Below are 230,686 nucleotides of genomic sequence, written 5' to 3' on the forward strand. Positions count from 1 at the left end.
ACGGGTATGATACAGCCTCCGCCGCGGGTCTATTAGGTATGGAGGTACAAGGTGCCACAGCGATATTCGCTGTCAACCTAAAGAGAATACTAAAACTAATAAATGAAAAAACAGTAAAGTACAACGTTTATAGGGCAACTTTTTCTCCTTTTCGGAGAAAAAGTTGCCCTTTTTTGTGAATTTCATTTCTGAATGTTTTTCATTCAAAAATAATTATAGTTTTTCAGTGGCCTCCTTCGTTGCGGGGTCTCAAGCTACCGTTACTCCCCCGCTGGAGTCTCCGTCATTTGCTCCAACCCACAGCTGAAAATTACGTAAAAGATACGTTCATGCTTATTCGGTTTTATCGGTTAGATGCTTTTTCATAAACCCTTAAATGAATGAAGTCCCCTTGTTGATTGGAGTGGAAGGCGCGCAGACGCCCGCGGGAGGAAGGAACAGGGAAGACCCCACAGGGCGAATGCCCGAGGAGGCTTCCGGACCGCCCGCAGGCAAGCGAAGCGCCTGGAACGGAAATCAACAGGAAATTAAACTTTCTTATCTTTCTTTTCACTAAAAAACTGACTCCAATCAGTAGAGTCAGTTCACAAAAGATTTTTTCAAATAGTTATCAAATACAAAATTCCCGAATGGGATAAAAGCAACAACTACAGCCCCTGCTGCCCATTTTAGAGACCATCTTATTTTCAACGTGATATATGCAATGAATAAACAATAAGTGATGAATAAGAAGCCGTGTAAAGCTCCTACAACACTTACCGCTTCCGGAATGTCAAACCAATATTTCAATGGCATTGCTAAGAAAAGAAGGACAAGTAATGATCCGCCTTCTATTAAACCCATCATTCGAAATCTTCCCATAGTGTTTGTCATTTTCTATCAGCCTTTCTTAATCAAACATGATTTCTTCTATTATAAATCACTTCGACAGTTTCTCTCGCTCATACCCATGACAATCCTGTGAATATCAATAAAGACAATGCCGTCGACACAGTCTTAATGAATTTTATACACTTTCGCTATTTTGCTTATATTCCTTAAGCACCCGGATACCTTCATCCAAGTAGGATAAAAAGCTCACTTCTATATCTTTGTCCAGCATTCCCACCATGTTTTCCTGAATTTTTTCAAAATTATAGATTATCATATCGGTTTTCAACCCTCTACTTACGAGTACACTGTTAAGCCACATCACATAGTCCAAAAAGGTTTGGGTATCATTGAGCTTATAAGCGGTGTGAAGATACAAAAAATGATAAAAAATTGTCTTCAATGGTTCTCTCTTTTCCTCTCTCCCCAAACTTCTCTTCTAGAAAAGGAAAATCATTGTACATTGTTACCACGACTTTTTCCACAATTGGTCCTACATCCAAGTCCCCGATATCTGCTTTTATTTTTTTTACGGTTGAAGAATGTGGTGGCATAATCATGTTGCCACCACATTGAATTTTGTTATAGTAGGAATAATAGATGCCAGTTCTTGGTCTGGATATTTCTTTTCGAGTTCATGAATTTTTTTATAATCCTCACTTCTAACCCATGAGATAAAATCTTCTTTGCAATCCCACTCCATGAAAACGGTAAGTTCCCCTGCTTTATTTTCATTTTGTAAAAGAAGAAAGCGCTGAAAACCTTTCGCCTTTTCTACTATTCTAGAACGGTTGTGGTATATAGAAATAACTTCATCTGCTTTTTCAGATGGTACTATGAAAGTGGAATGAACAATGTACATACTTTATGTCTCCTTTTAAATGTAATCATAAAGAAAAAAGATGTTGACTACTAACATCACATCTCTTTTCATTCTCTTTTATATTATCGTTCTTTTCATTATTATTAATTGGATACAGGTATATCTATTTTTCTCCGCTTCATTTCATCAAGAATCAGCTTCAAGAACTCTTCGTTCAAGTCGTTTATTATAGCTGCTTCGTAAACTTCCATCAAAGATTCATCACTCAACAAATCCATTGTAACCCCTCCCATATAAAGGATATTTTAAGTATCGGATGTTTGCCACTTATTTAATTTTCAAAACGATTCGATTAATTTTGTGTTTTCTTTAAATAAGATAGCCTTTCATCATCTTTTTAAAATTTCCCATCTTTTATAGGTGAAATAAAGGATTTGTCAATTATTAAAGATATCTTTATTTAGCATTTTAACGAAATTCATTCCTCTTTGTCCAATTTTTCTTATACCTTTGAGCATTTCATTATTGCTTTTCGGTGCACTACTTTGCCATTTCAACCGTTAAGATTCAACATTTAAGAACATTATTGGAATTTTTATGAAAAATGAAATATTGCAAAAAAAAGGAAAGCTCAAACCACGAAGTTCTCAAGGTTAAGATTTCGTGATTTGAGCCAATAGCTCCTGTACTTCATTTATTTTCAATTTAGAAATATGGGCATATTTCTCATGATTGGTGAAGTAGGCAAAATAGGTTTCATTTTTAGGTGTGATGTGTGACAACATTCTTAGATTAACAATATAAGATCGATGTGTCCGATAAAAATTCTGATCCAACTGTTTATAGATATCACTGATATTTTCATAGGTTTCAATGGCCTGGTTGGTTGTATAAATGATGCATTTCTTCCCAGATTTTTCTATAAAAATGATATCTTCAAAAGGTATGTAGTAGAAGGAACTATTTGATCGGATGGATAATCTTTTATTCGAGTTTCTTTCTTCCGAATCCGCAACCTCAGCAAGTAACTGGGCTTTGGCACGTTCCAACGCTTTGTATAATCTGATTTTCTCAATCGGCTTTACAATATAGTCGACTGCCGAAATGGCAAATGCCTCCACTGCAAATTCGTTATAACCTGTCACAAATATAAACTTTAGTTTAGGAGAGAATTCAAGGCATTCTTTTATTGCATCCAAGCCACTTTTCTTTGGCATATTTATGTCCGCAATAACAAGATCCACCTTGTTTATCATCACACTATCAATCAGTTTCTCTCCGCTATTACAAGTATCAATAATTTGAAATTCCTTCAGCTCTCCTATAAAAAACTCCAATATTTCAAGAGAATTCTGATTGTCATCAACAATTACTACATTTATTGGTTTCAATCGAAGAAAACCCCTTTCTTTCGATGTATTATATCGGTACCTTCACCCAGAAGGTACTCCCTGTTCCCTCTATGCTAGAAACGCCAACGGTTCCTTTCATTTCTAAGACATTCTGTTTTACAAGAGTCAAGCCTATGCCTGTCCCTTCCACTCCTGGAATGGCATGATTCACCCTGTAAAAGGGCTCAAAGATGTTATCATGGTGACTTTGTGGGATGCCAATTCCCGTATCTTTCACAAATATAGCCAAGTACCTGCCATCCACCCTCCAATAAAGCGTGACAGTTCCATTCTCTTTGTTGTATTTAATCGCATTGTTTAATAGATTGACCAATACTTGTTGAAAACGTATAGGGTCGATTTCTATCGTAATATCCTCCACATCTTTTTCAATGTAAAGGGATATCCCTTTTTCCTTTGCATTATTGCTAACGGCATGCAAGCTATCCCAAACAGCATCTTTTATTCGGATTGGTTTTACATTTGTTTTAATAGTTTCTGGATTTGTATCTATACGAATTAGCTCTAAAATGTTATTAATGAGTTGCAGAAGATGCCTGCTTGAACTTAGTATTTTGGCAAGTCTTGATTTTTGCTTGTCTGTGAGTGGATCTTTTTGATCACTCTCTAAAACTTGACTGTATCCTATAATAGAATTTAACGGCGTTCTTAACTCATGACTGATCATTGCCAGAAAATTCGTCTTAGTTTTACTTTCTCTCTCTACTTCATTTTTTTCAATGATAAGCCGTAATTTTCTCTCGTTTTCCTTAAGATGCAGGTTTGCTACTTCCAATGTTTCTGTGTTTTGGGTCAACTCGTCTACTTTTGTCATTCTATCCAGCACAATAGTTACCTGGTGGCAAATAGAATGGATTAAATCAAGTTCTTCTGATGTAAAAGTGGAACGTTTTTTGGAACCGAAAGAAATGGTACCGACAAGTTCCCCAAATGATAGTAACGGTTCACAAACGTATGATTTGACTCCAAGTGGACGAATCAGGTCCAAAATTTTATCCCCTCTGCCATCCAAATGCTCAAAAACCATTCTTCTTTTATTTTGTGCAACAGTACCACACACAGCCGTTCCCTTTTCAAGGTACATAAAGGTCTCCAGCTCTTCATTGCAAATTCCATGATGGTTGGTTAACACAAGTCGATTCAGCTCCTTGTCCCAACTATAATTAAGATAGATATCAAGGTCCAACACTTGTGAAAGTTTATGAAATAATGAATCTAGCAGTTCTTTTGGATTTTTGATAGAGGTCAACATGGCAGCAGATTCATTTAGAACATTAAGCTTTTCTGTCTGTCTGTAAAGCGCTGCTTCCGTCTCTTTTTGTTTATTAATATCCAAAAAAACCATAGAGAAGTGATTTGCATCAATAGGATAAATGATCACGTTAACCCATTGATCTGGATTTTCAAAAAGTTTCATTTCATGTTGTACAAAAATGCCTTCTTGTATTACACTGTATGTATATTTAAGTAATATATTAAATGCATCTTTATTTAAAAGATCTGAGAGTAGCTTCCCCTTCACCGATTGTTTGGTGTGTCCAAGGATCCTCATGGCTCCACCATCAATAGAACTGACTTTGAGGTCAGAATGAAACAGGATAAATCCTTTAGATACATGGAGAGGTTCTCTTTCACGTTGTATTAAACTATTAACCACGATGATTTCCAACCTCCTTTTTTACAAGGAAATAGCACATTAGAACTTGTACTATATGCATTATAGCTTTTATACTCAAGTATTTGAACCTTATGTTTCTTCTATTCGATATGTATGCTTTGCTATTTTACATCTAAACACTATTGAACAACCACTCAAAATAGCACTTTTCATGCAGCTTTTACCCTCCTTTCACACCGAATAAACCTTATTTCACAAGCTTTTTTCTACTTTTTGATAAAAACAAAAAACAACATTACCCTTTATTGAAATAATGTTATCCCGTGAAAACTTAACAATATTTACCGCGATTTACATACAAAAAAAGAGAAGCAAAAGCCCCCCTACTGGTTTTCTTTTAGACTTATTAGAAATTGCATAAAAACGGTTGCTCCTATTCCCATATATTCTATATAAGGGTTCATATCCCATTTAAGGTTCTCATGTAAGACATTCATATTTTATCCCTCCCACTCTATGAATCTGCTGGTTCTGACCGTTCATGCAACCAATTATCCAGATATCCAGGTAGTGTTCCATTTTCTACAGATGTACCTGTATGTCCCCCTGATAAAATGTGAGATGTCTTATCGACACTACCCACCTCATCCATAATTGGCAGAATGTGATCAAGCGGTACAAGTCGATCTCCCTCTGTGCCTACTACAAGTAGATTCGCACTAATATTAGATAGCTTGACATCTTGGCCATTTATTTTACTTTCATTATTAATAAGCTTGTTATCTTTTGTAAAATCACCAATGATTTGCTTGGCAACACCACTGGTTAAAGGAATGTGTCCTTTTGTCCACGTATTAAACTTGTGCCATTTTTCTACATAAGCTTTATTATCCCGATTTAACAAAAGAGATAGATAAGGAGTAAAATATATAGGTGATGTAACCATACGTATCCCCGCTTCCACGTGAGAGGCTGGAATAATTCCAAACTCATCCATATAACGAGAGCTGTCCCAATTATCTTCTCTCAAAGCTTTTACCCATTTATCAAAATAACTAGGAGTGCTGAAATCAACAGGCGTGACAAACAAGACTAGATTTTTTATTGGTTCCTTTGCTATAGAAGCATACATAGCCGCAAGTGTCCCACCAAGACAATAACCAAAGATGGTCATTTCTTTCGCACCGGAATGCTTGATTGCCTCCTTAACCCCACGTTGAATATACTCTGTAATAAAGTTATCTAGTGTCATGTCCCTATCTTCAAGCCCTGGCTTTCCAAAATCAATCATATAAACATCAAAGCCCTTTTTCACAAGTGCTTCAATAGTACTCCCACCCGGTATCATGTCCAGGATGAATGGCTGATTAATTAAAGAATAGATGATAAAAATTGGCACGTTGTATTTTCTTACAGGTGCTTGGTAATACCAAAGGGTAGCTTTGTTTTTTCTCCAAATAGATTGTCTGGCCGTTACTCCATCCTTGAATGGTGTTTCATTATAATGCATCATTTCCTTTTTCCATGCATCCAGCTTCATATCATTCATCAAGATCACTTACTATAGAACGAACAATCTTTTCATCATGTCCAGGCAATGAAGATACGATTGCTTGGCGTTTGGCCATGTCTTCCAAAATTACTTTTGCCATACTTCTTTCCGGGTTTTGCCCCGAGGAGGTAGTTCCTTCCTGTAACTGCCCTTCAAGCCGGTCAATTTTATCTTCAATTTGAATAAGCAGCTTAGCAATATTGGCAACGTCGTTTTTAGTAGGAAAGTTATATTTTAAAGAAAGCACTTCTACTTGTTCTCGCATCTTTCTTAACTTTTCTGCTTCTAATTCGCTTTCAAGCCCTACAATGCGAAATACCGACTCTTTGTTCAGACCTGACTTTATCGCTTCATTCCACTCATTCTCCAATTTTATTGCTTTAACTTTTAATTTTTTGTTCCTTTCCTCTTTATTATTGCTTGAATGCAACATCATTGGTTCACCCTTTCCTTCCAATTCAACCTCATATTAAGGAGGTCATCCCTCCATCTACCACCAAGATGTGTCCTGCACAGTAATCTGATGCGTGAGAAGACAAAAACACCACCGCTCCCTTTAAATCATGTTCGCCTCCGAAACGTTTTGCAGGTATTTGTTCTTTTAACATTGGAGCAGAGTGCTCTATTATTTTTTCGGTGATTTTAGTAGGAAACATTCCAGGTGCGATGGCATTCACTTGTATATTATAAGGAGCAAGTTTTACAGCAAGATCTTTTGTAAACGTGATGACCCCTCCTTTGCTTGTATTATAAGCAATTGTGTCCATTAGTTTTGGATCTGTCCCACCCATTCCAGAAACAGAAGCAATATTGATTATTTTTCCGTTACCTTGCTTCTGCATGATTCTTGCCGCTTTTTGGCTAAATAAAAACAATCCTTTTAAATTCACGTTCATCACTTTATCCCACTTGTCAGCTGGCAAATCCAATGTTGGCGCCATCCAAGAGGTCCCACTGTTGTTTACAAGGATATCCAACGTTCCGAAGTGCTTAACCGTTTCCTCAATGACAGATTGAATTTCTTCCTCTTTTGTTACATCACACGCAAATGCCAATGATTTTACACCTAATTGTTTCAATTCCTCGCTTACTTTTTGGCAAGATGTAAGATCACGTGAACATACAACAACGTTCGCCCCCGCTTCAGCAAGAGCCTTTGCCATTTGTGCCCCAAGCCCTTTTCCTCCCCCAGTCACAATTGCCGTCTTGTTCATTAGATTGAACAAATCTTTTACTTCCATAATGTGTCCCCCTCTTTGATTGCTAGTTTCCTTTTTCAGTCTAGTAACAATTAATAGATTCCATATAGTATAGTAGGGAACTACTCAAGGTGTGAGTAAAATGATGAATTGGTGGAGGCGGAAAATACTATTACTAATAAAGGTATGAGAAACCTGACAAATACTCCTCAATCCTTTTAGTGTTTGGTCATACGCCGCTGTTGATTTCCGCAAATGGCTTCGCTTTCCTAGGGGCGCTGCTGGAGCCTCCTCGGCTTCGCCTGCGGGGTCTCCACCTAGCGCTATCTCCCTCAGGAGTCTTCGCCTTTTGCTCCAATCAACAGCTAGAGATTACAAGAACTATAAGGTATTATTTTCAAGTTACTCAAATACCTCTTCATAAACCCAAAGTTGAATGAAGAAACTATGTTGATTGGAGTGGAAGGCGCGCAGACGCCCGCGGGAGGAAGGGACAGGTGAGACCCCGCATGAGGCTCACGGACCGCCCGCAGGCAAGCGAAGCGCCTGGAACGGAAATCAACCGGATTTTTTACTCTCTTATCTTTAAAAAAAGCACAAAAAAAAGACCCTCCAGATGGAGAGCCTTTTTTTCTCAACTTTATGTCAAAATTACTTTTGAACGTTAGTTGCTTGAGGTCCACGAGCGCCTTGCTCGATTTCGAAAGTTACTGTTTGACCTTCTTCTAAAGATTTGAAACCTTCGCCTTGAATAGCGGAGAAATGTACGAATACATCGTCTTGTCCGTCTACTTCGATGAAACCGAATCCTTTTTCAGCGTTGAACCATTTTACTTTACCTTCTAACATAATGTTTCCTCCTACAGTGGAACTTTTCCACAATTGTATTACCATTCTTGCTCTGCATAATCTTTCTAGACGAAAAACATTGAAGTAAATTCCTTCTATCAGCCTTACCGAACAAAAACAATTAACTTAATCATAGAGGTTCTGTATCAAAAAATCAAGTTTTATTTGGTTTTGCTAGTAACTTCCATTAAAAAAGTGTACTTTGTTACGGGTGAAGACATACAAGATTTGCTGCAACGATGGTGATTTTCTGTAGTAGTGTACCCATTTCTCAACTTTGTATAAACCTATATTCCAAAAAATTTTTCTATACCACTGCTTCATAGTTAAAGTAAACGGTCACTGGAAAATACTTTTTTTAAAAATAAACCATTTAGTACTTTTCTTTTTCCAATTGTTTTTGTAAGATAGTACAATATTCAAAAACAATAGACAAATGTATTTTCAGGGAGGACACTGGACACCATGAGAAAATTCGGACTTTTACCTAGAATTATCCTTGCCATTGTTTTGGGTGTAACTGTTGGAAGTTTTGCACCTGAATGGTTCGTTAAAATATTTGTTACGTTTAACGAGATCTTTGGAAACTTTTTTAGGATTTGCAATTCCATTAATCATTATTGCATTTATTGCGCCTGGTATAGGGGAAATTGGGGAAAGGGGCAGGGAAGTTTCTTGGTTTGACTGCTTCCATCGCCTATCTGTCTACCATTGCAGCAGGCGTCTTAGCCTATTTCGCTGCAAGTACGTTATACCCTTCCTTATTAAAAGAACGCTAGCCTGACAGGAGCAATGGAAAAACCCGGAAGAAGCATTACTAAAGCCATTCTTAGAACTTGAAATTCCAGCACCCTTTGAGGTGATGACTGCACTGATTATTGCATTTACACTTGGACTTGGAATGTCCGCAATTAAAGGGGAAACATTAAAAAACCGCTATGATCGAGTTTAGAAGCATTATTGAACTAGTCATTTCCAAAGTGATTATTCCGCTTTTACCTATTCATATTCTTGGTATATTCGCAAACATGACTTACGGTGGGCAAGTTCAAACGATTATCAATGTATTTGCAAAGGTATTTGTATTGATTATTTTATTACATTTAACCATGCTAATCATTCAATATTCCGTAAGCGGTGCTATGTCTAGAAAGAATCCTTTTGCCATGCTTAAATCTATGATGGCTGCGTATTTTACAGCTCTTGGAACTCAGTCTTCCGCTTCGACCATTCCAGTTACTCTTGAGCGGACTAAGAAGATGGGGGTAAGAGAAAAGACAGCAGATTTTACCGTTCCATTACTTGCAAACATTCATCTGTCAGGTAGTACTATAACGATCGTTTCATGTGCGATGGCAATTATGTTTATCAATGGAATGGATTATTCCATATTCATAGTACTACCATTTATTATGATGCTTGGCGTTACGATGATCGCTGCCCCAGGCGTACCGGGCGGGGCTGTAATGGCTGCCATCGGTCTGTTACAGACAATGCTTGGGTTTGATGCAACGATGGTATCCTTGATGATCGCTCTATATCTTGCTCAAGATAGTTTTGGAACAGCATGTAATGTTACAGGTGACGGTGCCATTGCTAACGCTGTTGACAGACTTACTGCGTCTAAATAATTAAGTAAAGGTGGTGCCCAATTACCTCAATTGTGGCGCCACCTTTTTTTGCAGAATATTTATTTTAGCGCACAAGCTACCCTATCGTAGCCAAATTGCTCTAAGAATTCGTTATAGGCTTCTATTTTACCAAGGATGATGTCATGGTCTAAATCTCCCGGATTAGTCGCCTCCATCTCCTTGCAATACTCCTTTATCCTTGATTCCACATAAGAAATAATCGCTGTTTCATTAAAAGAAGTCATTTCCTATCACCTCACTTACTGATAGTAGATAAATACCCTCCTTCTAAATACAACAAACAACAGCAAGCACATCCACAAATATAATAAATTAGTTAATGGTTCATTGCCGCTGTTCCTTTCCGCAAATGGCTTCGCTTTCCGCGGGACGGTGCCTTGAGCCTCCTCACTTCGTTGCGGGGTCTCAACCTACCGTTATCCCCCCGCTAGAGTCTACGCCATTTGCTCCAATTCACAGCTTAAAATTACATAAACGATACGGTAATGCATATTCAGTTAATACAGTTAGATCTCTTTTACACCCTTCGCTTAATGATGTCACTTTGTTGATTTGAGTGGAAGGCGCGCAGACGCCCGCGGGAGGAAGGGACAGGTGAGACCCCGGAAGGCGAAGCCTGAGGAGGCTCACTGACCGCCCGCAGGCAAGCGAAGCGCCTGGAACGGAAATCAACCGGATTAGATAATTTCTTAACTAAAAAGAGACTCAGTTCTGAGTCCCATTGTGGTTATTCTCCTAATTCTACTAGATCGGAAACAGCAACTTGTGTACGTTCTTCTCCCGGGCCGCGAAGATGAATTGTCGCAGTTTTTCCATCTTCACTTAAAGAGTCAATCCACACCTCTGTCCCTTCAAAGGTCACCTCTATTGTTGCGGAAGAGGATAGTATTTGTCTTGCACGTGTTTCATCCATTCTCGTCACTCCCTAATCTATTATTCATTCATCACATGATTCATACTTATTCTTCCAATATCAGGCCATTTTATCCCTTTGAAGTTTAAGTTTCAAGGTATTTTGTCAACACTGAAAGAAGAGGTGAATGAGATGAAGTTAAGGAAGGAAGAAAAAGAACAACTGAGCGAAGCTATTGATCAGATGAATGAAAGTCTAGACAGGTTTATTGAATTTTATAATGAGTCAGAAGACGACAAACCTATCATTTCATTCAATGATGAGGTAATACAGCTGATAGAAGCAGGAAAACAAAAATATGGGGAAGAAGCATTAACACAAAAGATTAATTCCATTGTGAAAGAAGTACTCTCTTTTATTTCCGCTGAGGATGAACGGTAGATGGATAGAATCAAGGAACAGACTTCCCTTATTTTCAGGTTTATACATTGGCCTTTAATAGCAAGGATATTAGTCATTATTTTTGTCATAAATATTACTTTCGGATTTCTCATTCATTTCATAGAACCAGCTGAATTCCCCACTATTTTTGATGGAATATGGTGGGCGATTGTCACTACCGCAACTTTAGGCTATGGAGATTATGTTCCGGTTACTGTTACCGGAAGATCGTTAGCTATTATTCTCATATTATTTGGTACAGGTTTTGTCACTACATATTTTGTATCATTGGCCGCTAGCGCCATCGCAACACAAAATGATTACCTGGAGGGCAAAGTGGATTATCGAGGATCTGAACATATTATCGTCATTGGTTGGAATGAGCGGGTAAGAGAAACGTTACGGCAAATCAATTCTATGAGCAATAAACCATTATCTATCGTTTTAATTGATTCAACACTTGAGAAAAACCCTCTACATGATCAAAACGTTCATTTTATTAAAGGAAACCCCTGTTATGATCAAACATTGCTCTCGGCCAATGTAAAGAGTGCCGGATTTGTTGTCATTTCGGCAGATCAAAGCAAGGATGAAGTTCAAGCAGACATGAACTCTGTGTTAACGCTGCTTGCTGTAAAAGGGTTAAATCCAGATGTGTATACAATCGCGGAAATCTTGACGTCTTCACAAGTGATAAATGCTCAGCGTGCAGGGGCCGACGAAGTGATTCAAACCAATATGTTTACTAGTTATGTAATGACTAACAGTATGATGTCAAATGGTATGTCCAATACATTGTTAACGATGTTAGATCAACTGAAGGGAAGCAAACTGAAGTATCTTGAGGTGGAAAAAGATATGATAGGAACAACATTTGAAAAGTTGAGTAACCAGATGCTTCAGAAAAAAATCCTTCTCATCGGGATAAAAAGAAGAGGGGACACCATGGTCAACCCTCCTCTTTATACGTTAATTCAAGCTGATGACTGTCTGCTTGTCATTAAAGATTAATCTCTTCCAAGCACTGCTTCTAATTCATGTACAAGTGTATGACCTAGTTCGATAAATTCTTTTGGAAAAGAGGCATCTGGATCTTCCGGTTCTGAGAACTGGTCAAATGAAGCCGTTCTGTTCCATACATGTACGTTGTCGTCTATTCCAATCTGGTATTTGTGTGATAGTAAGAATGGTCTGCCAAGCTCCACTGTGGTCCCTTGTGAATCCAATTGGCCGTCCACAGATTGGAATGGGACTCTCAAGAATTGATATCCGACTTCATCATCTATTTTGTAGTCGAAATAGCCGTGGTCATAGTCCCAGTTTCCTCCGATGGAATAGCCAATGGGTTTTAGTTCTTGTTCTAATTTATACAATTGAAACTCCGCACCTTCGATTTTTGAAGGAATAGGAATCATAGCAATCCCTCCTTTTATATGGGTAGGTTTCCCCATGGAGGGGTTTTCATGCATATTGAAAAAGGGGTAGTCCTTACAACCTGATGGTCGGTCGTAGGAACTATCCCTTTTTTAAAAGTTAGGTTAGATGCCGCTGTTGCTTTCCGCAAATGGCTTCGCTTTCCTACGGGCGGTGCGCTGAGCCTCCTCACTTCGTTGCGGGGTCTCAAACTACCGCTATTTCCCTCAGGACAAGGAAGGCTCCGGCAGCGATACATCGCACGAAGAAAATGCGTAGTATTTTCGAGGAGTCTTCGCCTTTTGTTCCAAGCAACAGCTATGGTGTCCATAATCCAATATTATATTAGCTTATTTTAAGCGTTTTTCTAGTTCTGCTTTGACTTCTTCGAATCCTGGTTTGCCTAGAAGGGCGAACATGTTTACTTTGTATGCTTCCACTCCCGGTTGGTCAAATGGATTTACTCCCAGAAGGTATCCGCTCATAGCGCATGCTTTTTCAAAGAAGTAAACAAGGTATCCGAATGTGTATGCGTCCATTGCAGGGATGTTTACCACAAGGTTTGGCACTCCACCATCTGTATGGGCAAGGAGTGTTCCTTCATATGCTTTCGTGTTTACAAAATCAACTGTTTCCCCAGCAAGGTAGTTTAGGCCATCCAAATCAGCCGCTTCTTCCTCTATTGTCAATTCATGACGAGGAGTGTCAACTTTGATAATTGTTTCGAAAAGATCTCGACGCCCTTCTTGTACATATTGACCCATTGAATGAAGGTCTGTTGAGAAGTTGGCAGACGCTGGGAAGATACCTTTTTGGTCTTTCCCTTCGCTCTCACCGAATAGTTGCTTCCACCATTCAGAGAAGTATTGAAGCCCTGGTTCATAGTTGATCAGCATTTCAATCGTTTTTCCTTTGTTGTAGAGAACATTACGAACAGCTGCATATTGATAAGCTGGGTTTTCTTCCAACTCTGACTTAGAGAAGTCACGGCTTGCATCTGCAGCACCTTTCATCATTGCTTCAATATCCGCTCCTGACACCGCAATCGGCAATAACCCTACTGCTGTAAGTACAGAATAGCGTCCTCCTACATCATCAGGAATGACAAAGGACTCATAACCTTCCTCAGTAGCCAATGTTTTAAGAGCTCCGCGCGCTTTGTCTGTTGTAGCGTAGATACGCTTGCGGGCTTCTTCCTTCCCGTATTTTTCTTCTAAGATTTTACGGAAGATACGGAAAGCCAATGCCGGCTCTGTCGTAGTACCAGATTTGGAAATCACGTTTATAGAGAAGTCTTTTCCTTCTAGAAGATCCATTAGATCTCTCATATAAGTGGAACTAATGTTATTCCCAACAAACACAACTTGAGGAGTTTTTCGTTGCTCCTTTGTAAGAGCGTTGTAGAAAGAATGATTCAACATTTCCAAGGCAGCTCGGGCACCAAGGTATGATCCGCCGATACCTACTACTAATAAAATGTCTGAATCGTTTTTGATTTTCTCTGCACTTTTTACAATTCGTGCGAACTCTTCTTTGTCGTAATCTGTAGGCAGGTCAATCCAACCAAGGTAATCATTTCCCGCGCCAGTTTTTTCATGTAATGAATGATGGGCAACCTTTACCGCATCACGTAAGTATGTAATTTCATGTTCGCCAAAAAAAGATAATGCCTTCTTATAATCAAAGCGAATATGTGTCATATATAATAACCTCCATAAAAACATATTTGCATGCCAATTTTCACTTTACATAATACTGTCCGATAATTCAAGGATTCCCCTGTGCTGTAAGCGGATACATATAAAATATTTCTTTTCCATCGCTTACTCTCACAAGAAAACGGCTATACATAGTGTATAACCGCTCTCCTTTTTCGCTTTGTCTTCACCATTAAGTCGGTTCGACTTCGACTTCTTCATTTCCCTTTTTCGCCACGACAATTCGGATGTATTCCCGTGGCTTAAATGGTTGGATGACATTCGAGCTTCCCTGTTGATTAGATCCAATAAGTACAATAGAAGGATCTCCATTGTAATACTGGTCCACATAATCCCTTTTTTGCTCAACACTCAACCACCATGCACCAGCAAATAAAGTAGAAAATATGGATAGTGCAACAGCTGCTTTTCTTTTCACCATATCTACCACCACCTATGACTAGGATGGCTAAAATATCGACATTTTATGCAATTGGAAAAAAAAATTTAGACCTGTTTTGACTAGTTTCTATCATATTTAATATGCAGGACAAAATCGGTCCATACTAACAAACAGTAAGGATGCAAGCGGTTATGATTTAGTATATAATTTGATTTAGTAATTTTTCTTTACAAATAATAATTCCTTTTTACACGTAACAAGGCAGGTACCAAACGGATAGAGTGACACTATCTTAGAGAAAAATGGTATTTGGCGTTGTTTTCTTATGTTCAGAAGGGAATACTATTATTTATAGAAGAAACAGAGGAGGTTTGTGTCTTGTCACTGATTCATTTAGTGATTTTATCGCCTTTCTTGTTGGCGATTCTTGTGCCTTTTGCGCATAAGTATTTCAAAAGCATACATACTGGGTGGTTTGTATTTGTATTACCACTCGTTTTGTTCATTTACTTTCTCCAATTCTTAAGCACCACCATGAACGGGGAAACATACACAAGCACCATGAAGTGGATTCCTTCCATCGGGATAGATTTCGCTGTTTACTTAGATGGCCTTGGACTGCTCTTTGCCTTGCTAATTACAGGTATCGGTGCCTTGGTCGTTCTTTACTCCATTTATTATCTATCTAAAGAAAAAGAAGCGTTAAATACTTTTTATGTATACCTACTCATGTTTATGGGTGCAATGCTAGGGGTTGTTCTTTCGGACAATCTACTTGTTATGTATTCCTTCTGGGAATTGACTAGTATTTCTTCCTTCCTGTTAATCAGTTATTGGTACCATCGCGAAAAATCCCGCTATGGTGCACAGAAGTCTATGCTGATTACAGTGTTTGGCGGACTGGCCATGCTCGCTGGAATCATCCTCTTATATTTAATGACTGGGTCGTTCAGCATTCGAGAAAACATCGCGAATGTGGATGTTATCACCAGTCATGAACTATTTGTACCGGCACTTCTTTTATTTTTGCTTGGTGCCTTCACAAAATCAGCCCAATTCCCATTTCATATTTGGTTGCCAGACGCAATGGAAGCACCGACACCTGTCAGTGCCTACTTACATTCCGCTACCATGGTTAAAGCGGGTATCTATCTTGTAGCTCGTATGAGTCCTGTCTTTGCAGGTGCTCCGGAATGGTTCTGGCTTGTATCTGGATTCGGTATTGTGACCTTATTCTGGGGATCATTTTCTGCCGTTAAACAAACGGATTTGAAAGCAATATTGGCTTTCTCAACTGTCAGTCAACTAGGATTGATTATGTCCTTGCTGGGTATTGGGAGTGCAGCTGCACATTATGACTACATTGGGGAAAATGCTTATACGATTGCAACCCTTGCAGCGGTATTCCATTTAATCAATCACGCAACCTTTAAAGGAAGCTTGTTCATGGTTGTCGGGATTGTCGATCACGAAACCGGGACTCGTGATATACGAAAGCTAGGCGGATTAATGAATTTGATGCCTATTACTTTTACTCTGGCTATAATCGGGGCCTTCTCGATGGCTGGCTTGCCTCCTTTTAACGGATTCTTGAGTAAAGAGATGTTCTTTACCGGAATGTTGCAAGCAACAGAGATAGGTGCTTGGAATATGGAAACGCTCGGTATGATTTTCCCAGTGCTCGCCTGGATTGCAAGTGTATTCACATTTATCTATAGCATGGTTCTAGTTTTCAAAACCTTTACAGGGAAATACCAGCCTGAGAAGCTGGAATAAAAAACCGCATGAGGCACCAATTGGCATGCTTATCCCGCCAATTATCTTGGCTTCATTAGTTGTTATTTTCGGTTTCTTCCCAATGCTGTTAAAAAGGGGTCATCGAGCCTGCACTATATTCTATTCTTCCATCAAATGTTCTATCTGTGGAAGTGAAAATTTATCATTGGCACGGCTTTAATACAGAGTTGTTTATGACGATTGGAGTAATTCTTGTAGGTGTTCTTCTCTATCTTACAGTTGCGAAATGGGGAAAAATCTACGACTGGTTCCCACAAAGGCTCACACTTAACAAATTGTATGATGGTGGGTTAGTGGCGTTGGATAGGGGTTCATCCGCATTCACAAGATTTCACATGACAGGGTTTATCCGTGACTACCTTGTCTTGATTTTCGGGTTCATGATCGTGTTGCTAGGAGTTCTTCTATTCTCCACCGATGCATTTAATGTGAATCTAACTAATGTGGCGCCTGCGGGGATCTATGAAGTGATTTTAGCACTTGTGATGGTTATTTCAGCTGTAACCATTCTATTTGTAAGATCTAGACTAGCAGCTATCATTGCTCTTGGTGCAGTCGGTTATTCCATTTCCCTGTTCTTTGTATTGTTTAGAGCACCGGATTTGGCATTGACCCAACTTATTGTCGAAACAGTTTCCGTCGCGCTGTTCTTATTGTGTTTCTATCACCTGCCAGAGCTATCAAAAAAGGTGGACAGACTTCGCTTTAAAGTGACGAATTTCATCATTTCCATAGGTGTTGGTCTTGTTGTCATCTTTATCGGACTTTCCGTTAACAGTTCAAAACTGTTTGAATCAATTTCAAGTTATTTTGAAGCTGCATCCTATAAAGAGGCTGGCGGAAAAAACATGGTAAACGTAATACTGGTTGACTTCCGTGGCTTTGATACATTATTTGAAATTGCGGTACTTACCATAGCTGCCTTCGGTATTTACGCTATGATTAAGCTAAGACTTGCAGATAAGAAGGGAGGAGTAAAAGGTGAAAGTAAATGATTTAATCTTACAAACCACCACTACCCTTTTAACGTTTATCATCTTAATCTTCTCGGTCTATCTTTTCTTTGCCGGACACTACACTCCAGGCGGAGGATTTATCGGTGGGTTGATGACATCCGCTGCTCTCGTATTGCTTTTACTTGCTTTTGATAAAAAAACGATACAAAAAGCTCTCCCATTCAATTATCTATCGATTGCAGCAGTGGGATTAATGATATCCATCATTACAGGGGTCATTGCTCTTTTCTTTGATGTACCTTTTCTAACCCATACCTTTGGTTATGTGGAGTTGCCCTTACTCGGGGAAACTGCACTAACTTCTACTTTACCGTTTGATTTGGGTGTTTATTTAGTAGTGGTAGGGATTGCAATGACCATTATTCAAACGATTGGAGAGAGTGAATAATGGAGATTATTATGACAATCGTGGCGGGTATACTTGTTGCAACCGCTACTTATCTAATGTTATCCCGAAGCATTTTACGAATTATTATAGGAACAGCACTATTATCCCACGGAGCCCATTTGTTGTTATTAACCATGGGGGGATTAAAAAGAGGGGCTGCACCTTTACTTGGCCAAGAAGCAGATGCTTATACCGACCCATTGCCACAAGCTTTAATCTTGACGGCAATCGTTATTGCATTCGGTGTCACTTCCTTTATATTAGTTCTTGCCTATCGAGCTTACCAAGAACTAAAAACAGATGATATGGATCAATTAAGGGGAAATGAAAATCATGAATAACTTAGTTATATTACCGATACTGATCCCTTTAATCACCGCAACACTATTATTGCTCATACCTAAAAAGGTGAGGCTTCAAAAAGTGATCAGCGTCATTTCGTTAACAGCTACAACCATTGCAGCAATGGTTCTTGTCCATACTGTATATCTTAATGGCATTCAAACATTGGAAATAGGAAGTTGGAGGCCGCCGTTTGGCATCGTGCTCGTAGCAGACATGTTTGCCGCACTCCTTGTATTAACTGGAGTGATTGTTAGTTTCACTTGCGTCCTCTTTTCTTTTCGTAATATCGGCAAGGAAAGAGAAAAGTTTTTCTTCTATGCCTTTACACAATTTTTGATTACAGGGGTTATGGGAGCATTTCTTACAGGCGACCTGTTTAACCTGTTCGTATTCTTTGAGGTAATGCTAATGTCCTCCTATGCTTTGATAGTATTAGGTGGAACTAGAATTCAACTTAGAGAGTCTATCAAGTATCTTTTAGTCAACATTATCTCCTCTGCCTTATTCGTAATAGCCCTAGCGTATTTATACGGATTAGTAGGGACACTGAATATGGCAGATGTGTCGAGTAAGATTGCACAGTCCGGTCAAACGGATATTGTGACAGTAGTGGCCATTCTTTTCTTAATCGTATTCGGATTAAAAGGTGGAATTTTCCCTTTATACTTTTGGCTGCCTGGATCCTATCAGGCGCCACCATATGCCATTACTGCTATTTTTGGTGCTTTGTTAACAAAAGTCGGTGTGTATTCCATCTATAGAATATTCACGTTGATTTTTTATCACGAGCCGCAAATTACTCATCAAATTATTGCAGCTTTAGCCATCATCACCATTTTAATTGGTGCTATCGGAGCAATCGCATACTGGGATGTTAAAAAAATATTGATTTATAATATTGTTACCGCAGTGGGAGTCATCATTTACGGAATCGCCATTGCTACTGAAACAGGTTATGCAGGAGGGATTTATTATCTTGTTCATGATATGGTCATAAAAGGCGCCCTGTTTTTATTGGCAGGAGCGATGTTTACCATAACAGGGACGGATAATATAAACAAAATGGGTGGAATGATTAAACGTCATCCCCTATTAGGATGGATGTTCTTCACCGCATGCCTGGCGCTTGCCGGCATTCCTCCTCTAAGCGGATTTGTTGGAAAAATCCTACTAGCTCAAGGCGGTTTAGAACAGGAACATTATATCTTCGTAGGAGTCATGCTTTTCAGTAGTTTGCTGGTATTGTATTCCGTAATGAAGATATTCATGAACTGTTTCTTTAGGGAAGAAGTATTAAGTCCAAAAGAAGAAAAAGGTACAACCAAGGGCCTTGTTTATCCTTCAGTCATTTTAATCGCACTCTCTGCTTTCCTTGGTCTAGGAGCAGAATTCGTATATCCATACGTTTTTGAGGCGGCAGAAACATTGATGGATCCATCCATCTATATCCAAGCAGTTTTAAAGGAGTAGTTTCGCATGGCTTTTCAAATTTTGATAAATGTAGTTATTGCATTCAGTTGGATGTTTCTTAAAAACCAATGGGCCTTCCCAGACTTCATCATTGGATACTTTTGGGGCCTTGTTATCTTATTTTTAATGAGAAGGTTTCTTCCCGGGAGGTTTTATTTTGACCGGGTGCTGGCAGCTGGAAGACTATTTTTCCTGTTTTTACGGGAACTTGTTCTTGCAAATGTACAAGTAATTCGTGATATTCTGCGACCTAAACTAAAAATTGAACCGGGAATTTTCGCGATGCCGACAGAGCTGAAAAGTGAATGGGAAATCACGTTGCTTTCTCTGTTAATAACTTTAACTCCTGGTACATTGGTAATGGATATTTCTGATGATAATAAGATTCTCTATATTCATGCCATGAATATCCCAGATGCAGATCAGGCAGTAGCAGAGATAAAAAACACCTTTGAAAAAGCTATCATGGAGGTGACCCGTTAATGATTGAAAGCACGTTTGACTTATTGCTATCCATCAGCTTAATTATCATTTCCATCGCAACTTTAGGACTTGTGTATCGAGTTATCAAGGGTCCTTCCATACCGGACCGTGTAATGGCGTTAGATTCTATAGGAATCAACCTAATTGCCATCACAGCCATCACCTCTATCATGTTAAAGAACAGATGCCTTCTTAGAAGTAATCCTTTTATTAGGGGTCATTGCTTTTGTAGGCACCGTCGCGTTTTCTAAATTTCTGCAAAAAAGGAGAGATAATTGAGTATGACAGAGACAATTAACATTTTCATTGGCATTGTCGTACTGCTAGGCTCTCTTCTTAGCTTAGTAACGACCATTGGGTTGATTAGACTACCGGATGTCTATACACGCAGTCACGCAGCCTCCAAGAGCGCCACGCTTGGTGTCTTATTGATTCTAGTTGGTGCTTTACTATATTTCTGGTTTGCAGACAATTATTTTAGTGCACGATTGGTACTTGGAATAGTGTTTGTCTTTATTACAGCTCCTGTGGCAGGGCATCTCATCTCAAGAGCAGCCTATTACACAGACGTTCCTCTTTGGGGAGAGACAGTTCAGGACGATTTAAAGACAAAAGAGCGACCTAAAACAAAGAAGGAAGTAGAAAAAAGACAAAAGGTCCATACTGAGGCATAAACAAAAAGCAGGCAAAACCGTATCCGGTTCTGCCTGCTTTTTAATTTTATAAAGATGCTTTCAAAATGGAAGTGACATCTTCATGTGAAAGTGATTTAAAATTCCCTACAGTTCCTTGTGACATTACATGGTCAGCCATTTTATCAATATTTTTATCATCAATATCATAGTCAGCTAAACGTGTAGGAGCGCCAAGGCTTGACCAAAATTCACGAAGTCTGCGAATACCCTCAAGTGCTATTTCCTCGTCTGTTGAACCATTATCTTGAACGCCAAACACTCTAACAGCGAGCTGTTTGAATCGACTTAAGTTTGCACCCATGACATGTTCCATCCAATTCGGGAACAAGATAGCCAATCCACCCGCATGCGGGATGTCATAGATGGCAGAAACAGCATGCTCAATGCCATGAGTCGCCCAGTCGCCACGATACCCCATCTGCAGCATACCGTTAAGCGCGATTGTACCATTGTAAAGAATCGTCTCGCGGTGTTCATAGCTCTCCAGGTCTTCTAAAAGCTTGGGAGCCGTTTCCATCACAGTCGTTAGAACAGCCTCGCACATACGATCTTGTAGCGGGGTGTTTGTTGTCTGATGGAAATACTGCTCTAACACATGTGACATCATATCTACAATCCCGTAAACCGTGTGATCTTTTGGCACAGTAAAGGTGTTGACCGGGTCTAGAATGGAGAATTTCGGAAACGTCACAGGACTGCCCCAACCGTATTTTTCATTCGTTTCCCAATTTGTAATAACAGATCCTGCATTCATTTCAGATCCAGTTGCAGCAAGTGTCAATACCGTTCCAAATGGCAGAGCCTCTGTTGCAATTTGCTTTTTAAGTACAATATCCCAAACGTCACCATCATATTTGGCACCTGCAGCGATTGCTTTGGTACAATCAATTACACTGCCTCCACCAACAGCCAAAAGGAAGTCAATTTGATTTTCTTTACAAAGCTCGACACCTTTTCTAACTGTAGATAATCTCGGGTTAGGTTCCACCCCAGCAAGCTCCGTAACCGTTGCCCCTGCTTTATGTAAAGTGTTAATCACATCATCATAAAGCCCGCTTCTCTTAATACTTCCACCACCATAAACAAGGAGAACGTTCTTACCGTAAGCTTCCATTTCCTGTGGCAGCGTTTCTAATTGCCCTTTACCGAATATTAGTTTTGTTGGATTATAAAAAGTAAAATTATCCATTACTATTACCTCCCTTTTGCCATGATTATGGATTATTTCTTCCTTGCATGCAAAGAATTAGCTTCACGGATGAGACTGCTCACTTTTATCATGCTTCTACAAAAAAAATTTATAAATGAATAATTTCTGGCCAGTTACAAAATATATGGAGGAAAGCACTTATATTCTCAAGGAGGGAATGTTATGAGTACTATTCAACGTATCGCACTAGTACTGACTATTGTCGGAGCTATTAACTGGGGATTGATTGGTTTCTTCCAATTCGATCTTGTAGCAGCTATTTTTGGCGGCCAAAGCGCAGCCTTATCCCGTATCATATACGGTCTGGTTGGAATCGCCGGGCTAATCAACCTTGGACTTCTTTTCGTCCCATCTGAGCAGCACGAAAGAGAAATCGAGCCAAGAACAACTCGATAAACCACAAAAAAACCGCCTCTTAAGCAGAGGCGGTTTTCTTTTTTTAGAAAAAATGTGGCGCAGGTGAGTGGGTTGTTACTTTTCGGAGGTTGATTGTAACTAATTTGCTAGGCAGTGTAACTTATTCGGCTTTGATTGTGACTTTTTTATGGGTTATTGTGATAATTCGGAAAACGAAAGAATTGGACATTACAAGAATAACCGATAGTTGTTTGATTATTCACCACTGTTTCTTTCCGCAAATGGCTGCGCTTTCCGCGGGACGGTGCTTGAGCCTCCTCACTTCGTTGCGGGGTCTCAACCTACCGTTACTCCCCCGCTGGAGTCTACGCCATTTGCTCCAATACACAGCTAGAAATTACGTTAAGAATTGTTAATGCTTTTTCAGGTAACTCGGTTAGACGCCTTTTGATAAAGACTAAGGTGAAAAGGTGAAAGAAGTCACCTTGTTGATTGGAGTGGAAGGCGCGCAGACGCCCGCGGGAGGAAGGGACAGGTGAGACCCCACAGGCGAAAGCCGAGGAGGCTCACGGACCGCCTGCAGGCAAGGGAAGCGCCTGGAACGGAGATCAACCGTATATTACCTACCTCCTGTTAATAATAAAAAAAAGACACCCCTCACAGGATGTCTCTCTCACTTAATCAAGATTACTTCTTGATTAGGTCGTTACGGTTGGATTGCTCGATCCACTCTTCTAGTTTGTCTTTAAGCGTGTTGAAACCGCCAGGAGCCGCTTCTGTGTGGTTTTTCACTACAGTAGCTTGACGCTTCTTAGGCTTTCTTGGTGCAGCTGCTGGAGCTTCAGCAGGAGCTTCTTGAGTAGCTTTGATGGACAAGCTGATTTTGTTAGACTTTTCGTCAACAGAAAGAACCTTTACTTGAACCTCATCGCCCATTTTCAAATGTTCGTTTACATCTTTCACATAACCGTGCGTAATTTCAGAAATATGAACAAGACCTTGAGTTTCTTCGTCAAGCGCAACGAACGCTCCGTAAGGTTGAATACCCGTTACTTTCCCAGTTAATACACTTCCAATTTCGAATTTATCAGACATGAAAACACTCCTAAATAATTTAATTTTTATACACATTGAACGCAATAAAAGATTATACCACAAATTTGATATTTAATCAAAAATACTTTTCTTGCTTACTTGGAGTCCTTTTATTATTTGTGCATTTTGTTGCTAATATCCTCTGAATTTAGAAAATAACCTTATGTTCATGAATTACTTTAAAACTATATAAACTAATAAAGAAAGAGTAATAATATGTTCAAACTTTCTCTAGATTAAACATGGTATGATAAAAGTAAGAAATTGCTTACATTGGAGGTAATCGAAATGAGAAATATTGGGGAAAACATCCGCTTTTATCGGGAACGGGCAAAAATGACCGCAGCCGAGCTTGCTTTGAAGATCCGTGTCGGAACCGGCACCATTGAAAAATATGAAGCCGGCCTGCAAACACCTGACATGCAAACCATTCTTAAGATTTCAACGGTTTTAGATGTACCTGCTTCCGAACTGTTAGAGTCCTTTACTTCCAAGAATTCTACAGGTCTAGATCCTGAACTGGAGGAATTGATTAAAGAAGTAGGGATTAAAAGAGCCAAGTTAATTCTCAGGAAAGCTAAAGATTACACAGATGAAGACTTCTTAAATGTAATGCAAATATTGTACGAAAAAAAATATAGCACTCAATAAAGAATTTTCTAAAAATCAGGTTTTAAAAATAAAAATCATGGGAATACTTATACCATCAAGGCTTTCTAGTATTCCCCCTTTTGTTAGGACCAAATCCACGTTGGATTTGGTCCCTTTTTTGTTCTATTGAAATTGTTTTACAAATCGCTCCATCCTTTTTATCGCTTCCTGTAATTGTTCCAATGACGAAGCGTAGGAGCATCTAACATATCCTTCTCCACTTTCTCCGAACACATTGCCGGGTACGACCGCCACCTTTTCCTCTAACAATAATCTTTCTGCGAATTCTTGTGAGCTAAGTCCGGTCTCTTTTACAGAAGGAAAAGCATAAAAAGCTCCTCCAGGATTATGACAGTCCAGCCCTATCTCGTTAAGTGAAGCCACAAAATAATTCCGTCTTCTGCGATAGCTTTTTTTCATTGCTTCAATATCTTGACGGCCATTCTTTAACGCTTCAATCGCACCATACTGTGCCATGGTAGAAGCGCACATCATGGCATACTGATGGATTTTCAGCATTGCTTCTATAATGTCCGTCGGGCCGGCTACAAAACCCAAGCGCCAACCCGTCATAGCAAATCCTTTTGAAAAACCAGAAATCAGGATGGTTCTTTCCTTCATTCCAGAAAGAGTGGCAAAGCTTGTAAACTTCTCGTCAAAACTTAGCTCTGCATAAATTTCATCCGACAAAACCAACAAGTCATGTTTTTCTACAAGACGACTCACTTGGATGAGTTCTTCCTTTGAAAGCATGGTACCAGTCGGGTTATTTGGAAAACACAGAAGTATCGCTTTCGTTCTCTCTGTAATGGCGCTTTCCAATACATCAAAGTCGATGCTAAACCCTCTCTGTGTATCTGCTCCCACTTTAACAGCAGTACCACCAACCAGTTCAATAAGGGGAGCATAGGAAACGAAGCACGGTTCAATCACTATCACTTCATCACCCGGGTCCACAATTGCACGGATGGAGAGATCCAACGCCTGGCTTGCCCCCACTGTGACAATCACGTCGGTTTCAGGTCTATACTCTACTTCAAATTGCTCGACTAAGTAACGGCTAATTTCTTTTCTTAATTCCAGCAACCCTGCATTTGCTGTATAAGATGTATGACCATTATGTAAAGAAGCAATGCAAGCTTCCCTCACTCCCCATGATGTTACGAAGTCCGGTTCGCCCACCCCTAAGGAGATAACACCTTCCATATTCGCAGCTAAATCAAAGAAACGGCGAATTCCAGAAGGCTGAAGCTGTTGTACATGTTGAGCTACTCTGTTTCTCATGGGGACACCACAATTCGGCGATCATCTTCTCCCTGATCAAAGATGGTTCCATCATGCTTATATTTCTTTAAAATAAAATGGGTGGTCGTAGAGATTACCGAGTCCAGGGTGGAAAGCTTTTCAGATACAAAATTTGCAACCTGAGAGAGAGATTTCCCTTCAATTACGACTGATAAGTCATACGCTCCCGACATTAAATATACAGATTTTACTTCAGGGAACCGATAAATATTTTTAGCTATCTCATCGAAACCTACTTCACGCTTTGGTGTCACCTTCACATCAATCATTGCGGTCACACCTTCAAAATTGTCGACTTTGCGCCAATCAATCACCGCTCCATATTCAACGATGATGCGTTTTTCCTCCAACCTTTGCAGCATATTTTCCGTTTCCACTTCGGTCAGTTCAACCATTTTGGAAAGTACATCTATATTCATTCTTCCGTTTTCTTCAATAATCTGCAGCAAATCTAATTCTTTTTCTGTTAATTGCATACGCTCATCCCATCTCCTTCAAATAAACATTGACTCATTATAGCAAATATTCCGCCTTAATGTATTACGATTATTTTACAGAACACATTCAAAAAAATACACAGGTTTGAAATAGCAAAGAGAGGATAAAATACCTATAACTATTCAAACTCAGGAGGGAAAGAGATGCAAACCAATCAATTTACGACCAGTATTGCAGGAATCAATGTGTTTTATGAATTTCACCATGACTCTAACTCTCCCTTTATTCATAAACCGACACTTGTCCTTATTCATGGGTTTCTTTCTTCCTCGTTCAGTTTTCGTCGCTTGATTCCACTGCTGACAAAAGAATATACCGTACTCGCCATTGACCTCCCGCCATTTGGTAAAAGTGGGAAATCCAAAAATTTTGTTTATTCTTATGAAAATATGGCGAAAGTGGTGATTGCCCTTCTTGAAAAGCTGGGAATAAGCCGCACTGTTTTAATAGGTCATTCAATGGGTGGACAGATTTCCTTAAATATCAGCAAGCAAAAACCCGAACTCGTAGAAAAAGTCGTCCTTTTGTGCAGTTCTGGTTATTTAAAAAGGATGAGCCGTTCCATCATTTACTCATCTCGAATTCCATACTTCTATGTTTGGTTGAAATATTGGCTGGCAAGACAAGGCCCTATCCAGAATTTATTGAACGTGGTATACGATCACTCTTTAATTGATGATGAGATGATTGCCGGATACACGGAGCCGTTTTATGATGATCAAATATTCGTTGCCTTGACTAGGATGATTCGAGATCGTGAAGGTGATCTTGCTGCAGAGATTTTAAGGACGATTGAAACACCGAGTCTTTTGATTTGGGGGGAAGAAGATAAAGTTGTTCCTCTAGAGGTCGGTAAGAGACTCCATAGAGATTTGCCAAATTCAAGGTTGATCACCTATAAAAAAACGGGACATCTTCTACCGGAGGAAAAGCCGCAAGATGTGCATGATAACATTCTGGATTTTCTGCAAACTTCACCATAAAAAAAGGAGAAAAGCTCTCAATGGCTTTTCTCCTTTTTATGACGAAGCTAACTTTCAAGACAATTATGATTCCATGGCGTATTATAGAGAACAAGAATCCTCTTCATTTTTTATTACCATTAGTTCTTTCGCTTTCTCCATGCATTTGGATAAGGGAATAAACTGCTCAAAAGAGAATTCATAAATAGCTTGAATTTTCTTTGCTAATTTTTCTATATCATCAAGTTCATGTACAGCTTGAACTACATCCACACATTCCGTATCATAGGCATCAACACCATACCCAAGTGGATCCCATTGCAATAAGTTTTCCATTAACCTAACATTTACACTGGCTTTTATCACGATACTTCACCTTACTTTCAAGAACATTTACTGCATATTATACCTTGTTTTCACCAAATTGTTTAGCAGACTTGATTCAAACGATTGGAGGCGACGAACAACTATGAAATCCTATGATTTCAATGAAAATATCAATAGAAAAAATACTTCTAGCGTCAAATGGGATGAAACTGCCCGTGTTTTCGGAAGCAGTGATGTATTGCCGATGTGGGTAGCAGATATGGACTTCAAGGCACCACAGGAAGTAACCAAAGCAATTATAGATAAGGCAGAGCATGGAATCTACGGCTACACGGCCATTTCCACCTCCGTCCACGATGCCGTTACAAGCTGGTTTCAAAAACAACACGGCTGGGAGCTAAAACAAGAGTGGCTCACTTATATTTCAGGTGTGGTTCCAGCACTGAGCGCGACCATCCAAACCTTTTCAAATCCAGGTGACAAGGTCATTGTTTTTTCCCCTGTCTATTACCCTTTTTATGACATGGTTACATATAATGATCGTAAACTGATTACTAGTCCGATGGAATATAGAAATGGCCGTTATTACATGGATCTTCAGGATTTTGAATCGAAACTAGATGACGAGGTGAAACTCCTTTTATTATGTAATCCGCATAACCCTGGTGGAACAGTATGGACTCGGGAGGAATTAGAGCAACTTGGTGAAATCTGTGTAAAGCACAATATCATCATTGTCTCTGATGACATACACGCCGATCTAGTATTCAATAATCACACGTATTATCCTCTTGCATCAATTTCTGAGGACATTGCTATGCAGACCGTTACTTGTATTGCTCCGACAAAGACCTTTAACATGGCCGGATTACAGGCTGCCGCAATGATCACTTCCAACCAAGCTCTCCTTGAGAAATTGGAGTTTTTCTTGAAAAAGCAGGGCCATTTTTTGTTGAACATGCTGGGTGTTTCTGCAATGGAAGCTGCATACAAGCATGGGAAGCCGTGGCTTGACGAAGTGTTGCAATATATAGAAGACAACATGGATTACGCAGTGAAATATATTCAGAAAGAGATTCCTAGTGTTGAGGCAAGCAAGCCGGAAGGGACCTACCTGCTCTGGATTGATTGCAGGAAGCTAGGTTTAGGAGAGGAAGAGTTAAAGCGCCGCCTCCTTCATAAAGGAAAGCTAGCCCTTGAGTCCGGAAGCAAGTTCGGAAAAGAAGGAAACGGCTTCGTTCGGATGAATGTCGCCTGCACAAAAGCCACCCTAAAAGAAGGCCTACTAAGACTAAAAACTGCGCTGAGTTAAAAGAATATGAACGTTTGAAGAAACCTTAGCTAATGATTGGAGCAAAAGGCGAAGACTCCAGCGGGGGAAGAAGCGACATTGTTGAGACCCCGCAACGAAGTGAGGAGGCTCAAGGTCGCCCCGCGGAAAGCGAAGCCTTTTGCGTAAATTATTAGCGGTTTTATAAAAAGTAAGGGTTATGCAGCACTCAGCTTGCATAACCCGATTACATATTGTATAAGTGCTCCGAACAATTCAACGAAACAACAGACAATCCCTCATCATTTTTCCTTATTATATGCATGCCTGTATCTCCTGTCGGAAACCTGACGTTCGTATGAACAGGTAATTGCAATAGCGCCCTCAATAAATTGGATATTGTCCCCCCATGCGAGATAATAGCAATCCGCACAACAGCTGAACTTTCTGATAAAATTTTGGATAAAACTGTTTCGACTCTCATGCGAAATTCAATTTCAGACTCCCCGTTTTGAATTCTTTCATGTGGTTTTCTTCCTCCCGGCGGCAGTGGATACTTTGTCGCTGCCACTTCTCTAGGTAAGCCTGCCAAAACGCCATTGTTATATTCCATCAGACTTGGTTCCTTAATTAACATGCAGCCAACTTCTTCTGCCAATATGGATGCCGTTTCTGAGGCTCTTTTTAATGTACTTGTCCATATGATATCTGGAGGACAATGCTCGTTTAATCGGCAAGCCAGCCTTTTTGCCTGCAATCTTCCAAGTTCCGTTAAGGGATAGTCGGCTCTCCCTTCATGAACCTGGAGAATATCTGCTTCTGATTGCCCATGCCTTATTAATAGTATCTCCAAAGATGCAACCCCCTTTATCTATAAATTTAAAATTATCTCAAAACTATGAACTATGTCAATATGATTACGAATATTTCTTTAATAATACAACGTAAACGTACAAAGTTAATATGTAATTCAAAAAAAAGACACGCCTCGGTTAGGGTGTCTTTGAGTGAAGTTATTTTTTCTCAGCTTCGTCCACTGGTTCTTCTACCGCTTCATTTTTTTCTAGCAACTTCTTTGGTAATAACACCGCATGCTATTCTCTCTCCAGAGTCACCTGCAGGCTGAGTCATGCCATCATCAATGTTTTCTGTGATGATAATAGCTGTTCCATCCTTGCCAAACAAAGAGGTCTTTCCTTCTTCTAATGTCGCTTGAGATGCCATTAATTCTGCGATGACCGTCCCGTCATCTTCAACGATGATATTTGGCAAATCTCCTACATGTGCTCCTTCAGGATGCATTAAGCCATGCTGTTTGTCATCAGGATTGAAGTGATTGCCTGCCGTTTTAAAATCCGGTGCATCGCATAAACCTGTTTCATGAATATGTACAGCATGTTCTCCGGGAGGAAGCCCCTCGAGATTCAATTCAATCTTCACACCATTTGGATCTTCCGACACTTTTGCAACCCCAAGGGAGTCACCAGTACCATTAAATATCTCAACATCAAGTGCCGTTATCTTGCTCTCCATACAACCTGTTAGGATAAAGCATATTAGAAAAGTCAGGGGAAATATTTTAGCTCGCATAAACTAGTTGACCTCCAATCTGTCGTTTACCAGAGTTTCCCCGAAATGGAGGAGGAATATGTTTTTCTATAACAAAAAAGGCCCACTCACCAATTTCAGTGATTGAACCTCTAGATTTTTCAATCTTTAATAACTTTTTCCCTTCGTAACTGTTCCTCTAATGCCTCCGCCTTTTGGCTTTCTCTTTTGGATACTTTAATTATATATCGAAAAACGAATATGGCAGCAATAGTGAAAATAACAAAGGTTATCCCTGCAGGAATATACTCTGTTTTATCTTCTGGAAAATATAAGAATAGTTGTAACATAAAGAAATTAAGCATCGTTACCACACGACCTTTCGCAGGTTATGAACCTATTCATTATATCAAAACTTACGGCGAGTAACCAATCTTGAAACACACTTCCTTATTTTACTACGGTCATCTTCTCGATCACGACATCTTCCACTGGCTTCTCATTTTCAGTTTCTACCGTAGCAATGGCGTCCAGCACTTCCATACCTTCCACTACTTGTCCGAATACGGTATGTCTAAAATCCAGTCCAGGTGTTCCGCCATTCTCTTCGTATAATTCAATAACTTCTTCAGGATATCCCGCTTTAATCATGGATTCCATTGTTGCCTCATCTACCTCTTTCGCATGTACAATGAAAAATTGACTTCCATTAGTACTCGGTCCAGAGTTTGCCATGGAAAGAGCACCTCTGAAGTGCAGCATTTCTCGACTGAACTCGTCTTCAAACGGTTCCCCCCATATGCTCTCTCCCCCCATACCTGTACCTTCAGGATCTCCGCCTTGGATCATGAAATCTTCAATGACACGGTGAAAAGTCAATCCATCATAATAGCCGTCTTCTGCATGTGTAACAAAGTTCTCTACCGCTTTTGGAGCTGCATCTGGATAAAGGTTTACCACCATTTTACCTTTTGTTGTTTCTATTTCTACAGTACGAATTGTCTCGCTGGAATTTGTAAACTGTTGGAACTCACCAACTTCCACTTCTTCGCCGGCTCCTTCATCTTCTGTTTCTTGTCCTGCATTTTCTTCAGTCTGTTGTTCGTTTGTTGAATTATTGCTAGTTGCATTTTCATCATTTGTACTTGACCCACAACCTGATACAATAAGAATTAGAGCAAGTAACATTATCATTGTCCATTTCTTCACGTGTTTCACACCCCATATTTTATTTACTTAACAAGATATTACTAAATATAACAAAAAAAATCATCATTTGAATACGAAAGGGGACTTATGATGGAGAAAATAGAGGTTGGCAGCATCGTAACCGGGATTTATAAAACAGGAAAATATATTGGGGAAGTAACAGATATTCGCCCTATGCACTATTTAGTTTAAAGTAAAAGCAGTATTAAAACATCCACAAACAAGGAGATCTACACGCACCTAAAGAAGCAGACGTGCCACTCTTTCATGAGCGTCGGGCACTGGCCTTCCATGAACAGACCAACATAACCAAAAAACATGGTAAAGCCCTATGAAGGGGAAGTCCTTGAATACAAAGAATCTTTGAAAATAGCTCTCCATGCAGCCACTCAAGCACTCGAAAATGATGAAAGCCTTTGGGCGAAAAGAAGCATGGAAAACTTTTCCACACTAAAAAAAGAATTATAAAATAACTTAACAAATTTAAAGCCAAATCACCTATATAAGGGATTTGGCTTTTTATAAAGCATATTTGTTTATTATCTTGGAAAGGTCGATCCGGTCTCCGATCGTAGTAGGCTCCGGTTTTGCAAGATAACTTTTATCTTTTTTCAACGAGTCGAAAGATATTAAATGTTGTCAGTGCATCATCAAGGGCCCGATGGTGTTTACCCGTTCCTTCTTTTCCATATTCTTGCACTGCCTTCCATAAATCCTGTTTGATTTTGGTCACCAAAGAACTTTTTGTATTCCATGGATAGATCCACATGCTTGCACGTCAATGGAAATGGTACTCCGTGATACTGGCAGTTGTTTCTTAGTACCTTCATGTCCATATTCCCCCATGTTACGACCGTTCCCCTCTCTTGGACGTTATATGTGTTCAAAACGTCAATCAGTTCTATAAAGCTTGCCCCGTTATGGACGTCCCTTTGAGAAATTTTCAAGAAGGATTTGCATCTGTTTGTTAAGGTTGGAAATGCGGATGGACGAATATAATTCGAGTATTGCTGGATTATCTTATCTTTTTCCACTGCGACAATTCCAGCTTCAATGATTTCGGGGAAGAAGTTTTTTGGATAATTTCTATTTTCCGGCATGGTAAATTCAAAATCGATAAAAAGGTGTATCTGTGTACCTTTCATGATTCCCCTCCTCTTTAATTTTCAGAATTTTATTACTATATTATATCATGATGAATAACATTTTTAGCACGTAATTCACTCATTTTTCCAAAAATTAAGCTTGTTTTGTTGATTTTTCCTGTGATTGCGTTATTATTTAGTTATACGAAATATTTAAAAACCGAAATTTCAGAAGAAGGTGACGATCATTTCCATATCAGGACGAAACTTGTTCATCATGTGGATTGCGAACTTTTTCGTTGCTGCTAGTGCTACTATGATTCTCCCTTTCTTATCCTTATTCATTGAGACGTTCGGGAATTACTCTGATTCCTATGTACAGCGCTGGTCAGGATTTATTTTTGGCATTACCTTTCTCACCGCGTTTTTCGTTTCACCGATTTGGGGGCGAATTGGGGATAAATATGGCTTTAAGCCGATCTTGTTATTAACAGGTACAGGAATTGCCACAAGTATCCTGTTGATGAGTGTAGTCGATTCCGTACATGGACTTTTCATTCTTCGGATGTTCATGGGATTGGCAACTGGATTCATTCCGACTTCTATGGCTTTAATCTCCTCTCAAGCACCAAAAGAGATTGCAGGGAAAACACTTGGAACCTTGCAGACGGGTACGGTTTCCGGAGGACTCCTCGGTCCATTGATTGGCGGTATGCTTGCGGATTCCTTCGGCTTTGCTTACACGTTTTTCCTTACATCCGCTCTAATCTATTTGGCTGTAATTCTAGTGGCATTTGGCATTAAAGAAAAGAAGAAAAGTTCTGCAAATCAAAAAGAAAAGAAATATTCTCGAAAAGAAGTACTGCAATACATCATACAAAAACCGCTCCTGCTTAAGATTATGTTCTTATCCATGTTCATCCAGGCGGCTAATTTCAGCATCCAGCCCTTACTTGCACTTTATGTGAATGAGTTGACAGGTGGTACCGCAACAAATATCGCCTTGCTTGCAGGGTTCGCGTTCTCTGCTACAGGCTTTGGAAATTTGTTAGCATCAAGGAACTGGGGAAAACTTGGGGATAACATCGGTCATGACAAAGTCATTGTCATTCTTATGCTCGCAAGCTCGATCCTCTTTATCCCTCAAGCACTTGCCACGTCGCTTTGGCAGCTTGTCTTGTTCCGCTTTTTATTTGGAATGGTAGTTGGCGGCTTGATTCCATGTATGACCGCTTATATTCGTAATGTAGCCCCTTTATCCATGCAGGGAGAAGTGCTTGGCTACAACGTCAGTTTCCGTTTCTTAGGGAATGTGATTGGACCGGTCATGGGTGGAATGATCGCCGGTTTATACGAGATATCTACCGTATTTTATATCACCAGTTTTATCTTTTTATGCTCAGGAGTGATGTTACTCTATAGCATTCTTCATTCGGAAAGTGCGAAGAAAACGGCAGAATCATAATAAGGCTTTGTTTCATCGCCTCCCAATTTCCTGTATTCTACAAGTAGAAGGTAGTCAGGATATGGGAGGTTTTTTTATGGAAGCCGTTACTTTAGAAAAATACCAAAATGAGTTAATCGATTTGTTTAGGTCAAACGGGAATGAATCGAACAAAAAACCGATGGAAGATTATATGCGCAACCACTTTTCCTTTTTAGGTATAAAATCACCTGAGCGAAAAGAGTTACTAAAAAGATTTTTCGCAGAACACGGGAAGCCAGAACGGGAATGGATTAAGCCGCTTGTTACGAATTTATATGCGCAACCTGAACGGGAATTCCATTATGCCGCCCTTGCGATGGTTGATGTTCATATTAAAAAGCTTGATGCCGAATGGCTCTCCTTTTTGGAAAAATTGATTACTACAAATTCATGGTGGGATACCGTGGATCATATTGCTCCACACCATGCAGGAGCCATTCTGTTGAGAGAGAAGGCAAGTATTAACGACTATCCAGATAGGTGGATTACGTCGGATAATTTCTGGCTGCAAAGATCGGCCATTCTTTTTCAGTTGAAGTATAAGGAAAAGACAGATGCTCAGAAGTTGTTTTCTTATATAGAGGCGACCAAAGGGGCTAAGGAGTTTTTTATTAGAAAGGCTATCGGCTGGGCGTTAAGGGAATATTCCAAGACCGCTCCGGATGAAGTTTTGCAGTTTATTAAGTCTACGGACCTGGCACCACTTAGCAGGCGTGAGGGCTTGAAACATATGGAGAGAAGGAAGTAGAAAAGCTGAGCAAGAACTTTTTTTCTGACACTTACTTTCCTCCGTTAAGTTTAGATGCCTCCTATGGAACGTGGGGCTATCTGTGTAACCAAAGTGATTTTTTGTTTACCCCTAGTATTAAAAATTCACATGGTGGGGTAACCAAAGTGTGCCTTTGATTACCCCTTGTGGTGAAATCTACCTTGATAGGGAACCAAAGCGTACCTTTGATTACCCCTTGTGTGAAAATTTCACGTGATAAGGTAACCAAAGTGCGCTTAAAAATGCATTACCTTTTCTTCAAAATGGCCATTGTACAACGGGAAATACAAATCAACGTGTCATTCTCATCTACAATTTTAATATCCCATACCATCGTCGTTTTTCCTCTGTGCAACGGAGTTCCTATCGCCGTCACTACCCCGTCCTTTTTTCCTTTCAGGTGGTTGGCGTTGATCTCCAGCCCTACACAGATTTCTGTTTCCTTATCGATCAAATTAAAAGTCCCGATGCTTGCAATCGTCTCAGCCAAAGCCACTGACGCTCCACCATGCAGCAATCCAAATGGTTGGTGTGTGCGACTGTCTACCGGCATGGTTGCCACTGCTCTTTCTTCCGACAGTTCCACGATTTCGATTCCTAGTAAATTTATTAGTGTGTTTTCTAGTTCCACTCCTGGTTCCTCCTTTTGTTACTGCTTATCTCTTAATAATACTACTGCAAAAAGAAAATACACAGAGAATAATACAAAAATAGGAATAAGTGCAGACCAATCTAGCATGAATCTCCCCTCCTTTTATGAACCCTTTACTGCAGTTTTGTTGAGTCCTAGCTATCTATCGCATATAATGAATGTAAAATTTGAGAGTACTAGAGGTGAAATTAGTTGAAAAAAGAAATCCCTCTACAAGACGTGTCCCTAGAAAAAATGTTTCAAAAATATGAAGCAAAATACAAAGCCGTGGCAGACAAAAAGCGACTGCACATTATGAACATTCTATGTCGCCAAGGAGCTATGTGTGTATGCGATATGGTTCCGCTGATCGGGATGCCCCAATCTAAACTTTCCTATCATTTAAAGATTTTGTTGGATGCGGAAATTATTATCAAAGAAGCACGAGGAACTTGGAGTTATTACTCATTGAACCAAAAGGAAGTAGACAACCTACTATCCGAGGAATTATGTTGCATTTTCCGCTAATGTGTTAAAAACAGACCGCCATCTTCCAACCTGGAAGACGAAACGGTCTGTTTTTTAGTATATATACTCTAGATTAACGGACGCACTAATGGTGATTTCTTGTGGTTCAATAGGTGTGCTCGCTTTTTCTTGAACCGCAAAAGAGGCATAACGTGGGCCTGCAAAGACCTGCTGTGTGACTTCTTCCACCTTGATTGGTACCTGAGAAAGGCAAACTTGTAGAGTTACAGCCATTGCATGTGCCTTTTTCGCCCCATCCACAACAGCAAGCTGCAGGACATGACGATATATTTCGTTATAATTTGAGACTTCAAAGGATACACTCTCGGAAATATTCGCTCCATTTTCAAAAGCGACATCAAGGGCGGTACCTGTTTTTGTTATATCTTTGACTTTTATTCGGAAAATATGGCGTACTTCATAAGTAGAAAGGACAGACTTACCTGACGAATCAGTTTCATATCGCGGAAAAGAAGTATAAGAGGATGTTTCAATGTCTTCTTGAGGAATGCCTGCTGCTACCAAGGCTTGAATCATACGGTTTGCTATCAATCTATTTTCTTCTTGGGCACGTTGTACATTCGGATTGGTGGTTAGCACTCCCAATTGAAGATACGCAATATCCGGCTGCACTTCCTTTTTCGCGTTTCCCTGAACAAGCATCGTTCGTTGCAAAATGACCACCATCCCCCTCCTCATTTATTCCTATTCTATGAGGGGACTTGCACATATATACATCAACGATATTTCTGGAAGATGAAAGTGGGATCGCTTTGCTTTTTATACCAGTCATAGGCAAAATAAAGGGCGATAAAAACAGACGCGGCAGCCATCAGCTCCAATTTATATATAACGAAAAGTTGCGCATGATCCCACACTATCCTCCCCATAAAAAAGAATGTCGTCACCCAAACAATTGCAGATGTATAGGCTGCTATGGCAAACTGATAGTATGGCAGTTTCATAAATCCAGCCAAAAAAGGAACGACATTTCTCAGTCCAGGCAGGAAATAGGAAATACATAATGCAAAGACATGATATTTATTCAAAAGTTCTTCACCCTTTGCAAAGGAAGCTTCAATTTTATCGTGTTTCTCAAGCTTTGAATATACCCCTTTCCCCAAAAACCGTCCTAAAAAGTAACAAGTAGTAAGACTTGCTATTACGCCTAAGTAAATTGTAAATAAAGCAGGTGTTGTCTCAAGGATTCCCTTTTGCGCGACAATCCCTACAGAGCTCACAAACACCTCATTAGGTACCGGGATACCGAACATACCTAACCAAAGCCATAAAAATAATCCTATATATCCATAGTCCTTAATAATTTCTAAGATAAAGGTCAGATCCATGTGATCCCTTCTCTCTGCACGAAGCAAAATTTGTTATTGCTTCCATATGCCAAACAAACACGATCGTTACCTTCTCGCTGTATAGTATTTATTCCTTTTATACTTATTAAGTAAACTATCAAACTCTTTACCAATTAATGCTAGCGAAATGGAGGCCATTTCCATGAAAAATAAGACTGTCATCATTACAGGTGCTTCCGGCGGTTTTGGAAGAACCTTTACCAAAGCTTTTCTAAATAGGGGATATCATGTTGTTGCAACGATCAGGGATGAAGCAAAAAAGTCCGTGCTATTGGAAGGATTGACTCCCAAGGAAGCGGGAAATATAAGTTTTGCTTTATTGGATGTAGCAGATGAAGAATCCGTGAATAATTTTGGCCGCTTTGTTCAGGGTCTAGAATGTGTGGATGTGCTCATCAATAACGCTGGATTTGCTGTGGCTGGTTTTGCTGAAGAGTTGAGCATGAAGGAGTATCAGTTCCAGTTGGAAACCAACCTTTTAGGTGTAATGAGGGTAACGAATCATGTACTTCCGAAAATGCGAAAGCAAGGAAACGGCAGAATTATCAATATTAGCTCCATTAGCGGGTTAATTGGTTTTCCCGGCCTTTCCCCTTATGTTTCCTCTAAATATGCCTTAGAAGGGTACAGTGAGAGTCTCAGGCTGGAGTTAAAGGGATTTGGTGTGGATGTGGTCCTTGTCGAACCTGGCTCGTTTCAAACGAATATATGGTCATCCGGCACCCATATGTCCTCCAAAGCTGGAGGTTCCCATTCCCCATACCTTGAGTTGTTTACTGGGATGAATAAAAGGCTTCAAAAAGATCGGGAAACGTATGGGGACCCTGTTGTAGTTGCTAAACTGGTGTTGAAGGTAGCTGACATGAAGAAAACTCCCACCCTCCGCTATACCGTCGGAAAGGGTGTTAGGCTCTCTTTACTTACCAAACGGCTATTGCCTTGGAGAGTATGGGAAAAGATTGTGTTAAGCCAAATTAGGAATAAAGACTAAATAGCAAGGTGACAACTCTCCAATCCCATTAAAATTACATATAGTACTGTACTGATGAAATAATGGAGGGTTTGTCATGCATTATTATCTACGCCCTTTCCACCGGCCTGTGTATTATCCGCGGAATGTTTATTTTCCAGTATATGCGCATTCACTGCCAAGAACATATTTCCGAGTTTATCCTGAAGTGGACCCCACCGTTTTTACTGAGTCTGCAGAATCCATGCAGCAATTGATGAAAGAGGCCAGCATCATTTTGCAAAAACTTTCTGATTCTAAAGAGTTCGCTTCGGAAGTAATGAAAGCTGCACAGGAAGGAAATAAAGAAAAAGTTTCCCAACTATTACTGTCAACAGGTGTGCATTCTGGAGTGCAAGTGGATTATACTCCGGATGGCATTAATTTGAATATGACATCGGAAATTGAAGGAAAAGATTGCTGCCATCTGACCATCAGTTTGAGATGGGGATGACAAAAAGGATTACAGGGTGGCCTGTAATCCTTTTTGTTGTTATTGATTATTCAGTTGCAGTATCTGTACCTTCAAGTTGGTCTAGGAAGGCTCTTGCGCCTTTTGCTTCTAGTTTTACCTCACGGAAATCGATGTGATGTTTTTTCTTAGAAACACCATCCATGTTACCTAACAAGAACTTAAGACCAAGTTGCGCATCTTCTGGCTGTTCCCATTCGAATTGATAGTTTTGTGGTTTTGGACCGATCTTCACTATATCCTCAAAAAACCTGTGATAGTATGGCGCTCCATTATCCACTACCACTTCAATATTTCTAGCATGATTGGATCTAGTTTCTACTTGGAGTTCATATGTTCTGCCACTTGAAAGCTCGAGATTCTCTTGGAAAAACATGATATCCCAAGGGTTTGCACCAAGGTTATCTATTGTAACAGTGGCATGTTCGTCCTTCGATTTCACGTTCGCTTTGGATGAATTGTCATCATGATCTCCTTGCACATGCAGATTCCAGTTTTCAATACTATTAGTAAGATCGCCATTTTTAAGCGGGAACAGCTTCTCTCTTTCCCCCACTACTTCCACTTTTACATTATCGATGACTACCTGGTGCTCTTCATCCGTAATTTCGTTACCTGCTACGTTTCCGAGCAGATATTTAAGACCAAGTTGCTTATCCTCATTAATCTCTACCTCAAAAGTGTGAGTAGTGGGCTCTGGAGTAAGGGAAATCACCTCTGACAGAGCGCGGCTATACGAACTGTCCTCTAACACCACTTCGATATTACGCGCTAAAGTCGAAGAAGCATCAAAAGAAACCAGATACGTATTTTCTCCCTTCATCTGCAGACCTTCCTGCATGAAGATGACATCCCATGGGTTCCACCCTACATTTTTAACCGTTGTTACCGCTTTTCCGTCTACCACCTCAAAGCTTGCGTCAGAAGGTCCATCATAAATCCCTTGAACATGGCTGTTCCAATGTTCAAGACCGAAATTGAATTTCCCATTTTTTAGTGGGAAAACTTCTTCAAAAGACAAAACATCTGCACGCAGTTTCTTCGCAAACATGGAAACATTATCTAATGTTATGGACCCTGCATTTCCACCTAAGAAAAATACTAGCTTGGCCTCTGAATCATCTACATCCTCCGGTTGAAACGTAAACGTTTTGTTCTCTCCCGTTGTAGAAAGGGCAATCGTCTCCCAGCCGGAATAATTTACACTGCCATCTTTACTTAAAACAGCAACCTGAATGTCTCTTCCTTCTACGGCACTAGCATCAAAGGAGAGTGTATACTCATTGTTACTCTTTATGGAAATACCTTTTTGAATAAGTTGGACGGCGGAGTCTGTTGCTCCATTTTCTTGTACTTCCACCTTCAATGCTCTTGTATCTTCTTCAACAAAAGCTTGTGCATTTGCTCCATCTGTTATAAAATCCCAATATGTCATCCGATCCATTCGACCCTGGTCAAAGGTCCCATTATAAATATGGTTACCATTACGTAGCGGTGGCTTCGCTGCGTCTTCGTTGTATGGATCGATGGCATCAATTTCTTCCACTTTCACATTTCCAATCCAAACAGAACTATTATTCAATCCCATATTAAATTCCAAACGGGCTTTGGCATCTGACTCCGCTTGCATTTGATACGTATATTCATAGCTTTGTAGTTCAGGAGTTAAGACTACCTCATAATTTGGTGAATATAGAGACCAGCCCCGCTCTTCTCCACCGCTTACTTTAAGATTCATATTCCTGTTAGAAGCAGCTTTCGCATCAAAGCTTATTTTGTATGTTCTGCCAACTCCTACAGGTATATTCTGAATCAATTGAATAGAATGCGGTTGTGAACCAGCTTGGGTGATATCAATCTTTGCCAATCCATCTTCAACTGAAGCGCTTCCATTTCCACCAAACTGATTTAAGTGAACAAAGTTCCATCCTTCTTCATCGAAAGCTTCTGTTCCATCCTTGATTTCGGTGAATCCATTTTCGAAAGTAGTATCATAGATATAGTTACCATTCACAGGTTCTTTTGATCCTTCCGGTAACTCTTCTTTTTCAAAAACAGGCTCTACAGGTTCACGGTACTGATCTTCGGGCAGTTCATACACTTTTACATAATCCACTTCCATCTGTCCCGGAAACTCGGTGGAATCATCTGGACCTCCACCATACCAGCCTCCAATAGCCAGGTTAAGAATTAAATAAAACTCCTGGTCAAAAGGTGCAGGATAGGCGTATTTTGTGCCATTTTCTGCATTAAAGCTTGTCCAGTTATTCAGCGTTTGAAAAAGTTCTCCATTTACATACCATCTAATTTCTCCGGGTTCCCACTCTACGGAGTAGACATTGTAATCTGTGATGTCCGAACCTTCACCAAAATGATAATCATCTGCGGTATACGTATTGTTTGGCCACTGGCTGCCGTAATGAATGGCGCCGCCTACTTTATTCAAGTTGCCTCCAGCTGCCTCCATGATATCAATCTCACCGGATGCAGCCCAGCCACCGTACTTGTCTTCTTCTGGCATCATCCAGAAAGCAGGCCAATATCCTTGTCCGGCTGGTAGTTTGATTTTCGCTTCAAACTTTCCATACTTCTGATTGAACTTCCCCTTTGTATGAATTTTTCCGGAAGTGAAGCCGTATTCTCCATGCTCATCTGAAACAGCTTCTCTTTTCCCATTAAGGACAAGCTTTCCATCCTCAATTGTTACGTTATCTTCGGAATAATATTGAAGCTCCTCATTCCCCCAGCCAGGAACATAGCTGCCGTCTGGTTGAACAAAGCCGTTGCCAGTATCATAGGACCACTTTTCTTGATCCAATCCAGACCCTTCAAAATTATCTTCCCAAACTAACTGCCAATCTTTTTCTCCATCTGCCATTGTTTGATTGCCCTCTCCTTTCCCTACATCATCATTGGAATAGACGTGAGAGTACCCCGTTGTCAGTAAGCATGCTGCCAACATGACCGTTAATCCTTTTTTTAACACATTTCTTCCTCCTCATCCTTTTGTGATTTTCTTCCTTAGAGTTAGCCCATCACCTCCTCAAAGTAATTAATTGAATACAACGGTCGTAATAGATCTTGCAGGAATAGATAGGTCCATTCCTTCCCCTTCAAGCTCTATCGACGTTTCTTTATTGGCTTCTGTTTCATTTAAAAGAACAACCGCAATGCTCTCATCTTCATTTCTGAAAGCGACAAGGGAAACATCTGCAAGTTCTGTTTCATGAGAAATTCTCTTCGCACCTGGCTTGATGAACTTACTGAAGTGTCCAATATAATAGTAAGAACTGTTAAAATGGACCTCGTCTTTTTCTGTGTCTGCTATGATTGGCGCATCGCAATAGTTGCCTACATGGTTTGGTCCACCTTGAATATCGAGCACAAGGTTCCAATCAATGAATCCTTCCAGCCAGTTGTTCATATCCCCGATGATGTTCCTTGCATAGCGTTCGCCTGTATGCCATGCTCCAAGCTTTACTCCACCTTCAATACAGCCTTCTGTGAACAATAAATGCTTGTCTGGAAATGCCTCATGTACTTTTGACAGATTCTCAAACTCCTCTGATACATACCAGTGGTTGCCTGTTCCCCATACATATTTAGCCGCTTCCGGATCGGATAACACGGTTGTCGCCCGCTCCACTATGACATCACGGTTGTGATCCCAAATGATAACTTTCTTATCACCAAGACCGTTCTTTTCCATGATCGGACCTAAGAAATTCTTTACAAAATCTCGTTCTTCCTCTGCTGTATAAATGCAAGAATCCCAGACCTGTGTTGCTTCCGGTTCGTTTTGTACAGAAATCCCCCAAATCGGAACACCTGCTGCTTCCATTGCCTTCACATATTTCACATAATAATTGGCCCATGCTTCCCTGTACTTTTCTATTAGTTTGCCACCATGATTCATCTCACCGTTTGTTTTCATCCATGCGGGCGGACTCCAAGGTGATGCAAGAATAGTCAACGTTTCATTCGCTTCTGACTCTGCTGCTTTAATAAATGGAAGAACATATTTTTGCTCTCGTTCAATATTGAAGGATTCTAAGTTCACATCCCCATCTTCCACGTATGTATAGTTACCCAGCGCAAAATCACTGCTGTGGATTGCTGTGCGACCAAGATTGTATCCGAGTCCTGTTTCTTTATTAAAATAGGCGTTAATAATGGCATCTTTGTTGGCGTCTGATAGCTGCGACCAATTAAAAGCAGCGGCTTCTGTAAAAGCTCCGCCAAAACCAAGCCATTCTTGATATTGTTTTTTTGGAAAAAGCTTTAAAGAGACCGCATTGTCACTTTTTTGTTTCCATTCGATGTTGTTTACTCGTTCCCACGGTCTTCCTGTCTCTTTTTTCGTTTGAATTACTGTTATATTTCGCATAAAATGACCTCCTTTTTTTAAGTACGTGCCGAAATGGGGCAAGTTGATGCCAAAATCGCATGAGTTCGTGCCGAAACGGGGCAAGTTGATGCCAAAACGCCCCGAGTTCGTGCCAAAACCAATTTCCCTTTCAAAAAAACCACTCAATCCTGAGTGGTTCTTTTTGTAGATTTAGTGATAAAAGATACCAAGTTAATCACAGTGAAAGGCGCGCGAAGCGCCTGGAACAGAGATTAACAGTTAAATGGAATTATATACTTCTTGAACTAATAATTTCCTGGTATCTCTTCGCGCTATCTTTCAAAATTCTTTCTTGCGTTTCAAAATCCACATACACCATGCCGAAACGCTTGTCATAACCAAACGCCCATTCAAAGTTATCAAATAAAGACCACAAGAAGTACCCTGCGATATTCATACCTTCTTCATTCAACTCAGCAACAGCTGTAATATGCTTCTCCACATAATCTTTACGCTCATGGTCATGTACACAACCGTCCACGACTACATCATCATAAGCCGCACCATTTTCTGTGATGTAGATTGGTAGATCAGTGTAGTTCTCTCGAAGTCCTCTAATTAATTCCTTGAACTCCTGTGGGGAGATATCCCAGCCCATTCCCGTTTTTGGATAATCAGAATATGCACCTTTGTTTAGCATCGGAGAACTTGGATCAAACTCCACCAGTGATCTTGCGTAATAGTTGATACCAAAGAAATCACATGGAGTTGAAATCGATTCCAAGTCTCCTTCTTGAATGAAATCAAAGTTATGAATCAACTTGGAAAACAGGTTGATCATATCCATTGGATAAGAACCTTTGAAAATTGGATCAAGGAACCATCGGTTAGCATACCCATCAGAATTATTTCTTGCAATTTGGTCATTGATTGAATCTGTTGGAGCATAAGAAGGCGCTAGATTTAGTGTAATTCCGATTGGTGTAGAAGATCCGAATTTACCTTTTAACAAATTAACCGCTTCACCATGTGAAAGTAGAATATGGTGTGCTGCTTTTACGCCTTCTTCAAGGTTTGTATGTCCAGGGGCATGATGTCCAAGGTGGTAGCTCAAGAAGCTTGCACACCATGGTTCATTGTGCGTAATCCATGAGTAAACTAAGTCATCTAACTCTTCATAACATTTCTCTGCAAACTCAAGGAACCATGAAACGGACTCGCGGTTTACCCATCCGCCTTGCTCATGTGCCCACATTGGAAGATCCCAGTGGTATAACGTAACCATTGGCTTGATGCCTGCATCGAGTAGCCCGTGAATTAACTTTTTATAAAAGTCCATTCCTTCTTGGTTATACACGCCTTGTTGTGGGAAAATTCTCGGCCAAGCGATAGATAGTCGGTAAGAATCTACACCAAGACTTTTAATAATATTGATATCTTCTTCATAACGGTGGTAATGGTCACACGCAACATCTCCTGTGTCTCCGTTCCAAACTTTCCCTGGTGTTCTTGAAAAAGTATCCCAGATAGAAGGAGTACGACCTCCTTCATCGTGTGCACCTTCTATTTGGTAGGAGGATGTTGCTGTTCCAAAAATGAAATCCTTTGAAAAATTTAACATGCCGTTCACCTCTTCTATTAATCTAGTTGCTTATTTTTATCTATTCTTTTACAGAACCTGCTGAAATACTGCTAATGATGTATTTGGATAGGAACAAGAAGATGATCATGATTGGTACAACAGATATCGCGATGCCTAAATACATAGAACCTAGATTTTCTGCTACCTTTGATCCTCTTAAGAAGCCCATCATGACAGGTAATGTGTACTTTTCCGGACTGAAAAGCACTACCAATGGAACAATGTAGTTATTCCAAGATCCGATAAAGGTGAAGATACCCATTGTAGCTACTGCCGGCATCATGATAGGTAAGCCTATCGTATGGAAAATTCTTATTTCACTTGCTCCATCCATTCTTGCAGCTTCCAATAGAGTAGGATGCAGGGTGGAGACAAGAAATTGTCGTAGGAAGAAAACAACGAATGGACTTGCTATAGCCGGAATGATTAATGGGATATAACTGTCCAATGTACCTAATGTCTTGTTTAAGTCATAGAATCCGATTAGACCTAATTGGCCCGGTACCATCATCAAAATTAAAACGGATACGAATAGAAAGTTTTTACCTTTGAAGTTATAGATTGCAAACCCATATGCCGTCAGAGCGGAAAAGTATGAGCTTAATACTGTTACACAAATTGCGATAAATACACTGTTTCCGAATCCTTGCCAAATATTAACGAAACTTATCAATCTTTCATAGTTTTCCATGATTGCGCTACCTGGTAAAAGGGTGAACCCTTTTTGCAGAATTTCCGAGTTGGATCTCGTAGCGTTGATAATCATCATATAAAATGGGATAAAGCTAATAATCGCAAGCAATATTAAAAGCCCGTAGAGGATGCTCTTTACAAAAGTCCTTTTATTCACACTAACTCACTCCTAATCCATGCTTTTGCGGTACATAGCTTTAAATGTTGCAAACGAGAAGATTAACGTAATCAAGAATAATCCGTATGCGACCGCTGCGGCGTATCCATAGTTGTTAAATTTAAATGCCTGGTTGTACATATATAAAACCATTGTGTTTAGAGATCCTTGCGGTGCACCCATACCGTCTGTTAATAACATCGGCAATTCGAAAATCTGCAATCCGCCAATTAAAGAAGTGATCATGATATATAACATAATTGGTTTTAACAATGGCAATGTAATATGGAACAATGTTTTCCAACGGTTCGCTCCATCAATAAGTGCCGCTTCATAGTAATCCTTTGAAATACCTGAAATACCTGCCATTAAAACGATAAATGTATGTCCGAACCACATCCAAGCTCCGATAAGAGCAACAGACCATTTAGCTGTAGTAGGATCGTTAAGCCAGTTGATTGGCTGCGAGATGATTCCTAAATCCATTAATAAATGATTCAATGTTCCATGATGCCAGCCTAGTAAAATACCAAACAATAAAGCTACAGATGCGATAGTTATTAAGTTTGGAAGGTACAGTACTGCTCGGAAAAAGCCTAGTCCTTTCATTTTCAAGCGAATATCTGAGAACAAAATGGCAAGCCCTAATGCTATAAGCATTTGAAAGAAGAAGTTAACTCCCCAAATGTACCAAGTGTTAAAGAACGCTTGTAAAAAGTAGCTGTCAGTAAGTAGTCTTGTATAGTTAGCCAATCCAATAACTTCAGGAACACCCATACCGGAATAGTTTGTGAAACTATAATAGAAGGTTAATAGTATTGGATAGATGCTAAATATCCCAAAGACGATGAAAAATGGTAGGATGAACAGATAGCCATAATGATCTTTTTTCTTCAAATCAATCGCCTTCTTTCTTATAACTCTGTTAATAAAAGAGATGATGTGTTATATAAATAACCTAGCTGTGGATTGGAGCACATGGCGTAGACTCCGGCGGGAGATAGCGGTAGGTTGAGACCCCGCAACGAAGTGAGGAGGCTCAAGCACACGCCCCGCGGAAAGCGAAGCCAAGTGCGCAAATCCACAGCGGCAGTTAACAGAGCTTACTTTAAATGATGGGTGGGAGCTAAATTTCCAGCTCCCACCACATCCTTTGTTGCATTATTCAGGTGTCTTAATATCCGGATATGCATTTTTCACTAAACGATAGAACTCTTCAATTGCCTCTTCTTTCGTCTTCGTTCCTTCTACATACTCCCCAACCATAGATCCAAAGAATCCGTCGATCTGTTGGTCATATCTTGTTACAGTACCTGGGTTGATGTTTGCAGCTTCTTCTAAGAAGAACGTATAGTTATTTTGTCCGCCTAAGAATGGCTCTTCGAATTCACCCTTGATTTTTTCTGTAACAGGTAAGTAGGAAAGCACATCTCCAGTTTCTGTTGCCCAATCAGTTAAGAACTCTTCATCATGTGTCATCATTTGAACGAATTTCCATGCAAGATCTTTATTTTCAGAACCTTTATAGATTCCTAACCAAGTTCCGCCCCAGAAGTATGGGTTCGGACCGTTTGTTACTGCCCAGTCTCCAACAGTTTCTTCTGTATTTGTTTTTAGAACGCTGTGAAGACCCCAAGTTGGTAGTGCATAAGCAAACACTTCTGTTTGGTCAGAACTTTCCTCGTCTACTTCTTCCCAACCTGCATTGTAGTTGATTGGCTCATCCATTGCAGCAAACCACGCTGGAGACCATTCTGGTGCAAATGCAGTTAAATCTTTATCACGTAATTCTTTCGCATAGTCGAAGTAGTTAATTCTTCCTTCTGTAAGAACAAGCTCATTATTTTCGTTTACCCATGGTTGTGGATCTTGACCTTGTGCAAACCAACGAACAGCTCCTTCATCTGGGAATAGACGATATCCAGCGGATTTCAATTCTTCTCCGACTTCAAACAAACCGTCCATTGAACTCATTCTTTCGCCGATCTCAGCAGGATCATCAGTACCTAATACTTCTTTAGCAATACTTCTTCTATAGAAGATACCGCCTGGTGTTGTTTGCCAAGATACAGCCTTAATTTTTCCTTCAGAGTCTTTTCCAAGGTCGAATACATATGGAACATAGTCATCTTCCCACTCTTGTACGTTGTATGGCTCTTGAGAAAGATCTTCCCAATAATCTTGCTCTACCCAGTCTTTAATGAATGCAAGTTCTCCAGTAAATACGTCAGGAGCTCCTTGGCCACTTTCTAAAACTGGACGTAAACGCGTTGGATAATCTTCAATCGGAATGATTGTCAAGTCAACCGTTACACCATTTTCTTCTTTAAATAAATTAATTGGTTCTTGTAGCTCGTCCGTAAAGGACCATACAGTTAAATCTGCCTTCTTAGAAGAAGACGAGTTGCTGCAAGCAGACAATAAACTAAGCGTCATTACTGCAGTAATAAGAATTAAAAGCTTCTTTTTCACAAAAATACCCCCCTGTTTTTGTTGTAAAGATTTACTAAAGCGCTTTCGATTTTGCGAATATAATACTAAAGCGCTTTCGTATTATGGATAAAAAAGAAGACTTGTTTAGTCCCCTCTTCACTCATCAGTTTTAAGTGCCTTACACGATTCCCTGATGATAAGCTCCACTGGGATCGTTACGGCTTTGTTGAGCTTTTGTTTTGTCATTGATCTGATCTAGTAACAGATCGGCTGCAGTGGAACCAAGTTGATCCATATTCTGTTTGACGGTGGTTAATGGTGGTGCTATATGTTGGGCAATATCAATATCATCATATCCGATAATAGAAATATCATTTGGTACAGATAATCCCTTTACTCTAATTGCTTTAATTGCACCAAATGCCATATTATCTCCTGCAGCATATACTGCCGTTGGAGGATCATCTAGTGATAACAATTCTTGCATCGCTTGCTCTCCACTTTCCATGGAGAAGAATCCACCATTCACAATGTAAGATTTGGGAATATCTAAGTTATGCTTTTTAAGCGCTTTTATAAAACCCTTTAATCTTTCCGTACCTGCGTACGTTTCTTGATGTCCGTAAATATGTGCAATCTTTCTGTGGCCAAGCGAATACAGGTGGTCAACAGCCAACACACTTCCATAGCTATTATCACTATATACAACACTTGACTTGGAGCTATGCATATCAATGATTACGGTAGGTAATGGAGACTCCATCAGTTTCTTCACTTCCGGATCATCGGATATGGAACAAACCACCACTACTCCGTCCACTCCTCTATGTCGGAAATGGTCCAGATAGCTTTTTTTCTCATTGGTGATGTTTCTTGAAACAAAAAGCATGTCATAGCCAAACTGCTCTGCTCTTTGCTTAAAACTTTCAATCACGGCATTGAAAAAGGGATGTTTAATACCAACACCTAAGTTTTCCATGAAAACCACACCAATCGTCCAAGATTTTTTGGTCATCAAGGAGCGGGCATGGGAATTTGGGTAATACCCCATTTCATCTACAGCTTTTAGTATCTTCTTTTTGGTTTTCTCACTTACATCTGTATAATTGTTTAATACTTTTGATACAGTTGTAATGGAAAAACCCGTCTTTTTCGCAATATCATAAATAGTTGTCATTGTTTTCCCTCTCTCGAACCGAAAGCGCTTTCGAAAGTAATTATAAAATAGAATGTAAACGCCGTCAATGACTTTTTACAAAGAAATTTCAGAAATATTGCAGAATGTTGCAGGTAAATATCCCCTTCTCCAAATTTCCTCCCAGACTTTAAACCTTTTCCCATCTATTTCGTTATAATTAGTGAAGGATTTAATAATAAATGTAGTTCTCCTTGAGATTGGAGTGCAAGGTGTGAGACTCCAGCGGGGGAGTAACGGTAGGTTGAGACCCCACAGGCGAAGCCGAGGAGGCTCAAGCACCGTCCTCTGGATAAGCGAACACCTGGAACGTAAATCTCAAGAAGTTAAATGTAGTTTAATAGAAAGTAGGATTCACCATGATCGAAATTCGCAATCTATCAAAAACATATAAACAACAAACAGTTCTCTCTTCCATTAACATGCGAATCTCTACAGGAATATTCGGTCTGTTAGGTCCTAACGGCGCAGGAAAATCAACACTGATGCGAATCATGGCCACCTTAATGAAACCATCTGCCGGTGACATTCACATCGACTCGATTTCCATCCTTTCACACCCCGAAAAAGTCCGGAGATTGATAGGATACCTGCCCCAGCACTTCCATGTCTATCCACAAATGTCCCCAAAGGAGATATTGGATTTTGTTGGAGTGATGAAAGGCGTTACTAACAAGAAAGAACGCATGGAGCAAATAGAACACTGGTTACACGAGGTGAACCTCACTTCCAAAGCCAATGAAAAGATTAAAAATTTTTCCCATGGAATGAAGCAACGTGTGGGCATTGCCCAGGCGTTTATGGGAAATCCGAAATTGGTTATTTTAGATGAGCCTACTGTAGGATTAGATCCAGAAGAGAAGCTGCGATTTAGAAATCTTTTATCCAAAGAAGGCCTTAACAAAAGTATCCTTCTCTCTACCCACGTTGTCACAGATATTGAAAGCAGTTGTTATGAAATAGCGGTATTGAAGAAAGGCGAGCTTCTTTTAGATGCTACGGTTGAAGAGTTGAAAGAGTTAGCTTGCGGCAAAGTGTGGGAAGGAACGGTTCCATCAGGTTATTTAGAAAATATGGCAGAAGATACCATTTTATGTTCAGAACACCGTGGCAGCCATGTACATGCACGGGTCCTGGCAGATGAAAAGCCATTTTACGGAGCAAAAATGCTAGAGCCGAGTTTAGAGGATGGTTATCTCGCACTGTTAGGAGGGCCTTCCTCATGAGATTTTTAAAACAATTGCAACTAGAGAACCGTTTCCTACTTAAGAATTGGTTCTTCCTTTTGGCTCCACTTGTGTATGGAGTTAGTATGAGCTTATGGATGTCCAATCAAAACCAAGACGCTGCAAGCATTATCGGTCAATATACATCCGGCTTTTATAAAGCTAATAATGAGTTTCTTGCTATCGGCCACACCCTTTCCCTTGGAGTATTATTTTTAGCAAGTGTCCTTTCGATCCGGAGAGAAAAACAGACTGTCTTATTAGATTGGACAAATTCCTTGCCGAATTCCTTTTTATCCATTATTCTAGCAAAATTTCTATCCCTTTTTATTTATAGCAGTCTTTTTACTTTAGTTTATTTCATGATCTTTGTGTGGCAAGGTTCTTTCTTTGGCAAGAATATCTCTTATTTGCTAGAACACGGCTTGTCATTCTCTATTCAAAGCCAATTGTCTTACGTTGTCACTATTTCGTTAGGGATGGTATTAGCGGTTCTGATCACCAATAGGATTGTTTATATCATTGTATTTTGCGCATGGATGTTTGGCACTTTCTTTATGGAAGGATACATTATTCAACGATATCAATTGTATTTTTTAAAGACGTTTCATCTAAATCAGTTTTTCATGGATGTCTCTCATTCTGAAGATTGGGGATATCGTTTATCTAGAAAAGAAACCTTATATTCGCAGCTATTTGTCATGTTTTTCAGTCTTTTTTTACTGGCTATTACGATTATGAAGTCATCCACCAATCGAATCTCATCTTTTGAAAAAAGGAAATGGACTTTCTTTGGAATAGTAACCGCCCTTACGATTGCTTCGTTTTTTCCTTACAGCTATTTATGGGCAAACCGCTTAGAGCATTATAGCTATTTAAAAGCAGGTGCGGTGAAGCAGTTTGATTCTGAGGATGGTACTCTCTTGGACACAGTAGGAGATTTTTATAATGTAGATCGTTATTCCATTAAGTTGGAGCGGAACCGAAAAAAATTCATTTCACGTTAAGGCAGAATTGATTATTCCTACTCTAAAGGAAGAGACTCCATTAAATTTCAGTCTGTATCCCTCTTTTGAAGTGGAATCGGTATCTTGGAACGGAGTGAAAACTGACTTTAAAAAGGAGCATCACCTCATCACAATCCCTAATATAGGTCAACAAGAATCAAATCGGTTAGAGGTAGAATATACCGGCAGCCTAAATGAATGGGGACATGTTTACGGAAGGGAAAGGAATTTTGCCTTCTTTAAAAAGGAAGATATGTACATCCCCTCCTATATTGGTTGGTACCCTTTACCGGGGGATTATCCTATTTATACTCTTACTGATGTAGATATGGAGGATTATATTCATACGATCGGGTTTAACAGGCAGATCGAACTGCATCAAGAACTTCCCACTTCTGATTTTCAGGTGGAATTGACTAACTTTGATCATCACGTTTTCAGTACTGCCCATTCTAGAAAAAAAACTGCTGACGGGGTGCAAATTTTCACCAGTGAGAATGCTAAAGGGCTAACACTTTTATCAAATAAAGAACTTGTAGAAAATAAGGGGAATCTCCCTTTTTCCGTTATTGCTCATAAGGAAAACAATGAGATACTACATCAGAAGCTTGGCGATATGGCAGAAATAAAAAAATACTATCAAGGCTGGTTAGGTGAGGAATTTCAAACAGACATGAAGCTCGTCTATATCCCTTCTCTTGACTATGTTGGAACAGAAACATATAACAGCAACCATTTTGACGAAGCACTCTTCTTTGATGATAGTGTTCAAACATACGTACAGGTTGATGATGGTGAAGTTATTAATAACACGATGATTGATTTGAAAACCAGGTTAACCTCATTTTGGCTGTTCGGACACGAATCTCTAACTCATTATTACGAGATTTCACAAGACTCCGTGATAGAGGGGCTTATAGAGACCTATCTACTTGTTTTATATAAAGATTATTATGATTTCAATTGGATTGATTTCGAGCAATTCAACGGTACAAATTTCTATTATTTCCCGACCGTCTCTCATATTAACTGGATGAGCTCCTCCACTGATATGACTACCATAGAAAAGTTTGATGAGCTAATTCAATCATACAAGCTTCAATATAATAATCAGGTTGTATTGATGGTCGCAAAGGAATGGGAGAAGGGGAATGAAGAAGAAATAAAAAGATTACTTAAAGAGATTTATCAAGATATAAAGACCAATAATAAAGATTCTTTCACCTATGAAGAATGGATGTTCTATTGGAATCGTACGTTTGAAAGCGGGGGAATGCGGTGATAAGCGATGAAAGACTCCTTGAACAGATGGCTGAGGGTGACCAGGCGGCATTTGAAGCATTTGTTCACAGGTATCATGTACCGATACATCAATATACAGAAAGACTGTTGAAGGATTCAAAAAAAGCAGAGGATGTTGTTCAAGAAACATTCATCCGCCTACTAAAACAACTAAAGTCAAAGCAAATACCAACATATCCGAAGGCCTGGCTCTACCGAGTCGCATCTAACATCTGCAAGGACTACTGGCGAAGTGCTCAATATCGTTCAGAAGATACGGCAAAAGAAGAAATGCCGGTCACGGTGGATCAACAAGCCTCTGTCATTGAAATTTACGAACGACAGGAAACCAGAAAAGAAATGTTAGCTTCCCTAAAAAATTTGTCAGAGTCCCAACAACAAATCGTTACATTGAGATTTTATCAGGATATGAAATTAAAGGAAATTGCAGACATTCTTGATCTACCTTTAGGAACAGTTAAATCCAATTTGTTTCATGCTTTAAAGAAACTTAAAGGGGTATTATCTAAAGAAGCGGAAAAGGAGGCGGGGAATAATGAAGGAACAACACAATCAAGACCAAGAGCTGTATCAACTAGAAGATGAAATGAAAGATATGTTTTCTTCCTATGTTGTTAAATCGCCATCCAGTCAGGATACAAAAGCACTTCTGGCAGCCTTGCAACCTACATTCAATGAAATTGCAAGTTCGCCTGAAGAAGAATTTAGACAAGAATCTATTCAACCACCAAGCTTTCTTTCTCAATTAAAAGCACAAATCTCATTTTATCAATGGCACTTTTGGGTAACCAGTACGCTCATTTTTATCATGCTGACGTTATTTTCATCCAATGTATATGTAACAGAAGCAACACAATTTTATCAGTTTGCCATTCCTTTATCGATGTTAGTAGGTGTGTTCTATACGTACCAAACGTGGAATAAACAAATGCGTATAATTGAGAGCATCACACCATTTCCACCTGCATTATTATTGTTAAGTCGAATGGTAATCATATTAGCGATGAATATTCTTATGGGGATTATAGGCTCCTTTTACCTTAGCTTTAAGGTTCAACACTTTGAGCTGCTTCCCTTTTTGTTAGATTGGATTGCCCCCGCTATGCTGATTTATGGAATGATCGCATATGTAATGATGCGAAAAGGAGTAAAATTCGGTCTTGGATTTGGTATCGCAGCATGGATTGTTCTTATGGTTGCTGGCGCTATCTATCAGACACATGGCTATGCACTAATCCAGTTTTCACACAGTCAAGTCGCAGGCATACAGACTTTCTTGGTTACGCTTGGCCTGTTCCTTCTATTTTTAGCTTACAAAAAAAGCCTGAAACTGCAAACGATGTTTCGTTAATTGAGGCGATAATAAATGATAAGATTAAATAACATTTACTGGAAATACAAACACTTCACCTTAGAAATCGATGAATTAACCCTTCAACCTGGAATAACGATTCTTGTAGGTAACAACGGGTCTGGAAAGTCTACCCTTCTGCATCTCCTGGCAACCGCAACTAGAGCGCCGCGGGGGACAATTTATTATCATGATGATACCATGGATACAGACCTTCCTTTAGTTAGAAGTAAAATAGGATTTGTGCCAACAGGAGTGGAACTATATCCTGATTTCACTCCTGTGAAATTATTGATGTATATGGCCCAGCTTAAAGGTCTTGGCAAAGACTATTCCATCCGCCAAATTGAGGAACTGATGAGTGTTTTTCATCTCCAAGATGTTAAAAAGAAGAAAATCAAAAAACTGTCCCAAGGGATGCAGCAACGATTGGCGCTAGCACAAGCCTTTCTAGGGAAACCTAGCTACATTTTTTTGGACGAACCTCTTAACTTTCTCGATATTCATGAGAGGAAAAGTTTATTAAATTATGTAGCAAAACTTTCCCCCCACTGTGTCATACTTGTAGCAACACATGAATTAAATGAATGGGGGCCTGTGTGCAATAGAGTCCTATGGATGTATCAAGGAAGAGTAATCTATTCTGGGAGCAAACTAATGTGGAAACAGCATCTCCCCTTAAAAATTTGGACCGGTGAGCTACAGGATAACTTATACGAAAACTTTTCATCCCAACACCTTATAGTTTATGCAGGACGAGTTAAAGATAAACTGTCCATCAGATGTGCAAGCAACACAAAACCCGTACTTGGTTTTGTAGAAGCAAAACCAACCATGGAAGATGCTTTCTTTATTAGAAAATACACAAAAGAAGCTAAAGAAAGATAGCTTCTTTTGTGTGTAAAAAAAGTTCAAAATCAGGAAAGTTCTCCAGTTGATCGCAGTGGAAGGAGCGAAGACTCCTGCGGGAGGAAAGGACATGGAAGACCCCGCAGGGCATAGCCCGAGGAGGCTTCCGGACTGCCCGCGGAAAGCGAAGCTCCTGCAATGAAGATTAACTGTTCCAACAGATACCCTAACTAACTTATAGTTTGTTAACAATCTGAAAGAAGCTAAAGAAAGATAGCTTCTTTTTTTTCATTAAACTCTGTTAAACGCCGCTGTTACACAAGTTTCACATATTCCCAATATCTTTGTAACAGTGTGGTATTGTATAATAATATTGGGGGAATATTTTCTTTGTGAAACCAGCCTTTTTAAAGGAGTATTAGAGAATGATAAATTTTTTCAAAAAACTTGATTGGTTACTGTTAACAGCTATCGTGTTGTTATGTATATACGGTTTAATTATGATTTACAGTGCCGGGATGTTGCTGGGCTATGAACTTCATGAGGACTACGCTTATTTCTTTAATCGCCAGAAAACTTGGCTTTATTTAGGAATACCCGTTTTTATAGCTGCTATCATCACTCCTTATAAGCTATACGACAGATTGACTCCTCTATTAGTTGCATTATCAATTCTCTCATTATTACTAGTATTAGTACCGTTTATCGGAAATGAAGTGAATGGCGCTAGGAGTTGGTTTCAATTAGGCAGTATCAGTGTGCAACCCGCTGAAATTGCAAAATTGGTCATGATCATCTATTTCGCAAGGGTCTATGCAAGAAAACAGCCTTACATCCATCAATTTGGAAAAGGAGTTGCACCTCCTCTGGCTGTTCTTATATTGATATTATTTTTAATCATACTTCAGCCAGATGTTGGGACCGGCTCTATGATTACCATCGCCTGCGGAGCTATCCTTATTTGTTCAGGAGCTAGATGGAAGCATATTCTATTACTTGGCTCTGTTGCAGCTTTAGCGATTTTTATTCTTGCAAAGACTGCCAGCTACCGTTGGGCAAGGATTACATCATTTGTTGACCCTTTTGGAGATGCCTCAGATACAGGCTTTCAGCTCGTAGAATCGTTCATTGCCATTGGAAATGGCGGCCTTTTGGGAAGAGGATTGGCGCAAGGAGTACATAAACTTGGCTATCTGCCAGAAGCACACACAGATTTTATCCTTGCCGTTATTTCGGAAGAACTTGGGATTTTTGGGATTCTGACACTTTTCTTACTTTATGGAATTGTACTAGTAAGAGGCGTTAGAGTCGGGGTTTCTCTAAAAGATCCCTTTGGCAAATTACTTGCTTTCGGAATCACTTTCCAAATCAGCAGTCAGGTGTTCATTAATGCTGGAGCAGTAAGTGGATTAGTTCCGATTACCGGTATCACACTTCCTTTCATCAGTTATGGAGGGTCTTCCCTGCTTATCACTATTTTTGCAGCAGGCATTCTAGTTCACCTATCGAAACACGCCACCATTGCGAGAGAAGCTAGAGAGGAGACAGAATCAACATGGGGACAGAAAATAACAAGCTAGAGTATAGTCGAATAGATTATACTTTGTTATTTCTGCTGTTTTTACTATTTATTATCAGTTTAATAGCTGTTTATAGTGCATCGGGTCAGTACTTCGTCAATGACCCGTATTATTTCGTGAAACGGCAGATTATTTGGTACATAATCGGGGTAGGAATTATGTTTTCCATCATGTTCTTTGACTACGAACTATTGGAAAACCTAGCCTTACCCTTTTACTTTCTCGGTCTTAGTCTTTTAGTTGCCGTTCATTTATTCGGGACTGTAAGAAATGGATCACAACGTTGGATTAACCTTGGTGGTTTTATGTTACAACCTTCAGAGTTCATGAAGATATTCCTGCTAATTGTGCTTGCAGGAGTCATTTACAAATGGGCCAAAGAGAAACATGAATTGGATACGAAGACCCCTATCAGTGTCGTAGTGAAAATTATGGTTTATTCTCTTCCACCTTTTGGTTTGATTCTTCTACAGCCTGACTTAGGAACAGCCCTTGTTATTGGAGCTATCATGGTAACCATGATTTTTATCAGCGGGACTTCGTGGAAGGTACTTACCTTGCTTGCAGGATCTATTACTGCTGGATTAACAACACTGGTCTATTTGCATAACAATCATTTTGAATTATTTTCAAAGTTCATCAAGCCTCACCAACTTGAACGGATTTACGGCTGGTTGAGTCGTGAAGAATATGCCTCGTCCTATGGTTTTCAGCTAACAGAAGCTTTGAAAGGAATAGGTTCAGGGCAAGTATCCGGACGAGGATTATTAGATGGGGTTCAGTCCCAGAGCGGTCGGATACCAGAGGTTCAGACGGACTTCATATTCGCCCTTATTGGAGAGGAATTCGGGTTTGTAGGAGCAACTCTTGTAATCTCTATTTATTTCATTATGATCTACCGTTTGATTATCATTGCCATAAGCTGTGATAACCCTTATGGCACCTACTTGGTGACCGGCGTCATTGGCCTGCTGGCATTTCAGATATTCCAAAACATTGCCATGACCATCGGTTTAATGCCAATCACCGGTCTTGCCCTTCCGTTTATGAGTTACGGCGGAAGTGCCTTGTTAACAAATATGATAGCCATGGGAATAGTCATGAGTGTCAAATACAGAACAAAAAGGTTTATGTTTAACTGATATAAAGCATCTCATCTTTCATTAGATGAGGTGTTTTTACATTTCCCTGACCCATTGAACGAGTTTTAAAGATAATTGTGTCGCATCCTCCGAACTATTGAATGCAGACTGAAACTCGTCCTCCAGCCTCCTCGTCAAACTCGTATTATTTTCCTCATAAGGAATAATAGTAGACCATTTAATAGAGGGAATAGCGACTAATGTCTGCTCCTTCTTTTTTATTCTCATGTATATACACACTAACAGTATCCATTTCTAAGTTGGCTTTTCTTATCTTCATATTTAAACCTCCTCGTAATCTTTATAGTTCATATTTTAACGAGACTTACATAAATAATCAATTAACCGCTTCATTTGTTAACCTGTAAAAGAATGATGTTGACAACTATTAAACTTTTAGATTATTATTTTATTGTCAACTACATACAACAAAGGGGTTTACATTATGAAACGTTCATTGTCAACATTGGATATCACCTATGCGGCCATGTTTGTTGCCTTGATGGCAATTGGCGCCAACATCGTATCTTGGATGCCATTTCTTCAAGTTGGTGGTGTTCCACTATCCATGCAGCCATTTTTCTGTGTTTTAGCTGGAATTTTATTAGGCTCAAGACTTGGAGCCCTTTCCATGATTGTGTATCTACTAGTAGGTATTGCAGGTGCACCAGTTTTTGCTCAGTTTAGTTCAGGATTTGCAACAATTATCGGCCCGACTGGAGGATTCCTATTATCCTATGTGGTCACCGCTTTTGTAGCTGGACTGATTGTAGAAAAGAAAGCTCAGCCGAAACTAGGCACATTTATGCTTGCCTCTTTCATTGGCATCATTCTTATCTATTTTATCGGAACCAATTATATGTTTGTGATTCTTAACTACGTTTTAGAAATAAGCACACCATATATTGCGGCATGGACAACAATGGCTCTTTTCGCTTTAAAAGACGTTGTGTTTACAATTCTTTGCGCATTGCTTGCTGCTAGATTATACTATGTCGTAAACAAAACAACCAAAGCACCTTACACACGTAAAGTCGCTTAATAAGACAAACCGGGCAAAGCCGCCCGGTTTTTTTTATAGTAAAAACTTTAGTGATTAGTTATTCTCCGCTGTTACTTTCCGCAAATAGCTTTCTTTCCGCGGGACGGCGCTTGAGCCTCCTCACTTCGTTGCGGGGTCTCAACCTACCGTTACTCCCCCGCTGGAGTCTTCGCTATTTGCTCCAATCCACAGCTAGATATTACGTTGAAATTTTCTGTTTTCAGACAACTTGAAAAAGTGATTTTTCATTACCTTAGTTAATTGAAGTAACCCAGTTGATTGCAGTGAAAGGCGCGCAGACGCCCGCGGGAGGAAGGGACAGGTGAGACCCCGGAAGGTGCAGCCTGAGGGAGGCTCACGGACCGCCCGCAGGCAAGCGAAGCGCCTGGAACGGAAATCAACCGTACTATATACTTTCTTATTCTTTGACAAAAAGCCAGGCTGCAAAACGCGCAGCCTGGCTTTTTTGTGTGGTTTATAAGATTACCGCAGCAATACAGCCGAAAATAATCAGTGGGATATTGTAGTGTAGGAAAGTAGGTACACATGTATCCCAAATGTGGTTATGCTGACCATCCGCATTCAAACCTGAAGTCGGTCCAAGCGTACTGTCAGAAGCAGGTGACCCAGCATCCCCTAGAGCAGCAGCCGTACCAACAATAGCGATGGTCGCCATCGCACTGAACCCAAGCTCCGCACATAACGGTACAAATATCGCCGCAATAATAGGGATGGTGGAAAAAGAAGATCCGATTCCCATTGTGATGAGTAGTCCGACTATCAACATGGCGAATGCTGCAAGCAACTGATTAGATCCAATCCACTCTGCAGAAGAAGCAACCAATGTTTCAATATGACCAGTCTCTCTTAAGACGCTAGCAAACCCAGACGCTGCAATCATAACAAATCCGATAAATGCCATCATACGCATACCTGAAGTAAGGATAACATCAGTTTCATTGGATTTCATTACTCCGCCTACATACAGGATGATAATACCTACAAGTGAACCATAAATCATTCCTTGTACATTCAGCACCTCGCTTAGGTAGACTTGCGTGGCAAGCGAGATAACCACAGCCACTAAAGCAATGATGATAGATTTCTTTGTATATGGCTCTGTTTCTTGGCCGCCTATAGTTTTTTGTTCATACGTTCTCGGCTTTCTATAGCTGAAGAAAACCGCAATTAGAAGTCCCACTATCATTCCAGAAACCGGAATTACCATTGCAGTTGGGATGGAGGATAAGCTGATATCCAAACCGCTTTCTTTCATATTCGTTCTTAAAATGTCATGAAAAATCCCACCAAATCCTACAGGTAACAGAATGTATGGCGCCGTTAGACCGAATGTGATGATGGTCGCTGTCAGCCTTCTGTCAATATTCAGTTCATTAAGGATCTTAAGTAATGGCGGAATTAAGATCGGAATGAACGCAATGTGAACAGGAACCACATTTTGTGACATGATTGAAACTGTTAAAAGGATAAGTAAAATAAGTACTTTGGACAACGCTTTTTTGCGAGTATCTTCTTTTGTTCCAACTATCTTAATAGCACCTTCTACAAGTGCATCGGGAAGTCCTGTTTTGGAAAGTGCCACTGCAAAAGCACCCAAGAGTGCATAACTTAAGGCGACCGCTGCATTTCCTCCCAGACCTTCTGTAAAAGTATTGATTGTGGTTTCAACGCCTAAACCTCCAACCATTCCACCGATAAAAGCACCTGAAACCAGCGCAAGTACAACATTTATTCTAAGTAAACTTAATGTAAGCATAACCAGTACGGCTATGAGAACTGCATTCATAATAAAGACTTCCTTTCTATCTGTATATCATGTTGTTTTACTTTAGTTAATTAAATCATTAGAGAATTAGAGCGAAAAAGCATAAAGATAAATTAACATAGATTTAGAATGACTGTCAACGGAAAAGTAAGGAAGAAGTACTATATGACAAAGCGCAAAAAAATCGAGCACCCCTCCGATCCTGTTAAGTTGCTTGTTTTGCTCCGCTGTTCCTTTCCGCAAATAGCTTCGCTTTCCGCGGGACGGTGCTTGAGCCTCCTCGCTGCGCTGTGGGGTCTCAAGCTACCGTTACTCCCCCGCTGGAGTCTCAACCATTTGCTCCAATCCACAGCTAGAATTTACATTAAGATATGTTAGTGCTATTTTATATAACTTGATTAGATGGTTTGTAAACTAAGGTAAATGAAGTCACCCTGTTGATTGTAGTGGAAGGCGCGTAGACGCCCGCGGGAGGAAGGGACAGGGGAGACCCCACAGGCGAAGCCGAGGAGGCTCCCGGACCGCCCGCAGGCAAGCGAAGCGCCTGGAACGGTAGTCAAAAGAATTTATACTGGGCTTCATATTGGCGATGAGGACCTTTCTTCTCCTGATTTCTCGTCACTGATGTCTTCATAACACCGATGAGGACCTTTCTTCTCCTGATTTCTCGTCACTGATGTCTTCATAACACCGATGAGGACTTCTCTTCTCCTAATTTTCCGTCACTGATGTCTTCATAACACCGATGAGGACCTCTCTCCTCCTAATTTCCCGTCACTGATGTCTTCATAACACCGATGAGGATCTCTCTCCTCCTAATTTCCCTTCACTGATGTCTTCATAACACCGATGAGGACTTCTCTTCTCCTAATTTTCCGTCACTGATGTCTTCATAACACCGATAAGGACCTCTCTCCTCCTAATTTCCCTTCACTGATGTCTTCATAACACCGATGAGGACCTCTCTCCTCCTAATCTCTTGTCACCACTGAGGTCTTCATCCCAACGTCAAAAATTACTCTGAAGACTATCCACAATTCAATTATTTTTATAATTTCCTATAGAAAAAACGCATCCCATTGTAGGATGCGCATTAATTAAAGCAATTAATTTTCTTCTGTTTGTCCAAAACGTTCTACTAATGTTACGAGGGTTCGAACCATCGCTCCGGTTCCACCGCTTGGTCCAAGGTCATGAGCAGACTTGGAAGTGGCTGTACCTGCGATATCCAAGTGTACCCATGGTGTACCTTCTGCAAATTCTCCGATGAACGCTCCTGCAAAAATGGCGTGGCCGTCACGACCCGGCGAATTGTTCATATCGGCTACTTTGCTGCTGCGAACCCTTTCTTTTGCATGATCAAAAATCGGAAGTCTCCACATTTCTTCTCCCGCTTCATGGGATGCTTCAAGTACTTGTTCAAACCACGCTTCATCATTGGTCATTGCGCCTGTAGTGTGATGACCTAATGCAATAATGACTCCTCCTGTAAGAGTTGCCACGTCAACAAGGTAGTTAGCTCCATGCTGTTTTGCATAGGTTACCGCATCCGCTAAAACAAGACGCCCTTCCGCATCTGTGTTTAATATCTCAATCGTTTTTCCGCTCATGGATGTGATCACATCATCCGGTTTAAAGGCTTCTCCGCTAATCATATTGTCTGTAGAGGCAATAACTGCTAGCACGTTTTGCTCCGGCTTCAGCTCACCAATCGCTTCCATAGCTCCAAGCACAGTTGCCGCTCCACCCATATCTGTTTTCATCCCGACAATGCCATCTTTCGGTTTGATGGAGTACCCTCCAGTATCAAAAGTGATTCCTTTTCCAACTAAACCAATAACATCTGTCCACTCTTCTTTTCCTTGATATTTCAACACGATCATCTTAGGAGGTTCCACGGACCCTTTGTTAACAGCTAACAATGCACCCATTCCAAGCTTCTCCATCTCTTCTTTTTCAAGAATTTCAAGTTCAAAGCCATACTTCTCCGCTAGTCCGGCAGCATGGTTTGCAAGATCTGTCGCGGTCAGCATATTTCCTGGCAGGTTAACAAGAGTACGAGCAGTATTTGTACCTTTTGCAAACACATACCCTACATGTGCACTTGCTCCCACTTCTTCTTTATCATGTTCTGTCAGTAGAACAACCTGCTCCAAGTTCACTTCCGGCTCATTGGATTTTTGCTTAAATCCATCGTACTTATAGGTCGATAGTAGAATGGATTCTCCTAAAGCATGTGCAGCATCCAATACATCCACATCTTCCGTTACAAAGCTATCTAATGCAAACACCACACTGTTAAGTTTAGATTCTTGAAGAGTTTTACCCACTTTACCAAAAACCTTGCGTAATTCAACGAAAGTAAGTTTCTCTTCACGGCCTGTCCCCACTACAAAGATTCTTTTGTAGGAAGTTTTGCCAAATGTATATATTCTTGCTAACTTTCCTTTTTTTGCAGATATGTCTTCGTCTTTTAATAATTGCGTCAGATGTCCTTCCAACTGGGAGTCTAGTTCTCCCAACAATCCATCGAATTTGCTATGTTTCTCAGAAAGGCCTACTACCAACGCCTCCTGTTGATTTGGAAAATCTGCTTCATTATGTACGACAAACATATTCGAACACCTCCATTTTATTGTAAGTTTATTATACCGAACTTAAGGAAATAAGGGTATAGTAATAGTAACAACTGCAGAGAAAGGGCGATACTATCAAATGGAGTTATTTTCTAATTTTCCTCTATGGGCTGCACTTGCAGCAATCGGATTTGCACAATTTGTAAAGGTTCCTATTCAATATATTGCTTCAAGAAGGATTGATTGGTCCCTGATCACAAGTACAGGCGGCATGCCAAGCTCACACTCCGCTGCGGTTACAGCATTAGCTACAGGCGTTGCCTTTGAAACTGGCTTGGATTCCCCCATTTTTGCCGTTGCGACCGTCTTTGCCATCATCGTGATGTTTGATGCAACCGGGGTGAGAAGACACGCGGGCGAGCAAGCAATTGTGTTAAACAAACTAGTGGGCGATTTCAACCGTTTTGTGGAAGAGACCAAGAAATGGCCGAAAATGAATGAGCAAGAAAAAGTGAAAGATTTGAAGGAACTACTTGGCCATAAACCGATCGAAGTATTTTTTGGAGCAATTACAGGGATTTTGCTGACCATCGTTTTGCATTACATTGTACACGGCTTGTAAAGGAGGGGATGTGGATGAGACTGGTATCCATCTGTCCGAGCAATACGGAGTTGCTTCACTATCTTGGATTGACAAGCAAACTAGTGGGAGTGGACGATTTCTCCGATTGGCCAAAAGAAGTTTTAGACCTTCCAAAGCTTGGACCAGACTTAAATATCAATATGGAAAAACTTGAAGCCTTAGAACCTGACTTAGTTTTGGCCAGCTTAAGTGTCCCTGGAATGGAGCGGAACATTGAAGAGTTGGAAAAGCGCTCCATTCCACATATTATATTAAATCCACAATCACTCGAGGATATCGCCGGTGACTTGTTGAAGGTAGGAGAATATACAAATCTTTCATCCAAGGCACACAAGGTTGCTTCCTCCATGATGGAAATAATTCAGACATACAGACAGTGCGCAACAACATGTGAAGATAAACCCTCTTTGTATTGGGAGTGGTGGCCAAAACCCATTTTCACTCCCGGTAAGATCAATTGGCTGACGGAAATAAGTGACTTGGCAGGGGCAGTCAATATCTTTTCCGATAAAAAAGTGGCAAGTTACCAGACAGAATGGGCAGAAGTGGTGAAGAAGAATCCTGATACAATTTGTATGATTTGGGTTGGGGTAAAGGAGTCAAAAATGAACCCTAAGCATGTGATGAAACGGGAAAACGCCGAGACTATCGACGCTGTTCTAAACTCCCAAATCTATGTACTAGAGGAGAGCCTCTATTGCAGACCTTCTCCAAGGCTTATCTTAGGATTACAAAAACTTGCTTCCATTCTTCACCCTACTAGCTATCCCACATACACCGGAGACGACCCTTTATTGAAATAATAAAAAGCCGTACCCTCAAAAAACATTCTGAAAAGGTACGGCTTTTCCATGCTATTCTCCGTTTCTTCTATATTGTTGACGGAACACCTGCATGCTTTCTTCTTCGTTTAATTGATTTAATTCTTCCTCGGTCAATGTGCCATCGCCTTTTTTAATTATGTATACATCGATGGTCTGCTTGCCCCAATCATTGAACACTTCATCCACTGTATCGTAGTAGAGATCAATTTTATTCCCTTTAATCGCACCGCCGATATCAGCTACTACTCCATAGCCATAACCTGGTATAAATAAAATCGTACCTATTGGAAAGACACTGATATCTGCTGCAATCGTCGAGTATAGATCCCTTTTAACTTTAAGACCTGAGTATGTAATCCCATAGCTTGGATCTCCTGGATTTTTACCTGTTGATTCATAGCCTGCTGTATATCCCGTGGCGTGGACCGTATGTGTCTCGTACTGTTCCCAGTTTAGTTCCTCTAGCGTCTTTGGCTTATCTATCGCCTCTTTTGCTGAAACCATGGTAGGTGTCGCAGAAAGGAAGTTCAATTGTTTGATGTCTAGTCCAATTTTTTTAAAGAAGCCTTCTTTTTCTTTTTCTTGATCACCTTTTGCATTAGTGGCATATATGTTGTTTTCTTTTAGCCAGTTGTGAATGGTTGATGCCTCAACACCTGATATGGATTGGAAGGTTACAGACAGAGCAAGTACAAATAATAACCCGATAACCGTCCTCCGACAAATTGTTTTCGCTAATTTCATGTGATTCACTCACACTCCTCTCACAAGATATTCCTTCCCTGTTTTAAAGGAAAGTATTCCTTTTTTGTGAGAAAAGCTAGTAATCACCTATTTTTACCAAAAATAAATACTAGATTAGTGGAGTGTTTTGAGGCATTAAGTATTTAAATAAAAACGGACTAAAAGCGCCCGTTCCTTCTTTTGCATAAAACATTAGTTAGTGGTTAATAACCGCTGTTCCTTTCCGCAAATGGCTTCGCTTTCCTAGGGGCGGTGCTTGAGCCTCCTCGCTTCGCTACGGGGTCTCAAGCTACCGCTATCTCCCTCAGGAGTCTTCGCCTTTTGCTCCAATCCACAGCTAGAAGTTACTTGAACGAAGGGTTACTTCATTTTCAGTTAACTCGGTTAGGTCCTTTCATAAACCCTTAGGTTAATGAAGTTATCTCGTTGATTGTAGTGGAGGGCGCGCAGACGGCCCGCGGGAGGAAGGGACAGGTGAGACCCCACAGGCTGCAAAGCCGAGGAGGCTCACGGACCGCCCGCAGGCAAGCGAAGCGCCTGGAACGGAAATCAACCGGATTATATACTTTCTTATTCTTAAAAAAATAAGAACCGGCTATGAGTGCCGATTCTTAACATGACGTTAAAACATTTGATATCCATTTTTACGAAGCATTTTAATAACGATACCAGAAGTTATTGCCCCAGCTAAGCCACTTAACAAAATAGTAATATCGGCAACCTGCAAGGAAGCAACCTCTGAGCCGAGTTTTGAAAAAGTACTGGCAGGCTGCCTGAAATAATCGATTAACCTCACGTCATCCTGAGCGATAATCCACACACATACGATTGGATAAATGATGGCCATTATCCAAGACATACGCAATAACATATTTAAAAGGAATCCAATTCCAAAGAAAAGCACAAAAAATAAGACAACAGATATAAGTAAAATTGGTATATTCAATACCAAGCACCTCCATTACACATCTTTCCTTAGTGTACTGAAAGCGTTGATACGAGTCAATTAATTTTGGCAATCAAACAAAAACACAATCGCAATTGTCCTAAATACGTCAAAATTGACCTATCATAGAACCAGCGCGATTGTGTGGAAAACACATTAGCTAATTATTTTCTTCCGCTTCCTCCACAGCAGGAACAAGTTTCTGATCCGCCTAGCAGTAGTTGAAAATACCCTTTACCTGAGCAATACGGGCAATCCTTCTTCTCTGTTTGCAGTTGATTTTTCATTCCCAATCCCTCCAGATGATTTTTCTAAAAACAGAATTTAATTTAATTTTCTGATAATATATCATCCTTTTAAGGAAAAAGGAAAGGGACAAAAACGACCGAAAAATACAATGTAAGCGAATACATCTTATCCAATCTTTCTGTTTCTTACTTTATCTTAAATTTACAGAATTATTAGAAAAATAACTTGTACGCACTATAGTTAAAAACTTGTCCGGGATTCATAGCATTCGTTTCTTTTAATATAGAAAGGTTAGTAAGCTTAGAGCAGTAGTGGATGAGTAAAGAAGAATCCGGATCACTCTCCAATTCCTCAAGCGATTTAAATGCTGCGTCAGATAGTTCGCTTTCTTGATAGACAACTTCGCTATTTAAGGGCGTACATAAAAACAGGAGCATATTATCGCTAATCGTTTCCTTAATCACTCCAGATCTGACTCCAACCAGACCTTCTACTTTTACGCTGATGCCTGTTTCCTCTGATATTTCTCGAGCAACCGCCTCATCTACGGTTTCATTTGCTTCCACAAATCCTGCAGGAAAGGACCATTTTCCCTTCAGTCCCCCGTAACGTTTTTTTACGACAAGCCATTTGCCGTCCTCTGCTACCACAATACCCGCTACTGCGAGCCAGACATTTTCTCTTTTTCCCATGTTATCGTCCCCCTATTTTCTATCTAATAAAGATATGGTATCAGGAAAAAAGACAAAAAGAAAAGCTGCACGATGTTAAATGTGCAGCTTTTCAAAATATATCTTATAATACGTTGAATTTACCTTTTTTCATTACTAGTCCAGCTCCACCGATCATGTAAAGAGCACGATTATCGACCATTTTCTTCATGAAGGATGCTTTAGATCCCCAGATTTTGCGACCGAATACTACGCCGATTGCATCGTCTTCACCTAGAGAGCATACCGTTCCTTTTAAGTCTGGAGTGAATGTTTGCAGTTCACCTTGGCCACGAACCAATACTGCCAAGTTCTTCGCACAAACTTCCCCTTGCTGCATTGCAATTTGTGCAGTTGGAGGGTATGGACGGTTGATTTCTTCGTTGATGATAAGAGAGCAATCCCCAACGATGAATACATCTTCATGTCCAGGAGCACGCAAGTAAGGATCTACTTTCACACGGCCACGCATGTTTTCGAATCCGGAATCTTCCACCAAGTGGTTTCCACGTACACCAGCAGCCCAAACAACTGTGCCAGCTTTGATTTCTTCCACTTCTTCGTCTTTTGCAACGATGATTCCTTCTTCAGTCGCTTCCTTGATCGCTGTGCCAATTTTGAACTCTACGCCTTTACGCTCAAGCGTATTAACAGCGTATTCCACTAGTTCCGGATCAAATCCAGGAAGTACAGTCGGTGCTGCTTCTACACACACGATGCGTACTTTTTCTTTTGGAATATCAAACTCTTGGCAAAGTTCAGGAACACGGTTAACAAGTTCTCCAAGGAACTCGATACCAGTAAATCCAGCTCCACCGACTACGATTGTTAAACGATCGTCGCGACGGTGTGCTTCAGTGTTGTAAGTAGCAAATTGATATTCGATATGCTCACGGATCTTACGCGCAACATTTAAGTTTGCGATCGTGAACGCATGCTCTTTCAAGCCTTTAATTCCAAAAGTCTCTGCTTCATAACCAAGACCAACTACAAGGTAGTCATAAGCGATTTCTCCGCCTTTAGTCAATGCAACAGTTTTCGCTTCACGGTTGATGCCTGTTACTGTATCGTGTAAGAAATGAATCTTGCTGCGATCAATAACATCAGAAATTTTGTAACGAGTGCGATCAGCTGGCAATGTTCCTGCTGATGCTTCGTGTAACCATGTAGACTCGTAATGGTAATCGTTTTTGTTTACTAACGTAATATCGGCTTCATTGACACCGATCATTTTTTGAAGACGAACAGCCGTTACAAGTCCACCGTAACCTGCACCTAGAATAACTATACTTGGCTTTTTCAAATGAATCACACCTTTTATATTGAAATTTTTTATAAAATAAATATGAAGACATGGAACAAATCCCACTGTACCTATTCTTACTATCCACTATTAAGATAAAATTTATTAGAAATAAATGATTGTGAAATACTTCACGAATATGGACGGCAAAAAAGTGCGAAATTTGTCACAAAGAAACTTAACCTACCTAACATCATATTCTTTTTTCGTCTTTTTTTCAAGACAAAATCGTAGTTTGAAAACCTTTAAAATATTCGGAAAAAACAAGTAATTTCGCATAAAAATACCTGAATTTCTATCTGTTTTCAGTATATGTTCCCCTTTTTCCTAGGTTGAAAACAGAAATTGTGAGAAAATTATGCTATGATAAAGAAAGAAAGTTAACAATTGTTTAGGGGGATAGATTAAGATGAGCGAAGAACAAAAAGTATTTGACATCACCATCATCGGTGGAGGGCCTACTGGCTTATTCACTGCTTTCTACGGAGGTATGAGGCAAGCTAGCGTCAAAATCATTGAAAGTCTTCCACAATTGGGTGGACAGTTATCCGCGTTATACCCCGAAAAGTACATATATGATATTGCCGGGTTCCCAAAGATCCGTGCACAAGAATTGATCAACAACCTAAAAGAACAGATGGCCAAGTTTGAGCCAACGGTTGCACTTGAGCAATCCGTACAAACGCTTGAAAAAATGGGCGATGGCACCTTTAAAATTGTTACAGATAAAGAAACGCACTATTCCAAAGCAGTTATCATCACAGCCGGTAATGGAGCATTTCAACCACGCCGTCTTGAGCTTGAGAACGCTAAGGAATATGAGAACAAGAACATCCACTATTTTGTGGACGATATGAATAAATTTGCTGGCAAAAAAGTCGTTGTATTCGGCGGCGGGGATTCCGCTGTTGACTGGGCGTTAATGCTTGAACCAATTGCTGAGAAAGTAACACTGGTTCACCGTCGAGATAAATTCCGTGCACACGAGCACAGTGTAGAAACATTAATGAATTCCAAAGTGAAAATTAAAACGCCATACGTACCGGCAGAACTGATTGGTGACGAGAACGCAATCAATCAGGTTGTCCTCGAAAAAGTAAAATCCGAAGACCGTGAAGTGTTGGATGTTGATGATGTAATTGTAAACTATGGATTTGTTTCCTCCCTTGGTCCTATCAAGGATTGGGGACTTGAAATCGAAAAGAATTCCATCGTGGTCAATTCCAAAATGGAAACGAACATCTCCGGAATTTATGCTGCCGGTGATATTTGCACCTACGAAGGAAAAGTGAAACTAATCGCTTGCGGCTTTGGCGAGGCACCAACTGCTGTAAACAACGCCAAATCCTATATCGATCCAAAAGCAAAAGTACAACCGCTTCATAGTACTAGTTTATTCTAAGCCGGCTATGAAGGTGCAGCCAACCCTTGTGGAAACAGGGGTTGGTTTTTTTTGTGTTGGAGACATTTACCCTGTAACCTTCCTCTTTCACTCGCCGTCTAACTTATTAACAAACCTAATGAGGTGATCAGCTAAATGAAACTCTTCAAAGTTGTTGTCCTATCTTTTCTCCTCTCTATCCTATCCTTACCGTTCTTCTCATCCACAGGCTATGCATGCTCCTGTTTACCGCCGGGTACACCGCAAGAGGAACTGTCAAAAATGGATGCCGTATTCACAGGAAAAGTACTTGAGGTTGAAGAAAAATACAACAGTACAACAATAGTAAAATTAAGCGTATCTGAAACATGGAAAGATGTGAAGACAAAGGAAGTAGTTGTCTACACCGCCATGGACTCCGCGGCATGTGGGGTTAATTTTGAAAAAGACAAAGATTACTTGGTCTATGCTCATTTGGAGGATGGAGAATACACAACATACCTTTGTTCCAGAACAGCGGAGCTTACGCAGGCACAGTCCGACTTGAAGGAACTTGGGGAAGGTACGGTCCCCACAGATGATGCAAAGCCATTCGCTAACTTCTCCACACAAAATGCAGTTGTAGGAACGCTAGGAGTGGCACTGGTGCTAGGTGCATGCTTCTTCTACCGCTGGAAAAGCACAAAATAAATGAGTATGGAAAAAGCACCTCTCTTTTGAAAGGTGCTTTTTTATAAATGATTAGTAGGAGACAACAATCCTACCATTATCGAGGCTAATGAAATATCCTACATAGTCCCCAAGGTCTACATTAACCTCTTCCCCAGTTTCCAGAACGTGTTGAATGCCTTCCACGATCCCGGTATACTCCGCCCAATCGTCGGTGGAAAAATAATCGATTAAGACCTCTGCATGAACAGGGTCTGCCACTGCTACCCCTGTACTCATAGAAAGTAAAATGCCTTCTGTCTCATGGTAGATCATAAATCCGTCGGAATATGGAATTCCGTATAGATTGGCGCCATGCTTTTCTGCGATGGCTATATGGCTTGTAAACTTTTCATCATTTATTTTGTGATAGGTATAGTCTCCTAAAGTGACTGTTTCAGTCGGTTCTTCAACGTCATCTTCTTTGTGATCAACTGTTACTGTTTCTGGTGCAGGGGAATTTTTAGGTGGATCTTCTGTTGGGGTTTCTATTGGCTTAGTACTAGCTTCTTCTGCTTCATCTATGGAAAATGTATTAGATGGTATTGCCATGCGTACATATTGATTGGAAGTTTTTTTTGAATGAAATTGATATGATTCACTTGCCTGTGTGTCAACTCCCTGACAGGAAGCCCCGATACTTGCAAATCCTAGCGCCGACAAAAGAATAATTGTCATGCTCCTTTTACCTTTCACTGCGACCACTCCTTCTCTTTCACCTAACTATATAGACGGTTTAGAGTGGCAGTTGGTTTCATATTTTTGGAAAATAAATGAAATAAAAAAACTTGGATAACCTGACAGGCTACCCAAGTTTTTGACTATTATTTAGCATTCTTCCGGCTTTCCTGCTTCCGTCGCTGTACGGAAGGAAGAACCACACCCGCAGTTAGCGATGGCGTTTGGATTATCAATCGTAAATCCGCCGCCCATCATGGACTGTTTGAAATCGATTTTTACATCTTGAAGAATTGGCTTGCTTTCAGCATCTATTAAAATCTTGATACCGTGCTGTTCCAATTCGATGTCCTTTTCGCCTTTTTCTTCTTCAAAACCCATACCGTAAGAAAGACCGCTACACCCTCCACCTTTCACACCTACACGTAAAAAGACGGATTCATCGCCGTGTTCTTTCATCATATCTTTTATTTGAAAAGCTGCTGCTTCTGTAATTGTAATTACATCACTCATATGTTACACCTCCCAATGTATTTCCATTTCCGTTAGCTTCATTATATCGTGAAATGGAAGTCTGCTCAAACTTACTGCTTTGATAGTATATGCAAAAGGAACAAGCTATTGTGATTAAAAATAGAAAGATCCTGTACAGATTACTTCTGCTGGACCGCGCATTTTAACCGATCCGTCCTTCGTCCAAGTGATAAAGAGGTCTCCCCCTGCCAGGTGAACGACCGTTTCTTTATTACGGGCCGTTTTGTTGTTAAGGACAGAGGCAACCACTGCCGCACATGCACCGGTACCGCATGCCTGGGTGATGCCAGACCCTCTTTCCCAAACACGGAAGTGCAACTCATCTTCAGCGACAACCTCGACAAACTCAACATTGACGCCTTCAGGAAAACGAGGGTCTTTTTCCACAACAGGACCAAGAGTTGTTAGAGGGGCATCTTTAATGTCATCCAGATAAAAAATAACGTGTGGATTACCCATGGACACTGTGGTTATTTCGTAAGTTTCCCCATCCACTGTGAATGGTTCCGCAACTAGAGCCTCCTTTTCCTCCACAAGTATCGGGATTTCTTTTGTAGAGAGCCTTGGTTCTCCCATATCGACTGTTACAGAGGTAACTTTTCCTGCTTCAAGTTCCATTTCGGCTTCTACTAGTCCGGAGAGTGTTTCAATTTTAAAAGTTTTTCTTTGTACGATACCGTGCTCGTAAGCATATTTTGCCACACAACGAAGACCATTTCCGCAGTTTTTCCCTTCTGATCCATCGTTATTGAAGATACGCATCTTTACTGGAGCTACCTCTGATGGGCAAATTAAAATCATTCCATCAGATCCTATTCCTGTGTGGATGTTTGCCACTTTAACGGCAAGATTTGATAGCTCTTCTTCTTTTAACTTTTCCTCAAACATATTTACATATATATAGTTGTTTCCGAGTCCGTGCATCTTGGTGAATTGAAAGGAGCGCATTTTTTACTATTCCTCCAAAAATAATTATTTCTTCAAGTATAAATACATAAAAGTCTGAACACAATAGAAATATCCCCCGTTTTATATGAAAAACCCATGTATCGCTTGCTTCTATGGAAGCCCGATAACATGGGTTTTTCTGGTTTTGGATGAAGTGTTGTTGATGTTAGCATGTTTGGAGGTTGGAGTGCTCTCGGAGGGCTTCATTTTGCTTATGAGGACATCTCTCGTTCGGAAATCTCCTCTATCAGGTCTTCATCGGGCTTATGAAGACATCTCTCCACCGGAAATCTTCTCTCACATGTTTTCATTCCGCTTATGAAGACATCTCTCGACCGGAAATCTTCTCTCACATGTCTTCATTCGGCTTATGAGGACATCTCTCCACCGGAAATCTTCTCTCACATATCTTCATTCCGCTTATGAGGACATCTCTCCACCGGAAATCTTCTCTCACATGTCTTCATTCCGCTTATGAGGACATCTCTCCACCGGAAATCTTCTCTCACATGTCTTCATTCCGCTTATGAAGACATCACTCCAGCGAAAAACTGTTCTCTGAAGTCTTCATCCGGCTTATAAAGACTTCCCCAATCAAAAAACTGTTCTCAGAGGTCTTCATCACATTAAAAAACACCCGCCAGCTGACACCGACGAGTGGATTTATCGTTTTAGAACAAGAACATACCTGCAATTGCAGCACTTAAAAGGTTTGAAAGGGTACCGGCAATTATTGCGCGGAATCCTAAACGTGCAATATCAGGACGACGGCTTGGAGCTAAGTTACCAAGTCCACCTAATAGGATTGCCAAGGAAGAAAGGTTAGCAAATCCACAAAGTGCGAAAGAAATAACCGCAATGGATTTGTCGCTGAACATATCCAGTTGGGCAGAGAAAGTGGAATAAGCAACAAACTCGTTCAATACAAGTTTTTGACCAATCAAGTTACCTGCAGCAACTGCTTCACTCCAAGGAATACCGATTACAAATGCAAGTGGTGCAAATAGATAACCAAGAACGAAATCAAGTGAGAAGTTATCGGAACCGAACCAACCGCCAATTCCACCTAAGATTCCATTGATTAGTGCAATCAAAGCGATAAATGCTAGTAACATCGCACCAACGTTAAGTGCAAGTTTTAAACCGTCAGATGCACCGCGAGCAGCAGCATCAATAACGTTAGTCGCTCTGTCTTCTTCAGATTCACCAATTTGAGCATTGGCATCTGTTTTTGGCTCTTCTGTTTCAGGAATAAGCATTTTTGCCATGATTAATCCACCAGGCGCTGCCATGAAACTTGCTGCCAATAGATACTCTAGAGGAATTCCAAGTGCAGCATAACCGAACAATACAGAACCTGCTACAGATGCAAGTCCACCTGTCATAACCGCGAATAACTCAGATTTAGTCATTCCTGCGATATATGGACGAATGACTAATGGCGCTTCTGTTTGACCAACGAAAATGTTAGCGGAAGCAGATAAAGATTCTGTCTTGCTTGTCCCTAAAAGTTTGGCAAGACCGCCACCTAAGAAACGAATAACAATTTGCATAATACCAAGATAATAAAGAACGGAAATTAATGCAGAGAAGAAAATGATAATCGTTAATACATGGAATGCGAATACAAATCCGGTAGCTTCAGCACCAGGATTACCTAATACCGGTCCGAAAAGGAAACCGATTCCTTCATTCGCGTAATTGATAATATTTTGAACCAGTTCAGTAAGCTTAAGGAACATGCTTCTTCCGAACTCCCATTTCAATACGATAAATGCGAATAACAATTGAATCGCTAAACCGCCTAAAATAGTACGAACCTTGATCTTACGTTTGTTTTCCGATAGCAGGAATGCGATTGCAAAAATCACTGCGATCCCCATTAAACCCCAAAGGATATTATTCATAATATTCACCTCTATTAGAATTTTCTGCAAGTTGTTTGTCGTCAGACATCTAACTATCACAGTACCACTTTACTACGAAATGAAAGCGTTTGAAAGAACTTTTTTTTGTCAATATGTTACATCTGTTAAGAAATCGTTCTCTTAACTGAGTGTTCTTAAATAAATTACCCAACAATTACAAAATAATGTATACACAAGGAAAAAAACACAGCCACTTTCATAGGTATTTAGTAACTATTTAGTTGTGAGTTTTTCACCCTTATGGTACTTTTGTATTACATCGTTGAGAAAGGGGGATATTGATGGATCCATACTATAGCAGAAATATTTCATGCGAAAATTGCCAACATGAATATAGCACATTAAAAATTAAATCTCGTTTTATTCGCCCTTTGACACATGACTCTGATTTTTGCTCTACCTACCAATCGATAGAAATGAACCCCCTCCTTTATTACGTTTCGGTTTGTCCGCATTGTGGATATGCTGTGACGGAGGAATTTAGTACTAAGCTTAATGAAGAAGCACAGCTAGCCATCCAAACAAAAATACAAAAGCATTGGAACTACAAAAATTACGGTCAGATAAGGTCTGTCGACACCGCCATAAACGCTTATAAACTAGGAATTTATTCCGGTATAATCAAAAAAGAAACCCCAATTGTCATGGCAGGGTTATACCTTCGTCTCGCCTGGATATACCGCACTATCCAAAAAAGCAAAACACAAGAACAACGATTCTTAAAACTTGCTGCCGAGCAGTTTGAACTTTCCTATACACTAGGAGATTATGAAGGAAAAGGAATGTCTGAAATAAAATTGCTTTACTTAATTGGTGACCTTAATTGCCGTTTGAACTTAGAGCGGCAAGCCATTCAATATTTTCAAATGGTCATCAGCCACAAGAAAAAGGATACAGAACAACGCCTTGTCACAAAAGCACGGGACCGTTGGTATGAGATACGCAGATCCTCTAAAATGAGAATAAGTAGTTAGGTTTATATAAAGAAGAGGCAAAACCCTACCTGTCTTTTTAACATACAACGTTAGCTATTGGATATTCCCCGCTGTTACTTTCCGCAAATGGCTTCGCTTTCCGCGGGACGGTGCTTGAGCCTCCTCACAACGCTTCAGGGGTCTCAACCTACCGTTACTCCCCCGCTGGAGTCTTTGCCATTTGCTCCAATCCACAGCTAGGGTATATTGCGAACGAATTGTTAGTGCTTTTTCAGTTACCTCAGTTAGATTAACTCTCCCAAACCTTAGTTAATGAAGGAGTGGAAGGCCCGAAGACGCCAGCGGGAGGAAGGGACAGGTGAGCCCCCGTAAGGCGAAGCCTGAGGAGCCTCACGGACCGCCCGCAGGCAAGCGAAGCGGCTGGAACGGAAATCAACCGGATTTTATGCTTTCTCATCTAATCTTTTAAAATAAAAAGAGCATGGTTCCCTGAAGTGGGTTCCATGCTCTTTTTTGGTTAAAACATCGGGTTTTCTTCCAAATAAATATATATGTTGTCTACCAGTTGTTCGGGTGACTCTCCCGCCACTACATCTCCGTTGACGAGGGCGAAAAGTGTGTCAAAGCATTTGCCACAATAACCTAGGCAACCGTACTCTACAATATCCAGATTTGGATCCTTTTCCAACACTTCTCTCGCCTTTTGCGAACCACTGGCTAAATTGCTAATACAAAATTCGATGATTGGCTTCACTTATTTCACCCCTCTATTGCCCTTCCATGCTACCTTTTTTTCCTTAAAACGTCAATTATCACGTTTCCTTGTATAGTGTTGAAATAACCATGCTGATTATTCGACTACACTCAACATTTTTCCGAAAGAATGTTGTTATTTAGTCGTAATTTCGATATACTTTTAATGTTATTTTATTTAAACGTGTTATACATTTTCAAAATGAAAGCGCAATTGTCGTACAATATGTGTTTTCTTTCACATAAAAGTTTTCCTAGAATACTAGTTTTATCCATCTTCTTACAATTACCTGTAAAAGGTCTTCATTTATTATACTTTTGATTTTATTAGCTTAAAAAGGGGTTTAGCTGCTATGAAAAAACTTGTTGTGCTCGGCGCAGGCTACGGCGGAATGCGTATTTTACACCGACTTCTTCCTAATCAATTACCATCTGACACTGAAATTGTATTGGTAGACAGAGCTCCATATCATAGTTTGAAAACGGAATTCTATGCGTTGGCTGCGGGAACGATTTCAGACCATCATGTGCGTGTCACATTCCCAGAACACGAAAGACTATCTGTAAAATACGGCGAAGTTGCCAAAGTTGATATGGACGGCAAAGTGGTACACTTTGAAGATCAGAGTACTCTTACCTTTGATGATTTAATTATCGGCCTTGGCTGTGAGGACAAATACCATGATATTCCTGGTGCAGAGGAATACACGTATAGCATTCAGACAATTAATAAGTCCAGAAAGGCTTACCAAGCTTTAAACGACCTACCTGCTAATAAGGTGGTTGCTATTGTCGGTGGTGGTTTAAGCGGGGTTGAGATTGCAAGTGAACTTCGTGAAAGCCGACCGGACTTGACCATTAAACTATTCGACCGCGGTAGCATCATTCTTTCTAGCTTCCCTGAAAGACTAAGTAAATACGTACAAAACTGGTTTGAAACACATGGGGTGGAAGTAGTGAACGGCTCTAACATCACTCGTGTAGAGGAACATACTCTTTACAATCACGACGAACCGGTACATTGTGATGTGATCGTTTGGACTGCCGGAATTCAGCCAAACAAAGTAGTACGTGAATTAGATGTAGAAAAAGATGGACAAGGCCGCGTGGTCCTGACAAAACAGCACAACATACCTGGACATGAAAATGTTTATGTGGTTGGGGATTGTGCAAGCCTCCCTCACGCACCTAGTGCACAATTGGCAGAAGGACAAGCAGAACAGATTGTCCAAGTATTATTGAAACGATGGAACGGTGAAACCCCACCTGAAGAATTCCCGGCAATTAAGCTAAAAGGAGTCTTGGGCTCACTTGGCAAAAAGCATGGATTTGGATTGGTAAATGAAAGACCGTTAACTGGCCGCGTGGCACGATTATTGAAATCCGGTATTCTTTGGATGTATAAATACCATAATGGATAAAAGATATCCCAAAAAGTCACAATGACTTTTTGGGATTTTTTTATGATGCGGCATATCCATACTTTTCCATGGCGGAATAAATAGTTTTCAATTTCGGATTGCCTTCTCCCACAATCTCCCCTTCAATGACCACAACCGGATAAAACATATCTTCCTCTACTACTCTGGCGGCAAAATCTTTCTTCTCCCGGTCACACTCTTCTGTTTTGAAAATATCTATATAAGAGATGGCGAATTCCTGATTGGGATATTTTCTTGCTACCGCTGCCTCTAACCATTCGTATGTTTCTTTTGACGACGGAAGGTTTACACAGCTAGGGCATAGCACCTCTGCACCATATACACAAATTTCTACCTTTTTCTTCATAAGCCGACATCCCCCTACATTCTCAGCATTTTCTTCATTTTAACGTAAAACGCTTACTTTTTCATAATATTTATTTCGATTTCCTAAAAAGATCCAGTGCAGAGCAATAGATTTTTTAAGCAGTTTTCTTTATAATAGAATTATGTAAGGAAAGGAGCGATAACTATGTCTAACCCGGAAATCAATGCGCAAGTTCAGGAAGTACTAGATAAATTACGTCCATTTCTTCTTCGTGACGGAGGGGACTGTGAATTAGTAGATGTGGAAGACGGCATTGTAAAGTTGCGTCTATTAGGTGCATGCGGTTCTTGCCCAAGTTCCACTATCACGTTGAAAGCTGGTATTGAGCGTGCATTACTGGAAGAAGTACCAGGCATCATCGAAGTAGAGCAAGTATTCTAATATTCTTTTGAAAAATAAAAACGGCAAGCAGCCCTTTGTAGTCTGCTTGCCGTTTTTTTATATGGATGAAACTTTGCATAAATGATTGGAATGCACCTCGCTGCCTGCTTTACTTACTTGCAAAAGCTCCACTTTATGTTGTGGAAACTCCGAAGAAAGCGTGTTTACGACATTTCTACCTTTTCCTTTTTCACAAAAACAGATGACAGTCGGGCCGGCCCCGCTGATTGTTACACCAAAAGCTCCCGCTTTCCCTGCACACTCTTTTAATTCCACAAAATCCGGAAACAATTTTTGGCGATATGGCTCGTGGAAAATATCACTTTCCATCATTTTGCCGACGAGATCCCATTTTTTCAGCAAAAATGCTCCGATCATGACATTTGCATGGCTACTACCTGTTACCGCGTCACCAAATGAAAGTCTGTCTGGCAATAAACCTCTTGATTCCTTCGTTTTTGCTTCAAATTCCGGAATGACCGCCACCATTTCCAGCTCTTCCACCGGAAGTTTGACATACTCCCATTTTTATTTTTGATAGGTAGAGACGACAAGCCCTCCATATAGGGAGGCCGCGACGTTGTCAGCATGACCCTCAAATCTTGCTGCAAGTTGCAGTTTTTCATCAGGGCTAAGATTTTTTTTACATAGTACATTCATGATTTCAATTGCTCCGACAATAGCGGCTGCACTGCTCCCGAGGCCTCTTGCAAGCGGAATATCACTCATGGTCAGAACATGTGCTGGAGGAGCTTTTACATTCCATAATTTCTGCAATTCCTGACAGACGGTGTAAAGGATGTTTTCCTCCTTTTTTATGGAGAGAGGCGGGACACTTGTAAATTTCCATTCGTCTGCATGATTGACAAAAAGGGTGACGTATTTGTTTACCGCCATTCCGATGGAGTCAAACCCTGGTCCGAGATTAGCAGAGCTGCCTGGTACTTTTATCACGAATCCATCTCTGTACCCATTCATACTGTTACTCCTTCAAAAGATTTTAAGAGCTGTGAATAGTCATTTGGGATTTTTTGTACGTTTACATTTGCATAAGTAGTGGCAGTTACTGGATCTTTTAATCCGTTGCCTGTTAGGACTGCAACCACTTGTTTACCTTTTGCCAATTCGCCTGATTTCAGTTGCTTGATAATCCCGGCAACAGATGCGCTGGATGCAGGTTCTGCAAACACTCCTTCTGTTTGAGCAAGTAGTTTATAGGCATACAGCATTTCCTCATCTGTGACAAAATCAATTTTCCCTTTGGAATCATCTGCCGCGCGGACCGCATGTTCCCAGCTAGCAGGGTTTCCGATCCGAATGGCTGTCGCGATTGTTTCAGGGTTAGGAATAATCCTGTTCTGTACGATTGCAGCGGCTCCTTCCGCTTCAAAACCACGCATTTCGGGCAATCCAGTTCCGCGTTCTTGATGGTATTCTTGAAACCCGCGCCAATATGCTGTGATGTTCCCTGCATTTCCGACAGGCAGAGCGAGGACATCTGGTGCTTTTCCGAGTTGGTCGCACACTTCAAATGCAGCCGTCTTTTGTCCTTCAATTCTGTATGGATTAAGCGAGTTTACGAGCGTGATAGGGAGTTCTTCCGATAATTGTTTGACCATCTGCAAGGCCTCATCAAAATTTCCGTTCAAGGAATAGATTTCTGCCCCATACATGACAGCCTGTGCAAGCTTTCCTTGGGCGATTTTACCGTCGGGAATAACGACAATGCACTTCATTCCAGCTCTTGCCGCATAGGCAGCCGCAGATGCTGAAGTGTTGCCTGTAGAGGCACAGACAACTGTTGTACTTCCCTCTTCTTTTGCCTTCGCCACTGCCAGAGCCATTCCTCTGTCCTTGAAGGAGCCGGTTGGGTTGGCTCCCTCTACCTTAACATGTAGCTCCACTCCCAACTTTTCAGAAAGGTTCTCGAGGAAAAGCAATGGCGTATGCCCTTCCTGGAGGGAAATGTTTGGTGTTTGTTCACTGACTGGTAGGTATCTGCTATATTCTTTGACTAGTCCTCTCCACATCATACCGCGACTTCCCCTTCCACCCGATAACTGCTTTTGATCTCTTTCACATATTGCATATCTGCCAGCTCTTGAAGTAGATTCTCATAGCGCTCTAATGAGGCATGATGCGTAACTACCACCACTTCTGCCAACGCTTCTTCTTTTAAAGGCAGCTGCAGGATTTTTTCAAAACTGACTCCTTTTTGCGAAAATAGATTCGTAATGTGAGAGAGTACTCCTACTTCATCCTGTACATGTACCCGGAGGAAATGCTTTGCCTGAATTTCTTCTTTTTCTTTGAGTGTCTTTTGGAACTGAGGGGAAACCATGCTTTTGCCATTCACACCAAGGCGCATGTTTTTCATCACTCCCACTAGGTCGGACACAACCGCTGTTGCTGTAGGCAAGCTGCCTGCACCTGGTCCGTAAAACATCGTTTCTCCTACTGCTTCCCCATATACATATACCGCATTGTATTCGTTCTGCACACTTGCTAATGGGTGAGACTGCGGAAGAAGTGTCGGCTGAACGCTGACTTCGACCTTTTCCTTTTCACGATGGGCAATGCCAATCAGTTTCATTGTATAACCAAGTTTTTTGCTATAGTCTAGGTCCTCTTCTGACACTGAACTGATTCCTTTCACCGAGACATCTTTGAGTTCAATATTCATGGAAAACCCTAGTGTGGAGAGAATGGCCATTTTTTCTTGCCGCATCAATTCCTTCCACGTCCGCAGTTGGATCAGCTTCGGCAAATCCTAGTGCCTGCGCTTCTTTCAGCACTTCTTCATAGGAGGAACCATCATTGTTCATTTTTGTTCAGGATGAAATTGGTCGTTCCATTTACAATTCCCATCATTTTCGTGATTCTGTCTGATGCAAGCCCATCAACCAAACCTCTTAGGATCGGAATGCCTCCTGCCACACTCGCTTCATAAAACAGGTCGCAATTGTTCTGAGCAGCCGCCGCTAACAGTTCTGATCCGTATACGGCCATCAGGTCTTTATTTGCAGTAACAACATGTTTCTTATTTCGAAGTGCCCTTAAAATGTGATGACGAGTCTCTTCGACTCCCCCCATTACCTCAATGACCACATCAATCTCCGGATCATCAAGCACCTCTTCGGCATGAAGAGTCAACAACTCTGGATTCAAATCCACCAACCGCTCCTTATGCAAATCCTTCACAAGCGCCTTCTTCACCCGAACCGGACAACCAACCTGATGCATCAACTTATCCTGATGCCCCTCCACAATCTTCACCACACCACAACCAACCGTACCCAACCCTAACAAACCAACCGAAATCACCTTCACTGCGCTCCACTCCCTTGAAGAGGTCTGACCCTCAATGCGTTAAAGGATTAAAGAGGGGTCTGACCCTCACTCCTCTAAAGCACTAAAGAAATCTCTTCCCCTTTTTCTTTTTGTCTTTTCTGTGTGTACATTTGTTTTTATATAATGGACATTATAATGTGGTTTAGCGTGCTTGACAAGGGGGGATTTTCGCACTTTTTCCAGTGTAAGCGCTTAACGTATTGGGGGAGTAATCAGAAAAAAATAAAAGGCCGGATCTCGTCTCCACACTTATAGGTGGAGAAAAGAATCCGGTCCTCATTTGACTATTGTCTTTGCTCTGTTTCCTTGCAGTACCGCAACTATATTATCTCGGCATAGTTTCATCATTGCTGTCCTCGTTTCTACACTTGCGCTTCCTATGTGAGGGATTGCTACAACCTGCGGAAGACGAAGCAAAGGATGGTCTGCTCCAATCGGTTCCTCATAGAAAACGTCCAATCCCGCTCCGGCAATTTCATTCTGATGTAATGCGGCGATAAGCGCTTCCTCATTCACCACTTGCCCTCTTCCTACATTTATAAAAAATGCAGAATCCTTCATGCGCTTGAATGCAGAATCATTGAACAGATGTCTTGTTGCGTCGGTTAACGGAGTTAAGCAGACAACAAAATCGGATTGCTCTAACAACTGTTCAAAGCTGCGGTACGCTGCGCCTAGCTCCTGTTCAGCTTCAAAATGGCGACTTCTATTATGATAGAGAATCTCCATACCAAAACCCTTGGCCCGCCTAGCAACGGCTTGTCCTATTTTACCCATGCCGACAATACCGATTGTTTTATGATGCACATCGGCTCCTGCAAGCAGGTAGGGACTCCAGCTCTGCCAGCGCCCCTCTTTTACAAATTCTTGAGATTCCGTTATTCTTCTTGCCGTGGCAAGCATCAATGCAAAGGTAAGATCTGCGGTTGTTTCGGTCAACACATCAGGTGTGTTGCAAACTGTCACACCTCTCTCTGAAGCTGCCATTACGTCAATATTGTCATATCCAACTGCAAGGTTTGCCACTACCTTCAGGTTCGGCGCGCTCTCTAACAGTTCTTCATCCACTTTATCTGAGAGCATCGTCAAAAGAGCTGTTGCTTTTTCAGCTTCTTTCATCAGCATCTCCCTTGGAACGGGTTCGCTTTCACTGTCCCACATCTTCACATCCGCAACTTCCATAAGCGGGGCGAATAATTCTTCTTTAAGTTTTCTTGTAATGAACACATACGGCCTTGTCATCTGTCTCTCTCCCTACATCTTGTTGTCTGGAATAGTTACTAAGCTATCTGTTATTTTATCACTCATAGCTTTTCCAAAACATACAAATATAGGGCAAGCGCTTATTTTTTCACCCAATCCAATACGGGGATTCCATAACTTTTCGCAGGTACACCTGCAAGGTCATAAAAATTTCCGAGAAGCTGTTCATAGTGTGTGGAGGATTGCAGAATTGCTTTCATCCGGTCTTCATGCCATTTTTTATCGGCAACAGGTCCGCTCGTATAGTAATCTTCTACACATTCAAAATAGTGGATTGGGAAGGTCAATCTTGCATACAAGAGTCGCCAAGAAAAGCTTGAAAGCGGCGATACACGCTCATAGTCTTGTAAAAAGGTTTGGATCTTCGCAGGGTTCATGTCTTTGCCTTTTCGGCATTCCACCCGTATCCATTCTGAAAGGTCTCTGCTTGCATGATCAAAAATCCAATCTGTCGGAAGCTTCATCCACTGCGCCTGCTGCCATGTGAGATCTGTGAAGCGGTGGTGGCAGAGGGTAGCAGCGTCATTCATCATAGGACTATCATCAAGCTCTGTATCAACAAGATACTGAATGGCATTCTCGGTCAAACCTAAATAGTAAGGAAAAGATTCGACAAACTGGGTATCAAAAACATCAACAGGGTTGCTTCTGACCTTTTCCCTGAAAAAGCTCTCCATTTGATCTACCCTTTTCACCCATAAGCTTTTCCATTGGCCAATCCGATTTATGGCTGTCACTTTAGCAGGATAGCTTCTAGCGTTCGTATGGAAGGCTGCAAGTTCTTTTCCAACGACTAATTGTCTTGAACTATAATCATACGGCATCCGAAAAAGTGCTATATGACGGCCTTCTATCTCCGTTGTATACGTATCATTCTTATTTTTCACAAAAGAACTAACATATATATCTTTATGCGTGCGTATCATATAGTCACTTATCTTTTGAAGCTCATCAATTTCCTCTGCTTCCAAGTGAGCAACAGGGACCATGATATAAAGTACGCGATTAGACCAAAAAGCATCAAACTGTCGTACCCTTTGCTTCCTTTCCACCCTTAACTCATATTGATCATAAATTATCTGCTTCAACTCTGTTCCCTCCTTCTCCCTAGTACCAACTATATGAAGAAAACAGAGAAAACTTGTTAACAATAGCTATCTTCCTAAACTTTCTGCCCAAAAGCTATTAATTCCACCAAATAAGGGCATAAAAGGAAGATAAAGAAAAAAATGAAAGAGAAAAGGGTCTGACCCTCACTGCTCTAATGTGTTAAAGATCTAAAGAGGGGTCTGACCCTCACCGCTCTAAAGTACTAAAGAGGGGACCAAATCCTCCTCGACTATATTATAAAAGATGGGTGAGTTGTATGAAGAATTTTGAGAGTATGGATGATGTGGAGAAGAAGGCGCGGGCGTTGTTGGAGGAGCGCGGGGTGACGATGGATGATATTGCTGAGTTGGTGTATTTCTTGCAGTCGAAGTACCATCCTGCCCTTGAGCGTTCAGAGTGTCTGGAGAATGTGGACCGTGTTCTTTCTAAGCGTGAAGTTCAAAATACCGTACTTACAGCTATTGAATTAGATATACTGGCTGAGCAAGGCAAAATTCAAGAGCCTCTCTTAAGAATATTGCGTGATGATGAAGGATTGTATGGTGTAGATGAAGTATTGGCCTTATCCATTGTTAACGTTTATGGCTCCATCGGCTTCACCAACTACGGCTATATCGACAAACTAAAACCAGGCATACTCGAGCACCTTAATGACAAAAGTTCTGGGAAAGTTCATACCTTCCTCGACGATATCGTCGGAGCCATCGCTGCCGCAGCATCAAGCCGTTTGGCACATAGAGCTGCAAATACGGAATGACCTTTTAAAAAAATTAAAAACCAGGCCTCCGCTAAACTACCTAGCTGCCTGGTTTTTTCCGTCCGTTAACATAATCGAGATTGCTTTAATTAAATTCTCTCGATCCATTCTTCCAATGAATCCACCGTATAAGTCGGCTGCTCCTCATACGTTTCTAAATGTGCCTTTGTCGTCACACCTGTATGCACAAGCAGCGTATCCATCCCTGCATTCATTCCCGCCTTAATATCTGTGTGGTAATTATCCCCCACCATCAGCGTTTCTTCACGAGGTACACCCAATACTTTCAGGGCTTGCTCCATGATGACTTTTTCCGGCTTGCCGATGAACGTTGGCTGTGTTTCCGTTGAAACCGTCAATACAGAAGTCAATGATCCGTTACCAGGAAGCAGACCTCGCTCAGTCGGAATGGCAATGTCACCGTTAGTGGAAATAAAACGCGCACCATTACGAATATTAATCGCTCCAAGTGCCAATTTCTCATAACTAATCGAGCGGTCAATTCCGCTTACTACCACATCTGCTCCCTCTTCCACAATTTCAAATCCCTTTTCCAGTAACGCCGTTCTGATTCCTTCCTCGCCAATCACATATATTTTCGCCTCAGGCTTGTAATCATAAATATAATTGGCCGTTGCGTTACTTGTTGTAAAAACTTGTTCATCCAAAGTCGGTATTCCAAAGTCCCTTAATTTTTGCGCAACCTGCTGGGGGGTTCTTGAGGAATTATTCGTTACAAAAAGGTACGGTATCTTTTTATCAAAAAGTGCTTTTACAAAATGGCTTGCCTCTTCAATCTTTTCTTTTCCGCGATACATCGTTCCATCCAGGTCAATTAAATATCCTTGGTACTTTTTCATCTATCTTCACACTCCACTATTGTCATTTCATTAGTTTAGGTTTCTTTCAACCTGTTCATGTTAGCACAATTTACTAGCCCGATAAAAGCAAGAAAGAACGCTCTCAAAAAAGAAAGCGTTCCCAACTCTGCATTAATTTCTAAAAGCCGAAACAGGCCCTAATTCATTTTCTAAATAAATGCGGACAGCACCACAGAATTCCACAACGGTTTCCTGCACCTCCGCCAAACACGCTTCTAGCTCTTCGTGACGGATAAGTAGATAGTCTTGCACTAGTGTTTTACGAAGTCGCACAAGGTTTTTTACCTGCTTAGCCATGTCACCTGTCACTACTTTTTCATCTTCCAGAATGTCTATGATGTCCTCATAGCTGCCAGGATCCCGCATGATAAAACCGTCAATCATGGCATTTCCGACATCCAATATGCCCTCAATGATTGCTATTGCAACACGTTCAAGGGCCTTCTTTTCAATGGAAGAATTCCATGAGGCATGCTCTTGATACAATGTAATATTTTCTTCAATATAAAGTAATGTCTGCTCCATTTTTTCTCGATCCACAAAGTACATTCTGCATTCTCCTTTGTATGTCATCTTGGCTGTTGTTATGTTATCGGTTGCAGTAGTTTTGGCCTAGCGTAAAAATAACCTTGCGCCATGTCCACTTTATGTTTAGAAAGAATCTGAACCTCTTCGGGACGTTCAATTCCTTCTGCAACCACAAGCGAACCTGTTTCATTTGCTATTAACAAAAGTCCCTGCAGCATCTTTTCTTTGACCGTATTTTTATCAATATCTTGAATAACAGACCGATCAATTTTTATTATATCAGGCATAATTCTATTGATGGTATGAAAACTCGCATAACCGGCACCCGTATCATCGACGGCAATTTGAAAGCCCAGTTCCCTCAGCGCGACAATGTTACGCTCAAAATTCTTCAATCCATCGATAGAATCCTGCTCTGTCACCTCAATGGCGATATTCTGTGGAATAATCTCCGGATACTTTTTCAACAGGGACAGCATCTTCTCTATCAACTCTACCTCGTTTAATGTCGTAGGAGTAAAATTGATAAAAATTGCTTCCTTCATTTTGCATTGATAAATAAGTTGAAATGCCTTTTCCAGTATGAGTAATTCCAGCATAAATAACCGGTTGGTCTGCTTGGCGATGGAAAATAACTGCAGTGGATTTTCCATCAATGATCCTTTAGGGCCGCGAGTCAGCAATTCCCATGCCTTAATTCCGCCTTTAGACACATCCATAATCGGTTGAGCTAAAAGGGTGATATCTTTAAAAGCTATGATTTGATTTATTTGAAATTTTAATTGCTGGTACTGTAATTTGTCCTGTTTTTCAGCCATGGCCATTGCCTGTACATGTGCTTTAAGCATGCATTCGGATAGCGTATAATCCCTTGACTCCAAGAAAACATAACCAGACTGCACGCACAAATGCTGATTATCCAGTTGTTTATACTTTCGGCCTTCTATTACAGTCTTTACCCTAGCAAGCTTGTCTTCAAGTTCTGTTGTACTGTGAAACCTTGCATCCACCTTCAGCAACAAGGAAATCCCATCACTATATTGTTCGTGTAAACATACAATTTCATCTTCTGTGAATGTTTGTCCTATGACTTTTCTAAGCTGCGCCTTAATTACTTCTCGACACGATAAATATTTACGCCTGCCTATTTTTGAGATGATATTCTCCAAATCAGGAAAATAAAATGAAATCACCGCTACCTGATAGCCCTTTTTCAAGGTATGTGTCACTCTTTGTTCAATCGGGTTCCTCAAAATATAAATCGGCGGATAATAACGCAGATATTTGGCCGGAAGCATTATTTTTACTAGATGTGAGCCATTCTTCTTATAGTAACTCTTTATGCGATTCCAGCTTCGCCCCATGAAGTGGCTCCCTTCTCTCTAGACAAAAATCAGCAAGTTGTATTTCTTTTATTTTATCATAAAAAATAAGAAAATTGTCCCATTTCTTGAACGCCTTAGATATATTTGAAAATATGCAATAACAAGAATGAGGTTGTATTTGTTATACTAGAAAAAGATGCAAGAAGGAGGTTTCAATAATGGGAGAAAAATTCTTTTTATATGATGATACAGTCGAGACCAAAACCCGTTTTGTTAGCTTTATGGGGGAAAATAGCCGCTTTGATTTAGCAATAGTCAAATCGGATCGCTATTATGGAAAAAGTCTTGTCCTTGATATACAAGGCAACCGTTTTGCCATCATCGGCAGTGATGATTTGAACGAGCCAGGCTATCTTGAACATGCTTATCAGTTATCTGAAGAAGATGCAGCAGAATTGCGATCTTTTTTGTATGAGGTAGTCTAAACACTTATATTCATAATAATCCCCTATTGTCTCGGTAAAACTAACTTTACTCTAAGACAAAGGGGATTATTTCATGTTTATTGACGAAAAGGATAAAGAGGAAGAGCAGTATACCGACTTCTCCAATGTGGAAACGCAGCGAGATTATTTGATACCTGAAACATTACCCGAAGGTCCTTATGGCTCTCCCCGCGGCAAAGAAACACCCGTGGAAAACAAAAGTACGCCATGGCGTGAAGGTCAGCGTTATTATAGTGCCTTTAATTATGAAAATAAAAATCTTCATCAGGACATCCCAAGACAGCATCCTGGTGCCCATCCAACCCATGATGACAAGAATATGAACGAAGAACCTCCATATGGGAATGAAAAAGACTAACAATTAAGACCCCATCATTGCGGATGGGGTCATTTTAAGGCTATCGATCACTTCGCCTCTGCAGCAGGTTTCTTCACTTTCTTTAATACAAAGTAAGCACAGCCGAAGTTACAATATTCCAATATGTAGTCAGGCAAGGTGCTTATCTTTGTGTCATGGGTGGATTTATGGTTTTGGTCTTCAAAAAATCCCCGTAAACGCAATTGGTTATAACCCCAGTCACCGACAATGTAATCGTATTTGTTTAAAACATCAATATATCTTGCGCGAAAGGTTTCTTCGTTGAAGCCGTTTCGGTTCTCTTCCAACAGTTCGTAGCAATGGTTTCCAATACAAATCATTTTCCGCTCCTCCATTTCTGCTCTTATTTACATTATAGACCATTCTCCACTAATTTCTAAGTCAAAATTTTTCTCAACGGGCAATCCTATGAGTAAGGAGGTGTTTCCATTGAGGAAAACAATAAAAATTCTTGCAGCATGTAGTTTAGTTACTGCTATGACTTCAGCCTGTTCCTTTGACCCTACTCCAGAGGAACGACAAGCCAGAAGCGCCATTTACGGGCGTGACGGACAGCCAATTAATACAAATACAGGACACCGTTACGATATGTATGATGTAAGAGATAGCAACAACCACGATCAAACTCGTTTCGGTTACGTTCGCGACCAAGCAGAGCCAGTGAGAAATTCACAGCGCTATAATGAAAATATCGCTGCCGTAGATTACGGTGAAATTGCCAATATCATCAATAAAATGGTGGTTCAATTACCTGCAATAGAAGATTCCGCTACATTGGTAACGGATGAAGAAGTTCTTATTGCATATGAAACAAACAGTGAAGACCGAGAGCTTACAGCTGACCAGGTAAGTAAAACGGGATTATCCATCGTTCCACGGTACTACCATGTTTACATTTCTGACAACCCAGAAATGATTCATGATATCGAACGCTTTCGTTCCCTTGGTGTGACAAGTCCTAGGGTGGATGAGATATTAGAAACTACAATAAAAGAAATGCTTAAATCTCCGCAAGGCAAACAGCTGAACACTGGCGAAAACGGTAACGGCGAAGCCGACGGTGAGATGAACGAAGAATCAGACAAAAGCGAATTCAGAAAACAAATGAAAAACGATTAACAAAAAAGGTACAGCCACGTAAATGTGAGGCTGTACCTTTTTTTAATATAGGCTCTGATTAAACACCGCTGTTGATTTCCGCAAAAGACTTCGCTTTCCGCGGGGCGACCTTGAGCCTCCTCCCAACGCTTCAGGGGTCTCAACATTGTCGCTTCTCCCCCGCAGGAGTCTACGCCTTTTGCTCCAATCAACAGCTACAGAATTCTCATTATCTTAAAATGCTGACTAATTATGCCTGTGCTTGTCTTGCTTTAGAAGCTTCGTTTACCTGCTCATCGGCATGATAAGAAGAACGAACAAGCGGACCAGCTTCACAATGACTGAACCCTTTTGTCATCGCAATTTCCTTCAACTCTGCAAACTCATCCGGGTGATAATACTTCTGCACCTTAATGTGTTTCTTAGAAGGCTGCAAGTATTGACCAATCGCCATAATATCCACATTATTGGCACGAAGATCATCCATTGTTTCGATAATCTCTTCTTTCGTTTCCCCTAGTCCAATCATGATGCTTGATTTTGTCGGGATGTCAGGTTGTAATTCTTTCGCACGACGCAATAGTTCTAGAGAACGGTCATAGGTTGCTCTTGCACGAACTCGAGGTGTTAAAGAACGAACTGTTTCAATGTTATGGTTAAGAATATCCGGTCTTGCTGCCATAAGCATTTCAATGTTTTCAAAAACCCCACCCATATCAGATGGTAATACTTCAATAGTCGTAAAAGGATTCTCACGGCGAACTGCTCTAATCGTTTCAGCAAAAATGGCAGCACCGCCATCTTTTAAATCATCACGGGCAACAGCTGTAATTACAGCATGCTTTAAGTTCATTAGTCTAACGGATTCTGCTACGCGTTCTGGCTCTTGTGTATCCAGTTCTGTTGGCAAACCTGTCTTGACTGCACAGAAACGGCACGCACGCGTACAGATTGCACCAAGAATCATGAAAGTGGCGGTACGTCTTACTGCCCAGCATTCATGGATGTTCGGACACTTGGCCTCTTCACATACTGTGTTAAGGTTGTGCTCTCTCATCAGTTTCTTAAGTCCTGTATAGTTTTCATTCGTATTCAGCTTGATTTTCAGCCAATCTGGTTTACGTATGTACTCCTCTTTTTTAGCCATATGATCAACTCCAACTTGTCTTATTTTCAAGATGACTTCATCAATAATTTATCTGTATATTTTCACTATTCTAACTTATCTCATAGGGAAAATGACATATTCACACCTGTCACTTTATCAAACATCTGGTAAAGAAACAAGTCCAAAACCTTCCACAGACATACTCCTGACAATCTTCCATGAATTAGTATTTATGAAATGAGGAAAACTTACCAAACTAACAGTAGTAAATGAAAGAAAAGGAAGGAGTGAGGACTTGATACGGCTACTTTTGTGCGTAATTTTTCTATTTAGCATGATCCCTGCAGATACTTTTGCTGCCGAAACAAACTTACCAGACGAACAAATCTATGCTAAAAGGCAGGAACTATATAATCGAATGCAATCTGTCACTCAGATTCCATGGTACTATTTCGCCGCTGTTGACCAATATGAAAGAAATGTCCGCAGAGTAAGAAAAGATATTCCAAAAGCCAAAGGTGTTATCGGCATTTACTACAAACCTGAGGTATGGGCAGGTCCTTTAAACCCCAATGCCCAAGACAACAATCCTATGAGCATTCAATTCTTCGGCGGAATGGGGATGGATGGGAATGGTGATGGAGTCGCTGATTCTACGAATGATGAAGATGTATTGTTTACATTTGCAAATTATCTTCAGCCCTATGGTACTGACAAAGAAAATATCAAAATTGCCTTATGGGAGTATTATCAGCGAGATAAAACGGTCGGGCTTATTATGAACCATATGAAGCTGTACAGTACGTATAATACACTTAAGCTGGATACACACGCTTTCCCTCTTCCAATCCGTTCCAATTTCAGTTACCGCAATACGTGGGGAGATGCACGGGGTTGGGGTGGGAGAAGAATGCATGAAGGCACAGATATTTTTGCTAGCTATGGTGTTCCCGTCCGTTCCACTTGTTATGGAATCATTGAGATTAAAGGGTGGAACAAATTTGGGGGGTGGCGTCTTGGCATTCGTGACATTAATAACACCTATCATTATTTTGCTCATTTAAACGGCTTTGCCAAGGACCTTGAAGTAGGTCAAGTCGTAGAGCCGGGGCAAATTATCGGATCTGTTGGAAGCTCTGGATATGGACCGCCTGGGACAGCAGGAAAATTTCCTCCGCATCTACACTATGGCATGTACAAAGACAACGGCTACTCTGAATGGTCCTTTGACCCGTTCCCGCACTTAAAATCCTGGGAACGTGGGGATAGAAGGAAACGTTAATATTTTTACGAAAAAAACATAGGAAGTGGTTAAACGCCGCTGTTCCTTTCCGCAAATGGCTGAGCTTTCCGCGGGACAGTGCTTGAGCCTCCTCGGCTTCGCCTCTGGGGTCTCAAGCTACCGTTACTCCCCCGCAGGAGTCTCCGCCATTTGCTCCAATACACAGCTAGAAATTCCGTTAAATAAACGTTTATGCTGATCCAACTAACTCGTTACCTTTTGGTAAGTGAAATTACCTTGTTGGTTGGAGTGGAAGGCGCGTAGTCGCCCGCGGGAGGAAGGGACAGGTGAGACCCCGGAAGGCGAAAGCCTGAGGAGGCTCACGGACCGCCCGCAGGCAAGCGAAGCGCCTGGAACGGAGATCAACCGGATTATTTACTTTTTTATGTCTAAAAAAACTGCTGACCGAATTACTCGATCAGCAGCCTTTTTATTTTATGCTTCCTTACTCTTCTTCATAGCCCACAGGATACTTCCAGCCAGGCCACCCCAAATGATGACAATTCCGACAACCATCATGATAATCGCACTTGTTTCCATTATTTATTGACCTCCTTAGACGAAGAAACCGGAAGTTCCAACGTGTCTTTTTTCCATTTAATAAGGGAGAAGGCAATACCTACAAGCAATGCAAGCACCGCGACAACCACACCATACTGAATCGTGAAGATACGAGAATACCCATCAGCCGCTCCGTACACTTCCGCAATATTTGTACGGATCAGGTCAAACATCATATAACCAAGTACAATCGGAGTGATGACTGCCAAGGATAACTTCCACCATGAGCCTAAGAATCCAGTTAATTTAACATCGGAAATCTCATTGGCATGATTTTGCAATGGTTTCAATTGTCTTGCGAACCAGACAACCACGATTACTTGCACGAGACCTGCAAGCGCCACACCGAATTGGTTGATGAAGTAATCAGCAACATCAAGGAAATTCAAACCGCCTTTTGTTGCAAATAGGATAGAAATAACTGCCGACAATCCACCACCAAATGCTACTGCTTTTGTACGGGATACTTTGAATTTATCTTGAACCCCAGCAACAAATGTTTCTACAATAGAGATTAATGAAGATAGTCCAGCCAATACTAGTGATCCAAAGAACAAGAATCCAAACAGTTCTTTAAAGGCCGGGAATTCATTAATGATTTGCGGAAATACAACGAACGCTAATCCGACACCGCCCGCTACCACTTCATCTACGCCAACACCTTGCTGAACTGCCATAAATCCTAAAATACTGAATACACCGATACCTGCTAATAATTCAAATCCGGAGTTACTGAAACCGGTAATAAATGCATTATTGGTGATATCAGATTTTTTCGGTAGATAACTGGAATACGTAATCATGATGGCAAATGCAATGGATAAACTGAAGAAAATCTGTCCATATGCCGCAACCCAAACCTTACCGTCAGCAATAGTGCTCCAATCAGGTTTGAAGAAAGCGTTTAGTCCTGTTCCAGCCCCTTCTAGTGTCAGAGCGCGGACAACGATAATTAAGAACAATACAACAAGTGCAGGGATGAAAATCTTATTTGCTACCTCTACACCCTTCTTAACGCCTTTAAATAGTACTCCAAGTGTTACTGCCCAAACGATTACTAATGGAAGAAGGACAGAAGGAACAAGTCCCCCAATCTCACCTGGTGCAGCTACCTGAAGGTATTCTCCAATCAAGAATCCGCCTGTGTCGTCTCCCCACTTCAGATTCAGTGAGAACACGGAGTAAGACATAGCCCATGCAATGATGACAGCATAATAAGTAGAAATTACGAATGCTATACCAACTTGCCACCAGCCAAGCCATTCATACTTTTTGTTCATTCTTGCATAAGAAAGTGGTGCAGATCCGCGGTACTTATGACCCATAGTGAATTCAAGGATCAATAACGGAATACCTGCTGTCAGAAGAGCGAATAAATATGGTACAAAGAATGCCCCTCCTCCATTTTCATAAGCAGTTGCTGGAAAACGCCAAATGTTTCCTAACCCGATGGCCGATCCAACCGCTGCTAAAATAAATCCTGCTCTTGTCCCCCATTGCGGTCGATTTTCCATTCTCTTTCTCCCCCTACTTAGACTCTTTTTTACCAAAAAATAGATGAAAGAGTCCAAATGTTTTATTTTTTCTGATTATTTAATATAATTTATACATAGTATAACTAGACTTTATGACTATGTCAAAACAAACTTTTACACTATATTAATCGACACCTTGTGACAATAATCAACAATGTATTTTTATTCTACCAATGTTGCTTAAATGGCTAAATGTACTGATACACAAGAGTTATATTATGAATATTTATTCATTTAATTCCCCAAAAGAAAAACACCTCTCTTTTTACCACTTAACTAAAAGTAGATAAAAAGGAGGTGTTTATTACTTTATTTGAAAAGTATTATGAGATTACTCTGCTGGTTTCATCGCTTTAAAACTAATACCGATAATAACAAATGCCACTAATACTACTAGCAGTCCAAGCAATGTGCTTCCAGTCAAACCTAGCACAATATATCCTGCAATCGCTACACCTGCACTAATGAGCGCATACGGTAGCTGAGTTAGCACGTGGTCAATATGGTTACATCCTGCACCAGTGGAGGAAAGGATGGTTGTATCGGAAATTGGTGAACAATGATCACCGAATACCGCCCCAGCCAATACAGAAGCAAGTACAGGTAATAAAATGGATACATCTGTTGCCACTGCTATTTGACCTGCAATAGGAAGTAACAGTGTGAAAGTACCCCATGAAGTTCCTGTTGCAAGAGCTGTAAAACCGGCAATGACAAAAATGATTGCTGGTAAGAAAGCAATATTAATATTAGAGTTTTCTACTTGTTCGGCAATGTATGTTCCAGTTCCTAAACCATCAATCAATCCTGCAATGGTCCAAGCAAATAATAGAATATAGATGGCAGGAAGCATGGATTTTGTTCCTTCTGCTATCCCGCGACCCACTACACTGTTTGATACTCCGCCTTTGGAAATCTGGTTGAAAAGTAAGATGAATGAAACTACTAAAGCGAACAATCCACCATAGAATAATGCTGCAGATGGATCTGTATTTTCAAAGATACCTAAAACAGTAATATCTCCTTCAATTGCGGAAGCACCCGTCCAAAGCATCGCTCCAATAACCCCAACAAAAAGTGCTACAATCGGCCACACAAGATTGCCAATCGTTCCTTTTGTGCTAGTAGGAAGCTCGTCTGACAGCTCTCCAGGCACTTCTTTTTCAGAATCGTATAATTCACCCGTCTCCATTGCACGTTGTTCGTGCTTTCTCATCGGCCCAATATTGAAATTAAAGTAACTTACCAAGAATACCATAATCAATGCAGAAAAAACGTATAAGTTCATCGGAATGATTTGCATAAAAGCACTGATTGCTGTTAAGTCACTAATATTCTGTCTTACGATTACATCTGTTCCAATTATACCGATAATAACAGCACCCCAACTCGAAACAGGTGAGATGACACAAATCGGTGCCGAGGTAGAATCAATCAAGTACGCTAATTTTGCACGTGATACTTTGTAACGGTCCGTTACAGGTCTACTGATTTGACCTACTGCCAATGCGTTAAAATAATCATCAATAAAAATAACGATCCCTAAAATAGCTGTTAAAAATTTTGATCCTCTTCTTGTCTTGATTTTTGTCTGTGCCCAGTCAGCAAATGCCCTGCTGCCACCAGTGATAGAAATAAATGCAGTAATAATTCCTAAAATAATTAAGAATACAAGAATATAAATATTCCATAAGTTCAACTCTTTATCGTCTACCGAATAAAAAAGACCTAATACCATATCCCAGATCAGCACAACCATTGTTACCGGGTTGAAATCGGCTAACATTAAAGCTGCTGCCAGAATACCTACTCCAAGTGAAAGCAAAACTCTTCTGGTCAAGATAACCATTAAGATCGCAAGCACTGGAGGAATTAAAGAATAAATTGTTCCTTCCATAACAAAAAAACCCCCATTAAGCTGTAATATGTTTGACTGGCATCAAACGGTTTACAACAATGGAAGGCGCTGAAAGAAAACAAAATAAAAAGTAATGATAGAAAATAACTATCATTACCTATGTAATGTGTTATCCTCCATCCGATCAGTAGCCCTCCATTATAAAAACCGTCCGTACCGGTCATAATGGCAGTGTTATCCTTATTCAAGATAACCCCAGCAACATGAGTTTGACCGCTCATATTGCTTCGGCACAGCATCCTTTCATTCTACCATCTTAGGTGTCAACCTCCAGTAGTTTTACTCTTATGCTATGCAGCCTCTACCTCATCGTATGATAAGGGAAGTATATTATTTTATGATTTCACTATAACATATATCCTGCTATAGGACAAAGGAAATATATTTCTTTTTTCTCTACTCTTTCCTTTTAGCTGACTGCTGCTATTTTTTCAAGGGAATCGCAGTCAACAATCGCTAAACTCAGATGGTCTTTTAAGTTTATATCGTAAGGTGTTTCCAACTCTTCACCTTCTTCTTCGACCACCCTAATGACAGGTCGTTCTGTTAGGTCTTTATTTTGCCCGACAACAAGCCCTTTTCTTCCATCATTCAATGTAACCATCAAGCCGTATGGATAGATGGCAACCGATTTGCGGAACGCTTCAATAATCTCTGGTTCATACAACGAACCAGATCCTGCATATAAAATTTCTAGGCCTTCATGTGGCAGCATGGCACTACGGTATATCCGGTGGGAAGTAACAGCATCAAAAACATCCGCTACAGCAAGGATTTTACCAAACAGATGAATATCATCTGACTTGATGCCGCGAGGATAGCCACTTCCATTCAGGCGTTCATGGTGTTGGAAAGCACAGTGTGCAACCATTAACGGAATGGTCTGCATGTTGCGAAGGATATCGTACCCATAGGTCGCATGCCGCTTCATCTCTGCAAACTCATCGCTTGTAAGTTTCCCTGGCTTGAAAAGAATGTCGTTGGGAATCAACATCTTGCCGATATCATGAAGAATTCCACCAAGTCCTAATGTTTCTAAGTCTTTTTGGGACAACCCCAATTTTAACCCTATGGAAAGGGAATAAAGCGTCACATTTAACGAATGGGTAAACACATAATTGTCGTGCACATACACATCCGTCAACAGGGCGGACACTTCGTCATTTGATTTCATGTCTGTCAGCAAGTTTTGGATAAGTGACTTGATGCTTTTGGATGATTTGTCCATCACAAACCACTTACTTAATTCTTTTTCATGTTCGATTGATTTGAAGGTATCAGTAATTGTCTTTACTGCTTCCTTACGGGTTTTGTCCGAGATAATAGTAGGCACTTCCATCCCGCTTGTCCGTGCATCTTCTATATATACATAGGTAACATTTAATTGTTGCAAACGTGTAATCATGCGTGAAGTAACAGAGATCCCTTCACTCAACAGCACTCTACCAGAATCATTGTAGATTGATCTGGCCAACACCATTCCCGGTTTCATTGATTTTGTAGGTAATAGTCTCATAACTTCTCCTATCTTCACATTTCGACAAAATCTATATATTTCCTATTATAGTAAAAATTCCGGGATAAAGCTTGCTAATATAGAAAAAAGTTTTGAAAAGTTTATCGCAACATAAAAATACCACCGTATGAACACGATGGTATTATATATTTGGGGTAAAGGCTGCAAGTCAACCAAACTAGCGCCCCCACCCTTTATAGCATTTTTAACAAAGCTTCTTTGCCCGGCATCCCAACCGTAATGCCCACATTCTCCGCCTCATACGTAATGGATTCCAAAGGGGCCTCTAATAATTGCTCGATGGTACGCACCCCAACTGCCCGCCCCGCAATGATCTTTCGGTCCTTCAGCTTGGCATTCAATAAGCCGACATCCAGCGCTCCGCACATGATATACCCTTTATCGCTAGTTACCGCCAAGAAATTAGTCTTTGGCAATCGCACCGTAATCGCAGTAAACGTATGGCCTTCGATTGTAATTGGTGTCATTTCAATCATAGATAATTGTCACGCTCCCTTCCCATATCAATTTATGGTTTACGCGTGGAAAGGGTGTGAAAAATAGGTCAATTATCAGAAAATGAATGTGCTAATACATCCCGAAGCAGTTCTGGCAGAAAAAACTTCTTTTCTTTTGCCCGGATGATGCTTGGATACATTCTTCCAAAAGTAAACATATCAATGGTCCCTACCGTTACACTGTCTGTTGCTTTTAACCGTTTACCTCCAATATAAATATCTGTCACCTGAACGCTACCGTCTTTTATCGGCTCTGTGTCGAACCTGACACCGCTGAATGCCATACGCCCCATCACTTCACCACGGAATCCAAGCCCTTTCACTCTCAAGTTTTCCATATCGGGGTGCTGAGCCTGTTGGACGACTTCCCTTAACTCCTCACCAGTCAACGTCACCCTGCAAGGATTAATAGGATGAGGACAAATACGATGGAGCATCCCAAGTGTCACTTCTCCCTTTTCAAGTCCATCAAGCAATACACCGGCATTGACCATCCCGATATCTGCCTCACACCATTCTCTTAACTTATCTGCAAGCAAATCTGGAAAAATAGAAGATGCAAACCACTCTACCTGTAGCGACTCTTCCAAACTTCCTACTTTTTTATTCAAATGCTTCTCCGCTACTTGTTCCATGTCTTTTATCCGCTCTGTTACTTGTTGATCTGGTTTATAGAGTTCCAACTTATGAAGTTTGGCAGTAGAATGAGTTAGAGCTTTTAACTCTTGGTCATACCCAAGATCTATCTCGCCTATATACTGCCCATACTTCCCCGCTCCACAAATTAATGTATTTCCAATCCGCCTTCCTTCAGGCAGAACATGATGGGTATGTCCACCAAGGATAACGTCTATCTCTGGAAACCTCCTTGCCATCTCCTCATCATCAGAAATTCCCAGATGCGAAAGTACCACAATAACGTCGGCCTCTTCTTTTAAAGTAGGTAGGTATTTTTCCAAAATAATATAAGGGTCTTCTATTTTCCAGCCGAGCAGCGCATAAAAATGCTGATAAAAAACTGTTACTCCAATAAAAGCAACCTTAACATCACCCATGGTTTTCACATCATAAGGCTTTACCCAATCCGGATAATCGCCATTTGTTTCGAACAGATTGGCAGCTAAAATAGAGAATTTTGCTTCCTCATAAAGCTGTGATAATCCCTGATAGTCCAATGTTATTCCTTCATTATTTCCGAACGTGGCATAATCATAGCCAAGCATATTCAAGAGACTCGTATTGGCCTTGCCACCGGTAGCTTCGGTGATAGGGTGAAAACGGTCCATATTATCCCCAATATCGACAAGGGCCGATGGCAGTGTGGAATCCTGCTCGTATAGAAAAGTAGCAAGTTTAGGATACGCATCAAAATGACTATGAATATCGTTTGTATGTAAAATTCTAATTTGTTGCACGACGTTTCTCTCCTCTAAAATAAATCTAATTGCCTTGGTGCCAATCCTGTGTATTCGACACCCAATAGGTCAATCATTTGTTTGGCATTTCCAGCTGCATGACCTCCAGAGTTATTGTTGAATAACATGTAGATGTTACTAGATGATGGAGTTAACCTTTCTAGATTCGCCTTCCATTCCATAAGTTCGTTAAGGTTATAATCATACAAATAGCGAACCTCTCTCCACTCCTTCCCTGATGCAGGCTTTGTCCAACCATGAACATTCCTTCCATGCAGGCGGATTAGTGTATTGTCTGGATCTGTAGGATGCAGGACGGTCGGAATAGACCCTGTTCCCGCTTGTGGTTCATCACAAATACTATGAATCCACCCTTCCTCTTCCATAAACTTCAGCGTTCTGTGGTGATAGGCAGGCTGAAACCATGTCTGGTTACGGAACTCGAGGGCTACTTTTGTGTCGCCCATTTGTTCCTTGCACCATCTCAAATAATCGACATTCTCCTTCTTGCACTCAAACCATGGTGGAAATTGAAAAAGAACCATCGCCATTTTCCCAGCCTTTTCATAGGGTTCAATAGATTCCCTAAAAGATGTAAACATTAGTTCTTTTGTGTCAAAAGGTATCTCACCGCGCTGATGACCTGTCATTCCTTGATATGCCTTTACGATAAACTGAAAATTTTCCGGTGTATCCGCAACCCATTTTTCTACGTTCTGTTTCGGTTGAATGGCATAAAAGGAAGCATCCACCTCTACGGTAGGAAAGTGGGCACCATATTCCAGCAGTTTGTCCCTAGGTGCAATACCCGCAGTATATAACGAATCATGATCCCCCCAGCCTGTCACCCCAACATAAATCATCCGCTTCACCTCATTTTTTACATTTTATCATAACTGAAGGTAATTTCTCATGTTTATAGTGCAGAATATGGGAGTAATTGGTATGATGAATGTATCATTGTTACTTTCGGAGGCGCTATGAAAAATAAGATTGTTGTTTTTGACTTACTATTCTATTTGGCTTTACCTTATCTGATTTGGAAATTTGGACAAGAACCGCTTGGAGACTACTATGCAATATTGCTTTCCACTGCGCCGGGGTTTGTGTACACAATCGTTCGTTTCGCTGTTGAGAGGCAGTTTAATGTGACAGGGATATTTATTATGGTTTCTCTTTTAGTGAGCACGCTGGTTGATATCCTTTCAGGTGATGCCTTTACTATGCTTCAAAACTCGGTATATGTATCTGCTGGATTTGGATTGTTCATCCTGGGAACCATGCTTGTAAAAAAACCATTGGCTCTTTATTTAGGAGTTGATATCGCCTACCTGCAAGGACACAAGCGCGAAGACAGCTTGCGGCTCTATAGCCAAAAATCGATACTGCCCGCTTTTTATATCCTTACAGGAATTTTTGCCTTGCGCGGCTTTGTGGCTGCCGGCTTGAAATACTATTTGATCGGCGTGTACGGCGTTCAAGGATATGACAGAATCTTGTTCTTCATGAAGGTGAACGGTTGGGTATTTGGCGTGTTGATTGCGGCTGGGTTTATTTATTCTAGTTTGAAGGTTAATGAGTATCTGGAAAAGCAGAAAGAAGATAAGGTACCGGAGTCAGATTCAGATGATACGGAACTGGTTCGGTGATTGTGAGTATGATGGTTGGGGCACTCCTTTTTTAATGGGTGCTTTTTTTGTGTGGAGGTGATGAAGACATTCCCTCGCTGATTTTCTTGTCCGAAGTGTCTTCATCATGCGGATGAAGACATTCCCATGATGATTTCCTTTTCCAAAGTGTCTTCATCATGCGGATGAAGACATTCCTATGATGATTTCCTTTTCCAAAGTGTCTTCATCATGCGGATGAAGACATTCCTATGATGATTTCCTTTTCCAAAGTGTCTTCATCATGCGGATGAAGACATTCCCTCGCTGATTTCCTTTTCCAAAGTGTCTTCATCATGCGGATGAAGACATTCCCTCGCTGATTTTCTTGTCCGAAGTGTCTTCATCCCCAACGAGGTAGAATGTACTACCAATTTAATAAAAAAATCAATATTTTTTTATTGTTTATCAATAAATAATATGGTAAATTCAATAAATAACATTAAATTTGCGAGGTGTCTGTGATGATACGCAAAACACAATTTTTAGGTAACCCAATATGAATAGAAGTATAGAACTTGACTCAAAGTTGGAAAAGAAGCAATGGTCCATCTTAGACGCGTTTAAACAACTCGTTCGATTCGGCTGGCAACAGGCTCTCTCCTGCGTGTTTCCTGTCGTTATTTTTGCATCTCTAGCCATAACGCAAGTGATTCCTCTTCCCTTCCTTCCACGGTATGATTGGCTTCTGGTTATCTGCATTCTAATGCAATGGTGGATGTTACGGTCTGGACTTGAAACCCGCGATGAATTAAAAGTCATCACCTTGTTTCACGTTATCGGATTGGCACTTGAGATCTTCAAGGTACACATGGGGTCGTGGTCTTATCCAGAAGAAGGCTATTCCAAGATTTTTGGCGTCCCATTATACAGCGGGTTTATGTATGCAAGTGTCGCGAGTTATCTTTGTCAGGCATGGAGAAGATTGAATGTGGAGCTTGTTGACTGGCCTCCTTTTTGGGCTGTGGTATCGCTCGCAGCAGCCATTTATCTAAATTTCTTCACCCATCATTATTTGATCGACATTCGTTGGTGGTTATCTGCTTTAGTCATTATTCTGTTTTGGAAGTCTTGGGTACGGTATGAAGTTGGTGAAAAGAGTTACCGTATGCCTATCGCCCTTTCCTTTGTCCTAATCGGATTTTTTATTTGGATCGCGGAAAACATCGCAACATTTTTCGGCGCATGGGAATATCCAAATCAAACAGAGGCATGGAGCCTTGTACATTTGGGAAAGGTGAGTTCCTGGCTATTGCTCGTGATTGTCAGCTTTCTTATTGTGGCGACATTGAAGCGGGTGAAGGGGAAAGGTTCTAGTAGCTTAAATGATAAAATATCTTTCCATAAATAAAAACCTTGGCATGCAAGCACGCCAAGGTTTTTTTATAACTAAATGTTACCCAATAGAACCTTCCATCTCGAACTTGATCAGACGGTTCATTTCTACTGCGTATTCCATTGGTAGTTCTTTTGTGAATGGCTCGATGAAGCCCATTACGATCATTTCTGTTGCCTCTTCTTCAGATAAGCCACGGCTCATAAGATAGAAAAGTTGCTCTTCGGATACTTTGGATACCTTCGCTTCGTGCTCAAGAGAAACGTTGTCGTTGAACACTTCGTTGTAAGGGATCGTATCAGAAGTAGACTGGTTATCCATGATTAGTGTGTCACACTCAATGTTAGAGCGTGCGCCAGAAGCTTTTTTTCCAAAGTGTACGATTCCACGGTATGTTACTTTACCACCTTGCTTGGAGATGGATTTAGAAACGATAGTGGAAGACGTGTTTGGTGCAAGGTGAATCATTTTCGCCCCTGCATCCTGGTGCTGGCCTTTACCTGCTAATGCGATGGAAAGAGTCATACCACGAGCGCCTTCACCTTTAAGGATAACCGCTGGGTATTTCATCGTTAACTTGGAACCAATGTTCCCGTCAATCCACTCCATCGTTGCATTCGCTTCACACACTGCACGCTTCGTAACTAGATTGTATACATTGTTCGCCCAGTTTTGAATCGTCGTGTAACGGCAGTAAGCATCTTTCTTGATGATGATTTCTACTACCGCACTGTGAAGGGAGTTTGTTGTGTAAACAGGTGCTGTACAGCCTTCTACATAGTGTACGTGTGCGCCTTCGTCTACGATGATAAGCGTACGCTCGAATTGACCCATGTTCTCAGAGTTGATTCGGAAGTATGCTTGTAGTGGAGTTTCCACTTTAACACCTTTTGGTACATAGATGAAAGATCCACCAGACCATACTGCAGAGTTCAATGCAGAGAACTTATTGTCTGTCGGCGGGATTACCTTCGCGAAGTGCTCACGGAAGATGTCTTCATTTTCTTTTAACGCTGTGTCTGTGTCTTTAAACACTACACCAAGATCTTCTAAGTCTTCTTGCATGTTGTGGTATACAACCTCAGATTCATACTGAGCAGATACCCCTGCAAGATATTTTTGTTCTGCTTCAGGAATACCTAATTTGTCAAACGTCTGCTTGATCTCTTCAGGTACTTCATCCCAAGAACGCTCAGACTTCTCAGATGGCTTTACGTAGTACGTAATTTCATCAAAGTTCAAGCTGTTCAAATCGCCGCCCCATTGTGGCATTGGCATGTTATAGAAATGTTCTAATGATTTAAGACGGAAATCCAGCATCCATTGAGGCTCTTCCTTCATACGAGAGATTTCTTCAACGATCTCTTTCGTAAGACCACGGCCGGAACGGAAAATGGAAACGTCTTTGTCCTTAAAACCATACTTGTAATCGCCGATTTCAGGCATTTTTTTCGCCATTTTATTCCCTCCATTCAAGAGGTGAGCAACAGTGCAGCGTATATTGCCGCACTATCACTCCCTATCTTGCCTTGCTTATTCCGATTTGACTCCCTTTTCCATGGCTTTCCATGCAAGAGTGGCACATTTGATACGTGCCGGGAATTTTGCCACACCTTGAAGTGCTTCGAGATCCCCTAAGTCCATCGCTTCGTCGTCATATTCTTTGCCTAACATAATATCATAAAAGATCTGGGAAAGCTCTAAAGCTTTTTCCACTTCTAACCCTTTTACTGCTTGGGTCATCATGGAAGCAGATGCCATAGAAATGGAACATCCTTCGCCATCAAACTTTGCATCCGCTACTTTTCCATCTTCCACTTGAAGTGTCAAATGGATGCGGTCACCGCACGTAGGGTTATTCATGTCGACAGTGATGCTGTCAGACTCGATTGTCCCTTTGTTGCGCGGATTTTTATAATGATCCATAATCACTTGACGATAGAGAGTATCTAAATTATTAAAAGACATTACTAAAGTACTCCTTTGTTTTCACTAATGATGCTACTAGCTTATCAACTTCTTCCTCCGTGTTGTACAGGTAAAAACTAGCACGTGCGGTGGAAGAAACGTTTAGATACTTCATTAATGGCTGTGCACAGTGATGTCCTGCACGAACAGCAATTCCTTCAGCATCCAGCACTGTAGCTACATCATGTGGATGTACGTCGTCTATATTGAATGTAACAAGTCCCGCTCTTTTTTGCGGACCGTAAATGCTGATTCCTTCGATTTCGGACATGCGGTTCATCGCATAGTCTGCAAGCTTATGTTCATGGGCAAGAATATTGTCCATTCCCACCTGCTCCAGGAAGTCAATTGCTGCGCCAAGTCCGATCGCACCCGCAATAATTGGGGTACCTCCTTCGAACTTCCATGGCAGCTCCTTCCAAGTGGATTCCTGCAGTCCGACAAAGTCGATCATTTCCCCACCAAACTCAATTGGTTCCATGTTCTCAAGCAGGTGTTTTTTTCCGTATAGAGCACCAATTCCTGTTGGAGCACCCATTTTATGACCAGACAGTGCGAAGAAGTCGCAGTCTAAATCTTGTACGTCCACTTTCATATGTGGAGTACTTTGGGCTCCGTCGACCACCATGATTGCTCCATGTTTATGGGCAATTTCAGCGATCTCCTTAATCGGGTTGATGGTTCCTAATACGTTAGAAACCTGCATGATGGAAACAATTTTCGTATTTTCCGTGATGGTAGCTTCCACATCTGATAAGGACAGGCTTCCGTCCTCTGTCAGCGGGATATATTTTAAAGTAGCACCAGTGGCTTTTGCCGCCTGTTGCCATGGAATGATATTACTATGATGCTCCATGTAGGTGATAACTATTTCGTCGCCTTCCGTTAGGTTAGCGCGTGCATAGCTGCCAGCAACAAGATTCAGAGCAGTCGTTGTTCCACGAGTGAAGACAATCTCTTCCCTGTGGGCTGCGTTGATAAAATTCTTTACTTTATCGCGTGCACCTTCATAACCGTCTGTCGCTCTCGTACCCAAAGTATGAACTCCTCGATGAACATTGGAGTTATACCCTTTATAGTACTTCTCCAACGCCTCAATTACCGCTAGCGGCTTTTGAGATGTAGCAGCACTATCCAGATACACAAGCGGATTTCCATTGACCTCTTGATGCAAAATCGGAAACTGCTGACGTATCTCTTGGATATTCATTACTTCACTTTCCTTTCAATTACATCAATCAATTGGTTTTTAACCGACTCGATTGGCAATTGATTTACTACAGGAGCCAAGAATCCGTGGATTACTAAGCGCTCTGCTTCCTTCTTGGAAATTCCGCGGCTCATTAGGTAGTAAAGCTGAAGTGGATCAATGCGGCCCGCTGATGCTGCGTGACCTGCTGTTACGTCATCTTCGTCGATTAGAAGAATCGGGTTAGCGTCTCCACGAGCTTTTTCACTAAGCATTAACACGCGAGATTCCTGCTCGGCATTAGATTTAGATGCACCGTGCTCAATTTTACCGATACCGTTAAATACTGAGCTTGCGCTGTCTTTCATTACGCCGTGCTTAAGGATTTGACCGTCAGAGTTTTTACCAAAATGTACAACCATTGTTGTAAAGTTTTGCTTTTGCTCTCCACGTCCAACCACTACTGTTTTTGTATCTCCAACAGAGCCGTCACCTATAAGGTTTGTTACGTTTTCTGAAATAGTGTCGCCATCATTCATCAGGCCTAATGCCCACTCAAGCGTCGCGTCACGTCCAACTACTCCGCGGCGGTTAACGTAAGTTGTGACACCTTTTCCAAGGTTGTCGACAGCGCCGTATTGCACTTTAGAGTTTCCGTTAGCGATAACTTCTGTCACGATGTTGAAGATGGAACCATCCCCATCATTATTGGACAGATAGTTCTCTACATAAGTAACCGCACTATTGTCTTCCGCCACGATCAATACGTGGTTGAACACAGCTTCTGCTTGGTCTTGAAGGTAGATCGCTTGGATCGGCTCTTCAATGACAACGTTCTTAGGAACATAAAGGAAATGCTCCGCCGTTCATTAATGCAGCGTGTAAAGCGGACAGCTTATGCTCATCAACTTTAACACCATCTTGCATGAAGTGCTTTTTCACAAGATCACTGTGCTCTTTTGCAGCAGTGATGATATCTGTGAAGATAACGCCTTGTGCTTTTAGTTCTTCTTTAAGAGTAGATACCACTGGTGTGTTATCCACTTGAACATATATATTTTCTCCATCTACTAACGCCTTTACCTCTTGAGGCATTTGGTCCACAGAAGTAATGGAAGTTTCTACAGTGTGTTTCTGGAAGTTTGTAAAATTCCAGTTTGTAATCTTCGTCTTATCCGGCTTAGGTAATGGCAGCTCTTCTGCCAAGGAATAAGCTTGTAAGCGAAGATCTAACAGCCACTGAGGCTCCCCTGACTCTTTGGAGTAGTTAGTGAGGTAGTCTTGATCAAACGGTAATTTCGTCTCTAACGTCATGATAATCCTCCTTGCTTACGCTTCTTGACCGACTGTTTCGTCTTCGATACCTAGTTCTTGCTTAATCCAATCGTAACCTTCTGCCTCTAAACGTTGTGCTAATTCCTTACCACCGGACTTCACGATGCGGCCTTGCATCATTACGTGAACGTGGTCAGGAGTGATGTAATTCAATAAACGTTGGTAGTGAGTGATGATAAGGCAACCGAAATCGTCGCTGCGCATTTGATTGATTCCTTTAGAAACAACTTTCAATGCATCGATATCAAGACCAGAGTCAATCTCATCAAGGATCGCGATCTTAGGCTCAATCATCATCAATTGAAGAATTTCGTTACGCTTCTTTTCCCCACCGGAGAAACCTTCGTTTAGGTAACGCTGTGCCATTGCTTGATCCATTTCCAAGAAGTCCATGTTCTTATCCATTTTACGGATGAATTTCATTAGGGAGATTTCATCGCCCTCTTCACGGCGAGCATTGATAGCAGAACGCAAGAAGTCCGCGTTTGTTACACCACTGATCTCACTTGGGTATTGCATTGCAAGGAATAAGCCTACTTGCGCGCGCTCATCCACTTCCATTTCAAGAACATCTTCCCCATCAAATGTGATGCTTCCGCTTGTTACTTCATATTTTGGGTGTCCCATGATTGCAGAAGAAAGCGTTGACTTTCCTGTTCCGTTAGGACCCATGATTGCGTGAATCTCTCCGCCTTTTACTTCAAGATTTACACCCTTTAAAATCTCTTTATCATTAATGGATACATGTAAATCTTTAATTGTTAACGTTGAACCCATAACTGTAACCTCCAATGTTCTTGTGTTCCTATATAAAAACACATTGTTGTTTTAATTCTCATTTTATTCTCATTACAATCTTATAACAAATAGAAAGTGATAGCAACCTTTTCCGCCTTGTGTAAGATACCCTCAAATTATAACGAATATAAGGGGGGAAAGTCGAATTTTCGGTGGATAATTTATTTTGGTTAACTCCTGGTTAATAAACAACAAAAAGGGTCTGCGTTATTCTCATTTGTTAGAGAATAACACGAACCCTTTTCTTCTATATTATATGGTCAACCTGTCAGTTTGCTGCTGCACAGGTTTTATGGGCGGAAATTACGGTCTACTTCTTCGACAATCTCTAAGCTTCTTTGGTAATCCTTTTCTCGTTTCTGCTCCACTTCTAAAAGTTTTGAGAGCTTATTTGAGTACTCCTCATAACCAAAACCATAAGCTTGATACATTGCCTTCTCCATTTCACCTGTGTACTTTACGTGTACCTGATGGATAATAAACCATTCCCTTCCTATTTATAAGTGTTTAATTTTTTGTACCAGTTTTCTGATACCCTCAAAGTATTTGTCATAAACACCTTATTAATCATAGCAGGGGTGGTTAATTTATCCAAACGAAGTATGGAGCGATTACTGGGGATATTGGTGCTTGTGGGGTAATTAGGGAAGGTGGTTAATAGGAGTCTTAGAATTCCTCTTGAATGCTAGGGCGTTCTGGTTGTCCTGATGTGAACGGTGCTTATGGTTTTTTTTCGATGTTGTTCTGGGACACTGATGGTGTATGTTGAGATTGGCAATTAACCTCTGCAGCCCAATTGTCCGAAGTTTTTTGAAAGTTGACCAAAGTTTTTTTAAAGTTGACCGAAGTTTTTGCAAAGTTGGCCGAAGTTTTCTAAAATTTGACCGAACCGATTTTGCAAATGACCGAACACCCTAGATTCTTGTCCAAACAGTCACGTCAATTGTCCGAACACCCTGTTAAAATACAGTGAGAATGTCCGAACTGACATAAAAATTGACCGAACCATTTTTAGCTCGATTAAAATAGAGACATTTCTTTAGTTTTCTTACGAAATCCCCACAAAAATGTAAAAACATCATTCCAATAAAAAAGCCCAACCCCAAAAGGTCAGACTCCTCACAAATCAATTCTTCAATTCGTTAAAATCACTAATGCAAGACTGCACCAACGTCACGGATTGGCTCATTGCTGCCCCGCCACCAAATGCTGCTGTCACGCCGCAAACTTCCAGGATTTCCTGCTCTGTTGCACCTTGATCTAAGCAACCTTTTGTGTGATATACGATGCAATATTCATCTTGGGAATACACACTGACACCAAGAGCAATCAATTGCTTCTGCTTCTTATCGAGAACTCCCTCTTTAAAACAAGCTTCTGTGAACTCGTTATAGTGATGTGCAAGCTCAGGCATCTTTTCGGTAAATAAACCAAGACCCGCTTTATAATCATGAAGTGCTGCTTCTGCATAGTTTTTCGGCTCGTAATGTTGTTCCATTGAAGACAACTCCCATCCTTATTTTTCACAAAGTTAGTATTTGTTTAGGTGGGAGGTTCGTATTCAATTATTACAAAAAAAATAACTCCGAACCATAAATATAGTACGGAGTTATTTATTCAAATTTTATTCTTCATCAGATGCCTTTGCAGGCAGTACGGAACCTTTGTATTCTTCTTCAATGAATGCTTTGATTTCAGCAGATTGAAGCACTTCTACCAATGCTTTGATCTGTTCATTATCTTTATCTTCCTCACGAACAACGATAAGGTTTACGTAAGGATTGTTTTCGCCAGATTCTAAAGCGATTGCTTCTTTTTCTGGATCTATATCAGCGCCAAGTGCATAGTTACCGTTAATCAGTACTGCATCTCCGTCGCCATTCAAGTATGCTTGCGGTAAGAATGCCGCTTCGAACTGAGTATTGAACTCAAGATTCTTAGGGTTCTCTTCAATATCATCTACAGATGCAGATGTAACTTCTACACCTTCTTTTAACGTAATTAGTCCTTTTTCTTCAAGCATTGCAAGGATACGGCCATGATCGGCAACAGAGTTACTCATTAAGATTTCTGCGCCTTCAGGTAGTTCTTCTAGGCTGTCATACTCTTGGGAGTAAACACCGATTGGCTCGATATGAACGCCACCTGCACTTACAAATTCGTAATCATTTTCTTCGATTTGACTCTTCAAGTATGGCTCATGTTGGAAGAAGTTCGCATCAATGTCTTTATCACGTAGCGCCTGGTTCGGGATGATGTAATCTGTATACGTTTGGATGTCTAATTCAATACCCTGTTCTTCTAATAAAGGTTTTGCTTCTTCAAGGATTTCTGCATGAGGTACATTTGATGCACCTATAACCAGCTTACCTTCCTCGATCCCTTTTTCTCCGCCGCCACATGCAGCAAGTACTAGCACTAATAATGATATTACAGCGAAACTTAAAAGCTTTTTCATAATTTTGTCCCCTCTTTCTTATCGTTTGTCTAGTTTGTTAGTTATTAAATCTCCAATAAATTGGATGATAAATACAATGATTAAGATGATGACCGTACATACAAGTGTTACTTCCCAGTTGTTACGCTGGAAACCATCTAAGAATGCAAGGTTACCCAACCCACCTGCACCGATGATTCCTGCCATTGCTGTGTAACTTACAATGGCAATGGCCGTGACCGTTATACCGGAAACCAATGCTGGCATCGATTCCGGAATGAGTACTTTCCAGATGATTTCTGAAGTTTTTGCACCCATGGAACGCGCTGCTTCAATGACACCTTTGTCGATTTCACGTAATGCGATTTCCACCATTCGTGCGTAAAAAGGTGCTGCTCCTATGATTAGAGCTGGCAATGCCGCGTTGGCACCAATAATTGTATCCATAATGAACCTTGTAAAAGGAATAAGTAAAAATATTAAAATGACAAATGGGATGGAACGGAAGATATTAACAAAAGCAGCAACCAATCCATTAACTAATCGGCTTTCCCATATGTTTCCCTTAGCTGTTAAAAACAATAATAGTCCTAAAACAATTCCTAAAATGAACGTAGCGACAACCGATATACTGCTCATATAAAGAGTTTCTAAGGTTGCTTCCCACATCTTGTCCCAATTAACTCTTTCAAGCATGTGTCATCACCTCCAACTCCACTTGCTGCTCACGGATAAATCTCAATGCTTCTTGAACTTGCGTCTCTTCGCCATCGAGGTGCACAAAAAGTGTGCCATATGCTCCATTTTGAGTCTGCGAGATTTTCCCTTGAAGAATGTTCACTTCAATTGGAAATCTGCGAATTAAATTCGTAATTAATGGCTGTTCTGCCGAAGTCCCTACAAATGTTAGTTGAATTACTTTCCCTTGTGGGTATTCAGCCAACAAGTGCTCCACTGTTTCTTGCGTATCATCTGGTTCTGTCACCTGTTTTACAAAGCGTTTTGTGATTGGCTGTTCTGGCTTTCGGAAGACATTAAGTACATCTCCCTGCTCCACTACCTTACCATTTTCCATCACCGCCACACGATGACAGATTTTCCGGATAACATGCATTTCATGTGTGATTAGTACGATAGTCAGAGATAAACGCTTATTAATATCGACTAAAAGGTCTAAGATTGAATCTGTAGTCTGTGGATCCAATGCAGATGTAGCTTCATCACATAAAAGTACTTTAGGATTATTGGCAAGTGCTCTTGCTATTCCGACACGTTGCTTTTGTCCACCGCTTAGTTGAGATGGATAGGAGTCGTCTCTTCCCTCTAATCCTACAAGCTTGATGAGTTCATCCACACGCTTGTTTCGCTCTGACCTGCTCACTCCGGCAATCTCAAGTGGAAACGCGATATTTTCCTTCACAGTTCTTGACCATAAAAGATTGAAATGCTGGAAGATCATACTGATTTCCTGGCGTGCTTCTCTCAGTTCCTTGCCCTTAATTTTTGCAAGATTTCTTCCTGCTACATCCACCACTCCGTCAGTTGGCGTTTCCAGGCCATTTAGCATGCGGATCAACGTACTTTTTCCTGCACCGCTATACCCGATAACACCGAAAATCTCTCCTTGGTTGATGGATAAATCTATATTATCAACAGCTGTCACTACTCCGTTTTTCGTTTTAAATACTTTTTTCACACCCTGAAGTGAAATCATGTTCGCACCTACTTTCTTACTTTTCCTTGTTTTAGCTTACCCAATTAAGTTTAAACAAACGTTTGTTTAATCCTTGAAAACAAAAAATCCCTTCTGCAACAATGAGCAGAAAGGATTAAATGAGAAAAGTCCTTTCTCTCATCTATCAAAGCAAATTGCTTTGTGTGAATTGGCACCATTTCAACAATTCCATGTTGACGGTTGCCGGGTTTCATAGGGCACGTCCCTCCACCTCTCTCGATAAGAGATAAACATATATAATTAAAATTAAGTATTTGGGCAATTCGAATTAACGAGTGTTATCGTATCACGGTAATAATTAGCCTGTCAATTAAAAACTTTTTTACCGTGTTTAAAATATCTTTAAAGCATTCTCATCCACGCTAAAATCAGCTTTTTTATTTTGAACGATTTCTCCGTCACACTGCATGACCATGGAGGAACTTGGGCTTATTTTAATGGATGCGCCTCTAAGCATCGTGACATTTCGGTGTTTAATATGTCTCCCTCTAAAAGCAAGGGGAAACATAAATAATAACTCCCATCTTCCAATACCAGAAACCACACATATATCCAATGCCCCATCATTTCCACAGGCATCTGGGCAGATCATGATTCCCCCACCATAATAAGGGAGGTTGGCTACCGCTATCAGCCAAACATCCTGAAACTTATAAATCTTTTCATCTACTGCAATAGAAACATCAGACGGTTGGTAGGTGAAAAGAACTCTGAAAATATTCAGCACATACGACAAGCCACCTAAGCCTAATTTGTTCAATAAACGTTTCGACCTTGACCTATTGGTCACTTCTGCAACCTTGCCGTCAAACCCAAGTCCCGCAATCGATATGTAATGCTCTTCTTCTACTTTCGGTACATCTATTAGTTGATAGGAACCCTTTAAGATCCTAGACAATGCACCTTCCACAGCAAAAGGGACTCCAAGGCTTCTTGCCAAGTCATTTCCAGAACCGGCAGGAACAATCCCTAGAGCCACTTTTTTATGAACCAATTTATTCACCACTTCATGAATGGTACCATCTCCACCGACTACCACTACAGCTTGAACCAAATTCTCCTCTATATTTTCTATCAATTCACCGGCATGACCTGCATATTCAGTAAAAGATACGAGATAAGTTACATTTTTCTTTTCTAAGTACTTCTCCACTTCTTTCCACATACGAAGTCCTTTTCCGTTGCCAGCCATCTTGTTGACAATAATATGATACACTCTCCTACACCGCCTATAAATTCTCTTTATCTATCTACTTTAATTCGTTATAGGCGAGGACAATTCCTTTAAGATACCTCTTTTCTTTCTGAGCGGTTTACAAGGGTAAATAGGGAATCCATAAGCAAGAAATGTCTGAAGGACCCTTTAAATGCCAAACCTTTCACATCTCTCATCTTCGTTCCATTCAAAAGTTCCAATATATCTTCTTTAGATCCTTCTATCACAATATCAGCTACCGTTGCATCTTGCACCAGTTGCATTTGGTTTTTACTTAGTGAAAAAAACGATTTTTCCCCTTGGGTGACTATACAGCAGCGCAGACTGTAGTATGGCAAAATTTCCATGACATGCGACTTACTTTTGGCTTTAAGAAGAAACATTTCCAAGTTCTCTACTACCATTACAAACCAGCCCCCTTTGCCTATTAATTTCCCTGTATATCAGCCTAATCCCTTCAATAAAAAAAGAACAATTACCGCGTATTGCCGATAATGTTCTTCATTTCCCAAGAAATATGTCAGACTATGATGTCTTTACCATAGTCTTTTGGTAAGTTGCCGTCGTTTTTTCCCTAAACATCATATAAAAGAAAATAGAACTTGTCAGATAAAGCACAGCCGTGATGGAGAATACAATCGAATATCCCCAATATTCCCCGTACAAAAGCACTATAGTCATGGAGACTGGACCCATACTTGCCCATCCGAGCGAGAAGACCATTTGATTAATGGAGTTTGCAAAACCCTTCAAAGAGTTATCAACCTTTTCCATCATCATCGAAGAAATAATTGGATTGGCTGCATTCATCAGTGCCTGCCTGAATAAAAATCCGAGGGCAGCAAGCCAAAAAATCTGAGTGAAAGCAGTTAATAGCATAAATGGTAAGGAAAGAAGCTGTAAAATGACTACCGCTCTCATCTCCCCCACTCTCCTTACTACCGCAGGTCCAATAATCATGGCAACCGCAGTGACTGCCTGACCCAGGGAAAGAACAATACCAATGGTAGAATTTGATGTTCCAAAACGATCTGCAAAGTACATATTCAAGTAAGGAATAACCAATCCAGACCCGAACCCTACCAAAATAGAGGCAAAAGAGAAAGCAAAGATAAGTTTCCATTGGCCCTTTGGTATGGAGGCTTGGAAATTTTTAAAGGTAAATGCTTTGTTCTCTTTCTCTCGTGGTACTTCCGTAGTTTTTAATAAAGGGATGATTCCCATCATGAAGATGAGACTTCCTAGTAGAAGTGTCAACCTGATACTCCAAACAGGACTAAGACCTACGATGTGTAAAAGCAAATCAGTTAAAGTTCCTCCTAAGAGATTTCCAACAACGTTCGCTCCCATCATTACGGCAAAGTGATAGCTGAAGAGCTTAACTCGTTGTTCTTTAGTGGAGCTTTCTGCAAGCCATGGAACTGCAGTCACTTGAATGAAAGCCATCGCTATCCCTGCAATAAAAGCACTGACCAAAAGCAGTGATTCAAACTCGAAGATACTTCTCAAAAACATAAAGATGCCACTAAAAAATACACCAAATAGCATCATCTTCTTACGACCAATCCGATCGCTTAATATACCAGCCGGAATTAAGATGATCGCCGCTGCCAGTGAGGAAGCCGCGATGACATTACCATTGACCGTCTCGGCAAACCCAAGCTCCCTTATATAAAAATTATAGACAATCATAAAAATCCCAAGCCCTATTTGCGTAAGAATATTTACCATGAACAACTTCTGGATATTATGATCATACCGTTTAAATGACTGAAACCAGTTTGCATTTTTCAACATATATGTACCCCTTGTTTGTATGTGTGAAAATATATTTCGTCTCCCTAAACAAACTTACCCCTTTTTCAGAAAAATGGCAATAGGTGATTCTGTCGAATATGAAAAAAATATGCAGTAACCTTGTTGATTGGAGTGGAAGGCGCGCAGACGCCCGCGGGAGGAAGGGACAGGGGAGCCCCCGCAACGAAGGAGGCCACTGAAAAATTGATATCATACAGTAATTAGTGTTTTCTAGCTGTGGATTGGAGCAAAAGGCGAAGACTCCAGCGGGGGAGTAGCGACAATGTTGAGACCCCGCAGGGCGCAGCCCGAGGAGGCTCAAGGTCGCCCCGCGGAAAGCGAAGCCATTTGCGGAAATCAACAGCGGCGTTTAACCAAAAAGTAAAATCAAAGACTATTTCGGTGGCTTCCCACCAAGTGAGGAGGCTCACGGACCGCCCGCAGGCAAGCGAAGCGCCTGGAACGGAAATCAACAGTTTAAGGATTCCATAAAAAAAACACCACTAGGGTGCTTTTAATTCACTGACTTTCCATCATACTGTTTAATGAGTCCATATAAATACTCCACAGAACGAAAAGCATAAATTTTTTCCTTTATCTCACCATTCTCGAAAATCATCAAACAAGGAACACTTTCCATTTCCCATGTCATAGCAAGATCCTGAATATAATTCACATCAAGCATTCCAAAAGTAAGATGCGGAAAAAGCTCTTTCGTCACATCCATCATTCTTTTAGCAACCTGACATGTCCCACACATCGGGGTAAAAAAATAAACCACACTCAGTTTTTCTTCGTTAATTTCTTGTAATAGCTCTTTCTTCGTCCAATCCTTCATTCTCTCATCCTCATTACACCTTATTACAAATACTCAGCATGAATATCAATGTTTGCACTTAACAACACCGTAGCTATATGATGATATGGCGCTGATGCCACTTCTCGGTACATTTTGTCTATATAGAGATGCTCCGCCTCTGGAAACTCCCTTTTAAAAAGCTTTCGCAATTTTTCACCGGAACTATCTGCATCCACCAAGATATAAACTTCTTTGTCCATAATATCTTCCATCAATTCATCTAGCTTTGTGACACTGATCGTCCCATTTGTACATATGATATGAACTGGCTCATTGATGACTTCTTGAACACGTTTCTTATCTGATTTCCCCTCAACTATGATGATCTTTTCCTCATGTATATAATCCATATCCATCACCTGTTCTAAAAAGATGTATAAAGATATATTGCTTTATACTATAACTATTCCGAAGAGTGGTAATGTACACATATAATTAGAAATAAGGGCGCTAATATATAAAAATAGGGGCGGAACTAAATTAAGTCCCAACCCCACCGATGGTTAACACCATCCATTTTCGTAGTCGCAATCTACATATTTGGCATCTTTTTCAGAAGGCACTGAAACTTGTTGGAAGATCTTACTTCCTTCTTGTTCATAGCCATTTTTTAATGCATATTGGTTGCCTTGATCCGTAAACGTCACTTGCCCGATGGATTCATTTTCCACATAAAGCTCAAAGCCTTGGTTTGTCAACTTACCATTTACCCGGTCGGTGATGTCCAACCTTTTGTTATCCAACGTCATTTAAGGTCACCCTCTTTAGTAAAAGTTAACTAAAGTTAGGTTGCCCCGCGTATTCATTATTAGTCTTCTTTTGTCATTTCCTCATATTGCTCGGCAGTCATTAAATTGTCAACTTCGCCAGCATCTGCAGGTTCCACCACAATCATCCATGCTTTTTCGTATGGAGATTCGTTAACAAACTCAGGGCTGTCATTTAAATCTTCATTAACTTCTACTACTTTACCGCTAATTGGAGCGTAAAGTTCAGAAACTGTTTTTACAGATTCTACACTTCCAAATGGCTCATCTGCAGAGATTTCATCTCCAACTTCAGGAAGTTCAACAAACACGATATCGCCAAGCTCGGATTGTGCAAAGTGCGTAATCCCCACTCGTACTTTTTCTCCTTCAACTTTTACCCATTCATGCTCTTCGGAATAACGTAAATCTTTAGGTGTGCTCATTAATAATTCCCTCCATCAAACTAGTTTATTTTAGCTCTTCTAATAGGGGTTACCCAATAAAAAGAGAGCCTTTCCTATTTCCATGTTTCCTCAAACTGCTTTTCATTAAATCCAACTGTTACTTTGCTGCCGTCCGTAGTAATTGGGCGCTTGATCAGCATGCCTTCCGTTGCAAGAATATCAAGCAACTCCTCATCGGATGCTGTTTTCACTTTATCCTTCAACCCAAGCTCACGATATTTCATGCCGCTTGTATTAAAGAACTTCTTCAGTTCGAGACCGCTTTTTTTGTACAGCTCCTCTAACTTTTCACGTGATGGTGGATTTTCGACAATATGTACTTCTTCTACCGCTACACCATTCGCCTCAAGCCACTTTTTAGCATTGCGGCATGTGCCACATTTAGGATACCAATAAAACGTTACTGTCATAACCTTTTTGCACCACCTTAGCATACATGATTTTACTCATATATTGTAGCATAACAGAAAGCCTTCGCCTAATTTTCAACACGCTATTTTCTATAATTCGACGTCTTTATCTATTTTCCTTTTTGATGAGAGACAATTTCTGTAGACCATAGATTTTGGAGTGTATTACCGTTAAAATAAACCTATAGTAGGTACGTCGGAAAGGATGAGCTCTGTGACGGAAAAATTATCAAAAGAACTTAAAGAGTTTTTGTTCTCTTCTTTTGAAAAGAAATTGGCTGTCAAAAAGGGAGCTTATTTATTTCAAGAGGGCATGGTGGCCTCTGAGATATATTTAATTTTGAACGGAAGTTTTAAGATAAGTAAGGTGACACCTGATGGCCAGGAGCTTACTTTACGGCTGTGCAGCGAGGATGACCTTGTGGGAGAACTGACTTTATTTTGTCCAGGAGCAATTTATATGCTCAGTGCTAAAGCAATGGATGATAAAGGTCGTGTGCTTGTAATCCCTAAATTGGAATTGGAACGGAAACTCGCAGAAAACGGCCAGCTTGCTTTGGAGTTTATGAAATGGATGAGTCTTCACTATCGGAAAACGCAGACAAAATTCAGGGACCTAATATTAAACGGTAGAAAAGGCGCATTGTACTCGACTCTGATTAGGATGTCTAATAGCTATGGGATCTTAAAAGAGGAGGGTATCTTGATTAACCTCCCCTTAACCAATCAGGAACTGGCCAACTATTGCGGAACCTCAAGGGAAGTAGTGAACAGGATGCTTTCGGAGTTGAAAAAGAATGGCGTTGTATCCGTTGATAAGGGTAGAATCACCATTCATGACTTGAATCATCTGAAGGTGGAGATTTATTGTGAAAATTGTCCGGATGAATTGTGTCGGATCGACTAGTGAAAGATTTAAAAAACCAGGCTTTCCATTAAGGAGGCCTGGTTTTTCGTTATCATACAGTATATTTCTGTGCATCCAATACAACTGCTGCAATTTCGCGTTTCTTCGCAACAACATTGATTGGTGTGTGACGAGTGAATTTGCGAAGTGCAGAGATCATCATGCGAAGGGTATCGCCAGTTTCAGCAGCTACTAATGTTTCTCTTGCATCTGCTTCGATTTGGTTGAACGCTTCTTGACAGAACACTTGCGTGTAAAGTACTTTCAATTTGTTTTTATCTTCGCCAGATTTTGCAATCGCTTTTTCCGTACGTAGAACAGCAGATTCCATGGAGTAAACATTGCTAATGATGTCTGCGATGTTAACAAGCAACTCTTGCTCTCTTTCCAATGCTTTTCCGTATTTTTGAGCAACAAGACCTGTCATTAAGATAGCAATTTTCTTCGCATTTTTCACAAGATATTTCTCTTGCTCCAATACTCCATCGCCAACTTCTTCAGGCATAAGCATCATTAACTCTTCTTGTAGGCTTTGCGCTTTTTGGATAAGTGGAAGTTCGCCTTTTAATGCTTTACGCAGGTAAGTTCCTGGAACCAATAAGCGGTTGATTTCATTTGTTCCCTCGAAAATACGGTTGATACGGGAGTCGCGGTACATTCTTTCTACTTCGTACTCTGCCATAAATCCGTAACCACCATGGATTTGAACTGCTTCATCCACTACATAGTCAAGCGTTTCAGAACCGAATACCTTGTTCAAAGAACATTCAATAGCATATTCAGAAACTGCTTTTGCCACTGCATTAGGATCTTTCTCTTCTTCTTTCGTCAAGCGACCCATGCTGTCTTCAAAAAGACCAACTGTACGATATACGGAGCTTTCCGTTGCGTATGTTTTAACTGCCATGTTTGCAAGCTTCTCTTGAATAAGGGAGAATTTTGCGATAGGCGTTTTAAACTGTTGACGTTGGTTTGCATACGTTGCTGAAAGCTCGATTCCACGCTTAGATCCACCAACTGTTCCTACAGCCAATTTGTAACGTCCGATGTTAAGAATGTTAAATGCGATAACGTGACCGCGTCCAATTTCTCCTAGAAGGTTTTCTTTTGGTACAAGTGCATCTTCTAAAACCAATGTACGTGTAGAAGAGCCTTTGATACCCATTTTCTTTTCTTCTGGGCCAGTGGAAACTCCACCAAACTCGCGCTCTACGATGAATGCAGAGAAGTGTTCGCCATCGACTTTTGCATAGACAACGAATACATCAGCAAAGCCTGCATTTGTAATCCATTGTTTTTCACCATTCAATACATAGTGTGTGCCTTCGTCATTCAACTTAGCTGTCGTTTTCGCACCAAGTGCATCAGATCCGGAACCTGGCTCTGTTAAAGCGTACGCCGCAAGCATTTCACCTGAAGACAGTTTTGGAAGGTATCTTTGTTTTTGGTCTTCATTACCGAAAAGAACGATAGGAAGGGATCCAATTCCAACGTGTGCTCCGTAGGATAAGGAGAATCCGCCCGCTCTAGAGAATTTTTCTGTGATTAAGGATGAACTGATTTTATCAAGTCCGAATCCGCCGTATTCTTCTTGTACGTCTGCTCCTAAAAGTCCAAGCTCGCCTGCTTCTTTTAAAAGTTTTACGGAGATATCGAAGTTGTGGTGTTCGATTTCTTCTAGGTTTGGTACTACTTCGTTTACGACGAATTCTTCTGTTGTTTTGGCGATTAGTTTGTGCTCGTCTGAGAAGTCTTCTGGTGTGAAGACTTTTTCTGCGGCGATGTCGTCAAGTAGGAAGCTTCCGCCTTTAATTACGTTTTCTAATGTGTTTGACATTTTGTTTTCCTCCTGTTTGGTTACTATATTAGAATCACTCTTACACCGCTGTTGATTTCCGCAATGGGCTTCGCTTTCCTAGGGGCGTTGCTGGAGCCTCCTCACTGCGTTGCGGGGTCTCCACCTAACGCTATCTCCCTCAGGAGTCTTCGCCCTGTGCTCCAATCAACAGCTAAGTTATTTTTTGAAAATAAATTTAAGCCAGTAGTTCGAATACGCCTGCTGCGCCCATTCCGCCGCCGATACACATGCTGACGATACCGAACTGTTCGTTGCGGCGTTGCATTTCGTGTAGGAGGGTCAGGGTTAGTTTGGAACCTGTGCATCCAAGTGGGTGTCCAAGGGCTATTGCTCCGCCGTTTACGTTCACTTTGTCTTCATCAAGACCTAATTCGCGCATGACTTGGATTGCTTGGGATGCGAATGCTTCGTTTAACTCTAGTAAGCCGATATCGGAAAGCTCTAAGCCTGCCAGTTTAAGTGCTTTAGGAATCGCTACAACCGGGCCTATACCCATTACTTCCGGTGGAACGCCGCCTACAGCAAAGGATCGGAATTTAGCGATTGGTTTTAATCCAAGTGCTTCCGCTCTTTCTCTTTCCATCACAAGGACAGATGCTGCTCCGTCACTTGTTTGAGAAGAGTTTCCTGCTGTTACCGAACCTTTTACATTAAATGCCGGACGAAGTTTGCTCAATACTTCCATGGAAGTGCCCGCTCTTACTCCTTCATCCTGGCTGAAAGTAAATGTGGACTCTTGCAGTTTGTGGTTGGCTCCAACCTTACGCATCGTTACATCCACAGGTACGATTTCATCCACAAATTTCCCTTCTTGAATGGCTCTTGCAGCGCGCTCATGACTGCGAACAGCGAATGCATCCTGGTCTTCACGGCTCACTCCGTATTTCATTGCTACTTGTTCTGCTGTGTGACCCATTCCCATGTAGTACTCAGGTGCGGAGTCAACAAGTCGTGCATTTGGTCTTACTGTGTGCCCTACCATTGGTACCATGCTCATGGATTCTGCACCACCTGCGATGATGGATTCAGAGTGTCCTAGCATGATTCGCTCTGCTGCATAAGCAATAGTTTGCAAGCCTGAAGAACAGTATCTATTTATTGTGATTGCAGGTACGCTTGATGGAAGTCCTGCCAATCCGCCGATGTTTCTTGCCATATTGAGTCCTTGTTCTGCTTCTGGCATGGCACATCCGAAAATCAGGTCATCGATTGGACCATCGTAATTGCCTGCTCGTTTTAGTGTTTCTTTTACTACTAATGCCCCTAGATCATCTGGTCGAACTGTAGCTAGTGATCCTTTTCTTGATCTTCCGACTGGTGTTCTTGCACCAGCAACAATAACCGCTTCTTTCAAAGTGCTCCCCTCGCTTTTCTAGTAGTTTAGTAGAATTAATTCTGCTTTTAACACAGCTGTTGATTTCCGCAAATGACTTCGCTTTCCTAGGGGCACTGCTGGAGCCTCCTCGTCATGCCTGCGGGGTCTCCAGCTAGCGCTATCTCCCTCAGGAGTCTTCGCCTTTTGCTCCAATCAACCGCTAAGAATTTCATCTAACATTATGAGTTGGTTTAGTTACGTAATGGTTTTCCTTTTACGAGCATGTGTTGCATGCGTTGTTGGGATTTTGCTTCTCCAACTAGGCTTAGGAATGCTTCGCGCTCTAGGTCTAGTAGGTACTGTTCATCTACTTCTGTTCCAAACGGTACATTTCCGCCTGCGATAACGTAGGCAAGCTTTTTAGCGATCTTTAAGTCGTGCTCGGAAATGAAGCCGGAGTATTGCATATTGTGTGCTCCAAGCATTAAGGTTGCATAGCCTGTTTCTCCCACTACAGGGACTTTTCTGCGAACAGGTGCTGTGTAACCTGCATCATATAGGCTTGTTACCGCCTGCTTTGCATCATGAATCAGGTGGTCACCGTTGAAGCTGATTTGATCTTTATTATTCAGCAAGTGCAGATCTCTTGCTTCCGCTGCGGAAGTGGAGACTTTTGCCGTCGCAATTTGTTCGAATACTTTGTTCGCAACCTTTTGCAGGTCATATTCAAGTCCTTGTGGCATGCTGTTCAAGTGCTTCATGTAAAGCTCTTTGTTTCCGCCCCCACCAGGAATCAATCCGACTCCGACTTCTACAAGGCCCATATACGTTTCACTGGATGCCTGCAGTTGGCTTGTCGGCAGGCAGATTTCTGTTCCTCCACCAAGTGTCATGCCAAATGGTGCAGCCACAACCGGCTTGGAACTGTATTTAATATTCATCATGGCTTGTTGGAAGTGCTTCACAACCATTTCTATTTCAAAATAATTGTCGTCTTGTGCTTCCATCAGAATCATCGCAAGGTTTGCACCTACACAGAAGTTCTTGCCTTGGTTTCCGATAACAAGTCCTTTATAGTTTTTGTCCACTTCTTCCAGCGCGTAATTCACCATTTGAATGATATCAAGGCCAATCGCATTGTTTGGAGATTGGAACTCAAGTAGTGCCACATCGTCTCCAAGATCGATTAAGCTTGCACCAGAATTTTTCTTGATCACACCATGTGTTTCTTTCAATGTTTTCAAGTGAACTACTTTTGGATTTACTTCTAAGGCTTTGTAAGTGCCGTTATCATAAAATAGTGTTGTTCCAGCATCTTTTTTGTAGAAGGAACGATGACCGTTCGCTAGCATTTCGTCAACCCATTTTGGAACCGTAATTCCGTCTTCTTTCATTTTCAGGACAGATTCTTCTAAACCAATGGCATCCCAAGTTTCAAATGGTCCATGATCCCAGCCGAAGCCCCATTTCATTGCCTGGTCAATCGCAACGATATCATCGGCGATCTCACCAAGTAACTCAGCGGAATAGCTTAACACTGGTGCAAGAATGCTCCAGATAAGATTTCCTGCACGGTCGTCAGCATATACAAGCGCTTTCATTTTATTGCTGTAACCTTTTGCTTGCTTGCTCATTTCAAGAGCAGGAGTTTTCAACTTTTTACGTGCATCATATTCTAATGTTTCTGGGTTAAGTTCTAGAATCTCTTTCCCTTTTTTCAGGAAGAAACCTTGACCGGACTTGGAGCCCAACCAGCCTTTTTCCTTCATCTTGTTCATGAAGTCAGGAATGCGGAATACTTCTTGTTCCTTGCCTTCCACTTTTTCATAAACATTGTTGGCTACGTGGATGAAAGTATCCAAGCCTACTACGTCAAGTGTACGGAATGTTGCACTTTTCGGTCTGCCGATTGCAGGACCAGTAACAGAATCCACTTCCCCGACACTATAGCCGCCCTCAAGCATTTCATTTACCGTTACAAGTAATCCATATGTTCCGATGCGGTTAGCGATAAAGTTTGGCGTATCTTTTGCAAGAACGATACCTTTCCCTAATACATCTTCTCCGAATGTTTTGATGAAGCTGACAACCTCAGGACTTGTGTCTTTAGTCGGAATCACTTCGAGTAACTTCAAATAACGCGGCGGGTTAAAGAAGTGCGTTCCAAGGAAGTTCTTTTTAAAATCTTCTGAGCGTCCTTCCGCCATCGCTTCAATGGAAATACCCGATGTGTTGGAACTGATGATACTTCCTGGTTTGCGGTGTGCATCTACCTTTTCGAATAGTTGCTTTTTGATTTCTAGGTTTTCGACAATCACTTCTATAACCCAGTCACAATCTGCAATTTTCGCAATATCATCTTCTAGGTTTCCTGCTTCAATTAGAGCAAGGTTAGATTTGGATGTAAGTGGAGCTGGTTTTTGCTTTAATAACTTTTGTACTGCTGTATTGGTAAATTTGTTTCGGATTGCTTTATCAGAGAGTGTTAAGCCCTTTTGTTCTTCTTCACTCGTTAATTTGTTAGGAACGATATCTAACAAGATTGTAGGAATTCCAACGTTTGCTAAGTGTGCGGCAATGCCGGATCCCATAACTCCCGATCCAATTACAGCAGCCTTTTTAATACTTTGTTTCATTCTTCCTCCCCCTTGATAGTTGGTTTTAAAAGTAAGTAACATTTTTTGAATGAATGCTCATTCATTTTTACCACAAAAAAATATCTCCTTTGTAAGAAGTTCCCTTGGTTTTAACTATAAAGTATTTTGAAAATTTTCGCAATAAATAAATAGGATTTTTCCATATTATTTTCTAATGTACGCTGCATGTCGCTGGATGGTGTGGGAAAAATGTAGGTGTGGAGGTGAGACATCATGGCAAAGTTAAAAAAACAACCTTCTCAGGCAGCTAAAAGTGCTGCGAGTGTAAAAGGAAACGCTGGTCCTACTATGGAGATGGACTATAGCGGAAAAAAGACGAGCAATAATCAGCAGTACGGGAAACAGAACATGCAAGACTAGAATTATAAACGTAAAGAGCGTGCATTTCGCACGCTCTCTTATTATTTCTTTATGATTCCTTTTAGGACGAACGCGACGTTTGCTGGGCGTTCTGCAAGGCGGCGCATGAAATATCCGTACCAGTCTGTACCGTATGGAACATATACTCGCATTTTGTAGCCTTCTTTTACGAGTTCCAATTGGCGCTCTGGGCGGATACCATATAGCATTTGGAATTCAAATTGGTCTTTGGAGATGCCATGTTTTTTCACGAGTTCTTTTGTGTATTCGATCATCGCATCGTCATGAGTTGCAACTGCTGTGTAGTTTCCGTTTAAAAGATGCATTTCAATTATTTTCTTGAAGTTGTCATCCACATCTTTTTTATCTGGGAAAGCAACTTCTGGTGATTCTTTGTAAGCGCCTTTAACAAGACGAAGATTCGGACTGTATTGATTGAGGTCCTCCATGTCTTTAACGGTTCTGTACAAGTAAGCCTGTATGACAGTTCCGACATTGTCATACTCTTCTCTCAGCTTTTTGAATACATCTATGGTTTTCCCGCAGCGGGAGTAGTCTTCCATGTCAATTGTGACAAATACACCGTATTCCTTTGCCGCTTCAAGGATTCTACGCATGTTCTTCATCACAACTTCTTCAGAGATATCAAGCCCCATGGATGTCATTTTCAAAGACAATTGAGAATCAAGGTTCTCGGTGCCGATTGCGCGAATCGCTTCAATAGAATTGTCAGCCATTTCATTCGCTTCTTTTTCCGTATCAATAAATTCACCCAAATAGTCAATGGTGACACAAAGGTCTTTTTGGTTAAGTTCTTTGGATACACTTTACCGCTTGATCGATTCTTTCCCCTGCAACAAAAACGGCCAGCACCGAAACGCAATCCGTACTTTCTTGCCATTTTGGTTTAATGACTTGCTTTTGGATAGATACAAAAATGTATTGCGCATTACCTGTTCCATTTTGATATTCCTCCCGCTTCTTCTTGGTGTCCCTCTCCGATTGCTTTATTCTATTTTTTCTGATACTGTCGCGCTTTTCATTAATATGCATTAGACATTACTGCCATTTTTAATGGTGTTTAACAGTAAAAAGTCCAAGTGCCGACTTTTTTCACAATGTCTGCAACAAATCTTATTGAAAAGAGCTTTTTATAGTAAACGCTTTCATTGAGTGTAAAAATAAAAATTACACCCTCATTTTATCATCTTTTCAAATTTTTGAATACAAATTATTTGTCGGGAAATAGTGTTGATTTTTGTCGCTCTTTTAGTCATTCTGCGTTTGACGAGTTTTCCGATTCGTACATATTTTTTTTAGCCATAAGGTTACTCTACATTTGATAGATTATGATAGGAGGTCGTTGTATGCAACAGCAGCAACCACAGCAAAATACTACTCAACAGACTGGCTATTACCCACAGCCGCCAAGCGTTGTTACGACAAAAGATTCTTTATACTTTGCAGATATGCTTTCTTGGAATTTACTTGCGATGAAGAAAGCGCACTTTTTTGCAAGCCAATGTCAGGATCAGGATGTCGTCAATGCGATTGAAAAAGCCGGCCAAATGCATCAGAGACATTATCAGAAGATCTTGACTCACTTACAAGGTCAAACTCAAATGCAACAACAGCAGCCACTTCAATAGATAGGAGGACTAACCTAAATGACTCAACAGAAAATCCAAAATCCTGAAACGCAGGTTGCCAAAACACCACAAATGAATGAGCGTGATTTCATTAACGATATGCTCGCGACGGAAAAATATATGACTGACTCTTACAGTACTGCACTTAATGAAGCAAGCAACCAACAGATTTATACTGATGTGTTAGCTATTTTTAACGAAACGCAAAACTGTCAGCGAGAGCTTTACAATGTGATGTTCCAGAAAGGTTGGTACGGGCTAGAAGCCGAAGACCAAACGAAAATACAACAAACGTACCAGCAGTTCCAAGGTTATTCTAATCAGTTTCCTTATGGCAATAACGGTATGATGCAGTAAAAATTAAAGCGACGAAGCCCCTGAGAATTTGGGATCTTTCGTTGCTTTTTTCGTTCAAGCAATGGCTTAAAAAATCGTATCTTCCCCTCTACCCTTCAGTATATTTTCCGAAACCCGAAGCTTTTAAATTAATGAAAATTATTCCATTTATTTGTGGTAAAATTAAACAAAATGTTTATTATTCTAGGGGGAATTATGTGAAACGTTTATTCACTTTATTTTTGATAGGAGTATTATTTAGTGGTTGCTCTAATACAGATGTTTATCAAGAAAAAGTCACTGAGTTGGAAGAGGAAATAGCGGAAGTCTATTCGCAACTGGAAGAGAAAGAAATGGATATAGAAACACTTTCCCAACAGTCTGCGGAAGAGAAATCAGGTGAATTTATCATGATTCCAAAAGACCAAGTTCCTCGTTTGTGGGGAGATGCTGATGCACAACTTTGGGATTACTTGATAGATGATTCGCTAGCGAAAGAGAACGGCTGGGAGAAAGGCGTTACTAATTGGAGGGATTGGGACGGAGAATACGACCTGGCTCTTGGGTCCGCCAATCAAAGTTGGGAAAGTCCTGGAGTGTTAATGAATGCATGGATGTTGGATGTAGTATTAAGCAGTGGACTTGGTATGGATGTGTGGGAAATTAACACAAGGATTGATGTTAAGGATGATTTTAAAGCAGAAGGGTACATCATGAGTTATGGTATGCGGGATGATTCTGTGTCCGGAAGCGATATTAAGCTCACGATGTTAAAAGAAAATGACTTCTGGTATGTGGAAAAGGCGGAAGTTAGGTATAGGTGTTCACGTGGTGTTAGTGAAGAAGAAGATCTCTGTTTGTAATCATTAGAAAAGGCTTTAATGGATATATAGTCACTTAGGATGGATATATTGAATTTACAATGGATATGTCGACCCTTGCAATGGATATATCTGTTTTACAATGGATAAATCTGTTTTACAATGGATAACCGGAAAAATGCGAGTTTAACGCTAACGTTTAAAATAAAAAGAGCCTTGATTTGCAAGTTAGCAATCCAAGGCTCTTACTTATTTCCCGCTTTTGGCACGGTGGGCGTCATTCAATTCTTTGATTTCCTTAATCAGTGCCATCATATCTTGCTTTGCGTCTGGATATTGCTCATTCCAATGTTTCACAAGTGGTGGCATTGATTTTGCAATATATGTATAGAGCACCCAAGCTTTCACATTTTCCTTGTGCTCTTCTGTCACTTCCCCTAATAGAAGTTCCGTATACTTTTCTAACAAACCGTCCAAATGCTGGTCGAGTTTTTCATTCATCGGCAGAACCTCCCCTCATGCTTTTGTTCCATTATAGTGAAGTCCATCACACATTACAATTCAACGGACAGGTAGAGCATCGGGCTCCTTCACTGTTGGTTTTATAATAGTAGCAGCAGGTAGTTCGCATTCTCATCTCAGCTTGGTGCAGTTCTACAAAAGTTTTCGGGTTATAGAAAGTTGCCGCTGGGTTTCTTTTCATTCCAAATAGGGCTGGATCTGCATCCAATAAGCTTTGAAAATCTTCTTCTTGGTATGGCGTATCCAACTGCTGATTAGGAAGAATGGATTCATACATCCAGTAGATATAAAGCACAACATTTTCCCATAATGTTTGGCGGGATACCTTTGCCTCTTTAGACATACGTTGAATTAACGGGGCAAACACTCCGTTGAAAAGCTCATTATAATGTTGAACTCTCCACTCTTCACGCGTTTCAAATGCCGTTACCTCCACCGCTTTCACTTCTGTATAACGAAGCTTCGGTAGCCACACATCATTTTCCACATAAGAATCAATCCAAATGTTGGCTGGATCCACTTTTAATGTTTTATTAAAAGCCGTCATGGAGAGCAAACAGTTTACCGCAAGGAATCCCAGTCTTTTCATGAGAAGCGATGCCGCAACGTCCATATCGTCTGTCCCCAATCCAGCTTTAACCTTCGTCAAATACTCTTTTGTTCCGTCATGAATAAGGGAATGAAGCGAGATAGTATCCTCTACCTCTGCCTCCCCTGTTATAAAACGACAGCTCTCTTCCAGAAAACGAAATTCCTGTTTAGTGAGTGTACTCATCATGCTCTTAGTCCTTCTAGATTCGGAACCAAGCATCGGCCGCGACCGTGCGGAATACATAAAGGTGTTCCAAAAAGCGGATCCGTTGTTACTTGGCAATTCATATCAAAGACATTTTTGACAAGATCACAGTTAATTACTTCTTCTGGTTTGCCTTGTGCATATATTTGCTTATCGCGAATCGCAACAAGGTGATGTGCATAGCGGCAGGCAAGATTAAGATCATGAAGTACCATAATGATGGTGCGGTTTTCTTTTTCATTCAATTCAAAAAGAAGGTCGAGAATCTCAATTTGATGGGTAAGATCCAAATAGGTTGTCGGCTCATCCAACAAGATGACATCCGTTTCTTGCGCTAGCGTCATCGCAATCCATGCACGCTGACGCTGTCCACCAGATAGCGAATCGACCGCTCTTTCCGCAAATTCCTCCATGCCTGTTGCACGAAGCGAATCCCATACTACTTTTTCATCATGTTCCGACCATTGCTTGAGCCATGATTGATACGGGTAGCGGCCTTGTTTTACTAGTTGCAGCACCGATAAGCCTTCCGGTGCAGTCGGTCCTTGTGGAAGAATGGCAAGTTGCTTGGCAATGTCCTTTGTGGATTGGCCGGAAATTGCCTTTCCTTCAAGGAGCACATTTCCTTCTCTAGGCTTTAACAAACGAGCAAGTGAACGGAGCAAGGTGGATTTCCCACAGCCATTTCCACCGATAAAGACCGTAATCTCCCCTTTTGGGATTTGCAGATCTAATTCCTCAATAATGATGGATTCACCATAGGATAATGTAAGTGACTGGGTTTCTAAAGCATTCATGTTACTTCCACCTCTCGTTAAGAATTTCTCGTTTTATAAAGTAGATAAATAAAATACGGTGCTCCAATTGATGCGGTAAATACGCCGGCCGGAATTTCAAGTGGCGAAAATAAGGTTCTGCCAATTAAATCAGCCAGCATGACTAGAAAGGCCCCGATTAATGCGGATGTAGGAATCAGCACTCCGAATGAGGAGCCAACAAGCCTGCGGGCGATATGAGGAGCCATCAGACCAACAAATCCAATTCCTCCTGCAAATGCAACCGCGCCACCTGTCAGTGCAGTACTCAGGAATAGCAAGCCCATGCGGTGTTTATTCACAGCACCGCCTACACCTGTTGCCACTTCATCTCCAAGTTCTTGGATATTCAATTGCCTTACTGCCATAAAGCTGACAATAACAAGTAAGACAGTCCAAGGTAATAATATTTTCACATGACTCCAATTTGAGCCATACACTGTTCCGGTAATCCAAATGTTCGCTTGGCTTGCACGATAGATCGGACCAAGTAACATGAATAGTGTTGTTAAAGCCTGCATCAATGTGGAAATCCCTATTCCAATCAAAACAAGTCTGATTGGGGATAATCCATTTTTCCATGCAAGCGAGTATACAATGATTGCGATGGTCGTCGCACCGACAAATGCACTTAATGGCAGCCATTGAATGCTAACGGTCAACGAATTATTGCTGTCACTGAAAAGAGCGAGAAACAGGACAACCGCTGTCGAAGCTCCGCCAGTCAATCCTATAATATCAGGAGATGCGAGAGGATTCCGAATTATGCCCTGTAAAATGGCTCCGGCTACCGCTAGAGAAATTCCGACAAGTAAAGCGATGATGATTCTCGGTAGGCGGAAAGATTCAACAACTAGTGTTTCCATGGAATCTCCTTGGCCCAAGAATACTTTTATAACATTCCATGGAGAGATTTTCATATCCCCCATACCTGTACTTGAAATAAATAAGGTGATGACTGCGAGTGCTAACCCAGCAATAGTAATTATCGCTTTTTTATCCATAAAGAAGGACAAGCGCCCTTTGCCAAGTCGAAACGTTTTATAATTCTTCATTTTCCGTGGAACCCCCTTCTAGCAATATAAATAAAGAATGGAGTTCCAATTACAGCTGTCATGACACCGACAGGTACCTCTTGCGGCATAATTACGTAACGAGCTCCTATATCAGCTATAAGCAGAAGGATGCCGCCGAGTATCCCACAGTATGGAGCCAGCCAGCGATGGTCGGTGCCAACTAGATATCTTGCAACATGCGGGATAACTATTCCGATGAAAACAATTGGTCCCGCTATCGCAACTGATCCGCCTGCAAGCAAGATGATAATGATCGCTGCCGTTATTTTTAGAAAGCCGATTTTCACACCAAGGCTTGTTGCCACATCATCCCCCATCGCAAGCAAGTTAATCTTTTTCCCGATAAAAAAGGAAGCAAACCATGCAACTGCAATATAAGGAAGGACAGCATACACCATATCAAGACTTCTGCCTTGAACAGAACCTGCCAACCAGAAAAGCACTTGATCAAGAGCCGTCTCGTTCACAACGAGCAACCCCTGTGTAAGCGATGAAAACATAGCCGCAAACGCCGCACCGGCAAGTGTCAGTTTCATCGGAGTCAGCCCCTCACGCCCAAGAGATCCGATAAAATAAACCGCAAACGCCGCAAGGGCTGCACCGGCAAAAGCCAGCCATGTATAAGTTTGTAAAGATGTTACAGAAAAGAAAGAAACCGCAACTACCACAAAAAAGCTAGCTCCCGCGTTAATGCCAAAAATCCCTGGGGATGCCAATGGATTTTTGGTCAGCGCCTGCATCCATAGTCCTGCAATCGCTAAGCTTCCTCCCACCACTGCTGCAATGATTGCCCGCGGCAGACGGACAGATTGAACAATGATATGTTCATTTGAACCGTCGAAATTTCGAAATGCGTCAATCGCAAGCGAAAAGCTTGTATCTGTATATCCATATATGATGCTTGCCACAAAGCTCATTGATAATAGAAGAAACCCGATTATCAATCCATATACTTTGTGGGTATTTTTACGAAGTAGCATAATGTGTACCTTCAATCTATATAACTTTTTATCTAACTATAAGTTTAGGAGAATTAAAAGGAAGTGTCAATGACTTTGAAAATCATTCTCACAAAAAGTATTGACAACCATTCTCATCAAGAGTACTATTTATCTTGTGAATGAAAATCATTATCATTAATATACGGGGGCTACATATTATGTTGAAAAACAAAAAGCTTTTTTCATTATTTTTACTTACTTTAATCACTTCGCTTGTTTTGGCAGCTTGCTCTGGCAACAATGGCAATAATGCGGGGCAAGAAGAAGATGCTTCTGGTGATACTCCAACGGAAGACACTTCTTATGAAATAGAGCATGCAATGGGTACAGAAACAATTGAAGGCACTCCAGAAAGAGTAGTTATTCTTACTAACGAAGGAACGGAAGCATTGCTTGCAATGGGTGTAAAGCCTGTCGGAGCAGTTCAATCCTGGTTAGGCGACACTTGGTATGATCATATCAAGTCTGACATGGAAGGCGTAGAAGTTGTTGGTACAGAAAGCGCAGTAAACCTAGAAGCCATCGCGGCACTTAAACCTGACTTAATTATCGGGAACAAACTTCGTCAAGAAGAGGTATATGAGCAACTAGATGCAATTGCACCAACAGTTTTTGCTGAAACGTTAAAAGGTGACTGGAAAGAGAACTTCCAACTTTATGCAAAAGCACTGAACAAAGAAGAAGAAGGCAAAAAAGTAATGGACGACTTTGATGCACGTGTTGCTGAGATGAGCGAACAACTTGGTGAAAAGAAAGAGCAAGAAGTTTCTATCGTCCGTTTTACAGCTGGTGATGTTCGTATCTATCATAAAGATTCCTTCTCTGGAATTATTTTAGATCAACTTGGATTTGCTCGTCCGGAATCTCAAAATGTAGATGACTTTGCTGAAATGAATGCAACAAAAGAAAGAATCCCTGCAATGGACGGAGACGTATTATTCCACTTCTCTTTTGAAACTGGTGACGGTGAAGCAACAAAAATCAAGGATGAGTGGTTAGAAGATCCATTGTTTAATAACCTTGAAGTTGCGCAGGCTGGAAATGTCCATGAAGTAAGTGACGCAGTATGGAACACAGCTGGTGGAGTACTTGCAGCAAACATTATGTTGGATGATATTGAAGAGGTATTTTTAGGGGAAGAGTAATAAGATGGGAGCTGGCGCTTAACGTGTGCCGGCTCTTTTTTTATCCATTAAAAAAGAGAGGACCCGAAAGCCCCCTCCAGCTGTTTATTTTATTTCACTTCTCTCCACTTCATTACCTTCCGTATCTTTCACCACTACTGTCAAAGTGTAGCGTTGACCATTGTGGTTGGCAGGAATCGCAACTTCTGTGCTGAACACTTCTTCACTCTCGCCTGTCACTTCATAGACTTCTTTAGAAGAGTGTTTTACTCTGCCATGCTTGTCCACCAATTCAACAGAAACCGTGAACTCACGCGCATCACGAACATGATTGGCGATTGTTGTTCTTATGGTTACATCTGATTTCCTCTGAAGCTTTTTCAGTTCTTTTCCTTTCGCGTCTAGGAACTGATTGGAAGCAGTATATTTCACTTCCGGCTCTTCGTAGGAATCGTATTCTACAATATCATCCACAGAGCGTGGTTTAAGTTGGATTGTTTCATTGAAAATGCTTGAGATACCCGTAATTGTAACTGTGTCGCCATTTTCAAAAGAGAAATCGCTAAACTTCAGTCCAGTTCGGTTATCGACACGAACTAATACGGATTCTCCATCTTTTGTTGCAATAAACTCAAACGTTCCATAATTATTTACTTCTTCCAGATCGGAAATTTCTACTCCTTCAATGGAAACTAATTCACTCTCGTTTCCACTTCCCAGTTCTGCAGGAGTTAACACCTGAGCAGCCGGCACATCAGCAGTACCAGTCTTTTCAAATGCACTTAAAGAACTGATTTGGAATTCGCCATTATAAGCTCCAACTGCACCTGTCAGTTTTACCACATCACCCGGAACAACATCCTCAGTGTTTTGGAATACATACGTTCCACCAGTTTCATCCTGTACATAAAATCCTTTTTGGCCCCATGCTCCAGAAGTTGTCGTAACAACACCTTCAATCGTTACCACACTGCCATTTGCCGCTTCTCTAGCTTCAGCAATCGTCACTGTACCGATATCACCACCTGGCTCGCCCACTTCCGAGATGCGTCCTTCTGCCACATAGTTGATTGGGCCGTCAAAGCTTCGAACAAAGTTCACTGTAGCTTCCAAGTCTTCTGGTCCTGTCACAGGATTTTTGCCAAGCTCGCCGATTGGGCGATATTTGCTTCCTGTGGATGTTGCCATAAAGTTGTTTGTTACAACCGTATATGTTGCTTCTTTATCAATCGGTGTTCCATCTGGGAAAGTGATATCTACCACTTTGTAAGTGGAGCCATCCCAAGTATAATGAAAGCCACTGATACTATAATCTGGTCCATATGGTGCTTGAAGTTGTGCATTCATAATCGTGTAAAGGTCTGCACCTGTAATTTCAAGCTTCATTAGAACATTATTGAATGGCTGGATATTAAACAATTCACCCCAAGTGATGTCTCCTTGATTTAAATTGTCACGGATTCCTCCACCATTCATCAATGCAAAGTCAGCATCCATTTCTGCTGCCATACCGTCTGCAATCAAGTTTCCTAGAGCATTATCGCCAACTTCTCCGCGAACGCCATATCCACCTTCCATGGCAACTTCTGCAACACCAATCACTTCATTTAAAATTGGTGCAATTCTATTCTCATAGTTTGCTAGAATGTCAGATACTACAGGGTCTGGATCCATTTTACTTTGGTCAACAAATACAATTTCCGCTTCCTTATTTACAATATCTCCTGTCTCAGGATCAATCTCAAGGTCTACAGCTGAAAAAGCTTTTCCGTAATCCAATGCTTGGACAATCAATTTATTGTCGACCATTGCATCTACTATTTCGTGGTTGTGTGCAGCAAAAATAACGTCTACTTCATCGTCCACATTATTCGCAAGATCTGCCGCATCACCAGTGGCTGTATCTCCTGATTGAGATGCCGGCATATGAGAAAGGACTACAATTGCCTCAATTCCTTGCTCTTTTAATTCTTCTGTTGCATCGTTAACTGCAGTCACTTCATCCGTAAAGGTGATATCCTCGATCCCCTCTGGAATTACCATGTTTAATGTAGCAGTTGTGTTTACACCGATGAAACCGATTTGTTCTCCGCCAACTTCCAAAATTTCATATGGAGGCAAGAACGTTTCACCACTGTCTTTCCATACACAGTTGGCACAAACATTCGGGAAGTTCATCCCTTCATAGCCTTCTGTCCCTTTTCCTTCTGGATGGTCCCCACCGTTTACCATACGTAAGAACTCTGTTGTTCCTTCATCAAACTCATGGTTACCAACAGTGCCAATGTCAAATCCAATTTCATTCATAATTTCTACAACAGGCTCGTCCTGAAGCAACGCTGCAACCGGAGAGCTTCCACCAATCATATCACCTGCATGCATAATAAGTGTATTAGGGTTCTGTTCTCTGCGGTCTTTTAAATACGCCGAAACATAATCCATACGACCTGCAGCTGCAATGCCATGATCTTTTGACAAATCATAAGTTTGATCTATTTTACCGTGTAAATCATTCATTCCTATAAGTTGAACGGATACAAGCTCCCCAGGATTCGGATTTGGTTCTTCTCCGCCGTCTTCCACAGGAGTGTAACCTGCTGCAAGTGCATCTGCTTCATTCCAGAAGAATACACGTTTCTCGACAGGTACCTCTTCCCATTCTGTAGGCTGTACATATTCTTTTGTATCTGAGTTTCCAACTGGCTTCGTTAAAGGATTTCCTTCATAACGGGCACGGAAAAATGTCGGAAGTTCCAATAATGGATCTGCTTCATTCCAAATTCCTTTGCCAGCATCTTTCGCTTCTTTCACAGCAGTTTGGAATTCGTTATACTCATCTTCCGGACCAACCGGATGGATAAAGTAAGTTACCGCATATCCTTCTCTAACCATTTCAAGGTTCGTGTTCAATCTATCTTCCTTGCGTAATACTTGAGCTAGTAATCTACCATAGTTGTCAGTAGGCTCTTCGCCCACTTTCAGGATAACTTCATCCCCTGGTTGTAGAAGAGTTTGCATATAAGCAGTCGCTTCGTTCCCTTTATCCTTTTGGTTCTGATCAAGGTCATTTCGTACAGAATGATAGGTTTCCGGCGTATCAATATTCACATAACGTACACTTTGGGAACCAAATACCGGAGAAGTAATACGGATCGTATCGCCATCCGTTACTCGCTCTACTACCGCTGGGTATTCTCCTGCTGCACTTGGCGGTTCTGGTTGTTCTTCCGTCAATACGATATCGGAAGCTTTTCTTGGTAAAATTTGATACGTATTGTATTGGCTAAGGATAGCGGTAATCTCATACCATTTTCCTTCTTCCAATGCATCAATCGCATTAGTACCTTCCATAACACGTAATGTTGTGGAGTTAAAATCACTGTCAGTCAATGTCACATTGTATCCGCCGCCAGCCGGTGTGGATGGCTTGCTGGAAACATATCCTGTAACTGCAACAAGTTGGCCCTCTAGAGGTTCAGCAACAGTTGCGGATTGTAATTCTTCAATAGTGATTGGAGTTGCATTAGGAAGTGCTTCATTTTCTGCTAAAATTTCAATGCCATCTGTGTTCGGCATAATTTCAAGCAAGCCGTTATATGCCGCTATCTTTCCTCTAACCTCTACCACTTGACCTTCTACTAGATTTGGAAAGCCTGATAGACTATTAGAAAACAAGTTGATTCCTGCTGTTTCATCTTGTATGTAAGTAGACAGTTTTCCGCCACCAATTGCTGCGTTATTTGCTGTAACTACACCTTGGACGATAACTTCTTGTCCGACATTTTTAGTTCGTGCTTCTTCTAGGGTGATTAGTTCTGGTTCTGCTGGAGGTTCAGGATCTTGTCCGCCGTCGATGATGGTGTAATCTGTTGGGTTCTTTAATCCCGGAATTGTAAAGTAAGCTTCAAGAGTTCCTGTAATTTGTATTTTTGCGTGGTGATTACCTGGATTGTCAACTAAATTTAGGACAGTACGAATTGCTCCGCTCGGTAGTTGAACTGGTAACATCTTGGTGATATCTGTTTCATCTGGAGAGTCTGCTAAAGCTAAATTAGTAGCTTGTGACCATGGGGCTTCTAAATCAAAATTGGTTTTGGAAACGACCGTCCCCACTATATACCCCTCTACATTCGCCGTACCGCTATTATTCGCAATAGCTTCAGCAACAGTAATTGTCGAAGATTGCTCTTCTGCTGCGTAAGTTGTCATGTTCATAGCTGGCAAGAAGTTTGAGAATGTAATCAAAACGGCCAGTAGAATCATGACAATTCTTTTTGTAAATTGTCTCATTTGCTTTTCCCCCTTTGAAATTGTTGGACGTGATACACTTACACAATATACGCGACCTATGTAAAATCATTGTTGTAAAACTGTAAAGCAAGTGTAAAAATTCGATAAAATCTAACATCTCTTCAATTATGCAGGAGGCAAAGCTAGCAGGAAATGCAACTTTATCACTAATTTCACTACAAAATTATACCATTAATATGTCGAAATAATAGGAAAATTTACATAAACGTAATAAAAAGAGTGTGTCAATTATCGACACACTCCATTAAATAAATTCTTTAATATCATAGACTCTTCCGTTTTCAACCGCTCCTGAGAATAGTAGATCTATCAATTTCTCCGCTACAAACGACGGACTTCTTAATTGGCCTTCTTCATGATAGCTTTTGAATGTATCAACATTGCTGAAGTCCTTTTCATCAGAGCTGCGAATAACTCCTTGCATGGCCGTATCCATAATTCCAGGTGAAAAAGAAAGAATGGTTGTCGGATGTGCAGCTTGGCTTTGCTCTAACCCTACCGATTTCGTAAACATATCGAGTCCCGCCTTTGTTGTGCAGTAAGTGTTCCAGCCATGAATCGGGCGGTTGGCAGCACCAGAGCTAATATTGACGATTACCTTTTTGCAATCCCACTCCTCCGTAAGCCGTATAAACTCGTTGGTCATCAGCATCGGTGTGAGGAGATTAAGGTGAACTGCTTTCGTCATGGAGTTCTCGTCCGCTTTCCCCGCAGGTTTAATTGGATCGACCATTCCAGCGTTGTTGATTAGATAAACACTTTCTACCTGACCGTCCTTTTCAATTTTAGATAGAAGATATTGCACAATCCCAGTTACTCGTTCATGCTTGGTTAAATCCTCTTGTAAAAAAGTGAATTCTGCTCCACTCTCTTTTGCTGCGAGTTCCAGGTCCTTATTTTCACTTCTGGCAATACAAATCAGATGATGGTTTTCTTTTAATAGTAATTTTGTTGTGGCTTCTCCAAGCCCTTTGGAAGAGCCTGTTACGATAAAATAGTTCATTATTACACTCCCAATCTATCTATTTTTTACAAGTTTGATGAGCGAAGAAGCAATCTGCCAGCCATCTGAACGTTTTTCTCCCAATTTAAATGGAATAAGATTGACGATACCGATCCAGAGGCTGAAATAAACGAACAAGGCAGAAAAGGAAAACTGAAATGGCGTCCAAAAAGGGAGAACAAGTAAGATCGATAATAGGTTAAAGAGTGGCCCGCCAAAGGAAATCCAAGCAATCTCTTTGTGGGATAACTCCCTAGTGAGATCATTGCTGGAGTACCCTCCCAAAAACGGGATAATGTTGATTCTTATCTGCGTTCCCTTTAGATTAAAGTCCACAACCTTAGGACCTATGCCAATCCCAATCTCCGTTTTTTTTACCTTATGAAGTTTTGCCATACTCACATGACCAGCCTCATGAATTAGGTGGACAAGCGGTACGACCAAATAAAAAAACATCAATGTGTCAAGCATATCAAGGCAACCTTCTTTTTAAGTCGTTGGTTTTATTATACATGAGCAGCAGGTTGAATTGGAGGAATTTGGTGTAGAAAAAAACTCCTGTCGGGGTCAGACCCCGACAGGAGTTTTTATATTTGTCTCGAATACACTAATGTTATGCCTTTTTAGATTATATCCAACCAAATTTTTATAGTCGTTGCTAAAATTAATAGTGCCAAAATCCACTGCAATACTTTCGTATTCAACTTCTGTCCAAGCTTTGCGCCAATTGGGGCCGCAATGATGCTGGCGATGACCATGACGATTGCTGGTACCAATAGAACCTGGCCGGTCGTGATCTTCCCGACGGTACTACCGATAGAGGAGATAAATGTGATTGCAAGTGATGTTGCGATCGTCATACGTGTAGGAATCTTCAGTACAACAAGCATGATCGGTACAAGCAAGAATGCCCCAGCCGCTCCCACAATACCAGAGCCGATACCGACGATGAATGCAAGAATCGCAGCCAGCGCCTTATTGAAGGTAACTTGATCGAGCGGTATGTCATCAATGCCTTTTTTAGGAACGAACATCATAATAACAGCTATAAGTGCAAGAATACCGTAAACCATGTTAATACCTTCCGCGCTCATAAGGCGGGATCCATATCCTCCAATAAAACTACCAATCAGGATACTTACTCCCATATAAATGATTAGATCTTTATTTAAATAGCCACCTTTGCGATAAGCCCATACACCTGAGATTGTGGCGAAAAACACCTGCACGGCACTTACACCAGACACCTCATGCGCCGTTAGCACAGTAAGACCAAGCATCGGCGGGATATATAATAACATCGGATACTTAATAATCGAACCACCAATACCAACCATCCCCGACACAAACGAACCGATGAAACCTATCGCAAATAAAGCTACAAGCCACAATATATCAAATTCCATAAAGCATCCCTCCTTCTAGGTTGAGGGGGTTTCGACACAAATGCCAAAACTCCTAGAGGGGTCTGACCCCTTTTTGAACTTTTTTTAATATTTCCCCCGCCCTTCGACACGAAGGGCGGAATTCCTTTGAGGGTCTGACCCCTCTTCACAAATATTTTTTATCCGTGCACCGCGCAACGGTTAGGACCGATTTCCATGTCGCGTTGTTCGTCATCTGTTGGGTTGATTTTCCCCATGTTTAGTTGGCGGATTTCTTGGTATGCGTTTGGTTGTGGTGGCAGGTTTTCGGAAACGAGTTTGCGGAATTCCGCTTCGTCTTCGATGTTTAGGCCTGCATTGTTTTCAAACAAGTCACCTAGACGCGCTGCTACTAGACCACCTTCACCTACTTCGGACATTGTACCGAAGTGAGCAGGTAACACAACTAGATCATCAGACAACTCTTTGTAGCGAGAGTAAAGTGTTTCGCGCAAGTCTGATACCCAGTCTTCCGCTTTTCCTGCTAAGTCAGGTCGACCGATGGATTCTACGAACAAGATGTCACCACTTAACAAGAAACGGTTATCCACGACAAATGATGTACTTCCAATTGTGTGACCCGGTGAGTAAATCGCCTGTACAGCAACCTTTGTCGTACCAACTGTGATTTCCACTCCATCTTCTAGTGCTGCATAATCAAACGTTACTTCTTCTGCATCCTTTGGAGGTAACCAGTAAGTTGCATTCGTTGCTTCACGAAGCATGCGTCCACCAGAAATGTGATCGGCATGCAAGTGCGTGTCAGCCACATGTACCACTTTCAAGCCTTTTGCTTCTGCAAATGAAATGTACTGATCAACCATACGTGTGGAATCAATGATCATAGCAGAACCATCAGATTCAACTAGGTAACTTAAGCAGCCTTTTCCGATACGAACGAACTGCCATAATGTACCGCCATCCGTTAAATCAGCTACTTTAACTGGCTCCAAGTACTCACTCCAAGCCTTCATACCACCTTGCAAGTAAGAAACATTTTTCACACCAGCTTCTACTAGCATCTCACCAACAAAGATAGATGAACCTTCTTTTGCACATACAACTAAAACATTTTCTGATGGAATTTGGTCTAAGATTTCTTCTACGCCATCCATCAACTCAAAGTAAGGTACATTCTTATGCTCAACAGATGCGCCTTCAATTTTCCAATCAGCAAATGCATCTTCGTTTCGCACATCTAAAATAAATAATGATTCATTAGCCAAAATCTTTTTCGTTACATCTTTTGCAGTCATTGCGTTTAACATGAACAAATACCCCCTATGGTATAATTTATTTTAAAAAATTTATCGTTTTAAGCTGTCGGACCTTCCCATTTACTCATTCCAGGAACAACATTTTTCACATTCGTAAAACCTAGTTCAGTCAACTTTTGTGCAGCCATGTCACTGCGACTTCCAGTCCGGCAAACGACATATGTTTCTTTTTCTTTATCTAATTCAGCAATTCCGCCTTCTAAGTCACCTAATGGAACGGAAACTGCACCAGGAATATGTCCGAATGCATACTCGGCTGGTTCACGGACATCCAATACGGTAATGCCTGCTTCCAACTTGGCAGCCAACTCTTCGTTCGTAGCTACATGAGGATAGTTTTGTTCTTCTTTTTCCTCTTCAGATCTTGCTTTACGGATATAATGTTTCAGTACATCGCCTTCTTCAAGCGTTCCTAAATATTGATGGCCAATTTTATCTGCCCATGCTTTAATATCCGCTTTAGAACCTTTATCTGTTGCTAATACTTCCAATACTTCTCCAGATTCAATCTGGTCGATCGCCTTTTTCGTACGCACGATAGGCATAGGACATGCCAATCCTTTTGCATCTACAGTCAAGTTTACATTCATCAGTAGGTCATCTCCCTTTATGAAAAATAATTATTTTACGTTACCTTCCCATTCAAGCATTCCGCCAACCATATTAATGACGTCAAAACCTTGGGCTGCCAAGAACATGGAGGCCTTTCCACTTCTTCCGCCTGAACGACAGACCATGTAATGTGTTTTGGTTTTATCAATATCTTGCGTACGGAATTCTAATAAACTTAACGGGATGTTCACCGCTTGTGGGATCTTCCCTGCAGCCACTTCCTCTGCTTCACGTACATCAATAATAGATACCTGCTCGCCAGCCGCAAGCTTTGCTTCTAATTCCTGTGGTGTAATCTCTTTCATGTTTGACAGCTCCTTTTCTATTTAAAATTACCAGGCATTCATGCCGCCTTTTACATTTGCAAGCTTCGTGAATCCTGCTTTCTTCAATTGCTTCACGGCAGCATTACTGCGCATGCCGCTTTGACAGATGACAATCGTCTCTTTGTCTTTCGAAAGTTTATTCATGCTGTTTCCAATGGTGTTCAGAGGGATATTCTGAAACTGTCGAATGTGATTCCCTTTGTATTCCATCGGTGTGCGAACATCAATGAACTGTTTGTTTTTATTTTTCATTTCCTGCTTCAATTCAGCTGTTGTTATCTGACGGACGCCGGCAGTCGGCTTCATTCTGCTGATCAGAAAAAACACTGCCAGCCCCATTAAAATATAAGGAAGAAACTCCATCTAGCAACACCCCTTTAGATGAATAAGTTAACATTACCTTCAGAAGCATCGCCTAAATATGCACCAACCCCTGCGTACTCAATACCGTCGATCATTTCTTCGTGCTTCAAGCCAAGTAAATCAACCGTCATTTGGCAACCTACAAGTTTAACATCCTGTTCTTTTGCCATTTCAATCAAGCTTGGTAAAGATTGAACGTTATGCTTTTTCATGATGCCTTTAATCATTTTTGGACCCATTCCTGCCATGTTCATCGTAGATAATGGTAACTTGTTAGCTCCGCGCGGCATCATTTTGCCGAACATTTTCTCAATAAAGTTTTTCTTTACTGGAACAAGCTCCTCTTTACGAAGTGCATTTAATCCCCAAAATGTGTGAAAAATCGTTACTTCGTGATCATAAGCTGCAGCACCGTTCGCAATAATATAGGCTGCCATCGCTTTATCATAATCACCGCTGAAAAGTACAATCGTTGTTTTTTTCTTTTCCATGATAAGATCCTCTCCCTTTTGTTTTTGTTTTATCTGTCGTTACGCTTTTTTAATATAAAAAGTAAATACGTCGTTCTCTTCTTTCATATCTAATAACTCGTTTCCAGTTGCTTTGCACCATGCAGCAAGGTCAGTCTTCGCACCTTTGTCTGTCGTGATAACCTCTAAGATCTCACCTACGTTCACTTCATTTAAAGCTTTCTTCGTTTTCACTAATGGCATTGGGCAAGCTAATCCTTTTGCGTCTAATACTTTGTTTACATTCATGTGTAATTCCTCCTAATATTTTTACCCCTGGGGGTATTTATTTTATTAAAAAAATATAGTTAATATCTTTATACCTGGTAGGGTATAATTTTCTTCAAAAAAATATTCGAGTTGTTGCACTCTATACCCTTAGGGGTATAATAACATATAAAAAAATATGATGCAACCTTTCATTTAAATACCCTAGTGGGTATCTATAACTCTATAATATACCACTTGGGGTATATTATCAAGTACTTTTTTTACTATCTGCTTTTAATGAGAAGATCAACTGCTTGTTGAACCATTTCGCTGGTCTCTTCACCTTTTAGTACATTTTCTCGAACGCATTGCTCCAAGTTTGTACTAACGATGACGCCAATGGCACGTTCAATTGCAGTGGTTGCAGCATTTAACTGTGATACCACATCTCGGCAATCTTCACCTTGTTCCATCATATGAAGAACACCCCTGATTTGCCCCTCGGCACGTTTCAAACGATTCTTCATCTGGTTTGTGTATTCCATAGCAGACATGCACCTCCTGTTGAAAATAATGTAGTAACAATGTCTATGCTCATATATTATACCCCCGAGGGTATATTGTCAACCCTTTTAGAAAGAATTCTTTTTCTTCCTTATTATATAAAATGCAGTTAGTTAGAATCATTTATACCATTAGTATGAAACCTTCATTTAATAAAATCGTTTCAACAAACACCTATTTATGATAGGATTATTCTTGTACATTGTTTGCCGAAACGTTTCGATTTAATGTTTTTTGTAAGCGCTTTTCTATTTTACATTAAGGGGATGAAAAGACATGATTGAAATTAAAAATAAACAGATACTTATAGATGGAAGTCCCGTACTTATTATGTGCGGAGAGATACATTATTACCGTTTGGAGCGAAAAGATTGGCAGGACCGCATCAACAAACTGAAGGATGCAGGCTGTAATGCTGTAGCAACATATATCCCATGGTTGTGCCATGAACCGGTGGAAGGACAGATGGATCTTGATGGCCGCACTCGACCGGAATTGGATTTGGGTGCAATTATCGACCTTTGTGCCGCAAATGATCTATATTTCTTTGCGAGACCAGGCCCGTTCATTATGGCAGAAATGAAAAATGAAGGAATACCTCATTGGGTATCTAAGAAGCACCCGGAAGTTGTTCCAGTCGGTTGGGATGGAAATGCAGCAACCACACCAACACTCGATTACTTGGCTCCAAACTTTTTAAAAGAAACAAAAAAGTGGTATGAGGCAGTGATGGCAGTCATCGCTCCCCGCTTGCACACAAACGGCGGCAATATTATAGGAGTGCAGCTTGATAATGAAATTGGCATGCTATCTTGGGTCAGCAATTGTCCTGATTTGACAGAGCAGTTGTTGGAGGACTTTTCTCGTTGGTTAAAAGAGAATTACGAAGAGGCGGAGTTAAAGGAGCGATATCCATTTAATCTGCATGATGCATCCGAGAGAATCACTGGTATCCGCTCTCCAAAAGAAGGGTATGCAGCCGAATTGATGCGTGACCTTGGGCATTACATGAGAAATCGCTTTGCACGCTATGTCGCTATTTTGCGGGATTATGCCGAAGAGTTCGATGTGAAAGATGTTCCATTTATCGTCAATATTCATGGAACAGGCGGCGGCCGCGGATTAACGTATCCGATTGGGATCTCTCAGCTTTATGAGTCCTATACCCAAAGTGAGGGGTATATGTCCGGTTCTGATATTTACTTCGGAGACTTGGATATGGAATCATTCCAAGATCTTTACTTGATTAATGGTTTTATGGATGCAGTTCACAATCCTGATCAACCTTTGACTAGCGTCGAGTTCAATTGTGGTGATGGCAACTTTGGGGAAACATATGGCGGTCGCTATGACGTATCCGCAGCCGATTTTAAAACAAGAATGTGTGTCGCACAAGGAAATCGTCTGATTAACTATTACCTGTTTACAGGTGGGTATAACTATAAAATGGATGAAGCAGCAGGCGACGGAAACGGACGTATTGCTTCTACTGGAGAGCGTCACGGTTTTGCGGCACCGGTCAATCCAGAGGGCAAGCTCAACTACACTTTCCCTCGCATGGCCAGTTCCATCAAAACGATGATGGCAGTCGGGGACAAGCTCGCCGCAATGGATGAAGACCGAGATGCTGTAGCATTTGCGTTTATCCCGGACTATTATATGACCGAATATCGTTATCCTGAGAGCATGAAAATGCGAGAGATTGTAGACAACATCACGATGCATCGTGGGGCAGGTGCGTGGGAGATTGTTGCGCGGGCCATGCTGCTTGGAAGCTACCGTTTCAGTTCCGTGGATGTACAAAATAAGGTGTTGGATCCTGAAGTGACCAAGGCGCTAGTGCTACCTTCTGCCCGTTATATGGACAGAGAAGTCCAGTTGAAATTGTTGGAGTATTTGCAGCGTGGTGGAGGAATTCTGTTGTATGGCGAGGTTCCGACTTTTGATATGGAAGGCAAGCCTTTTACCGCACTTGCAGATGCACTTGGCGTGAAGCCTTTAGCTGTAACATTCAATGAACATGGCCGCTTTATGTCCTTAACTGCAGACGGATGGGCAGCCAATCGCCATGAAATCCGCACTTATTTTACACAGACATTTGAACTTGGTTCTAGTGCGGAAGCTATCATGCGTGTGACCGAATCCGATGATGTATGCGGTTTTGACGCGAAGGTTGGCAAAGGGCGTGCCATCGTGCTTGCTACAGCTTACCGTTGCGATATCGACCTTTTTAAAACTGCCTTGGAGCGACTTGGTGCTGTGGCGGGTCTAACTCATGATTGCGGGTACCATGGGATTTTCTCGACTTCTGTATCTAATGGCGATGAGCGTTTTATTCATCTATTGAATTTGGATGGATTTGAGAAGGAGATTCAGGTTCGTTTAGACGGTGAGGTGTTTTTGGAAGGCCGCACGTTCACCCTTCAAAGTAAAGATGGTGTGATGTTACCGATGAATGTATCCTTGGAGAGACCGGGAGTGAAAATAGTTTATTCGACTGCTGAAATTATGGAGGTTTCCGCTGACTCCATTGCCTTCCGACTGACACAAAGCAGTGACAGCATTCTCTTGGAAACAAACAGGGGTGTGCTGGAGAATGCTAATTATCATGTAAAAGAGGTTGATTCTTCAAAAGTATTGATTACTTCTAAGAAACATGGAAAAATTGATGATCATTTGGTGGTCAAATTTAATTAAAACAGGTGTCCAGATACCCTTCCTCTTCATAGGAGCACGGTATCTGGGCATTTTTACTGTAATTTAGTCGAGTTCGTGCGGAAACAGGGTGAGTTTGTGCCAAAATGATGAAAGTTCGTGCCAAAACACCCCGAGTTCGTGCCAAAACCAATCAAGTTGATGCCGATTTCCCAAAACCACAAAAAAACAGGTAGCCCCCTTACTCCGGAGGCGACCTGTTCAACAAAACATTACATTCTATCCATCATCCCTTGCAAGTTCCCAATACTCACCCGCAAACTGTCCAAAGGATTCCCCGGGCACACATCTTGCTCAATGATGTACCACTGTACGCCGTTCTCTTCTCCCCAACGCAATACCGGTTCAAAGTCGATGACCCCTGTTCCTACTTCTGCAAAGCTTCCTTCTTCACCTGCAGCCATATCTTTCATATGTAAAGTTGGAACACGGCCAGCTAATGGTGACAAGAATTCCAGAACATCACGACCAGCTTTCGTTACCCAATAAACATCCAATTCGGCATGCAGCAAGTTATCAGCACTTGGCTCCAACAAATATTCCAAGACTACCTTACCGTCAATTTCCTTATGAAACTCAAAATCATGGTTATGATAGCTGATCGTGTAGCCGTCTTTTTTCAACACAGCAGCAAGCTCGTTCAACTCAGCCTTCAAAGAAGCATAATATTCCTCCGTACGGTCCTCTTCTAGCACATAAGGCATAACAAGATGTTTTGTACCAAACAATTCCGCTTCATCCAACACAGCAGGAAGCTCGTTACTTAATCGATCCAAACCTACGTGCATACCTGCAACAGATAACCCTAATTCCTTCAATGCTGCCGCAATTTCTTTTGGATCATGGCCGTAAAGTCCTGCCATTTCCACTCCAGCATAGCCCATTTCTTTTAGTTCTTTAACTACTCCGATAAAATCTTTTTCCAATAGATCGCGCACCGTGTATAGTTGCGCGGCAATTTTATGCTTCATCCTCAACCGCCTCCTTATTTTAAAAGGCTGTTTTCGTAAACTTTGTTGCTGTTTCGTATACTCAAACTAGCCGATATCTTACTTACTGTCGTGCTCTTTTCTCTGTTTTACAAAGCATACTACTTGCGATTTCTAGAGTACGTAATCAGTAAAAAGTCCAATTGCCGACTTTTTACCAATGATTAGCAACATTCTTTGAGAAAAGAGCTTTTTAAAAACAAGCAACCAAGATCGTTGGTTGCTTGTTCACAATAGCTAAACTTACACCCACCACATATCAGCAGGTTGTTCTTTGATCAACACAGATTGAAGGTTCGTCACCGCACGTGCAAATCCTTCTTCAATCGACATGATCGGATCCTCGTGCTCGATGCTGACTACATAATCGTAGCCATAAGTGCGCAGGGCACTCATCATGTCCGACCACTCTTGGACACTATGACCACATCCAACAGAACGGAAGCTCCATGCGCGAGTTTGGACTTCGCCGTATGGCTGCATGTCCGTTAAGCCGTACATATTCACATTATCCTGATCGATGTAGGTGTCTTTTGCATGGAAATGATGGATTGCTCCAGCTTTTCCTAAAATTTTGATTGCTGCAACAGGATCGATTCCTTGCCACCAAAGATGACTTGGATCCAAGTTTGCGCCAATTGCAGGGGACGTTAACTCACGAAGTTTCAGCATCGTGTGCGGCGTATGTACCAAGAATCCGCCGTGCAATTCAAGACCTATTTTGATATTACGCTCTTCTGCGTACTTCCCTACTTCTTTCCAGTAAGGTACAAGCTTTGTTTCCCACTGCCATGTTAGTACGTCGCCATACTCATTTGGCCATGGTGCAACAGGCCAGTTTGGCGCTTTCGCATTTTCGCTGTCACCAGGTACGCCGGAGAAGCAGTTCACTACTTCCACTCCTGTTAATGCAGCAAGTTCAATCGTTTTTAGTAATGTTTCATGGGATTCTTTTGCAAAAGCCTCATCCGGTGAAATTGGGTTACCGTGGCAGCTGAATGCACTGATTTGCAAGCCGCGGGAATGGATTTCCTCCATATAAGCATTGCGTGCCCCTTCATCTTCTAAAAGAGTATCCAATGGACAATGGTTGTTGCCAGGATAACAACCAGTACCGATTTCCACTGCTTCTAGCCCTGCCGCTTTTACATAATCCAGCATTTCTGTGAAAGATTTATTTGCAAAAAGGACTGTAAATACGCCTAGTTTCATTAGTGTTCACGCTCCTTAGTTCAATTCGTTTTGGATGTTGACAATCTTCTTCGTTTCGTTGGATTCAAGTGCTCCTAAAATAACCATCAAGGAGTTCTTGCCTTCGTTTCCGTCTACAAGTACTTCTTTATTTTCTAAAATGCTTGCTACAAAATGGTCGATTACATGAGAACCAGTTTGGCCGCCAGCGTCATTGCTTTGAATTTTGCCTAATTCGTAGCGAACTGTTTCACCTGTTGCATATTGTACGACTAAAGAGTGAGTCGGATCATCTTCAAGACGAAGAACCGCTTTTTCCGCATAGATGATTGTGGAGTTATCTTCACGTTTGTAAGACCAGCTAGCAGCAAGTGTTCCAACGATACCGCTTTCTGTTCTTAACGCGCAAACTGCCGTGTCATCCACATCTGTATTTTCTTTGGAAGAAGTTTCGATGAATGCTCCCACTTCCACAATTTCTTCCCCTAAAAGGTAGCGCATCAAGTCGGACTTGTGCACGCCAAGGTCTCCCATCGCACCGATGAATGCTTCTTCTTTACGGAAGAACCAGCTGTCTTTTCCGTCCACACTCCAGCCTTCAGGTCCAGGATGTCCGAATGCTGTACGGAAGCTGTAGATTTTTCCGATTTCTCCGCTTTCAATCAGTTGTCTCGCTTTTTGGTGGGATGGAACAAAACGTTGGTTGTGCGCGATCATCAGTTTTTTACCAGATGCTTTTGCAGCTTCAATCATTTCGTCTGCTTCTTCTTTAGACGTTGCCATCGGTTTTTCACATAAAACATGCGCTCCAGCTTTGGATGCATAGATGGATACAGGCGCATGCAGGTAGTTCGGTGTGCACACACTCACAACATCCAATTCTTCACGGTCAATCATTTCTTGATAACTTTCATATGCTTTTCCGCCGTAAGTTTCAACAGCTTGCTCGGCGCGTTCTAAAACAACATCACATAGTGCAACAAGCTCCACATTTGGGTTTGCATGGTACTCCGGTAAATGGCGGTGCTTCGCGATACTTCCGCATCCTACTACTCCAACTCGTAATTTCTTCATTTTGTTATCCCCCTTATTTGCTTTTGATTTCTTCTAATGGTTTTGCATTTCCGTAATATACATCGCCGATTGTTGTCGGTTTTGCCCAGTTAACGGCATTCTTGATAACTTTTTGTACTTTTTCATGATAGTAAGTCGGGTATGTTTCATGTCCTGGACGGAAGTAAAATACTTTCCCTCTTCCGCGCTTATATGTGCAACCGCTGCGGAATACCTCTCCACCTTCAAACCAGCTCACAAATACTAGCTCGTCCGGATCTGGAATATCGAAGTGCTCGCCATACATTTCTTCGCGCTCGATATCAATGTGCTCCCCGATTCCTTCTGCGATTGGATGGCCTGGTGATACGACCCAGATGCGTTCTTTCTCGTCCGCTTCTCTCCATTTCAGGTCACAAGTTGTACCCATCAATGTTTTAAAGATCTTAGAGAAATGACCAGAGTGGAGAACGATCAATCCCATTCCGTCTAGTACTCTATTCTTTACGCGAGTAACGATTTCATCGCTCACATCGTCATGCGCCACATGGCCCCACCATAAAAGAACGTCAGTGTTGTTTAGCACTTCTTCGGTAAGTCCGTGTTCTGGCTCGTCCAATGTAGCTGTTCTTACTTCGTAGTCTTCTTCTTTTAGGAAGGAAGCGATGGCACCGTGGATACCTTCTGGGTATACTTCTCTCACCTTTTCGTTTGTTTGTTCATGGCGGTTTTCATTCCATACAGTTACTTTAATCATTGTTGTTGCTCCTTTCCTTACTACCATTCTATTTTGGTTACACCGCTGCTGATTTCTGCGACTGGCTTCGCTTTCCGCGGGGCCCTGCTGGAGCCTCCTCGGCAAGCCTGCGGGGTCTCCACCTAGTGCTATCTTCCACTGGAGTCTAAGCCTTTCGCTCCAATCATCAGCTAGGTTACTTATATTTTTGCAAAATCTCTAACTCTATTAATTTGTTGTGGTCATGAGTGTGGGAACGTTTCCATATTGCTGTATATGTAACGTCTCAAGATAACTCTCCTACATTATAAATGGATAATAAAGCGTTTTCAATGTTAAAGTCCGAACTAGATAGTAAAATTCCGACTTTTCGCGTGAAGGGTGGGAGTAAGTACAGGAAAGGGTATGGAAGATGACTGGAGTGAACTTGATGGGAAAGAGGGAAAATGGATAAATCAGTTTTACAATGGATATATTTTTTTTACAATGGATTAAATCTTTTTACAATGGATATATGGCTCTGAACAATGGATAAAATCTTTTTACAATGGATAAACGCCGATCCAACCGTCAAACTCCCCCACCAATCACACAAAAAGCCCTCCCTGTCATATCATCAACAGAAAAGGCCCTAACATAACTTCATTTTCTCCTTACTTAACCGACTTACGCTCCACAATCTCGGTAGAAAGGTTATAGTAGTTTTCTACTGAATCTTCTTTGGCCAACGCTTGGAATACTACATGTACCGCTAATGCCCCAACTTCATACTTTGGCTGCCTCACGGTTGTCAAAGGCGGACTCACATACTCAGCAAGCTGGATATCATCATAACCAATGATGGAAATATCCTCTGGCACACTGATTTTGTTTTCTTTAAATGCCTGAAGACCGCCGATTGCCATCTCGTCATTGGCGTAGAAAATTGCTTCGGGAAGCTGGCGTTGCGCGATCAGCATTTTCGTTGCCCGGTAGCCGCCTTCACGCGTAAAATCTCCGGACAGCTTCCATTTGTTCTGGTATTGGATGCCATGGTCCTTTAAGGCAGACATATACCCGTCAAAACGCATCTCGTTATCGTGGGAGTTCATTGGTCCGCTCACATAGCCGATTTCACGATGCCCTTTGTTTATCAGATACTCTGTAGCCGCATATCCGCCATGGATATTGTCCACTTCCACTTGATACACAAACTCATGATCAAGCTTTCGGTCAAGTACCACGATTGGGAAGCCTTCGCGGGCTGATTCTAAGACAATATCATTTGTTATGTTATGGGCAAGGATGATCGCACCATCCACCCGTTTTTCTTTTAAAAATTTGGCTGCCGTGGATTGTGCTCCGCCGACAGAGCTGCACGCGATCAGGTCATAGCCATTTGCCGTTGTCACTTCCTGTACCCCTTTGATGAGTTCGGAATAGAACGGGCCAGATAAATCCCTTAAAATAAGTGCAATGGTATTGGTCTTTGTTCTTTTTAAATCAGATGCAAAGCCATTTTTAAAATAGTTGAGTTCCCTTGCAGCTTCTTGGACCTTTTTCATCGTAGCCGGACTGACCTTGTTTACATTATTTAAAGCATAGGATGCCGTCGAAACAGCTACTCCCGCTAGCTTTGCCACATCTTTGATTGTTGCCACCTTGCTTAACCCCCTTTTAAAGACAGACCGCACAGCCAGAAATGACATGCGAATCCGCCTCCGTTCGAAACGTTTCAATCTCCTACCTCTAGCATAATGTAAACGTTGCTATTATTCAATAGTTTATAGCTTCAATAAAGGGCTCAATAAAAGGGAATCCCGCTTATTTTTCAAACAGTTCCTGATTGTCCTGACTCAATCCAAAAGGAAGGATTTCGGGGCGAGAACAAGCATTTTGAATGAGAATATGCTTTCCTTCCACTGAAGACTCGTGAATCGCATGCATGACCTCTAATACCTGCAAGGCCATCTGTCCATTTGCCCTGTGATTTCTTCCGGCTCTGATTGCATGGGCCATATCTGCCGCTCCAATTCCTCTGCTGTTATCGGAATATCCATATTCGAGTGGAACTTCTTTAAAGTCGTGCGCCCCCATTTCCCGGACACGGATCGCACCGCCAAAATTATTCGGATCCGGTACACTCAATGTACCTTTTGTGCCGTAGATTTCCATGCAGGGAAGCTGTGTACCCCCCATCACATCAAAACTTGTAATCAGTGTTCCGACCGCTCCATTTTCAAAATCAAGCAAGCCTGTGACATGTGTTGGTGTTTCTACTGGAATTTGGCGTCCGTAATCTTCTTCCCTTGTCACGGTTCGCTTTTCAAAAGCCGACTGGGTCGAGCCTGTCACTCGTTTGATTGGTCCGAAAAGGTGAATGAAAGCTGTTAGATAGTATGGCCCCATGTCAAACATTGGTCCTCCACCTTTTTGATAGTAAAAATCAGGAGCCGGGTGCCAGCCTTCAGGACCTGCCCCAAGCATGAAACCTGTTGCTGCTACAGGCTTGCCGATAACTCCTTCATCGATTAGTTTGCGGCAAGTTTGCAGCGCACCACCAAGGAAGGTATCTGGGGCACAACCAACACGAAGCCCTTTTTGCTCCGCCAGTTCTAAAAGTTTTTTCCCTTCCTCTACATCGATCGTCAATGGTTTTTCCACAAAGACGTGCTTGCCCGCTTCAAGTGCAGCAAGTGTCACTTCATAATGTGCTTTTGGAATCGTTAAATTGATGACCATTTCAATTTCCGGATCTGCCAGCATTTCTTTGACCGTGTAGACTTTCTTTACGTTATATTCTGCTGCCTTTTCTTTCGCACGCTCCATATTCAAATCAGCCACTGCAACAATTTCCAAGATGGAAAATTTGCTTGGCGCTTCTAAATAAATACCGCTGATCGTACCTGTCCCGATGACTCCCACTTTCACTTTTTTCAAGACTTTCTCTCCTCACAAAGAAATACGGCGTACATAAATCTACGCCGTATCCTATATTTAAATTGGTATCTTCCTATTTTACCCTTTTAGTGGTAAAAATGCTTAGATAAATACCTCGATCTTATTTTTAACGTCAACCAAATGTTGTTCCAATGCGGCCTTGCTGATGACAAATCCACCGCTGCGATAGCGGTTGGAAACTTCTGCTCCAGCCACTAACTTGTCATTCATACGAACTTCCTTCTGCTGTTGACCTAAGTGATAAACGAATTGAACATCATGTCCATTTACTTTATAAGTAAAGTGCAGCCCGTCAAGTTCAGCTGGCAACACTGGATCCACTACGAGGTCTCCAGCTTGGAAACGGATGCCGAGGCAGTTGGAAATCAATTGGTTCATGTAGATTCCCGGTCCGCTAGAGTAGATTCTCCAGCCGCCTTTTACTTTTACAGAGCCATCGCGCAGTTTGCCGAATTGTTCTTGTGCTTCGTAACGGTCATTGAACTGTCCGTCAGAAGAACTGAAGTAGGCGTTGCTTTGACGGCGTTCCGCGTTTGGCACTGCCTGTTGGATATTGATTGGGTTGATGGTATTCAAACCTCTCCACACTTCATCCGTCTTCCCAAGCTTGGCCATTGCTTCCACATAACGGATATGTGCGTGCACATATTGAAGTCCGATTTCACGACCGAAGTTTGCGGCTTGTTCTGCACGCTTAAAGTGAGTGCTGACACCACCTGCATAGTTTGCCGGTCTGTTCATAAGGCGCACGCCGTCCGGGCAGTACAATTCTTTTTTAATCAGGTCAAAATGTGCTTTCGCTTGTTCTGGTGTTAATAGTTCACTGATCATACTGCGAGTCATCGGCAGCAAACGATAATGAATACCTGTTTTCGTATCTTCAGGGTGTACCATCAATTCTGGTTTGTCCTGATCTTCCATGTAAACGAAACCTGGAATCACGTCAGTTGCAAGCATGTATTTATTAAAGTCAATTTCAATTCCTTTTGCCAAAGCCTTCAAATCTTCGGCTTCATCTGTCAACACTTCCTCAAGTGCTTTGGAAAGAGTATTCAACACTTGATATGTTAAGGAAACAGTCCAGCTTGATACCATATATTGCTTCAACTGTGCATTTGCCGGCTGCAGCGTGTCATCCCAGTCTCCGTCCCCATAGGAAGATAGGAAGGTATCATGTAAGAAGTGATCCTTAATGTATTGAATTTCTTTTTTCGCATGTTCCAACACAGTAGCTTTTTCTTCTGTGAATGTGAAAGCACCACGTACCGTATAAGGAACCTTTTCTTCTAAAATAGAGAAATCTTTTGTGATCGTCAGGTAATCACTTAACACTTTAAGTGGCCAAACGATGATATCTCCGTGGCTCTCTTCACTTTGGATACGGTTGTATTGATCGAACATGAACCATTGCGGCCAGTTCCCCGTGTCCTCATATTGATGAGTGTAAACTTTTTTGATGATTTCCTTCACACTTTCATAGTTTTGCGTGGCCATGAAGTATTCCGTTGGCCCTTGGCAAACATCACGCGTGCCCCATGCCGCTCCACCGTACTGCTCAAGGCCATGAGGCACCGAGTAGTGAACAAGCATGTTGTGTGTGTACCACCATGCAGTGGCATTCATCTTTTCTATCTCTTCCTTGCTTTCGCTGCCCAATGACAACTTGAATCCGTTCATCACTTTTTCAAAAAATGCACGGTAGCGCTCTACTTCTGTCGCAAAGTCCGGCGTCGCAAATTCTCGCTCTTCACCGTGCAATAACCCTTGAACCGTCATTGTCCAGCTTGCTGTTGCTTCTGTTTCCAATACAACTAGGGAAGCAGATCCTGGAACGACTCCTTCTGCAAGCTTCGTTTCGTCGCTTACCGTAAAGTCAGTGCCTTCCACGGTCAGTTTGTATGCCAAATCAGGGTAAACATGCTTGCTGTCAGACCCGTCCACCGCTTTGAACGTCAACACCTTGCCATCCTGTTTCATGTCATAAGAAACAACCAGCTCATTGTTGTTCATTGAGATTTGATTTGTAACAAGGTAGCGGTAGTTTTTGCCGTTTTCTGACGTTACCTCTAATTGAACGTCTGGGGAATCTACTACTGTATAGTTTGTTACCACGATCACGTCGTCTGCGGTTTTATAGAACCAGCGGGCATAGTTAAAGCCGATTTCGAATAAAGTAGGCATCGTTAGTAGCTTGTACTGTCCTTCCACTTCCACGTAAATGCGCTGACCGGAAGTTTTCATGACATTCAACGCATTACGAGCGTTTGTCATCATTTTATGGAAGGACGTGTTTCCTACCACAAGCTGTGAGTTGAAAATACCGTACATATAAGATGTGGAAGTGATGATGTTTTCCGTCATTTTGTCATTGTTGCCTGACATGATGATATGGCCGTGCGGGCGCTCCACGATAAGCTCTTTTTCTTTTAACACGATATGCTCATACGTATCGGTGAAGAAGGAAAGCAAGGTGTCTCCATCCCATTCTTCTTGCTTGCGAACCGGGAAGTACTTATCTAGTTCCGCTTTTGTAAAAGAAGACCCGGAAAGCACCCCGGATAGGTTGGCGTTGGCCGTAACTTTTTCCAGCTCCTCAGAAGAGTCGGATGCAAGGTTCTTCACTTCTTCCCAAGCTTGTGCTACCTCGTCTGTAAACTCAAGCTCTGTTACAGCTTCCTGATGGTTTTCTTTGAACTGGCCATAAAATACGAAGCTTTTTTGTCCATCAAGTATAACCTTTTCAGATTGCAATCCTGTAAAAGCAAATTCATACTGATAGATTTCATTGGCAAGCGTTTCTTTTGTTAAGATTTCTGGCTCGTTTGTTTCTTTATAAGAAAGACCGAAGAATTGGAAGCCGTCTGTTGAATAGCCTGCTGCTTTTGTCAGGGAACCTTGCTGCAGGTATAGAAAACCTCCAGGCTGCGGCTGGTTCTGACGGGAGCAGACAACATAGCCATTTTGCTCGTCTTCAAATACGGTGTGGTCGATGTATTGGGACAAGTAAGATTCGTTTGTACGGACAAGTCCTTTGCTTCCGATTCCAACGTCTTGCCCGTAGACAACATCCACTGTTTGGCCTGCGCCATTTACGTTTACATCCCAGAACCAGATGCCTTTTTCAGATAGACGGAAGCTAACAGAATAGTCGATGTCAGCAACTGTTCCTTCCCATTTGATTTCGTTTTGGGAGTAGCTCGTGTTGCTGGTTGATTTTACGCCTAGTAGCGGGTAGGCGTGGATACCGTTTTCGTCGTGAACGCGAAGGTATAGATTGTTCAGTGCACCGTCGATTGGGTTGGACATCCATTGGTTGATCATGATTTCTTTGTGTGTTGCTTCGAAGAGGTCCCCGCTGTTAAGGAAAGTAAAACGAACATCTCCGGCTTCTATGTTAATTTTTTGATTGGCTGTTGTTGTTTGCATGATTAAAGTCCTCCTTTAATGGTTGTTGCTTTTACGGCGCAGATGATTTCATACTACTTATTTAAAACGAACTCTTTTATCGTCAATTCGTTGCTGTTCGGGCCGATCATGGCGTGGAATTTGCCTTTGTCGCTTTGGAAACTCAGGTCCGAATGGTAGTATCGGAGCTGTTCTTCTGTGATGGTAAAGGTTATTTGTTTTGTTTCACCAGGCTCTAGCCATACTTTTTCATAGCCTTTTAGCTCTTTAAGCGGGCGGACGATTTCACCAGACAGGTCACGGATATAGAACTGCACCGTTTCTTCTCCGGCACGCTCACCAGTGTTCGTTACGTTGACTGTCACGTCGAGGCTGGAGTTTTCTGTTAAACTGTCTGCAGATAAACTCATATCGCTGTAAGCAAAGGTTGTATAACTTAACCCGTACCCAAATGGAAGTAAAGGCTCATTTGGTATATCAAGATAATGTGTGACATAGCGTTCCTGCTTGTTCTCGCCTTGCGGGCGTCCTGTGTTGAAGCAGTTGTAGTAAACAGGAATCTGGCCTACAGAGTACGGGAAGCTCATCGTAAGTCTTCCAGAAGGATTCGCATCTCCAAACAACAGGTCTGCGATGGCTGATCCCGCTTCAGTACCCGGATACCATGCTTCAAGCAAGGCATCGGATTCAGCGATCACCCCATGAAGATCTAATGGACGACCATTGAAGAGAACCGTCACGACAGGTTTTCCAAGCTCCCTTATTTTCGCTACAAGCTTTAATTGTGCTTCCGGCAAGCGGATGTCAGCTCGGCAGCCACCTTCTCCGCTCATTTCTGATGCTTCCCCAAGTGCAAGGACGATCACATCTGCTCCCTTCGCTGTCTCCACAGCCTCTGTGAGCTGCTCATCTGTTATCGCTTCGATATCAGATCCTTGTGCAACCAAAAGATTGGCTTCAGAAGTTTTTGCAAGCAGTCCGTCATATAGCTGTACTGCCGCTTCCTTTGAACCTTGCCAGGACCAAGGACCAAGCACGTCACCATTTTGGGCAAACGGTCCGATCAGTGCGATTTTCTGCTTTTTATTTAACGGTAGAACCTGGTCATTTTTTAAAAGAACACTAGATTTAATGGCAAGTTCCTTTGCCACGTGGCGGTGTTCCGCTGACATAATGACCTCTTTTTCTAGTTCTTCACTCGTACCGCGGTATGGATTTTCGAAAAGACCAAGTTTGTTTTTAAGGTTTAAAATACGTAAGACCGATTCATCAACCAGTGCTTCCGAAAGCTCCCCGCTCTCTACAAGGTCTTTAAGATTCTTTGCATAGCAGGCAGTCATCATTTCGATGTCCACCCCTGCCTCAAGGCCTTTCAGCGCCGCTTCTCGTTCGTCTTCTGCAACACCATGTGGAATCAGTTCTTTTACTGCGCCCCAGTCGGAGATCATCACACCGTCAAAGCCCCACTCCTCGCGAAGCAAATCTCTCATCAGCTTTTTGTTTCCGGATGCAGGAATGCCGTCTACCGTGTTAAAAGCGGTCATGACCATCTCACAGCCTTCATCAAGTGCTGCTTTATACGCTGGCAAGTAAGACTCGCGAAGCTGTCTTTCTGACATGTTGACAGTATTGTAATCGCGCCCTCCTTCTGGTGCGCCATATGCTGCGAAGTGTTTTACGCACGCTGCAACACGGTGAGTGTCATTGGTCAAGTCCTCTCCTTGGAAGCCTCGAACAAAGGCCTTGGCAAAGACACTGTTCAAATAAGGATCTTCCCCGGTTGATTCCATCACACGTCCCCACCTTGGATCTCTTACTAAATCGACCATCGGTGCAAACGTGACATGAACACCAGAAACAGATGCTTCTTTTGCGGCAATTTCTGCACTCTTTTCGGCAAGTTCTGTATCCCAGGAGCAACCAATCGCAAGAGGTACAGGAAAGATGGTTTTAAATCCGTGGACAATATCTGCCATCATCAGTAGAGGAATTCCCAACCTGTTTTCAGCAAGGTGCTCTCGTTGAATATTGGCAACTTCCCATGCCCCTGATGCACCAAGGACGGAACCGCTGTTTTGCACCACGTTATTTGAGATTCCCATATCTTCAAGAGGACCGGTAATTTCTCCATCCCCTGCTGCACCTTTATAGAAGAATGTTGCCAATTGCATGAGCTGGGCTATTTTCTCCTCTAATGTCATTTGTTCTAGAAGACTTTCCATGTTTTTAGCCATCCTTAATTACCTCCCCAATCGCATTGCACCAATACGAAACGTTTTCACTAAAATAATGCATAATTATAAGCTTTTGTGTAATAAAATCTATCTCATTTGTCGAAACGTTTCTATTTATTTCGATAAAGAGGCCATAACGGCACTCTTTACCCACTTATTCACCCGCTATACCAGAGCGGTCCACACCTTCGACAAACCAGCGTTGCGTGATGGCATAAACAACTAGCATCGGCAAGATCGTCATGACCGTTCCTGCCATATTGATACCTTCATTTATTTCAGATGCTTCCCCGCCACTTTGCGGGTACATTTGTTGATAGGTGGCTACGAACTTTTGGAGCTCGAGCGGTAAGGTTGTTAATGAGTTACCAAAATAGATCGCTGCCAAATATGTTTCGTTCCAGTACCAAACGAAGGAAAACAAGAACGAAATGATGATCGCAGGTGCAGCCATCGGAAGCGCAAGTGTCAAGAATATCCGTAAATATCCTGCGCCATCAAGCTGAGCAGCTTCCTCAAGCGCCTTTGGCATCATTTTAAAGAACTGATAGAAAATCAGAATGAAGATTGCGCTGTTGATTCCTTGTCCAAGTAAGGCCGGAAACAAGAAAGCCTGAATGCTTCCCAGAATACCAATCTCGTTAAAAAATACATAACGAGGGATGACCGTCACTTGAGGAGGAATGATGAACGTCGCCAATACCAACACAAACATGGTTCGTTTGAATGGAAAGGCAAAGCGCGCAAACCCATAACCAACAACCGCACACACTGCCGTTTGAACGATGGCAGGAATAGCTGTCACATATAAAGATTCCAATAAAGTAGGCAGGAATTTCAATACCGCATAAGCAGCTTGATAGTTTTCCAGATAAAGTTGCGTCGGAATCCAGTTTACCAGTGGATTTAAGATATCATCCAAACTTTTCAAACTATAAGAAATCATATAAAGCAACGGGAATAAGTATACAAAGCCAATTCCAATCAATAAGCCGTAAATGAATAGCTTATAGAGAAGGCCGTCGTTCCCTTTCATTCCGAAAGCGAGCTTTTTCAACCTGGTCACGATGCCTGTCCCTTTTGGTTTGCGGTTAGTCAGCGATTCGCTTGCCATGATAACGGCCTCCTTTAAGCATAATTTTTTCTTCCTCTAACAGTTAACAGTGCGACTGAAATACCCAGTGCCACCGCAATCAATAAGAAGTAAATCCATGATAGGGCTGAGGCATAACCAAAGCCTGTATTGATTTGAAACATATTCGTTTGGATATGCTCAATGACTGGATTTAACGAGAATATCGAGAATGTCACTATCGTATAAACCGTGTTAACGACGATCATCGGGAAAATGCTTGGCAGTGTCACCTTCCAAAAGCACTCCCAGTTGGACGCCCCGTCAATTTTGGCAGCTTCATAGACTTGTGTATCTATCTTTTGCAAGGCTGCCAGGAAAATTAAGAACTGCACCCCGGAAAACCATAAAATGATGATCAGGTTATCCATTAAATACAGTAGTACACTGCTGAATAAGGAATCCGCTGAGAGCATTGTTTCAAACACCGCATAGTCCTTGATGGAAGGAATGGATGTCACACCCTGCGAGATTAATTCATTGATAACCGGGCCGCTCGCAATGATAACCGGTAAGAAGAAAATCATCCGGAAAAAATTACGAAAGCGGATCGGCTGATTCAATAGAATCGCGATGATTAAAGAAAACACAATGATGATTGGAACTGATAACACAAGCTCCTGCACGAACGTCAATAGCTTTTGTGTAAACAGCGCGTCCACTGTAAAAGCATCTTTAAAATTATCAAACTTTACAAAGGTCGTTTGGATGCCTTCTGTGGTGATCCGTACTTTTTGAAAACTTAAGTACAACGAATAAAAGAGGGGATAAGCTGTGAATAAGAGAAACCCAAGAATCCAAGGTGAGATGAACAATAATCCTGTCAGCGAATTCTTCGAGCGCATGGATAGCTGCTTCATGCTTAATTCCCCCCTTCTTTTATGCTAAATGACGTAGCCTTGACCGTTGTTCCGTCAATGGACACGTCTGAATCCGTGTAGTTGACGATAATGGATACCCCATTTTCATAAACAACTTCAGACACCCCTTGTTGATTGACAATCCGATCGACAATTGAGCTGTTTTCTACTTTTCCAAGACTTTCTTTCACTTGACTGTATTGACTAATCAGTTCTTCTTTCCAACTAGCAAACTCTGATGTATACAAACCTCTTGATGGAGTCTTCATTAATAGCTGTGCGGACTCCCTCGTCAGATAAAAGGATGGATAAGCACCAAACTCAATCATTCTTAGCACTTCTTCCGTTGGATTATGAGAGAAGTTGGAGAAGGTCGCATAATACGGCGTGTGTCCCTTCAAGACGATTTGTAAGAACGGAACGGTGTCTGTTACAAACATATAGTTGGAGGAATACATCGGCATATCCAAGTACTTGCTCATATAGCCCCAAGCATAGTCATTCGGACGATATAGAGATAAGTCCATATTTTGTTCCTGATAATGTGCAAAAAGTTCTTGATTCGATTCCATCATCTCTGCTCTTGAAGAGGACATGCCCTTATTAAAGTCAGAGAATAGTTTACTTGCAGTCGTTTCCACAGCTATGTTTTCTACTCCGTGATCCTTGAAATCCGCTGCATCTTTTTTGGCAATTTCAAGCGATTTCGCAGGACTGAGATAATAACTGCTATAACCAAATTGACTTTTCGTCATCGGCTGGCCGTTAATTTTCTTGGACACATCCTTGCTTCCGGAAAAGCCGGATGCGCCGTCAAAAGCAGTCGTGAAGTCTGTGTGCAGATAGAAAGGAATGTCTTTTTCCTCTAAAGTTTGGATGGTTTCCTCCAACTCCCCTTTTCTGCCCACTTTCTTCTCTATCGGAAACTTCTGTGGCAGGGTTCCTGTCAAGCCGCCTTTTGTCCAGCCTCTTAACACCACATGCAGATTATCGACATCATTCTGCTCCAACTCTTCAACAAAACGAGGAATGTCTTGGATCTCTGTCATTTGCTCCACAGAATTCCAGATCAGGCCTTTTTTCGTTTCCCCGCCTAAAAGTTCCAGGCGAAGATCTACCTTGTCTTCATTATTGCCAGAAAGCGTGCCTTTTTCTTCTAAATGCTGCTGATATCTGTTGGCCATTCCGACATAGTCTGCTTCTTCGTCAGATAAAAACATGACTTTCTGTTTGATAGTGAAGCTGTTTTTTTCTTCTTGGTAGACGTTAAAGCCTCCCATGCTCTTGCTTGTCGGTTGAAAATAATTAAAGCGATATTGATAGTCTGATGTTACCCAAAAGAAATCAGTAGAGGCACCAGACGGATAAGCTAGAATTCTTCCATAGCTTTGGCCTTCCTCAATGGATGTGATGAAGGCATTTTGTTTGACACCATGTACGGCACCGTACACAGGAACGGAAATCGTCTGTGCCGGGTATGTGTCATCTTCTGTGCTTTGCGGTCTCGTAAAGCCTTCATCTTCTCCATAGATGGCACCGATGAATGGTGTATCTGAACGGAACGCACTCTTTTCAAAACGCATGAGCGCACCGCTTCCGTCCGGAATAAACAAGTATCCGGTGATATCATCCATGTGGGAAGCACCTAGGAATGGATAAACTTTCATCGCTACAATCTTATTGTAAGTACCATCTTGTACGCCTTCATCCGGCACATCAATCACGATGCTTTCGTCTTCAAGCGTTACATTCAGTACGACTTCAATGCTGGAACCACGGAAATCAATTTCTGCAGTAAAGCCGTTGTCGTTTAATTGAATGTTCGGCTTTGTCTCTTCTGTCAGAATGCTTTCTGTTTTGATGTTACCGCGGCGATCCAAGTAATCAATCGTGATGGCGGATTGCACCATATCTGTCCATGTGTTGTTCAAACGGTAGTTCTCTGAATTATCAACACCTGAGTGCCAAATATAGCCCGTTTCTTTGTTCTGAATCTTTATAGCCAGCGACTCTTCTTGCACATACAAGGCAAGCTTGTCGTTCTCCGTTACTTTGGTAAAACCTTCAAGGCTTCCTTCGGGCAGAGGTTTATTCTCTCCCTCTGGTTGGGTGAACTGATTGGAATCAAAGCGGAGTGTCTCTTCTCCGAGCTCTGTTTCCACCTCGATTTCTTCCAACTCTTCTTTTGATGTCAATGATTCAGCGAATACGGATACCGGAAGAATGGCGATAAGCATGACAAGCAGAATTTTTTTAAACACGGAGAATCACCTCCTGAATGATTGCTGTTACAAAATCAATAACCTGATCCATCAATACGTAGATGATGAAGCATACCAATACTATGATGAGCATACAGAAAATCGTCGTAAATATATTTCGTACCGTTCCCCAGAATTCAAAGGCATGAATTTCTTTGATCATGATGAACAAGATAATTAACGACCATCCCATCATCACTTGCATAAAGAATACATACAAGAAGTATTCATTTAGCGTAAGTACATTGGACATGAGCGTAATTGGAACCAAGAGCACAATAATCGGTGCCAATGAATAAATGGTTCCAATATAAATATCGGAGAATCTTCCTTCTCCATCGTTAATAGTACTGACTAGATAGTTGGATACGATGAAAAGTATGATTGGTAGGAATAACAGAATGAATTCCATCCCAAAATTGATTTGCTCAAGCGTAATACCGCCCCTGAAAATAAATCCTGTGAAATATTTCATGAACAAGAATTCGGCATACAAGATGACGTAAAGAATGGTGGCCGATAAAACACTGACCCTTCTCTGTCTTTTAATATAATAGAAACTGTCGATTGGATGACGTAAAAACTTACCTAGAAATAATAGCTCACTTAATAGTTTCTTACTTTTAAGTGCCTGCCATCTTTTTCTTGCCGGTGCTAAGATTCCTTTCTTTTTATCTGCAAAAAGCAAGGTCGCCCTGACAGCAAATAAGCCGATTAAGATAGCAAAAACAGTGCTCAGGTTTTCATTCATCCACTGATTTCTAATTTCCCAGAAAGAGTCCGAATAGCCTTCTACATTCCCTACCAGTTCAAAAGATTCTAAAGCCGCTTCATATTCCTGCTGCTTATAGTAAGCTTCCCCCATGGCGTTGTGCGCAAGGCCAATGGAAGAATTCATCCGTAACACTTCGCTCCAATATTGCTCACTCTCTATGTAAAGCCCTTGAGCATAGAGCGAGATCCCGCCATGAAGCATTTCTGCAAAGGCTGTTGGTTCGAGCACTTGAACGGTTCCGCGCTCACGGTCTGTAACAAAAACCCTGCCGAGATTATCTGTTGCAACTCCTGAAGGATCCATAAACAATCCCAGGCGGTTTGTTCCATCGTCTTTTCCGCCAAAAATAAAGAGCAGATTCCCGAAACTATCATACTCATAGATTCTTCCATCTTTAGCTAAAACAAAGAAATTTCCAAGTGGCCCCATTGAGATATCCTGAAGATTGGTAATCTCAGAAATGTATGGCGATAAAATATTCCCACCCGCAATATTAAGTTTCCGGATGACTTCAAAGCTAGTACCCGCTGTAATGGTGTAAACAAGTCCTTTTTCATCAATCGCAATATTAGTCGGCGCTGGCGGCACTTTTAAAAACATGCTGGAGCGTTGCTGATCGGTTGTCAGGGCATCTTGAATGACAGACATTAACGACGGTCTTGTACGGTTTACCCCGAAGAATCCAAGAAATGTGCCATCCTGGCCAACCTGGATGATCCCATTTGTTGAACCCTCTCCGATAATGTAGAGGTTGCCTCGTTTGTCCACGGTGATTTTTTGTGGTTTATACGGCGTTCTTGTCCCAAAAAGGGGAGAATCCGGTCTGCCGTATTCTTGGAGCATTTCTCCATCTTCAGAAAAACGGTAAACTTTTTCATTTGTATAATCTGCTACATATATTTGCTGTTCTTCATCCACAAAAACCCCAGTCGGCATTTGCAGGATTCCTTCTCCGACCTCTAACAGTTTTCTACCATTCTCATCGAACTTGGTGATTTTCTTCGTACCGGAATCAGCCACATATACATCATTGTTCTGATCGATATAGACATCTTCCGGACTGACTATATCATTTGTACTTCCGAAAAGCCCCACCGGAATATAAGCAGTCTGCGTTTCAATGATATCCCCTTCTGTTGATACCGTCTCTGTATTATATGGAACAGACAGGGCTGCAAAAGATTGCAAAGGAGAAAGGAGGATTAACCATACAGTCAATAAGCCAATGAAAATGTGCTTCATACTCTTTTTCTCCCCCTTCTACTTGATTCCTGAATGTGCCATCGTATTCATTACTTGACTTTGTAAAATGATAAAGATGATTAAATTTGGAATGAACATAATTAAAGATGCCGCTGCCGCCATTCCTTGGCCCGCTACCGTGTTACCACTTGTTGCCGAAGTTAATGTAGACATGTAAAAGGCAAAGGTCTTCAAATTTTCATTATCAACAAACAATGTCGAGGTTTCCGTGTTATTCCAAACAAGTTGAAACGATAATATCGCAATGGTGGAAATCGCCGGTTTTACAAGCGGAATGATAATTTTGCGGAAAATTTGATAGTCCGTCGCCCCATCCATCTGAGCAGCTTCTATTAATTCATTCGGTATTTGATCGATGAATTGTTTTACTAAGAAAAGTCCGATCGGCATTGCGATCAACGGGAAAATATGAACAAGGAACGTGTCCAACAATCCCACTTTTTCAATAAGCAAGTAACGCGGAATGACGACTGCCGCCGAAACGAACATTAAAGCAAGTGTGTTGATTTCAAAGATGGTTTTCTTTAGTTTGAATCGTTTTTTCGATAAGGCATACCCTGCCATCGTACTGATAAGAACTGTGACAAATACGACGATAAGGGTGATGGAGATACTGTTAAACAAGTAACGGGACATTGGAACACCCGTTGTACTTGTGTTGTTCATTAAATCAATGAAGTTCTGCATCGTCGGCTTTTGCACAAAAAAGCGCGGTGGATAAGCGAATAGCTCATCAATCGGCTTAAAGGCGTGAGAAAAGACAAAGACGATGGGCATAGCCATAAAGATGGCGAGCGGTATTAGAAATGCATAGAATTTCAATTGGCTTTTGTGAAAACGGTCTGGATTGATTTTCGTTCCATGGAATGCCGACACATCATTCACTCCCTACATTAGAAGTTTTATAGCTTGGATGTTTTCAAAAAGATTGTTAATCTGATTTAAAATGTTGTTTAGACACCGCTGTGGATTTCTGCAAATGGCTTCGCTTTCCTAGGGGCACTGCTGGAGCCCTCGTCGGCTACGCCTGCGGGGTCTCCAACTAGCGCTATCTCCCTCAGGAGTCTTCGCCTTTTGCTCCAATCCCCAGCTAGGTTTTCTCTAGGCACATGAAAATTCAGTTTTCCAGTGGCTTTGAGTCAAGTTTCTTCCGCTCCAATCCACTCATTAACTTTCTCTAAGAAAACAGCCATCTCTTTAGTCTTTTTCTCCGAATAAACGCCAAGCGATTTTTGAGAAAATATATACGAATAATAGTAATAGAACGCTTATTGCTGCTGCATATCCCATTTCATAACGGATGAAGCCATAGTCCTCTAAGTGATTGACCATTAATTGACCCGCATATTGAGGCGTCGGGTTGGCACCGGATAAGGCGACCCCGATCGCACCGGCCTGGAACGTCCCGACCACTGCCATCACTGCGCCGAAAAGCATCTGCGGCTTCATGGATGGAATGGTGATATAGATGATTTCTTGGAATCTATTTTTAATACCGTCAATATAACCAGCTTCATAGATTTCCCGATTAATGTTCAACACACCAGATAGCATCGCAAGGAATCCCACTCCCATGCTCCCCCAAAGGGTAACCACGATCATGATCGTCATTAAGTGATCTGGTGATTGCAGCCATTGTACAGGCTCCAAGATGACACCAATCGTAATCAATAAACTATTCAAGTAACCCGTCTGATCCCCACTGAAAATGATGGTCCACACAACTGCCATCGCGATTCCGGCTGTCATGGATGGGGAATAGATGATAAGCGCCAATACAGTTCGTGGCCCTTTGGAGATCTGAGCCAGCATCCAGGCAAGCAGGAAAGATAAAATATATCCTCCCGGCCCGACGATGACTGCAAACATCAGCGTATTCGGCAAGACGCGCTGCATGAAGACCTCATCTTGGGTAAGCACACTCACGTAGTTTGCAAGCCCGATGAAGCTCGGCATCTCAATCGCATTGAAGTACGTGAACGATAATAGAATGGCCACTATGACCGGGATGATGATAAAGGTAAAGAAAAAGATTAAATATGGTGCAAGAAAGATCGATGTACTTGCATGCTTTTGAAGGCTACTCCTCATTTTCTTCCACCCAGCTTTCTACTTGTTCAATCGTCGGAATCGGATAGGTTTTCACGATTTTTCCGTCTTTCATATATCCGAATTCCTCCATCTTCCGTCTCATTTCACGGTCAATGGTCACCACCGCATCATCAACTGCTGAACGGGTATTTTCCCCGTCAAAGACGACACGGTTCCATACATTACTTATCTCACGCTCTACCATATAGGTGTAAGGCGTTTTCGGTACTTCACGTAAATGTTCCCATTGCTCTAAGATGACTTCTTTATGTTCCTCTGGCCATGGTAATTGTTTAAAAGCGTCAAGATTTGCGGTATTCCACATATAGGATGGACCATACATGATTTGCAAGGTAGTGGCAAAGTCAGTCTGTGTTTCTGTGGACATCCACCATTTCAACACTTGCCATGCTTCGTCCTTATTCTTGCTGCCGTTAAAAATCATGCCAGCCTGTCCAGATCCCGTTGCCCATCTTTCCACTTCTCCGTCCTCACTTTCCACTCCAGGATGAAGGGAAATGTCCCACCAACCGGAGATTTCCGGTGCTGCAGATGTAAGCTCTACATAAGTCTGGAAGTTAGACACACCGATTGGCAAAGTAGAATAACGGAAATGGTTATAGAAATTCGGCACCTGAAGCGGCGTGCTGTAGATTGTATTCAAGTCCGTCATAAGCTGAATCCCACGGACTGTTTCATCGCTGTCAATCGTCGTACCCATGCCATCCTCTTTATACATGTCCCCTTGATGTTGATAGATAAAAGGAGAGGTTGACTGGAAGGGCTTGAACGCCACTGCACCAGCAATAGGCGTGTAGTAATTTAATCCAAAGCGTTGCAACTCAGGCAAGACATCTACTACATCCTCCCATGTGTCAGGGACAGGAACATCTAAGGCCCCTAAAATATCTTTTCTGTAAAATTGAACAAAGAAATCCTGCGTTTCCGGCAACCCATATACCTCATCTTCAATGATCATTGGCAAGAAAGCGCCAGGTGAAAAATGAGCAAGCGTTTCATCGAAATCATCAAACTCTCTTAAGTCATAAGCCGCTCCACGGATAGCAAGTTCATATGGCAGCCAGCTACTGATTCCAAGCGCAAGGTCCGGTTGACTGTTGGCTGCATTAGCCAAAATCAATTTTTGCTCAGAAGGCATGATGGAAAATCTCACTTTAATTCCTGTTTGAGGCGTAAAGTTTTGATCCACCATGTTCTGCATTAATTCTACATATTGACGTGGTCTGTTTACCCACACATCTACCACATCATCATCCACTTCTTCCGTTGCTAACGTATTAGAATGGAACGAGTGAAAGAATTTCAGTACAGATTCTTTTGTTTTTGCAAAAAATCCTAGCTCTGGTTTTGGTAACTTTTCGTCACCGTGAATATATATTCGATCCATTATCAATGGCTGTTTTTTCAAATCCAGTGTTGCATTTCCAAGAAGCTGTGCGACAGAACTTGAGCCTTCTGATAGCTGAGTCAGTCGTGCCGGGATTTTGTCAGGATCTGCAGCAAGCTCCCTTAACCGTTCAACGGCTATGTTGAGCGATACAATTTCTACTGATTCTTTCCCATCGCTTAACTCAAGCAGATACTCACTTTCTCCTTCAAGCTTATCCGCCCAGGAAGTAAGTTCCCCTTCTATCTCAGGCATGTACTCGGTAATCCTCCAGCCGCGAGAGCGATCTTGGTTGTTTCCGGTTAATCGTTTAATAGATAAGGAGAGCTGTTCAATGCCCTTCATCACTTCATCCATTTCGAATAACGTGCGGTTTACAGGTGACGCATCACCCTTAAGTGTTAGGGTATTTTTCCCCTTCTCTAAATAAAAATAATACGGTTTCCCGTCTTCATTGCTAAGCGTTTCATTTACCCAGTTTTTCTCCTGTTGGAAAGAATAGCTTTCTACTTCTTCAAAAGGTACCTCTCCATTGATCATGACTGTCCGGAACACCGGAAAGCCTGATTGTTTCTCTTGTAAAACTTTCAAGGAAATCTGGTAGTAGCCTGCTTCCTCCACATCCATCTCCCATGTAGCCGTTTGCCCGCTCGTTTCCCATGACTCTCCGCCGATTGCATTCAATAAGCGCTTGTCACGTTCATAAGGGACAACAGATGCATCCTGTCTATTTACAGGTCTGATAAAAGAGCTGTTCTTCTTTAGCGGGTGCTCCGCTTCGATCGTAATACTGTTTGTTTCCGTGAGATCCAAAGCTTCGTTTTCTCTATACTCTTCATATGTAGGGATCGTTCCCACACCACTTACATAAATGTTTCCAAGCAGCATTTCTCCCCGGATGTTTTCAAGTGTAATGGTGTTTTTGCCAGCTTTTAATTGATACTTCAACGGCCTTGCCTGCAGATGACTAGAATCCTCAGCCTTAATAGAATGCCATTGTTCGATCGGGAGCTGCGCCGGAATAATTTCATCTCCAAAGCGGTCCTGCTCAAAATCATTTGTTGCACTTTTCCAGTCCTTCGGGAACGTAATTCTGCGACTCTCAAAATACGGATACTCCCCGTTCACTTTGATCGATCCTTCTATCGGAACAATTCCTTCACCTAGAGGATAATAGTCGAAGCCCAGTTCATATAAGCCTTCTTCCTTTACATCCACTTCAATCGTCACTGTATTCTTGTCTTTCCAAGCATATACCTGATCGCCATACTCCTTGCTTTCTCCACCAGAAAGCAGGCTATTCTCATCAATGGATAAAAAATCGGCGGGAGGGACAATGCGCTCGAAATCTTGCGCGTTGTCTTGTCCCGCTTCATTCCACTGCTTAAGGATTGATAGATAGCGTGGCTCAATGACTTGTTCTGCCACCTGCTCAAGGCTCTTCTCTTCATCAGCAAATGCGAATTGGCCTGGTACTAGCAACAGCAGTATTAATGACCAGAACATCATTTTACGTTTTCATATCTAATCCCCATCCCCCTTCACAGTTTTACACCTTATTGACCAATCGCTTCTTTGCCTTTCTTGGTACTTTTGATTTGCTAATTCATTGATTTGTGCTGCATAGTCTTCAATCTTGATTTCGCCTCTTACACTTGCATCAATCAATGCCGCAATGTTTGCATTCGGCTCTTCTCCAACGGCTACACCAGTCGGCGCTTCCCATCTTGATTGAGCAAAGCCTGGTACTGTTTTAACAGGTTCCACAATTCCATTCGCCAGATTGTCATATGCTGTACGTAAGCCAGGGATATCCTGAACTTCAAAGAAGGCATCCAATACTTCTTCATCTTGCGTTACAGGCAGATTGTTCAATGCCTTGTCATGCTCTACGGCTAAATCAATACGTTTTAAGAATCCTTCTTTACCAAAGCTCATCCACTTAGCAAATAGGAATGCTTCTTCTTGATGTTTAGTAGATTTAGAGATTCCCATGAAATCATTAACGATGACTGTTCTTCCGCCAGGAGTTCCAACGAAATCCCAATCAAAATCAAGGTTAGTAGAGAAGTTTTCCACTGCCCATGTACCATCCCAGTTAAGTCCGATTCCACCGCCGGCAAATACTTCTCCAGCGTTCTCACCATTGAAGTTAGCTTTTTGCTCATCAGACAAGTTCTCATAAGAATAACCGTTTGTTACAAAGTTGCTTGTAAGATTAACACCAGAAATGAATTCATTGCTGTTTAGGTGATACTCGTCTTCACTGAATGTATACCAGCCAATCTCTTCGTTTACAGATGAAGGATACCAATCCACAATGGCAAATGGATTATTTAAACCAACCACTCCACTGTTTAAATTTGTCACGGAACGAACAGATTCCGTAAAATCATCAACAGAGAAACCATATTCAGGAACATCCAGGTTTGCCTGGTTGTATAAATCTTTATTTACAAAATAACCAAGGAAATGCTGTGCACTAGGGATTGCATATACCACATCATTATATGTAACAGAATCTGTTACAACTTCCGGAATGTTTGCAAAATCTTCATCTTCTGCAGCCAATTCTGTTACATCTAACAACCAGTCATTTGCAAGTCCAGTCGGTACTTGAGATACCATGAATACATCAGGCATTGCATTTGCACTTGCTGCAGAGGAAAGGGAATTATTCCAGTCATCTGTTGAGATCGACTCATCAATTTCTACATCAATGTTAGGATATTTCTCTTCGAATTCCGCAATCATCATGCGCTCGATATTATTATCTTCTTCCGTGCCAAGCGCCCAACTAGCAAATTTAATGGTTACTTGATCTTCGTTGTTACCTTCCTTCTCTGCGTCATTGGAAGCATTGTTGGAATTACTGCACCCAACTACCAGCATGAATGAAGCGGCGATCGCGATCCAAGGTTTCATCAATTTCATTACCCATACACCCCTTATTTATTATTTAATCGTTTAATCGAAACGTTTCAATTTGTTTGTAAAAATAAAAAGGGAGAGCTACTCAACCTTTTATACCTGCCTATCTGCAATTGATACGTTTCACTAACGTCATTATACTCCGTCTTGTAAACGATTACAATATTATTTTCTAAATATTTTCGGAGATTGATAGAATTGGTTGAAAAGTCTTAATACGTATGGGTTTGGTAGGTATTGGAACTGTTTCTATGATTATGAAAAATAGAAAAAGAACCGATTTTCATCAGTAGAATCGATTCGATTATTTCTTTTTTATTCTGTTGTACACCGCTGTTGGTTTCCGCAAATGGCTTCGCTTTCCTGCGGGCGGTCTGGGAGCCTCCTCACTTCGTTGCGGGGTCTCCCCTGTCCCTTCCTCCCGCGGGAGTCTTCGCCTTTTGCTACAATCAACAGCTAGAAAGCGTCAATTACATAACAATCACTTTAACAGTGCTTAATTTTTTGATTAATAATCCCAGATTAAAGCTGTTGTTCGAAAAATTCTAATACATCTTTTATATGTTTATCCCAATATGCCCAGTCATGGCCACCGGGTCCATCTGAAAAGGTTAAATCTAACCCGGCTTGGATGGCATGGTCTCTAAAGCGGGTATTTGCTTGATAGTTATGATCTTCTGTGCCGCAGCACTGATATAGCTTGGGAGCTTTTTCACCAATTTTTGTTGCAAGATGATAAAGGTCATCCTCACTTCCTAAAATAGGGCGATCGCCGAATATGTATTTGAAATCTCTTGGGAATGCAGGCAATCGTTCATTGATATCTAAGGAACCTGACATGCTTGCCGCTGCAGCAAATTCCTTAGGATTCCTCATGGCGACTTTGAAAGCCCCATAACCGCCCATGGAAAGCCCTGCAATAAAGTTTTCCTCTCTCTTTTCTGACAGTGGAAAAAGGCTTTGAGCAAGCGTGGGTACTTCCTCACTGACAAATTTGTAAAAATCATATCCATGTTCCATATCCGTATAAAAACTTCTCCCTGCAGCTGGCATCACAATCGCCCAGCCCATGGCAGAAGCATAACGTTCTAAGGAAGTAAATCTTGTCCAGATGGTATGGTCATCTGAAAGACCATGCAATAAATAAATGGTAGGGTGTTTTTTCTGTTTCACCTTTGATGATACCCCAATTTGTGAATTTGGCTGTGGCAATAAGACCGTCATGGAGGTTGAACATTGCAAAGCCTCCGAGAAAAAATCGCATGTAATTCTAGCCATTCTTTTCACTTCCTTTTTATAAGTTGATGAAACGTTTCGACTTTTTTCCATTATACGAGGTAGTAAATCTGCTTTCAATATTTTTCAGAAAATTATATTTTGTCGAACGTATGTTCTTTACTTTTCTTTTATACCAAAATATAATGAGAGAGTAAGTACATATCCATTGAAAAGGAGTGTTGAAAATGAAGCATCAAGCTGTACCTTATTTATCATTTAACGGAAATGCTAGACAGGCACTTGAGTTTTACAGAGAGGTATTTGAAGGTGAAATCAAAGGCATCATGACATTCGGCGAAGCGGACTTCCCGACGCCACCAGAAGCTGACCACCTTGTTATGCACGCGCGTTTTGAAAAAGGAAATCTAACACTGATGGCATCTGACTCATTCCCAGGTCAAACAGTAGAGATTGGAGGGAACGTCTCTTTAATGCTTGAGATGGAAAGCGAAGAACAGGTTGACACCCTATACGCACGCTTAAGTGAAAACGGAAAGGTATTGATGGAGCTTCAAGACACCTTTTGGGGAGCACGTTATGGAAGTGTTCAGGATTCCTTTGGTGTGAAATGGGATTTGAACTATACAAAGCCGCAATAAGCACAAAAACGCTTCGAGATCCATGAAGGTTCTCGAAGCGTCTAGATTCATTTAGGCAGAAATTCTTTTACCTGAAATCAGTTCAAACGTTTTTAAGAAAAACCAACTGAAACCGGCATAAAAACCTATGAGTGGATACTTAAATGATGCCGGCTTATTCTTTTCAAAATAAAAGTGGCCAATCCAAGAAAAAACATAATGCAATATAGCAAGCACTAAAGTGACCCACCAATTTACAAACAGAAATACCCAGGCCAAGAAAGCTGCTAGAAAGGCAAAATAATGCAGAACCTGATTCCAAGGGTTCCTATGTGCCTTTTGATATAATAGCAAATCGTTTTTCACTTTTTCTATCATCTCAGGTTATCCCTCGTAAATCATCTTTCTTGTCATGCCGCCATCGACCGTAATGTTTTCGCCGTTCACAAAATTGTTTTCCGAGTCCGTTAGATACAAACAAGCCTTTGCAATATCAACAGGCTTCCCAACCCGATTAGACAGATGTTGTGCATGATCCTTATCTCTTAGCTCTTCATAATTTTCATTTTGAATCCATCCAGGAGAAATAGCATTCACCGTAATATTCTGCTCACTTAAGGAAGCTGCCAGCGCATGCGTCAGCGCCACAATCCCGCCCTTAGTTGCAGCATATGCTTCAGAGTTTGGCTCAGACATGGACGCTCTGGTGGAGGCGATGTTCACAATAGAACCTCCATTTTTCATATACTTAGATGCTTCTTTGGAGGAGATAAACACACTTCGCAAATTCGTGTTGATTACATCATCCCAAGCTTCAACAGTGAGGTCATGAAGTGGAGTGAACCGGGAAACTCCTGCGTTATTAATAAGAATATCAATTTGGTGGAAGTGTTCCATGGTTTTAGTTATCAGGTGTTGTATGTCCTCTTCTTTTCTGACGTCTGTTTTGACGAAAAGGGCTTTTTCTCCAAGCTCCTGTTGTAGTGTTTGGCCCGCTTTTTCATCCAAGTCCGCAAGCACCACGTTTGCACCCGCATTTATGTATGCCATTGCGATTCCTTTGCCAATACCATTTGCCGCACCGGTAATAATGACAGTTTGTTTTTTGAAATTCATAGAGATTGCCTCCTTTGAGTATGTTTTGCTAGCCATTGCAAGGAAGTATAATGTCCACCATCGCCCCACCATTGGCATTATTTTGAATACAAAGCTTACCATTATGAATCTCTTCTACAACACGTTTACAGATCATTAACCCCAGGCCATTGCCGTCTTTTTTGGTTGTAAGAAATGGTTGGCCCATTCTGTGCAAAATCTGGTCAGGAAAACCATTTCCATCATCATTAAAGCTGACCAAAAGCTGGTTGTCACCCTGTGGTTTAACACTGATGGTGATTTTTCCGTTCTGTTCCACCGATTCTACACTATTTTTAACGAGATTGATAAACACCTGCTTCATTTGATTACCATCACAAAAGATAGGCTTAACATCCTGATAATTATATAGAATTTCAACATTTTTAATAATGGCGAAGCTCGATAATAATACTTCTATTTCACTGATAAGATCACGAACATCTTGCCAGTCCTTTTTCTGAACGGTCGGCCTAGACAGAACAAGGAACTCATTGGTGATTTGATCAATTCTTTCTATTTCTTTTAACATGATTTCTGGGAAGGCGTTACTTGGTCCCCCTTCTTTACTCAGCTGTATAAAACCTTTTAAAGTAGTAAGTGGATTCTTTATTTCATGTGCAACTCCTGCTGCCATCTGCCCTACAATAGCAAGCTTTTCAGCATTTTGAATATAGGATTCGGTTTTCGTATATTCTGTAATATCATGAAGCTGAATCAATGTTCCTCGTTGAAAAGGAAAAAAATCTACCAAACATGTTCTTGTCTCGTGTTTATTTTGAAAAATAATTTTGTAATCCTGGATAACTTCTCCTCTTACGTAAAGATTATGAACACGACTCAACAACATTAATTCATCTATGGCGAAGGACTCATAGTCTTGTGGCAAGCCTAAAATATCCCTAGCTTTAGGGTTAATCCTTACAATTTCCCTGTTTTCCTCTACCACTATGTAGCCTGTATTGGATTGCTCCAGCACCATATGGTTCATTTCATCTAAATATCGATTCTTTTCTAGAAGGTTCAATTCCCTTTGAATCGAATCCACAATCGTTTCCAAAGAAGCCATGATAAGCGGGTTCGCGACCTTTACAAACGTCATCATGGATATCGTGCCAACTACTTGGTTCTTTATAAATAGAGGTACACTGTAACACGCAGTCTGATGAAGGAAAGAAAAGAAATGCTCTTCTCCTATAACTTGTACAGGAACACCAAGGTCCAGTGCAGCTACAATAGAGTTCACCCCTGCCTGCTCTTCGCTGAATTGAACACCTTTTTTCAGGCCAACCTGATTAACAACTGTATTTTCTAAGCTTGGATCGCCAAGGTATTCAATGATATTTCCTTTTTCGTCTGTTACTGCAACTAAGATAGGTATACCTTTGCTCTTTTCTAAAAATGTATTCATAAACAGTCTGATAATATCCAACGTGTCCTTGTATGTACTTTGAATCTCGGACAATTCCTCATCTGATAAGCTATTAAAAGTGGGGATGACATGTGGATCTAATTTATTGATATGGCAGCGCTCTCGCATTTTTGTTATATATTCTTCTAGCATGCTATCATCCTTTGAAGCTCGTAATGTGCTCATACTAAAAAGTATATACTACTGAGAGTGGAGATGGAAACAATGAAAGATTGGGAGGCGGCATTTCCGGTGGTTTATGGGGTTTTTATGGCAATATAAAAGACCACACCAGAACAGTGTGGTCTTCTTACATTTGAAATGGAGACGGTGGGAATCGAACCCACGTCCAGAAACATCGCCACTTAAGCATCTACGAGTGTAGTCAATATATTAGTATTTCGCTAACCGTTCCGCCTATTGACTGGCATCCTGGTAGCTAGTCTGGTTGTGCTCTTCCTTTGACCTCAGACGGCGATCTCCGGCGTAGCCCACTTAGAGTGAGTCCCTGATCCTACCACATGGGCGATGGAGGGAGGAACCGCTATAGTCTGTTATTAAGCAGCTAAAGCGAAGTTGTTGTTTTCTTTGCCAGTTATATTGGCGTTGACGTTGATGACGAGGACGATCCCCCCGACTCGCAACCCAAGCTCGAACTATCCCTGTCGAATCCGTAACGTCCCCTCGATTATAAATGTCTCTGTTGAAGTTTAAATCAACAAAGAGCAAAAACACGAGGTTCTACGGGAAAGATAATCAAGCCAATGTGTTGGCTATTCAATTATCAAAGCGCCACTGTTATCTTAGCGACATCCTTATTATAGCACACTCACATAACTTTGCAATTGTAAGTTATTGTAAAATACACTACACTATTCCTTTTGACGTTCACGGAACGCTCTCTCAATATCGCGTTTCGCTTCTTTCTTTTTCAAGTCATCACGCTTGTCGTATTTCTTTTTCCCTTTACCCAGACCGATTAACAGCTTGGCATAGCCATTTTTCAGATAGATTTTCAAAGGGACTAATGCATAGCCTTCTTCTTTTGTAAGACCTATCAGCTGATTTATCTGTTTGCGGTGAAGAAGCAGCTTTCGTGTACGAAGCGGATCATGGTTGTATCTGTTTCCTTGTTCATACGGACTGATGTGCAGGTTGTGTAAAAATACTTCCCCGTTCTGCACCCGCGCAAAGGAATCCTTCAGGTTTACGCGACCTGCTCGCATGGATTTGATCTCCGTACCTTGCAGCACCATCCCTGTTTCATATGTCTGTTCGATGAAATAGTCGTGGTTGGCTTTTTTGTTGGTACTGATGACCTTTCCTGTCCCCTTCGGCATGGCTGTTTCCCCCTTTCTTTCTAATAAGGCGTAGTGAATATTTTACCAAATCCACTACCCCTCTACAAGAAAGAAGGATCTTTCTTGGTGAAAAAGACCCTTCTTCCCATTCATTATAGCTTATCACTTCTTCTTTTTACGCTTCTGTTTCGGCGCATTTTCAAAGAACTTCTTGTTTTTCTTTTTCTTTTTACCAGTGCCTGTACTTGGCCCCTTAGTCGTCCAGCCGATTTCAAACGTGTAATCATCAATATTGCTCTCATCTTTACGTATTTGGCTGCGACCTTTGGCCGGTTTTTTACGTTCGCTTTGGATGACACGCGGTGCACTCTTCGTATCTGGGCGACGAGTACCTTTCATACCAACTACTTCAAAGTCAATGGAGCGCTCATCTTTGTTTACATTGATAACACGAACGGTGATTTCGTCTCCGATGCGGTACACTTTCCCGGTCCGCTCCCCGATCATTGCATAATGACGCTCATCGTAGCGATAATAGTCATCCGTCAAATAGCTCACATGGACAAGGCCTTCAATCGTATTCGGCAGCTCGACGAACATTCCGAAGTTTGTAACAGAGCTGATGATCCCATCATATTCTTCTCCAATTTTATCAAGCATGTACTCGGATTTCTTTAGTTCATCCGTTTCACGCTCGGCTTCTACCGCACGACGCTCCATGTTGGAAGAATGCTCGGCAATCTCAGGCAGCTTGTCGCTCCATTTCTCCTGGGTCTTCGCATCCAGTTTCTTTTGAATCAGGTAGGTGCGAATCAGACGATGAACAATCAAGTCAGGATAACGACGGATTGGTGAGGTGAAATGGGTATAGAACTCTGTGGATAAACCAAAGTGCCCTAAGCTTTCCTCATCATATTTCGCCTGTTTCATAGAACGTAGCATGACAGTGGATACTACCATTTCTTCCGGCTTACCTTGTACCGCTTCAATTACCTCCTGAAGCGCACGAGGATGAATCTCGTTCCCTTTTCCTTTTACCACATATCCGAAGTTTGTGATGAACTCAAAGAATCGTTGGAGCTTCTCTTCTTTTGGGTCCTCATGGACACGGTAAATGAACGGTACATTCATCCAGTGAAAATGCTCGGCTACCGTTTCGTTCGCAACAAGCATGAACTCTTCAATCAATCGCTCAGCTACCGAACGTTCTCGAAGAACAACATCCTTAGGTGCACCTTCTTCATCCACAATCACCTTGGATTCTTTGAAATCAAAATCAATGGCACCACGCGTCATCCGCTTTTTGCGAAGGACAGCAGCCAACTCTTCCATTAACTGAAACATCGGAACCAAGGATTCATAACGAGATATTACTTCTTCGTCTTTATCAACGAGAATTTTTTTGACATCTGAATAAGTCATACGTTCCGTTGTCTTGATTACACTGTGGAAAATCTCATGTTTCACCACTTCACCGGCATTATTAATCTCCATCTCACAAGAAATAGTAAGGCGGTTGACTTTCGGGTTCAACGAGCAGATCCCATTGGAAAGGCGATGAGGAATCATCGGGATTACACGGTCCACAAGATAAATACTTGTTCCGCGCTCCTGCGCTTCCATATCTAACGGTGAACCTTCTGTCACATAATGTGTGACGTCTGCGATATGAACGCCAAGCTTGTAGTTACCGTTGTCTAGTTTCGTCACGGTTACCGCGTCATCCAGGTCTTTCGCGTCCGCTCCATCGATCGTAACAATGACCTGATCGCGAAGGTCACGACGATCTCCAAGATCTTTTTCGTCAATCTCATCCGGTGTGGCATTTGCTTGATCGAGGACTTCTTTTGGAAACTCCTGCGGCAGGCCATGCTTATGAATGACAGACAAGATATCTACACCAGGGTCATTTTTATGACCGAGTATGCGGATGACTTCACCCTCGGCACTAAGGCGACCTTCCGGATAAGTAACTAGTTTTACTACAACTTTATGTCCTTCAACCGCACCATTGCTGGCACTTTTCGGAATGAAGATATCATTGGCAATTTTTTTGTCATCTGCAATTACGAAGCCAAAACTCTTACTTTCGGTATATGTACCAACAATCTCTTTGACTCCACGTTCCACGATCCGGATGACCGTACCTTCTTGACGCGAATCACCAGCAGCCTTTCTGCTTACGCGTACAAGTACGATATCTCCGTGCATGGCATTGTTCAGCTCGTTCGGTGGAATGAACACATCGTCCATATCCGCCTCTTCCGGCATGACAAATGCAAAGCCCTTGGAGTGACCGATTACTTTTCCTTTAATCAGGTTCATTTTTTCAGGCAAGCCATAACGGTTGCTGCGTGTTCTTACAATGAGCCCCTGGTCTTCCATGTACACTAACGCTTTAACGAAGTCCTTGAATTCTTCTGAGTCTTTGATTCCGAAAGCTTGTTCTAATTCTTGAGTAGTTAGTGGTTTGTAGGCTTCTTCTTTCATATAGGAAAGTAATTTATCTACGTGTTGTTGAATTATTTCTTCCATTATATATCCCTCCCCTTATCAGGTTTTTGAGTGTCTGTTGTTCACCGCAGTTGATTTACACGCTAGGCTTCGCTTTCCAGTGGGCGGTCCGGAAGCCTCCTCACTTCGTTGCGGGGTCTTCCCAGTCCCTTCCTCCCACAGGAGTCTACGCCTATCGTTCCAATCAACAGCTAGGTTACTTCAATGATTAGAGTTCTTATATATATAGTATTACCAATCCAGCGACTCTAAAAACTCGTAGACGTCTTCGTGGAGTTGCTCGCGTTCTTTATCGAGCGTGATGACGTGACCGGATTCTTCGTACCATTTTATTTTCTTATCGTCCGATTCCACTTCGTTGTAGATAATATTGGCACTGTCTGTGTTAATCATGTTGTCATGTCGGGCTTGTACCACAAATGTTGGGGAATAAATCATATCTACATTATTCCGCACGTCTGCAATCAATTCCTGCAAAGCCTTCAATGTCCCCATCGGTGTCTTCTCGAATTCCTTCATTTCTTGTTCAATCTGCTCCGCGCTTTTCCCTTCACGGCGCTTGAACTCGCGCGCGTATTCCAAGACACCTTGGTACATTATTTCTTCGCTCTTGATATACATCGGCGCGCACATTGGCACAATACCCTTCACAGGAACTGTATAGCCTAACCTTAAAGAGAAAACTCCGCCAAGAGACAAGCCTACGACCGCAATACTTTCAAAACCTTTATCCTTCAAGAACTGGTAGGCTTCCATCACGTCCTTCCACCAATCCTCAGGTCCTGTATGAACCAATTCCTCCGGTGGCACCCCATGCCCTTTATACTGAGGCGCATGGCAAGTATAACCTCTCTTCTCCAAGAACCGGCCCATCATCCGCACATCTGCCGAATTCCCTGTAAACCCATGTAACATCAATACCGCACGATCTCCGCCTTCAAACGTAAAAGGCTTGGGCAGCTTCACTTTCATCACGTCAGAACATCCTTTCTTTCACATGTATTTATAGTATGCTAATTTTAATTAAATATCAGATATGATTAGTCCGAAAAGAACATTTTACCATAAAGGGTGATGAATAGCTTTTAATGAGCCCTTTTCGTAGAGGAGTTTACATTTACGGGGGTACTTAGTAAAGAAGTATCAAAATTGATTTTTTAGTAGGAGAAAATCGACAAAAATAATGTTTTACTTTTTGAATAAAAGGTGGCAAAATACCCATATTTTCTATTCAAAACCCGCTATTCAAGTCCTCAATTCAGCTTTTATAAACATTTTATTCCTAAAAGCATTTTCGTAAAATAATTATATATATTCGACAACAATCTGCAACATTCCATAATTAGTTATTTTATAATAAATTTAGGGAATAGGAAGGACAATGGTAGCAATACCAAAGTTGTATATCGAATCATTCGAAACAACAGTCAAAGGCAAACTTGCTGAAAGGCAAGGACGCAAAGTCAACAGATCTAAGATTATGTAAAAGAGATATAAAAAGTTCTTTTACCAATTAAGATGGCTGGGCTGCCTGAAATACCAAAGTATTTTAGGAGGGAAATAGGGATGGAAAACGTAACAGTTGAAATGACAGAAAATTTAGATAAGGAGTGGGTAGATCTAATAACGAATGCATTAGAGATGGGCATTTCATCCGCAGAAATTAGAGATTTCTTACATAATTATCGCAATCATAGTTCATTTAAACTCTAATTTTATGAATATTTACGTATTTTCGTTCTAAATATCTAACAAACCCTTCGTTATATGCTATAATAAGCATGATAGGAAGGTGAAAGCCATGATTGGTGAACGAATTAAGAAATATAGAGAACAACGAAAAATGTCCATGTCAGAACTAGCCGAACGCGCCGGCGTGGCTAAATCATACCTTAGCTCGATCGAACGGAACCTACAATCAAATCCTTCTGTTCAATTTTTGGAAAAAGTCTCGTCAGTGCTTGGAGTTAATGTTAACACCCTCCTACACGATGAAGACGAAGCCCAGGCAAAAGAAAACCTTGATCGTGAGTGGGCAACTCTTGTGAAAGAGGCGATGGACTCAGGGGTGACCAAGGATCAGTTTAGAGAGTTTTTGGAATTTAATAAATGGAAAATAAATCAGGAAAAATAGAAAAACCGCTGATGCTTATGAAACGGAGCGTCAGCGGTTTTTTATATGACTTTGTTAACTTTGTAGGATGTGAGGTGAAGTGTTATTTGCTTATTTCTATAAGGTATTGAAGTGTGATTACCTTTAGCGACAATGGCCTTTTGTGAGGTTAAATCCTCTAAGCAGGTTGGACATTTCCAAAAGTCATACTCATAGGAGCTATATGAGGTTCTTTCACATATAGAACAAGTTTTAGTATACATTTTCAATCACCCATTTTTCTATTTATTTTTTGTGATAAAAAAACTACTATTCCTATTCCAAATATGAATAAACCATATAAAATAAAATCATAAGCATTTCCTGCAGTATTTGGTAAAACACCTGATTGTTCTGGGGTAGAAACAGATTCGTTACCCTTTGCTTTAATAATCAATTCAAATTCTGTTTTAAGCCCTTGAAAATTGTTTCCAGATTCATGTGGAAAGGTAACTGTAAAAACGTATTCATGAGATTCTTTTTCCTCAAAAATCGATTGTTTTAGCCCATCAAAATCTTTAATCTTACCATTAAATAATTCTTTATTTTCATATTCTATGTTAAGGAAGAATTCGTTAAATAATTTCTCTGATCCAGACTTATGATTTAATTCCATGGTGTAGGAAGTTTTAGATCCAATATTTTTAAGAGAAATTATTTTCTCACTCCAATCTCCTGGAGCGAAATCACTTATATCAAATAATATTTTTTCAGGTTTTGTAGTAATATTATATATAGGGTTATTCGTTGGTTGAGCAAAAACTAAACTTGGAGTAAACAAGGTAAACACTACTAAAATTAGTAAAACTGCAATTTGATTTCTCATCCTACCTACTCCTTAACTTTAAAACTACATAACTTAAAACTTAACTATATTCATAAAAAATATTTTAAAACAAAAGATGGCATATGCCATCTTTTGTTTGATTTGACAAAAATTTAGTCTCTAGACATTCCATCACGTTGAGTTGCTTCTAGAGTAAATGTAGGCTTAATTGTCCAACCTTGAAATTTATTTTGATCATACAATCCATCTTCATTTGCATCATCTAAGATGTTTTCAAATTTGATCCTCATTTCCATAGTATCTGTATCTCCTACTGCTAGTTTTCTGTCAGTAGAATCAATAACTCCCCATAGTCCGTGGAAAGCAGTGGTAATATCAGGTTTGTGTTGAGATAATTGGTGTATAGTGTATCCTTCTAAATCCCCAAGGAAAGGAATTCCAAAGTAGGTCCCACCTTGGCCATATCTCACAGGGTCTCCTTCATTATCTAAGAATTGAACAGTAAATTGGTTTGCAAATTCTTCCCTTAACGCTTCGTCTGTAATTTCCACACCATTTTTATCTTTAACAACATAATTTGTAGCCATAAATACTTCTTTTATTTCAATACTACCCTTATTTTCCAGTGTGAACTCTTCTGTTTTCCAATCGCCAGGAGCTAGTTTATCGATATTAAATACATGTTTAGGATTTACTGCTAAATTAAGAGTTCCTGCAGCAAAAGTATTACTTACTGTCTCAATATCATTAAACGCTGCCCAAGTTCCCCCTCCAATCAATGAAATACCTAGTGCTGCTGACATTACCCCTGCTCCTAATTTCTTTTTAATAGTCATTAAATTTCCTCCCATTCCCCTCGAGCTTTGCGAGGTATGTAATTTATATGAATCCATGTTGAGCATGGAGATTCACCACTAAGAAATCTTTTCTTCAATAACATCGCTTTCTTTTGTAGTAACTTGCATTTTGCCTTCAATTTCTTTTAAAGCTTGTCGGATAGTAATTGTTGCATATCCCAGCAGTATCAATCCTGGTATTATCAACAGAATTGCTGTTCCTATAGGTGATGTTGCATAATTTAGGAAGTAACCCAACTTGGGTATAGTATAGCCTGAATAAACGGCAACAACATTTTGTGATAGTACAGGATTTGTATCTTCAAAGTTGTTGTTATCTCCTTTTGTTTTATATAAAACACCTTCATTTGAAGCGATAACATCAATAATTCTATGTGTTACTAAGACATCTCTACTTTCTTGAAATGTTATAACGTCACCTATGGATAAATCAGTAGGATTCTCTAATTTTTGTACTGCTATTACAGACCCTGTTTGAAATGTTGGTTCCATGGATCCAGATAGGACAGTTTTAATCTGATAACCAAATAGGTTTGGTTCTCCACCTGAAGCTCTACCTGCTATAACAATAACCACGCATATCAGGGTAGTTATCATAAACAGCCAGTAACCTACATTTCCTATCACTTTTACTATCTTTTTACTATTCATTGGATTCACCACCAGAAGTTTTATTTGAGTCCGCTGAATCATCTTTATTGTTATTTTCTGTAGATCTAGATTCAGCATTTTCACTTGATTCTTGTGTTGTTTCTTGAGTTTCTTCATTAGTATTACTTTTGCTTTCAGTAGATTCATCAACTTCTTGTGTTCCATCTTCGTTAGAATCATTTTGATTAGATTGGTCTTTATCTTGTGTTTCTACCTCATTAGAACCTTGTTGCTCTTCCTCTGAATCATTATTTTCTTTTGTATCAATTGAATTTGTTGTGTTTCCACAAGACTTCACGTCAATTTTCATACCGAAAACTGGCATTCTATCAACAACTTCTCCACCTAGCTTCTTGCTACCAGAATGACCATCTGATTGAAAAGCAACTATTTTGTAAGAACCATTCAAAAGCTCACTTTCTTCATTTTCAAAAGTAAGAGTAGCTGAATCACCTTTATTAAGGACTGGAATTATACCTGTTTGAAAGATTAAATCTCCATTTTTTTTATTTGGATTAATTGGATTTTCAAAGTTTTCATTGTAGTAAACATAATATATAGACTCATTTAACATATTTCCGTCACCAGTATTTTTAAATTCTTGTGAAATTCTTGTACAAGAATATTCTATTGATGAATCAATTTGAATTAATGAGCTTTTGTCTGTCCTATCTACCTTAGGCTCATCTGGCTCTTGTGGATCAACCACCCAACTAACAGGGATCTTTGCATGAATGGTAGTTAGCGAGTTAAAAGCTGCATTTGTATTTGCATTTAAAGATAAGATACAAAAAAATAATGCATACCATAAACAAAGTGCTTTAATTCCCTGTTTTTGCAGTTTATACTTATCTCTAAATTTTCTTAGTCGATGAGATCTTATAATAATCTCCTCCTATCAGGAGTTAGTTGTTTGTTCTTTTTAAAGAACCTTACAATACGAAGTATAAAACACTTTGTTCTTAATGAAAAACCTTAAATTAGTTCAAAATACCTCAATAAAGAACGTTTTTTGGGATTTTCCTCCTGTTTTCTTTAATTTTCTCACTATTTTGTTTTTTATAAAGAATTTATTGTGCTATATAATGAACTTATGTCATAAGATGGTAAGGGGACGAGTATGCTTGGTGAGCGCTTGAAGAGGTTGAGGAAGGTAAAGGGCTATTCATTAAGTGAACTCTCGGAACTGGCTGGTGTGTCGAAGTCTTATTTGAGTTATTTGGAGAGGAATATCCAAACGAATCCTTCTCTCCAGTTTTTAAATAAGATCGCCGTTACGCTTGAGACAGACTTGGATTTTTTACTGAATGGGGAATCGGATAACGATAAACCTGATGTGCAGGTGCTGGATGAGGAATGGAGACGGTTGGTGCAGCGGGCAATTGCGGAGGGTTTGAGCAAGGAAGATTTTATTCATTTTAAAGAGTACATGGAGTTTCAGAAGTGGCAGGGTACAAAGAAGACCGTTTCGAAGAAGGAGGAAGAAGAGGCTTGAACGTTGAGATGGATATGGAATGGGTAGAGCTGTTAACATTAGCTAGAGCTTATGGGATTTCTATTGAAGAGGTGAAAGCCTTCCTCCAGGAGACAAGTGAACAGAACAAGGAAGTCTTGGTCGTAAAGTGACTAGGGCTTTTTTTAATGATAAAAGCAAAAAACCACTTTCCAAATTTGGAAAGTGGTTTTATTTATTATGCAAAGTATGCAATTGACAGTGTCAGGACAAAGAATAATACAGAAAGAACAACTGTCGCACGGTGTAGAACAAGGTCTAGGCCGCGTGCTTTTTGTTTTCCGAAAAGTGATTCTGCTCCACCGGAGATCGCTCCTGAAAGACCTGCACTTTTACCTGATTGAAGTAGTACTACTGTGATCAAAGAGATTGCTACGATAATAAGTAAAATAGTAAGAAATAACGTCATGTAAACTACACCTCCTGCGGAACGTACATTTGTCGATATATTTAATGTACCACAAACTGTCAAGTGGGACAAGATGAAGATGACAAAAAAGAACCCAACCGAAGTCGGGTCCTCGCAAGAAGTAATTACTTCTTCAAGTTATAGAAAGAACGTAGGCCGTCGTAGCGAGCTGTGTCACCAAGTTGATCTTCGATGCGAAGAAGTTGGTTGTATTTAGCTACGCGGTCTGTACGGGATGGTGCACCTGTTTTGATTTGGCCAGCGTTTGTTGCTACTGCGATGTCAGCGATTGTGCTGTCTTCTGTTTCACCAGAACGGTGAGAGATTACTGCAGTGTAGCCTGCGCGTTTTGCCATTTCGATTGCTTCGAACGTTTCAGTAAGTGTACCGATTTGGTTCACTTTGATTAGGATGGAGTTACCGATTTTGCGCTCGATACCTTCAGCCAATTTCTTTGTGTTTGTTACGAAAAGATCGTCTCCTACTAATTGAACTTTGTTTCCAATGCGTTCAGTTAATAGTTTGAATCCTTCCCAGTCGTTCTCGTCTAGGCCGTCTTCAATAGAGATGATTGGGTACTTGTCCGCCATCTTCTCGTAGAAGTCCACCATTTCAGCAGAAGTGTAAACAACGCCTTCACCTTTAAGGTGGTATTTGCCGTCTTCTTTGTTGTAGAACTCAGAAGCTGCAGCATCCATAGCTAGCATTACTTGCTCGCCAGGTTTGTAGCCAGCTTTTTCGATTGCTTCGATAATTGTTTGAAGAGCTTCTTCATTAGAACCTAGGTTTGGAGCGAATCCGCCTTCGTCACCTACAGCAGTGTTTAAGCCTTTAGCGCTTAATACTGATTTAAGAGCGTGGAAGATTTCAGCGCCCATACGTAGAGCTTCTTTGAAGTTTTCTGCTCCAACAGGCATTACCATGAATTCTTGGATGTCAACGTTGTTGTCCGCGTGCTCTCCACCGTTGATGATGTTCATCATTGGTACTGGAAGCGTTTTGGAGTTGAATCCACCAAGGTGTTGGTATAAAGGAATTTGAAGGAAGTCAGCTGCTGCACGCGCTACTGCCATGGATACACCAAGGATTGCGTTTGCACCTAATTTTCCTTTGTTTTCTGTACCGTCAAGGTCGATTAACGCTTCGTCGATTGCTACTTGCTCAAGTACGTCGAAAAGACCTACTAGTTCAGGAGCGATGATTTCGTTCACGTTTTCTACTGCTTGTTGAACACCTTTTCCAAGGTAGCGGGACTTGTCGCCGTCGCGTAGTTCTACTGCTTCGTATTCACCTGTAGATGCTCCACTTGGTACTAGTGCGCGTCCGAAAGCTCCGGATTCTGTGTATACTTCTACTTCGATTGTTGGGTTACCACGGGAGTCTAGGACTTCGCGTGCGTAAACGTCAGAAATAATTGGCATGTTTGTAACTCTCCTTTTGGATTGAGATAATTTTTATTTTTTTACTGCTTTAACACCGCTACAGATCTCCGTTTCAGGTGTTCGCTTTCCGCGGGACGGTGCTTGAGCCTCCTCGGCTTCGCCTGTGGGGTCTCAAGCTACCGTTTTCCCCCCGCTGGAGTCTCACACCCTACACTTCGATTTATAGCTAGAAATCAGCTTTTACTTTTTGATTAAAGAATTACCTGTCATTTCAGATGGTTTGTCCACCCCTAGTAAGTCTAGCACAGTTGGGGCTAGGTCACCAAGTATTCCGCCGTCACGGAGTTGTACGCCGTTTTTCGTAACAATGACTGGTACCGGGTTGGTTGTGTGGGCAGTCATTGGGTTGCCTTCTGTCGTTACGACTTCGTCAGCGTTCCCGTGGTCTGCTGTGATGATGGCCACGCCGTCTTTTTCTAAAATGGCGTTGACTACCTTCCCTAAGCACTCATCTGTCACTTCTACAGCCTTGATGGTTGGCTCAAGCATTCCGGAATGCCCGACCATATCAGGGTTAGCGAAGTTTAAGATAATGGCGTCATGTTTATCAGCTGCTATTTCAGCTAATAGTGCATCCGTTAATTCGTAAGCACTCATTTCAGGTTGTAAGTCATAAGTTGCCACCTTTGGAGAATCAATCAAGATTCGTTCTTCTCCAGGGTATGCATCCTCACGTCCGCCGCTCATAAAGAACGTAACATGCGGATATTTTTCTTGTTTCTGCGATACGAAGCTGGTTCAAGCCGTTTTGAGATAATACTTCGCCCAAAGTATTGTCCATCCCTACTGGTTTGAATGCTACATATCCATCCACCGTTTCACTGAAATGAGTCAAACAAACGAACTGAAGGTTGTTCGGATGCTTTGACCCACGATCAAATGCGCGGAAGTCAGAATTAGTGAATGTATTCGATATTTGGATGGCACGGTCCGGACGGAAGTTATAGAAAATAACTGCGTCTTCGTCCTGAATAGTTGCAACAGGGCTGCCATCTTCTTTTGTCATAACAGATGGAATGACGAACTCGTCAAAGATTCCGTTGTTATAGGAGTCGTTGATACACTCCATTGCGTCATTATAAGTAGGGCCTTCTCCGTATACCATAGCTCGGTAAGATTTCTCTACACGATCCCAACGCTTGTCACGGTCCATGGAATAATAGCGTCCGGAAATGGTTGCTATTTCTCCAACTCCAAGGTCTAGAAGCTGCTCGTTCAGCTGCTCCAGGAACTCTGGTGCGGACTTAGGAGCAACATCGCGGCCATCTAGGAAGCCATGAATATAAACTCGGTCCAAGCCTTCTCTTTTTGCAAGCTTTAAAAGTGCAAATAGATGTTGGATGTGGCTATGAACGCCTCCATCTGAAAGTAAGCCGAACAGGTGAAGGTTGGTTCCTTTTTCTTTAGCATGCTTAATGGCATTCAAGAACGTTTCATTTTCATAAAAGTCCCCTTCGCGGATTGCCACATTTACACGTGTTAAGCTTTGATACACAACGCGGCCAGCTCCGATGTTTAAATGGCCAACTTCAGAGTTACCCATTTGCCCTTCTGGAAGTCCTACCGCTTCCCCGCTTGCCGTCAATTGCGCGTGCGGGTATGTGCTCCAAAATTTATCAAAATTAGGTTTGTTTGCTTGCGCCACCGCGTTACCGGTTGTTTCGCCGCGCATCGCAAAACCGTCTAAGATGATCAGTGCTACTGGTTTTTTAGTCATTCTTACCTGCCTCCAAAAGCTGTAAGAAAGATTGGTGCTCAAGGCTTGCTCCGCCTACAAGTGCTCCATCGATATCGGATTGTGCCATGTATTCTGCGATGTTTGTCGGTTTTACAGATCCGCCGTACTGGATGCGTACTGCATCAGCTGCCGCTTGATCAAATTCAGAAGCGATAACGCTGCGGATGTGTGCACATACTTCGTTTGCATCTTCCGCTGTGGAAGATTTGCCAGTTCCGATTGCCCAGATTGGCTCGTATGCAACGACAGTAGTTTTTACTTGATCAGCAGTTAAGCCAGTTAGAGCTTTCTTCACTTGGTTCCCAACGATGTCGTTTGTTTTACCAGACTCGCGCTCTTCAAGTGTTTCACCGCAACATACGATTGGAGTTAATCCGTGTTTGAATGCAGCAAGAGTTTTCTTGTTTACTGTTTCGTCTGTTTCTGCAAACATTTCACGACGCTCGGAGTGACCAAGAACAACGTAAGATACGCCGATGTCTTTTAGAGCAACAGGGCTTACTTCTCCTGTGAATGCTCCGCTGTCTTCGAAGTGCATGTTTTGGGCACCGATTTTAAGGTCGCGGCCTTCTACGTTTGAAACAAGTCGCTCTAGGAAAAGAGCTGGTGCACATACTACTGCGTCGATTTTATCGCTAGCAGGGACTAGTCCTTTTACTTCTTCTACGAAGCTTGTTGCTTCGGAGAGTGTTTTGTGCATTTTCCAGTTACCAGCAATAATTGGTTTACGCATGGTATCCATCCTTTCGGGGTTGGGGTTGTCTATGGGATTTTTGGGGTTGATTTCCGTTCCAGGCGCTTCGCTTGCCTGCGGGCGGTCCGTGAGCCTCCTCACTTCGTTGCGGGGTCTCACCTGTCCCTTCCTCCCGCGGGCGTCTGCGCGCCTTCCACTTCAATCAACCTCTATAATCTTTTAGAATAACTTGTATTACTTATCGTTTAGCGCTAGTACTCCTGGAAGTTCTTTGCCTTCCATGAATTCTAGGGATGCGCCTCCACCAGTTGAGATATGGCTCATTTTGTCTGCGAGGTTGAATTTTTCAACAGCAGCCGCAGAGTCTCCTCCACCGATGACAGAGTATGTATCGGTAGCTTCTGCTAGGGCTTCACCTACTGCTTTTGTTCCGCCAGCAAATGCATCAAGTTCGAATACTCCCATTGGTCCATTCCAGATGACAAGCTTGGAGTTTTTGATTACATCCGCGTAGATTTCACGGGATTTAGGTCCGCAATCAAGGCCTTCCCAGTCGCTTGGAATTTCTTCAATAGGTACGATTTTTGTGTTTGCGTCGTTCGAGAAATCATCTGCAACAACTACATCCACAGGCATGTACATGTTCACGCCTTTTTCTTTTGCTTGCTCCATGAAGGATTTAGCAAGGTCGATTTTGTCTTCTTCTAGTAGGGATTTTCCTACATCATAGCCTTTGGCCTTGATGAACGTGTAAGCAAGTCCACCGCCAATGATCAGGTTATCCACTTTGTTAAGAAGATTTTCGATGACACCTATTTTATCTTTAACCTTTGCTCCACCGATGATCGCCGTGAATGGGCGCTCAGGGTTGGAAAGGGCTTTTCCGAGTACTTCTAATTCTTTTTCCATTAAGAGGCCTGCTACTGCCGGTAAGTGCTGGGCAATACCTTCTGTGGAAGCATGTGCACGGTGAGCGGCGCCGAATGCGTCATTTACATACACATCCGCAAGCTCAGCAAACGCTTTTGCAAGTTCTGGATCGTTTTTCTCTTCACCAGGGTAGAAACGAACGTTTTCTAATAAAAGAACGTCTCCCTCGCTCATGTCGTTTACAATGGCTTTTACAGAATCGCCGTAAGCTTCATCCGCTTTTTTTACATCTTTTCCAAGAAGCTCTTGTAGACGAGCTGCAACCGCGTTTAAGCGAAGCTCTTCGACTACTTGCCCTTTTGGACGTCCTAAGTGGCTTGCAAGCAAGACTTTCGCGCCGTTATCCACTAGGTGCTTGATGGTTGGCAATGCTGCACGGATACGGGTTTCGTCTGTTACTTGTCCGTCCTTCATCGGTACGTTAAAGTCCACACGGCAAAATACGCGTTTGCCTTTGACGTCGATGTCACGAATACTTTTCTTGTTCATCTTGAACGGCCTCCCTTTAAAGGAAATTTGTTTTTGAAAACATGAAAAGAGGGAGGGGTGTGTTCCCCAATCCCCCTCTACTTCACATGTCTTATTATAGAATGCTGATAAGGTTTATCCAAGCAATATCTATTGCTATGAAAAATTATAGTCCTTTAGCAGCGATGTATTTCGCTAGGTCTACTACACGGTGAGAGTATCCGCTCTCGTTGTCGTACCAAGAGATTACTTTAACCATGTTGCCTTCCATTACCATTGTAGATAATGCGTCGATTGTAGAAGACTCAGGGTTACCATTGTAGTCACCAGATACTAGTGGCTCTTCAGAATAACCAAGGATTCCTTTTAATTCGCCTTCAGCTGCTGCTTTGAACGCTGCGTTTACTTCTTCAGCTGTTACATCTTTGTCAAGCTCTGCTACAAGGTCAACAAGAGAAACGTTTGGAGTTGGAACACGCATAGCTCCACCATTTAATTTACCTTTAAGTTCAGGTAATACTAGAGATACTGCTTTTGCAGCTCCAGTAGTTGTAGGGATGATGTTCTCAGCTGCCGCACGAGCACGACGGTAGTCTTTGTGTGGCAAGTCTAAGATTTGTTGGTCATTTGTGTAAGAGTGAACAGTTGTCATCATTCCACGTTTGATACCGAACTTGTCGTTCAATACTTTTGCGAATGGAGCCAAGCAGTTAGTCGTACAAGATGCGTTAGAGATAACGTTGTGGTTAGTTGCATCGTACTTGTCTTCGTTAACACCCATTACGATTGTGATATCTTCATCAGATGCAGGTGCGGAAATGATTACTTTCTTCGCTCCAGCTTCTAAGTGTTTCGCAGCGTCTGCACGCTTTGTGAAGAAACCAGTAGATTCCACTACTACTTCTACTCCAAGCTCACCCCAAGATAATTTCGCTGGGTCGCGCTCAGCTGTAACTTTGATTGTTTTGCCGTCAACAACTAGGTTGTCTCCGTCAACTTTCACGTCAGCAGCTAATTTGCCGTGTACGCTGTCATATTTTAAAAGGTGTGCAAGCATGTTAGCGTCTGTTAAGTCGTTAACTGCTACCACTTCTACGTCGTTATTTTTTAATGCTGCGCGGAATACGTTACGTCCAATACGTCCAAATCCGTTAATACCAATCTTTACTGCCATGTTAATTTCCTCCTTAGTTTTTCTAAGAAATTTTTTGTTTGGCTTCGTTACACCGCATTTGATCTCCGCAAAAGGCTTCGCTTTCCGCGGGCGGTCCGGGAGCCTCCTCGGCTACGCCTGTGGGGTCTCCCATGTCCCTTCCTCCCGCAGGAGTCTACGCCTTTTTCTTCAATCAAATGCTGATAGTCTCTTAGCCTTTATAGAAGGGATGTTACTCCCTAATTAACTCTTTTGCTGCTCCTTCATCCGTAATGAGGATGGTGTGGGGAGCTTTTTTTAGATACGCTTGAATCGCTTTTGCCTTTGAGGCACCGCCGGCTACTGCAATCACACATTCTATCTTTTCCAAATCTGCGAGTTGCATTCCAACTGTCTGAACTTTATGCACCACTTCTCCGGCTTCATTGAAATAGTACCCGAAAGCTTCAGCTACCGCATGGCTTTGTTCGATCTTGCGCATATTTTCCGGCGCTGTTTTACGGCGCTCTGCCATTGTTTTAGCGTCTCCAATTCCATGAATAACCATACTAGAATTTTTGATGAGGGAAATCACTTCTTTTATAGAAGGTTCCTCAATCATCGACTGGTAGGATTCATGACTCAGCGAATCTGGAATATGCAAGAGCCTGTAGTCGCCTGATGCCTTTTCTGCCATGGTGGCACAAATGGTGTTCGACTGGTTTTGCACCTTCTCACCAAGACCGCCTCGAGCAGGGACAAACAACAGATTACGGTTTTTCGTGTCGGGTGTCATCATTTCTGCTACGGAAGAAACAGTTGTTCCACCAGCTACAGCAATGACATTTTCGTCATGGAATCGTTCTCGCATTGCGGATACACACGCACGACCGAGTTCTTTTTTCACCCAAGGGGATTGGTCACTGTCACCCGGAACCACGACAACTTTTGTAATCCCTAACTTTTCTTCTATTCCCGCTTCTAATTGCTTTAAACCGGAAACTTCTTTCATAACCTCTTCCAAGTCTTTAATGAGGTATTCCCCTTCTTTTGTCAATGTCATGCCGGCAACACTGACATGAATCAGGTTCTGCGCTTTCAGGAAATCAACTTCCCCTCTCAGCACCCGCTCACTTAAACCTAGACTGCCTGACAAACTTCTTCTTCCAATCGGCTGCATCAACCTTATGTATCTTAAGATCTCGTATCGCTTCTGCATAATGGAGAGAAGATCAGGCAACAATTTCTTTTGTACTTCAATAATTTGATTCATTATAGCTTCCCCTTCAGAGTGTGTATTTTACCTTTTGGACAATTGTCTGTCTGTTGGACCTTAAATGTCCCACTGTGACATATTATGTCCCAGTAGCGGTAAAAAAAATCACCCTTGCTACAAGTTGATTGTAACAAAGGTGAAACCCTTATGCAACTAGGGTTTAGCGGATTTTTTCAAGTAAACGCTTTCTTACTTCTTCTTTGTTCACTTGACCATACGCAAGCATTTCTCCCTCATGCTCTACGACCGGAATCATCAACTGATATTTTTCTAGAAGCGTATCGTCTTTATAAATATCAAATTCCTCTATAGTAAAAGTCAGGTCGGATTGCAGCTCTTTTAGTTTTGTTTTTGCCTTATCACAAAGCGGGCAATCCACTTTTGTGTAAAATTGTACATTCATTTTGCATCTGCCTTTCTAATCATACCTTTTTCTCATGGAAGATCCCGGGATGCTCAATAAATCTCGATATTTTGCAACGGTTCTTCTGGAGATGGTTATATGATACTGCTTTTGCAGGATGTTTGTCAGCTGCTGATCTGACAAAGGCTTCTGTTTGTCTTCATTCTTAATGAGTTCTTCGACCAATTGTTGCACCTGCTTGGTTGATTTCTCTTCATCATGTCTGCCCGAGAGACTTTGACTGAAGAAATATTTCAATTCAAACAAGCCATACGGTGTCTGAACATATTTTTCCTTTGTCGCCCGGCTAACCGTAGACTCATGGATTTCAAGCCTGGTGGCGATATCCTTCAATGTTAACGGTTTCAAAGAGGATGGTCCGTTAAGAAAGAAAGATTGTTGGACACGGAGTATCTCTTCCATCACCTTGACAAGTGTGTGTTTGCGATGCTCCATTGATTTAACAATCCACTGACATTGCTGGAGCTTTTCCTGCAAGTAGGATTCAAGTTCATTTTTACTTTTAAGCGCCGACTCATACTGCTTATCTATCTTAATTTGCGGGATGATCTCTTCGTTTAATGACACGACAAAATGATTTTGGTGTCTTTGAACGATTAAGTCCGGGGTGATATACTTTGGTTTTTCAACTGTTTCATATCTGTTTCCCGGTCGCGGGTTGAGTTTGACGATTTCGTCGTGGATCGTCTGAATTTCTTTTATGTTGATCTCATACTTCTTTGCGAGTGTCTTCCACGCTTTTTCTGCAAAGAGGGTGAAATCATTTTCCAATATAGCTTCTGCAAGTTCGTTTCGGGGTGATATTCTTTTTAGTTGAAGCAAGAGGCACTCCTGGAGGTTATGTGCTCCTATCCCTGCCGGTTCCAACTGTTTTATGGTATTTAAGGCTTTTATGATGATCTCTGGTGTGGTTTTAAGCTGTTCAGCAATCGCAACTGGCTCCTCTTGTATATAGCCATTCTCGTCCATGTGTTGGATAATGCGCTTTGCAAGTTTTTTTTCTTCCTTTGTCATGTTCGTGTCGAGCAATTGTTGTTCAATATATTGATGTAGCGTTTCTCCATGTTTACTGAAATTTTCAATGGAAAAGGTTTGTGTGGTGGTCGTTCCGATTTTCTTAGGTTTCAAGCGTTGCACACGAGAAGAAGAAAGTTCCCTATGGACGGACGGTTCCTTCAAATCCATAAGCGGGTTCTCGAGCGATTGCTCCTTCAGGAAATCCACAAGCTCCAATGTCGAATACTGCAAAAGTGTAATCGCCTGCTTCAACTCCTGCGTCATCGCAAGCCTCAACGACTGCTCCTGATACAAACCAACTGACTGCTTCATACATCCAACCCTCCTCCGGCCAAACTCACATCCGGTCTCTATCTATATTTTACATGACTTTTGGGAACTTGTAAGCTTTAAAAATCTTCCTATAATTCGCTTGAGGGGTCAGACCCCGGCAGGATTTTCAGCACTTATGTCGAATGGCGCGCTATTTGGTGATGTTGTTAGTTGTTTATTCTATTTTATTATGGGGTTTGGTTGGTCATACTTAGTTTTGGGTGAAGTTTTGTTGTGAGGATTTATTTGTACAGAGGGTTGGAGGAGGTTTATTTTCCGTTAACCCAAATATATTTTCCGTTCTGCTATTTTTATTTTCCGTTACAGTTTATTTATTTTCCGTTATCCTAATAATTGATCCATTAATCCAAATATATTTTCCGTTCGCCTTAACTTCTTAACTTCAAAATAAAAAGAACAAAAGGCATCCCATCATTACGCTGAGATATCTTTTTGACAAAATAAAAACCCAGTGTGCCGACACTGGGTGAGTAGATAATATGAGATAACGGCGCTTGTCCGTTACAAGTAATACTATAGCATGGTTGCTGACTATGTATCAAACGTAAGTTTTTCCAATTGATAATGGCGCGCTCGGAGGGATTCGAACCCCCGCATGACGCGGTACCGGAAACCACCGCTCTATCCCCTGAGCTACGAGCGCACACTGCAAATGGAACTTTACTAATATACCAAATTATACACTAATTGTCGAGAGTCCGGCAATAACAAGTCGTGCCGGTAGAGAAATTAACTCGCCATAAATTTGTTCTGTAAGCCGCCAGGTACCCCCTTTCGAAGTTTAATCCCACCCCATACTGGATATGATTATTACATGGGGAAAAATGGGGGTATTTGCGATGGTTTTTATTTGACCATTCTTGACCTTGTATGTATGATAAAAGTACATAAAGATTTAGTAATACTTACTAATTGGTATAGGTTCGCTGAAGGTTTTCCCATTTTTACATAGGAGCCTATGTCGATTGAAATTTAAATTTTAAGGAGGAAAAGTGAGATGAACTTAATTCCTACAGTTATTGAACAAACAAGCCGTGGGGAGCGCGCGTACGATATATACTCCCGTCTATTAAAAGACCGTATCATCATGCTTGGAAGTGCAATTGATGACAATGTGGCTAACTCCATTGTTTCTCAGCTTTTATTCTTGGCAGCGGAAGATCCTGATAAGGATATCTCCCTTTATATCAACAGCCCGGGTGGATCCATTACAGCTGGTATGGCCATCTACGATACAATGAACTTCATTAAACCAAATGTCAGCACAATATGTGTGGGTATGGCCGCTTCCATGGGAGCATTCTTACTTGCAGCTGGTGAAAAAGGCAAGCGTTTCGCGCTTCCAAACAGTGAAGTCATGATTCACCAACCACTTGGTGGAGCACAAGGTCAAGCAACGGAAATCGAGATCGCTGCAAAACGCATCTTGTTCCTACGCGAAAAGCTTAACACCATCCTATCCGAGCAAACTGGCCAACCAATCGAAGTGATTTCCCGCGACACAGACCGCGACAACTTCATGACTGCCGAACGTGCATTGGAATATGGATTGATTGATAAAGTTATGAATAAAAACAACCTATAACAAAAAACCGGGCTTCCCATCAAGGGAGACCCGGTTTTTTAGTTCTCTTGTTGTACATATGCCGTTAAGGCAGCGATCGCCTCTTGTTCATCATGACCATCAGCAATTAATGTAATCGTCGCACCAGTGCTGATTGCTAAGCTCATTAAGCCCATAATACTTTTCGCATTTACCTTTTTCCCGTCCTTTTCTAAGAAAACCTCGCTTGAGAAGCGGTTAGCTTCCTGTACGAAAAGTGCTGCCGGGCGAGCTTGCAAGCCGGTTTTTAAACGAACATCTACTTGTTTTTGTACCATTTCTATTCCTCCTCTATTTCATGTATAGTTACTGATCGAAGTCAGCTCAAATTAAGGTGACTTTCTCCAGTTTTATTTAACGGATTCCCCTGCACGTAGTTTATCGGCAATTTCATCTATTTTTCGTAGTCGGTGATTGATTCCGGATTTGCTGATTGTCCCGCTCGACACCATTTCACCAAGTTCTTTTAACGTGACGTCTTGATAGGTGACACGCAATTCCGCAATTTCTCGTAGCTTGTCAGGCAAAATACCAAGGCCGACCGTGCTGTCAATAAAGCGAATGTTTTCCACCTGGCGGATCGCAGCACCAATCGTTTTATTGAGGTTGGCAGTTTCACAGTTCACGAGGCGATTGACCGAGTTACGCATATCACGCACAATCCGGATGTCCTCGAACTTCAGCAAAGCCTGATGGGCACCGATGATGCTTAAGAATTCCGCGATCTTTTCGGCCTCTTTCAGGTATGTGATATAACCTTTTTTCCGCTCCAATGTTTTACTGTTTAGGTGAAACATATTCATCAGTTCACACAATGATTCGTTGTGTTCGTGGTAGAGCGAAAATATTTCAAGATGATAGGAAGACGTTTCTGGGTTATTAACCGAACCTCCAGCCAAGAATGCTCCTCGCAAATATGATCGTTTGCAGCATTTTTTGCTGATCAGGTTTTCGGAAATGTCACGAACGAACGTGAACCCATCCTTTAAAATCTTCAATTCATCCAAAATATAATGCGCCTGCTCGGCATAACGAACGATATAGACATTATTCTTTTTTAGTCTCATCTTCTTTCGTACAAGCAATTCGACACGAACATCATAAATCCTTTTTGTTAACGTGTAAATTCTGCGGGCAATCGCGGCGTTTTCGGTTTGTATATCCAATATCAATTTGCGATTGGAAAAGGACAGAGAGCCGTTCATTCGAATCAGCGCCGCAAGTTCCGCCTTCACACAACAGTCTTTTGTTTCGATGGTGGTTAATTCTTTTTTTTGTTTCAGAAGCGTAGGACATTGTTTTCACCTCCATTGTGAAAGTACTTGGTGTCTGCGAGGTGTTCAAACAGTTAATTATCCTCTTACCACCAGCAATGCATCCGTTTGCATCCTAATTTTCGTCCAATTTTATCATGGAGTACAATAGTGCCGCTACTTTTTGGGTATCATGACGGATCACTCCATCTTCGTAGCGGATAATTTTATCATGTACGATTTCAAGCCCCAAATTAGACAGGGCAGCAATATCATATACAACAGGTGTTGCAGATTCTTTTTTATAGCGAAGGGCTATTTCATCTGGAATTCCCTCATCATTCACAAGAATGGTATCCATGAAACGACAGCCCAAATGGTCATAGAGTGCCTTAACATGATCACTTGCGGTGTATTCAAGCGTTTCACCGGCTTGCGTCATGACATTACATATATACACTTTTTTGGCGTGTGCGTTACACACAGCCTCTCCTATTTTCGGAACTAGAAGATTTGGCAGGATGCTAGTGTAGAGACTTCCAGGTCCGACGATAATTAAGTCTGCCTTTTCTATCTCATCGACTGATTCCTGTAGGGGCTCCACCTTATCAGGGGTCAGGAACACCCGCTTTATTTTCTGCCCGTTGGCCGGGATCTTGGATTCACCAGTAACAATCGAGCCGTCTTCCATTTCCGCATGTAAAATAACACTTTGGTTCGCTGCAGGCAGAACCTTTCCACGAACGTTCAACACCTTGCTCATTTCACGGATGGCATGGACAAAGTCACCAGTAATGGTAGTCATCGCCGCTAACAGCAAGTTACCGAGTGAATGTCCTGAAAGTCCGTTTCCTGTTGCAAAACGGTGCTGGAAAAGATCCTCAATTAACGGCTCCACATCTGATAAAGCGGCAAGCACGTTTCGGACATCTCCAGGAGGCGGGATATGCAGTTCATCGCGCAATCTGCCTGAGCTCCCACCGTCATCGGCAACTGTCACCACCGCGGTTATATCCACATCATAATGTTTGAGGCCCCGGAGTAAAACGGGCAGCCCGGTTCCCCCTCCAATGATGACGATTTTAGGTACTTTTTGACGTCTCATCAGTGTTTACCCTTTCGTTTCTCAATATCTCGGTGTGTTAGGAGTGTATCATACTCATCCTTGAAATGCTTGGCAAAATACTCTGCCAAGGTTACAGAACGGTGCTGCCCTCCTGTACATCCGATCGCAAGGACAAGCTGGCTCTTTCCTTCTCGCTTATAGTACGGAAGCATGAAAGTCAGCAGGTCCGTAAGTTTTTCTATAAATTTCTGCGTTTCCGTCCACTTCAACACATAGGAAGAAACCTCTTCATCAAGCCCCGTCATCGGTCTCATATGGTCAATATAATGGGGATTTGGTAAGAAGCGTACATCAAACACAAGATCTGCATCTATAGGAAGTCCATATTTAAAACCGAAGGAAACGACATTCAATTTAAAAGTCTGTTTGGAGTGTGTGGCAAATTGTTTGAGGATTTTCTCTCTAAGTTCACGTGGCTTTAAGTTGGATGTGTCCAAAATCAGTTGGGCACGTCCCTTCAACTCTTCTAACAACTCGCGCTCATGTTCAATTCCTTCAAGCGGAAGTCCTGATTTTGCCAATGGATGCGATCTTCTTGTTTCCTTATATCGCGTCACCAAAACAGAATCTTTAGCATCAAGGAATAAAATTTGCGGTGTCACCCATGACAATTCCGAAATATCATCCAGCGCTTCAAACAGGCTGTCAAAAAACTCACGGCCGCGTAAATCCATTACCAAAGCCACTTTATTCATTTTACTGCCTGACTCCTCCATCAGCTCCAAAAACTTTGGAAGCAAAGTCGGCGGCAGATTATCGACACAGAAAAATCCGAGATCCTCTAAACTCTGAATGGCCACTGTTTTCCCAGCTCCACTCATCCCAGTGATAATGACTAATTCGACATCACTGCTCGTACCTGTACTCATGTATCTTCCACTCCCTTTTTATCTAATCAGTTCGGATCAAGACGGTAGGACAACAATTCAAAGTCCGGCGTATAAGTAAATGTCCCAAAAATCATGCCAGATCCTTTAATGAGGTAATCAAGAATATGAAAATCACCAGGTGCCATTGGAAGCTTTGCAATCTCTTCCTGCTTATGCCACTCGATTTTCCCTTCCTCTGATTCCTTCACATTCTGTCCGTCATACTCCGTTGCAAGGAAGGTGAACATCATCCATTCGGATACGATATCCTTGCCTTCTTTTATTACAAATGTAAAAACACCCTTTAGGGCAGGATTTTTTAAGTAAATGCCAGTCTCTTCACGATATTCACGCACAACCGTATCTTTTACGGATTCTCCGTGCTCCATTTTTCCACCAGGTGCAACCCACCATCCACGACGCGGCTTTTGCAATAGTAGCACTTGGTCATCTTTCACTAGCACACAATTTGTTACTCTTTGCATGGTTACAACCCCTTTTGAGCTTGGCTGACTGTTTATCTCTAATAACTCCTATAGATTTCCGTTCCAGGTGTTCGCTTTCCTAGGGGCGGTGCTTGAGCCTCCTCGCTGCGCTGTGGGGTCTCAAGCTACCGCTATCTCCCTCAGGAGTCTCACACCTTGCACTACAATCTATAGGTGAGTTTGTATGAATTTTAAAACTAGCCAAGTGTATCATTTTTTATTTTACAGCAAAAGTATTGATTAAGACACAGTAAAGTTCTACAAATTAGCAAACTGTGTGTCAGGATTTCTTACAGGTATCGATTCCAGATTGGGAGTAGTTTCGTGTAAACGCTTTACTTTTTAAGTATATCATAGCTTTGTAGGATAGAGTAAACAAGGAGGTATGAGGTAAGGTTTGGTTGACCGGTTTTATTTGACCGGTCTGCTTAAAAACCGCTTGCTTCGGGCTTATAGAACGCTTCTATTTAACCGTTCTGCTTGTAAACCGCCGGCTTCGGGCGTATAGACAAAAACGCACGGCATGCCGCACAAAAAAAGACATAAAAAAGGACACGGGAAAAAGGGAACCCGTGTCATCCACTATATTTATAAAAGGGGGTCAATTACTATTTATATAATAACCGATTATTGTTTCAAAGCTGTTACAGATGCGTTAAGGCGCAGTTACGTTTTGGTTAAAGGGATATTTCGACAAAGCCTTTTATAGTTCGACATACCTAGCATCCCTATCCTTTAGCCTATTATTTTGCTGTGTTTGCTTTTAACTCCTCAGCTAGCTCTTCTACAAAATGCTGGGCACTTTGAGCTGCGATACTTCCATCACCTGTTGCCGTAACAATTTGGCGTAGCGTTTTCTCGCGGATATCCCCCGCTGCAAAGATTCCAGGGACTTTTGTTTCCATGCGTTCGTTTGTTTCAATGTAACCCATGTCATTTGTGATACCAAGATTCAAGAACGGTTTTGTCAGAGGAAGCATTCCCACATAGATGAAGACACCGTCTGTCTGGAATTCTTGTTCTTCGCCATCCTTTGTGCTGACAAGTGTCACACTTCCAACTTTGCCATCTTTTTCGTTGATTTCTTTAATCGTGTTGCTCCAAATGAAGTCAATTTTGTCATTGTCGAAAGCACGTTGCTGAAGGATTTTTTGCGCTCTAAGCTCGTCGCGGCGGTGAACAATCGTTACTTTGGAAGCAAAGCGAGTCAAGTATACTCCTTCTTCAACAGCAGAATCTCCTCCACCAACAACTACTAATTCTTTATTTTTGAAAAACGCGCCGTCACATACCGCACAGTAGGAAACCCCACGTCCGCCAAGCTCCTTTTCACCAGGCACGCCGATTTTTTTGTATTCAGCTCCACTTGAAATGATAACAGTACGGCCTTTATAAGATTTGCTGCCCGCGTTTACTGTCTTATATTCTTTACCATCGATGACTTCTTTCACATCACCATATGCATATTCTGCACCGAATTTTTTCGCATGCTCGAACATTTTAGTGGAAAGCTCAGGTCCTAAGATATGATCGAAACCAGGATAGTTCTCCACTTCCTCCGTGTTCGCCATTTGCCCGCCAGGCATTCCACGCTCAATCATTAATGTGCTTAGGTTTGCACGAGAGGTGTAAACCGCAGATGTCATTCCTGCAGGTCCAGCCCCTATAATAATCACGTCATAAATTTTTTCTTCTGTCATGTTGCCCACTCCTTTAACTCTTTACTGCATATTATGAAAACCCTATTTTCATCCAATTTTATATTTATATTTACAGAATACCTTTAAAAGTATTCCCAGTTACTATCCTATATAACAGGTGTGTTGTCCGTCCAATTTTTTGCTCATAGAAAGTTTGGTAAGGCTATACTGTCTCTTCGCATGGTATGAAGACAATGTTTCCTCTTTTTCATCGGCTCAGGGCTTCATTGACATCCTACGAGGACAATGTTTCCTCTTTTTCACCAGTTCAGGGTTTCATTGACACCCTACGAGGACAATGTTTACTCTATTTTATCGGCTCAGGGCTTCATTGACACCCTACGAGGACAATGTTTCCTCTTTTTCATCGGCTCAGGGTTTCATTGACACCCTACGAGGACAATGTTTACTCTTTTCAACCGGCACAGGGCTTTATTGCGTTCCATTTTCCCCGTTATTATCCTTTACGAACATCATTATGCTCAGAGCTAAAAAAGCGATACCACTTAAAACCATCGAAATAACCAAAAACCAAGGAGTTGGGACAGGACCATTTCCGATTGGACCAACTCGTGGTTTATTTTCAAGATCTATTGCGTAAAAAGGAAGAGCAATCATGATTAATGAAAGCACCAATAATATGTATTTTCTCATTGCTATCACCTCAACACCATTTTACCATTTCTTCCATAATTAAGGTCACCAACCACGCAAAAAAACCGAGCATCATCGCAGCTCGGTTTTTAAGTAAGTAGATCTTCTACTTTTTTAATTATATTTTCTTAACGTGCTTGCGGAAATTTCATATGTTTCCACCAGCTCTTTCTGTGTTACAGCATAGCCGTTTCCTTTGCTCCACACGTAGGAGAATGCGGCTGCCCATGCTGGTGCGTTCGTGAAAGCGACAGCTTGTTTTAATGCTCGAGCATATAAATCAAACCATTCTTTTACGAGCATTTCAGCCTGTTTCGTATTTAATAATGACGCAATTTCATACCCATTCACGACATTTACTGGCACATCTTTACGATTCAATAAGGCAAACATGGCAAATTCACGGACAGTCGAGGTGACAAAGGATTGTTCCAGTACGTTTTTGACTGTTGTTTTGTTAGAAGTACTTGTTTGGAAAATATGAAAAAGCTGTGCTGCTTCTTCTTCCTCAACCGTTTTATCTTCTACATAATTCCAAGGCTCCGTTCCGGCCTTTTCCGGATTCATTTCAATCACTTTGGCCCAAGCTTGTTCTGCAACGGTAAAGCGCTCTGTTTGGTAGGCTGCATTTGACAACCAAAAATAAAACGTCCCGTCCCCTTGGAAACCGTTTTTCTGCAAGGATCGTAACCATTTGAAAGACAATTCATGTCTGCCAATCAACCCGAAAGTCGCTCCGAGCTTATAACGGTGTTCCACCAAAATAGGTGTAACCTTCTCAAGGCGGTTTGCCAGTTCGTTCATTTCCTTCACATTATTTTCATAATGGAAGAAAACGAGCAAGTTACAAAGCGCATGCAGGTTTCCTGGATTCTTTTCCAGAACTTCCTCCAGGACTTCTCTAGCCTCCGTTAAATTCCCTTTGTAGAAATAGGCTAGTGCCAGATTATTATATGCCGACCAGAATTGTGGATACTCCTCGATAATCTGTTCGAGCAGCGCCAATGCTTCTTCTAGTTCCCCCTTTTCAAGCAGACCTCTTGCATTTTCCTGCATGACAATAAGGTGGTCCTGGCCATCCACATAATCTTCCGCTTCATCTGCCTCAATTTCCAAAAGATCAATCAAATCCTCTGTGTCCTCGACAAATTCTCCGTCCGGCTCCATCGTCAAATATTCCTCAGCATGCTTTCTTGCCTCTTGAAATAATCCCAAATAGGCATAATTGTTCGCCAAAAAATAATGACAATCATGCATGTCCGGTGCCAAATCTTCTATAATATCTTCTAAAAGTTCATTAGAACGCTGATAGTCACCAAGCTCGGTGAGGACAATCGCCAGCTGACACATAATCGATGCATCGCTAGGTTTCATCGCCTCCGCTCGTTGGAGCCATTTTCTTGCCTTATATAAATCCCGCTTCCGATAAGCGCGGATCCCTTTTTGAAAAAAATAATCGCCATTCTGCGCAAATGGGATGATCTTCGCAACTTGTTTCACATTCGGATTTTTTCCCATTATAGCCTCCATACAAACTTACTTACCGTTCGTAGTATAACATAAGAGAGGTTGGAAAGAATAGGTGGGAAATTTTGAGGTGTGCTTTATTTGCAAATAAAAAACACTTTCCCAGCTTCTAACTAGAAAAGTGCTAAAACAAAGTTACTCAGCCTATTAATTAGACGGCTTTTTCGCATGCCGCTCCTCCAGCACCGTCAACACTTCATCCAAGCTCACGTCCTGCTCACGCAACAACACCATTACATGGAAAAAGAGATCGGCAACCTCCCACGTAAGCTCTCCGCGGTCACGGTTTTTCGCCGCGATAATTACTTCCGCCGCTTCCTCGCCGACTTTCTTCAGAATCTTATCCACACCTTCTTCAAAAAGATAAGTGGTATAAGATCCTTCTGGCTTATCCACAGCCCGAGAGGCAATGACAGACTCTAAGCGAGATAAAATTGAGGTTGTCCCCGAAGCCGAGGCACCAATTCCCCCCGCCACATCAGTATCCGCACCAAGTACCACCTCATGAAAGCAAGTCTCCTCGCCCTTGTGACATGCCGGTCCATTCGGCTCCACCAGCACGAGCACCGCATCCTGATCACAATCGTAACGCATCTCTACCACGCGCTGCGTATTACCGGAAGTTGCGCCTTTATGCCAAAGCTCCCCACGAGACCGGCTCCAAAACCACGTTTCCCGAGTCTCGACCGTTTTTACCAATGACTCACCGTTCATATATGCCAGCGTCAACACCTCTTTAGTAGAAGCATCTTGCACAATTGCCGGGACAAGCCCTTTTTCATCAAACTTCACTGCTTCTAGGTTGATCATCGAACCTGCACCCCTTTCTCCTTTAAATAGCTTTTCACTTCTTTTACACTCGTTTCTTTGTAGTGGAAAATAGAGGCTGCCAACGCTGCATCTGCCGCTCCTTCTTCAAACGCATCCAGAAAATGAGATGCTTCACCTGCGCCACCAGAGGCGATTACCGGTACAGATACAGCAGAACTTACCGCTTTTGTCAGAGCCAAGTTGAACCCTTTCTTTTCCCCGTCACTGTCCATGCTTGTCAATAAAATCTCTCCGGCTCCCAACTTAACCGCTTCACGAGCCCATTTTACCACTTCCCAGTCCGTTTCCCTGCGTCCGCCATGCGTATACACTCTCCAGGAACCAAGGCTCTCGTCATACTTAGCATCAATTGCGACAACGATGCATTGTGAACCAAAGTAATCCGCTCCGGCCTGGATCAAATAAGGATTCAACAATGCAGCCGTGTTCAAAGAAACCTTATCCGCACCTGCACGCAACAATCGCTTCATGTCATCAATAGAGTTGATACCGCCGCCGACTGTGAATGGAATCGCCAATTTTGCAGCCACCTGCTCGACCACATCCACCATCGTTTCACGTCCTTCATGGGAAGCAGAAATATCAAGGAACACGAGTTCATCTGCACCTTCTTCATCGTAAAAGGCAGCAAGTTCGACCGGGTCACCCGCATCGCGGAGCTCGACAAACTGAACCCCTTTCACAACCCGTCCTTCTTTTACATCCAGACAAGGGATGATTCGTTTCGTTAGCATCTATTTCACCTCTTCCAATGCACGTGCAAGATTGATTTTCTCCGTGTAGATCGCTTTTCCAACAATGGAACCAGTTACACCTTCATCGGCAAATTTCCGAAGCGCCAACAGATCATCAACTGAACTTACTCCCCCAGAAGCAATGACAGAAGCACCTGACACACGAGCAAGCTCAACCGTCGCATCAACATTCGGTCCTGATAACATGCCGTCTGTTGCAATATCGGTGAAAATAAATGTCTCTGCTCCAGCATCTGACAGCTCTTTTCCAAGCACGGTCGCTTTCACAGTGGACGTTTCAACCCAGCCTTCCGTTGCCACATATCCATCCTTGGCATCAAGTCCGATCGCAATTTTCGCGCCATATTTCGCAAGCATCGCCTTCACAAAATCCGGATCATTTATCGCTGCACTTCCTAAAATCACTCGGTCTACACCGTTCTCCAAGTAGCGCTCCACATCCTCCGCAGTACGGATCCCACCGCCAATCTGCACTTTCGCCGGCAGCTCGCGTGCCACCTGCAGCACAAAACGGTCATTGACAGGTGAGCCAGCCTTGGCACCGTCAAGGTCCACCATATGAATCCACTCTGCACCTTGCTCCACAAACGTTTTTGCCATATCAAACGGGGAATCACCGTATATCGTTTCCTTACTATAATCTCCCTGTAGCAGACGTACACATTTTCCGCCGCGCATATCGATAGCCGGATAAATGGTAAAACTCATATTATCGCTCCTCTTCCTTCACAAGGTTCACAAAGTTTTTCAAAATCGCCAAGCCGACATTGCTGCTTTTTTCCGGGTGAAACTGTGTTCCAAACACATTCCCGCGTCCCACCACAGCCGGCACCTGCACATCATATGTACTGCTTGCCAATAGCTCCGCTTCAGCAAAGTCTTTTACATAGTAGGAATGAACAAAGTAAACATAATCCTCTGGAACACCTTCTAAAAGCGGGGATGCCTGTTGAAATTCAAGCTTGTTCCAACCCATATGTGGGACCTTGTACGATGCACCTTCTCCTGTAACTCCAGGAAAGCGTTCGACCTTGCCTTTTAAAAAAGACAACCCCTCTGTTAAGCCGTTTTCTTCACTTTCCTCAAACAACAGCTGCATACCAAGGCAGATTCCTAGCATCTTTTTCCCTCGCGATACTTCTTCTTTTATAAAAGTATCCAGGCCTGTTTCTTGTAAAATAGACATGGCGTCACGGAACGAGCCGACACCGGGGAGGATAAGGCCCTCCGCTTCAAACAAAATATCCCGGTCATTGGAGATGACATACTCCACTTCCATCCGCTCTAATGCCTTGCTGACGCTATATAAATTCCCCATTCCGTAATCAATGATGCCGATCATCTTCTATAACATTCCCTTCGTCGATGGTACCCCTTTAACTCGCGGATCAATGGTGGTTGCCTCGTCCAGTGCACGACCAAGCGCCTTGAATATTGCCTCAATGATGTGATGGGTGTTCGTCCCGTAATGCACAATCACGTGTAGGTTCATTCGGGCCTCTAATGCAAGCTTCCACAAAAATTCGTGTACAAGTTCAGTGTCAAACGTGCCGACCTTTTGGCTTGGGAATTCCGCTCTTATTTCAAGATGTGGACGGTTGCTCAGATCTACGACCACTTGTGCAAGCGCCTCATCCATGGGTACGAACGCGTTTCCGTATCGTTTTATCCCCACTTTATCCCCAAGTGCATCTTTTAACGCCTGACCAAGGCAAATCCCAATATCCTCTGTTGTGTGGTGATCATCGATATCCACATCCCCATTTGCCTGCAAGTCCAAGTTAAACTGGCCATGCTTTGTAAAAAGGTCGAGCATATGTGTCATAAACGGGACAGGCGTCTCAAGCTTTGCCGCTCCTTCTCCATCTATTGTAAAAGCAAGCTGTATTTGCGTTTCTTTCGTATTTCTCTCCAAACTAGCTGTTCGTGTCATCAGAATGTCTCCTCACTTTTCCTTGTTAGTAAATCGGGATTCTACCGCACGGGCATGCGCTTCTAGACCCTCTAGGCGAGCAAAAGCCGCAATTTTATCCACATTCTCTTTTAAAGCCTGTTCACTGTACATAATCACACTGGACTTTTTCACAAATTCGTCCACAGACAATCCACTGGAAAAGCGGGCAGTCCCATTAGTAGGTAACACATGATTCGGCCCGGCAAAATAATCCCCAACAGGTTCTGAACTGTATCTTCCCAGGAAAATAGCTCCGGCATGCTTGATATACGGCAGAAGGTTCATTGCCTCAGCTGTCATGACTTCCAAGTGCTCCGGCGCCAGCTCATTGACCACACGGAGTGCCTCTTTCATCGTGTCTGTTACAAAAATAGTGCCATATGCTTCAATGGAAACCCGAGCTATTGCTTCACGCGGCAGGCTTGAAAGCTGTTCTTCTACTTCCTTTGCGACCTGTTCCGCAAGTGATGCCGAAGTGGTCACAAGAACACTTGAAGCAAGTTCATCATGTTCTGCTTGGGATAATAAGTCCGCGGCAATCTCGTCAGCGTGTGCCGTTTCATCAGCCAATACGACAATTTCACTAGGTCCGGCAATGCTATCGATATCCACAAGTCCATAGACTTCTTTTTTCGCAAGTGCCACAAAAATGTTACCTGGTCCCACAATTTTATCCACAGCCTGAATGGTTTCCGTTCCATAAGCAAGAGCCGCAACAGCCTGTGCTCCACCAACTTTATAGATCTCATTCACACCTAGAATATCCGCTGCCACGAGCACCCCTGCAGGCAATGTCCCATCTGCAGAAGGAGGACTCACCATCGCAATGCGCTCCACCCCCGCCACTTGTGCCGGAATAACATTCATCAACACGGAAGACGGATAGGCCGCTTTTCCACCGGGTACATAGACACCGACCGCATCAAGCGCTGTCACCTGTTGCCCAAGAATCGTGCCATCCAGTTTAGTGGATAACCACGACTGTTTTACCTGTTTTTGATGAAAATCACGGATGTTTTCCGCTGCATTGTGGATAATGTTGATAACTTGTGGAGAAAGTTGTTGATAAGCTGCTTGAATTTCTTCTTTCGTTACTTTTAATGTGGATATCTTTGCACCATCCCATTTTTCCGTGTAGGAAAACAGCGCTTGATCTCCTTGTTCCTTGACCGTTTGCAGGATCTGAAGGACTGCCTCACGTTGTTCTTCTGTTCCTTGGTCAATCGAACGGCGTAAAGATACCGATTCGCTCACTTTTTCTATCTTCATCATTTTTTTACACCTCTCCAACTACCTCTGCTAATCTATCCACAAGTTCATCAATTTGCTTGTCTTTTAGTCGATAACTCACAGGATTCACAATCAATCGCGACGTGATATCCACAATTCTCTCAAATTCCACTAATCCATTCTCCTTAAGCGTTCGTCCTGTGGATACGATATCCACAATACGGTCGGACAACCCGATCAGTGGGGCTAATTCTATCGACCCGTTCAGTTTGACGATCTCCACCTGCTCCCCTTGCTCCCGGTAATAGCTTGAAGCGATCCCAGGATATTTGGTTGCAATCTTAGGAGCCACATCTTTCATTTCTGTTCCGGGCAAGCCTGCCACCGCCAAGTAGCAGTCACTGATCTTGAGATCAAGCACTTCATAGACATCGCGCTCTTCTTCAAGCATCACGTCCTTGCCGGCAATTCCGACATCTGCCACACCATGCTCCACATATGTAGTCACATCCATCGGTTTAGCTAAAATAAAGCGCATGTTTTCATCCGGTACATCAATAATCAGCTTTCTGGAATTCTCCAAATCGGGAGGAATGTTATATCCCGCTTGAACAAGCAATTGAGCCGCCTCTTCAAATATTCTCCCTTTTGGCATCGCAATTGTCAGTACGCTCATGCTTCGCTCTCCTTTCTAGCTTTTCCAAGAAAAAAGGTTACTTCGCTGAAGGACGCGGTGCATGCATCCACATTTTCCACCCCTGCAATGTCTTGTACGATTACTTTTTCCCCAGCTTCTCTTTTTGAAGTGGCAAATGCGATTGCCTCTTCTCTTCTTTCTTGGCTGAATAAGACTCCATGTATTTTCACTTCCGCCTTCTTCACACCTTTTGCTTCTAAAAGACGATCTAAATGAATCCCGAAACCTGTTGCCGACTTCTCACGGTTGAATTTTTGGAACAACTTATCATATCTCCCGCCATTTCCGATTGGAAAGCCGATGTTGCCTGCATACGCTTCAAACACAATTCCTGTGTAATAACTCATATGACTGACAATATTCAAATCAAGTTTCACAAACTCTGCTACACCATAAGCTTCTAACATCGTCCACAGTTGCTCAAGCTCTTGAATCGCTTTTTTACCTGCATCTCCATCCAGCACTTCTTTTGCAAGCTCAATGTTGGACGAATCTCCTCTTAACGTTAATAAGTTTAAAAGGCGTTTTTTATCAATAGAGGACAAAGGCAGATTTTTCACATGCTCCCGGTACCCAACGTAATTTTTTTCATATAAGTATCTTCTTAACGTTGCCGCTCGCTCTTCATTACCGACTATGTCTAGGAAAATCTCCTGCAAAAATCCGATATGTCCGATCGCGACAGTGAACGTTGATAAACCAGTATTTTTGAGAAGTGCTACAAGCAAGGCAATCATTTCAGCATCGGCACTGATTGAACGATCACCAATGCACTCGACACCTATTTGCTCAAACTCTGCCGGTCGTCCCGCTTCATTCTGTTGGGCACGAAAAACGTTGGCAGAGTATGCAAGTCGCTGCGGATAGCCTTCATTTAAAAGTCTGGAAGCTGCCACCCTGGCAATCGGTGCTGTCATGTCTGGCCTTAAGACTAGCGTATGTCCTTGCTGATCTAATAGTTTGAACAGTTGCTGATCGAGGATAGCCGATGCTTCGCCGACCGTTTCGTAGTATTCAAGTGTCGGGGTCTCCATAAACTGATAGCCCCATTGACTGATTTCTGCTGTCATCGTGTTTTTGACGTTTTGTTTTGCTTCATATAAGGAAGGAAGCGTGTCCCGCATTCCTAGTGGTTTTTCGAACATGAATAGTTTTGAATTTGACATGTGGATACCCACCTTTTAAAATAATCTGAAATCCTTTAGTTCGCTAATATGGTAACATACTAACAAAATGAAGCTTTTTGGTCAAGTGTTAACGGTCTGGTGTATGCCTTACTCTATTTTGGGTAAAAAAAGGCACTTTATCCTTGGAGACAAAGTGCTTGATATGTTGAAGATTGTTGATTGCAATTATTGATGAAGACTTCACTGGCTCAATTTTTATGCTTGTCAGGTCTTCATAACGGTTATGAGGACTTCTCTGACCTGAAATTGTCGCTCGACAGGTTTTCATAACGGTCATGAGGACTTCTCTCGCTCAAATTTTATGCTAAACATGTCTTCATAACGCCCATGAACACTTCTCTCGCTCAATATTCATGCTAGACACGTCTTCATAACGGGTATGAATTCTCTAACTCAAAAATGGCGCCAAACAGGTCTTCATACGCTAGCTGAGCTTCTTCCCAACTCACCAACTAAAACCTCATCCGCTCCTGCATTTCTTCTTTCGTATAGATGACGCGCATCGGGTTGCCCCCGACGAAGGCGCCTTCTGGGACGTCTTTATGTACGAGTGTGCCGGCGGAGACGATGGCTCCGTCGCCAATCACCACGCCGGGAAGGATGGTCGTGTTGGCGCCGATCATGACTTCGCTGCCGATTTCCACATCGCCAAGGCGGTATTCCTTGACCAGGTATTCGTGGGCAAGGATGGTGGTGTTATAGCCAATGACCGTGTTGCGGCCGACGCTTATTTTTTCCGGAAACATGACATCAAGCATGACCATTAAGGCGAAAGAGGTCTGCTCGCCTACCTTCATGCGCAAAAAGGTGCGGTAAAGCCAGTTTTTCATTCCGAGAAACGGTGTGTACCTTGCAATCTGAATGACGGCGAAGTTTTTCACCACTTTTAAAAAAGGGACGGTTTTGTAGACGTGCCACAGAGAATTCGCGCCTTCCACCGGATAGCGGGTCGTCCGTCTACTCACCCTCTGTCACTCCCACTATTGGCAGCAGGTCTTGCATACGTGTCAGCGTGTAATCCGGTTCAAAGGATTGAAGGTATTCCACTCCTTTAATCGTCCAGCTCACTGCTGCCGTTTTCGTTCCGGCATTTTTGCCTGCTAAAATGTCGTGAAAGTTATCGCCGACCATGATTGCCTCATCAGGCGTTGAACCAAGCTGCTGCAGGGCAAGGTGGATTGGTTCTGGATCTGGTTTGGCATTTGTGACATCATCAAGGCAGACCACCACATCAAAGAATTGGTCAAGGCCTGTCAACTTTAGTCCCATCACCACTGTCTGACGCATTTTTGTCGTCACGATTCCTAGCTTCAAACCTTTTTCATGAAGGAGCTTCACTGTTTCCACTACCCCTTCAAACTCTGTTACATACTCATCATGTTTGGTCATATTAAAGTCTCGATAATGAGCAATCATTTCGTCTACTCTCGATTCATCCATTTTCACGAATGTGTCGTATAATGGCGGGCCGAGGAAGGTCAGTACGTCTTCACGGCCATATTGCTCCGGATAATAATGATCTAAAGTGTGAAGGAACGACTCAATAATCAGGTCGTTCGTATCTATTAACGTTCCATCTAAATCAAAAAGCACGGTATTAATGGTCATAAGAGGCTTCCTTTCTTTTTGCAAGTTCTAGCCGTTTCCAAATGAAAGCCACGGCTATCGTAAGGAGAATGGCTGTTGTAACACGGATGGCAAGCAGCGGCCATACAGGGATGCCGAGCGGGATGAAAATCAATGTATCCTCCACCACCGCATGACAGGCAACGAGAAAAATAAAGGCAAGAGTCAAATCCTTCTTACTTACATTATCCTCTTTTACTGCTTGAATCATAACTCCTGCTCCATAGGCAAGGCCAATGACCAGACCTGCCGCCATCGTAGTAGAAGTATTTTCTTTCATGCCAAGCGCACGTGTGAACGGTCCCATCCACTTTGAGAAGACCGCCAACCAGCCAAGTTCCTTCATATATTGCACGAGGATCATAAGCGGAATGACGATGATCGCAAGCTGCAAAATCCCCATCAAACCTCGCTGGGTGGCATCAAGAATAATAGGAAAAAAGCCAGTTACAGCTTCTTCTGATTTTGCGACCATCCCGTACTGGGCAAGCTCGCCCCCACCTTTCCAGACTAGGTTGATGATAATTCCTGCAGAAAAAGCAAGGCCAAGTCGCACCGCTAAAATCACCCATATTTTCAGCCCTACTTTTGCCGCTACGGTCGACTCTACTAAAAGATTATGTGAAAACGAGAGCATCACTGCTAAAATAAAGACCTCTTTGACGGTAAGGTCTAAGGTGAGGATGGCACCGATTCCAGCATAGAGGTTTAGGAAATTTCCTATCACAAGCGGAATGGCTGCTTCACCTGACAGGCCGAATATCCCCATGATCGGCGCAATCGCGTTTATAAGATACTGCAAGACTGGTGTATGTTGAAGAATGCCAACAAGGAGGGTGACAGGGAAAATGACTCTCCCCAGTGTCCACGTCGTCCCGAGCCCCACCATCAGCCCGCGTTTAAATGTTTGCATCTTGAAGCTCCTCCCCCTTTGAAGTAGCCGCTCCATTTTTTATCTTTTGGAGACTTTGCTTATTTAGTCGCTTCAGGCGTGTTTTTCTTCGAGTCCATATAACGCTCTTTGTTTTCTGGATCCAAGTAACGTCTGTTGGCCATGCCAAGTACACGACGCACAACGATAAGTGCAATGGCAAGAACGACAAGTCCGATGGAAATAACTTGTGCAATTCTTAAAGACTCTGTCAGCATCAAGCTGTCCGTACGCATACCTTCAATAAAGTAGCGTCCCACAGAATACCAAATCACGTAACTTAAGAAGAGTTCCCCGCGTCTTAGGTTTACTTTTCTCAGTAAAAGAAGCAATCCGACACCCACAAAATTCCAGATTGACTCATAAAGGAACGTTGGGTGATAGTATGTACCGTTAATGTACATTTGGTTGATGATGAAATCCGGTAAGTAAAGTCCTTCCAAGAAAGTTCTAGTCACTTCTCCACCATGGGCTTCTTGGTTCATGAAATTTCCCCAGCGTCCAATCGCCTGACCAAGAAGGATACTTGGTGCACCAATATCGGCAAGCTTCCAGAACGAAATTCCTCGTATTCTCGCAAAAATAACCCCGGTGGTGATGGCTCCAATCAGTCCACCATGAATCGCCAGGCCACCTTCCCATATTTTCAAAATATCGCCTGGATTTTGTGAATAATGATCCCACTGAAACGCTACATAATAAAGCCTTGCACATAAAATTGCGATCGGGATGGCAAACAAGACTAGATCGACAAATACATCTTTGTTTAGCCCCCGTCTTTCGGACTCCCTTGTGGCCAGCCATAAACCAAGCAGGGCTCCTGTTCCAATGATTGCCCCATACCAGTAAACCGTTATTGGCCAACTGATCATGACTGGATTTAACGGCTCAATGTTTCCTAACAACATATTCCCCACACTCCATTATTTTTTAAATGTCTTCATGCTCGTTTTCATTATTAATGACACCTGACAGACGGTTGGAGAACTGTTCGGCAGCATTCATGCCCATTCTCTTCAAGCGGAAATTCATCGCGGCCACTTCAATAATGACAGCCAAGTTTCGCCCAGGACGAACAGGAACCGTCAAGCGTGTGACTTCAGAATCAATAATCTTCATCTTTTCTTCATCCAACCCAACGCGGTCGTACTGTTTGTTTTTATCCCAAAGCTCAAGATTAATGACAAGCGTGATACGTTTGTAGCTACGCACCGCTCCCGCTCCGAAAAGAGTCATCACGTTGATGATACCTAGTCCCCTAATTTCAAGCAGATGTTCAATCAGTTCGGGAGAGTTCCCGATAAGCGTATCCGTATCTTCCTGTCTGATTTCAACACAATCATCCGCCACAAGACGGTGTCCTCTTTTTACAAGCTCTAGCGCCGTCTCACTTTTACCAACGCCGCTTTTCCCAGTGATCAGCACACCAACTCCATAGATGTCGACAAGCACACCATGAACGGCTGTTGTCGGTGCAAGCTTTCCTTCTAAATAGTTGGTCAAGTGGGAGGAAAGCCTCGTCGTTTTCATCGGGGAGCGCATTAGTGGCACACTTTCGTACTCTGCGGCTTCCACAAGCTCAGGCGGAACCTCCATGTCCCTTGAAACAATGATTCCCGGAGTGATGTCCGTACAGAGCTGATTCATACGCTCTCTTTTTTCCTTCGGCGTAAGCCTTTCAAAAAAAGACAGCTCCGTTTTTCCAAGCAGCTGGATTCTCTCTGCCGGATAGTAGGTAAAATAACCGGCCATCTCTATACCAGGTCGGGAAATATCACTTGTCGCGATCGGACGGTTCACGCCCTCTTCCCCACCAATCAATTCAAAATTAAACTTCTCAATCAGATCCTTTGTCCGAACCTTTGGCACAACCAAAACCTCCTTAAGTATGGAAACACCCTGCTGGTATGTTGCTAATCAAGTGTCATGCTTCCTATGTAAAATCACCTTTTCTCATTTTAGCACTATTTGACTTTTTTATTAAGTGGGAGACCTAGCGTACAGAAAAAAACGCGAACCTTTTAGAAAACAGGTTCGCGTTTCTTGTTACTTCTTTTTTTGCAAAGGCTCGACAATCGCCTTCTGGATTAGCAAATTTAATATAGATATAACAATCGCTGCCAATATGGCCGTTCCAAACCCATCAATGTTGAATGCATCTCCCATCAAGAAAGCAGTCAACATGAGCGTGATGGCATTGATGACAAACAAGAACAACCCAAGACTTAGCAACGTGACAGGCAATGTCAGAATCACCAAAATCGGTTTAACAATGGTATTCAACACTGCCAAAATTAAACTTGCAATGATCGCCGCTCCTACACCGCTCAGCTGGAACGAATCAAAATAGCCTGCGACCACGATTAATATCAATGCATTAACGAGAATACTGATAGCCCATCTCATCAGCGTATCTCTGACTCTTCATTAGGAAGTAGAAATGTTAAAACAAAGTACGTCACAATCAAAGGCATTACTCCTGTCGGAAATAAAAGGATGACAAAAATAACACGCAGCAGATTGGAATCTACTCCTAAATATTTCCCTAGACCTCCAAGTACTCCCGCAAGTTTACGGTCGTTCTTGGAACGGATAAGACGTTTCATATTACTTCACCTCATATGGTTTGATTAAAATGGACCCTGTATTTGTTTCCGCAAAGATGTATGTGAGCGGAGCATCTTCTTTTTTCGCCTTAAAATGAAGCGACTTTTGTACCACTTCATTTTTCTCCTCTACAATATCCATTCCTGGAACCTCGCATGTAAAGCTTCCAAGATTCGTTTTCAACTCTGCCTCCACTGCATTAACAGTTGGGATGAACAGGTCCACACTGCCTGTTTTTGTTTTTGCCATAATGGAACGTGCAGCAGATCCAGTCAACTCACCGACCACATTTCCATTAAAGCTCTGAACATCGAGCTTCTCGATATCTCCGCTAACTCTCAACATGCCGTTGATTGTTTCTGCTTCGATTTCTTTCGCATCGCAATCTGTCAATTGTATATGACCATTTGCCGTTTCCGCTTCAATATATTCGCTCTTTAAGTTCTCCCATGTTAACGAGCCATTCGCCGACTTCATTTTCATCGACTTTACATGTAAACCTTCCCCTGATATCGGTCCATTAAACATACGGATATTCAGACTGTCGTATTTTTCTTCTGGAACATAAACCGTAGCATTCACTTTTATATGCTTCTTTTGGACAGAAAAACGCAGTTTCCCAGCTTCAATGGAAAATAGTACTTCACTCAAGAAAGCTTTGCGCGCGTCATCTTGGGAGTTCTCCTCATAAACTTTCGCCTCACACTCTATCTTCACATCATTCTCTTTCCAAGGAACCACCTTAACTGCCCCATTCGCCACATCAAGATCGATATGCTGCAAATGCACATCTGATTGCTGGAAAATATGTTGAATGGAGATAGAAGGGCCAAAGTTGAAATCCAAATCCAAGTCTTTAATCTTCTGCAGCGCACTACCAACAAAGTCTAAGATATTATTTTTAAAAGAGGACGCCTGTTTGCTGTAAGAATCAAATTTGGATTTATCAAAAGAGCTTGATCCGCTCGAAGACCAACCTGACGAGCCGGAGCCATTTTTATAATTGGCATTGGAAAATACCTTTGATGACAGTGCTTTAAAGATATTGTCTTCTGCTTCCTGTGAACCTTTCGCATCCTTCGCGAGCTCAGAAACAATTTCATCCTGCCGCAAATTCTTCTCTTCACTATTCTTCTCCAAACTCTCCAATAAAATAATCGCCTCTTCCGCCGTCAGCTTACCTTCCTCCACCAACTTCAAAATACGCTTACGCTCTTCCATACATAACATCCTCCCTTTATATAACCTTTCAACTAACTACAACCGCAACTTAACATACCTTTGAATTCATCTATACTACCTCTACGACCGAACACACCCAAAAGTTTCACTTTCCGCTTATACACTTATTGTTGCATAAAAATTTCGAAAAGGGGTCAGACCCCGGCAGGATTTTTCCACCTCATGTCGTACGCCTCAAGTCTTATTTGTTTGTTGTGCGTTGGGATTCAATTTGGTTTCTTTGAGTCTCCCTCTCTCCTAATGGTATAATGGTTCTAGTTTCTGGGTATAGATTGTGTGGAAGGAGTGAAATGGATATGGATTTTATTATGGATCATTTGTTGACTATCATTATTGTGCTGGTCGTTTTATTTGTGGTGATTCCTTTCTTGAAAAGCATTTTATCTAAACTAGTTATGATTGGACTGATACTTGCCGGCTTGATTTTCTTTGGCGTGCTGGGTCCAGATTTCACTGAGTCTTCCTCTAATTATGTGGAAAATACCATTCGTCCTGTTGTGACGAATGAAATAGATAAAGCAGACTTTCACTATGATGAAGCGTCAAAAGAGTACAAGATTCAAAGTGCCTCTTTTCACCTGATAGGAAAACTAAACGAAAACACTGGCGAAATTCGTTTCAAGGATAAAACCTATGAGATGGATGTTCGATTCTTACAAGATATTATTAAAAAGAAAGTTCAAGAACAAGAGACAAACCAATAGAATTACAAAAAAGAAGGATGGTTGCCGAATTGGCGTAACCATCCTTCTTTTAACTCTATACCTAAAAACTATCCTTTGTTGACCGCTTCGACTTTCTTTACTTTCTGATCCATTCGATCACGGTCACGGAGTAAAACAGGTCGAAGATATTGCCCCGTATAAGAAGCATCTATTTCAATAACTTCTTCAGGTGTACCAGTCGCAATGATGCTGCCACCTTTGTCTCCACCTTCGGGACCAAGGTCGACCATGTAATCCACCGCTTTAATGACATCTAGGTTATGCTCAATAACAAGCACAGTATCCCCATTCTCCACTAATCGTTGTAGAACCTTCAATAATCTCGAAATGTCATCCACATGTAAGCCAGTTGTCGGTTCATCCAAGATATAAAGGGAACGACCTGTAGATCTACGGTGCAATTCTGATGCAAGTTTAACACGTTGCGCTTCCCCACCAGATAAAGTGGTTGCAGGCTGACCAAGCGTAATATAGCCTAAACCAACATCAAAAATGGTCTGCAGCTTCCGCTTGATTTTTGGAATGTTTTCAAAAAAGCTTACAGCATCCTCAACCGTCATCTTCAAAATATCGTCTATATTCTTTCCTTTATACTGTACTTCAAGCGTTTCACGGTTATAACGTTTTCCATGACACACTTCACATGGCACATACACATCAGGGAGGAAATGCATTTCGATTTTAATAATCCCGTCCCCACGGCATGCCTCACAGCGTCCGCCTTTCACATTGAACGAAAAACGACCTTTCTTATAGCCACGAACTTTTGCTTCATTGGTAGATGCAAATACGTCACGGATATCATCAAATACCCCTGTATATGTCGCAGGGTTAGAACGTGGCGTTCTTCCAATTGGGGACTGATCGATATCAATTACCTTATCAAGATGGTCAATCCCTCGGATCTCTTTATGCAGTCCAGGTTTGGTCTTCGCATTATGCAATCGTTGGGCAAGTGCCTTATGCAAAATTTCGTTAATCAACGTACTTTTCCCGGATCCTGACACCCCTGTTACTGCCACAAAACATCCAAGCGGTATTTTTACATTCACATTACTCAAGTTGTTTTCATTCGCACCGATTACTTCAATGAAGCGGTCCTTTACTACTTTTCTTTCTGTCGGTAGCGGAATGAACTTCTTGCCTGATAGATATTGACCTGTCAAAGAGCTCTCATCGTTCATCACTTCTTCAGGTGTACCAGCAGAAATCACCTGACCTCCATGGACACCTGCTCCAGGTCCGATATCAAGCAAATAGTCCGCTGCCATCATCGTGTCCTCATCATGCTCGACGACAATTAACGTGTTTCCGATATCGCGCATGTTTTTCAGCGTCTGAATGAGTCGGTCATTATCTCGCTGATGAAGTCCGATAGATGGCTCATCTAGAATATACAAAACCCCTGTCAATCGAGAGCCGATTTGAGTTGCGAGACGAATCCGTTGCGCTTCTCCCCCAGAAAGAGTTCCGGCAGAACGGCTCATCGTCAAATAATCAAGCCCGACATTGTTCAAGAAGCCTAGGCGTTCCTCAATCTCACGTAGAATCATATGGGCTATCTTTCTTTCTTTTTCCGTCAGCTCAAGGCTATCAAAGAAGTCCAATGCTTCGACAATGGAAAAGTTCGTCACATTTCCGATATGCTTATTGTTGATAAGCACCGATAGGCTTTCTAACTTCAAACGGTTCCCCTTACAAGCTGGACAAGGTTGCTGAGCCATATACTTTTCCATCTGTTCACGAATGTAGTCAGAACTCGTCTCCTTGTAGCGTCTTTCCACATTGGGGATAACTCCCTCAAAAATGATGTAGCTTTCCCGCACTTGTCCAAAGTCGTTTTCATAGCGGAAGTAAATTTCTTCTTTTCCACTACCATAAAGGACTTTATCCAAAAGATTCTTGGGGATATCTTTCACAGGTACATCCATGTCAATGCCAAAGTGGTTACACACCGCCTGCAGCATTTGTGGATAATATTGTGAACTTGTCGGCTCCCATGGTGCAAGGGCGTGCTCTTTTAGGCTGAGGTTTTTGTTTGGCATCACCAAATCAATGTCCACTTCTAGCTTTGTGCCTAAACCATCGCATTTTTGACAAGCTCCATATGGACTGTTAAAAGAAAACATTCTTGGTTCTAGTTCACCTATTGAGAATCCACATTGTGGACAAGCATGATGCTCGCTGAAGAGAAGTTCCTCTTCCCCAATTACATCCACAATAACTTTTCCTTCCCCCAGTCTAAGAGCAGATTCCAATGAGTCTGACAGACGGGTTTCCACGCCTTCTTTCACCACAATACGGTCTATAACTACTTCAATGGAATGCTTTTTGTTCTTTTCCAATTCGATATCATCGGAGATTTCCATCATTTCTCCGTTCACACGCACACGCACATATCCTTGCTTTTTTATATCCTCAAGTGTTTTCACATGCGTTCCTTTACGGCCTTGGATCACCGGCGCAAGAATTTGAAGTTTGGTCCGTTCCGGGTATTCCATGATCCGGTCTACCATTTGTTCAATGGTTTGGGAGGAAATCTCTATACCATGCTTCGGACATGTCGGTCTACCTACCCGTGCAAAAAGAAGACGTAGATAATCATAGATTTCTGTTACCGTTCCAACAGTAGAACGAGGATTACGGCTTGTCGTCTTCTGGTCGATGGAGATGGCAGGTGACAGCCCTTCAATCGCATCCACATCCGGTTTGTCCATCTGCCCAAGGAATTGGCGCGCATAGGCAGAAAGGGACTCCACATATCGGCGCTGTCCTTCCGCATAGATGGTGTCAAAGGCAAGAGAGGATTTCCCCGATCCTGACAGCCCTGTTAACACCACTAATTTATCGCGGGGAATTGTTACATCTATGTTTTTTAAGTTATGGGCTCTGGCCCCTTTTACAACTATTTTATCCATTGCCATCCTTATGTCATCCTTCCGCTTTGAGCTCCAAGATGAGGTCACGAAGCTCGGCTGCACGTTCGAAATCGAGCGCTTTTGCCGCATCTTTCATTTCCTGCTCCATGCTTTCTATGAGCTTTTCTCTTTCTTTCTTGTTTTTCGGTCTTAGTGACGGTGCTTTGCCATCGTAATTGCCATCTTCCTCGGCGACAAATGTCGCGCGGATAAGTTCCGGAACTTTTTTCTTAATCGTTGTCGGCGTGATGCCATGCTCCAGGTTATAAGCCTCCTGGATTTCTCGGCGACGCTTTGTTTCATTTAAAGCAATATCCATGGATTTCGTTATTTTATCTGCATACATGATGACTTTACCGTTTGAGTTACGTGCCGCACGTCCGATGGTCTGAATCAAGGATCGTTCGGAACGGAGAAAACCTTCTTTGTCCGCATCTAAAATGGTGACAAGCGACACTTCCGGAATATCGAGACCTTCCCTCAATAGGTTGATCCCGATCAGAACATCGTGTTTCCCCATCCTTAATTCTCTAATAATTTCAATCCGATCAAGCGTCTTGATTTCAGAATGCAAGTACGCAACTTTAATACCTAGCTCTTTTAAGTATGCTGTAAGATCTTCAGACATCTTCTTCGTCAAGGTGGTGACAAGGACCCTTTCATCCTTTTCCACACGTTTATGGATTTCACCAATAAGATCATCAATCTGGCCTTTTATTGGACGAACTTCAATAATCGGATCAAGAAGTCCGGTCGGTCGGATGATCTGTTCGACCATTTTTGGTGTATGCTCAAGCTCGTAAGGTCCTGGTGTGGCCGAAACATAGACAAGCTGGGCTGTTTTCTTTTCAAACTCCTCAAACCTTAATGGACGGTTATCCTTTGCTGACGGCAGGCGGAAACCATGGTCTACTAGAACTTGCTTTCGCGCCTGGTCCCCATTGAACATCCCTCTGATTTGTGGAAGCGTAACGTGGGACTCGTCAATGACCAATAGAAAATCTTCCGGGAAGAAGTCCATCAGTGTGTATGGCGTCGAGCCCGCAGGACGGAGTGTCAAGTGACGGGAGTAGTTCTCGATTCCAGAACAAAAACCCATTTCCGCCATCATTTCCAGATCATATCGGGTACGCTGCTCCAGTCGCTGAGCTTCTAGAAGTTTTCCTGCTTCGCGAAGTTCTTCCAGTCTCTCCTCTAGTTCTGCCTGAATATTGACGATGGCCTTTTTCATCTTTTCTTCGCGGGTTACGAAGTGAGATGCAGGGAATATGGAAACATGGTTACGATCTCCAAGAATCTCCCCTGTTAGTGCATCCACTTCTCGTATGCGGTCGATTTCGTCTCCGAAAAATTCCACACGAATACAATGTTCGTCACGGGATGCTGGGAAAATCTCCACTACATCACCACGAACCCGGAATGTTCCGCGCTTGAAGTCAATATCATTCCTGCTGTATTGGATGTCTACTAAATCGCGTAGCAAGACATTCCGTTCTTTTTCCATGCCTGTTCTTAAGCTGACGACAAGATCGCGGTATTCTTCCGGTGACCCCAATCCATAAATACAAGACACACTAGCGATGATAATTACGTCGTTCCGCTCGAAAAGCGAAGCCGTTGCTGAGTGACGAAGCTTGTCAATTTCGTCATTAATGCTTGCGTCTTTTTCTATGAAAGTATCAGTGGAAGGTACGTACGCTTCGGGTTGATAGTAGTCATAATAACTAACAAAATATTCAACTGCGTTGTTAGGAAAGAACTCCTTAAACTCACTATATAATTGCCCTGCCAACGTTTTGTTGTGGGCGATGATTAATGTTGGTTTATTTACTGCCTGAATCACATTGGAGACAGTAAACGTCTTACCGGTACCAGTAGCACCAAGAAGCGTCTGATGCTTTTTCCCCTTTTTAAGGCCTTCCACAATCTCCGCGATCGCGGTCGGCTGATCTCCATCCGGCTTATATCCAGAAACTAACTCAAATTGTTCCATCCACAAAAAGCCTCCATTTCCGTTCATCTAACCTCTACCAATATTCTACCACAATACATGCCCAAAACAACAAAAATACGAACTGATATTCGGTTTTTTATATTAATATCCTTTTTTCTCTATACCCGAGTCTGTTGCGTTTTAAGAGTGTTTTCTATATTCTTATCATTATCATGTATTAGGAATCGGAAACTAGTTTTGAGGAGATTTATAATGAAAAAGTTTTTTATCAGGAAAAATTATAGAAAATTGTTCTGCATAGGTTGGATTATTATGTTACTGACAGGCTGTTCGTTCAACGATATTCCCGAAGAAACGCTAGACTTTCCTTATCTAGATGAACGTGCATTGGAAAATCCCGGGGTAGAACTAACCTACAGTGAAGTGGATGGCGAGTATGTGCATGATTTTATCAAAGATAATAAAGATAAAGCCATTAGGTGGACTGCTACGGTGACACGTGTAGAAAACAACTCAACGTACGAGCTGCAGGAACCGCTTCTACCAGCAATCCTCGTTACTTTTGCAGACGAATTAAATCATACACCAGAAGTTGGGGACGTTCTGACATTCGAAGGCGTTCTCACCGGATACGGAGAGACATTTGGCAAAGACCCGCTTTGGGTAGTAAGGCCAGCCAGCCTCGAGTCGACGACCACTGAAGAGCAAGAAGAATTGGCCAACTATCAACATGCAGCACGACAAGCAAAAGAGGGAGCAGACATTCCGTAACTCGGAAATGCCGCTCCCTCTTTTTTATTTAAATTTCCCTACCATGCGCTTTGAATACAAAAATCCGATCACTAGAGAAAGGACGTCCAATAAAATAACATACCATTCGTTCCCATGTCCTTTAAGAATGGAAACTAGAATGAGCGCTGCCGCCAAACCTGTACCCACGTAAAGGTTATAGGTCACTCTTGTGAAAAGGACCACGAGCAGCGCAGGGATAATCAACGCTAAAACCAGCTTTACTAACAATCTGAAAACCTCTTTTCTATCTCATCCGAAAATCTTCTAAAGTTAGTATAGCAGTTTTGGGGCTTCTATATAATAAGAATTAATCTACTTGTATCACCTGAATGTCATCACCAGAGACATTTTGAATGACTGTTTTTCCATTTTCCTTTTTAAAAATTATAGAATAACCTTTTAATAATTCACCATCGTATTTAACCATAACTTGCATTCTCATCTTTCCACTTCGTACACCTTCTAAATCCAAGTCATCCATTGGAGATTCAAAAACGTAGTCTTCCTTTACTGGAAAGTCGTACCGATTTAAAGTAAAGACGGGGCCACTGTCCATCGACTGTTCAACCTCTACATAATTGGTTCCCAGTATGTTACGAATCTCCACCTTGCTCATTCCTGTAGATACATTACTCAAAACAAATTCCGCAGAAACGGTCTCCTTGTCCGTTGTTGTTTGCATAACCCCATAAAGTGTACCCGAAACAATGAACAAGAGTAACACACTCAACACAATCCTTGGATGTCCCCACCAGCTTTTTCTCTTTTTCGCTCCCTTAATTCTCTCCACCACTCGTTCCCGGTCTACACTTGTAAATAAAGAATTTGGCGAAATGAAATGGTCCATTTCCTGTTTAAAGTGATCGCCTTCTAGTCGAGGATTCTTGCTCATGTTCATCGCCTCCTTCCAGTATGTATACTCTCACCTTGTCTCTTCCACGTTTGAGCCTCGTCTTTACAGTATTCTTGTTTACTTCCAAAAGCTCTGAAATCTCTTCCACCGAAAAGTCTCTATAATAATGTAGAATAAGAACTTCCCTATATTTCAGTGGCAAACTCATTACCACAGCAGCAAGCTCTTGGCTTTCCTCTGAAATTAAAACCTTCTCATCCGTCAGTTCACCATCTGCCAAAAACGGCTGGACCAACTCCATGACCTTATGCTTAAAACTTCTCAAATAATCCTTGGAGATATTAATGGCAATTCTATAAATCCATGTTTTCAACTCGCTATCCCCTCGAAAAAGATGCAAATTCTTATAAACTTTCACAAACACCTCCTGGGATAAGTCGTCAACCACGGCATAATTTCGCACATATGTGTAGATTAATCGTTTAATCTCTTCGCCATAGTGATCCATAGCCCACACAACCATTTCTTCTCGTTTTTCCTCCGACAAATCATTCTCCCTAGCCAATCCGCCCCCTCCTTCTTGTTTTTTCTGTTTGACGTTTTATAAGAATAATAGGTTTCATTTTTTCTAAAGAATTCAAAAGAAAAACCACCTATCTGGTGGTTTCTGCTACAATAATTATTCCACTTCCACAGCTATCTCTGTCACGCTTCTCAATTTTTTCTGTTTATTAGCTAACTGAATTTTATTTACAAATGTAATGAGGGACTGCGTGTCTCTATCGTTTTCAATTAAAAACTCTACTAAGTATGTATATCTTCTTTTTTTTACATTTGCCTGAACACCAAGTATCTTGGCTTTAAACTCAAGCAGTTGATTGGCCACCCTGAACTTCAAGCCTAATAGCACTTTACTATTTTCCGGAATCTCCACACGACTAATAAACCGCAATTTTTCCATATTAAGCTCTTCCATGTATACTTTCGTACTGCCTGTAGTCACTTCACGACCATTCACCTCTAAAATCGTCATCCCACCGACTACGTAGTGCCTTGTTCTATATAAACCTAGCCATATTAACTTATCGTCTTGATTCCCCACAAAATTGCCCCCTAATCCCGTGCTTTTGGTTATTATATCGGCCGGGGAACCCCTACTATAAAGGGATTTTTAAATCTTACTGGCAATTAGACTTTCTAAAGACTTCTCTCACAAGAAAACTCACTCATTTAGGTCTTTATAGCACTCCTTAAGACCTCCGCAAACCATAATCTCCTCCACTCAGGTCTTTATAAAGCTTCTTAAGACCTCCGCAACTCATAATCTTCTCTACTCCGGTCTTTATAACGCTTCTTAAAACCTCCACAACTCAAAATCTTTTCTACTCCGGTCTTTAGCCAACACCCCAATACAAAAAAGCCCAAAACACCCCGCCTGAAAGGGTATTCTGAGCTTTTTATAAAATTAAACTTAATCTTCTTCCGCCATAATATCAATCAGGCCGATTTTCGGATTCTTATCTTGGAACCAGCGTAACGAGAAGTCGTTATCAAACAATGCAACATACTGATCGTTGCGGTCTTTCACCAAAATGTTACGGGAATCAAACAATGAAGTATCCACGTCTTGGTTTTCCAACCAACGAGGAATTTTCGAGCCGATCATGTTGTAGACGACTTCCACATTGTACTCGCCCTTCATGCGGTACTCAAATACATCCAATTGAAGCTGACCAACCGCTCCAAGAATGTAGGCTTCTGTACCGTATTGACGGAACAACTGGATCGCACCCTCCTGCACAAGCTGAGTGATTCCTTTTCCAAACTGCTTCCCTTTCATGACGTTTTTCGCTTCTACTTTTACGAAAAGCTCAGGAGCAAATGTTGGGATCTCATCGAACTCGACCTTTTGATTGCCACCGCTGAACAGAGAATCACCAATCTGATACACACCCGGATCATAAATACCGATGATGTCACCAGGGTACGCATGATCTACCGTTTCACGGTCAGATGCCAGGAACTGTTGAGACTGAGTCAATTTAATGGATTTACCTGTTCTGCTTACCGTAACAGTCATTCCACGCTCAAATACACCCGAACAGATACGCAAGAACGCAAGACGGTCGCGGTGAGCAGGATTCATGTTCGCCTGGATTTTGAAAATAAACCCGGAGAACTCTCCAGATTTAGGCTCAACCGTACCTTCTTCTGTTTGACGAGGCTGCGGCTCACTAGCTAGATCCAAGAACGTACGGAAAAACATTTCTACACCAAAGTTAGAGATCGCACTTCCGAAGAACACTGGCGTCTGCAATCCATTCTTCACTTTGTTAATGTCAAAGTCATTTCCGGCCTCTTCCAACAGTTCAAAGTCTTCTTTTGCTTGGATAAAAGTCGGGTGGGTAGAGATTTCCTCCACAGCATCCAGTTCCTTGAAAGGAATACGGTCCTCTTCATCTTTTCCTTGATAACGAATGAACACTTCGTTGTAACGGTCGTAAACACCCAAGAAGCGTTTCCCCATTCCAACCGGCCAGTTCATCGCATAAGATTCGATGCCAAGCACTTCTTCAATCTCTTCCAAAAGCGCAAGCGGCTCTTTCCCTTCACGGTCCAATTTGTTAATGAACGTGAAAATCGGAATTCCACGCATACGACAAACTTTGAAAAGCTTGATAGTCTGAGGCTCTACCCCTTTTGTACAGTCGATGATCATCACGGCGCTGTCCACGGCAGTCAATGTACGATACGTATCTTCACTGAAATCTTCGTGTCCTGGGGTATCCAAGATATTGATATGCCTATCCATATATTCAAAACTCATAACACTCGACGTTACCGAAATTCCACGCTTCTTTTCAATCTCCATCCAGTCAGAAGTTGCAAATTTTTCCGGATTTCTTTCCTTTTACCGTACCTGCTGAACGAATAACGTTTCCGAATAATAAAAGTTTCTCCGTCAGGGTCGTTTTTCCCGGCATCAGGGTGGGGATATAATCGCAAAGGTTCTGCGGCGGTCTATCTCTTTATTTAAAAGTTCATTTTTCACAGTTTCCGTACCTACCTCTCAAAAATTACACAATAGTGCTATTATAACAGAAATCAGCGCGAGAAAAATATAGCAATCCAACGAAAACCTATTTCCATTCTTCCTATTCTCGGTTATACTCTTTGTAAATATATGTTAGGAGTGATCATTTTGGCAAAAAGTAAAGCAAAAAAGCTGCGTGACAAGCAAGTCCGCGAAGGCAAGCGCAACCCCGAAAACAGCCGCGGCACTTACGCCCTTGCAAACCTTACAACCAAAACAACCAAGACGAAAAAAGAAAAATTGAATCAGCTGTACAAAAAAGAACGACAATCTCGCTATGGTGGTGACCGGGAGAATGTCGTTCTTTATTTATTATATTTAAAAAGTGCATGAAGGAATTTCATTCAATGTTGTTTCCAGTTGATTGCAGTGGAAGGCGCGCAGACGCCCGCAGGCAAGCGAAGCGCCTGGAACGGAAATCAACCGTTAAGCCCATCTTCCTTATTTCTTCTGCTGAAAAGCTACCACCGCATCAAACTCCTGTTCATACAGTCGGCTCAATCGAATGAACAGCGGCGTCAGTTCTTTATACACTTCCACTTCCGCTTGGTCAGGTACATACCCGTTCGTCGTCCCCACCATCTCATTCATCACATCAAACGAGTCAATCTCACCTAGTGCATACAAACCAAGAACTGCAGCACCAAGGCAAGAGCTTTCCACGCTTTCCGGGATGCTTACTTCCTGATTGAAAATGTTCGAAAGCATCTGACACCAAACTTCTGAGCGAGCAAATCCGCCTGTTGCATGTATCTTTTCAGGAATTCCGATAATCTCTTCCAATGCTAGCAACACTGTATAAAGATTAAGATTGATTCCTTCTAATACCGCGCGCATCATGTGCTCTCTTTTATGGTGGATGCCAAGTCCATAGAAGGATCCACGTGCGTTTCCATTCCATAACGGTGCACGTTCACCTGTCAGGTAAGGGTGGAAAAGTACGCCCTCCGCACCAGGTTTCACTTGAGCAATTTTTGCAGTCATGACATCATAAGGATCGACGCCAAGTGCTTTTGCCTCTTCTACTTCCGCTTGGCAAAATTCATCACGCAGCCAGCGCATAATCATGCCACCATTGTTGACAGGACCACCAATGACCCAATGATTTTCTGTCAGTGCATAGCAGAATGTTCTACCCTTCGGATCGGTTACAGGCTTGTCCGCAACGGTTCGTATTGCTCCGCTTGTTCCGATCGTCAATGCCACAACGCCTGGCTGCACTGCGTTTACCCCAAGGTTGGAGAGTACTCCGTCATTTGCACCGATCACAAATTTCACATCAACAGGCAAACCTAACTTCACAGCCCACTCTGCTTTCAATCCGATGATGATTTCTGTTGTGGGCACAAGGCGAGATAGCTTGCCAGGTGTCACACCGGCAACTCCCAGTGCACCTGCGTCCCAATCCAATTTCTCCAGGTTTAACATTCCTGTTGCGGAGGCGATGGAGTGGTCTACGACGTATTCACCAAACAACTTGTGAAACACATATTCTTTTATGGAGATGAATTTAGATGCTTTTTCAAACGTTTCTGGATGTTCGTTTCGCAGCCAAACAAGTTTTGCCAAAGGAGACATCGGATGAATCGGTGTTCCTGTTCTTCGATAAATCTCGTGGCCATCCCATTCATTCTTAATTTTCTTGGCCCATTTCTCACTTCTTTGGTCTGCCCACGTAATGCTTTTAGTCAACGGAATTCCTGCTTCATCCACTGCAATCAGGCTGTGCATCGCCGCACTGAAGCTCACATGGGAAAGGTCTGTGGTATCGATGCCACTTTTGAGAATAGTTTCTCTAATCGAAGCAACCACCGCTTCGAGAATTTCGTCAGGATCCTGTTCTGCTGCACCCATTTCTGGAGTGTACAAAGGATATTCCACGGCGTGTTGGCTTTTTACTTTACCATTCTTCGTAAAAAGAACCGCCTTTGTGCTTGTTGTTCCTATATCAACGCCTAGCATGTATGTTGTCATGGTGATGTCCTCCTTGATTCAAAATCACAACGGGCCAAGGAAATAACTCCTTGACCCTACTTTAACTTATCCTATAAATATACCAATAATTACCGCTACTGCAAAACCTACAAGACCGATGATGGTTTCCATAACCGTCCAAGATTTTAATGTATCTTTTACATCAAGGCCGAAGTATCTGTTTACCAACCAGAAACCGGAGTCGTTTACATGAGATAGAACCGTTGCTCCAGAAGCGATTGAGATAACGATTAGACCAAGTACAGGTCCTTCAAGACCCATGATACCGATTAGCGGCGTGATCAGTCCTGCTGCCGTTACCATTGAAACGGTTGCGGATCCTTGCGCCACGCGGACTGCCGCTGCGATCAAGAACGCTAGGACGATTGGAGGCAATGCAGATCCTGCCATCATTTCACCTAGAACATCACCAACACCAGAGTCGATTAGAACCTGCTTGAACACTCCACCGGCACCTGTTACAAGGATAATGATACCAGCTGGCTCAAGCGCTTTTGTTGCGATATCTTGTACATCTTGTTTTGTATAACCGCGCTTCGTTCCAAGGAAGTAGAACGTCAGTAATGTTGCAATCGTCAACGCTACGAACGGGTGACCAACAAATGTCGTGATCTCTCGAACGATGTGACCTTCTTCATAGATGACCG

General features: G+C 41.7%; 223 protein-coding genes, 1 tRNA gene, 1 other RNA gene, 11 pseudogenes and 3 riboswitches (1 of these 239 cut by a window edge). Of the genes and pseudogenes, 59 read left to right on the top strand and 177 right to left on the bottom strand.

The window, feature by feature from the left end; genetic code table 11:
- Positions 1–579 precede the first annotated feature (579 nt).
- The 11 genes from M313_RS0113735 to M313_RS0113795 form a co-directional block, all read right to left on the bottom strand.
- Positions 580–846, bottom strand: coding sequence for a DUF3817 domain-containing protein (locus M313_RS0113735; protein ID WP_234946571.1), 267 nt, complete (start codon positions 844–846; stop codon positions 580–582).
- Between the two features lie 160 nt (positions 847–1,006).
- A complete protein-coding gene (locus M313_RS25885) occupies positions 1,007–1,147 on the bottom strand; it encodes a hypothetical protein (protein WP_010196345.1) in 141 nt (46 codons plus the stop codon).
- Between the two features lie 79 nt (positions 1,148–1,226).
- Entirely contained in the window at positions 1,227–1,430 is a 204-nt protein-coding gene (locus M313_RS0113745) for a hypothetical protein (protein WP_029326511.1), read from the bottom strand.
- Positions 1,427–1,732, bottom strand: a complete 306-nt coding sequence (locus M313_RS0113750; RefSeq protein WP_010196349.1) for an antibiotic biosynthesis monooxygenase family protein — start codon at positions 1,730–1,732, stop codon at positions 1,427–1,429. The genes M313_RS0113745 and M313_RS0113750 overlap by 4 nt, the downstream gene beginning before the upstream one ends.
- Before the next feature lie 104 nt (positions 1,733–1,836).
- The gene (gene sda, locus M313_RS23630) at positions 1,837–1,971 is read right to left on the bottom strand and encodes a sporulation histidine kinase inhibitor Sda (protein WP_010196351.1); all 135 of its coding nucleotides are present in this window, start codon (positions 1,969–1,971) and stop codon (positions 1,837–1,839) included.
- 375 nt (positions 1,972–2,346) lie between these two features.
- The gene (locus M313_RS0113760; RefSeq protein ID WP_010196353.1) at positions 2,347–3,084 is read right to left on the bottom strand and encodes a LytR/AlgR family response regulator transcription factor; all 738 of its coding nucleotides are present in this window, start codon (positions 3,082–3,084) and stop codon (positions 2,347–2,349) included.
- Positions 3,085–3,112: 28 nt separating this feature from the next.
- Positions 3,113–4,774: a sensor histidine kinase gene (locus tag M313_RS0113765; RefSeq protein WP_029326512.1), complete on the bottom strand. Its 1,662-nt coding sequence runs from the start codon at positions 4,772–4,774 to the stop codon at positions 3,113–3,115.
- A 463-nt stretch (positions 4,775–5,237) separates the two neighbouring features.
- Positions 5,238–6,272 (bottom strand): alpha/beta fold hydrolase, encoded by a 1,035-nt coding sequence (locus M313_RS0113775; protein WP_010196366.1) that lies wholly within the window; start codon positions 6,270–6,272, stop codon positions 5,238–5,240.
- Positions 6,265–6,711, bottom strand: a complete 447-nt coding sequence (locus tag M313_RS24635) for a hypothetical protein (protein WP_148979073.1) — start codon at positions 6,709–6,711, stop codon at positions 6,265–6,267. Before M313_RS24635 ends, M313_RS0113775 begins: the two co-directional genes overlap by 8 nt.
- A gap of 28 nt (positions 6,712–6,739) precedes the next feature.
- Entirely contained in the window at positions 6,740–7,516 is a 777-nt protein-coding gene (locus M313_RS0113785) for an SDR family oxidoreductase (RefSeq protein ID WP_010196370.1), read from the bottom strand.
- Between the two features lie 609 nt (positions 7,517–8,125).
- Positions 8,126–8,323 (bottom strand): cold-shock protein, encoded by a 198-nt coding sequence (locus M313_RS0113795; RefSeq protein WP_010196375.1) that lies wholly within the window; start codon positions 8,321–8,323, stop codon positions 8,126–8,128.
- 465 nt (positions 8,324–8,788) lie between these two features.
- On the opposite strand from M313_RS0113795, the pseudogene M313_RS23640 reads away from it, so the two are divergent.
- Positions 8,789–9,954 (top strand): annotated as a pseudogene (locus M313_RS23640) (dicarboxylate/amino acid:cation symporter).
- A 59-nt stretch (positions 9,955–10,013) separates the two neighbouring features.
- Here M313_RS23640 and M313_RS0113805 read toward each other — a convergent pair.
- Positions 10,014–10,199, bottom strand: coding sequence for a hypothetical protein (locus tag M313_RS0113805; protein WP_010196380.1), 186 nt, complete (start codon positions 10,197–10,199; stop codon positions 10,014–10,016).
- A gap of 503 nt (positions 10,200–10,702) precedes the next feature.
- On the bottom strand, positions 10,703–10,888 hold the full coding sequence (locus M313_RS0113810; RefSeq protein WP_010196382.1) for an H-type small acid-soluble spore protein: 186 nt from the start codon (positions 10,886–10,888) through the stop codon (positions 10,703–10,705).
- A gap of 132 nt (positions 10,889–11,020) precedes the next feature.
- On the opposite strand from M313_RS0113810, the gene M313_RS0113815 reads away from it, so the two are divergent.
- Together M313_RS0113815 and M313_RS0113820 are read left to right on the top strand one after the other, a co-directional pair.
- Complete coding sequence (locus M313_RS0113815) at positions 11,021–11,269, top strand: hypothetical protein (RefSeq protein WP_010196385.1); 249 nt, start codon at positions 11,021–11,023, stop codon at positions 11,267–11,269.
- Positions 11,270–12,280: a potassium channel family protein gene (locus M313_RS0113820; protein WP_010196387.1), complete on the top strand. Its 1,011-nt coding sequence runs from the start codon at positions 11,270–11,272 to the stop codon at positions 12,278–12,280.
- On the opposite strand, the gene M313_RS0113825 is transcribed toward M313_RS0113820, so the two are convergent.
- The 3 genes from M313_RS0113825 to M313_RS0113835 all read right to left on the bottom strand — a co-directional run bounded on the left by M313_RS0113825 (position 12,277) and on the right by M313_RS0113835 (position 14,821).
- The gene (locus M313_RS0113825) at positions 12,277–12,684 is read right to left on the bottom strand and encodes a YugN-like family protein (protein WP_010196389.1); all 408 of its coding nucleotides are present in this window, start codon (positions 12,682–12,684) and stop codon (positions 12,277–12,279) included. The genes M313_RS0113820 and M313_RS0113825 overlap by 4 nt on opposite strands.
- A 348-nt stretch (positions 12,685–13,032) precedes the next feature.
- Entirely contained in the window at positions 13,033–14,382 is a 1,350-nt protein-coding gene (locus tag M313_RS0113830) for a glucose-6-phosphate isomerase (protein ID WP_010196391.1), read from the bottom strand.
- A gap of 190 nt (positions 14,383–14,572) precedes the next feature.
- On the bottom strand, positions 14,573–14,821 hold the full coding sequence (locus tag M313_RS0113835; protein ID WP_010196393.1) for a hypothetical protein: 249 nt from the start codon (positions 14,819–14,821) through the stop codon (positions 14,573–14,575).
- 339 nt (positions 14,822–15,160) lie between these two features.
- Here M313_RS0113835 and M313_RS23645 point away from each other — a divergent pair.
- The 7 genes and pseudogenes from M313_RS23645 (at position 15,161) to mnhG (ending at position 20,955) form a co-directional block, all read left to right on the top strand.
- Positions 15,161–17,574 (top strand): annotated as a pseudogene (locus M313_RS23645) (Na+/H+ antiporter subunit A).
- Complete coding sequence (locus M313_RS0113845; RefSeq protein ID WP_010196395.1) at positions 17,561–17,983, top strand: Na(+)/H(+) antiporter subunit B; 423 nt, start codon at positions 17,561–17,563, stop codon at positions 17,981–17,983. Before M313_RS23645 ends, M313_RS0113845 begins: the two are co-directional and overlap by 14 nt.
- On the top strand, positions 17,983–18,324 hold the full coding sequence (locus M313_RS0113850; protein WP_010196397.1) for a Na(+)/H(+) antiporter subunit C: 342 nt from the start codon (positions 17,983–17,985) through the stop codon (positions 18,322–18,324). The genes M313_RS0113845 and M313_RS0113850 overlap by 1 nt, the downstream gene beginning before the upstream one ends.
- Positions 18,317–19,798 (top strand): Na+/H+ antiporter subunit D, encoded by a 1,482-nt coding sequence (locus M313_RS0113855; RefSeq protein WP_010196400.1) that lies wholly within the window; start codon positions 18,317–18,319, stop codon positions 19,796–19,798. The genes M313_RS0113850 and M313_RS0113855 overlap by 8 nt, the downstream gene beginning before the upstream one ends.
- A 6-nt stretch (positions 19,799–19,804) precedes the next feature.
- On the top strand, positions 19,805–20,281 hold the full coding sequence (locus tag M313_RS0113860) for a Na+/H+ antiporter subunit E (protein WP_010196403.1): 477 nt from the start codon (positions 19,805–19,807) through the stop codon (positions 20,279–20,281).
- Positions 20,281–20,579, top strand: a pseudogene (locus M313_RS23650) (Na(+)/H(+) antiporter subunit F1). Before M313_RS0113860 ends, M313_RS23650 begins: the two are co-directional and overlap by 1 nt.
- The gene (mnhG, locus tag M313_RS0113870; protein WP_010196411.1) at positions 20,563–20,955 is read left to right on the top strand and encodes a monovalent cation/H(+) antiporter subunit G; all 393 of its coding nucleotides are present in this window, start codon (positions 20,563–20,565) and stop codon (positions 20,953–20,955) included. Before M313_RS23650 ends, mnhG begins: the two are co-directional and overlap by 17 nt.
- 46 nt (positions 20,956–21,001) lie before the next feature.
- Here mnhG and M313_RS0113875 read toward each other — a convergent pair whose 3' ends face one another.
- Complete coding sequence (locus tag M313_RS0113875) at positions 21,002–22,165, bottom strand: iron-containing alcohol dehydrogenase (protein WP_010196412.1); 1,164 nt, start codon at positions 22,163–22,165, stop codon at positions 21,002–21,004.
- A gap of 183 nt (positions 22,166–22,348) precedes the next feature.
- On the opposite strand from M313_RS0113875, the gene M313_RS0113880 reads away from it, so the two are divergent.
- A complete protein-coding gene (locus M313_RS0113880; protein WP_010196416.1) occupies positions 22,349–22,582 on the top strand; it encodes a DUF378 domain-containing protein in 234 nt (77 codons plus the stop codon).
- 648 nt (positions 22,583–23,230) lie between these two features.
- Here the strand turns inward: M313_RS0113880 and yugI are convergent.
- Positions 23,231–23,638: a S1 domain-containing post-transcriptional regulator GSP13 gene (yugI, locus tag M313_RS0113890; protein ID WP_010196422.1), complete on the bottom strand. Its 408-nt coding sequence runs from the start codon at positions 23,636–23,638 to the stop codon at positions 23,231–23,233.
- A gap of 288 nt (positions 23,639–23,926) precedes the next feature.
- Here yugI and M313_RS0113895 point away from each other — a divergent pair, with 288 nt between their 5' ends.
- Complete coding sequence (locus M313_RS0113895; RefSeq protein WP_010196424.1) at positions 23,927–24,289, top strand: helix-turn-helix domain-containing protein; 363 nt, start codon at positions 23,927–23,929, stop codon at positions 24,287–24,289.
- Positions 24,290–24,412: 123 nt separating this feature from the next.
- Here M313_RS0113895 and M313_RS0113900 read toward each other — a convergent pair whose 3' ends face one another.
- Positions 24,413–25,573 carry an aminotransferase gene (locus M313_RS0113900; RefSeq protein ID WP_010196427.1) on the bottom strand — a complete coding sequence of 387 codons (1,161 nt, stop codon included), beginning with the start codon at positions 25,571–25,573 and terminating at the stop codon, positions 24,413–24,415.
- Complete coding sequence (locus M313_RS0113905) at positions 25,570–26,070, bottom strand: Lrp/AsnC family transcriptional regulator (protein WP_010196429.1); 501 nt, start codon at positions 26,068–26,070, stop codon at positions 25,570–25,572. The genes M313_RS0113900 and M313_RS0113905 overlap by 4 nt, the downstream gene beginning before the upstream one ends.
- A 165-nt stretch (positions 26,071–26,235) precedes the next feature.
- Here M313_RS0113905 and M313_RS0113910 point away from each other — a divergent pair, with 165 nt between their 5' ends.
- A complete protein-coding gene (locus M313_RS0113910) occupies positions 26,236–27,075 on the top strand; it encodes an alpha/beta fold hydrolase (protein WP_010196431.1) in 840 nt (279 codons plus the stop codon).
- Positions 27,076–27,156: 81 nt separating this feature from the next.
- Here the strand turns inward: M313_RS0113910 and M313_RS0113915 are convergent, their stop codons facing one another.
- The gene (locus tag M313_RS0113915; protein WP_010196432.1) at positions 27,157–27,420 is read right to left on the bottom strand and encodes a DUF1871 family protein; all 264 of its coding nucleotides are present in this window, start codon (positions 27,418–27,420) and stop codon (positions 27,157–27,159) included.
- Positions 27,421–27,523: 103 nt separating this feature from the next.
- Between M313_RS0113915 and M313_RS0113920 the strand changes: the two genes are divergently transcribed.
- Entirely contained in the window at positions 27,524–28,693 is a 1,170-nt protein-coding gene (locus tag M313_RS0113920; RefSeq protein ID WP_010196434.1) for a MalY/PatB family protein, read from the top strand.
- 205 nt (positions 28,694–28,898) lie between these two features.
- Here M313_RS0113920 and M313_RS0113925 read toward each other — a convergent pair whose 3' ends face one another.
- From M313_RS0113925 to M313_RS0113940, 4 genes are all read right to left on the bottom strand, one after another.
- A complete protein-coding gene (locus M313_RS0113925) occupies positions 28,899–29,504 on the bottom strand; it encodes a histidine phosphatase family protein (RefSeq protein ID WP_010196436.1) in 606 nt (201 codons plus the stop codon).
- Positions 29,505–29,704: 200 nt separating this feature from the next.
- Positions 29,705–30,241: a superoxide dismutase family protein gene (locus M313_RS0113930; RefSeq protein WP_010196439.1), complete on the bottom strand. Its 537-nt coding sequence runs from the start codon at positions 30,239–30,241 to the stop codon at positions 29,705–29,707.
- Positions 30,242–30,360: 119 nt separating this feature from the next.
- The gene (locus M313_RS0113935) at positions 30,361–30,564 is read right to left on the bottom strand and encodes a hypothetical protein (RefSeq protein ID WP_010196440.1); all 204 of its coding nucleotides are present in this window, start codon (positions 30,562–30,564) and stop codon (positions 30,361–30,363) included.
- Positions 30,565–30,649: 85 nt separating this feature from the next.
- On the bottom strand, positions 30,650–31,408 hold the full coding sequence (locus tag M313_RS0113940) for a peptidylprolyl isomerase (protein WP_010196441.1): 759 nt from the start codon (positions 31,406–31,408) through the stop codon (positions 30,650–30,652).
- Between the two features lie 90 nt (positions 31,409–31,498).
- On the opposite strand from M313_RS0113940, the pseudogene kapB reads away from it, so the two are divergent.
- Positions 31,499–31,876 (top strand): annotated as a pseudogene (gene kapB, locus M313_RS23655) (kinase-associated lipoprotein KapB).
- 51 nt (positions 31,877–31,927) lie between these two features.
- Here the strand turns inward: kapB and kapD are convergent.
- Positions 31,928–32,553: pseudogene (kapD, locus tag M313_RS23660) on the bottom strand (3'-5' exonuclease KapD).
- Positions 32,554–32,770: 217 nt separating this feature from the next.
- Here kapD and M313_RS0113955 point away from each other — a divergent pair.
- Both M313_RS0113955 and M313_RS0113960 read left to right on the top strand, forming a co-directional pair.
- A complete protein-coding gene (locus M313_RS0113955) occupies positions 32,771–33,958 on the top strand; it encodes an MFS transporter (RefSeq protein ID WP_010196453.1) in 1,188 nt (395 codons plus the stop codon).
- A gap of 76 nt (positions 33,959–34,034) precedes the next feature.
- Positions 34,035–34,727 carry a DNA alkylation repair protein gene (locus tag M313_RS0113960; protein ID WP_010196455.1) on the top strand — a complete coding sequence of 231 codons (693 nt, stop codon included), beginning with the start codon at positions 34,035–34,037 and terminating at the stop codon, positions 34,725–34,727.
- A gap of 268 nt (positions 34,728–34,995) precedes the next feature.
- On the opposite strand, the gene M313_RS0113965 is transcribed toward M313_RS0113960, so the two are convergent.
- Positions 34,996–35,379, bottom strand: coding sequence for a hotdog fold thioesterase (locus M313_RS0113965; protein ID WP_010196459.1), 384 nt, complete (start codon positions 35,377–35,379; stop codon positions 34,996–34,998).
- A gap of 213 nt (positions 35,380–35,592) precedes the next feature.
- On the opposite strand from M313_RS0113965, the gene M313_RS0113975 reads away from it, so the two are divergent.
- Positions 35,593–35,907 carry an ArsR/SmtB family transcription factor gene (locus M313_RS0113975; protein WP_010196461.1) on the top strand — a complete coding sequence of 105 codons (315 nt, stop codon included), beginning with the start codon at positions 35,593–35,595 and terminating at the stop codon, positions 35,905–35,907.
- 54 nt (positions 35,908–35,961) lie between these two features.
- Here the strand turns inward: M313_RS0113975 and M313_RS0113980 are convergent, their stop codons facing one another.
- On the bottom strand, positions 35,962–36,594 hold the full coding sequence (locus tag M313_RS0113980) for an SIMPL domain-containing protein (protein WP_010196466.1): 633 nt from the start codon (positions 36,592–36,594) through the stop codon (positions 35,962–35,964).
- 50 nt (positions 36,595–36,644) lie between these two features.
- Positions 36,645–37,256: a DedA family protein gene (locus M313_RS23665; protein WP_010196468.1), complete on the bottom strand. Its 612-nt coding sequence runs from the start codon at positions 37,254–37,256 to the stop codon at positions 36,645–36,647.
- A 163-nt stretch (positions 37,257–37,419) separates the two neighbouring features.
- Between M313_RS23665 and M313_RS0113990 the strand changes: the two genes are divergently transcribed.
- A complete protein-coding gene (locus M313_RS0113990; protein WP_010196470.1) occupies positions 37,420–38,268 on the top strand; it encodes an SDR family oxidoreductase in 849 nt (282 codons plus the stop codon).
- A 76-nt stretch (positions 38,269–38,344) separates the two neighbouring features.
- Positions 38,345–38,740, top strand: coding sequence for a YuzC family spore coat inner layer protein (locus M313_RS0113995; RefSeq protein WP_010196472.1), 396 nt, complete (start codon positions 38,345–38,347; stop codon positions 38,738–38,740).
- 46 nt (positions 38,741–38,786) lie between these two features.
- Here the strand turns inward: M313_RS0113995 and M313_RS0114000 are convergent, their stop codons facing one another.
- The 7 genes from M313_RS0114000 to M313_RS0114030 form a co-directional block, all read right to left on the bottom strand.
- Positions 38,787–41,744 (bottom strand): carbohydrate binding domain-containing protein, encoded by a 2,958-nt coding sequence (locus M313_RS0114000; RefSeq protein WP_010196474.1) that lies wholly within the window; start codon positions 41,742–41,744, stop codon positions 38,787–38,789.
- A 66-nt stretch (positions 41,745–41,810) separates the two neighbouring features.
- Entirely contained in the window at positions 41,811–43,145 is a 1,335-nt protein-coding gene (locus tag M313_RS0114005) for a glycoside hydrolase family 30 protein (protein WP_010196476.1), read from the bottom strand.
- 250 nt (positions 43,146–43,395) lie between these two features.
- Positions 43,396–44,727, bottom strand: a complete 1,332-nt coding sequence (locus M313_RS0114010) for a GH1 family beta-glucosidase (protein ID WP_010196478.1) — start codon at positions 44,725–44,727, stop codon at positions 43,396–43,398.
- A 40-nt stretch (positions 44,728–44,767) separates the two neighbouring features.
- Positions 44,768–45,598, bottom strand: coding sequence for a carbohydrate ABC transporter permease (locus M313_RS0114015; RefSeq protein WP_010196480.1), 831 nt, complete (start codon positions 45,596–45,598; stop codon positions 44,768–44,770).
- A gap of 12 nt (positions 45,599–45,610) precedes the next feature.
- Positions 45,611–46,495, bottom strand: a complete 885-nt coding sequence (locus M313_RS0114020) for a carbohydrate ABC transporter permease (RefSeq protein ID WP_010196483.1) — start codon at positions 46,493–46,495, stop codon at positions 45,611–45,613.
- Between the two features lie 264 nt (positions 46,496–46,759).
- On the bottom strand, positions 46,760–48,070 hold the full coding sequence (locus tag M313_RS0114025; RefSeq protein ID WP_010196486.1) for an ABC transporter substrate-binding protein: 1,311 nt from the start codon (positions 48,068–48,070) through the stop codon (positions 46,760–46,762).
- A gap of 139 nt (positions 48,071–48,209) precedes the next feature.
- Positions 48,210–49,208, bottom strand: coding sequence for a LacI family DNA-binding transcriptional regulator (locus M313_RS0114030; RefSeq protein WP_010196489.1), 999 nt, complete (start codon positions 49,206–49,208; stop codon positions 48,210–48,212).
- Between the two features lie 377 nt (positions 49,209–49,585).
- Here M313_RS0114030 and M313_RS0114035 point away from each other — a divergent pair, with 377 nt between their 5' ends.
- The 8 genes from M313_RS0114035 (at position 49,586) to rodA (ending at position 57,683) form a co-directional block, all read left to right on the top strand.
- The gene (locus M313_RS0114035; RefSeq protein WP_010196491.1) at positions 49,586–50,452 is read left to right on the top strand and encodes an ABC transporter ATP-binding protein; all 867 of its coding nucleotides are present in this window, start codon (positions 49,586–49,588) and stop codon (positions 50,450–50,452) included.
- The gene (locus M313_RS0114040; protein WP_010196494.1) at positions 50,449–51,459 is read left to right on the top strand and encodes an ABC transporter permease; all 1,011 of its coding nucleotides are present in this window, start codon (positions 50,449–50,451) and stop codon (positions 51,457–51,459) included. Before M313_RS0114035 ends, M313_RS0114040 begins: the two co-directional genes overlap by 4 nt.
- A 7-nt stretch (positions 51,460–51,466) precedes the next feature.
- On the top strand, positions 51,467–52,741 hold the full coding sequence (locus M313_RS0114045) for a hypothetical protein (RefSeq protein WP_010196497.1): 1,275 nt from the start codon (positions 51,467–51,469) through the stop codon (positions 52,739–52,741).
- Entirely contained in the window at positions 52,738–53,346 is a 609-nt protein-coding gene (locus M313_RS0114050) for an RNA polymerase sigma factor (RefSeq protein WP_010196500.1), read from the top strand. The genes M313_RS0114045 and M313_RS0114050 overlap by 4 nt, the downstream gene beginning before the upstream one ends.
- Complete coding sequence (locus tag M313_RS0114055; protein ID WP_010196503.1) at positions 53,297–54,112, top strand: hypothetical protein; 816 nt, start codon at positions 53,297–53,299, stop codon at positions 54,110–54,112. Before M313_RS0114050 ends, M313_RS0114055 begins: the two co-directional genes overlap by 50 nt.
- Positions 54,113–54,127: 15 nt before the next feature.
- Positions 54,128–55,000 (top strand): ATP-binding cassette domain-containing protein, encoded by an 873-nt coding sequence (locus M313_RS0114060; protein WP_010196506.1) that lies wholly within the window; start codon positions 54,128–54,130, stop codon positions 54,998–55,000.
- Positions 55,001–55,386: 386 nt separating this feature from the next.
- Positions 55,387–56,541, top strand: a complete 1,155-nt coding sequence (gene ftsW, locus M313_RS0114065; RefSeq protein ID WP_010196508.1) for a putative lipid II flippase FtsW — start codon at positions 55,387–55,389, stop codon at positions 56,539–56,541.
- Positions 56,517–57,683 (top strand): rod shape-determining protein RodA, encoded by a 1,167-nt coding sequence (gene rodA, locus M313_RS0114070; protein ID WP_029326519.1) that lies wholly within the window; start codon positions 56,517–56,519, stop codon positions 57,681–57,683. The genes ftsW and rodA overlap by 25 nt, the downstream gene beginning before the upstream one ends.
- A gap of 36 nt (positions 57,684–57,719) precedes the next feature.
- On the opposite strand, the gene M313_RS25320 is transcribed toward rodA, so the two are convergent.
- Positions 57,720–57,911 carry a YueH family protein gene (locus tag M313_RS25320; RefSeq protein WP_234946572.1) on the bottom strand — a complete coding sequence of 64 codons (192 nt, stop codon included), beginning with the start codon at positions 57,909–57,911 and terminating at the stop codon, positions 57,720–57,722.
- Between the two features lie 217 nt (positions 57,912–58,128).
- Between M313_RS25320 and M313_RS0114080 the strand changes: the two genes are divergently transcribed.
- Complete coding sequence (locus M313_RS0114080) at positions 58,129–58,725, top strand: biotin transporter BioY (protein WP_010196516.1); 597 nt, start codon at positions 58,129–58,131, stop codon at positions 58,723–58,725.
- Positions 58,726–59,200: 475 nt separating this feature from the next.
- On the opposite strand, the gene M313_RS0114085 is transcribed toward M313_RS0114080, so the two are convergent.
- Together M313_RS0114085 and M313_RS0114090 are read right to left on the bottom strand one after the other, a co-directional pair.
- Positions 59,201–60,532, bottom strand: coding sequence for a Na+/H+ antiporter family protein (locus M313_RS0114085; RefSeq protein WP_010196522.1), 1,332 nt, complete (start codon positions 60,530–60,532; stop codon positions 59,201–59,203).
- Between the two features lie 1,085 nt (positions 60,533–61,617).
- Positions 61,618–63,126 carry a leucyl aminopeptidase gene (locus tag M313_RS0114090; RefSeq protein WP_010196524.1) on the bottom strand — a complete coding sequence of 503 codons (1,509 nt, stop codon included), beginning with the start codon at positions 63,124–63,126 and terminating at the stop codon, positions 61,618–61,620.
- Between the two features lie 100 nt (positions 63,127–63,226).
- On the opposite strand from M313_RS0114090, the gene M313_RS0114095 reads away from it, so the two are divergent.
- The gene (locus M313_RS0114095) at positions 63,227–63,709 is read left to right on the top strand and encodes a divergent PAP2 family protein (protein WP_010196526.1); all 483 of its coding nucleotides are present in this window, start codon (positions 63,227–63,229) and stop codon (positions 63,707–63,709) included.
- Positions 63,710–63,723: 14 nt separating this feature from the next.
- On the top strand, positions 63,724–64,533 hold the full coding sequence (locus tag M313_RS0114100) for a cobalamin-binding protein (RefSeq protein ID WP_010196528.1): 810 nt from the start codon (positions 63,724–63,726) through the stop codon (positions 64,531–64,533).
- A 51-nt stretch (positions 64,534–64,584) separates the two neighbouring features.
- On the opposite strand, the gene spsC is transcribed toward M313_RS0114100, so the two are convergent.
- From spsC to M313_RS0114120, 5 genes are all read right to left on the bottom strand, one after another.
- Complete coding sequence (gene spsC / locus M313_RS0114105) at positions 64,585–65,298, bottom strand: stationary phase survival protein SpsC (RefSeq protein ID WP_010196531.1); 714 nt, start codon at positions 65,296–65,298, stop codon at positions 64,585–64,587.
- Positions 65,299–65,920: 622 nt separating this feature from the next.
- On the bottom strand, positions 65,921–66,250 hold the full coding sequence (locus tag M313_RS0114110; protein ID WP_029326522.1) for a YuiB family protein: 330 nt from the start codon (positions 66,248–66,250) through the stop codon (positions 65,921–65,923).
- A 158-nt stretch (positions 66,251–66,408) separates the two neighbouring features.
- Positions 66,409–66,531 carry a YuiA family protein gene (locus tag M313_RS26055; RefSeq protein WP_157860702.1) on the bottom strand — a complete coding sequence of 41 codons (123 nt, stop codon included), beginning with the start codon at positions 66,529–66,531 and terminating at the stop codon, positions 66,409–66,411.
- Between the two features lie 174 nt (positions 66,532–66,705).
- Complete coding sequence (locus tag M313_RS0114115) at positions 66,706–67,185, bottom strand: NUDIX domain-containing protein (RefSeq protein ID WP_010196541.1); 480 nt, start codon at positions 67,183–67,185, stop codon at positions 66,706–66,708.
- A gap of 103 nt (positions 67,186–67,288) precedes the next feature.
- A complete protein-coding gene (locus M313_RS0114120) occupies positions 67,289–68,515 on the bottom strand; it encodes an NAD(P)/FAD-dependent oxidoreductase (RefSeq protein ID WP_029326523.1) in 1,227 nt (408 codons plus the stop codon).
- 400 nt (positions 68,516–68,915) lie between these two features.
- Between M313_RS0114120 and M313_RS0114125 the strand changes: the two genes are divergently transcribed.
- Both M313_RS0114125 and M313_RS23670 read left to right on the top strand, forming a co-directional pair.
- Positions 68,916–69,908 carry an NAD(P)/FAD-dependent oxidoreductase gene (locus M313_RS0114125; RefSeq protein WP_010196546.1) on the top strand — a complete coding sequence of 331 codons (993 nt, stop codon included), beginning with the start codon at positions 68,916–68,918 and terminating at the stop codon, positions 69,906–69,908.
- A 135-nt stretch (positions 69,909–70,043) separates the two neighbouring features.
- Entirely contained in the window at positions 70,044–70,577 is a 534-nt protein-coding gene (locus M313_RS23670) for a hypothetical protein (protein WP_010196548.1), read from the top strand.
- A 51-nt stretch (positions 70,578–70,628) separates the two neighbouring features.
- On the opposite strand, the gene M313_RS0114135 is transcribed toward M313_RS23670, so the two are convergent.
- The 4 genes from M313_RS0114135 to M313_RS0114150 form a co-directional block, all read right to left on the bottom strand.
- Positions 70,629–71,291: a hypothetical protein gene (locus M313_RS0114135; protein WP_010196551.1), complete on the bottom strand. Its 663-nt coding sequence runs from the start codon at positions 71,289–71,291 to the stop codon at positions 70,629–70,631.
- Between the two features lie 132 nt (positions 71,292–71,423).
- Positions 71,424–71,786, bottom strand: a complete 363-nt coding sequence (locus M313_RS0114140) for a HesB/IscA family protein (RefSeq protein ID WP_010196553.1) — start codon at positions 71,784–71,786, stop codon at positions 71,424–71,426.
- Positions 71,787–71,900: 114 nt separating this feature from the next.
- Positions 71,901–72,755 carry a diaminopimelate epimerase gene (gene dapF / locus M313_RS0114145; protein ID WP_010196557.1) on the bottom strand — a complete coding sequence of 285 codons (855 nt, stop codon included), beginning with the start codon at positions 72,753–72,755 and terminating at the stop codon, positions 71,901–71,903.
- Between the two features lie 671 nt (positions 72,756–73,426).
- Complete coding sequence (locus tag M313_RS0114150; RefSeq protein ID WP_010196558.1) at positions 73,427–74,662, bottom strand: NupC/NupG family nucleoside CNT transporter; 1,236 nt, start codon at positions 74,660–74,662, stop codon at positions 73,427–73,429.
- Between the two features lie 302 nt (positions 74,663–74,964).
- On the opposite strand from M313_RS0114150, the gene M313_RS0114155 reads away from it, so the two are divergent.
- Complete coding sequence (locus M313_RS0114155) at positions 74,965–75,657, top strand: DUF2225 domain-containing protein (RefSeq protein ID WP_010196560.1); 693 nt, start codon at positions 74,965–74,967, stop codon at positions 75,655–75,657.
- Positions 75,658–76,135: 478 nt separating this feature from the next.
- Here the strand turns inward: M313_RS0114155 and M313_RS0114160 are convergent, their stop codons facing one another.
- Positions 76,136–76,372, bottom strand: coding sequence for a YuzB family protein (locus M313_RS0114160; RefSeq protein ID WP_010196565.1), 237 nt, complete (start codon positions 76,370–76,372; stop codon positions 76,136–76,138).
- A 352-nt stretch (positions 76,373–76,724) separates the two neighbouring features.
- On the opposite strand from M313_RS0114160, the gene M313_RS0114165 reads away from it, so the two are divergent.
- Positions 76,725–77,792: an NAD(P)/FAD-dependent oxidoreductase gene (locus tag M313_RS0114165; protein WP_010196568.1), complete on the top strand. Its 1,068-nt coding sequence runs from the start codon at positions 76,725–76,727 to the stop codon at positions 77,790–77,792.
- 40 nt (positions 77,793–77,832) lie between these two features.
- Here the strand turns inward: M313_RS0114165 and M313_RS0114170 are convergent, their stop codons facing one another.
- Complete coding sequence (locus M313_RS0114170) at positions 77,833–78,159, bottom strand: YuzD family protein (RefSeq protein WP_010196571.1); 327 nt, start codon at positions 78,157–78,159, stop codon at positions 77,833–77,835.
- A 165-nt stretch (positions 78,160–78,324) separates the two neighbouring features.
- On the opposite strand from M313_RS0114170, the gene M313_RS0114175 reads away from it, so the two are divergent.
- The gene (locus M313_RS0114175) at positions 78,325–78,561 is read left to right on the top strand and encodes a NifU family protein (protein ID WP_010196573.1); all 237 of its coding nucleotides are present in this window, start codon (positions 78,325–78,327) and stop codon (positions 78,559–78,561) included.
- Between the two features lie 57 nt (positions 78,562–78,618).
- Here M313_RS0114175 and M313_RS24640 read toward each other — a convergent pair whose 3' ends face one another.
- The 6 genes and pseudogenes from M313_RS24640 to yutH form a co-directional block, all read right to left on the bottom strand.
- The gene (locus M313_RS24640; protein ID WP_010196575.1) at positions 78,619–79,065 is read right to left on the bottom strand and encodes a homoserine kinase; all 447 of its coding nucleotides are present in this window, start codon (positions 79,063–79,065) and stop codon (positions 78,619–78,621) included.
- Between the two features lie 24 nt (positions 79,066–79,089).
- A complete protein-coding gene (locus M313_RS24645; protein ID WP_010196577.1) occupies positions 79,090–79,539 on the bottom strand; it encodes a homoserine kinase in 450 nt (149 codons plus the stop codon).
- Positions 79,536–80,591, bottom strand: coding sequence for a threonine synthase (gene thrC, locus M313_RS0114185; protein WP_029326524.1), 1,056 nt, complete (start codon positions 80,589–80,591; stop codon positions 79,536–79,538). Before thrC ends, M313_RS24645 begins: the two co-directional genes overlap by 4 nt.
- Positions 80,591–81,891: pseudogene (locus tag M313_RS23680) on the bottom strand (homoserine dehydrogenase). Before M313_RS23680 ends, thrC begins: the two are co-directional and overlap by 1 nt.
- Before the next feature lie 297 nt (positions 81,892–82,188).
- Positions 82,189–83,154, bottom strand: a complete 966-nt coding sequence (locus M313_RS0114195; protein ID WP_010196591.1) for a 2-hydroxyacid dehydrogenase — start codon at positions 83,152–83,154, stop codon at positions 82,189–82,191.
- A gap of 101 nt (positions 83,155–83,255) precedes the next feature.
- The gene (yutH, locus tag M313_RS0114200) at positions 83,256–84,263 is read right to left on the bottom strand and encodes a spore coat putative kinase YutH (protein ID WP_010196594.1); all 1,008 of its coding nucleotides are present in this window, start codon (positions 84,261–84,263) and stop codon (positions 83,256–83,258) included.
- Positions 84,264–84,559: 296 nt separating this feature from the next.
- Between yutH and M313_RS0114205 the strand changes: the two genes are divergently transcribed.
- The gene (locus M313_RS0114205; protein ID WP_034774906.1) at positions 84,560–85,042 is read left to right on the top strand and encodes a phosphatidylglycerophosphatase A family protein; all 483 of its coding nucleotides are present in this window, start codon (positions 84,560–84,562) and stop codon (positions 85,040–85,042) included.
- A gap of 89 nt (positions 85,043–85,131) precedes the next feature.
- Here the strand turns inward: M313_RS0114205 and nucF are convergent, their stop codons facing one another.
- The 3 genes from nucF to M313_RS0114220 all read right to left on the bottom strand — a co-directional run bounded on the left by nucF (position 85,132) and on the right by M313_RS0114220 (position 87,815).
- Positions 85,132–85,902: a 5' nucleotidase NucF gene (nucF, locus tag M313_RS0114210; RefSeq protein WP_010196601.1), complete on the bottom strand. Its 771-nt coding sequence runs from the start codon at positions 85,900–85,902 to the stop codon at positions 85,132–85,134.
- A 132-nt stretch (positions 85,903–86,034) separates the two neighbouring features.
- On the bottom strand, positions 86,035–86,472 hold the full coding sequence (locus tag M313_RS0114215) for a DUF86 domain-containing protein (protein WP_010196603.1): 438 nt from the start codon (positions 86,470–86,472) through the stop codon (positions 86,035–86,037).
- Positions 86,473–86,507: 35 nt separating this feature from the next.
- Complete coding sequence (locus tag M313_RS0114220; protein WP_010196606.1) at positions 86,508–87,815, bottom strand: EAL domain-containing protein; 1,308 nt, start codon at positions 87,813–87,815, stop codon at positions 86,508–86,510.
- A gap of 179 nt (positions 87,816–87,994) precedes the next feature.
- Between M313_RS0114220 and M313_RS0114225 the strand changes: the two genes are divergently transcribed.
- Positions 87,995–88,261: a DUF3055 domain-containing protein gene (locus M313_RS0114225; RefSeq protein WP_010196610.1), complete on the top strand. Its 267-nt coding sequence runs from the start codon at positions 87,995–87,997 to the stop codon at positions 88,259–88,261.
- A 73-nt stretch (positions 88,262–88,334) separates the two neighbouring features.
- The gene (locus M313_RS0114230; protein WP_010196613.1) at positions 88,335–88,640 is read left to right on the top strand and encodes a hypothetical protein; all 306 of its coding nucleotides are present in this window, start codon (positions 88,335–88,337) and stop codon (positions 88,638–88,640) included.
- Between the two features lie 47 nt (positions 88,641–88,687).
- On the opposite strand, the gene M313_RS0114235 is transcribed toward M313_RS0114230, so the two are convergent.
- On the bottom strand, positions 88,688–88,981 hold the full coding sequence (locus tag M313_RS0114235) for a YutD family protein (protein WP_010196615.1): 294 nt from the start codon (positions 88,979–88,981) through the stop codon (positions 88,688–88,690).
- Positions 88,982–89,090: 109 nt separating this feature from the next.
- Here M313_RS0114235 and M313_RS0114240 point away from each other — a divergent pair, with 109 nt between their 5' ends.
- Positions 89,091–89,780, top strand: coding sequence for a YhcN/YlaJ family sporulation lipoprotein (locus tag M313_RS0114240; protein WP_010196618.1), 690 nt, complete (start codon positions 89,091–89,093; stop codon positions 89,778–89,780).
- 229 nt (positions 89,781–90,009) lie between these two features.
- Here the strand turns inward: M313_RS0114240 and lipA are convergent, their stop codons facing one another.
- Positions 90,010–90,906 carry a lipoyl synthase gene (gene lipA, locus M313_RS0114250; RefSeq protein WP_010196620.1) on the bottom strand — a complete coding sequence of 299 codons (897 nt, stop codon included), beginning with the start codon at positions 90,904–90,906 and terminating at the stop codon, positions 90,010–90,012.
- Positions 90,907–91,165: 259 nt separating this feature from the next.
- Between lipA and M313_RS0114255 the strand changes: the two genes are divergently transcribed.
- Positions 91,166–92,149 carry a M23 family metallopeptidase gene (locus M313_RS0114255; protein WP_034774910.1) on the top strand — a complete coding sequence of 328 codons (984 nt, stop codon included), beginning with the start codon at positions 91,166–91,168 and terminating at the stop codon, positions 92,147–92,149.
- 435 nt (positions 92,150–92,584) lie between these two features.
- Here M313_RS0114255 and M313_RS25330 read toward each other — a convergent pair whose 3' ends face one another.
- The 7 genes from M313_RS25330 to M313_RS0114295 form a co-directional block, all read right to left on the bottom strand.
- Positions 92,585–92,689: a methionine/alanine import family NSS transporter small subunit gene (locus M313_RS25330; protein WP_010196622.1), complete on the bottom strand. Its 105-nt coding sequence runs from the start codon at positions 92,687–92,689 to the stop codon at positions 92,585–92,587.
- Positions 92,689–94,224, bottom strand: a complete 1,536-nt coding sequence (locus M313_RS0114265) for a sodium-dependent transporter (RefSeq protein ID WP_010196624.1) — start codon at positions 94,222–94,224, stop codon at positions 92,689–92,691. Before M313_RS0114265 ends, M313_RS25330 begins: the two co-directional genes overlap by 1 nt.
- 352 nt (positions 94,225–94,576) lie before the next feature.
- On the bottom strand, positions 94,577–96,142 hold the full coding sequence (locus M313_RS0114270) for a Na+/H+ antiporter NhaC family protein (protein WP_010196627.1): 1,566 nt from the start codon (positions 96,140–96,142) through the stop codon (positions 94,577–94,579).
- A 141-nt stretch (positions 96,143–96,283) separates the two neighbouring features.
- A riboswitch (Lysine riboswitch) is annotated at positions 96,284–96,475 on the bottom strand.
- Positions 96,476–96,572: 97 nt separating this feature from the next.
- A complete protein-coding gene (locus M313_RS0114280) occupies positions 96,573–97,679 on the bottom strand; it encodes an HD-GYP domain-containing protein (RefSeq protein WP_010196633.1) in 1,107 nt (368 codons plus the stop codon).
- Positions 97,680–97,873: 194 nt separating this feature from the next.
- Positions 97,874–98,176 (bottom strand): YunC family protein, encoded by a 303-nt coding sequence (locus M313_RS0114285; protein WP_010196635.1) that lies wholly within the window; start codon positions 98,174–98,176, stop codon positions 97,874–97,876.
- 68 nt (positions 98,177–98,244) lie between these two features.
- Positions 98,245–99,612: a bifunctional metallophosphatase/5'-nucleotidase gene (locus tag M313_RS0114290; protein ID WP_010196636.1), complete on the bottom strand. Its 1,368-nt coding sequence runs from the start codon at positions 99,610–99,612 to the stop codon at positions 98,245–98,247.
- A gap of 14 nt (positions 99,613–99,626) precedes the next feature.
- On the bottom strand, positions 99,627–100,475 hold the full coding sequence (locus tag M313_RS0114295; RefSeq protein WP_010196637.1) for a DUF72 domain-containing protein: 849 nt from the start codon (positions 100,473–100,475) through the stop codon (positions 99,627–99,629).
- Between the two features lie 117 nt (positions 100,476–100,592).
- Between M313_RS0114295 and M313_RS0114300 the strand changes: the two genes are divergently transcribed.
- Both M313_RS0114300 and M313_RS0114305 read left to right on the top strand, forming a co-directional pair.
- On the top strand, positions 100,593–101,261 hold the full coding sequence (locus tag M313_RS0114300; RefSeq protein ID WP_010196640.1) for a VC0807 family protein: 669 nt from the start codon (positions 100,593–100,595) through the stop codon (positions 101,259–101,261).
- A 517-nt stretch (positions 101,262–101,778) separates the two neighbouring features.
- A complete protein-coding gene (locus M313_RS0114305; protein ID WP_010196642.1) occupies positions 101,779–102,630 on the top strand; it encodes a DUF817 domain-containing protein in 852 nt (283 codons plus the stop codon).
- A gap of 45 nt (positions 102,631–102,675) precedes the next feature.
- On the opposite strand, the gene sufB is transcribed toward M313_RS0114305, so the two are convergent.
- The 18 genes and pseudogenes from sufB to M313_RS0114400 form a co-directional block, all read right to left on the bottom strand.
- Positions 102,676–104,073: a Fe-S cluster assembly protein SufB gene (sufB, locus tag M313_RS0114310; protein WP_010196644.1), complete on the bottom strand. Its 1,398-nt coding sequence runs from the start codon at positions 104,071–104,073 to the stop codon at positions 102,676–102,678.
- 75 nt (positions 104,074–104,148) lie between these two features.
- Positions 104,149–104,583 carry a Fe-S cluster assembly sulfur transfer protein SufU gene (sufU, locus tag M313_RS0114315; protein WP_010196645.1) on the bottom strand — a complete coding sequence of 145 codons (435 nt, stop codon included), beginning with the start codon at positions 104,581–104,583 and terminating at the stop codon, positions 104,149–104,151.
- Positions 104,573–105,793 (bottom strand): cysteine desulfurase, encoded by a 1,221-nt coding sequence (locus M313_RS0114320; RefSeq protein ID WP_010196647.1) that lies wholly within the window; start codon positions 105,791–105,793, stop codon positions 104,573–104,575. The genes sufU and M313_RS0114320 overlap by 11 nt, the downstream gene beginning before the upstream one ends.
- Positions 105,793–107,086, bottom strand: a pseudogene (gene sufD / locus M313_RS23685) (Fe-S cluster assembly protein SufD). Before sufD ends, M313_RS0114320 begins: the two are co-directional and overlap by 1 nt.
- 15 nt (positions 107,087–107,101) lie before the next feature.
- Entirely contained in the window at positions 107,102–107,884 is a 783-nt protein-coding gene (sufC, locus tag M313_RS0114330) for a Fe-S cluster assembly ATPase SufC (protein ID WP_010196650.1), read from the bottom strand.
- A gap of 311 nt (positions 107,885–108,195) precedes the next feature.
- On the bottom strand, positions 108,196–108,336 hold the full coding sequence (locus M313_RS26060) for a YuzK family famiily protein (protein WP_010196652.1): 141 nt from the start codon (positions 108,334–108,336) through the stop codon (positions 108,196–108,198).
- A 695-nt stretch (positions 108,337–109,031) separates the two neighbouring features.
- Positions 109,032–109,403 carry a carboxymuconolactone decarboxylase family protein gene (locus tag M313_RS0114340; RefSeq protein ID WP_010196654.1) on the bottom strand — a complete coding sequence of 124 codons (372 nt, stop codon included), beginning with the start codon at positions 109,401–109,403 and terminating at the stop codon, positions 109,032–109,034.
- Between the two features lie 126 nt (positions 109,404–109,529).
- The gene (locus M313_RS0114345) at positions 109,530–110,363 is read right to left on the bottom strand and encodes a MetQ/NlpA family ABC transporter substrate-binding protein (protein ID WP_010196656.1); all 834 of its coding nucleotides are present in this window, start codon (positions 110,361–110,363) and stop codon (positions 109,530–109,532) included.
- Between the two features lie 18 nt (positions 110,364–110,381).
- Positions 110,382–111,038, bottom strand: coding sequence for a methionine ABC transporter permease (locus tag M313_RS0114350; protein ID WP_010196658.1), 657 nt, complete (start codon positions 111,036–111,038; stop codon positions 110,382–110,384).
- Positions 111,031–112,056, bottom strand: coding sequence for a methionine ABC transporter ATP-binding protein (locus tag M313_RS0114355; RefSeq protein WP_010196662.1), 1,026 nt, complete (start codon positions 112,054–112,056; stop codon positions 111,031–111,033). The genes M313_RS0114350 and M313_RS0114355 overlap by 8 nt, the downstream gene beginning before the upstream one ends.
- A 135-nt stretch (positions 112,057–112,191) precedes the next feature.
- Positions 112,192–112,303, bottom strand: a riboswitch (SAM riboswitch).
- A 105-nt stretch (positions 112,304–112,408) separates the two neighbouring features.
- Entirely contained in the window at positions 112,409–113,293 is an 885-nt protein-coding gene (locus M313_RS0114365) for a diacylglycerol/lipid kinase family protein (protein ID WP_010196665.1), read from the bottom strand.
- A 68-nt stretch (positions 113,294–113,361) separates the two neighbouring features.
- Complete coding sequence (locus M313_RS0114370) at positions 113,362–113,697, bottom strand: hypothetical protein (protein ID WP_010196667.1); 336 nt, start codon at positions 113,695–113,697, stop codon at positions 113,362–113,364.
- A gap of 121 nt (positions 113,698–113,818) precedes the next feature.
- Positions 113,819–115,090 carry an MFS transporter gene (locus M313_RS0114375; RefSeq protein WP_010196668.1) on the bottom strand — a complete coding sequence of 424 codons (1,272 nt, stop codon included), beginning with the start codon at positions 115,088–115,090 and terminating at the stop codon, positions 113,819–113,821.
- 514 nt (positions 115,091–115,604) lie between these two features.
- The gene (locus M313_RS0114380) at positions 115,605–115,928 is read right to left on the bottom strand and encodes a thioredoxin family protein (RefSeq protein WP_010196669.1); all 324 of its coding nucleotides are present in this window, start codon (positions 115,926–115,928) and stop codon (positions 115,605–115,607) included.
- 23 nt (positions 115,929–115,951) lie between these two features.
- The gene (locus tag M313_RS0114385; RefSeq protein ID WP_010196671.1) at positions 115,952–116,299 is read right to left on the bottom strand and encodes a toprim domain-containing protein; all 348 of its coding nucleotides are present in this window, start codon (positions 116,297–116,299) and stop codon (positions 115,952–115,954) included.
- A gap of 153 nt (positions 116,300–116,452) precedes the next feature.
- The gene (locus M313_RS0114390) at positions 116,453–116,698 is read right to left on the bottom strand and encodes a YusG family protein (protein ID WP_010196674.1); all 246 of its coding nucleotides are present in this window, start codon (positions 116,696–116,698) and stop codon (positions 116,453–116,455) included.
- A gap of 59 nt (positions 116,699–116,757) precedes the next feature.
- Positions 116,758–117,141 (bottom strand): glycine cleavage system protein GcvH, encoded by a 384-nt coding sequence (gene gcvH / locus M313_RS0114395; RefSeq protein ID WP_010196676.1) that lies wholly within the window; start codon positions 117,139–117,141, stop codon positions 116,758–116,760.
- A gap of 74 nt (positions 117,142–117,215) precedes the next feature.
- Positions 117,216–117,572 (bottom strand): arsenate reductase family protein, encoded by a 357-nt coding sequence (locus M313_RS0114400; RefSeq protein ID WP_010196681.1) that lies wholly within the window; start codon positions 117,570–117,572, stop codon positions 117,216–117,218.
- A 205-nt stretch (positions 117,573–117,777) separates the two neighbouring features.
- Here M313_RS0114400 and M313_RS0114405 point away from each other — a divergent pair, with 205 nt between their 5' ends.
- A complete protein-coding gene (locus tag M313_RS0114405; RefSeq protein ID WP_010196684.1) occupies positions 117,778–118,479 on the top strand; it encodes a Crp/Fnr family transcriptional regulator in 702 nt (233 codons plus the stop codon).
- 52 nt (positions 118,480–118,531) lie between these two features.
- Here the strand turns inward: M313_RS0114405 and M313_RS0114410 are convergent, their stop codons facing one another.
- The 3 genes from M313_RS0114410 to M313_RS0114420 form a co-directional block, all read right to left on the bottom strand.
- Complete coding sequence (locus M313_RS0114410; protein WP_010196685.1) at positions 118,532–120,316, bottom strand: acyl-CoA dehydrogenase FadE; 1,785 nt, start codon at positions 120,314–120,316, stop codon at positions 118,532–118,534.
- A 196-nt stretch (positions 120,317–120,512) separates the two neighbouring features.
- Complete coding sequence (locus M313_RS0114415; protein WP_010196686.1) at positions 120,513–121,691, bottom strand: acetyl-CoA C-acetyltransferase; 1,179 nt, start codon at positions 121,689–121,691, stop codon at positions 120,513–120,515.
- A 212-nt stretch (positions 121,692–121,903) separates the two neighbouring features.
- Positions 121,904–124,288 carry a 3-hydroxyacyl-CoA dehydrogenase/enoyl-CoA hydratase family protein gene (locus tag M313_RS0114420; RefSeq protein WP_010196687.1) on the bottom strand — a complete coding sequence of 795 codons (2,385 nt, stop codon included), beginning with the start codon at positions 124,286–124,288 and terminating at the stop codon, positions 121,904–121,906.
- A 234-nt stretch (positions 124,289–124,522) separates the two neighbouring features.
- Between M313_RS0114420 and M313_RS25335 the strand changes: the two genes are divergently transcribed.
- Entirely contained in the window at positions 124,523–124,669 is a 147-nt protein-coding gene (locus M313_RS25335; protein ID WP_010196688.1) for a YuzL family protein, read from the top strand.
- A 41-nt stretch (positions 124,670–124,710) separates the two neighbouring features.
- Here M313_RS25335 and M313_RS23690 read toward each other — a convergent pair.
- A pseudogene (locus tag M313_RS23690) lies at positions 124,711–125,631 on the bottom strand (proline dehydrogenase family protein).
- A 405-nt stretch (positions 125,632–126,036) separates the two neighbouring features.
- Between M313_RS23690 and M313_RS0114435 the strand changes: the two are divergent.
- The 3 genes from M313_RS0114435 (at position 126,037) to M313_RS0114445 (ending at position 127,517) form a co-directional block, all read left to right on the top strand.
- Positions 126,037–126,318 carry a hypothetical protein gene (locus tag M313_RS0114435; RefSeq protein WP_010196694.1) on the top strand — a complete coding sequence of 94 codons (282 nt, stop codon included), beginning with the start codon at positions 126,037–126,039 and terminating at the stop codon, positions 126,316–126,318.
- An 18-nt stretch (positions 126,319–126,336) separates the two neighbouring features.
- A complete protein-coding gene (locus M313_RS0114440) occupies positions 126,337–126,675 on the top strand; it encodes a spore coat protein (protein ID WP_010196697.1) in 339 nt (112 codons plus the stop codon).
- A gap of 197 nt (positions 126,676–126,872) precedes the next feature.
- A complete protein-coding gene (locus M313_RS0114445) occupies positions 126,873–127,517 on the top strand; it encodes a hypothetical protein (RefSeq protein ID WP_010196701.1) in 645 nt (214 codons plus the stop codon).
- A 207-nt stretch (positions 127,518–127,724) separates the two neighbouring features.
- Here M313_RS0114445 and M313_RS0114450 read toward each other — a convergent pair whose 3' ends face one another.
- Genes M313_RS0114450 through M313_RS0114470 form a run of 5 tightly spaced genes read right to left on the bottom strand, consistent with a single transcriptional unit; the run spans position 127,725 to position 131,664 of the window.
- Entirely contained in the window at positions 127,725–127,976 is a 252-nt protein-coding gene (locus M313_RS0114450) for a YusU family protein (protein ID WP_010196709.1), read from the bottom strand.
- A 46-nt stretch (positions 127,977–128,022) separates the two neighbouring features.
- Positions 128,023–128,775, bottom strand: coding sequence for an IucA/IucC family C-terminal-domain containing protein (locus M313_RS24650; RefSeq protein ID WP_010196712.1), 753 nt, complete (start codon positions 128,773–128,775; stop codon positions 128,023–128,025).
- A complete protein-coding gene (locus M313_RS0114460) occupies positions 128,772–129,590 on the bottom strand; it encodes an ABC transporter ATP-binding protein (protein ID WP_010196715.1) in 819 nt (272 codons plus the stop codon). The genes M313_RS24650 and M313_RS0114460 overlap by 4 nt, the downstream gene beginning before the upstream one ends.
- 17 nt (positions 129,591–129,607) lie before the next feature.
- Complete coding sequence (locus M313_RS0114465; RefSeq protein ID WP_010196718.1) at positions 129,608–130,663, bottom strand: FecCD family ABC transporter permease; 1,056 nt, start codon at positions 130,661–130,663, stop codon at positions 129,608–129,610.
- Positions 130,660–131,664, bottom strand: a complete 1,005-nt coding sequence (locus M313_RS0114470; protein ID WP_010196720.1) for a FecCD family ABC transporter permease — start codon at positions 131,662–131,664, stop codon at positions 130,660–130,662. The genes M313_RS0114465 and M313_RS0114470 overlap by 4 nt, the downstream gene beginning before the upstream one ends.
- Before the next feature lie 179 nt (positions 131,665–131,843).
- Here M313_RS0114470 and M313_RS0114475 point away from each other — a divergent pair, with 179 nt between their 5' ends.
- On the top strand, positions 131,844–132,830 hold the full coding sequence (locus M313_RS0114475) for an ABC transporter substrate-binding protein (RefSeq protein WP_010196722.1): 987 nt from the start codon (positions 131,844–131,846) through the stop codon (positions 132,828–132,830).
- Between the two features lie 84 nt (positions 132,831–132,914).
- On the opposite strand, the gene M313_RS23700 is transcribed toward M313_RS0114475, so the two are convergent.
- The 11 genes from M313_RS23700 to M313_RS0114530 all read right to left on the bottom strand — a co-directional run bounded on the left by M313_RS23700 (position 132,915) and on the right by M313_RS0114530 (position 143,389).
- Positions 132,915–137,099 (bottom strand): DUF6359 domain-containing protein, encoded by a 4,185-nt coding sequence (locus M313_RS23700; RefSeq protein ID WP_010196724.1) that lies wholly within the window; start codon positions 137,097–137,099, stop codon positions 132,915–132,917.
- 265 nt (positions 137,100–137,364) lie between these two features.
- The gene (locus M313_RS0114485) at positions 137,365–138,123 is read right to left on the bottom strand and encodes a (S)-benzoin forming benzil reductase (RefSeq protein WP_010196725.1); all 759 of its coding nucleotides are present in this window, start codon (positions 138,121–138,123) and stop codon (positions 137,365–137,367) included.
- 15 nt (positions 138,124–138,138) lie between these two features.
- Positions 138,139–138,594 carry a site-2 protease family protein gene (locus M313_RS0114490; RefSeq protein WP_010196727.1) on the bottom strand — a complete coding sequence of 152 codons (456 nt, stop codon included), beginning with the start codon at positions 138,592–138,594 and terminating at the stop codon, positions 138,139–138,141.
- A 152-nt stretch (positions 138,595–138,746) separates the two neighbouring features.
- The gene (locus M313_RS0114495) at positions 138,747–139,529 is read right to left on the bottom strand and encodes a sulfite exporter TauE/SafE family protein (protein ID WP_010196730.1); all 783 of its coding nucleotides are present in this window, start codon (positions 139,527–139,529) and stop codon (positions 138,747–138,749) included.
- 158 nt (positions 139,530–139,687) lie between these two features.
- Positions 139,688–140,815 (bottom strand): MBL fold metallo-hydrolase, encoded by a 1,128-nt coding sequence (locus M313_RS0114500; RefSeq protein WP_010196733.1) that lies wholly within the window; start codon positions 140,813–140,815, stop codon positions 139,688–139,690.
- 47 nt (positions 140,816–140,862) lie between these two features.
- The gene (locus tag M313_RS0114505) at positions 140,863–141,414 is read right to left on the bottom strand and encodes a sulfurtransferase TusA family protein (protein WP_010196735.1); all 552 of its coding nucleotides are present in this window, start codon (positions 141,412–141,414) and stop codon (positions 140,863–140,865) included.
- Between the two features lie 30 nt (positions 141,415–141,444).
- On the bottom strand, positions 141,445–141,741 hold the full coding sequence (locus tag M313_RS0114510) for a rhodanese-like domain-containing protein (protein ID WP_010196738.1): 297 nt from the start codon (positions 141,739–141,741) through the stop codon (positions 141,445–141,447).
- 27 nt (positions 141,742–141,768) lie between these two features.
- The gene (locus M313_RS0114515; protein WP_010196749.1) at positions 141,769–142,125 is read right to left on the bottom strand and encodes a rhodanese-like domain-containing protein; all 357 of its coding nucleotides are present in this window, start codon (positions 142,123–142,125) and stop codon (positions 141,769–141,771) included.
- Between the two features lie 14 nt (positions 142,126–142,139).
- Positions 142,140–142,616 (bottom strand): DsrE/DsrF/DrsH-like family protein, encoded by a 477-nt coding sequence (locus tag M313_RS0114520; protein ID WP_010196750.1) that lies wholly within the window; start codon positions 142,614–142,616, stop codon positions 142,140–142,142.
- 39 nt (positions 142,617–142,655) lie between these two features.
- Positions 142,656–142,883, bottom strand: a complete 228-nt coding sequence (locus M313_RS0114525) for a sulfurtransferase TusA family protein (RefSeq protein ID WP_010196752.1) — start codon at positions 142,881–142,883, stop codon at positions 142,656–142,658.
- 245 nt (positions 142,884–143,128) lie between these two features.
- Positions 143,129–143,389, bottom strand: coding sequence for a metal-sensitive transcriptional regulator (locus M313_RS0114530; RefSeq protein ID WP_010196754.1), 261 nt, complete (start codon positions 143,387–143,389; stop codon positions 143,129–143,131).
- 295 nt (positions 143,390–143,684) lie between these two features.
- Between M313_RS0114530 and M313_RS0114535 the strand changes: the two genes are divergently transcribed.
- Complete coding sequence (locus M313_RS0114535) at positions 143,685–146,105, top strand: beta-galactosidase (RefSeq protein WP_010196755.1); 2,421 nt, start codon at positions 143,685–143,687, stop codon at positions 146,103–146,105.
- A 230-nt stretch (positions 146,106–146,335) separates the two neighbouring features.
- Here M313_RS0114535 and M313_RS0114540 read toward each other — a convergent pair whose 3' ends face one another.
- The 17 genes from M313_RS0114540 to M313_RS0114630 form a co-directional block, all read right to left on the bottom strand.
- On the bottom strand, positions 146,336–147,094 hold the full coding sequence (locus M313_RS0114540) for a sugar phosphate isomerase/epimerase family protein (RefSeq protein ID WP_010196758.1): 759 nt from the start codon (positions 147,092–147,094) through the stop codon (positions 146,336–146,338).
- A 261-nt stretch (positions 147,095–147,355) separates the two neighbouring features.
- The gene (locus M313_RS0114545) at positions 147,356–148,324 is read right to left on the bottom strand and encodes a sugar phosphate isomerase/epimerase family protein (protein ID WP_010196760.1); all 969 of its coding nucleotides are present in this window, start codon (positions 148,322–148,324) and stop codon (positions 147,356–147,358) included.
- A 15-nt stretch (positions 148,325–148,339) separates the two neighbouring features.
- Positions 148,340–149,377 (bottom strand): Gfo/Idh/MocA family protein, encoded by a 1,038-nt coding sequence (locus M313_RS0114550; RefSeq protein ID WP_010196762.1) that lies wholly within the window; start codon positions 149,375–149,377, stop codon positions 148,340–148,342.
- 13 nt (positions 149,378–149,390) lie between these two features.
- Positions 149,391–150,113 carry a ThuA domain-containing protein gene (locus M313_RS0114555; RefSeq protein ID WP_010196763.1) on the bottom strand — a complete coding sequence of 241 codons (723 nt, stop codon included), beginning with the start codon at positions 150,111–150,113 and terminating at the stop codon, positions 149,391–149,393.
- A gap of 632 nt (positions 150,114–150,745) precedes the next feature.
- On the bottom strand, positions 150,746–151,732 hold the full coding sequence (locus M313_RS0114565; RefSeq protein WP_010196764.1) for a LacI family DNA-binding transcriptional regulator: 987 nt from the start codon (positions 151,730–151,732) through the stop codon (positions 150,746–150,748).
- A 163-nt stretch (positions 151,733–151,895) separates the two neighbouring features.
- On the bottom strand, positions 151,896–153,011 hold the full coding sequence (locus tag M313_RS0114570; RefSeq protein WP_010196765.1) for a Gfo/Idh/MocA family protein: 1,116 nt from the start codon (positions 153,009–153,011) through the stop codon (positions 151,896–151,898).
- Between the two features lie 102 nt (positions 153,012–153,113).
- A complete protein-coding gene (locus tag M313_RS0114575) occupies positions 153,114–156,458 on the bottom strand; it encodes a GH36-type glycosyl hydrolase domain-containing protein (protein ID WP_010196766.1) in 3,345 nt (1,114 codons plus the stop codon).
- A 53-nt stretch (positions 156,459–156,511) separates the two neighbouring features.
- Complete coding sequence (gene bglX / locus M313_RS0114580; protein ID WP_010196768.1) at positions 156,512–158,671, bottom strand: beta-glucosidase BglX; 2,160 nt, start codon at positions 158,669–158,671, stop codon at positions 156,512–156,514.
- A 154-nt stretch (positions 158,672–158,825) separates the two neighbouring features.
- Complete coding sequence (locus tag M313_RS0114590; RefSeq protein WP_010196773.1) at positions 158,826–159,785, bottom strand: carbohydrate ABC transporter permease; 960 nt, start codon at positions 159,783–159,785, stop codon at positions 158,826–158,828.
- A gap of 14 nt (positions 159,786–159,799) precedes the next feature.
- Positions 159,800–160,663 (bottom strand): carbohydrate ABC transporter permease, encoded by an 864-nt coding sequence (locus tag M313_RS0114595; protein ID WP_010196776.1) that lies wholly within the window; start codon positions 160,661–160,663, stop codon positions 159,800–159,802.
- Between the two features lie 2 nt (positions 160,664–160,665).
- Positions 160,666–162,924: a DUF5696 domain-containing protein gene (locus M313_RS0114600; RefSeq protein WP_010196777.1), complete on the bottom strand. Its 2,259-nt coding sequence runs from the start codon at positions 162,922–162,924 to the stop codon at positions 160,666–160,668.
- Complete coding sequence (locus M313_RS0114605; RefSeq protein ID WP_010196780.1) at positions 162,917–164,941, bottom strand: YIP1 family protein; 2,025 nt, start codon at positions 164,939–164,941, stop codon at positions 162,917–162,919. Before M313_RS0114605 ends, M313_RS0114600 begins: the two co-directional genes overlap by 8 nt.
- A gap of 18 nt (positions 164,942–164,959) precedes the next feature.
- Positions 164,960–165,838, bottom strand: coding sequence for a carbohydrate ABC transporter permease (locus tag M313_RS0114610; RefSeq protein ID WP_010196783.1), 879 nt, complete (start codon positions 165,836–165,838; stop codon positions 164,960–164,962).
- 321 nt (positions 165,839–166,159) lie between these two features.
- A complete protein-coding gene (locus tag M313_RS0114615; RefSeq protein WP_010196784.1) occupies positions 166,160–167,053 on the bottom strand; it encodes a carbohydrate ABC transporter permease in 894 nt (297 codons plus the stop codon).
- Entirely contained in the window at positions 167,043–169,970 is a 2,928-nt protein-coding gene (locus M313_RS0114620; RefSeq protein WP_010196786.1) for an extracellular solute-binding protein, read from the bottom strand. The genes M313_RS0114615 and M313_RS0114620 overlap by 11 nt, the downstream gene beginning before the upstream one ends.
- A 15-nt stretch (positions 169,971–169,985) precedes the next feature.
- Positions 169,986–171,395, bottom strand: a complete 1,410-nt coding sequence (locus M313_RS23705) for an ABC transporter substrate-binding protein (RefSeq protein ID WP_010196787.1) — start codon at positions 171,393–171,395, stop codon at positions 169,986–169,988.
- A 519-nt stretch (positions 171,396–171,914) separates the two neighbouring features.
- On the bottom strand, positions 171,915–172,670 hold the full coding sequence (locus tag M313_RS0114630) for an alpha/beta hydrolase (protein WP_010196788.1): 756 nt from the start codon (positions 172,668–172,670) through the stop codon (positions 171,915–171,917).
- A 185-nt stretch (positions 172,671–172,855) separates the two neighbouring features.
- Here M313_RS0114630 and M313_RS0114635 point away from each other — a divergent pair, with 185 nt between their 5' ends.
- Entirely contained in the window at positions 172,856–173,269 is a 414-nt protein-coding gene (locus M313_RS0114635) for a VOC family protein (RefSeq protein ID WP_010196790.1), read from the top strand.
- Positions 173,270–173,320: 51 nt separating this feature from the next.
- Here M313_RS0114635 and M313_RS0114640 read toward each other — a convergent pair whose 3' ends face one another.
- The 7 genes from M313_RS0114640 to M313_RS0114665 form a co-directional block, all read right to left on the bottom strand.
- Entirely contained in the window at positions 173,321–173,626 is a 306-nt protein-coding gene (locus M313_RS0114640; protein WP_010196791.1) for a DUF962 domain-containing protein, read from the bottom strand.
- A 6-nt stretch (positions 173,627–173,632) separates the two neighbouring features.
- Positions 173,633–174,364, bottom strand: a complete 732-nt coding sequence (locus M313_RS0114645) for an SDR family NAD(P)-dependent oxidoreductase (protein ID WP_010196793.1) — start codon at positions 174,362–174,364, stop codon at positions 173,633–173,635.
- Between the two features lie 28 nt (positions 174,365–174,392).
- Positions 174,393–175,946, bottom strand: coding sequence for an ATP-binding protein (locus tag M313_RS0114650; RefSeq protein WP_010196794.1), 1,554 nt, complete (start codon positions 175,944–175,946; stop codon positions 174,393–174,395).
- A 166-nt stretch (positions 175,947–176,112) separates the two neighbouring features.
- Positions 176,113–176,477: a transfer-messenger RNA gene (ssrA, locus tag M313_RS25340) on the bottom strand.
- Positions 176,478–176,665: 188 nt separating this feature from the next.
- Positions 176,666–177,133 carry an SsrA-binding protein SmpB gene (gene smpB / locus M313_RS0114655; RefSeq protein WP_010196796.1) on the bottom strand — a complete coding sequence of 156 codons (468 nt, stop codon included), beginning with the start codon at positions 177,131–177,133 and terminating at the stop codon, positions 176,666–176,668.
- Between the two features lie 123 nt (positions 177,134–177,256).
- On the bottom strand, positions 177,257–179,629 hold the full coding sequence (gene rnr / locus M313_RS0114660) for a ribonuclease R (protein WP_010196797.1): 2,373 nt from the start codon (positions 179,627–179,629) through the stop codon (positions 177,257–177,259).
- Between the two features lie 210 nt (positions 179,630–179,839).
- Positions 179,840–180,580, bottom strand: a complete 741-nt coding sequence (locus M313_RS0114665; RefSeq protein WP_010196803.1) for an alpha/beta hydrolase — start codon at positions 180,578–180,580, stop codon at positions 179,840–179,842.
- A 450-nt stretch (positions 180,581–181,030) separates the two neighbouring features.
- Positions 181,031–181,143, top strand: a riboswitch (cyclic di-GMP riboswitch).
- 31 nt (positions 181,144–181,174) lie between these two features.
- Between M313_RS0114665 and M313_RS25345 the strand changes: the two genes are divergently transcribed.
- Together M313_RS25345 and M313_RS0114675 are read left to right on the top strand one after the other, a co-directional pair.
- Positions 181,175–181,321 (top strand): anti-repressor SinI family protein, encoded by a 147-nt coding sequence (locus tag M313_RS25345; RefSeq protein ID WP_010196805.1) that lies wholly within the window; start codon positions 181,175–181,177, stop codon positions 181,319–181,321.
- Between the two features lie 88 nt (positions 181,322–181,409).
- Positions 181,410–181,742 carry a helix-turn-helix domain-containing protein gene (locus M313_RS0114675; RefSeq protein WP_010196806.1) on the top strand — a complete coding sequence of 111 codons (333 nt, stop codon included), beginning with the start codon at positions 181,410–181,412 and terminating at the stop codon, positions 181,740–181,742.
- Positions 181,743–181,986: 244 nt separating this feature from the next.
- Here the strand turns inward: M313_RS0114675 and M313_RS0114680 are convergent, their stop codons facing one another.
- From M313_RS0114680 to M313_RS0114695, 4 genes are all read right to left on the bottom strand, one after another.
- Entirely contained in the window at positions 181,987–182,586 is a 600-nt protein-coding gene (locus M313_RS0114680; protein WP_010196808.1) for a hypothetical protein, read from the bottom strand.
- 113 nt (positions 182,587–182,699) lie between these two features.
- On the bottom strand, positions 182,700–183,383 hold the full coding sequence (locus tag M313_RS0114685; RefSeq protein WP_010196810.1) for a TasA family protein: 684 nt from the start codon (positions 183,381–183,383) through the stop codon (positions 182,700–182,702).
- Between the two features lie 78 nt (positions 183,384–183,461).
- Positions 183,462–184,055, bottom strand: coding sequence for a signal peptidase I SipW (gene sipW / locus M313_RS0114690; RefSeq protein WP_010196812.1), 594 nt, complete (start codon positions 184,053–184,055; stop codon positions 183,462–183,464).
- Positions 184,048–184,764, bottom strand: coding sequence for a hypothetical protein (locus M313_RS0114695; RefSeq protein WP_010196815.1), 717 nt, complete (start codon positions 184,762–184,764; stop codon positions 184,048–184,050). Before M313_RS0114695 ends, sipW begins: the two co-directional genes overlap by 8 nt.
- A gap of 411 nt (positions 184,765–185,175) precedes the next feature.
- Between M313_RS0114695 and M313_RS0114700 the strand changes: the two genes are divergently transcribed.
- Positions 185,176–185,550, top strand: a complete 375-nt coding sequence (locus tag M313_RS0114700; RefSeq protein WP_010196818.1) for a helix-turn-helix domain-containing protein — start codon at positions 185,176–185,178, stop codon at positions 185,548–185,550.
- Positions 185,547–185,681, top strand: coding sequence for an anti-repressor SinI family protein (locus M313_RS25350; RefSeq protein ID WP_010196820.1), 135 nt, complete (start codon positions 185,547–185,549; stop codon positions 185,679–185,681). Before M313_RS0114700 ends, M313_RS25350 begins: the two co-directional genes overlap by 4 nt.
- Before the next feature lie 65 nt (positions 185,682–185,746).
- Here M313_RS25350 and secG read toward each other — a convergent pair whose 3' ends face one another.
- From secG to M313_RS0114760, 10 genes and pseudogenes are all read right to left on the bottom strand, one after another.
- Positions 185,747–185,977: a preprotein translocase subunit SecG gene (secG, locus tag M313_RS0114710; protein ID WP_010196822.1), complete on the bottom strand. Its 231-nt coding sequence runs from the start codon at positions 185,975–185,977 to the stop codon at positions 185,747–185,749.
- Positions 185,978–186,102: 125 nt separating this feature from the next.
- Positions 186,103–187,398 carry a phosphopyruvate hydratase gene (eno, locus tag M313_RS0114715; protein WP_010196826.1) on the bottom strand — a complete coding sequence of 432 codons (1,296 nt, stop codon included), beginning with the start codon at positions 187,396–187,398 and terminating at the stop codon, positions 186,103–186,105.
- 201 nt (positions 187,399–187,599) lie between these two features.
- Positions 187,600–189,136, bottom strand: a pseudogene (gene gpmI / locus M313_RS23710) (2,3-bisphosphoglycerate-independent phosphoglycerate mutase).
- Positions 189,129–189,890: a triose-phosphate isomerase gene (gene tpiA / locus M313_RS0114725; protein ID WP_010196828.1), complete on the bottom strand. Its 762-nt coding sequence runs from the start codon at positions 189,888–189,890 to the stop codon at positions 189,129–189,131. The pseudogene gpmI and the gene tpiA overlap by 8 nt, the downstream one beginning before the upstream one ends.
- Before the next feature lie 195 nt (positions 189,891–190,085).
- A complete protein-coding gene (locus M313_RS0114730) occupies positions 190,086–191,270 on the bottom strand; it encodes a phosphoglycerate kinase (protein WP_010196831.1) in 1,185 nt (394 codons plus the stop codon).
- A 145-nt stretch (positions 191,271–191,415) separates the two neighbouring features.
- A complete protein-coding gene (gene gap / locus M313_RS0114735) occupies positions 191,416–192,423 on the bottom strand; it encodes a type I glyceraldehyde-3-phosphate dehydrogenase (protein WP_010196833.1) in 1,008 nt (335 codons plus the stop codon).
- A gap of 211 nt (positions 192,424–192,634) precedes the next feature.
- Positions 192,635–193,654 carry a sugar-binding transcriptional regulator gene (locus M313_RS0114745; RefSeq protein ID WP_010196835.1) on the bottom strand — a complete coding sequence of 340 codons (1,020 nt, stop codon included), beginning with the start codon at positions 193,652–193,654 and terminating at the stop codon, positions 192,635–192,637.
- A 163-nt stretch (positions 193,655–193,817) separates the two neighbouring features.
- Positions 193,818–194,060 (bottom strand): glutaredoxin family protein, encoded by a 243-nt coding sequence (locus tag M313_RS0114750; RefSeq protein ID WP_010196837.1) that lies wholly within the window; start codon positions 194,058–194,060, stop codon positions 193,818–193,820.
- 15 nt (positions 194,061–194,075) lie between these two features.
- Positions 194,076–195,410 (bottom strand): RNA polymerase factor sigma-54, encoded by a 1,335-nt coding sequence (rpoN, locus tag M313_RS0114755; RefSeq protein ID WP_010196838.1) that lies wholly within the window; start codon positions 195,408–195,410, stop codon positions 194,076–194,078.
- Between the two features lie 586 nt (positions 195,411–195,996).
- A tRNA-Arg gene (locus tag M313_RS0114760) sits at positions 195,997–196,074 on the bottom strand.
- Positions 196,075–196,428: 354 nt separating this feature from the next.
- On the opposite strand from M313_RS0114760, the gene clpP reads away from it, so the two are divergent.
- On the top strand, positions 196,429–197,016 hold the full coding sequence (gene clpP / locus M313_RS0114765) for an ATP-dependent Clp endopeptidase proteolytic subunit ClpP (protein WP_010196841.1): 588 nt from the start codon (positions 196,429–196,431) through the stop codon (positions 197,014–197,016).
- Positions 197,017–197,054: 38 nt separating this feature from the next.
- Here the strand turns inward: clpP and M313_RS0114770 are convergent, their stop codons facing one another.
- The 24 genes and pseudogenes from M313_RS0114770 to M313_RS0114890 all read right to left on the bottom strand — a co-directional run bounded on the left by M313_RS0114770 (position 197,055) and on the right by M313_RS0114890 (position 217,687).
- Positions 197,055–197,312, bottom strand: a complete 258-nt coding sequence (locus M313_RS0114770; RefSeq protein WP_010196842.1) for an HPr family phosphocarrier protein — start codon at positions 197,310–197,312, stop codon at positions 197,055–197,057.
- 72 nt (positions 197,313–197,384) lie between these two features.
- Positions 197,385–198,330: pseudogene (gene whiA / locus M313_RS23715) on the bottom strand (DNA-binding protein WhiA).
- A gap of 93 nt (positions 198,331–198,423) precedes the next feature.
- The gene (gene mgfK, locus M313_RS0114780; RefSeq protein ID WP_010196847.1) at positions 198,424–199,392 is read right to left on the bottom strand and encodes a gluconeogenesis morphogenetic factor MgfK; all 969 of its coding nucleotides are present in this window, start codon (positions 199,390–199,392) and stop codon (positions 198,424–198,426) included.
- A complete protein-coding gene (rapZ, locus tag M313_RS0114785; RefSeq protein ID WP_010196850.1) occupies positions 199,392–200,282 on the bottom strand; it encodes an RNase adapter RapZ in 891 nt (296 codons plus the stop codon). The genes mgfK and rapZ overlap by 1 nt, the downstream gene beginning before the upstream one ends.
- A 26-nt stretch (positions 200,283–200,308) precedes the next feature.
- Positions 200,309–200,767, bottom strand: coding sequence for an 8-oxo-dGTP diphosphatase (locus M313_RS0114790; RefSeq protein WP_010196852.1), 459 nt, complete (start codon positions 200,765–200,767; stop codon positions 200,309–200,311).
- Positions 200,768–201,510: 743 nt separating this feature from the next.
- Positions 201,511–202,467, bottom strand: a complete 957-nt coding sequence (gene trxB / locus M313_RS0114795) for a thioredoxin-disulfide reductase (RefSeq protein ID WP_010196855.1) — start codon at positions 202,465–202,467, stop codon at positions 201,511–201,513.
- Between the two features lie 432 nt (positions 202,468–202,899).
- A complete protein-coding gene (locus tag M313_RS0114800) occupies positions 202,900–203,121 on the bottom strand; it encodes a hypothetical protein (RefSeq protein ID WP_010196857.1) in 222 nt (73 codons plus the stop codon).
- A 114-nt stretch (positions 203,122–203,235) separates the two neighbouring features.
- The gene (locus tag M313_RS0114805) at positions 203,236–204,639 is read right to left on the bottom strand and encodes a tetratricopeptide repeat protein (protein ID WP_010196860.1); all 1,404 of its coding nucleotides are present in this window, start codon (positions 204,637–204,639) and stop codon (positions 203,236–203,238) included.
- A 156-nt stretch (positions 204,640–204,795) separates the two neighbouring features.
- A complete protein-coding gene (gene hisIE, locus M313_RS0114810; protein WP_010196863.1) occupies positions 204,796–205,458 on the bottom strand; it encodes a bifunctional phosphoribosyl-AMP cyclohydrolase/phosphoribosyl-ATP diphosphatase HisIE in 663 nt (220 codons plus the stop codon).
- Complete coding sequence (gene hisF / locus M313_RS0114815; RefSeq protein WP_010196866.1) at positions 205,455–206,213, bottom strand: imidazole glycerol phosphate synthase subunit HisF; 759 nt, start codon at positions 206,211–206,213, stop codon at positions 205,455–205,457. Before hisF ends, hisIE begins: the two co-directional genes overlap by 4 nt.
- Positions 206,214–206,942, bottom strand: coding sequence for a 1-(5-phosphoribosyl)-5-[(5-phosphoribosylamino)methylideneamino]imidazole-4-carboxamide isomerase (hisA, locus tag M313_RS0114820; protein ID WP_010196869.1), 729 nt, complete (start codon positions 206,940–206,942; stop codon positions 206,214–206,216). It abuts the gene before it with no gap.
- 1 nt (position 206,943) lies between these two features.
- On the bottom strand, positions 206,944–207,576 hold the full coding sequence (hisH, locus tag M313_RS0114825) for an imidazole glycerol phosphate synthase subunit HisH (RefSeq protein WP_010196872.1): 633 nt from the start codon (positions 207,574–207,576) through the stop codon (positions 206,944–206,946).
- 3 nt (positions 207,577–207,579) lie between these two features.
- Positions 207,580–208,167, bottom strand: coding sequence for an imidazoleglycerol-phosphate dehydratase HisB (gene hisB / locus M313_RS0114830; protein ID WP_010196875.1), 588 nt, complete (start codon positions 208,165–208,167; stop codon positions 207,580–207,582).
- A gap of 12 nt (positions 208,168–208,179) precedes the next feature.
- On the bottom strand, positions 208,180–209,457 hold the full coding sequence (gene hisD / locus M313_RS0114835; RefSeq protein WP_010196877.1) for a histidinol dehydrogenase: 1,278 nt from the start codon (positions 209,455–209,457) through the stop codon (positions 208,180–208,182).
- 7 nt (positions 209,458–209,464) lie between these two features.
- Positions 209,465–210,094, bottom strand: coding sequence for an ATP phosphoribosyltransferase (gene hisG, locus M313_RS0114840; protein ID WP_010196879.1), 630 nt, complete (start codon positions 210,092–210,094; stop codon positions 209,465–209,467).
- On the bottom strand, positions 210,091–211,281 hold the full coding sequence (locus M313_RS0114845) for an ATP phosphoribosyltransferase regulatory subunit (RefSeq protein ID WP_010196882.1): 1,191 nt from the start codon (positions 211,279–211,281) through the stop codon (positions 210,091–210,093). The genes hisG and M313_RS0114845 overlap by 4 nt, the downstream gene beginning before the upstream one ends.
- Positions 211,282–211,754: 473 nt before the next feature.
- Positions 211,755–212,267 carry an acyltransferase gene (locus tag M313_RS0114855; RefSeq protein WP_010196885.1) on the bottom strand — a complete coding sequence of 171 codons (513 nt, stop codon included), beginning with the start codon at positions 212,265–212,267 and terminating at the stop codon, positions 211,755–211,757.
- On the bottom strand, positions 212,260–212,910 hold the full coding sequence (gene ppaX / locus M313_RS0114860) for a pyrophosphatase PpaX (protein WP_010196888.1): 651 nt from the start codon (positions 212,908–212,910) through the stop codon (positions 212,260–212,262). Before ppaX ends, M313_RS0114855 begins: the two co-directional genes overlap by 8 nt.
- A complete protein-coding gene (locus tag M313_RS0114865) occupies positions 212,900–213,841 on the bottom strand; it encodes a nucleoside recognition domain-containing protein (RefSeq protein WP_010196894.1) in 942 nt (313 codons plus the stop codon). Before M313_RS0114865 ends, ppaX begins: the two co-directional genes overlap by 11 nt.
- A 59-nt stretch (positions 213,842–213,900) precedes the next feature.
- Positions 213,901–214,767 (bottom strand): prolipoprotein diacylglyceryl transferase, encoded by an 867-nt coding sequence (lgt, locus tag M313_RS0114870; protein ID WP_010196896.1) that lies wholly within the window; start codon positions 214,765–214,767, stop codon positions 213,901–213,903.
- Between the two features lie 22 nt (positions 214,768–214,789).
- Entirely contained in the window at positions 214,790–215,728 is a 939-nt protein-coding gene (gene hprK, locus M313_RS0114875) for an HPr(Ser) kinase/phosphatase (protein WP_010196899.1), read from the bottom strand.
- A 177-nt stretch (positions 215,729–215,905) separates the two neighbouring features.
- Positions 215,906–216,268 carry a phage holin family protein gene (locus M313_RS0114880; RefSeq protein WP_029326534.1) on the bottom strand — a complete coding sequence of 121 codons (363 nt, stop codon included), beginning with the start codon at positions 216,266–216,268 and terminating at the stop codon, positions 215,906–215,908.
- Positions 216,265–216,465 (bottom strand): PspC domain-containing protein, encoded by a 201-nt coding sequence (locus M313_RS0114885; protein WP_010196904.1) that lies wholly within the window; start codon positions 216,463–216,465, stop codon positions 216,265–216,267. The genes M313_RS0114880 and M313_RS0114885 overlap by 4 nt, the downstream gene beginning before the upstream one ends.
- A 1-nt stretch (position 216,466) precedes the next feature.
- Entirely contained in the window at positions 216,467–217,687 is a 1,221-nt protein-coding gene (locus M313_RS0114890; protein ID WP_010196905.1) for a DUF4097 family beta strand repeat-containing protein, read from the bottom strand.
- Positions 217,688–218,004: 317 nt separating this feature from the next.
- Between M313_RS0114890 and M313_RS0114895 the strand changes: the two genes are divergently transcribed.
- Positions 218,005–218,412: a hypothetical protein gene (locus tag M313_RS0114895; protein ID WP_010196907.1), complete on the top strand. Its 408-nt coding sequence runs from the start codon at positions 218,005–218,007 to the stop codon at positions 218,410–218,412.
- 68 nt (positions 218,413–218,480) lie between these two features.
- Here the strand turns inward: M313_RS0114895 and uvrA are convergent, their stop codons facing one another.
- Complete coding sequence (uvrA, locus tag M313_RS0114900) at positions 218,481–221,357, bottom strand: excinuclease ABC subunit UvrA (protein ID WP_010196909.1); 2,877 nt, start codon at positions 221,355–221,357, stop codon at positions 218,481–218,483.
- A 7-nt stretch (positions 221,358–221,364) separates the two neighbouring features.
- Complete coding sequence (gene uvrB, locus M313_RS0114905) at positions 221,365–223,344, bottom strand: excinuclease ABC subunit UvrB (protein WP_010196911.1); 1,980 nt, start codon at positions 223,342–223,344, stop codon at positions 221,365–221,367.
- Positions 223,345–223,557: 213 nt separating this feature from the next.
- On the opposite strand from uvrB, the gene M313_RS0114910 reads away from it, so the two are divergent.
- On the top strand, positions 223,558–224,076 hold the full coding sequence (locus tag M313_RS0114910; RefSeq protein WP_010196913.1) for a hypothetical protein: 519 nt from the start codon (positions 223,558–223,560) through the stop codon (positions 224,074–224,076).
- Positions 224,077–224,100: 24 nt separating this feature from the next.
- Here M313_RS0114910 and M313_RS0114915 read toward each other — a convergent pair whose 3' ends face one another.
- From M313_RS0114915 to M313_RS0114935, 5 genes and pseudogenes are all read right to left on the bottom strand, one after another.
- Entirely contained in the window at positions 224,101–224,325 is a 225-nt protein-coding gene (locus M313_RS0114915; RefSeq protein ID WP_010196915.1) for a DUF2198 family protein, read from the bottom strand.
- Between the two features lie 79 nt (positions 224,326–224,404).
- Complete coding sequence (locus tag M313_RS0114920) at positions 224,405–224,989, bottom strand: hypothetical protein (protein WP_010196917.1); 585 nt, start codon at positions 224,987–224,989, stop codon at positions 224,405–224,407.
- Positions 224,952–225,515: a sigma-70 family RNA polymerase sigma factor gene (locus M313_RS0114925; protein ID WP_010196919.1), complete on the bottom strand. Its 564-nt coding sequence runs from the start codon at positions 225,513–225,515 to the stop codon at positions 224,952–224,954. The genes M313_RS0114920 and M313_RS0114925 overlap by 38 nt, the downstream gene beginning before the upstream one ends.
- A gap of 114 nt (positions 225,516–225,629) precedes the next feature.
- Positions 225,630–226,052 (bottom strand): hypothetical protein, encoded by a 423-nt coding sequence (locus tag M313_RS0114930; protein ID WP_010196923.1) that lies wholly within the window; start codon positions 226,050–226,052, stop codon positions 225,630–225,632.
- A gap of 369 nt (positions 226,053–226,421) precedes the next feature.
- Positions 226,422–228,002: pseudogene (locus M313_RS0114935) on the bottom strand (peptide chain release factor 3).
- 141 nt (positions 228,003–228,143) lie between these two features.
- On the opposite strand from M313_RS0114935, the gene brfA reads away from it, so the two are divergent.
- On the top strand, positions 228,144–228,377 hold the full coding sequence (brfA, locus tag M313_RS0114940; RefSeq protein ID WP_442778103.1) for a ribosome rescue factor BrfA: 234 nt from the start codon (positions 228,144–228,146) through the stop codon (positions 228,375–228,377).
- A gap of 108 nt (positions 228,378–228,485) precedes the next feature.
- On the opposite strand, the gene gntK is transcribed toward brfA, so the two are convergent.
- Positions 228,486–230,024 (bottom strand): gluconokinase, encoded by a 1,539-nt coding sequence (gene gntK / locus M313_RS0114945; RefSeq protein ID WP_200859862.1) that lies wholly within the window; start codon positions 230,022–230,024, stop codon positions 228,486–228,488.
- A gap of 60 nt (positions 230,025–230,084) precedes the next feature.
- Positions 230,085–230,686, bottom strand: the 3' portion of a protein-coding gene (locus M313_RS0114950; RefSeq protein ID WP_010196933.1) for a GntP family permease. The gene runs 745 nt beyond the window's last position; 602 of the gene's 1,347 nt are visible here — the last part of the coding sequence; its start codon lies beyond the right edge, outside the window — the gene reads right to left on this strand; its stop codon occupies positions 230,085–230,087.

This window comes from Bacillus sp. m3-13, from assembly GCF_000175075.1.
GTDB lineage: Bacteria > Bacillota > Bacilli > Bacillales > Bacillaceae_I > Sutcliffiella_A > Sutcliffiella_A horikoshii_C.

Bases quoted from the DNA above. Each gene is read 5' to 3' on its own strand.
- smpB (WP_010196796.1), bottom strand. From the start codon at position 177,133: ATGCCGAAGGGGACAGGAAAGGTCATCAGTACCAACAAAAAAGCCAAC.
- M313_RS0114885 (WP_010196904.1), bottom strand. From the start codon at position 216,465: ATGAAACGTCTTATCCGTTCCAAGAACGACCGTAAACTTGCGGGAGTA.
- M313_RS0113830 (WP_010196391.1), bottom strand. From the start codon at position 14,382: ATGACACATATTCGCTTTGATTATAAGAAGGCATTATCTTTTTTTGGC.
- M313_RS0114635 (WP_010196790.1), top strand. From the start codon at position 172,856: ATGAAGCATCAAGCTGTACCTTATTTATCATTTAACGGAAATGCTAGA.
- M313_RS0114355 (WP_010196662.1), bottom strand. From the start codon at position 112,056: ATGATTTCACTTCAGGGTGTGAAAAAAGTATTTAAAACGAAAAACGGA.
- M313_RS0114845 (WP_010196882.1), bottom strand. From the start codon at position 211,281: ATGTCAAATTCAAAACTATTCATGTTCGAAAAACCACTAGGAATGCGG.
- M313_RS0113850 (WP_010196397.1), top strand. From the start codon at position 17,983: ATGGAGATTATTATGACAATCGTGGCGGGTATACTTGTTGCAACCGCT.
- M313_RS0114910 (WP_010196913.1), top strand. From the start codon at position 223,558: ATGAAAAAGTTTTTTATCAGGAAAAATTATAGAAAATTGTTCTGCATA.
- M313_RS0114115 (WP_010196541.1), bottom strand. From the start codon at position 67,185: ATGGGAAAAAGAGAAAATGTCTGGCTCGCAGTAGCGGGTATTGTGGTA.
- M313_RS0113900 (WP_010196427.1), bottom strand. From the start codon at position 25,573: ATGAGAAACAGAGTAGCTCAACATGTACAACAGCTTCAGCCTTCTGGA.
- M313_RS0114500 (WP_010196733.1), bottom strand. From the start codon at position 140,815: ATGTTAAACGCAATGACTGCAAAAGATGTAACGAAAAAGATTTTGGCT.
- M313_RS0113880 (WP_010196416.1), top strand. From the start codon at position 22,349: ATGAGTACTATTCAACGTATCGCACTAGTACTGACTATTGTCGGAGCT.
- M313_RS0114385 (WP_010196671.1), bottom strand. From the start codon at position 116,299: ATGGATTATATACATGAGGAAAAGATCATCATAGTTGAGGGGAAATCA.
- M313_RS0113935 (WP_010196440.1), bottom strand. From the start codon at position 30,564: ATGCTTAATTTCTTTATGTTACAACTATTCTTATATTTTCCAGAAGAT.
- ppaX (WP_010196888.1), bottom strand. From the start codon at position 212,910: ATGACCATTAATACCGTGCTTTTTGATTTAGATGGAACGTTAATAGAT.
- M313_RS0114645 (WP_010196793.1), bottom strand. From the start codon at position 174,364: ATGAATTTCAAAAAACAAACTGTCATTATTACCGGTGCGGCAAATGGT.
- M313_RS0113775 (WP_010196366.1), bottom strand. From the start codon at position 6,272: ATGAATGATATGAAGCTGGATGCATGGAAAAAGGAAATGATGCATTAT.
- sufC (WP_010196650.1), bottom strand. From the start codon at position 107,884: ATGGGTTCAACGTTAACAATTAAAGATTTACATGTATCCATTAATGAT.
- M313_RS0114345 (WP_010196656.1), bottom strand. From the start codon at position 110,363: ATGAAAAAGCTTTTAAGTTTCGCTGTAATATCATTATTAGTGCTAGTA.
- M313_RS0114790 (WP_010196852.1), bottom strand. From the start codon at position 200,767: ATGCAAAGAGTAACAAATTGTGTGCTAGTGAAAGATGACCAAGTGCTA.
- M313_RS0114225 (WP_010196610.1), top strand. From the start codon at position 87,995: ATGGGAGAAAAATTCTTTTTATATGATGATACAGTCGAGACCAAAACC.
- M313_RS0114675 (WP_010196806.1), top strand. From the start codon at position 181,410: ATGATTGGTGAACGAATTAAGAAATATAGAGAACAACGAAAAATGTCC.
- bglX (WP_010196768.1), bottom strand. From the start codon at position 158,671: ATGGCTAAAAACATGGAAAGTCTTCTAGAACAAATGACATTAGAGGAG.
- M313_RS0113855 (WP_010196400.1), top strand. From the start codon at position 18,317: ATGAATAACTTAGTTATATTACCGATACTGATCCCTTTAATCACCGCA.
- M313_RS0113955 (WP_010196453.1), top strand. From the start codon at position 32,771: ATGTGGATTGCGAACTTTTTCGTTGCTGCTAGTGCTACTATGATTCTC.
- M313_RS0113750 (WP_010196349.1), bottom strand. From the start codon at position 1,732: ATGTACATTGTTCATTCCACTTTCATAGTACCATCTGAAAAAGCAGAT.
- M313_RS0114770 (WP_010196842.1), bottom strand. From the start codon at position 197,312: ATGGTACAAAAACAAGTAGATGTTCGTTTAAAAACCGGCTTGCAAGCT.
- mnhG (WP_010196411.1), top strand. From the start codon at position 20,563: ATGACAGAGACAATTAACATTTTCATTGGCATTGTCGTACTGCTAGGC.
- M313_RS0114465 (WP_010196718.1), bottom strand. From the start codon at position 130,663: ATGAAGAATTATAAAACGTTTCGACTTGGCAAAGGGCGCTTGTCCTTC.
- M313_RS0114040 (WP_010196494.1), top strand. From the start codon at position 50,449: ATGAGATTTTTAAAACAATTGCAACTAGAGAACCGTTTCCTACTTAAG.
- M313_RS0114620 (WP_010196786.1), bottom strand. From the start codon at position 169,970: ATGATGTTCTGGTCATTAATACTGCTGTTGCTAGTACCAGGCCAATTC.
- M313_RS0113820 (WP_010196387.1), top strand. From the start codon at position 11,270: ATGGATAGAATCAAGGAACAGACTTCCCTTATTTTCAGGTTTATACAT.
- hisF (WP_010196866.1), bottom strand. From the start codon at position 206,213: ATGCTAACGAAACGAATCATCCCTTGTCTGGATGTAAAAGAAGGACGG.
- M313_RS0114090 (WP_010196524.1), bottom strand. From the start codon at position 63,126: ATGTTTGTCGTACATAATGAAGCAGATTTTCCAAATCAACAGGAGGCG.
- M313_RS0114280 (WP_010196633.1), bottom strand. From the start codon at position 97,679: ATGAGACTATTACCTACAAAATCAATGAAACCGGGAATGGTGTTGGCC.
- M313_RS0114305 (WP_010196642.1), top strand. From the start codon at position 101,779: ATGAATAGAAGTATAGAACTTGACTCAAAGTTGGAAAAGAAGCAATGG.
- eno (WP_010196826.1), bottom strand. From the start codon at position 187,398: ATGCCAATTATTTCTGACGTTTACGCACGCGAAGTCCTAGACTCCCGT.
- thrC (WP_029326524.1), bottom strand. From the start codon at position 80,591: ATGTGGAGAGGACTAGTCAAAGAATATAGCAGATACCTACCAGTCAGT.
- M313_RS0114605 (WP_010196780.1), bottom strand. From the start codon at position 164,941: ATGAAGCACATTTTCATTGGCTTATTGACTGTATGGTTAATCCTCCTT.
- M313_RS26055 (WP_157860702.1), bottom strand. From the start codon at position 66,531: ATGAAAAATCAACTGCAAACAGAGAAGAAGGATTGCCCGTATTGCTCA.
- M313_RS0113795 (WP_010196375.1), bottom strand. From the start codon at position 8,323: ATGTTAGAAGGTAAAGTAAAATGGTTCAACGCTGAAAAAGGATTCGGT.
- M313_RS25885 (WP_010196345.1), bottom strand. From the start codon at position 1,147: ATGATAATCTATAATTTTGAAAAAATTCAGGAAAACATGGTGGGAATG.
- rapZ (WP_010196850.1), bottom strand. From the start codon at position 200,282: ATGAGTACAGGTACGAGCAGTGATGTCGAATTAGTCATTATCACTGGG.
- M313_RS0114615 (WP_010196784.1), bottom strand. From the start codon at position 167,053: ATGAGGAGTAGCCTTCAAAAGCATGCAAGTACATCGATCTTTCTTGCA.
- secG (WP_010196822.1), bottom strand. From the start codon at position 185,977: ATGACGTTATTTCTTACTATTTTACTTATTATCGTAGCAATCTCTTTG.
- spsC (WP_010196531.1), bottom strand. From the start codon at position 65,298: ATGAAATTAGCGAAAACAATTTGTCGGAGGACGGTTATCGGGTTATTA.
- gcvH (WP_010196676.1), bottom strand. From the start codon at position 117,141: ATGAGCACACCTAAAGATTTACGTTATTCCGAAGAGCATGAATGGGTA.
- M313_RS0114170 (WP_010196571.1), bottom strand. From the start codon at position 78,159: ATGAAGAAAAAGGTAGAAATTTGTGTATATGGTGCAGAGGTGCTATGC.
- M313_RS0114030 (WP_010196489.1), bottom strand. From the start codon at position 49,208: ATGACAACTATTTATGATATTGCGAAAAAGACGGGTTTTTCCATTACA.
- M313_RS0114085 (WP_010196522.1), bottom strand. From the start codon at position 60,532: ATGAATGCAGTTCTCATAGCCGTACTGGTTATGCTTACATTAAGTTTA.
- M313_RS0114895 (WP_010196907.1), top strand. From the start codon at position 218,005: ATGGATTTTATTATGGATCATTTGTTGACTATCATTATTGTGCTGGTC.
- M313_RS0113930 (WP_010196439.1), bottom strand. From the start codon at position 30,241: ATGCGAGCTAAAATATTTCCCCTGACTTTTCTAATATGCTTTATCCTA.
- M313_RS24635 (WP_148979073.1), bottom strand. From the start codon at position 6,711: ATGATGTTGCATTCAAGCAATAATAAAGAGGAAAGGAACAAAAAATTA.
- M313_RS0114285 (WP_010196635.1), bottom strand. From the start codon at position 98,176: ATGATTGAAATGACACCAATTACAATCGAAGGCCATACGTTTACTGCG.
- M313_RS0113835 (WP_010196393.1), bottom strand. From the start codon at position 14,821: ATGGTGAAAAGAAAAGCAGCTGTTGCACTATCCATATTTTCTACTTTA.
- clpP (WP_010196841.1), top strand. From the start codon at position 196,429: ATGAACTTAATTCCTACAGTTATTGAACAAACAAGCCGTGGGGAGCGC.
- M313_RS0114390 (WP_010196674.1), bottom strand. From the start codon at position 116,698: ATGACGTTGGATAACAAAAGGTTGGACATCACCGACCGGGTAAATGGT.
- M313_RS0114470 (WP_010196720.1), bottom strand. From the start codon at position 131,664: ATGCTACTTCGTAAAAATACCCACAAAGTATATGGATTGATAATCGGG.
- M313_RS0114730 (WP_010196831.1), bottom strand. From the start codon at position 191,270: ATGAACAAGAAAAGTATTCGTGACATCGACGTCAAAGGCAAACGCGTA.
- M313_RS0114320 (WP_010196647.1), bottom strand. From the start codon at position 105,793: ATGAATATCCAAGAGATACGTCAGCAGTTTCCGATTTTGCATCAAGAG.
- M313_RS25320 (WP_234946572.1), bottom strand. From the start codon at position 57,911: ATGAGAATAAAAAAGAAGGAGCAGACATTAGTCGCTATTCCCTCTATT.
- M313_RS0114890 (WP_010196905.1), bottom strand. From the start codon at position 217,687: ATGGAAGAGCGTAAGCGTATTTTGAAGTTGGTGGAGGAAGGTAAGCTG.
- M313_RS25335 (WP_010196688.1), top strand. From the start codon at position 124,523: ATGGCAAAGTTAAAAAAACAACCTTCTCAGGCAGCTAAAAGTGCTGCG.
- uvrA (WP_010196909.1), bottom strand. From the start codon at position 221,357: ATGGCAATGGATAAAATAGTTGTAAAAGGGGCCAGAGCCCATAACTTA.
- M313_RS0114595 (WP_010196776.1), bottom strand. From the start codon at position 160,663: ATGAAGCAGCTATCCATGCGCTCGAAGAATTCGCTGACAGGATTATTG.
- M313_RS0114665 (WP_010196803.1), bottom strand. From the start codon at position 180,580: ATGAAAGTGAAGCTGCCCAAGCCTTTTACGTTTGAAGGCGGAGATCGT.
- M313_RS0114520 (WP_010196750.1), bottom strand. From the start codon at position 142,616: ATGGAAAAGAAAAAAACAACGATTGTACTTTTCAGCGGTGATTATGAT.
- trxB (WP_010196855.1), bottom strand. From the start codon at position 202,467: ATGACAGAAGAAAAAATTTATGACGTGATTATTATAGGGGCTGGACCT.
- M313_RS0114405 (WP_010196684.1), top strand. From the start codon at position 117,778: ATGAGCTCTGTGACGGAAAAATTATCAAAAGAACTTAAAGAGTTTTTG.
- M313_RS0113815 (WP_010196385.1), top strand. From the start codon at position 11,021: ATGAAGTTAAGGAAGGAAGAAAAAGAACAACTGAGCGAAGCTATTGAT.
- M313_RS0114420 (WP_010196687.1), bottom strand. From the start codon at position 124,288: ATGAAACAAAGTATTAAAAAGGCTGCTGTAATTGGATCGGGAGTTATG.
- sipW (WP_010196812.1), bottom strand. From the start codon at position 184,055: ATGAATAGTAAAAAGATAGTAAAAGTGATAGGAAATGTAGGTTACTGG.
- hisIE (WP_010196863.1), bottom strand. From the start codon at position 205,458: ATGATCAACCTAGAAGCAGTGAAGTTTGATGAAAAAGGGCTTGTCCCG.
- sufB (WP_010196644.1), bottom strand. From the start codon at position 104,073: ATGGCGAAAAAAATGCCTGAAATCGGCGATTACAAGTATGGTTTTAAG.
- M313_RS0114865 (WP_010196894.1), bottom strand. From the start codon at position 213,841: ATGCAAACATTTAAACGCGGGCTGATGGTGGGGCTCGGGACGACGTGG.
- M313_RS0114550 (WP_010196762.1), bottom strand. From the start codon at position 149,377: ATGAAGAAATTACGAGTTGGAGTAGTAGGATGCGGAAGTATCGCGAAG.
- M313_RS0114195 (WP_010196591.1), bottom strand. From the start codon at position 83,154: ATGACAAGGCCGTATGTGTTCATTACAAGAAAACTTAAAGAAGAATTA.
- M313_RS0113920 (WP_010196434.1), top strand. From the start codon at position 27,524: ATGAAATCCTATGATTTCAATGAAAATATCAATAGAAAAAATACTTCT.
- M313_RS0114205 (WP_034774906.1), top strand. From the start codon at position 84,560: ATGGATGATGTGGAGAAGAAGGCGCGGGCGTTGTTGGAGGAGCGCGGG.
- M313_RS0114515 (WP_010196749.1), bottom strand. From the start codon at position 142,125: ATGGAGTTTCTTCCTTATATTTTAATGGGGCTGGCAGTGTTTTTTCTG.
- M313_RS0113825 (WP_010196389.1), bottom strand. From the start codon at position 12,684: ATGATTCCTATTCCTTCAAAAATCGAAGGTGCGGAGTTTCAATTGTAT.
- yugI (WP_010196422.1), bottom strand. From the start codon at position 23,638: ATGTCTGATAAATTCGAAATTGGAAGTGTATTAACTGGGAAAGTAACG.
- M313_RS0114440 (WP_010196697.1), top strand. From the start codon at position 126,337: ATGACTCAACAGAAAATCCAAAATCCTGAAACGCAGGTTGCCAAAACA.
- uvrB (WP_010196911.1), bottom strand. From the start codon at position 223,344: ATGGAACAATTTGAGTTAGTTTCTGGATATAAGCCGGATGGAGATCAG.
- M313_RS0114525 (WP_010196752.1), bottom strand. From the start codon at position 142,883: ATGAATGTAAACAAAGTATTAGACGCAAAAGGATTAGCTTGCCCAATG.
- M313_RS0113875 (WP_010196412.1), bottom strand. From the start codon at position 22,165: ATGGATAATTTTACTTTTTATAATCCAACAAAACTAATATTCGGTAAA.
- M313_RS0113895 (WP_010196424.1), top strand. From the start codon at position 23,927: ATGAGAAATATTGGGGAAAACATCCGCTTTTATCGGGAACGGGCAAAA.
- M313_RS0114485 (WP_010196725.1), bottom strand. From the start codon at position 138,123: ATGAACTATTTTATCGTAACAGGCTCTTCCAAAGGGCTTGGAGAAGCC.
- M313_RS0114125 (WP_010196546.1), top strand. From the start codon at position 68,916: ATGAGCGAAGAACAAAAAGTATTTGACATCACCATCATCGGTGGAGGG.
- M313_RS0114535 (WP_010196755.1), top strand. From the start codon at position 143,685: ATGATTGAAATTAAAAATAAACAGATACTTATAGATGGAAGTCCCGTA.
- dapF (WP_010196557.1), bottom strand. From the start codon at position 72,755: ATGCGCTCCTTTCAATTCACCAAGATGCACGGACTCGGAAACAACTAT.
- M313_RS0113995 (WP_010196472.1), top strand. From the start codon at position 38,345: ATGCATTATTATCTACGCCCTTTCCACCGGCCTGTGTATTATCCGCGG.
- rodA (WP_029326519.1), top strand. From the start codon at position 56,517: ATGGGGACAGAAAATAACAAGCTAGAGTATAGTCGAATAGATTATACT.
- M313_RS0114350 (WP_010196658.1), bottom strand. From the start codon at position 111,038: ATGCTTGAAAGAGTTAATTGGGACAAGATGTGGGAAGCAACCTTAGAA.
- M313_RS0114435 (WP_010196694.1), top strand. From the start codon at position 126,037: ATGCAACAGCAGCAACCACAGCAAAATACTACTCAACAGACTGGCTAT.
- M313_RS0114640 (WP_010196791.1), bottom strand. From the start codon at position 173,626: ATGATAGAAAAAGTGAAAAACGATTTGCTATTATATCAAAAGGCACAT.
- M313_RS0114505 (WP_010196735.1), bottom strand. From the start codon at position 141,414: ATGAATGTAAACTTGACTGTAGATGCAAAAGGATTGGCATGTCCTATG.
- M313_RS0114750 (WP_010196837.1), bottom strand. From the start codon at position 194,060: ATGAATGTACAATTTTACACAAAAGTGGATTGCCCGCTTTGTGATAAG.
- M313_RS24645 (WP_010196577.1), bottom strand. From the start codon at position 79,539: ATGAATGGGTACAGAGATGGATTCGTGATAAAAGTACCAGGCAGCTCT.
- M313_RS23665 (WP_010196468.1), bottom strand. From the start codon at position 37,256: ATGGATCTGACCTTTATCTTAGAAATTATTAAGGACTATGGATATATA.
- M313_RS0114150 (WP_010196558.1), bottom strand. From the start codon at position 74,662: ATGAATAATATCCTTTGGGGTTTAATGGGGATCGCAGTGATTTTTGCA.
- M313_RS0114510 (WP_010196738.1), bottom strand. From the start codon at position 141,741: ATGAAAGAGATTACACCACAGGAATTAGAAGCAAAGCTTGCGGCTGGC.
- M313_RS0114100 (WP_010196528.1), top strand. From the start codon at position 63,724: ATGAGACTGGTATCCATCTGTCCGAGCAATACGGAGTTGCTTCACTAT.
- M313_RS0114235 (WP_010196615.1), bottom strand. From the start codon at position 88,981: ATGATTTGTATTGGAAACCATTGCTACGAACTGTTGGAAGAGAACCGA.
- M313_RS0114400 (WP_010196681.1), bottom strand. From the start codon at position 117,572: ATGACAGTAACGTTTTATTGGTATCCTAAATGTGGCACATGCCGCAAT.
- M313_RS0114095 (WP_010196526.1), top strand. From the start codon at position 63,227: ATGGAGTTATTTTCTAATTTTCCTCTATGGGCTGCACTTGCAGCAATC.
- M313_RS0113805 (WP_010196380.1), bottom strand. From the start codon at position 10,199: ATGACTTCTTTTAATGAAACAGCGATTATTTCTTATGTGGAATCAAGG.
- M313_RS0113960 (WP_010196455.1), top strand. From the start codon at position 34,035: ATGGAAGCCGTTACTTTAGAAAAATACCAAAATGAGTTAATCGATTTG.
- gap (WP_010196833.1), bottom strand. From the start codon at position 192,423: ATGGCAGTAAAGATTGGTATTAACGGATTTGGACGTATTGGACGTAAC.
- M313_RS0114175 (WP_010196573.1), top strand. From the start codon at position 78,325: ATGTCTAACCCGGAAATCAATGCGCAAGTTCAGGAAGTACTAGATAAA.
- hisD (WP_010196877.1), bottom strand. From the start codon at position 209,457: ATGAAGATAGAAAAAGTGAGCGAATCGGTATCTTTACGCCGTTCGATT.
- M313_RS0114575 (WP_010196766.1), bottom strand. From the start codon at position 156,458: ATGCAAACAACAACAGCCAATCAAAAAATTAACATAGAAGCCGGAGAT.
- M313_RS0114165 (WP_010196568.1), top strand. From the start codon at position 76,725: ATGAAAAAACTTGTTGTGCTCGGCGCAGGCTACGGCGGAATGCGTATT.
- sda (WP_010196351.1), bottom strand. From the start codon at position 1,971: ATGGATTTGTTGAGTGATGAATCTTTGATGGAAGTTTACGAAGCAGCT.
- M313_RS0114745 (WP_010196835.1), bottom strand. From the start codon at position 193,654: ATGAATCAAATTATTGAAGTACAAAAGAAATTGTTGCCTGATCTTCTC.
- hisA (WP_010196869.1), bottom strand. From the start codon at position 206,942: ATGAGTTTTACCATTTATCCGGCTATCGATATGCGCGGCGGAAAATGT.
- M313_RS26060 (WP_010196652.1), bottom strand. From the start codon at position 108,336: ATGTATCAAGCTTATGGTTTTGGTTATGAGGAGTACTCAAATAAGCTC.
- M313_RS0114340 (WP_010196654.1), bottom strand. From the start codon at position 109,403: ATGGAACAACATTACGAGCCGAAAAACTATGCAGAAGCAGCACTTCAT.
- M313_RS0114450 (WP_010196709.1), bottom strand. From the start codon at position 127,976: ATGAATGAAAAACTCGACCAGCATTTGGACGGTTTGTTAGAAAAGTAT.
- M313_RS0113990 (WP_010196470.1), top strand. From the start codon at position 37,420: ATGAAAAATAAGACTGTCATCATTACAGGTGCTTCCGGCGGTTTTGGA.
- M313_RS0114410 (WP_010196685.1), bottom strand. From the start codon at position 120,316: ATGTCAAACACATTAGAAAACGTAATTAAAGGCGGAAGCTTCCTACTT.
- M313_RS0114300 (WP_010196640.1), top strand. From the start codon at position 100,593: ATGAAAAATAAGATTGTTGTTTTTGACTTACTATTCTATTTGGCTTTA.
- M313_RS0114490 (WP_010196727.1), bottom strand. From the start codon at position 138,594: ATGCTTGACACATTGATGTTTTTTTATTTGGTCGTACCGCTTGTCCAC.
- M313_RS0113980 (WP_010196466.1), bottom strand. From the start codon at position 36,594: ATGGTGGTCATTTTGCAACGAACGATGCTTGTTCAGGGAAACGCGAAA.
- M313_RS0114540 (WP_010196758.1), bottom strand. From the start codon at position 147,094: ATGAAGCATAAAATTGCCGCGCAACTATACACGGTGCGCGATCTATTG.
- mgfK (WP_010196847.1), bottom strand. From the start codon at position 199,392: ATGAGACGTCAAAAAGTACCTAAAATCGTCATCATTGGAGGGGGAACC.
- M313_RS0114140 (WP_010196553.1), bottom strand. From the start codon at position 71,786: ATGAGTGATGTAATTACAATTACAGAAGCAGCAGCTTTTCAAATAAAA.
- M313_RS0114215 (WP_010196603.1), bottom strand. From the start codon at position 86,472: ATGTACTTTGTGGATCGAGAAAAAATGGAGCAGACATTACTTTATATT.
- M313_RS0113810 (WP_010196382.1), bottom strand. From the start codon at position 10,888: ATGGATGAAACACGTGCAAGACAAATACTATCCTCTTCCGCAACAATA.
- M313_RS0114265 (WP_010196624.1), bottom strand. From the start codon at position 94,224: ATGGAAAATCGACCGCAATGGGGGACAAGAGCAGGATTTATTTTAGCA.
- M313_RS0114800 (WP_010196857.1), bottom strand. From the start codon at position 203,121: ATGAGAAAATACATATTATTGGTGCTTTCATTAATCATGATTGCTCTT.
- M313_RS0114380 (WP_010196669.1), bottom strand. From the start codon at position 115,928: ATGAAGGATTGGACGAAGAAAGAGCTATTACAAGAAATTAACGAAGAA.
- M313_RS0113735 (WP_234946571.1), bottom strand. From the start codon at position 846: ATGATGGGTTTAATAGAAGGCGGATCATTACTTGTCCTTCTTTTCTTA.
- M313_RS0114080 (WP_010196516.1), top strand. From the start codon at position 58,129: ATGAAACGTTCATTGTCAACATTGGATATCACCTATGCGGCCATGTTT.
- M313_RS25345 (WP_010196805.1), top strand. From the start codon at position 181,175: ATGGAAAACGTAACAGTTGAAATGACAGAAAATTTAGATAAGGAGTGG.
- M313_RS0114055 (WP_010196503.1), top strand. From the start codon at position 53,297: ATGAAGGAACAACACAATCAAGACCAAGAGCTGTATCAACTAGAAGAT.
- M313_RS0114545 (WP_010196760.1), bottom strand. From the start codon at position 148,324: ATGAAACTAGGCGTATTTACAGTCCTTTTTGCAAATAAATCTTTCACA.
- M313_RS0114680 (WP_010196808.1), bottom strand. From the start codon at position 182,586: ATGAGAAATCAAATTGCAGTTTTACTAATTTTAGTAGTGTTTACCTTG.
- M313_RS0113860 (WP_010196403.1), top strand. From the start codon at position 19,805: ATGGCTTTTCAAATTTTGATAAATGTAGTTATTGCATTCAGTTGGATG.
- M313_RS0114035 (WP_010196491.1), top strand. From the start codon at position 49,586: ATGATCGAAATTCGCAATCTATCAAAAACATATAAACAACAAACAGTT.
- M313_RS0114295 (WP_010196637.1), bottom strand. From the start codon at position 100,475: ATGATTTATGTTGGGGTGACAGGCTGGGGGGATCATGATTCGTTATAT.
- hisG (WP_010196879.1), bottom strand. From the start codon at position 210,094: ATGAGCGTACTGACAATTGCGATGCCAAAAGGGAGAATATTTGAAGAG.
- M313_RS25330 (WP_010196622.1), bottom strand. From the start codon at position 92,689: ATGGAAACAAGTGCGATTATCATGATGGTTGTCGGAATTGTCATCATT.
- M313_RS0114230 (WP_010196613.1), top strand. From the start codon at position 88,335: ATGTTTATTGACGAAAAGGATAAAGAGGAAGAGCAGTATACCGACTTC.
- M313_RS24650 (WP_010196712.1), bottom strand. From the start codon at position 128,775: ATGATGAGTACACTCACTAAACAGGAATTTCGTTTTCTGGAAGAGAGC.
- nucF (WP_010196601.1), bottom strand. From the start codon at position 85,902: ATGAAAAAGTACCAAGGATATTTAATTGACCTGGATGGAACGATGTAT.
- M313_RS23705 (WP_010196787.1), bottom strand. From the start codon at position 171,395: ATGAAATTGATGAAACCTTGGATCGCGATCGCCGCTTCATTCATGCTG.
- M313_RS23670 (WP_010196548.1), top strand. From the start codon at position 70,044: ATGAAACTCTTCAAAGTTGTTGTCCTATCTTTTCTCCTCTCTATCCTA.
- rpoN (WP_010196838.1), bottom strand. From the start codon at position 195,410: ATGAAGCAGTCAGTTGGTTTGTATCAGGAGCAGTCGTTGAGGCTTGCG.
- lgt (WP_010196896.1), bottom strand. From the start codon at position 214,767: ATGTTGTTAGGAAACATTGAGCCGTTAAATCCAGTCATGATCAGTTGG.
- M313_RS0113745 (WP_029326511.1), bottom strand. From the start codon at position 1,430: ATGATTATGCCACCACATTCTTCAACCGTAAAAAAAATAAAAGCAGAT.
- rnr (WP_010196797.1), bottom strand. From the start codon at position 179,629: ATGGAAGAAATAATTCAACAACACGTAGATAAATTACTTTCCTATATG.
- M313_RS0114700 (WP_010196818.1), top strand. From the start codon at position 185,176: ATGCTTGGTGAGCGCTTGAAGAGGTTGAGGAAGGTAAAGGGCTATTCA.
- M313_RS0114475 (WP_010196722.1), top strand. From the start codon at position 131,844: ATGTTGAAAAACAAAAAGCTTTTTTCATTATTTTTACTTACTTTAATC.
- ftsW (WP_010196508.1), top strand. From the start codon at position 55,387: ATGATAAATTTTTTCAAAAAACTTGATTGGTTACTGTTAACAGCTATC.
- sufU (WP_010196645.1), bottom strand. From the start codon at position 104,583: ATGTCTTTTAATAATTTAGATACTCTCTATCGTCAAGTGATTATGGAT.
- M313_RS0114060 (WP_010196506.1), top strand. From the start codon at position 54,128: ATGATAAGATTAAATAACATTTACTGGAAATACAAACACTTCACCTTA.
- M313_RS0114495 (WP_010196730.1), bottom strand. From the start codon at position 139,529: ATGGAATTTGATATATTGTGGCTTGTAGCTTTATTTGCGATAGGTTTC.
- M313_RS0114650 (WP_010196794.1), bottom strand. From the start codon at position 175,946: ATGCTAGAAGAATATATAACAAAAATGCGAGAGCGCTGCCATATCAAT.
- hisB (WP_010196875.1), bottom strand. From the start codon at position 208,167: ATGACACGAACAGCTAGTTTGGAGAGAAATACGAAAGAAACGCAAATA.
- M313_RS0114530 (WP_010196754.1), bottom strand. From the start codon at position 143,389: ATGGAATACACAAACCAGATGAAGAATCGTTTGAAACGTGCCGAGGGG.
- M313_RS0114805 (WP_010196860.1), bottom strand. From the start codon at position 204,639: ATGGGAAAAAATCCGAATGTGAAACAAGTTGCGAAGATCATCCCATTT.
- hisH (WP_010196872.1), bottom strand. From the start codon at position 207,576: ATGATCGGCATCATTGATTACGGAATGGGGAATTTATATAGCGTCAGC.
- M313_RS23700 (WP_010196724.1), bottom strand. From the start codon at position 137,099: ATGAGACAATTTACAAAAAGAATTGTCATGATTCTACTGGCCGTTTTG.
- M313_RS0113910 (WP_010196431.1), top strand. From the start codon at position 26,236: ATGCAAACCAATCAATTTACGACCAGTATTGCAGGAATCAATGTGTTT.
- M313_RS0114460 (WP_010196715.1), bottom strand. From the start codon at position 129,590: ATGAATGCTTTAGAAACCCAGTCACTTACATTATCCTATGGTGAATCC.
- M313_RS0114555 (WP_010196763.1), bottom strand. From the start codon at position 150,113: ATGATTAAAGTAACTGTATGGAATGAAAACCGCCATGAACAAACAAAC.
- M313_RS0114270 (WP_010196627.1), bottom strand. From the start codon at position 96,142: ATGGAAGGAACAATTTATTCTTTAATTCCTCCAGTGCTTGCGATCTTA.
- M313_RS0114630 (WP_010196788.1), bottom strand. From the start codon at position 172,670: ATGGCTAGAATTACATGCGATTTTTTCTCGGAGGCTTTGCAATGTTCA.
- M313_RS0114010 (WP_010196478.1), bottom strand. From the start codon at position 44,727: ATGTTAAATTTTTCAAAGGATTTCATTTTTGGAACAGCAACATCCTCC.
- M313_RS0114375 (WP_010196668.1), bottom strand. From the start codon at position 115,090: ATGTTGAAAAATGCAAACTGGTTTCAGTCATTTAAACGGTATGATCAT.
- M313_RS0114685 (WP_010196810.1), bottom strand. From the start codon at position 183,383: ATGACTATTAAAAAGAAATTAGGAGCAGGGGTAATGTCAGCAGCACTA.
- lipA (WP_010196620.1), bottom strand. From the start codon at position 90,906: ATGGCTAAAAAAGAGGAGTACATACGTAAACCAGATTGGCTGAAAATC.
- M313_RS0114005 (WP_010196476.1), bottom strand. From the start codon at position 43,145: ATGCGAAATATAACAGTAATTCAAACGAAAAAAGAGACAGGAAGACCG.
- M313_RS0114220 (WP_010196606.1), bottom strand. From the start codon at position 87,815: ATGGGGCGAAGCTGGAATCGCATAAAGAGTTACTATAAGAAGAATGGC.
- M313_RS0113785 (WP_010196370.1), bottom strand. From the start codon at position 7,516: ATGGAAGTAAAAGATTTGTTCAATCTAATGAACAAGACGGCAATTGTG.
- M313_RS0114155 (WP_010196560.1), top strand. From the start codon at position 74,965: ATGGATCCATACTATAGCAGAAATATTTCATGCGAAAATTGCCAACAT.
- tpiA (WP_010196828.1), bottom strand. From the start codon at position 189,890: ATGCGTAAACCAATTATTGCTGGTAACTGGAAAATGCACAAAACACTC.
- M313_RS0114920 (WP_010196917.1), bottom strand. From the start codon at position 224,989: ATGAGCAAGAATCCTCGACTAGAAGGCGATCACTTTAAACAGGAAATG.
- M313_RS0114590 (WP_010196773.1), bottom strand. From the start codon at position 159,785: ATGGCAAGCGAATCGCTGACTAACCGCAAACCAAAAGGGACAGGCATC.
- M313_RS0113905 (WP_010196429.1), bottom strand. From the start codon at position 26,070: ATGCAATTAACAGAAAAAGAATTAGATTTGCTGCAGATTATTGAAGAA.
- M313_RS0114370 (WP_010196667.1), bottom strand. From the start codon at position 113,697: ATGGTAGTAGAGAACTTGGAAATGTTTCTTCTTAAAGCCAAAAGTAAG.